This window comes from Bacillus cereus group sp. MYBK227-1, from assembly GCF_051916325.1.
Classification (GTDB): Bacteria; Bacillota; Bacilli; order Bacillales; family Bacillaceae_G; genus Bacillus_A; species Bacillus_A cereus.
This window is the reverse complement of the sequence record NZ_JBQAGK010000002.1, coordinates 980,416-1,153,032: the sequence shown is the minus strand read 5'-3', so window position 1 is coordinate 1,153,032 and position 172,617 is coordinate 980,416. Positions and strand designations below refer to the sequence as shown.

The window sequence follows — 172,617 nt, the reverse complement described above, 5'->3', positions numbered from 1 at the left end:
ATTATTACAATACAAAACGGATAAAGGCAAAATTAAAAATGAGCCCGGTGCAATACCGGACTCATTTTTATCAAGCTGCCTAATGAAATAACCGTGTCTAACTTTTAGGGGGCACTTCACTATAACGGAAGTATTGGCTTTTTTATTTTTCTACAAACGTAAGGATTAATAAAATAGGGTGGATTTTAAACCAATCATTATAATAGATATAGGCTTATAATTGTGCTATATTCAATGGACTTATAGTGAATGTGGTAAAAAACTAATTTGGCATAGGTAGACGCAGCGTTAAAATTTATAAGTTTTTCATGTGATACTAAAAATGGATTGAAAATAAGGAGATAGATACATAATGGAATTTTGGGAATCAAGTTTTATCGAAAAACAAACGATGTGGGGATTTGAACCTACAGAATCTGCAATTTTGACAAAAGATTTTTTTCTTGAAAAGAACGTTAAGAATATATTAGTTCCGGGTATTGGATATGGAAGAAATGCAAAGGTTTTTATCGATAATGGTATAAATGTAACAGGTATTGAAATTTCGAAAACAGCAATCGATTTAGCAAGAGAAAACGGACTAGAAGATGTTAGTATGTATCACGGTTCAGTAAACGAAATGCCTTTTGATAATAAACTGTATGATGGGATATTTAGTCATGCACTTCTTCATTTGTTGAATGAACAGGAAAGAGAGAAATTTATTGAAGATTGTTATAATCAGTTAAAACCAGGCGGATATATGGTTTTTACAACTGTTTCTAAAAAAGCTCCCATGTACGGAAAAGGAAAACAGTTGGATAAAGATTATTATGAGATAATGGAAGGTGTAAAAATGTTCTTTTATGATTCTGAATCTATAAAAAAAGATTTTAATCAATATAGATTAGTACAAGTTTCGGAAATTGATGAACCAAATAAGAACATGGCAAATAAACCTTCAATCAATTTCTTAATGATAAAATGTAAGAAAGAACGATAACTAAAAGTTATTAAGAATGATTAAAGATGTTTATATATTGATTATGCACAAATAAAAAGGACAAGCATATAATATAAATACCTTTTAACTTTAAGTAACCTTAACTTTCGTTAATAGGGTATCTCAAAATCCCCAAAAGAGCACTTGCGGAAACAAGTGCTCTTTTATTTTTTGTTTCATAAATATTTATAGTTGCAAATTTCGTGCAATAAAAATAAATCTGAGAGAAATAATCATATCTTTATTATACGATTATTTCTGAACTACAAACGATATAGCATTTGTTTTTAATTGAATGTGTCTTTCATTTCGAACAATATCATAAGCTAATTCTTTTATTTCAACTTTTAGTTCTTTCCATTCTTTATAAATGCTTTTTAAAGTACTTATCATTTCTTCGGTTGAAAGATTAATTTCAATTAAAGCTTCTAATTCTTCATTCGTTATTGAATCAATTTCTTGTATGTTAGAGTTAATAATTAAACAATTAATACCGCCGTTTTTTGTACCTCTTTTCATAGAGTGGAGTACATTTTTAAAATCTTCTTCTGATCTGACATGTTCTAAACTTGATACTGCAACGATATAATCATAAGCGTTAGAGTCAATATGATAGTTTTCAATTGCTGCTTCTTCTGTTTTTATAACCTCGCATACATCATGTTCTTTGCTATAAATTTGTAGCTTTGTTAAAGCGGAATTAAGTAAATCAACACATGTAACGGTGCCGCTAGTATTTTTTATTTTTTTTGCAATTGGAATGCTATTTCTCCCAACGCCAGAGCCAAGGTCAAGTACTTGCAAGTTGTTTTGTCCGTCAAAGTGGTTCATCAAGTCCATAACCGTTTTAACTGGTTTGAAAAGCCAAGAGCTTCAAACAGTTTATATTGTTCATAGCAAAGGTCGTGATATTTCTTTTCTTCTTGTCTTATGTAATCGATACGGTTCACATTGTTTCAGCTCCAATATTTTTATTGCAAAATGAATAGGTGGGACAGCCTTTAACATTTGTTTGAATTCGAAAAATACCACCAGCATGTGGATACTCTTTTAATTCGTTATCACTCATTCTTGTTCTGGCTGTTGTAACATATAAATCTGTTAAATTAGGCCCACCAAATGTACATGATGTTACATATAACGCGGGAATTGGAATGCTTAATATTTGTTCTCCAGTAGAGGGATTCCATCTAGTTATTTTTGAACCTCCCCAATGTGCAATCCATAAACAACCTTCTTCGTCAATTGTCATACCATCAGGTAGACCATCATTTTCAGAGAAATTGATTACATCACTTGGATTATGAATGTCTCCAGTACGTATATTATATTGATAGCGAACCACTTTTTTAGTAGGTGTATCTATAAAGTAAAAGTATGTATGATCAGGTGACCAAGCAATTCCATTTGATGTATTTACATGTGAAACTTTTTTCTCTACACTTAAATTATGATGTAAACAATACAAGGAACCTGCAGCATTCATACCGTATGTATCTGTAGAACCTGCCCAGAAACGACCAGCTGGATCACATTTTCCATCATTGAAACGATTTTCTATTAAATGTGGTTCAGGGTCAAAAATATGTGTCAGTTTTTCTGTATTTACATTAATAGAATAAAAGCCGTTTTCCATAGCTAAGAGTAGTACATCCTCTAAATATGGAACAACACAGCCAATTTGTTGATTGAGAACAATTACTCGGTTCGTATTAGCGGTAGGATTATATATGCATAATTTTCTCTCCATAATATCAACCCAATATAAAAGTTGCTTTTTTCCATTCCGACATGGTCCTTCAGCTAAACTTGCTTTAGCATCTAAAACTAATTCTATATTACTGAACAAGATGTTCACCTCGCGTTATAAGATATTAATATAATTCGATAAGAATAGAGGTAAACCTTTTAGTCAAAGGATATTAAAATTTATACTGTAGAAAAATGACCTTCTCAAGTGATTAAAAAAGTGTATAAACAAGGAGAGGAAAATGCATATGATGTTTTATGAGATTGTTTGCTTTTCTTGTAAGAATATATTTCGTGTTTACGAAGGCAGTGAAAAATATAAGCGATTTAAAGAGAAACCAAAAGGGGCATATTGTTGTGATGAGTGTAGCCACAAAATTCAATTAGAAGCGATAAAGAATTTTTTTAGATAATTTTACGATTTCGATTCGGAAAAGTTTGACAATAAAAGTGTTATAAATTATCATATTAAAAAACTAATATTTAAGGCATAGAAGAGAAGAGTAGTTAAGAAAGAATACGTACAGAGAGCTCTGGTAGCTGAGAAAGAGCGGTATACATCTTAATGAAAAAAGACTTGGAGCTGCGCAAGGAACTAATTTATTTAGGGATGGTGCGACGGGTTCTCCCGTTATAGAGATAGGGTATAAGCATATTTTGCCGTACCTGAAGAGGTTAATATGGTGACATATTAACAAACTGAGGTGGTACCGCGAAGCTAACAACTCTCGTCCTCAAGATGAATAATCTTGGGGGTGGGAGTTTTTTTGTTGCATAAAACTGGAAATGAGAAACAAAAAATAATTGAGGTGAGTAATATATGCATTGGGCGTATGAAGTAGCACATGAATTAATTAGGAAACATCCAAATAAAGAAATGTTTGTTTGTGCATCTGGAATTAGTCCGTCAGGTTCTGTTCATATTGGGAACTTTCGTGAAATCGTAACGACTTATTTCGTAGTAAGAGCACTTCAAGATTTAGGGAAAAAGACTCGTTTTATATTTTCGTGGGATGATTATGATAGGTTTAGAAAAGTTCCAAAAAATATTGATCCATCTTTTGCAAAGTATATTGGTATGCCATACTGTGATATTCCAGATCCGTATGGATGTCATAACTCGTATGCGGAGCATTTTGAAAAAGAGTTTGAAAAATCGCTTCAAGCATTTGGAATTGAAGTAGAATTTATTTATCAACATGATGAATATAGAAGCGGAAGGTATAACGAAAATATATTAGAGGCCTTGTATAAACGAAAAGAAATATATGATATTTTAATGGGTTTTAAAACTAGAGAGTGTAGTGAAGAAGAACGAGAGAGCTTTTATCCAGCTACATTATATTGTGAGAGATGCGGAAAAGATACAACAACTATTACACATTTTGATGAAGTATTAAAAACAGTCCGGTATGAATGTGAATGCGGAAATGAAAAAGAGTTATCCGTATTAAATACAAATAAAATGAAACTAAACTGGAAAATCGATTGGCCGATGAGATGGATGATAGAGGATGTTATTTTTGAACCGGGCGGTAGAGATCATTCATCAGAAACGGGTAGTTATAATGTATCAAAAGAAATTGCAAGGAAAATATTCAATCGAGAAGCGCCTCATTACGTTGCTTACGATTTTATTGGTATTAAAGGGAATCATGAAAAAATGTCTAGTTCTTCAGGGAATAGTATTACACCAAGCAATTTATTGAAAGTGTATATACCAGAAGTAATTCTCTTTATGTTTGCAAAATACAAACCAGGCGCTGCTTTTCATATTGGGTTGGATGAAGATGTGATTCGTAATTATACAGAGTATGAGCGATTGAAAGATAGTTATGAAAATAAAACGCTCAAAAATGAAGATTTATTTGATGCAATTAAAATCTCTAGAGTTGATAGTGAGATTAAAGAATATCCGAAATTTAATCAAGTAGCAGGAACGTTACCATTATTAAATTTTGATTCAACTATTTTACAGGAGATATTAAAGAAAATAGATAGGAGCTATGCATTAGATGAAATGAGAGCGATAAGTAATCGCGCAGAGTATTGGATAAGAAACTTTCAATCTGAAAAATTAATCGCGGTAAATGAGGAGAAAAATGCAGAGTTTTACTACACATTAGATGAAAGGCAGAAAGAATGGCTAGTAGAAGTTTGTAAAATACTTCGTTCTAATAAAGATTACTCTAACTTAATGGAGCAATTATATGCAATTTGTCATCATGAAAATAAAAAAATAATGAAAGAAAATCAAAAACAATTATTCACTATTATATATAAGCTCATTATGAATCAATCAAATGGTCCTCGTATACCATTATTAATACATGTAGTAGGCATAGAAAATTTTATCACACTATTAGATTTCTAAAACACAGTTAATAGCAACGCAAGTACCAAAATTTCTAAGTACTTGCGTTGCAAATTTTTCTATCGTGAATACATTTTCGGACATTCATCACCACTTGGTTCATAAAAACAATGGCTTTTAAACTGTCCTACAAATGGCTGATTATACCATTCAGACGGACAAGCTCCAACTGGACGGAAATACCAAAGAGCCCATCGTGCAGGCCAGCGCCATTGACCTTGTAAAACTTTTCGTGCAATTTCTTTTTCTGATTCACGAGCGCGTTGATAAAAATATCCATATTGTACTGCTTCAAATCCGCCGGGGCTTTGATATACAGCGTCTCGTACGGTACGGAGTTGTTTAAAATCTAAGCAATCACAAAATACACGGTTTACTACAACGCATCCAACTAACTCCTCACCTTGGCGACCTTCGCCTTCAGCTTCAGCACGAATTAATCGAGCTAGTAAATCAACATCACTTTCGTTGTATGGAATAAGGGGCATAGTGATACCACCTTTCTGTTATAGTAAAGAGTGTATGTTATAAAACAATCTGCGTGCTTTTTTACATAAAAATAACATTTAATTTTAAGAGGAGCTTGTATAAAAAAAGCTAATTAGTAATAGTAGATAAATATAAAAGGGAGAGGTATTATGTATCGAATTCATAAAGACCATATTATTTACGCGATGTCATCAGAGAATAAACCATGTATGGTGTAGTTTTGAAATAAAGTTGCGATGCTGTATCTCTTTAATCAAAGAATTGTAAATATATGATCAAACTTTTTTATAAAACAGAAACATAAACCTGCTGGATAAGAAACCATTTGGATTAAACTTTTTTCAAAATGGTTTCTTTTTATTCAACATAGAATACGGTTTAACACAATATTTTTAATCAAACTTTATTTTAAAGCCACACATTGCTTTTTCTTATGGTGAATTTGTTTCTTAGTTATTTCCTGCATTTTATATCATTCACCAATCATGTAATGTTAAGGGAGATGACAAAAGAAAGGAAGGATGTACAAATGAGTATAGTAAAAAACGGAACATTGCAAGTAATTGGAGCAAGCATCTATTATGAGGTGCGTGGCTCGGGTCCAATTCTTCTTTTGATTCATGGTGGGGGTGGTGATGCCGACAAGTTCCATAATATTGCCGACCATCTTGCTAAATGGTATACCGTTGTTACTTACGATCGTCGTGGTCATTCCCGTAGCAATCTCGTCAATAAAACTGAGGATTACCATGTGCAAACACATAGTGAAGACGCTCACCGGCTGCTAGCCAATTTGACCAATGAACCGGCTTATATATTCGGAAGTAGTTCTGGTGCTGTCATCGGACTTGATTTGTGTATACGCCATCCTGGGCAGGTACAGTTACTAATCCCACACGAACCGGTTTTATTACAACTTTTACCTGAAAATGAGTTGAAGCAGGCTATAAATTTCATGGAAGACCTTAAAGGGAATCATAAAAGTGAGGTCATGAAGTTATTGTCAAATATCGATGATAGCAATTCCGGACTATCGAAGGATATGCTAACAAAGCGACTACTCGGCAATTCGATTTATTTCACTGAGTATGAAATCCCGGGAATTCTCAGCTATACTTTAAACATCGATGCATTAAAGCACTCATTAAAACCTGCATCGATACAGGTACGTCCAGCCGGTGGAAGTATTTCACGAGAATTTTTTCCTTACCATTGCGCATTCAACTTGGCAGAACACCTCGGAACAGAATTCGCAGAGTTTCCAGGAAACCATGTGGGCTATAACACAGTGCATCATAAAGAGTTTGCTGAGAGGTTACACGACATTCTTGAGAATTAATCCGGAAACGTATCAATCGGTAGTGTATGAGCACACCAAAGAGTTATAAGACACTTCGTAATTTAGGGTTTTGTCTTTATGTCTGAATTATAATACGATGCATGTTGTTTAAGAAAAGGGCGCGTTTGTTGAAGAATAAAGATAGAAAATGACCAAACTTTTTATAGTATAGAAACTTAAATTTGTTAGATAAGAATTCATTTTGATCAATCTTTTTTCAAAATGAATTCTTCTTGTTTACCATAAATTACGAGTCTGTGAGGTATGTTTAATCAAAGTTTATTTCAAAGCAACATATGGAAGTAGAAATTGGGAGTCGTCTTATATTTGGAACATATGATTGCTTTGAGAATCAAATTGACTCTGAAGATGTTGCGTTTCAAGAATTTGATTGAAACCGAATTAATCTGACGACTGGACCTGTATATATCAGTGGTGCAGAACCTGGTGACATATTAGCTGTAACGATTGAAAAGATAAAAATTGTAGAGCAGGGTGTTTTAACTACAGGGGTGAACCTTGGCGTAATGGGTGAAGATCTACATGAAAATACAATAAAAATCGTCTTAATACATAATGAACATGTTTTGTTTTCAAACGAACTACAAATTCTGATTAATCAAATAATTTGTGTAATTGGTACTACACCGAAAGAAGAGAGCATTTCATGTGGCACACATCAGCTGCCAGTAATTTGAAAGTTTGTAAAGTTGTGGATTCACTTAAAACGGCACGAATGGAACTAAGTATGGATTATGTGGAGAAGCTAGGTTTTAATTGCAGTAACTTTCATATTAAGTAAGAATAATAGAAGAAGGATACTTTTGTATAAAAGCATCCTTTTTTTAATTTACGGATTTTGTGAAAAGAGGTAGTATTTATTTTATATAAGTATATTTGAGATTGTGGATTAAAAAGGAGTTCAATAATGGCCAAAATTATGATTGTAGAAGACGATATGAAAATTGCAGAACTATTATCAACACATGTTGCGAAATATGGTTATCAAGGAGTTATTGTATCGGATTTTCAAAATGTATTAAACATTTTTTTAGAAGAACAACCAGAGTTAGTTTTATTAGATATTAATTTACCGAGTTTTGATGGGTACTTTTGGTGTCGTCAAATTCGCGGAGTTTCAACATGTCCGATACTATTCATTTCGGCCCGTGAAGGTACGATGGATCAAGTTATGGCGTTAGAAAACGGTGGCGATGATTTTATTCCGAAACCTTTTCATTATGAAGTTGTAGTGGCGAAAATTCGTAGTCATTTAAGACGTGCATATGGAGATTATGCACCGAAATTAGAAGAACGAATGATTGAACAACAAGGTCTTTGTTTATATCCCGAAAGACTTGTATTGAAACTTAGAAATGACGAGATTGATATAACGAGAAACGAAGCCATTTTATTAGAGACATTAATGAAAAATTATCCGCGTGTTGTGAGTAGAGAAGTGTTACTTAATAAATTATGGGATAGTGAATCTTATGTTGATGATAATACATTAAGTGTAAATACAACACGTGTGCGTAAAAAGTTACAAACGTTGCATATAGAAGGTGCGATTGAAACGATTCGTAGTGTTGGATATAGATTTCATATTACTTGGGATAATGGTATAGAAAAATGATAAGGTTGTTTATACGTGATCATATACCACTTATTTGTTTTACCATAATTCAACTACTAGCTATATTTCTCGTATATTGGTTTGATGGGCATAATCATATTACAACGGCGTTATATGCAATGTTTCTAGGTGTTTTCTTTATGGGAAGTTATTTAGTGTTTCGTTATTTTACACATCGTTCTTTTTATGAGCGCCTAGCAAACCCGATGCAATCTTTGGATGAATCTGTTCAAAAATCTGATTTTGCAGCTGTATCGGCTGCTCTTCAAGAACTACTTGAGGTGCAATATCGACATTATCAAAATCAGCTGCAAATGCAAGAGAGAAAAAATAATGACCATTTAACCTTTATGAATCAGTGGATTCATCAAATGAAAACACCTTTATCTGTAATAGAATTAATTACACAGGATGAAGTAGATTCACGTTTTGAAAGTATAAATGAGGAAACTGATCGATTAAAAAAGGGATTAGAAATGGCTCTGTATGTCGCACGTTTAGAAGCATTTACACAAGATTTTTATGTAGAAAGAGTACAACTACATAAAATAGTGAATGATTCGGTACATGAGCATAAACGATTCTTTATCCGAAATTTTGTATATCCATATATTGAAATTGATAAGGATATTACAGTAGAAAGTGATGCGAAATGGTTACAATTTTTAATTGGACAAATACTATCGAATGCGATTAAATATTCATCTGGTAGTAGAGAGAAGATTAAAGTGAAAGCTTGTAAGGAAGGTAATAATGTTATACTTGAAATTGCTGATAATGGTGTAGGAATATCGAAGCAAGATTTACCAAGAGTGTTTAAACCGTTCTTTACAGGAGAAAATGGTAGAAATTATAAAGAATCAACTGGAATGGGGCTATATCTCGTATATGAAATTACGAAGCAATTAGGACATAGTGTAGAAATCTATTCAGAAGTTGGTAAAGGTACCGTTGTACGTATTATATTTTTTAATGTGTAAAATGACTCAGGCTAAAGAACTTTTGAAATAAGTTTTTTAGCCTTACTTTATATGGATTAAATGAAATGATATACAAGACTGGTATGATTCTAATAAAAGGTCGTGTAAGTATGTGTAATGACACAATAATAAATAAGGCTGTTAAATGAGAGGGATTTAATAATTTATTAATATATAAATAGTTTATTGTAAGAAAAAAGCTCGCCCTTTAAAAGAGCTAGCTTTATGAATTTTAATTAAGTAAACAAACTTAATAATTTATATCCAATTAATCCCAAAATAGTGATAGGAATCATCATTAAGAAAGAAGAAATTCGATGAGCATTAGAGCGTTCTAATACAAGAATCAAGATAATCCCGACTATGACTTCGGTATATCCAACAGGTAACATGTGACTATAGTCTTCAAAATTTAAAAGAATGTGAAGTCCATCTGTTACAAAAACTCCACTAATAAGTGAGCTTCCGAATTTATGAAGTGGATTTGTAGTATCTTTCCATAGAAAACCTGCAATTCCAAAGATAGTTCCTCCTATACATGCACATACAATCCATACAGATATAAAATAAATAGAGTGAGCTATATTTTTAATAACTATTGCATAACCATAGTAGCCTAATACCATTCCGAATAGTGCAAGGATACCAGAAAGTATAGCTGTACGCTTAGAATAACTAAAGCTAGCCACAAAAAAGGATGGAACTAACCAAACGCTTCCTAGATTAGCTAATGAATTCCAATGTCCAGGAAGTATACTTTGCCCCAATTTAGTTAGTATACCAACAATTATCCCTACTATAATCGGGATGAGAAAAATCATTAAAAACATATTTAACTTTGTGATTTTTAATGTCCTGTCCATAAAATCAATCCTTACATTAATATTTTCTGTAAAAATATAATAGCTTATTACAAGGGGATAATCAATAAAAAATTATCGATAAACAATAATTTATTGTTGGGTAATGAATAATATTTTGTTTTTATACAAAATTTATCCCGCTTTAATGGGCAGTAAGACCCCCACCTCAAAATTCAGCGAAAGCAAAGAAATTAGGTGGGGGTCGGGCTGCCCATAAAAGTCCGATTGGTTCAACTAATAATCAGTGGGGATGAAGAAAACCCCCACTAATTAAAGTTTCACTTTATATAAGAGAGAGTGCTTAGAAGTTTACTACTGGGGAAATCTAAAGGACGTATTACAATCAATGTAATTTGTGCTTATTCAACATGAAGTTAAGGAATGATAAATAAACCTAAAAGAAAGCAATCTTTTTAACAGCACATATAATTGCATTTACTCATACAGTACTAGTATGGTACAATATGGTTATTAACGATGGAAAGGAATGATGGGTGGACGATGATTAACTAATCTTATTTTTAAATGTTGAAATTCAATAAATTTCAATTTCTAAAAAATAGGATTAGTCTGCCCAATTTCCATACAACGGTATTGCTATTTATATTGCGCAATAGCTTATTTGGGTATAAATAATGTAATGACTAATCCTGCCAAATTTATTTGGGAGGATTTTTTATTCTCCCTTAATGAAAGGGATCGGTATTTATGAAAGAACTATTAAAATTAAATGATGTTTATGTTGAAATAAAAGAAAATATGTTGTTAGAGAAAATGAATGTGACAGTAAAACAAGGGGATGTTATCGGATTAATCGGTAAAAATGGTGCTGGTAAATCAACGTTACTTCAATTAATAAATGGGAAGATTGAACCTTCAAAAGGTACTGTTGAATGGATGCAAATGAATATGACAACAGCATATGTTGAGCAAGAAATAGAATCTTTTATTAGTAATGATGTAATTGCAAAAGAAGCAGAACTTCTTGCGAAATGGGGCGTGCCAACGAACGATTTTCATACTTTAAGTGGTGGTGAAAAGCTGAAAATTCGATTAGCAAAAGGATTTGCTGAAAATCCTAATGTCTTAATATTAGACGAACCGACAAATCATTTAGATGAGATCAGTACGGGATTTCTCATTAAACAAATAAAAAACATGAAAGGTACAGTTATCGTTGTATCGCATGATCGATATTTTTTAGATGTTGTCGCAACAAAAATATGGTCAATTGAGGACAAAAAATTAATTGAGCATAGTGGTAATTATACGAGCTACATGAAAGCACGTGAGCAAAAAAGAAAGTCGCAGCAGCGTGAATATGAAAAGCAGCAAAAAAAGATAGAACAAGTAGAAACACATATAAAAGAATTGAGTTCATGGTCACAAAAGGCACACGCGCAGTCTACAAAACAAGAAGGTGTGAAAGAATTCTATCGTGTAAAAGCGAAGCGAATGGATGCACAAGTGAAGTCAAAACGAAAACGACTTGAAAAAGAGCTGGAGAAAGCGAAAGTAGAACGTGTGAAAGAAGAGTATTCAGTTGAGTTTTCTATTCAAGCGAACAAAAAAGTAGGAAAACGTTTTTTAGAAGTGAAGCAATTAAAAAAAGACTTTCATGGGAAAGTATTATTTGAAAACGTTAATTTTACAATTCAGCACGGTGAGAAAGTTGCGATTGTTGGACCAAACGGTAGTGGGAAAACAACATTACTGAAGATGATTATGGGAACGGAAACTGCTGAAGGAGAAATATGGATTTCACCATCTGCGAACATCGGCTATTTAACACAAGAAGTTTTTGATTTACCGCTTGATAAAACACCAGAAAATTTATTTTTTAAAGAGACGTTTGAAGAAAGAGGAAAAGTCCAAAATTTAATGAAACATTTAGGGTTCCAAGCTTCTCAATGGAAAGAGCCGATTGAGCATATGAGTATGGGAGAAAGAGTAAAATGTAAGCTAATGGCTTATATTTTAGATGAAAAAGATGTACTCATTTTAGACGAACCGACGAATCACTTGGATCTACCTTCACGTGAACAACTTGAAAATACATTAGCTGAGTATAACGGAACATTAGTAATTGTATCTCACGATCGATATTTTTTGGAGAAAACAACTAACACAAAACTCGTGTTTTCAAACAATACGATACAAAAGCAGCTAGAAGAACCTACGAAAACAAGAGATGATATTGAAGAGCTACGTTTAACGTTAGAAACAGAGAGACAAGAAGTACTAGGGAAATTAAGCTTTTTAACTTCTAACGACAAAGAATATAAAGCACTGGATGAACGGTTTATGGAACTTACGAAGCAGATTAAGGAGCTTTAATGTAAGTAAGGGGGATTAACATGGATGAAGAGAGATTCACTAAGTTATTTAAAATAGATTGTGGAGATATATACCTACAAGAGTTTACGGTCAAAGATGCAGAGAGTATTTATAACATATCCAATCAACCGGAAATAGAAAAGTTTTTACCGGACTGGAATCGACGAAAGAACAAAGGGTTAATTGGGTTGTAAATTATGAAATACCAGAAAATAAAGCGTTTCTTCATGCAGTGAGAACTACGACTAACATAGATGATCACATATTAAGACTAGGAATATTTAAGAAAACCACAAATGAATTTATTGGATGGTGCTGCACAGGTATGAAAGAAGAACTCCCTTCACCAAACAGAGAGATAATGTATGCTATCTCAAATGAACATCAAAATCATGGCTATGCTACAAAAGCGACTAAAGGTTTAATTGACTTTTTGTTTAAAGAAACAAATTTAAATGTCCTTAACGCAATTGCTTTAATTAACAATGTAGCATCAAATAAAGTTATTGAAAAATGCGGGTTTATTTATAAGACCCAACAGAGGATAGAAAATCAAATATATAATCATTATATATTGAGAAAATCTGAGTGGATAAAAATATAAAGGAGTAAAAGACCGATAGCAATCGGTCTTTTACTCCTTTATATAATAAATCTTTATTATACATTATATTTCCTACTACTATACAATTATTATAAGATAGTTATGCGTTAATTTTAGTTTGAAAATAGTTTTATTATCAGTTTTTTTAGAAATCTTACAAGCGTGTAAGATAAATGAAAGACGAATCAATATGAGCTGTAAGACAATTCATTTACACTCTGTTATGAGGCGTGCAAATGAAGGGAGAATATACATGGAAATTTTACATGCAAAAAGTATTAGTAAAGTATATAAAGGGAAAGTACCTTATAAAGCATTAGTTGATATTGATTTATCAATTCAAGAAGGTGAATTTGTAGGGATTATGGGGCCATCTGGTAGTGGAAAAACAACGTTATTAAATATGGTATCTACTATTGATTCTCCATCATCGGGAGAAATTTTAATAAATGGCACAAATCCTTTCCAATTATCATCAGAAGATTTAGCGTTATTCCGCAGAAAACAATTAGGATTTGTTTTTCAATCATTTAATCTTCTTAGCACACTTACTGTAAAAGAAAACATCGTATTGCCGATGACTTTAGATGGTGTTTCCGTGCAAGAAATGAACAAGCGATTGGAAGAGATTGCAGAGAAGTTAAATATTACAGATATCTTGAATAAAAGAACATTTGAAATATCAGGGGGACAAGCTCAAAGAACAGCAATCGCTCGTGCGATCGTTCATAAGCCGCAATTATTACTTGCAGATGAACCAACAGGGAATTTAGACTCTAAATCTTCAAATGATGTAATGGAGATGCTTGATACTCTAAATAAAGAAGAAAAAGCTACGATGATGTTAGTTACTCATGATCCGTATGCAGCGAGTTTTTGCAGCCGAGTAATCTTTATTAAAGATGGTCAACTATATAACGAAATTTATTGCGGTGAAAGCAGGCAAGCGTTTTATCAAAAGATTATGGATGTCCTTTCTTTGTTAGGAGGGAAAAGGCATGACTTTTCGTCAGTTCGCATTTAATAATATTTTTCGCAATAAGCGTACATATGCTGCCCATTTTTTAAGTAGTGCATTTTCTATTATGATTTTCTTTACGTATGCTCTTTTATTATTTCATCCTGATTTACAAGGTGAGTTGAAATCGACAAGTGCAACAATAAGTGCATTTGGTACATTGGGATTTTCAGTTTCGCAAGGATTGATTTTTGTATTTTCATTTTTCTTCATTTTATATTCAGTTAGTTCGTTTTTAAAGACGCGTAAGAAAGAATTTGGCATTTTAATGATGCAAGGTATGTCAATGAGACAGCTTAAGAAATTATTATTAATTGAAAATATGTTGATTGGACTTGGTTCAATTTGTATAGGGATTTTCATTGGACTCATATTTTCTAAACTAGTCTTATTGATAAGTGCAAGTGTATTAATGATTAATAATGGTTTACCTTTTTATATACCAGTTCGGGCTGTATTATTAACAGTTATTACATTTCTTTTCTTGTTTTTAATTGTTTCATTATTTACATTTAAAATGATAAAAGTTACAGAGCTTGTGGAACTGATTCAAGCAGGAGAAAAGCCAAAACCTGAACCAAAATCGTCAATTTTATTATCAATTTTTTCTTTATTTAGTATAGGGTATGGCTATATTTTAGTATTTCGCTTTATCCCAAATCATAGTTTTATTGTGCTAGGAATAGGAGTATTCCTGGTGATTATTGGAACGTACTTTTTATATACACAGTGTAGCGTTTATATATTGCATCTTGCTAAAAGGAGAGAAACTTTCTTTTTAAAGAGAACAAATATACTAACATTTTCAGAATTAATTTATCGTATGAAAGATAATGCAACAATGTTTTTTATAGTATCTATTATATCAGCAGTTGCTTTTACAGCAATTGGCACGACAGCTGCTCTTGGAAATAAAGATTTAGTAAGGATGACGAATCCGTATACATTACTATACATGGCTCCTGAAAACAACAAAATAGCGGATAAACATCTCTCTATTATAAAAAACCATCTGGCTGATGCTAATATTCCGTATCGAATGGCTTCATCTTCATATATATATACAGAAAGTAATGTATATGTAATGAAATTAAGTGAATATAACGAACTTGCGAGAGCACTAGGGTATCAACAAGAAACGATTGAAAAAGAAGATGAAATGTTATTAATTCCTGGAATGGTATCACAAAAACAAGAATTTAAAAATGGTGATTATAAGAAGAATATTGAAGTCATTCAAGGCGATTGGACAAAGACATTTCATGTGAAAAAAACTGTCGATAATTTAGTTTTGCCACATGATACGAAAGGGATATATATTGCTATTCAAGATCATGTATATGATGGAATTCCACTTAATAGTGGTCTAGATAATGAAGATATTATTCAATATCGTACTTACGGATTTGTTGTAGATGATTGGATAAAAACGAAAGAGGTTTCAAACCAATTAAATAATATATTTAATCAAGATCCTAGAGATATACATTTTGAATTTAGAGCTCTAACTATAGAGTTGTTAAGTGCAAAACAAACGAATGGGTTATTACTTATGGCTAGTGTTTTAGTCGGAATCGTTTTCTTCACATTTGCTGCTAGTTTTATTTATTTCCGATTATATACTGATTTGAATCGTGATCAACAGCAGTATAAAATGATTTCGAAAATGGGGTTAAGTAAACGGGAGCTAAAGAAAGTTGTAACGAGACAGTTATTATTAATGTTTTTCTTACCAATTGTCGTTGCAGTAATACATACTGTAGTCGCTTATATGGCATTACAACAATTAGTCGATTTTTCTATTCTAAATAGCTCTATCGTCATTTTAATTTCATTTATATGTATACAAGTTTTATATTTCTTTATAACTCGTTGGCGTTATTTACAAAAGCTTCATAAGACAATGGAACAATAGAGAAAATCAGCAAGTAAGATTGCAGAAAAGCATGTAAAAAAACAATTTGAAGTTATGGAAGGAACTGTGATGAAAAAACAATTATCTATTTTCATATTAAGTATATTATTGTTATTAAGTGTAAGTGCATGCTCTAAAAACGAAAACAGATTTCCAGCTAACGGTGTATTAATCATTGGAGATGAGAATCATACTGGAGCAATTATGAATCGTTATAAGGAAAACACGAAAGAACAGGAAGCTTTTGCAGTGAAAACAGGTAGATTTGACCAAAAAAGGGTTCTGATAATAAATGAATCTACTGCACAAGCGATGATGAATGCAAAGCTTTTTCGTAAACGTGATCAAGCATCCCTTTCTAAAACGTTAGATACGTTGCCGAATTTTCCAAAAGAAAGTTCCCTATTATTTATAAATGAAGAAGAAAAGAATATAAAAAGTATTGAAATAGAAGGAAACAAGATACCTGTTACATATGGTAGTGATGCTTGGCTTGGCAATAAACGTGACTATGGAGCACTATGGTATATCGTTGTGGCGAAAAATAGTGTGTATAAAGAAATAAAAGCAAATGAAACGAATATGCAACTTCTACACTTGAAAAAGTCATTAGGTGATGAAAACCCTAAAATATCGACAGATAATACGTTGATTAATGAAAAAGTAAAAGTAAGAAAGTTAATTGAAGGTTATAGAGATGAGGTATTAATTCAGTTTGTAACGATTGGAGAAAAATCTTAAAAAAGAGCTCGAGGTTGATGGATACTTTATCAACCTCGAGCTCTTTTTAATACCGTTTAAATAACTTACATTACTTCATTTAATCGAGTCTCACTCGTTTCTTCAATCGCATTTGAATTTTGAACTGAATTATTTTGTGCTTCTTTTTCTTTACGAGCCTTTTGTAGCATTTCAAGTATAATCCATAAAGGAACACCTTTATCTTTTAGCATCTTCCATAAATCTAATTCATTAAATTTATGCTCAGGCTGTTTCATTTCTTTTTCAGATAAACGAATATCAAACTTGATAGGATCATTTATTTTCTTACTTTCAAGTTTAGTAGAAGAGATAGTATTATGCTCAAGATTAGATGGAGTTATTTTAGTAGGTTGAGACAATGTATGAATATTTGATCCGATTTGCATGATTTTTCCTCCTTTTCAAGCAATGAGATTAGTTTTCTTATGGTTTTTAAATCTTTTTAACATGAGGAAACTATATCTAATTATAAATCTAAATAAATAGATTTACAAGTTATATTGTAAAAAGTAAATACTCACTTGAATTAATATTTATCAACATTTTTATATGTTTTCTATATATACAACGTATATAAAATACTTTACATTATGTTTAAGTTGTTAAATTATTCTGTTAATTTTTTAAAAAGAAAAATGTAAACGTTTTATTAGGGGGAGAAAGTATGGGGAAGTTATTTTTAAAAATATGTTTTTTTGCATTAGTGACCGTATGTTCATTCGCAGCGAAAATATCATACGCTGAAGAGAGGCAACAAAATAATTATCCTATCATATTGGTGAATGGATTTGCTGGATGGGGTAGAGAAGAAATGCTTGGCGTAAAATATTGGGGTGGTGTTCATGATATACAGGAAGATTTGAAACGAAATGGTTATACGGTACATACCGCAGCTGTTGGACCTGTTTCTAGTAACTGGGATCGTGCATGTGAATTGTATGCACAAATTAGCGGTGGGACAGTAGACTATGGTGCAGTCCATGCTGAGAAACATGGACATAATCGTTTTGGCAGAACTTATAGTGGTTTTGCGCCGAATTGGAGTGAAACAAATAAAGTTCATTTAGTTGGACATAGCATGGGTGGACAAACGATTAGAACATTAGTACAGCTATTAAAAGAAGGTAGTTTTGAAGAAAAGAATTATGTGAAAAATCACCCAGACACCAAAATATCACCACTATTTGAAGGCGGAAAATCATACGTTCATAGTGTTACAACATTAGCAACCCCTCACAACGGTACAACACTTGCGGATGGTAGTCTTCTACTGCCGTTCGTTAAAGATTTACTCATTACAGCTGCAAGCTTTGGAGGAAACAATAATTTATCATTATATGATTTTAAATTGGATCAATGGGGTATAAAGAAGAATGCTGGAGAGTCCTTTTTCCAATATAGTAATCGTATTCTAAATAGTTCACTTTGGAAAAATACAAAAGATATAAGTCAATGGGATTTAAGTACAGATGGTGCAAAGGAGTTAAATAATTGGGTAAAGACGCAACCAGATGTGTATTATTTATCCTATAGTGGACATGCATCACAAGCAGCACCTATAACAGGTTTACATTTGCCTCATATAACGATGAATAAAGTGTTAATGGGAAATGCATTTTTCTTAGGTTCTTATGCGAGATATGAAGAAAACCGTCCGCTAGTTGATACTTCTTGGTGGCAAAATGATGGTGTAGTAAATACAAATTCTATGATTGCACCATCTTCTAATGTTACTGTAAATAATAATGAGTCATTACAGATTGGAAAATGGAATCATATCGAAACGAAAGCGAATTGGGACCATCTCGACATGATAGGGTTAAGTGTTTCAGACTCGTTAGGTTTTTCTAGCATTCAAGAGTTTTATAGAACAATTGCTGAAAAGCTATCACGTTTACCGAAATAGGTAATAATAAAGCGCTCTCGATGGAATTCGAGAGCGCTTTATATTATATTGAAAGAGGGATTTGGTAGAAAAATATGGGGGGATATTATGAAAATTCAAGTTGTATTATCAGGATACGGAACAGTAGGCAGAGAGTTTATAAAATTATTAAATGAAAAATATTCATATATATATGAAACATATGGGATTCAATTAGTTGTAAGCGGCGTATTAGGGAGAAATATTGCAATACATAATGAAGACGGCTTATCACTTCATCATTTATTAATGTATGGTGGCGGTACCGCTGCAATTGAAAAATATTTAGAGTATCATCCGAAGGAACGTGCAACAACTAGCATAAGTGGTACTGTATTGGTAGAATCAACAGTTACAAATCTTAAAGATGGAAATCCAGGGAAACAATATATGAAACAAGCGATTGAAAAACAGATGGATATAGTAGCAATTTCTAAAGGTGCGCTCGTTACAAATTGGAGAGAAATAAATGAAGCAGCAAAAGGCGCAAATATACGAATTCGATATAGCGGTGCAACAGCCGCTGCACTACCGACACTAGATATCGGACAATTTAGTTTAGCCGGTTGCAGTATTGAAAAAATAGAAGGAATATTAAATGGAACAACTAATTATATTCTTACGAAAATGTATGAGGAAGATATGACATTTGAAGAAGCACTGAAAGAAGCACAAAATAAAGGAATTGCTGAGACAAACCCTATATTAGATATAAGTGGTTCAGATAGTGCGTGTAAATTGTTACTTTTGACAAACAGCTTAATGGAAACAGAGAAAACACTTACTGATATACATATAAAAGGAATCGAGCACGTTACAAAACAGCAAATTCGAAATGCTAAGGAACAACATAAAATTATTAAATTAATAGCATCAACATATAAGGATGAGGGAGGCAATGTGAATTTAAATGTTGAACCGTGCCAAATAGAAAAAGATCATCCGTTAGCAAAAGTAAATGGAACCGAAAAAGGAATTACGTTCTTTACAGATACGATGGGACAAGTTACTACAATTGGTGGGGCTTCTAATCCAAGAGGCGCTGCAGCTGCAGCTTTAAAAGATGTAATAAACTTATATCGAAAAGATTTGTAAGACCGTACCGCCCTTTATAAAAAATACATATGCCGTGGACCTTTTGAGAATGAAATAAATATGCAAAAATGATTGCAGGGGGTAAGAAATTGTTTAAGGATTTTAAAGTTGTTAAAGAACGTCCCGTTTATATTCAATTGAAAGATTATTTGAAGAAAATGATTATGAAAGGGCATTTGCTCGGGGATCAAAAAATCCCATCAACAAGGGAACTAAGTGAATTACTAAGTGTGAGTAGAAACACTGTACTCGCTGCTTATGCAGATTTAGAGCAAGAAGGACTCATTTATGCAGTTAAAGGAAAAGGGAACTTTGTTGCCAAGGTGGATATATCTAACACTTCGTCTGTTGAAATAGATTGGAAAAATAAACTTAATACAGTGACCGCATTAGCGGACGAATTAGATTTAATGAAACATGGTGTTCGTTGGGAAAAGGGAATGATTGTTTTTAATAGTATAGCCCCGGATGAGAAGCTATTTGATGTTGAAAATTTCAAAAGAGCTTTTCTTACTCGTATGTCCATTGAAGGGGACATCGTATTGAACTACGGATATGCAAAGGGATATAGACCGTTAATGAATTATTTACTTCATTACATGGAAATGAAAGGTGTAGACATTTCGAATAAAGATATTCTAATTACAAATGGATTTACAGAAGGATTGGATATTGTACTCTCTTCTTTATCAAAAAAATCCGGTCGTGTCATTTGTGAGAATCCAACTCACCATGCTGCACTTAAGCTTTTCCGTTTACATGGACTTGAAGTTCATGGGATTGATATGCATGAGGATGGTATTGATACGAATGAAGTTGAAAAAAGTTTGCGTGAAAAAGATTTTGATTTTGCTTATTTAATTCCTTCTTATCATAATCCAACCGGTATTGTTACGAGTTCAGAGAAAAGAACGGAATTGATGAGGTTATTCTCAAAATACAACGTTCCTATTATAGAGGACGGATTTAATGAAGAATTACGTTATTCAGGTTCACATTTAGCTCCATTATTAACTTTTGCGGGAGCTGGCAATAATGTGATTTATATTAGTAGCTTTTCAAAGGTGCTTTTCCCTGGTTTACGTGTAGGCTGGATTATTGCAGATAAAGAGCTGATTCATTATTTAGAAAGCGTAAAAAGAGCAAGAACGATTCACACATCTACGCTAGATCAAGCTGTTCTGTTTCAATATTTACATGAGGGATATTTTGAAAAATATTTAAAAAAGGCAAGATCTGTTTATAAGAAAAAATATGAGTTAGCTGTCGGGGCATGTAACCAGTACATTCCTTTTAAAAGAATGACTGGAGATGGTGGACTTCATTTATTTATAGAGCTAGAAGAGCATATGAATGCCCGCACACTTTTACAAAAGTGTTATGAGAAAGGCGTTACGTTTTCACCTGGAGATGTTTTTTACTCTGATGGAGAAGGAGCAAACACTTTCCGATTAGGGTTTTCGCGCTTGAAAGAAGAAGAAATAGTTCGTGGAATTAAAATAATTGGTGATACATTAAAAAATGAAATTTGGAGTTGAGAAAATGAAAATCGGTGTTATTATGGGCGGGGTATCGTCTGAAAAACAAGTTTCAATTATGACGGGGAATGAAATGATTGCTCATTTAGATAAAAATAAGTATGAAATAGTTCCAATTACATTAAACGAAAAAATGGATTTAATTGAAAAAGCGAAAGACATTGACTTTGCATTGCTCGCATTACACGGAAAATACGGAGAAGATGGGACAGTTCAAGGAACACTGGAGAGTTTAGGGATTCCTTATAGCGGAAGTAATATGTTATCTAGCAGTATATGTATGGATAAAAATATTTCGAAAAAGATTTTACGTTATGAAGGTGTAGAAACACCAGATTGGATTGAACTTACAAAAATGGAGGATCTAAATCTTGATGAGTTAGATAAGTTAGGATTTCCATTAGTGGTAAAACCAAACTCTGGCGGATCGAGTGTCGGGGTGAAAATCGTTTACAATAAAAATGAATTGATCTCAATGCTAGAAACTGTATTCGAATGGGATTCTGAAGTAGTAATTGAGAAGTATATAAAAGGTGATGAAATTACATGTTCTATTCTGGATGGAAAACAGTTACCTATAGTTTCAATTCGACATGCAGCCGAGTTCTTTGATTACAATGCAAAATATGATGATACTAGTACCGTTGAGGAAGTTATCGAACTTCCAGCAGAAATTAAGGAACGTGTAAATAAAGCTTCACTGACTTGTTATAAAGCATTAAAATGTAGTGTTTATGCAAGAGTTGATATGATGGTGAAGGACGGAATTCCATATGTAATGGAAATTAATACATTACCAGGGATGACACAATCAAGCCTATTGCCCAAAAGTGCAGAAGCAGCGGGAATTAGTTATAGCAAACTATTAGATATGATTATTGAAACATCATTAAAAGTTAGAAAAGAAGAAGGGTTTTAAGGAGATTATATAACGAATTTTTTTGACAGTTTCACGAAGTATGCTATGATGAATACATTATAAAAACAAAATATTTATCCACTAGGGGGGCCTTTTATAGGCTGAGATCAAATGTGATTTTGAGACTCTTAGTACCTGATCTGGTTAATGCCAGCGTAGGGAAGTGGGAAAGACGTTGCTATTTAATGAGTAAATAAATACTGTCAATTTCACTTTCTTTACGCCTGTAAAGAAAGTTTTTTTATTTTACAGCTTTAATAATTGTGGATAAATACTTATATTTTATACATTATTGGAGGGATTTAAATGACTTTTTCACAATCATTACGTAAAGAAGTAGATTCAATTTGGGAAGCGAGTTTTAACCATCCTTTTGTAAAAAAACTTGGTGAAGGAACATTAGATTTAGCTAGTTTTCGCTATTATGTGCTTCAAGATTCATATTATTTGAGTCATTTTGCTAGAGTACAAACTTTAGGAGCTGCAAAAGCTCTTGAATTAGAGACGACAGCTCGTATGGCACATCATGCTCAAAATACATATGAGGCCGAGTTATCTTTACATGAGAATTTTGCTAAAAAACTAGGGATAACGAAAGAAGAAAAAGATAATTTTATTCCTGCGCCAACTGCATATGCGTATACTTCACATATGTATCGTGCTGCGTATGAAGGGCATTTAGGAGATACCATTGCAGCAATTTTACCTTGCTATTGGTTGTATTATGAAATTGGCGAACGCTTAAAAGAGTGCCAGCCGGAAGAGCGAATTTATAACGAATGGATTTCTGCTTATGGATCTGATTGGTTCCGTACGCTAGTTGAAGAACAAATTACACGTTTAGATACTATCGCTGAAAAAGTAACAGAGGCAGATCGCAAACGTATGAAACAGCATTTTATTATTAGCAGTCAATATGAATATTCATTTTGGGAAATGGCTTATACATTAGAAAAGTGGCCAGTGGATACAGACGTAAAAGACGTAATTGGATAAAGAATAGAAGTAATGTTATAGATAGGTATGGATCATACCTATCTATATATTTTTTCTTGTCAAATTTGCGTAAAGTCATTAGTGCTACGGAAATGGCGAAATAGAATATCGATAATTTAGCTCATTTACTTGTCTACGCATTAACTGGATAAACTTCTGTCACATTTATTTTACAATTAAAGAACGTAAATGTTGGTGGTATGAAGTTAAATAAGAAAAGAAACCCGAGCTGTTAGCTGTAACGGAGTTGTTTTTTCTTTGCAGGAATTTCTATATTATCATGGAGTGTTGTTAATACGATATGCAAATATGCATATCGTATTTTTTTGAGTTCTTTATGTGTTAAAATTAGATATAAAGATATGAAAATATAAAGAAGCAAAAGCAGGAATATCCAATGAATTTTGAGAGGTGTTATATGTTTACAAATAAGAAATTAATTCGATTTGGTTTATCGTTGTTTGTATTTTTAGGAATCATTAATTTTACAATCAGCTATTTCCAAACATATCTTGAAACAGCAGCAGATATCAAATGGGTAATTCCAGAAATTTGGAAAACTATTTTGCTAGATGTTCCTCAAGGTATACTTGTTCTTTTAGGCGCAATTGCTTTATATGATTTCACAAAAGAGGCATCACAAAAAGACGCATCAATCTAAGTGTGTCTTTTTTCAATTAGCAATTTCATAGAGAGTTTTGCTGGAGAAATAGAATGAAAAGCCCTAATTAGGGCTTTTTTTGTTGGAATTTCATATCCGTCATAGAAACCGGTCACTTGGAGGTGTTATAGCGAAAGCCATTTACAGTACAGAAAAATCTAAGCAGCAGACGGAAATATATAGGACATGGCATCATAATTATTGAGAAATTAATTGAACTTAGTAAGTATGAAGATATGACGCTAGAATTCATATTTTTTAATTTTTATTTATCCCGCTATTTGCCGGGCAGTAAGCCCCCCACCTCAAAATTCAGCGGAAGCAAAGAAGTTAGGTAGGGGATGAACAAAACCCCACTGATTAAAGTTTCACTTTATAAAAATGAGCCCATAGTAAAAATAGGTATATGAACAAGGTGCATCATCTAGTGATAAGTCATACTTTGTTGGTGTACGTATTGAACTTAGTTTATAGCGCTATTTCTACTTAGATGTAACGAACAGGAATATAGGGAAGTATCGATGAGGTTGTATTTTATAAACGGAGGTTATGAAAATGAATCAGTTTCAACAAGAACTACAAGCGTTAAGCCTTAATGATTACCGGTCTGGAAATATTGTCTATTGGGACCAGCAAAACCAATATCCATATTACTATATTGAAGATGCTGCTCGTCGCTGTGGCGGTTGTGGTCGTTGTGGCGGTTGTGGTGGAGGTCGTTGTGGCGGCTTCCGTTGTGGTGGCTTCCGTTGTATTGGTTGCTTCGGTTGTTTTGGTTGCGGAGGCTGTGGCGGTTGTGGCGGCTGTGGTGGTTGCTCTAACTGTTTTGATGGTTTTACTGATACTACTGGTACTATTGTAACGTATGAATATTGATAACATCTATCTTGCTAGTTGCGGGCAGTAACATCCCCAAAAAAATTCAGCGAGAGCAAAGAGAAGTTAGGTGGCGGACTGCCCATAAAAGCCCGATTGGTGAGAGCTGATTAAAGTTTCACTTTATCAATAAAAAAACATTAGTTATATGTACGTGCCGACAAAGAATATAGCCATTATTAATGGATATATTCAATCATTCAAGTGAAAGAGTAACAATAAGATATATAGATGTAATTAACAGGTGATGGATAAAGCAATGACTAGATTTAAAATCTAATCATTGCTTTTTTCTTATGGTTTTATCATCAAATATCTGTCTAGTTTAGGCATTGCTTCCTTCTAGCTAATGATTTTATTACAACCGTGTAAGGTTAATGTAATGTTAATCGATAGTAAATGAAGTTGCTTAAGTGTATTTTAAATAAGATTAAAAAGTACTGTTTATCTACAAAATAATAGGGTAAATACTATGTAATTAGGAAGTGTATGAATATGGTTGAACTAAAATCTATTTTCCATTCGTATAAACTAAAGAGAAAAATAGCTAAAGATTTATACGGAAAAAGAGATGAATTGACACTGTTATTAAATGAATTTAATAAAATGAAATGTACAGTAACATCTGAAAAGAAGAAAAACAATATATTATCTCGTTTGCAACTAATTTATCAAAATATGAAATTAGATAAGCAGTATCCTCTATCAGTTGCTTTTGATAGTAAATTATTGGAGCAATTAGAAAAAGAACCTCTACATACTATTGAGGATGGTGTAACATGTTTACATCTAATGTTAGATGTGAATTATGAGAAAATAAAACAATATGGTTCGAGTACAAGTAGGTCATTTGTTCCATTATCGCAGTCTTCTATTTGTCTTGCTGATTGTATTTGTTTAACAGGAGTTGTAGTAGGTTTACTAGGAGCAATTTCATTTGGGGGATTACTGTTATCTATATGTTCAATTACATAAAGGTTGATATTTGTAAAAAGGGCACCGAATTAAGGTGTTCTTTTTTGGTTTTTTTGTAAAGATATTGTAAATGATAAGTACAATGCATTAAGTGTAATGTATAATTCGAATGTATTGAAATCCAAATATAATAGAGGTGTTATACATGATAATTACTTTGAATTTTTAAAAGAGTCGGTTTGATAATAATTTATGTAGATAAACAGTTTTTACGTTGCTTTTAAATACTTGGTTTAAATGGATTAGATTAAGTAACTATTGTTCTAGCTTTTTGATAATCAAGACAACTGAAGAAAGGAAGGAATTATTTTATGAAAAAATTAAGGCTGCTAACATTTGAAAATATAGTAGAACCCCTTTTAAATGAAAAGGTATCATTTATATACTTTCCTATTGAATGGCTGGACATCGTAGAGATACATTATAAGACATTTTTATTAACGAGTAAGTTGAAACGTTTGAATGAAAGATTGTATGATATGTTTTCGGATATATTGTTTATTCAGCATAACCCATACGTATTAAATGAAAATACACCATGGATTGTATCGAAAGAACCTATTAGACAAGAGCAGCTCGATTATATTTTTCAAAGTTGGTATGAGATTATTCATGATTGGAAACCAAATAGATTAGTAGAACCACCAAAATATGAATGGCAATCCGATTTGATTTCTAATTTGCCAGTACTACATGATAATGAAACGTATTCTAAGTGGGTGCCCGCTTTAATCTCACATATTTTTTGTGAGCGTCCTATATATTTAGAAAATACAAATGAAGAAGAAATCTATTTTTCCCCTCTTAGATCACAAAATATTTGTGAGGCGATGTCAGGGCCGATAAAAGATGAAAAAACACAAGATTTTTTCTCCTATGTATATCGATTTGAATGCATAACCCGCGGTGGTGAGAACGCTCCATTATTAAATATTTCAATAGGGATTCGGAGATTTTATCAAGAATATAAGATGATAGGTCAAACAAACCTTGATATGACAACGTTTGTTTGACTTTTTTTGATAAAATGCAAACATTTTGCAAACATAGGTTATCCAAAGATACTTTTACCGAAGTTTTTAACTGCTTCTTCCTGCATATTCGGTAAAACATGAGAATAGACACTTAATGTCATTGAAATATCTGTATGACCTAATCTCTCACTAATGATTTTAGGGTTAACTCCTTGTTTCAATAGTATAGTTGCGTGTGTATGTCTTAAATCATGGAATTTAATTTCTTTTATACCTACTTTGTGTGTCATCCTAATGAAACTTTTTCTGAAATGTGCTCTTTTTATGATTCTTCCAAACTCATTACAATTTATTAAATCTTGATCTAGATAAGCAGAACCAAACCTTAATTTCTCTTTATTGATTAAAATTTTATGTTTTTTTAAGGCTGCTATTGTTTCTTTAGGTACAGGAATGGTACGCTTGGATGAATTCGTCTTTGCTGTTTTTTTGATTTTATTGTCATGGCCAGAAGTTTGGTTTATTGTAACGGTGTGTTTTTCAAAATCAACGTCCTGCCATCGTAAGCCTAGAACTTCTCCCATACGCATACCTGTAGTTATTGCAAGTAGATACCCAATGTGATATCGTGATTCTTGTGAATGCAAAAGAAACTTTTTTACCTCTTCCTCTGTCCAAGTCTGGATAGAGGTTCTTTCTTTTTTCGGTATCTCTGCAAAAGCAGCTGGATTTCGAGAAATAATATTTTGTTTTACAGCTAGATTTAAAGCGCTTTTTAATATTCTATGCATAAGCAGAATAGAATTGTTTGCAATCCCTTTATCTATCGCAGCCTTATAGCATTTTTGAATGTGCATAACATTTAATTTATGGAGCGCGACCATTCCTATACTAGGTATAACATGTTGGTTGATAAATGCCCTATAACCAGCAAAAGTACTCTTTTCTATGCTCATACTTTTAATTTCTAGCCAATGATTTAGGTAATCTTTTAGCGTAACTTTAGATGGTTCTATAAAAGTTCCTTCATTCAACTCTGTAATTTTCTTTGCCACATCAGCCTGTGCTTCTTTTTTGGTCTTATACCCAGAAAACCACTTCTGTCTTCTTTTTCCTGTCTCTGGATCAGGACCGATATCAATAACGATACAGTACTTATTTCCTCTTTTTCGAATATGTCCTTTCACTTAAAACACTCCTTCATTTGTTTTGAATCATGTTGTATAAGTCTAGTTGTAATTTTACTACTATGAAAATTACAAAGATGGACATATCAGCGATGGATACATTTTACCATAAATGAACAAATTCGGTTATAGGATGTAATTGTAAGTGATTTCCTATTTTGTTTAAAAATCATTGTGATTCATATTTAAAAAACAAGAGGAGGGACGTAATTTATTTGAGTTAAAATAAAGGTTTGATAGAATTTTATTTAAATATATATTATAATATATAATAATTAAAAAAGAGTAAAAGAGTAAAAGAGTAAAAGAGTAAAAGAGTAATAGAGTAATGGAGTGTAGTGAGTTTATGAATTTTGAATGGTTATCTATAGACACAAATTGGCTCGGATTCTGGGGAGGAGTCTTAGGCGGTTTCGTTAGCGGTGGACTTACTTATTTAGGAGTAAGAAAAACAATTAAAAACGAAAGAAAGACCTTTTTTACAAATAGAATTTGGGAAGAAAAAAAGGATATTTTAAAAAATTTGATGGAACATCGGATTTGGCTCGTAACTGGTGATAGGACTGGAGAAAACTACTTGGAATTTATGAAAGCTTTGAATTCAGTAATGATAGTTTTTAGCGATAGTCCAGAGGTTTTGAAAAAATTAGTGGATTTTCATGATTATGTTAATGGCAAACGTAGTGGGGACGCTAATGAACTATTAATAGAATTGTTTAAGGCAATGTATATAGAACTTGATTTGGAGTTTGATGAACAACTTAAAGACGTTCTCTTGATTACTTTTCATTAACATTAAAATTAAAAAGGAGCCCATTGGCTCCTTTTTGGTGTATTCAAGTATAGAAAATTAAAATCGTTTTATAGGCAGCGGCCATAGTACACATTGTCGCAATCACACTAGCTAACTGTTTTGGAGCATGGATTTTTAAAAGCATGTAGTAAACTAATCCGCCAGTAACGCTCATGGCAAGAAACATAATAGCTGCTTGCATAGCGAGATGATTAACGGGTGATTGTATAGAACTAAAGTCAATTTGATTCATATATTATACTCCTTATAATCGTTTTATAAATATATTAATATATTTAATTTATCAATGGAAGTATATATTCCTACAAAATACCAAAATAGTTAATTCACAGATGCAGAACGTATGAGCTAAAATAATTGTAGATTCAAATTAAGAAGGAGGGAAGAAGTCATGAGAAAAACATATACAAAAGATCCAGGTGGATGGAACTACGCTCAAAAGAATAATGAAGCAGGTCCTGGAGGTGGTGCAGGATATGCCGATCCAGGAACGGGAATATAAAGAGAGAAAAAAGCACAGTGCTTAATGCTACTGCGCTTTTGATTTACAGAAATTTATTTTTCATTTTTTTAAGTAACCAATCTTGAACTTCGTCTTTCAAATCAATTCCTACAGTTATAACTCCTAAGATAACGCCCTTACCTATAATGTTAAGGTCTACACTCATAGATTCTTTTACAAATTGTAAACGGCAAATGTTTGACGTTTACTGACAGAGTATAGTTCATAATTTATATACTTGCTAATAGTGTTGAGACATAGACTATTAGAAAAAACTTTCTCAACATGAATTGACTTTAAGTGGAATGAAGATTCTTAATCTTGTGATAAACTGATTTTAAGAAATCAAACGGAACAAAAAAGACCCATAGTGTGTGTAAATATGTTGGGAACACGTTTACACCGTTTAGCCCTAATTGAAGTAGGGAAAACATTTGCCATGAGCCTTTCGTTTACGAGTTTTCGTAACGTATACGGCTAGTTATAACACAGCTTTTTGATGTAATTCAGCATTAAGGTGCGTGTTCATGATAGGGAAGTGTGTCTTGTTCCAATAAGGGGGACAAAGCATGTGGAAAGCTCTAGGTCAAATTGAAAAAGAATTATGCGTAGCTGGTATAAGAAAAAATAAACTAGCAGATTATTGGGGTGTTAAGCCAAGTACTGTTACAAAAGTATTTAAAGGTAACACAGATATTAGTTTTGGTTTTCTTTCTAAAACAATTATTCTATTAAATAAAGGCATACAGGTACAAGGGAATATATTAAAGGATTATATTGATGTCACAAATCCGAAATCAGAGAATTTACGTGAAGCGATGGAGGACTTAGCTTTAAGAGGTAAGTTCAATCTTTTGATTGAAGTAATAAATAGTGAATTACAGTCTAAGGTGTCTGAAAATAAAGAATTTGCTAGTGTGTATCTGATTATTTATAAACGATATATCGGTGAGTTGAATGCCAAACTATATTATAAAGCGTTGCATATAGCAAGTAAATCAGTGAAAACAATTGAGATGGAATTGTTAACTGAAATTTTATTATGTCAAGCGCAATATCAAACAGGAAATTATACGACTTTAGATGAGCGTCTGAAATCAATAGAAACTAAAATTGATAAAATTAGTAATAAATATCTTCGTGAGTGCTTCAAATTACGTTACAGAGAAGCGATTGCTGTTACTTCATTGCAAGGAGGAGAAGTAGATGAAGCAAGAAACGTTTGTATTAAATTAATAGATGATCTTGAGTGGGATAACTATTTTTCTTTTCCAAAAGTAAATGCGTACTTAAAGCTAGGTGAATCGTATGTTTTCTCAGTAGGTGAATATGAGAACTCAAAATATTACCTAGAGAAAACATTACAAGTGATTGGTGATAGAAAAGTTGAAGCTGTAGAGAAGAAGAAAGAAATGGTGCAACATACATTATCATTTTTAAAGATTCACCATGACAAAGAAATTAGTGATACAGATGTTGTACATCCAAGTGAGCTGGCATATTTAATGATTAAACAAGGTAATACAATAGGAGCGAGGGAAATATTAAATCAAATAAAAAGTTCTACAGGTGAATTAACAGACATACAGACCGCTTATTTAGCTTTAACATATGAGGGAGCTAAAAGAGAAGAGTTAATGAAACAATCTCTTCTAATGTGTCAAAAATCAGGAAATATATTTTATTCGAATTTACCGAAAATTCACTTGGGTTTAATTTGAATATTTGTTATAATTAGCATCGGAAAGAGGTGATTAGATGAAAAAATTAATTACAATTATTCCTGTACTATTATTAGCAACTACACTAGTTGTTAACACTGATTCTGCGAAAGAAAAGCCTAGTACAAATGACTCAAAACCAGTAGTTCAGCAAATGATGGTTGATCCTGGTGGCGGTTGGTAAGATACAAAATATAGGTTTACATATATAAATTTAAAATGACATCGTCTTAATTGACGGTGTCATTTGTAGTTTTAAGTAAGATTTCCTTTTTAGGTTTATGAACAAAAAAGAAATTTATGTAAAAAAATAACAAAAATGATAAGGGGATAAGAGAAGATGAAAAGTAAAGATGGGGAAGTTAATCTGATAAAAAAAGCGCTTTTACTTCTGCAAGAAGAAGATAACCCAAAAGAAATATTATTATCTATCTGTTTAAGTGGACATGAAAGAGACAAAGTAATTTAAAAAAGACTATCTAATTTTTTCCGATAGTCTTTTTTCATTAAATATTCCCTTTAGCTTTTTCGTAACTCACAAACATTTCTAGTTGTTCTAATGCTTTTTTTCGTTGTTCTTCAGGTAGATCATTTATGATTTGAAGAATTTCTTGAGCTTCTTTTGTAAGTTGTAGATCTTGGTCTGCTGTTAAATCTGGCGAATCAGATAACCCAAGTAGATAATCAGTAGTAACATTTAAATGATTAGCTATTTTTTGAAGTGTACGTGTACCTGGTGATTTTTTTCCTTCAACGTAGTTATAAACAGAAACATGACTAACACCAATTGCATCAGCTAATTGTTGTTGAGTAATCCCTCTTTTTTCAATTAACAACTTTAACCTTTCATGACTAAACATAATTAAAACACCCCAAGTTTATTTTATCTATTTTATATGAAGTTATTTCTTCTTTATCACTGTTATAGTGTGACACACGGCACTTTGCTACACTGTCATTATATATTAACTATCAGTTAAGTGGAAAGGTAAAGTTTTTGAAAAAATTTTTATAAAACACTTGAACTTAACTTAAGGTTAAGTTACTATGTAATTAACAACAAAAACGGAAGAGAGGAGTTGCATATGAAAACTCTAAAACAGCTACGTGTAGAACAAGGATATACATGTAAGGAAGTAGCTGAGGCCGTTGGTATTACGGAAGTGTACTATTGGTACATAGAAAACGGCAAACGCCGTCCTTATTATGACTTAATTGTAAAAATTGCTGATTTCTTAAAAGTGAAACTAGAAGCAATTAAAATTTTTTGCCCTTGACTTAACTTATAGTTAAGTCAAGGTTGGTTAAGTTAAATAGAAGGGAGCAAAACAAAATGGGATTAGATCAAATCATTAAAGAGTCAATCCGAGAAGTTGTTCGTGAAGAAATTCAAGCAGCTTTAGCTACATTCCAACAACAAGCGCAACCAAACAAAGTAATGCGAGTAAAAGAAGCGGCAGCTTACCTTAACATCGCGGTTTGCAGAGTATATGAACTTGCAAACCATCCGCAGTTTCCGGTTATCCGAGAAGGGCGCAAATTACTCTTCTTACAAAAAGATTTGGAAGCATGGCTAGAAGCCCAAAAGGAGGAACCAAACGTTGGTTGAAAGTACATTCAGCCTTTTGGTTACAGCGGTGGTTATTGTATCATTCATGGGTGGTGTAGCACTTTTAGATGCATTTGAAAAACTTATCAGCGAGAATGAACAGCTAAAGCAAGAAAATCAGCAATTAAGAAAGGTGAAGAGAATATGAGCATAACAGCACCAGTTCTACAAAAGGACATGCAAAAGAAACAGGTGTTAGATGAGTTCTTAAAATATTGTAATCAAATGCAAATCCAAGCATTAAAGCAACAGGATCCAATTGCACTTTGTACATGGATTAAGGAAGCAAGGTTAGCTAGACGAGAACTTGCAGCACTGTATCGAGCGAAAGAAAAGCACGATGTGGAACGTGAAAAGGATCGTAAAAACATCTTAGGAATTATCCGACGGTTAAGAAGTCAGGGCGTTGATGCAAGTGTGGTAGAAAGAGCACATTGCATTACTCTTTGCGAGGAGGTGATTTAAATGGAAATGAACAACAAAACCAAAGTAATTCCAGCCCCTGCGGTAACAGAGACTGTTGTAGAAGTGAAAATTCTATTAAATAATAAGCAAATTTGTGAATCTAACGTTGTACTTCAACTTGGCCAGAAATAGTTGCACTATATCGTTCATGCATATGTTTTCTTAAGTTATCTTCGTAAGCTTTTGTCGCTTCTTTTATAACCATTTCTAGACTGCTCTCTGGAGTTAAATCATTATACTGGCGCGATTGTTCATGGACGTATTTTAAAACACCGTCAACAATTTCATGATGAGATAGTTTGAAAATATCATCTAAATCAACGCGAATATTTATAGTATTTGGTTTCATATAAACACCTCCTTTCGTCTAACTAATTCGACAGAAAGGAGGAAAATCCTACATTAAAGGAGGTGAGCACGATGCTAGATAACCCGATGGCGATGCACAACGGCTACGGTAAAGCAGATCCGCAAGAACAGATGATAGACTATCCAGTTGAAGATGCATTAGGTAATGAAATTCTGCCAGGTGATGAGTTTTTAATCGCACCAGATGGCGAAGTGGTCCAAAAGGATAACATCATGGATTACATGATTACGCAGCTTGGATTTGAGAAGAAAACCGCAGGGGAATAAGAGGTGGTTATGACATGAAAGAAACCTGGAAGTCTGTAACAGGTTACGAGGGGCATTACGAAATTTCAAGCACAGGAAATGTAAAGTCAATCAAGTTCAAAAAAGAGAAGTACCGCAAGCAATTTTGTAGTCAAGGCTATAAAAAGGTGCAATTGCATCTTAATGGGAAAGCTCAAAAATTCTATGTTCACAGATTGGTTGCAGAAGCTTTTATTGAAAATCCAGATGGAAAAAGCCACGTGAATCATAAGGACGGAAATAGAAGTAATAACACAATTTCCAATTTGGAATGGGTTACAAATTCAGAGAACATGAAGCATGCTTATAAGTATTTATTGCCGAAAGATTATGCGAAAGATCTAAAGTCAAAGACATCCAAACCTGTCGAGCAAATAGATCAACATACGCTTCAAGTACTTAGGAAATTTAAATCAACAAAGGCTGCAGCGAGATTTATCGGTATCAGCCCTGTTCACATAGCGAATGTATGTAAAGGGAAGGGAAGAACATCCAAAGGCTTTATTTGGAGATATGCATGAAAAAGACCACCTGTAGCAGCAGGAGGTCCCTTTAAAAAGATAAGTTAGGGCTAGTATATCACAGAAAGCGAGTGAATAGAACATGCAAGCAAAAGTATTGGTAAATACACTCAATATGGACCACGATCAGTGGTTGCAAGCACGTACACAAGGTATTGGCGGCTCAGATGTTTCTGCAATAGCAGGTTTAAATAAATGGAAATCAGCAGTGCAAGTATTCCTTGAAAAAACACAAGCGATTGAAAAGGAAGATATACAAAGTGAAGCTGCATACTTCGGCAACGTTTTAGAAGAAGTAGTAGCAAAAGAATTTGCAAAACGCACAGATTTAAAGGTTCAACGCAGAAATGCCATTCTTCAACACCCTGAATATCCGTGGATGTTAGCGAATGTGGATCGATTAATTATTGGTGAAAAAGTTGGAATTGAATGCAAAACGTCGTCGGAATATTTAAAAAAAGAGTGGGAAGATGAGGAAGTTCCAGCTGCTTATCTCTTACAGTGTCAACATTATATGGCCGTAACTGGCTATGAAGCATGGTGGATTGCGGTACTCATCGGTGGCAACAAATTTGTTCATAAAAAAATCGAACGCGATGAGGAATTGATCCAGTACCTTATCGATATTGAAAAAGACTTTTGGCTTAACAATATTGAGAAGAACGAGCCGCCTATGTTTGATGGTTCGGATGCATCAACAGAACTATTAAAACACTTATATCCAGAATCTATTGCAGATAGCTTTGTAAGTTTAGGTAAGCAAGAAGAACTTCTCATTGAAGCGCGTGATCAAGTGGACCGAGAAATTAAAGTCCTGCAAGAACAAAAGGTAGAGTACGAAAACAAAATCAAAGCAAAACTCGGTACCAATGAAGTTGGTGGAACTGAGAACTACAAGATTTATTGGAAGTCATATACAACTAATCGGTTTGATAGCAAGCGATTCAAAGCGGAACACCCAGATTTATTTGAGCAGTATGTTAAAGAATCTAAATCAAGAAAATTCACGGTTAAATAAGGGGAGGAAACTGTTATGAATCTATTTGTTCAATCCACAGTATTTAATAAAGAGTTAGTTGGTAAAGCGATTTTGATTGAAGGTCGTGATGTTGATGGAGATAAGTGGGATGACATTTATCTTGTAAATAGCGTGGAAGCTGAGAACTTAATTTTAGTGAATTTACTCGGGAGAAAGTGTTCTTTGCACATGGAAAACTTTGAAGGGGAATATGGTATGAAGTTAACGGTCTTGACGAAAGGAGTTAAAAACTAATGGCAACTAACAAAGATGTAAAAAATCAATTAGCAAATCGTAAGGTAAGCGCACCAGTAACACCTGAACAAACAGTAGAAGCGTATATGAAGAAAATGGCTCCACGTTTTGCGGAAGTGTTACCGAAACACATGAGTATGGATCGGATGAGCCGAATTGCATTAACAACGATTCGTACAAATCCAAAGCTACTTGAATGCAAAGTACCATCGCTTATGGGAGCTGTTATGCAAGCCGTACAATTAGGGTTGGAGCCAGGATTGTTAGGGCATTGCTACATCTTACCATATAAGAGTGAAGCGACTTTCATTATTGGATATAAAGGCATGATTGATTTAGCAAGACGTTCTGGTCATATTCAAAGCATTTATGCACATGCAGTATACGAAAATGATGAATTTGAATACGAATTAGGTTTACACCCTCAACTAAAGCACAAACCGTCATTTGGTGATCGAGGTGAGTTTATTGGAGCGTATGCAGTCGCTCATTTCAAGGATGGCGGACACCAAATGGAATTTATGCCAAAGAGTGAAATTGAAAAGCGTCGCGGTCGTTCAGCTTCAGCGAATTCAAACTATAGCCCGTGGAAAACAGATTATGAGGAAATGGCGAAGAAAACAGTGGTTCGTTACATGTTTAAATACTTACCAATCAGCATCGAAGTTCAGTCACAAGCGCAGCATGACGAAGTGGTTCGTAAAGATATCACGGAAGAACCAGAATTTATTGAAGCTGATCCAATTGAAGTGGAACAGTCAGCTGAAGGAGACGGACAAGGTAATTTCGTGATTGAAGGTGAGTAACATGTCCAAAGTGCTACTCTCTCGCAAATTGTGGGAGAGAGCACAGTCAAAAGATGATTTGAAGCAGTCGATTGCACGTTATATACAAACTGGTTATCCAGGTTATCGAATAGAGAAAGTCATTAAGGAAAATGGGTCTTACATCGCGATTTGCACAAGGGGGTAATAAGAGTGTCAGATGTTAAATGGATTAAGCTATCGGTTAGTATGTTCGATGATGAAAAGATTCGCATCATTGAAAGTATGCCAGAAGCAGACACAATTTTAATTTGCTGGGTGAAGCTTTTATCACTTGCAGGAAAGACAAACGCAAATGGTTACATTTTCTTAGCAGAAAACATTCCATATACAGATGACATGCTAGCCACGGTATTTAATCGTCCGCTTAACACTGTACGGCTGGCACTGGAAACCTTTCATAAATTCGGAATGATTGAAGTGGATCAAGAGCATTACATCAACATAAAAAATTGGGGTAAACATCAGAGCGTTCAAGGGTTAGAAAAGATTCGGGAAGATACAAGAAAGCGAGTTGCAGCACATCGAGCTAAGAAAAAGAAAGGGCAACTTGATTGTAACGTTACATGTAACGATGAAGTAACGGACATAGAAGAAGATAAAGAATTAGATAAAGAAGAAGATAAAGATTTAAAAGATATAAAAGAATGTAGTTCTGATGAACCTCAGGACCATGTATCTGATAAAATTCCGTATCAAGAAATTATTGAATATCTGAATGCTGAAGCAAAAACAAAATATCAATATAAGTCCAAAAAGACCAGGGAATTAATCAATGCACGTTGGAAAGAGGGCTTCACTTTAGAAGATTTCAAACAAGTGATTGATACCAAATCAACACAATGGTTAAACGATTCGAAGATGAGTATTTATTTACGGCCACTTACCTTGTTTGGAAACAAATTTGAGAGTTATCTAAATGAAAAAGTGAATAAATCAAATAACCAACAACAGTACGGAAATCACATAAACATACCTGGTTTCAACGGGAACATGCCATTTTAGTGAGGTGAAATAAAGATGCAAAAAATGCAGAAATCATTTGAAAAGCTTGCAGCTCTTGAGTTTGCAAATGAATCTTGCGATAAACATACATTCAGCAAGGGCGGAATGATAACGGTAAAGCCGGTTAGAAAATTAATCGATAAAAAAGATGGCTCTATATATTGCCCACGATGCAAAGTGGAAGAACAAAATACAGTTCTATACCAGCAAGCAAATAACCATTACAAGAAAATTAACAGAGAACGGCAAAAGAACATGTTTTTTAAACATAGCATTATCGAAAATCAATCAATTACTGCATCAAGATTAGACTCATACGAAACGGATTGCGAAGAAACAAAAGAGAATAAGAAAAAAGCTATACAAATTCTGGACCGTATTAAAAAAGGAGAAGTTCTAAACGTTTATATTGCAGGGATTCAAGGAGCTGGTAAAAGTCATTTAGCTTACGCAGTGTTATATGAGTTAGTAAAACATTATTGGATAATTTCTGATGGTGAAACACTTAAAAATCAATATGCTTTCGAAAATATGAAAAGTTGTTTATTTGTAGAAATTGAAAAGTTAATTCGTTTAATACAAGACTCGTTTCGAAATAAGGAGTCAAGATACACGTTGGATTATTGCATTAGCTTAATGGTAGAAGCAGATTTTCTTGTAATTGATGATTTAGGTGCTGAAAGTGGATCGATGAATAGAAGCGGAGAAGCAAGCGATTTTGTTCATAAAGTGCTTTACGGTGTTGCGAATGGGCGACAAGGAGCAAATAAAACAACGATTACCACATCAAATTTATCAAGCAAGCAGCTATTTCAAAAGTATGATCCGAAACTAGCGAGCAGGTTGTTAAATGGAGTAACAAAAGATGAAACCATTGTTTTTAAAACAACTACGGATAAACGCATTGTAAATTTAGATATTGGATTCTAAGGAGGGTACGAAATGTGCAAAACATGCGGTAACACTGGTGTAGTTCATAAAGAAATTTATCCTGGGATGATAACGATTGAGGGTTGTACTTGTGAGGTAGCAGAGCAGCAAGCAGCAATGCAAAAAGAAAATTGGAATACCTGGATAGAAAAATTTGAAGAATGGAAAAGGGGGTTACTGCATGAGCAACGTGTCGGTTGAGAAAAAGCGTGAGTTTATACAATTTCTTTTAAATCATATCTTGCCCCGAAGACATGAGGGCTTTCCGTTCATCTACACATTTCGTAAGCATTTAAGGTTTGTAACGAGAATCCACTTTGTTGAAAATGCAAAGAAGTATCCGTATGGAATTGAAATTTCTGCAGAGTTTTCAGAAGGTCAACTGTTCGCGTTTTATAAACCAAATTTAACTGTTACAGATGGGATGTCAGCATATCATCATTTCAATGTGAATGATGCACCGATATATATTCAAATCAATTTCAAAGGTAAATACAAGGAACCTTTATACATGGAAGTACTTGAAGATGATGAGTGTTCACTTGAAACGTATATTGATGGGGAAGATCACGATGAAATTGACAAGTTAATAAAATACCAACTCATTAATCATGCACTAGACACAAGAAACAAAGAACTGTTCCACCAGTTGATTGCAAATTAAGTGGGAGGTGAAAGGATGGTGGTTCTTTACAAATTCAAACTCACTACCATTTTCGAACAATGGCCGAATGAAGAATATGTGGTAGCGGAAACTGAAGGAAAGGCAAGATTTCTGTACTGGCAAAAGTTCAGAACAAAGCTTCTAACGATGCCAATGGCTGAATTCATGAAGTTTGTAAAGTGTGAGAACGAAGGAGTTTTTGATATCAAGCGGATGTACAGCACAGAACAAGCGTTTAAGAAAATGCAAAACTTTAGAAACCTACATTTTGCTTACATGGGTATGCGAGTAAACGTAGCTGGCATGTGGGGTACGATCGTTGGGAATTGGAAAACTAATCTGTTCGTTTTGTTCGATGGAGAAATTGAAAAGCACAACTGCCATCCTTATTGGGAAATTGCTTACTACGATGATAAGGGCAATGTGATTCGAAATTATCAGAAGGGAGAGTATGCGGTATAAGTAAAAAAGGACGAGCAGTCGTACCTGCCGTCCTTTATAGGAGAAAAATTATTCTGGATTAGAACTACGAATAACCAGAAAACGCGCTTTAAAACAGTGTTGTCAAAGATGTAATAATCTATGCAACAAAAAGCTTAGTCGGAATTCAAAACACCAAATGGCTTGCATTGGCAACAGGCTCAAAAGTAGTATATGTAAAATGAAAAATTCCATACAAAAAGCAGACAACATTTTCAGTTGTTTGCCAGTTAGTCGAATGAGTTAGCTAATTGTGATAAATTGCATTCCCATTGCGAGAAGAGTGAAGCTACTAGTTCAAACAGTATGTTGGTATTATTTTCGATATTTTTAAAAATATACAGGAAAAGCAGATAAGTTAAGAACCTACCTGCTTCTGCTGTAACAAAAGAAAGAAGTATTAGCTGTGGATACGGCGGCTTGAAAATAGTATGTATTTTTATTTGAAAAATATTCAAGGGGTGAAGAAACATGGAACGTGCACAAAATGCTGTATATGAAATCACTCAGTTAATTAGTGAAGCGAAAGAGAAAAGTTATGAGTAAATATAACAATAAAAAAGTTAAGCTAAATAGCCATATTTTTGATAGTAAAGCAGAAGCGGATTATTACTCCGGATTAAAAATACGCCAAGCTGCAGGTGAAATTACAAGCTTCGAATTACAACCAAGATTCACCTTGCAACCAGCGTTTACGAAGAACGGTAAAAGTTTTAAGGCAATTACATATATCGCAGACTTCATGGTTTATTTGCCAAATGGTGATGTGGAAGTCGTAGACATAAAGGGTATGGTTACACAAACATTCGCGGTAAAGAAAAAGATGTTTGAATACAAGTACCCACATTTACAACTCATCTTGCTAAAACATGTGAAGAAATACGGCGGATTCATCACGCTAGATGAGTACAACAAATTAAAACGTGAAGAGAAAAGACTAAAACAAGCGAAATAAAGGGAGCGGATCATATGTCGTATATCGAATTCAAACCAACATTAAAGAAAGTGAATCTTAAACCTGATGGGAAGAAAGAAATTGTTTTGGAAGTAACGGATTCATCATTGCGCGGTAAGTTGGATGTACTTTCCGAAATGATCGATACAAAAGTATTTATCTCGCTGGAATCCATGCAGGTTAATTTCAACGTTACTGTTAACGCAAAAACGAACGAACCAGTAACGCAGTATGAGGTTGATGACAAAGGGTTTGTGAAAGAAGTAAAGGCATCATTTGAACAGTTAGAAGCTGATTTCGATATTCCAGAAGAGAAAATTCCAACTCGTGAAGAGAAAGAGCAAGCGGATCGTGAAACCATTGATGAGTTTATCATTAGCGGACTTGCACCAGGTTTAGATGATTTACCGCATGATTTTGCTTACATCGTAAAACGAAAGCTCGAGGGAGAGTCATATCTAAAGTTAGCAAATGAGCTGAAAATTTCTAACGTGAAGCTGATTGAAATGATAGATGATTACCGCGCTCGTATCGCACCAATGGCAATTAAATGGCACGAATGGAAAGAGAAACAGCCAGATGTAGAAGAGCAGCCAAAAGCAGAAGAGAAACCGAGGGAAGAAACAGAGACAGAAGAAACGGTTGTCACGGAAGAAGAGCAAGTACAAGTGGAAGAATCGGAATCTTCTGATGGATTTGAAGTCTCTGATGAGGACAAGCCTTTTGATGAAACATTAGAAGACTAATAAATACAGGTTGGTAGTATGACAATTTCGTTGTACTACCTCCCTTTCAATCTCATATGGGGTGATGGATTGAACAAAAAGGAGAAACGGCAGGTCCGACTTAGGATTCTAAATTTACAAGATAATCACTGCAAAGCGTGTAAAACGGTTCCTAAATCGATTGGAAACAATTATGCGATAGCGCGTTGGTGTTCAGAGAACTGTGAAGTTGGTAAAAATCTAAAAAGCTTAGGTGAGGGCCTACTCGAGGGGAGAACGGAACATATGGCTGAACAAAAAAACTGGGATCAAATTTGTGTAACTGCTGAAAAATTACGTGCTTCTGATGAAAAGAAATGGACTTGGGGGAAAATCGGAGCAGAGTTTGGAGTAACGGAAGGGAATTTATATTATCACGTTGCAAAAAGACGTGAAGCAAATACAACGCCTAATAAGCGTGTAGGCGTATTAAAGAATTCTCAGAATACAAAACTATCACCACAACCTCAAAACGCTGAGAAAACAGAATCGTTAGATGCTTTCTGGAAAGAGCGATTAAATGGCATTCTTGATGAAAAAGATGCGATGCAAAAAGAGTTACGTGAAGTATCGGAAATGTATGAGAGGTTGAAAGAGCTAAAAGAAAAGTTAGCGCAAGATGTTATAGCAGAATCGAAAGTACGATTGGAAGCAGAAGATGCATTAAAGCTATCACAAGATCAGCTTCAATCTCGTGATGAGGATTACAACACATTACTTAATGAATTTAATGCAATTACGGAAAAGAACCACGAATTAGAGCATGACCTTCAAAAAATGCATATCAATGTGCGTGCTGCAGAAGAAACAGCTGCGAAAGAACGTGAACACCGTCTTGAATTACAAGGTAGAGTACAAGCGCTTGGTATGGCGCTCAAAGTAGTTTTATAGGTGAGCGATATGAAACTGACAAAAGAAGAACGAAAAGAGCTCACATACCAAATTGGTGACATTATCGAACAGAAATGCAGACGTTGTTATTACAATCGCGCATCAAACGAATGCTTTAGTATTAATGAGTGTAAAGCATGCTCGACTGGTGATGAGTTACGCCAGTTGGGTAGATATTTCGATACACAACCGAAAAAGAACGGCGGACCTAGAAAGAGAGTGCCGGTTGGATTAACACCTGAAGTTGTAAGGGGATTAAATCAAAAGGGAATTCCAGATAAGGAAATCAGCATTATGTATAATCGTAGCTTTACTTATGTTGGGAAACTCAAGAAAAAGTGGGAACGTGAAGGGAAATGGACGGGGCCAACTAACATGAGAGAAATCAAAAAAGCTAGGATTTCTCCTAGCACTCAAGACATGGGATGTTGATGAGTTTGCAAGATTTTATTTGCACCTTGATTATATGTTGTTTGTGAGACGAAAAGTGAAAATGACATTAATCTTTACAAATTATTTACTTAACAATTATATATTTGAAGTTTTTGATAAAGACCAAATTTGAATTTTATTAAGAAAGTGTAAATTAAAGACTTCATTTGAAAGGAATATCCAAATGAAAAAAGAGCACTGATTTACAGTGCCCATCTTACTATAGATTTCTTAGTCCATCCATTACGGACAATTTATAATGGTGATAGTGACGTTGGCCATTGTTCCAGGAGAATCAAGAAGTGAAGCGGTAACGGTTACTGTTCCAGGCCCATCAGCTGCTAGAAATACAGCGGTAAAGTTACCAGAAGCATTGGTAATGACAGCAAGAGGAACCATAAAAGCAAGAGAAGGGTTACTAAATGAAAAACTGACTACTACTCCTGGAGTAGGATTACCGTTTACTAATACTTGACCCGAAAAAAATAAAGTATTATTTCCTTGAGTAGATACACATGCTGTGGTGTCGTTAGAAGTCAAGGTAATAGATGCAGGACCAGCAGGAAGATTAAATCCAGTAGGTCCGGTGTTGCCAGTAGGTCCGGTGTTGCCAGTAGGCCCGGTGTTGCCAGTAGGTCCGGTGTTGCCAGTAGGCCCGGTGTTGCCAGTAGGTCCAGTGTTGCCAGTAGGCCCGGTACTTCCGGTAGGTCCAGTAGATCCAGTAGGTCCGGTGTTGCCAGTAGGCCCAGTAGCACCCGTTGAACCAGTGGGACCGGTAGGGAATTGAAAGGGTTGCATAGGTGGGAGTGTAGGTCCAATCGAGCCGGGATTTAGTGCAGGGGAGGATAAAAACTCGTCCAATATAATTTACCTCTGAAAAATTAGTATTACTAATATTAAATGCAATGATAGGGAAAAGTGAAATGGACAAGCGGTTGTATTTTATAAATTTAACAAAATAGTTATTTGAGAGAAAAATAATTATTTCAAATGTTGTAATTGCGATTCAGCCATTCCCGCACCAATAATAGCACCAATAATTAATGCACAAGCAATTAAAATACCTAAAATTATCAAAATAGCAAAAGTGATTTTTTTCGCTGTATCTCCTTTCGGAGCAAAAATAGCTAAAACAATTGAGATAGATAGTATAAAAATACCAGTTAAAGAACCGAAGTGTATATATTTAGAAAATGAACCGAAAAATAAGAATGCAGTTAAAAACATTGAAATGAAACCAAAGTATTTTCTCATTGTTTTAGCCTTTCTTGAAAAAATGAATTATACAGATTATACCATTATTAAAGTGAATTGAAGTTGAATTTAAACAAAATCGTTATTTGATTAAAAAGAAAAAAGAGCACATGTTGATATGTACTCTATGCTAATCATTTTAATATCTATTCAATTGTTTCTTTTGTATCAGGTGTATCAAATTTATCAGTCAATTTAAAGATTGCTTCTAAAAGAATTGTAGATAAAATCGCAAAGATTAATACAGCATGTGGTGATAATTGCACTGCTGTGAAATTAAGTTTTGCTAGCCAAAAATATCCGACATACATTGTCAGGAAGGTACTAACAATTGAAATTGTAAATCCTAAGAAACCTAATTCTTTTAACTTTTCTTCAGATAATTTAAATACGCGTAATAAGAAAGAGAAGATGATTCCAACTATGAAAAATCCAATACATAAAGTCAATAGTGACATTATACTTGGGTATTCAACGTCATCAGGCATCCATTGTTTCATTCCTACAATTATGGCTGTAGGGAGCACGATAGGCATTAATAGTGGTGATACTATTAGAAAAATTGCCAATACTCTATTGATGTTGTTTGTTTCATTGTTGTTTTGATTATTCATAAAGCCTCCAAAAATAATTCTAAAATGATATCCTAGTGGATTCTAGCACAAAAGTGTTAGCAAAGCCACAGTTAAAAAAATGGATTTAAACAAAAACGCTATTTTATTAGAAAAGGAGAATGAAAATGGAAGAGATTTTAGTGCAAGGAAACATAACTGAAAATTTAAAAAATAGGTGTTAATGCAAAGAGAACATACGGTGATGAAACTACATCGTACCAGGTATATGAAGTTTCGGATGAGGATTTTCAAAAGTTGAGCAATGATGCAGATAACAGAGATCTAGATAATGGTTATTGGGAGAATGGTGGATGGAGATGGGATACAGGAAGTAGTCAGCCGATTCCTACCGACAAAGCTGAAGTCAACCATCAAGAATTAGTATGCTGGGTAGAAACAGTAAACGATGATGAAGAAACATATCGAAATGATTGGTATGTGGATCTACTAGAATACCTCGATGTTGGATTGGGCTGCACAGCTTTTCGTAATGTATGTGCCGTAACGAAGGACTTGGCAAAATACAACAATATGTCAATGGCCGAGTTATTCAAAAAGTATCAAGGGTAATTCAAACAAAAACTTCATTTTATTAGATGAGGAGGATGGATGATGGTTGTAGAAGCAAAGCTGAAATTTGAATTAGATGAAGAACAAAAATTACAGTTTCAAAATGTAAGAGAAAATGAAGGGGAACAAGAAGCGTTTTACTTTCTAGAAGAATTGATAATGAAAGACATTGATTTGGCTGAATTTGTAGAGATGGAGTACAAGGATAAAAAATAACATTTCACTCAAATCGAAAGGGGAATGGGGAAATGATCGAACGGGTGGAGATTGAAGGCCAGTTATCAATATTTGATATGGATGAAACAAAAAATAAACTATACGAAGTCTAGGGAACTAACGGCTATTATTGCGAGATTAGGAGTTATTACCTACACAACGATTACTTGGGTGAGGTTAAATACTTTTACGTTAGAACGACTGATGACATGATCATCGACATGTGTTTAAGTGAGTTTCCTGAAGTGTTTACGGTGTATAAGGGATTTAGTGAAATTGAGATAAAGAAGATATACAGAGGCAGATTACAATAAAAATTTCATTTTAATATAAAGCGGAATTATTAAATGGCTTAGGCAGACAATTTATTAAATAAACTGTCCGCCAAGTGAATGAAAGATTATTTGAGCTATAAAGCCCAAGTTTAGTATAGATAGAATCATGAAAGTCTAATCATAAAACAGATAAATTATGTTATAGAAAACATTCAATTAAAAAAGAGCAGTTAGCTTTTGCTAACCGCTCGGCTCTCGACCAAGAAAGCTAGAGTGGGAGAAATCGACTTTTTAAAGTCTTGTCTACAGTGTTAGACAATGTTTAGAATTTTATTCACTTAAAACGTAAAAAGAGCAGCTAGCAAAAGCTAACTGCTCTCCAGAAAAGCATTAAGAAGGAAGTTCAGAACTCAAGTGTATTTATAGTATGGACAAGATATAGAAATTTATTCGAGGAGGAATGGATAATGTGCACTTGTTGGGAAAACGCAGTTAAAGAATTCTTTAAGAAGCAAGAGCAGGAACGAAATAAAAGAGCAGCTAGCGAAAGCTAACTGCTCGGGGAATGGAATATGGTTCGAAATGGGTTGTCTACAGTATTAACGGAATATTGAGTTTTATTCAGGAGTTACTAATTATGTAGGTTACATGAGAAGTCCTATTAACATCCAGGCTGCCCCGATTAGAACTAAAGTTTCAAATGTAATCCAAAATTTTCTTTTTTCTGGTTTTTGAAACTCTTTAATTACAGAGAATAAAGCACTGATTCCTACAAGAGTGAAAAGAGCAATTCGGATTGTTTCAGTCATCTACATCACCACCTAATATTTTAATAATTTAATTATATACTAATTACCATTCTTTAGAAACTTAACCAAATAATCCTTTGAATAGAAAGCGAGGTTTTGAAAATGGAAGATAACGTAAAGCTTTTAGGTGATGATGGGATGTTAGGGATGGAGTACAAGGAAAGACAAATACATGTATTTAACACAAAGGACAATGTGATGGAATTACTTTCAACAAAAGAACAGATTCGAGAGGCTATCGATTATTTAAAAGAATGCCAGAAAGAAATGAAGTAATGTTTTAAAGAGTAATCACATCGAACGGAGGGGAACCGTATCAACGAGGAACTCCGGATAAGGAAATCAGAATTATGTATGCGTAGTTTTACTTATGTTGGGAAACTCAAGAAGAAGTGGGAAAGAGACGGGACTTACTAATATGAGAGAAATAAAAAAAGGCTAGGATTTCTCCTAGCAAAAGAGTTATGTCGTGCAGAAAGGTACTTGTGCGCAAACCAGGTGTTTGCAAATTCATTTTTAGTTAAACTTGTGTCAGTCAATAATACTTGCAGGTTATTTATCATTAGTCTAAGGAAGAACGAATGTTTTTTGCTGAGTGATATCTGATGTGAAGACAGCCGTTACATTTGAGTTTTTAAAATGTTCAGCTATATCTTTACCAAGCAAATCCTTTACTTTTTTATATTGATTATCAGAAATAGGTGTTCTCCGGGTGTGATGATAATAAATTTCTTTATTAGGCAGCACAGACTTTTTGTTGGCATTTTGGATTTTTTGTATGCCGTCATGACTATCAAGGTAAGAGATTTTAAATTCATCATTTGGGTTTTCTACACTTTGAATCGACTCTTTAAGTTTTTTCTGAAACTCGGTAAACCCTGGGCTTGTTGTGTTACTTAACCCTGTAGCGTATGTAATGTAAGGACCCCAGTACATATTGATATCAGCAACACCATTTTTGAATAAGACTGGGTAATTCTTAATAAATGAGATTTCACTATTTTCGCACACAAGAACCAAAAATTGATTTCTTTCTTTGTTTGAAAAGAAGATTTTAATTCTATGATTATTAAAGTCAAATACAATTTCTAGTATTTTATTAGAATTTATAGAGCACAATATTTCATATTCCTTTTGGAATTTCATTAAAAATACACCTCCTAACACGGTCAATATTCGACATTTAGGAGTGTAAATCCTGCATAATTTGTAGAGATAGGTTGAAGATTGAACGAAAACGCTATTTTAATACGGAATGAGGGAGTGAAATGGAGCAATAATCAATATTTGAAATGAATGAAACCAAAATTAAACTGTATGAAGTCTTGGAAGCTAACAATTACCATCACGAGATTAAGAGCTATTACTTACACAACGATTACATGGGTGAGGTTAAGTATTTCTATATTAGAACGACAGACGACACGATTATTGATATGTGTTTAAGTGAGTTTCCAGAAGTGTTTGCTGTGTACGAGGGATTCACTGAAGCGCAGATCAAGAAGATTTACAGAGGGAGATTGTAAAAGCCACATTTAATTAGGGAAATCCTAGGCCAAGGAATACATCATTAAAGATACTACTTTAGTAATATAATTGGTGATGCATTCCTAACATTAAGCCTTGTTGCACTTGCTATTTTATCTGTCCACCATGGATTCCTGAGAAAGTGCCAAGGCACCTAGGATTGTAGCTAAATGGAATAGCATAAGCATCATCTCCGTTACAAGTTTTTTCTTAACTAAGAAGTTAAGTACTTCAGAAATGGAGCAGGAAAGTGTGCCAGCATACAAGATGCCAACAAACCAGCCTTTACTACCCAGCCACACTGGTAAGTCGGTCAGGAATGATTGAATCGAACAATCAACAGTTAAAACCAAAATATAGTAAATAGTTTATTAGATTTGAATGCAAGTGTCAAATTAATCTATTGTACAGATCGAACGGAGGGGAACCGTATCGTATGAATCAATTGTCATTTTTTAAAGACATCGATGAAAAGGAGATGCGTAGACTTGTGGTGAATGAGCTGAAAAACTACAAAGCATTGTGCGTCCGGATGAAGAATCAAGAAGAACAGGCTCAAGCAGGGGGCATCGTTCTTTTTCCTAAAATGAAAGGTGACGATAAGAATCATGAGATACGTTTTAAACAAATTGAACGAACGTTACAAAATGCACTTGATAAAGATCAGCGACAGATTATTGAATTGAAATATCTGGGAAATGAGAAAGTGAAAGATTCCTATGTTTATAACGAGTTGATGATGCGACGTGATAATTTTTATGAAAATAAAAAAAGTGCTATTTGGTTGATAGCTACGGCTTTGGGGATTATATAAAAATAAGTTTGTTTCAGGATGTTGATTATTAATAATTTTAATATGAAAATATACAATCTTATTGTTTATAGTAAATATATGCTATATTATAATTTTATGTAAATAGAAATAAAGTATATAGGGGAGAAAAAATGGCTATTATTACAAAATATGAATCTTATTATAATAAAATCAGGGAAAATTTAGAGGTAATTAAACAAGAACAAAATTATAGTAATTTGTCTTTAGCCTTTGCTCACTGGTTTTTAAAAATTCAATTTAACATGAATGAACAGGAGATAGCTGAAGCGATTGTTGATGGAAATGGTGATAATGGGATTGATGCTATCATTCACCCAGAAGGCACTGAAGAATTAATTGTGCTGCAATTTAAATTTCCAGAGTCAGGTAAACACTTAAACAAGGAAATCTCTCAAGGTGAAATATTAAAAACGTTGAATGGGTTTAATATTTTAATTACTGATCAAGAAGATCCGCGTTCAAATCAAAGTTTTACTGAGCATAAGGAGAAATTAAAAGAAAAAGAGATTTATTCTTTTAGACTTATGTTTGTTAGTTTTAACAAGGGCATTTTGGATAATCAGATTACAGTAGCGAATTTTATAAAACAATTTGAAGATGAAACCGGTGGCAGTATGTCATTCGAAGATATTAATAAAAACAAGATTGCTAATATTTTCGAAAAAATGAATAGGAAAAATTCAACAGAAGTTAATTTAGAGTATAAATTAATGCAACAAGCATATAACTTTGATGATATAAATTCATATATGGGAGTTATAAATGGTGCGAAATTAATTGAAGCAGTTAAAGACAAATTAATAGTTATTTTTGATGAAAATATTAGGTTATTCGAACCGGATTCAAAGGTTAATAATGGCATAAAAAGAACGGCTTCTACTGATGAAGCTAATATGTTTTATTTTTTTAATAATGGCATTGTTTTTATATGTGATGAAGCTAAAATTAGTCCTACTTCCTTAACGATAAAGTTAGAAGGGGCATCTATAGTAAATGGTTGTCAGACTGTGAATTCATTAGCCTCTTTACATAGGGAAGATAAATTAAAACCAGACGTAGATATATTAGTTAGGATAATTAAAATAAGTGATTATGATCAGAGAGCAAAGATCACGGAATTTTTAAATTCGCAAACTCAAATTAAAGATAGTTATTTTATTTCGAATCATACTATTGTAAGGGAATTACAGCAGTCACTTATTGATGAGGGTTATTATTTAGAAAGACAAATTAATGAGAGTAATTATAAAAAAGAATATGGTCAACCTATATCAAGTGATTTAAAGGTAATTAAATTAGATGATACGATTCAGTATTTCACAGCATATTGGCTGGATAAATTAGCACACGTTGCTAAAACTGGAAAGGGTGCCTTATTTAACAAAGAACGTATTGAAGAAATATTAAAAGATATAAATAGTCAAAAAGTTATAGAATCATATGAAATGTATCAAGAAGTAAGTAAAGTAGTAACAATGTATAGAAAAATGAGAAGAAATAATGGTAACACAGAATTTGCAAATTTTTTAAATGTAGATAATGATATTATTCAAAATAGCTTAGAAGAATATTTATTTGTCAATGCGGGTGACCTTCTTATATTGAATACTACAAAAAAAATGAAAATGAAATATCTGGAATTGGGGATTAAGTTTAATAATGAAAAATTGATAAGGGACTCTTTAAATATTTGTAGAGAGGTTATAAAGGAAAGTGCATCTAATCTTGCTCCAGCAACGTCAGCAAAATCTGCATATGTATTTAATGTTGTTACGGATAAAATTAAGAGTTTAGCTCAAGCGGCACCTGTAAATTAGTATAGATAATTTGAAATGTTTAATACTAGCATTTCCTAGATGAAATTATGTTCGTAGTGATTCTTATTATGAATATTGTATCATGTAATTTTTTATAGCCTTTAGCTCTGTCGCTGTTATGGCAGAGCTTTTTTATTTTATCGACAAAATTGGGGATAAATTCGGGGATTTTTCAAAACAGAATAACTATTACGCTATACCTATACAGTTCTTTGAAAAAAGAATAGTGTGGGGATAGCGTAACCCCTTTATCAAAACGTTACTCGGTCGGAACGGACGGAGAATGGAAAGACCAATTAAATTTATATATTCAGCCGCGGTGCATTTGTATCGTGGCTTTTGTGTTTCTTGTTGAATTTAGTTATTCTTGCTAGGTTCAAAGGGGTATAATCATATCTCCGAATTTTTATTTATGGTAAAATAAGGTGTGTAATATACCGTAGATAAAATGGAGGGGGAAATATGTTTAAGCAGCATCCAAGTTTTAATACACCAAATGATGTTACAAAGATTTGGCGTTATATGGATTTTACTAAATTTGTTCATTTACTAGACACGGAGTCTTTATTTTTTGTCAGATCTGATAAGTTTTATGATCCATTTGAAGGGTTAATTCCAAAAGCAAATGAGTGGTGGGATATTGATGATGAATATAATCAGATGGTGAAGAGAAGCAAATCACATAGAAAATTTACAACAATAACTTGTTGGCATAGTAATGATTATGAATCAGCTGCTATGTGGGATTTATATTTAAAAAATGGTGATGGAGTTGCAATTCAGTCTACAATAATAAATTTTAAAAATAGTCTAGTTAAAACAGACAAAGAAATCTATTTGGGAGAAGTGGATTACATAGATTATGACACAGATATGATGATGAGCAATGATATATATGCACCATATACACATAAAAGAATATCATTTAAGCATGAACGTGAGGTTCGAGCGGTGTATGCTGCACCTTATGATGATAATATTGAAGCATGTGGTGAAAACATTGAACCGTTGTTTGAATTTGGAGTTCCAATTAAATGTGATGTAGAGGTTTTAATTGAAAAAATTTATATTTCGCCTACCGCTCCCGATTGGTTTGAAAAATTGGTTAGGTCAGTTTGCGAAAAGTATGGATTAGATAAAAAAATCATAAAATCAAAATTATATACGGTTAAGTGATATGGCACCCATTTGGGTGTTTTTTATATTTGAGAAGGTATATATAACTATGCTGCGTGAGTGTCGTGGCTTTTGTATTTCTTATTGAGCCTGGTAATAGTGATGGGTTGATTGGTGACATAATACAACTTTTTATATATCTTAATCTGAGAATGTATTATAATAAATGGCATTGGGATAAAAGAAAGAGGGGAAATAAATGAATACACAGGCTGCCATAGAAGCTGCAAAAATCGCTGCAGAAACAGCTGCTCGAAATACTATAATCACAGCGATAGTTGCAATTATTACTATAATAATTACTAGTATTATTTCAATTAGGACAGCAAGAAAAAGTAACGAACTTGCAAAAGATTTAGGTGAAAAAAATCTTAAAGCCCTAGAGCAAAAACGATATATAGATGCAATTAGTGCTGAGAGGGTAAAATGGATAAATGATATGAGGGATAGGTTTAGTGAGTACCTTAAGCTTGCACATATTCAAATGAATGATTTGGATAAATTAAAGTTTGACATTCTTGCTAAGGGTAAAACTGATCCAGAAGTAAAAAAGAGTGCATTAGAATTAAGAGATCGATATTTTGAGATTGTATACGTAAGTAATTACATATTTCTATTGTTAAATCCAAAGGAACCAGTTACTGAAAAATTAATAGGATTGCATGAGGAGATAACTACAGCTCTAAATATAAAGAATATTGACGCGTTTAAGTATGGAGATTGGGAACAAGTAGTAATAGATGCAAGTTATTTTCATCAATTAATACTTAAAGCTGAATGGAAAAGAGTAAAGGAAGAAAATAAAATAGGTGAAGAAATTGATGATGCTGCTACCAATGAGATTTATATAAGAATAGCAGAAAAGTTAGATGAAGATGTTTATAACAAGTATTTTAATCAATCGGAAAGTTAGGCACCCAGTGAGGTGTCTTTTTCTTTTGCTCAAAACAAACGAACACAATGAATAAAAAAGCAAGAATCAAATGATTCCTGCTAGGTGGAGATATAAAATGGATAATCCAATAGCGCTAATAAATCCTGGTGAAATGTAAAAGTCTGATTTAAATCCGTTTGGTGTTTTGATTTTTAGTTTCATGTTCCGTCTCCTTTAAATCTGTTTTGTCTTACATTGCTATATGCAAAACAAAAGGGGGTTCGTAACAAATTAACGAGAAATATTTTTAAAATTGAACGCGAGGTGGCAGGTGAAATGTAGATGGCGAGACAGCGTAGTCCAGACCGTGATAAAGCATTCGAAATATACAAAGCAAGTAATGGTGAGAAGCCACTTGTTGAAATCGCAAAGGAGTTAAACTTAAAGCCATCTCAAATCCGAAAGTGGAAATCACAAGATAAATGGGATGAACAATTAAAAGGTAACGTTACTATTGCGAAAAGGAGCGTTACTAATGTGAAAAATCCCAAGACAAAAGCCAAGTTAAAAAAGATGCTAGATGATGAAGAGCTGACTGAACAAGAACGGCTCTTTTGTTTGTATTACGTAAAGTATTTTAACGGTACGCAAGCTGCATTGAAAGCTGGCTATGCCAAGAGTAGCGCCCATGTTACGAGTAGCCGGTTACTGAGAAGAGAACGTGTAGCATCATACATCCGAGAGATTAAAGGCGAAATGGTTGAGAATATCTTTGTGGAAGCGATGGATGTATTGAATGAGTACATCAAAATTGCTTTTGCTGATATTACGAATTACGTAACCTTTGGCCAAAAAGATGTAGAAGTGATGGGGCCATTTGGACCTGTAAAAGATGAAGATGGAAAACCAGTCATGAGAACCATTAGTTATGTTGATTTTAATGAATCGGATCTGGTTGATGGCTCTATCATTGCGGAAGTGAAAAAAGGCAAAGAAGGCGTTTCTATCAAGCTTGCTGACAAGATGAGAGCACTTGATAAACTAGCGATGTACTTCGATTTAGTGCCTGATAACTTCAAGCGAAAAATTGAAGAAGAGCGTCACAAAATGCATATGGAAGTACAGAAAGTGAACATAAAGAAAGCTAATGCTGAAATTGCAAATTTAACTGGTGATGAAGACGATGATAATGCAGAAGCGATTCAAGACTTCTTGCAAGCGACTACTCCTAATCCAGAAAAGATGAAAGAAGTATTTGGTGATGCAGATGGCGAGGATTAAAAAGCGGAAAACCAAATCATTTAAGTTCCAGCCGTTTTCAAATAAACAATTACAATTATTGTGGTGGTGGCGAGATGGTTCGCCATATGAGAATTATGACATCGTTATTGCAGATGGAGCAATTCGTTCTGGTAAAACAATTTCGATGATATGTAGTTTCTTGCAATGGTCACAAGAAAAGTTTAAAGGTGAGTCATTTATCATTGCTGGTAAATCAATTGGCTCATTAAAACGTAACGTAATCAACCCTATGATACAAATACTTACCGCATGGGGTTGGCGATATGATTACAACCGTTCTGAAAACTATCTGCAAATTGGGTGGAATACGTACTACTTGTTTGGAGCTAATAAGGAGAATTCGCAGGATACGTTACAAGGTTTAACCGCTGCTGGCTCATTAGCTGATGAAGCTGCTCTATTTCCTAAATCATTTATAGATCAAATGATTGGGCGTTGTTCTGTTGATGGCGCAAAGATATTTATGAACTGTAACCCTGGTTCACCATATCACTTTGTAAAAACAGAGCTTATCGATAAGAAAAAAGAGAAGTTAGTTTGCCATTTGAAATTTACAATGGATGATAACTTATCTCTTTCTGAGAAAGTGAAAGACCGCTTTAAACGTATGTTTAGCGGTGTGTTCTATCAACGCTATATCTTGGGCTTATGGGTAATGGCGGAAGGTTTAATATACAGTATGTTTAATGAAAATGAACATGTTGTACCGTCGTATCCAAGAAAATACGAACAGTACTATATCTCCTGCGATTACGGTACACAAAACCCTATGGCTTTTGGTTTATGGGGCTTATGTGGTGGCATTTGGTATAAAGTGAAAGAATATCATCATGACGCTCGAAAGAAGAATTTACAAAAGTCAGACGAACAATATTATGATGATTTAGTTGAGTTTGCAAATGGTCTAACAAAGCGTATTATCGTGGACCCTTCGGCAAGCTCATTTATTATTTTACTGAAACAAAAAGGTTGGAAAGTAAAAAAAGCAAAGAACGATGTATTAGATGGAATACGAAATGTAGCAACTGCATTAACAACGGAATTAATTAAATTCTGCGATTGTTGTAAAGAAACGCTGCGTGAGTTCTCTTCTTATGTATGGGATGAGAAGGCAATGGAGCGCGGTGAAGACAAACCTATTAAGCAGAATGACCATCAAATGGATAGTGATCGTTACTTTGTGAATACCGTAATTATGTCTAATAACAAAGCAAAAGCTGTTAAGTCAATTTATTAAGGAGGTGAGACGATGTTTGAACACTACATTCCGTTACTGGATGAACAAAATGGAGAGTCTACACCAAAACTGCTCAAAAAGATTATTGATGAGTTTGAGCCTATGAAGCAACGCATGATTAATAGGTACGAACGATACAAAGCAAGCGAGAAAGGCGTACCTATCTTTACTCGTGAGTTTAAAGGTGATGGAAATAAGGATAAGGTTAACAACAAGCTGAACAATGACTTCTTCTCTGAAATTATTGATACAAAAATAGGGTATATGTTTGGATTACCTATTTCATACAGCCTAGATCATGAAGACGAGGAAGTATTGAAGCGTATCCAAGACTTTTTAAAAGCGAATCATACCGAAGATGCTGATGCGGAAACAGGAAAGTTTGCTTCTATTTGTGGTTATGGGGCAAGACTTTTGTATCACGATAAAGATGGTGAAGAAAAGGTTATGAATATCAAACCTTATGAAGCTATTTTCCTTACTAATTCAAGCATCGCAGAACCCAAATACGCTATCCGCTGCTATCCAATCAAAGTAATTGACGGTGATGACTTTAAAGATGGATATAAAGTGGAATTTTACAATGATACGCAAATCATTGAGTACACTGGTGAAGATTTAGATAAGCTGAAAGAAACAAATCGAATCACTAATTTATACAAAGGTGTACCACTTATCGGATTTCCTAACAATGAAGAATTGCAGGGGGATGTTGATAAAGCTATTGCGCTTATTGAAGGGTACGACAGAGCACTTTCTGATGTGAACAGTGAAATTGAGCAGTTCCGCTTGGCTTATATGATTTTTAAAGGTGTTGATATAGATGATGATACTATCGAGAAGTTAAAGCAAACTGGAGCTCTTGATGTAGGTGAGAATGGCGAGGCTACATTTTTAACTAAGGATCTTAATGACAACATCTTGGAACACCATCTAGATAGATTAGAAAAGAATATATGCCGTTTTACAAAGCATGTTAATCTTTCTGATGAATCATTCGGTGGTAACCTCACTGGGGTTGCTATTCGTTATAAGCTACTAGCATTAGAAACGAAATCAGGAACGTTAGAAATGAAGTTTACCAAGTCATTGCGACAACAATTCAAGTTACTATTCGACGCTTGGAATTTACGTTCAAACAAAGCTGAGCTTGATTATCTTTGCATGACATTCCAATTCACTCGTAATCTTCCAGCTAACTTATCTGATGAAGCTGACGTTCAGTCTAAACTACAAGGTTTAATAAGCGAAGAAACACGATTATCTATGTTATCTGTTGTTCCTGATCCAAAGGCAGAATTACAAAAGATGAAGGAAGAAGAAGTTGATTCTATCGATTTAGACACTGTACATAAAGGCGGTGAAAACGATGGAATGGGACAAGAAGCAGAAACACCTCCAAAAGATAGAGGACGAGCTGGAAAAGGCGATTCTCTATCTGTATAAAGATGCTTTGGAAGAAGTCAGAGGAATACTGGCTTTTTATTATGCCAAATATGCGGTAAATGAGCAGTTAAGTATGCAGGAAATGCTTCGATTTAATCGATACAAGAACCTGCAAAGTGAACTACAGCAAGTTATTAATGAAATAACTTATGAGAAAAAGAAAACTCTCAATGAAACACTCTCCACTCAATATGGGGAGTCTTTTTATTATACGAGTTATCTTATCGAAAAAGAGGTTGGTGTATCTCTTTCATATGGGCTAATTGACCCAAACGTCATTAAGCGAGCGGTACAAATGCCTATCGATAAAATGACACTCAATCAAAGGCTAAGTATACATCGGGTACAAATAATTAGCCGAATACGCAAAGAATTATCCATCGGCCTTAGAAAAGGTGAAGGTTATGCAGTAATGGCTAATCGTATTAAACCAATACTTGACGGTGATGCAAAGAAAGCACAAATGGTTGCATGGACAGAAAGTGCTAGGGTACAAAACTTAGGTACTTATGACAGTGCCTCTCACGCTTTCGATGAAGGTGTATCAATGGAGAAGATTTGGATTTCTACATTAGATAAACGTACACGCCCTACTCATCAAGCCGCAGATCATCAGAAGGTACCGTTTAAAGGATTATTTAAAGTCGGTGGCTATAGCTGTGAATATCCACACGATAGCAACTTACCTGCTAAAGAGGTTGTACGCTGCCGCTGTACTTTCATTACCGAAGTAGCAGATGTTAGTACATTCATCGAGAGAAGGGCCAGAAACCCGACAACAGGAAGGAATGAAGTCATTACAGCAGTTAGGTATGAAGAATGGAAAGATTCTCTCAAATAAAAATAAAACACTTGAGGGCTTATAGATTACGAACTAAACAGGGCGTATTCATAGGAACTCAAAGGAGGAAAAATAATGAAACAATATTTAGTTAAAGATTTGCCAGTAAAGTTTGTTAAAGAAACAATAAAAGCGCCATTACGCTTGAAAGGTATGCAGTCCTTCTCTGATCCTAATACACCACCAGCAGAAGATACACCACCAATCGAACAAACGCCACCTGCAGATGATAAAGAGGAGGCGCCAATTGATGGACAGAAACAGCCGAAATTAGATGATGCAACAAAAACATTTATCGAGAAAATGGTGCAATCAGCAGAAGATAGAGTTCGTTCAAAATATTCGAAAGAACTTAATGCAACAAAAAAAGAACTAGAGAACTACAAAACAGCTTCTATGACAGCTCAAGAAAAGGCTGAGTATGAGATGAAGCAACTTCAGGAACAACTAGAAGAGCGAGAAAGAATACTTCATCAGAAAGAAATGCAAAGTGCGGCAGCAGATGGATTATCAGCGATAGGATTAGATCTTAAGTTTGTAGATTATGTTATCGGTTCAGATGTAGAGGATACAAAATCTAGAGTATCAAAGTTTAATGATTTGTTCTCTTCTGCGTTAGAAGCAAAAGTAGTCGAAAGATTTAAAGCAGCGGGTCGAGAAATTCATGTTAGTGGCGGAACTGGGACTGGATTTACAAGAGAACAAGTAAATTCAATGAGTCAGGATGAAATTAATGCGAACTGGGCACAAATTCAGAAAGATATGCGCAGTTGGGGTAAGTAATAATAGAAAAGTTAAGTAGTATAGTTAAAAAATTATAAAACGAACAAACGAGATTGCTATTTTAGTGGTCTCTTTTGTTATGGGAAAACATTAAGGAGGAATTAATATATGTCAGTATCAACTTTTATTCCAACAATTTGGGAAGCGCGCTTGATGGCGAACTTCCACAAGCGTTCTATTGCGGATTTAATTACAACAAAACCAGCTAAAATTGAAGGTAACAAAATTATTTTTAACCGTGTCGGTGCAGTGAATGTAAAAGACTATTCAGGTTCTGTTGAATGGGATGATACAAATCCTTCTAAAGTAGAAATCAATATGGATCAGAAGAAGTACTTTGCGTTCAAAGTAGACGATGTAGATGCAGTACAAGCAGCTGGTAATTTAATTGATCCACATACACAAGAAGCTGGCGCGGTACTTCAGGAAACAGTTGATACCTTTATTTTAGGTAAATATGCAGAAGCTCTTAAGGAACACTTAATCGGTAGCGATAAATCTCCAATTGAATTAACACCAAAAAACGCTTACGACTATATTGTTGACTTAAATACAATTTTAAACATTAAAAAAGTACCTAAAACTGAACGTTTCACAATTATTAACTCTCAAGTTCTTGGGTTGTTATCTAAGGATGACCGTTTTACTAAGCAACCTGTCGTGTTAGAAAATGGTATTGTTGAAGGTCAAATTATCAACGGTTCACAAATCGTTGTGTCTGAAGAAGTTCATGGATCTGGTGGTAAATATAAAATTCTTGGACTTCATAAATCCGCTATTGGGTATGGCAAACAATTAGATGAAACAGAAGCTATGCGTCTACAAGGTGCATTTGCTGATGGTATCCGTGGCCTTATGGTTTATGGTGGAGATATTCTTCGTCAAGAGTCCTTAGCGGTGCTTACAGCTACAATCACACCAACTACTCCGGAAAAACCAGGTGAAGGGGCTTAATAAGCCTTCTTTACCTTTTTCATTTACACAAGCAGGTGATTAGATGGACATGAAAGCAGAAATTCTAAAACGTGTACAAACTAAACTACCTAATATAAGCCCTGAGAATTTATTAGTAGACATTGAAGATACAATATTGATGGTTGCTGAGTACACAAATAGAAAAATTCCTGAGTTCCCTCCTGCTTATCCTGGTATTATTTCCAAAATGGTGATTTATCAGTATAAGGAACAGGAGAGAGAAGGGAAAAAAAGTGAATCATTAGGTAACTACTCTGTTACTTATGATGATATTGGAGATTACCCTACTAGTATTACGAAAGGGCTGAAAGTGAGGTTACGTGTCTTATGATTCAATCATTGATTCGTAAGTTTGGTAAAGATGCTTCAGTACTTCGTAATGACGGTTCTGACGATGATGGACCTTATCCAAATGAAGAATGGAAAGAAATTAACACTGTTAAAGGTGTACTAGATGCCATTCAAGGAACAAAGGACGCCCGTAATAAGAAAGTAGAGGAGAAAAGCACGCATTTCTTTTATTGCTTACCATTCGATGTAACTATTCAAGATAGATTAGTTATTGATAAGAAGGTATACAGTGTTACTTATCCAGGCGATCCAATGAATGCGGGTAGATTCTTTCAAATAGAATTGGAGATGTTGCCATATGAGCATGAAATTCCAGTCAAATAGAGCTGCAGTAATGGCAAGGCACTTAGCCGCAAAGAAAGCAGCGCATACCGCTGTCGGTCAATTTGTTAGTTCTAAAGCTAAATTACTAGCTGCTGTAGATACTGGAAATCTAAGAAGAAGCATTAGTTCCAAAGCAGAGCAAGAAAAGGTTGTTATTGGTACATCTTCTGATTACGGCATTTACGTTGAGAAAGGTACAGGAATCTATGCAGTTGATGGGGATGGCCGTAAAAGTCCTTGGATGTATCGCGATCCCCAAACAGGGAAGATGGTTAGAACTCAGAGACAACATGCTCAACCATTCCTTAGACCTGCAGCAGAGAATAATAAACCGATGATTACACAAGTCGGCACACGAACCTATTCGTCATTAATGAGGTAGATACCATGAATGACTTTATAAATATACTACACGGTGAATTGAAAAAGGTTCATAAAGAAACGTACTATGAAAATGCAACTACTAAAGCCGTTATGCCGTATTTAATATATACGGTTGGTGATGATAAAGAACCATGGGGACGAAAGAATATTATGCTTACAATTGATATTTACGGTACTTCTGCTCATCTTGCTAAAATAGATGAACTTATTACAAAACTAGAAAACAATTTTCATAGAAAAAGATTAAACAGCGCTGAATTTGGTGCTGCTATTTCTTATCTTTCGAGTCAGAAAGTACCGGATTCAGACCCGAATATTAGACGTAAAGAAGTACGCTTCATTTTACGAACTTATTTTAAACAATAGAAAGGATTGAGTATATGGCAGCTCCACAACCAAAACCAGAAAATGTCCTCTTCGGAGATTGGGGTGCATTCTTCTTTAATTATGGAGAAAAAGACGAACTTCCTGTAGGCGCTACGCAAGGTGGCGGTTCTTTTAAGTATGAACCAGAGTTTAAAGAAATTGAGTATGATGGTTCTCCTGGTGACACTATGGGGATGAAGCGTATCACTAAATCAAAAACTCAAATCAGTTTTAAGACACTTGAATTTTTGGATAAAGAAAAAATCAAAAATTTTATTGCAGGATTAAAAGTTTCAGAAGAAACCGTTACAAAAGACGGAAAAGCTATCAAATACGATGTAATTGAAGCGACGGAACGCCTTACGAAAGAAAGCTACCTTAAAAATGTAGCGTGGGTTGGTGAAACGTTAGGTGGTGATATCGCTGAGATTATCGTATATAACGCGTTATCTGATGGTTCTTTAGAAATGGGATTTGAAAATGAAAGTGAAGTAGTTCCAGAAGTTACATTCACTGGACACCGTGACCCAGAAAACATTCGAAAAGTACCATGGAAGATGCGTATTTTAACAGCGACAGAAGCAGCTAAATTAATACCAGCAGGTTAAAGAGTAGGGATAATCCCTGCTCTTTTTATTTTAAGGAGGACTAAATATGACTATTGCAATTCAAGAAAAAGAATATAAAGTGAGACAAATTCATGGTGGAGATTTATTTTCTGTAGTTCGTATTTTGAAGAAATCGAAATTCAAGGTTGATATTAATTTACTTAAAGATTTAATGATGGGCGTACGAAATAAAGAAGGAGCAACTCAAGCTGATGTATTAGCTGCACAAGAGACTTTCGGGTATGACATTATCATGAAGTTTATCTTCGGATTAGAAGAAGCAGAACAGGAATTTTTTGAGTTTGTAGCCGGACTTTTAGTTCATGAAGATGAAGGTGGCAAAAAAACATCACCAGGTTGGGAAACGATTCGAACTTTAAATCTAGAAGAGTTGGTTCGATTATTTATTGCAATTAAAGATTCAGAAGTTGGGCTGGTTAAGCTTTTTTCCAATGCGGTGAACTTGATGAAATAGACTTCATCGATACGTTAGCTTCTCGCTATCCAAATATGGAGTATATAAGGAGTTTGGATGCAGAGATAGTTATTAACTTGTATCTCACCGCAAAGAAGAAACAGATGGACCGCATGTTATGGGAGGAATGGTGTGCCCTACAACCGTACTGCGATGAAACATTTCCTCAATTTAAACATAAGCGCGAAAATCCAACGCAAGAACAGGTAAAACAATACAACGATTCAATCGAACAAACACCGAAGCAGAAACTTACAAAAGAAGAAGTGTTTGCTCGAGTTGCAAAAATCCGCGGAAAGGCGGGTGAATAAATGGAACTATTTCGTATGTTTGGTTCAATATTCTTGCGTGATGATGAATTACGAGGTGGATTGAACCGAGCAGAACAGCACGGTCAACGAACTACAGGGATTTTAAATAGAGGTTTTAGTAGCGTCGGTAGAATGGCTGGTTCAATGGGGGCAGCTGTCGGGACTTCCGCTATAGCTATTGGTGGTATGGCAGGTATGGCATTAGGGGCAGGAGCCGCACTTGTTGGTATTGTTTCCGCAGGTGCTAACTTTGAACAAATCATGTCAAAAGTAGCAGCTGTTTCCGGTGCTTCCGGAAGTGAAATGAAGCAATTGGAAGCTCAAGCTAAAGAATTAGGTGCAACAACTCAATTCTCTGCTACACAAGCTGGGGAAGGGATGATGTACCTTGCGCAAGCTGGTTTTAAAACTGGCGATATTATGAAAGCAATGCCTGGCATGTTAGATTTAGCCGCGGCAGGTGCACTTGATTTAGGTACAGCAGCAGATATAGCGTCTAATATCATGAGTGGTTTTGGAGTGTCAGCTGATAAAGCGACCCATACAGCAGATGTATTAGCGTTGGCTGCTTCTAACTCAAATACAAATGTAACACAAATGGGCGAAGCGATGAAATATGCTGCTGGAACTGCCCATACTGTCGGTTTCAGTATGGAAGAAACATCAGCGGCAATTATGGCGATGGCAAATAGTGGTTTGCAAGGATCAGTTGCAGGACAAGCTTTCGCTACATCTTTAGGGCGTTTAGCTAAACCGACAAAAGAAATGCGAAAAGTTATGGATGAGTTGAATTTATCTTTCTTTGATCAGCAAGGTAAAATTAAACCTTTACCAACGATTATAAAAGAATTAGAAGATAAAACAGGTAGTATGACAAACCAACAAAAATCAGCTACATTAACAACGTTATTTGGTGCAGAAGCATATAAAAACTGGGCAGCTTTAATGCAAGAAGGTAGCGAGAAATTAGAGAAAAATACAAAAGCATTAGAAAAAGCTGATGGTGCAGCTGCGAAAATGGCTAAAACTATGAATGACAATCTAAAAGGAAAGTGGATTGAATTCACATCTGCGCTAGAAGGTTTAGCTATAACGATTTTTACACTTATCGCTCCTGCATTAGCTGCTATTGTCCTTGGATTAACTCAGGTGGTCCGGTGGGTTGACGGTACAATTAAAAGATTTGTAGATTTAAACAATTATATAGGTAATATCCAGTTAATAACCAAAGCAATTCAAGATTTTTGGCTCGCAGCTTCTGGTGATAGAAATGCCATGGTTGAGGGATATGACATTCTTACTAAACTTGGTTTCTCTGCTAATTCAATTCAGTTTATACAAGAAACTACAGCGGCAGTGCAGTATGGTGTAGAAACTATGAAAGCCCTCGTATCTGGCGATTGGGGAGCTGCTAGTAATTTCTTAGATAAGTTAGGTTTTTCGCCTGAGAAAAAGGCTGACATTATTATGTTCGTTCAGGATGTACATGCCCAATTAAGTAGTTTTATAGAAAATGTACAATCTCTAATCTCAGCTGCTGCTCCTGTAATTATGGGAATAATCGGGGCTACTTGGGATTTTATTAAAGGTGTATTTAATACGATAGCTCCTTACTTAATGCCTTTGCTAACAGATGTAATGTCATTTGTGAACGGGATTATAGAAAAGATTGCAGCATTTTGGAAAGAAAACGGAGATCAAATTGTCCAAGCTGTCAAAAATGCATTCGATATTATAAAGGGCATTATTGAATTTGTAATGCCTGTTGTTCTATTCATTATTGAAGATGTCTGGGGAAACATAAAAGGTGTTATTAACGGCGCTCTTGATATCATTTTAGGGACAATTAAATTGTTTTCTTCCTTACTAACTGGTGATTGGACTGGTGTATGGGAAGCCATTAAACAGATTTTATCAGGAGCATGGGAATTCATTTGGAATTTCATTCAAATATGGGGAGTTGGAAAGGTACTTGGCATCATTGGCAAAATAGGCAGCAGAATGAAAGGACTATTTGGAGAAGCTTGGGAAGGTGTAAAGAAAGTATTTTCTGACATGTTCGAGGGTATTTTTAAAAGTTCAGGAGACACCCTTACAGTGATAAAAGAAGTGTTCGGAAAAGTGAAAGATGCAATCGCAACCCCATTTAAAAATGCTTGGGAAGGTGTTATGGAATGGATTGATAAAATTAAAAAAGGTGTTTCAAATATGTTCAGTGGCGTTCACATTCCTGTTCCGAAGATTAGTGTAAATGGATCATTAAACCCAGTAAATTGGGCGAGTGAAGGTCTACCATCTTTCGATATTAAATGGGCTGCGAACGGAGCTTTAATTAAGCCCGGTAATCCTACATTAATTGGTGTGGGTGACGCAAGAGGATACGATGAAACGGTTTTACCTTTACGTAAGCAAACGTTTGACGCGATTGCGAATGGAATTATGGGTTCATTACCATTAAATCAACAGCAAGGGGCCAAATATGTATCACAAGGTCCAACTGTTTTACAAATTAATTTAAACGGAAGAGAAATAGCGAAGGAAATTTACTCAGATGTCAATGAATTTCAAGAACGCGAGAAAGAAAGACTCAAAGTATTTTAGGTAGGTGATGATATGGCGGGAATTAGCTTCTTTAGTTTTAACGGGAAAAGGAATCCAAATGTAATTCCACTGCAGGGTAAAAAGCGCCCTGCATGGGCTCCTTTGGATCATATGTTTCTTGAAGTCTCGCATTATCCAGGAGGTAGGTTACTACGCACACAAACTAAAATGAGAAAGATTTTAGTTCCTATTGCATTATTATATGATTCAGCTAAAGAAGCTGAAAAACTAAAAGAAGAGATAGCAGATTGGCTCGTTACGGATCAACCGTGCGAGCTTATTTTTGATGATGAAAAAGATCGTACGTTTTTAGCTGTCGTAGATGAAACTTTAGATTTAAACCAGTTAGTTGATCTAGGTGAAGGTACTTTAACTTTCATTTGTCCAATGCCATATAAGTTAGGAAAAGAGCAAACGGTTGACTTTAAAAAAGATGTTAGTGGGTTAGTTGCGAGTGTTCAAAATAAAGGAACGGTTCATTCTAATCCTATCATTGAGATTGATATTACAAAACCAAATACTTTTCTAGACGTATGGTTTGGCGAGACATCTTTAAATGATCGGGATTATTTTCGTATCGGAATGCCGTTAAAAACTGTGGAAACACCTGTAGAAAGAAATCAAAGGCTTATATGGGATGAAATGGCTACCACTGTAGGGTGGAGTAAGGTCAGCTCGATGGAAGATGGTGAACCAGTAGGTGAAATGAAATCAGATAAATACCAATTCTATTGTTCTGATTTTGGTACTGCGGGTAAAGGGTGGCACGGCGCAGCCGTTAAAAAGAGTATCCCTGGCGGTCCAGTACAAGACTTTATTATGCAAGCCTACGTTACATGTAAGAGTAAAAAAATCAATGAAATGGGACGAGTTGAGATAGCGATACTGGATGAAAATAGCAAGGTACTTTCAAAAATTGCTATGAACGATCTCTTTTGGCAAGCTGAACAAAATTTCGGGACAATGGTAATTGGATATGACAGTAAGCCAGGGAAAACAGGTTTAATTTATGAGAGTGGCGATTATCCGAATACATGGAATCAGTATTTTGGTCGATTGTGGATAGCTAGGACAGGAAATGTATGGGAAGCGTATATTTCAAGATTCCTTCCAGGTACAGAAAAAGATGATTCAGAACGATTTGCACGTTGGACGGATGAAAAAAACTATCATATGGAAAAAGCAGCACAAATTCAGATTAGCATCATGCAGTTTCAAGACGTTCCACCAGTAGAAGCGATGTCAGTTAGTGATTTGAAGTTTTGGAAAGTGAATTTAAATACGAAAAATACACCGCCTTATATAGTAGATGTTGGTGATAAAGTCGTGATCGACACAGAAAATAGTCATGTAACAATTGAAGGAAAGAATGCGATTAACATTAAGGACATTTTCAGTAATTTCCCTGTTATCAATAGAGGCACTAATAAACTTGAGATTATGCCTTCTGATATCGGAACAGCAAGGGTCAAATATAGGGAGCGATTCAGATGAGAACACCAAGCGGAATACTTCATGTTGTTGATTTCAAAACAGATCAGATTATATCAGCTATTCAACCAAAGGACTACTGGGCTGATAACCGTCATTGGGAATTAAAAAATAACATTGATATGTTAGAATTCAAAACTTTTGACGGCACTCTACATGCAGTTACTTTACAGCAGCAGAACTTAGTTTTAAAGGAAGTGCGTGATGGTCGCATTGTTCCATATGTTATCAATAATGAAGTAGAAAAAGACTCTGATGATAAATCGCTCACTGTACATGCTTCTGGTGCCTGGGTTCAAATAGCCAAAGATGGGATTATTAAACCTCAACGTATAGAGAGCGAAACAGTTAATACGTTTATTGATATTGCTCTTGCCGATTCAAAATGGCAACGTGGAATAACGGATTATTCTTCATTCCACACGATGACTATTGATGAATTTATCGATCCCCTCACTTTTTTAAAGAAAATTGCGGCTTTGTTTGAGTTGGAAATACAATATCGTGTTGAAGTATCTGGTTCTCGAATTACTGGATGGTACGTTGATATGATAAAGAAACGAGGAAGAGAAACAGGGAAGGAAATAACTCTGGGAAAAGACTTAGTAGGCGTTAGACGCATTGAACATTCCAGGGATATTTGTACCGCCTTAGTCGGATTTGTACGAGGCGAAGGTGATAAACTTATCACGATTGAGAGTATTAATAACGGGCTTCTTTATATTACAGATAGTGATGCCTTTCAACGCTGGAATGCGCATGGTAAGCATAAATTTGGTTTCTACACTCCGGAAACAGAAGACCAAAATATGACACCGCAGCGATTAATGACTTTGATGAAGACGGAATTAAAGAAGCGTGTCAATTCTTCAGTTTCTTATGAAGTAGAAGCACAATCGATTGGACGTATTTTCGGACTAGCACATGAACTAATTAATGAGGGCGATACGATTCGAATCAAAGATACAGGATTCACACCTAAGTTATACCTTGAAGCACGTGTAATTGCTGGTGATGAATCTACGGACCCTACACAAGATAAATATGTGTTTGGTGATTATCGCGAAATTACTGATCCAAACGAAGAACTACGAAAAATTTACAATCGAATCTTGGGGTCATTAGGTAATAAACAAGAGCTGATAGATCAGTTAGATAAATTAGTGAAAGACGCAAACGAAACAGCTAGTAATGCTAAGAAAGAATCCGAAGCAGCGAAAACACTCGCTGAAAAAGTTCAAGAAAATCTAAAGAATAATACTGTAAATATCATTGAATCTAAGCAGCCGCCCACAGAGAATCTTCAAATTGGTAATACGATATGGCGAGATATTAGCAACGGTAAACCAGGTATTTTAAAAGTATGGAACGGGAAAGATTGGGAGCTTCTTATTCCTGATCCAGAAACTATCAAGAAAGAAACAATGGAGCAGGTAAATAAGGATATTCAACTTACAAAAGAAGAATTAAATAAGAAATTGGAAGAAGCACAAAATGAAACTGCTGGTCAATTCAAGGAAGTAACAGAAAACCTTCAGGAAGTTTCTCTAACTATTAAAAATGTAGAAAACTCTCAAGGTGAAATTGACAAAACTGTCTCTGAAATGAAACAGACCAACGAAGGTTTTATCAAATCTATTGAAACTTTAACAAAAAAAGACGGTGAAATCACTGAAAAATTAAATACAGTGGTAGAGACTGCTGAAGGTACGAAAAAGACAATCTCTGAGGTGCAGCAAACAACTAATAATCTAAAGAAAACCACAACTGAAATTACAGAAAAAGCTGGCCAGATTAGTGAGAAGTTGGAGAGCGTAGAAAAGAAAGTTAATAACGATAAAGCTGGAGGTCGTAATCTGTTATTAGATTCAAATACTAAATACGAAAAAACAGATTATCTAATCAATCCATATTCTCTAACTGAAAATTTTGTTGCAGGTGAGGAATATACTTTTGTAATTAAAGGAAGTGTCCCACAAGGCCAACAATTTGGAATTTGGCAGAATGGTGGTTCAAATAATGTTGGGTATGCAACAAGTGTCTATGCTAACGGAATAACTTATGTAACTTTCAAAGCTGTTGCAACTACAAGCGGGAATGAACGAAGATTAAATTTATACAATTATCCAAATAATGCTACAAAAGCAACTGTAGAATGGGTTGCTTTATATAAAGGTAATAAGCCACAGGATTGGACACCAGCTCCAGAAAATCAAGTAACGAATGATGAATTCACTAAAAAAACAACCGAGATTGAAAAAAGTGTGAATGGTATTAAAGAAAATATTAAAACGGTAGAAAAAACACAAGTCGATTTTAGCGAGCGTGTGACTACTGTAGAGAAAACAGCGGACGGTATTAAAGAAAAAGTTACTAGTTTACAAGAGATACAAACTAAACAAGGTACGCAGTTACAGGAGGCTAAAGCAGGTTGGGAAACTACTGCAAAAGCTTTGGAAGGAAAAGTTGAAATAAAAGATGTTGAAGAGTATGTTGGTGGAATCGGTAATCAAACTGTATTACGGAATGTTCTTTGGAAGAATGATACAAAATATTGGATACTTCAATCAGGAACCACAAGAGATACAACAATTTTATATAAGGGTTGTAATACACTTCGTACAATCTCCACTGGAAATACAGCAGACGTATACAGAGGTGCAACACATGAAGTTATTAATGCCGGACCTGGTTGGAATTACGTTTTTTCTGCATACTTTTATACAGATAATAAGTCTAGCATTGATAATGGTGCGAAAATGGAGCTGAAATGTTTAGATGCAAATGGAAATGGAAATGTATTAAAGCAATATGGACAAGAGATTACGTTAACACAAGGAATGTGGGTAAGACATCATGTGTTTGGTCTACTTGTAGAAGGAACGAAAAAAGTACAAGTACAATACTGGCTGCGTAGAAATGGAAGACTGTGGATAGCGCAACCTATGTTGCAGATCGGCGATAAACCTTCTTCATTTATGGAGAACCCCGTTGATATTGTAGATAAAGATAAAATCATGGAAGAAGTGGCCGATAAGATAGCAACTGAAGATTACACTAAAAAAGTTACAGAATTAGAAAGAGGTATTAGTGCTAATGAAAAAGGCGTTTCAATCATCTCTGAAAAACAAGAAACATTTATAAATGAGACTTATAATGTCTATGTAAAGAAAACGGAATCTAGGTTAGAAGTGTTAGACGAAGGAATTATAGCGCAGATTTTAAAGGACGGCATTGTCACTGCCATCAATATGTCCCCTGGCAAAATTACAATTAATGCTGCAAAGCTGGATATTAATGCTGACACAATGGTCAAATGGTTAACAGCAAAAGGCATAGATACAAATCTTATTAGAATTGATGGTGATAAGATCACCATTGATAAAGACGGTGTAACTGTTAAAATGCTAGACTTCCTATTCCAAGACGAATGGGGCACAAAAACAACTGCGGTATCAAGACGAAACCTAATAGCAGATCCAGACTTTTCTAGTGTTACAAAGAAAAATATCGGACATAACGATTATTATGGATTTGAAGGTGGATATGGTCTTACTTGGAAGTCATGGGGAAATGTCGTAATAGAAAAGAATACACATATATTTGACTACGAGCAAATGGTGAATGCTGCAAGGGTAGATATGTATAACTATCCAGAAGCAATCGTGAATAATGGTATACATCCTGGTAACGAATATACAGCATCCGCACACTTTAGAACTGCCATGATAAATGGCGTGCGAAAGACAGGAAAACCGAGAATACACGTGTGTTGCGTTAAATTCCGAGACAACGTTAGTTACGACATATTGAGTGAACAAAAGATGGACTTTCCTGAGCCGTCTACATTTTACGGAGAAATCAGAAGGTATTCTTTTACTTTCAAAGTCCCGACAAACTATATTCCACAAGAACACGCATTGATTATTAAAGTTTGTTCTGGAAATGCTGACATGAGACAAGGGACAGCGATTTGTGTAAGTGGTGTAACGCTATATAGTGGCAAATATGCATCTATGTATAATTGGGATCGTGCTGCAGCAGAAAGAGCAGATGGTATTCAGCCGTTTAACGCACTTGCTGTAGGTGGTGTGAATAATAATATATCTCTAGCACCAGACGGACAAACGTTTGATATAAGTACTGAAAAAGAAGTGAAAATCTTTAGGAATATACGAGCAATGCAGGGAATTAACTTAGGTGGCGGTGGATTCCAACAATGGGGGCATATTCGTTTTACAGACGGTAATGCTGGAGCGGGTTTTTATGTGAGTACTCCAAGTGGTTGGAAATTTAACGCACTTGGATAGAAAGGGGAAGTAGGAATGAATGAGAATCAAATGATGCCACTTCAAGCAGGTGAAAGCTTTCCTTTTATGGGGAGGCTGGTGGATGCAGAGCGAACAGAGACAGGAGTTTTTGTTCAAATACCTGCTGATATGTTAAATAATGCAGGTATTCTACAAGGTATTAGCAGGGTTGAAGTATGGAGAGAGATGGATGGGACAGTAAAGTTTCGAATTGCTACGTTGTGTGAAATATGTAAACGTGGCGCGCGTCTGTACGCACTGGATATGGGGTTTGCGAAAAAGAATATTTGTTTAGAGTGTTATACATCACTGACAGGAAATTATCCATCTCAAGAACCGACAACACCGACTAATGAAAATAACACACAAACAGAGCAGGAGCAGCCATAAGCTGTGTTTTATTTTGCATAAAATTACGGCTTTTGTATGGAAATTCCTACGATGTATTCACCATGAATAAGGTTGTCTCATATCATATAAAGATTGCTTTATTAAGATGATGAAAGGATGTGAATGTATTGGAAGATGTATATGTAAAAATTGATAGTTTAAAAGCAGAACAAAAAGAAATTATGCGTGATATTCGTAATTTAGAAACTCGCACAACAATTAATGAGAAAGACATCGCTACAATTAATAAGCAATTAGAAAAAATCAGTATGAATACAACTTGGATTTTACGAATTATTATTAGCGCAATCACAATGTCGGTTTTGGGTTTAATATTAAAAGGAATGATATAAAACCTTAAAATAAAAGTACTTATTGAAAGAGGGACAAGCGTCTCTCTTTTTTATTATAAATAAGGAGTGAAAAGATGGATCGTATTGATGTATTAATGAAAACATTTGTAGCAGCCTTTGGTGGTTTTTGCGGATACTTTCTGGGAGGATGGGATACAACATTGAAAGTTCTAGTTATCATGGCAGCTATCGACTATTTAACAGGAGTATGCGCAGCAGGATATAACGGAGAGTTGAAAAGTAAAGTTGGTTTTAAGGGCATCGCCAAAAAGGTGGTGCTTTTTCTTTTGGTTGGAGTGGCGACTCAGTTAGATACAGCACTTGGAAGCAATAGTGCTATTCGTGAAGCAACAATCTTTTTCTTTATTGGGAATGAGTTGTTATCACTTTTAGAAAATGCTGGTCGAATGGGTATTCCGTTGCCACAAGCTTTGACAAATGCAATTGAAATTTTAGGTGGTAAACAAAAACAAGAAGAGAAAAAGGGAGATGTTCAATAATGGGGTACATTGTAGATATTTCAAAATGGAATGGTAATATTAATTGGCCTGTAGCAAAACAACACATTGATTTCATAATCGCTCGTGTACAAGATGGTTCGAATTATGTAGATCCATTATATAAGGGGTATGTACAAGCTATGAAGCAGCACGGTATTCCTTTTGGGAACTATGCATTCTGTCGTTTCGTTTCTGAAAATGATGCACGTATAGAAGCTAGAGACTTTTGGAATCGCGGAGACAAGAGTGCGAAAGTCTGGGTTGCAGATGTTGAAGTGAAAACAATGAATGATATGAGAGCAGGAACACAGGCGTTTATCGATGAGTTATACCGACTTGGCGCTAAAAAAGTTGGTTTATATGTTGGGCATCATATGTATGCACCTTTTGGTATGGCGAACGTAAAAAGTGATTTTGTATGGATTCCACGTTATGGCGGTAATAAGCCAGCATATCCTTGTGACATTTGGCAATACACTGAAATAGGTAATGTACCTGGTATTGGGAAGTGTGATTTGAATGAATTGATTGGTAGCAAATCTTTATCTTGGTTTACAGAAGTGAATCAACCCGAACAACCTGTTTCTAATGGCGGATATCAATATGTTAAATCTGGCGGATTTGGCGTCTCATTGGTTCCAGAAGTATTAAATACTATGAATGAGCGTGGAACGAAAGGGCAAGTTATTTCTGATCCATTCACTGGTTTAGCATATTTACAAACGGAAGTGTTACCAAATGTCGAGCTTGATAAGATTACAGCTTGGATGGACGAAAGACAATGGTGGTACGAGTATATTAAAAAATGAACAATAAAAGCCGTCCAATTGGCGGCTTTTTTTATTCTTTAAATATGTTTTAACTTTTTTAGAGCTTCTTTAATTGCATACATTCTTGCTACTGAAGAATACGCTTTTGAAAGAGGGTATTCACTGTCAATATAGTTTAGGTACTGAAAATCCTGTGAAATTTCTTCTGGACTTCTATCATCATAAAAAGTTCCAAGATAACTCATAGTTGTGTCCACTAAAAGGTCAAATTTATCCTCTTCATTTAAAAAGGTAATATCACCTGAGCGTGCATGGGAATTCAATACTTCTCTTTTTACATTTTTCATTTCACTTCTAAGAGAAGAAATTTCTTTTAATATTAGTTCTTCAGCGCTTGATACTGTTGTTTGATCGAGCTTTGGAATCATAAATTCACCAAAATTACCTAAAAATGTAGAAAACTTAGGATCCGCTATTGATTTTTCATATGTAATTTTTATACGTTTTGCTAATTCTTTCTTGAATTCTACTATCTTTTGAAAACGTAAATCTTTAGGATATATTAAATGTTCAATGGAGCTAGTATCGAAAATAAAATCGGTAGCATCATCTTTAATAATAATTGTAGGTTTATCAAATGTTAATCGCATTCCAAGCTCAAACATAACGTTGGGATTTCTTCCACTTATATCACATACAACAATATCTGCATTGTATAGATTTTGAATAATTCTTTTGTGAATAATATCAATTTCACCATCAGAGTCACTTACTATTTCTGCTTTGAATTTAATACCTTCTACTTCTTCAGTAGCTTCTTTAATAATGTTTTTAATATCTAACCAGTGCTCTTTAGTATAACCGTTCATTGGAGCGATTGGCATAATAATCCCACAGTGTTTTACTTCGGCTTGTTCTGGGGCCTTTTTTTGTTCAGTTTCAGGTTTAGTTGTCATTATTTAAACTCCTTGTGTAATTATTCATTTTGTTTATTATGTATAAATAAAATGATATAACTAATTTATAAATATGAAAATAGCAAAATGAAAAAAATTCCTTTTTTATTTAAGGAACAATATAAAAAGAACCGTCTCTGTAAAAAAAGTCGGCCTTTTTATTTATCCTGTATTAAGCAGGATCGCCTGGAGAGATTGGTTCACCTGGCGTAAACTGCGCATTCAACACCGTATTCCCTTGCTGAATCACTCCTGTAAAGTTAATGCCCCATGTGTTTACGGTAACTGGCGAATAAGGATCGCCTGGAAGAGTAGGGTCTTGCGGTCTAATCGGGTCTACTGGCGTCGTCACCCGAACTACGTAAACTGGGTCTTGCGGTAAACCTGGATCGGTTGGAATAAACACCCGTACGCTAAACAGTTGTCGCGGTGGAATCGTAAATGTAACAGGACCAATAAATGGGGTTACTCCTTCAGGCTCACAATAGATACATCCACCGTTACCGTTTCGCACAGTATCATCCGAACCTCCATTATCATCGTTAATTAACTCCCCACAAAGATATCCATAAGAAGGGTAAACATCACCATCACACGTATCTTGGTAATTCTGAACCGATATAGTTACAGTTTGCGGTTCGTCTGTTTGATTAAGTGCAGAAACTTGAATGAAATCAGTGTCAGCATTACGGAATAATGGACCTGATGTTAACGTTTGATAGCGTGGTTCACAATGACAATCACAGTCACACTTTTTACGCTTCTTACGATAGCACTTATGCGAACGGTCGTAATAATAGTTTGACATATTAAGTACGTACCTCCTTTTTAGTACATGCTATGCGAAGAGTAGGAGGGAGGCTTGGATAATAAATGGTAAATGTACTGAAAGCGAAAGGGATGGAGATAAAAATAAACTAAGTATTGTAATGAACATGTGTATTACAGTATAAAATACTGTATATTGAGAGAGAAACAACGTGTACAACTTACTTATTATTTTTTAAATAGATAAAGGAAAAATAATAAGTAAAGAATCCAGTTCCTAATTAGGAACTGGATTCTTTACTTAAAGCGCTTATTTTCATCGATAGGTACAATCTCACTATACCCGTTGTTCAAATCTATAATACTGCGATTGTTACGAAGATCTATTGCATTAGTTGATTTAAGACGTTGGTATAAAGGTTTATTTTGATGTGGATTAGCCATTTTTCTTCGTGACAAATTAGATGCTTTTTTTAACATCATATAATATCCCTCCTCGTCTCAATAATCAAATACTAAATAGAAAATTTATCTTCGAGATGTTGAAATGCTTGGGTTATTGTGTCAAATTTCCCATTGATTTTTGAGATGTTAATTTCATTCCCACTACTTTTAGTCAGTTTTTTTCCGGTAGTAATAAATTGTTCCTGACAATACTCAATATTATACGTAAGAATCGAGTTTTTGCTATCACAAACCCACACATGCGTTCTAGTTTCGGTATTATAATTATATTTCCAATCTAGATTTTCGTCAACTTGACTTAATGCATTGATAATGTCTAATACAGTTTGGTAACGTCTATCTGGATTAGGATGGATTGTTTTATTAATAATATTTCGTAATCTTTTGGGTATGTGAGGTAAGTAAAATTTTCGATTAGGAAAGTTACCTTTTTGAATAGAATGTATAATTTTTTCATTATCGCGATTGTTTATAGTAATTAAGTGCTGGAATTGTGCATGAAAATTTTTATTACCATTACAACATCGATACAAAGTTAGACCAGCTTGATAAATATCATCAAGTATAGTTTTATTAATGGTATTAAATGACTCAGGTGAACGGTGTAAATTATATTGCAATCTTTGAGTTGCCATGCCATGTTCATCTAGGTATTTAGATAGACCGAAATCGGTAAGAATCGCGCGATCATAATCGTTTATTACTATATTTGTCGGTTTGACATCTAAATGTAAAAAACCCTTTATATGTATATACAGAATACCGCTTAAGAAATCTAAAGAATACTTAATAATATCTTTTACACTTAATGAGTAATCATCCATCAGGCTATTTAATGAACCTTTTTTATAATAGGGCATTGTTAAGTAAATATTCGTATCATCTTCAGCAGCATAACGAATAGGCATAACATGGGGATGTTTACCGTTATTTAATATTTGAGCTTCTAAAAAATAATTTTCAATATTTTGTTTGTTTAGAGACTTTTTGGAAATCTCCTTTAAGATTAAATCTTCTTTTAGTTGAGGATCATGTGCTATCCAAACTTGTGAATTTTTCCCCTCATTATTACCAATACCGCTTAGCTTACTTACTTGAAGGTGCATTGGAACTTGATTTGTTATATTCATTATAATTCACACTCCATTAATCATTAAAACCAATTGCTGCTAGACAGGCTAATAAACTTTCGCGGTGATATTGGTTCAAACGATTCCAATCAGCAATATCAAACGCATTATTATTTCCTTTACAGCACTCAGTTACAATTTTATTTGTACTTTTAAGTCGGGAAGCGATAGAGGTTGAAGTGCCAGCGAAATATGATTTTACAGTACTATCTGAAAATAACTCTTGAATAACTCCTTCAATATTTAGTCGGAAAAAGTTAATAGATTTTTTACCTAGTCCTTCAGCAGTCTTTAGGCCAGCGTGTGTTATTTTATATTCACAAATTATAGATAGTAATGTTGTTCTTATAAAGGATAACTGACGTGGAGGGTCCAGTGCTGTTGGTACATTAAGAACGTCATTTTCATAACCTTTTTCGTTTATTATTGTATAGTAGATTTTTTTGGGTGTAACACGTATACCAATTCCAATTGCCATATTGATTTTTGCTCCTTTGAATATTATATTAATTTGATTCTAGTGTAAGTATAACAAACTATGGAAGATTCTGTTATAAAATATTTTTGTCCACTAAAATATTTAGGAAATACTACCTCCAAGGAGGTGAGTATATGTTTTATGCTTTTCTAATAGTAGCAGGTACACTTTACATTTCATGGTATGTCTATAAAAGAAGAAAAGACCATCATTTATACCAACTCATTGCTCGTTTTAATAAAGATGAAGAGTTTAAACGTACTTTAGCAATGGGTCTTTATTATCGTTTTATGAAGCCATTAGAAAATGAAAAGTGTTCATCAGTATTCATTCGTCAAACACCATTAGAATTTGAAGCTTTTGTTGCTGATGTAATTGAGAAATATTATGGTGGTTCTGCATTTGTAACGGTAGCTACAGGTGATTATGGTGTAGACTTTGAACATACAGTAAACGGTGACCTTTATCTGGGCCAGGTGAAGTGTTTATGTAGCGATATGTCCTATAAAGCAATTGCTCTGGTGCATAGTAATATTGCCAAAAGAGAGGCAAAAGGTGGTTATGTAGTATCAACAGGTGGTTTTTCAAAAAATGCAAAAAAATATGCTGAAGAATTGAATATACAACTAATCGATGGATCAAGATTGGCTGAAATGTATATGGAATCTATTGAGGGCCAACCGTTACCTCAATATGCGCTAAACCCTGCTAGTAATTAATTAGCAGGGTCTTTTTCTTGTACCTCGTATAAATCATCGACCCTACAATTGAATATTTTGGCTAACTCAAATGCTTTGTCTACTGGTGGATAAGATTTACCAGTTACATAATTACTCATTTGATTCTGGCTTATATTTAATCGTTGAGCAATCCACTTTCCTTTTAATCCACTGTGTTTTAATAATTCTCCAATATTACTCTTCAAAATGATCATTATCATCACCTGTTGAATTATTCCATATTGTAAAGGGAATTACCTTCAAAATATAATTTATAAAAAAATCATAATTAAATTTGTATAGACAGGCAAAATCCTTCTTTCTAGGTCATATACCTATATCAAGACCACGAGGAATACCAAGTGGAATCAGGGACACCAAGAAGGGAGAGTGCGTATATGCGTTGGCAATATTCACACTTGAATGAAACGCCTTACCTGTATCCATCGAAGGAATTAAGAAAAATGTATAGAGGTGCTAGTGGCAAAAAAGAAACAAACGCAATTGTGGACCACATGGAAAGACATGAGGTTTTTAATGATCGTGAGTATAAAGGCTATTACCGTTTATCAAACGATATTATGGATGATTTATATGAAGATGAGGATGAAGTGCTTGAGTGGGGACATGTCATTAATGAGTATCAGCCAGTTATGACACCAAAGGGATTACAACTCATTCGAAAAGAGGGATTCAAATGACAATCATAGGTGAAGCGGTAGTAGTATGGACGGCGACAGGCTTGTCAGTGATTACGATGAAGGTTGCAGAAAAAATGGGGCAGAGTGTTCCACATTGGCTTCCGCGTATGACCATGTACATAACGCTCACAGGATCGTTCTTGTATCTTCTACGTTATGTGCTTTTCGCGTTTCTATAGGGGAATACCAACATGGAATTGTAGGACATTTACTGGTCATTGATATAGAACATGTACGGGAGTCTTCCAAAAATAAGGGATATATACCCTTATAAAGGGTATATGGGGAGTGGAGAAAATGATTGAATTATTACTCGTTCCAGTTGCAGGTTTAACAGTGGCATTATTCGGTGAAAAGTTCAAAAGTAAAAATGATGATAAGCGAAAGATACAGGTGTTTTTTGAGGTAGCTGGTATTGCGATCAAAAGAAATAATGAAGAGAAATTGCAATATCCAAAGTTCCAAAAACAAATCGATGATGATCGTAGTACGACTTATGTATTTACCTTACCGCTTGGCATGCCGAGTAAAATCGTACAGAAGGTTGAGGACGTTGTTTCTGAAGGATTAAATAAACCAGTACGTATTCAGTACGATAATTATAAATTGAACATTCGTGTATTCCGCAGAGAGATACCGAAGAACTGGTCATGGTCAATGGATTTAGTAACGAAAGGGAAATGGCGTATTCCAGTTGGCCAGAGTTTAGAAACAATTGTTTACCACGATTTTGATGAAACACCGCATATGGCTGTAGGTGGATTAATTCGTATGGGGAAAACAGTCTTCCTTAAAAATATGTTTGCTTCCTTATCATTAGCGAATCCAGATCATGCTCATTTTTATTTAATTGATTTAAAAGAAGAAGGACTCGAATTTAGCGAATATAAGAAACTGAAACAAGTTGAACAGATCGCAGAAACATCAGAGCAAGCACATGGCATGCTCTTAAAAGTAATGGAGAAAATGCATGAACGTGGGAAGTACATGAAAGAACGTGGCATCAAGAATATTGTTCACACGAAAGAAAAGGACCGGTATTTCATTGTAGTGGATGAGGGGGCAGTACTCGCACCTGCAAAAGGATTACCGAAAGCTCATAATAAAATGCTGGAAGAGTGCCAATACATGCTTAGTCACATTGCGCGTGTTGGAGGGGCACTTGGGTTTCGTATTGTCTTCTGTACGCAATATCCGACAGGAGATACATTGCCGAGGGTAGTCAAACAGATGGCGAATGCAAAACTTGGTTTCCGTTTACCGACTCGTACCGCATCAGAAGTTGTAATTGATCAATCCGGATTAGAGCAACTACCGTCTATTCCAGGAAGAGCTATATATATGAAGGAAAACTTCACTGTACTGCAAGTGCCATATATCGATGACAAGGTCATGGGGGAACATCTAAAAGAATATGAGGTGGAAAAACATGAACATCCAGAGTCACATGAAAATAAACCGTCAGATGGCGATACTTGCGACGATTAGGAAATTGCAGTTTGCAACAAGAAGACATGTAATGTGTGTGCATGATATGGGTGGTATTCGAAATGCAAACAGAATTATGAGTGATTTGAAGCCGTATTTGAGTAAGACGATGCAAGGGAAAGAGTATGTGTATTATCTCAATAAAGAAGGGCATGCCATGTTTGGCGATGACGGTAAGGTTGTTTCGAGAGGGAAGCTTGCTCATGCATTATTACGGAATGAAGCATGGCTACATTTATTCTGTCCAGACGATTGGCAGATTGAAACGGATATACGTTATATAAAGAACAAAGAGAAAAAGAAAATAATTCCTGATGTGAAGTTTCGTGATGAAGAAGGGATACTACATGCAGTCGAAGTAGATCGTTCACAAAAAATGAAAGTGAATGAACAGAAGTTAAAAAAATATGAAGAATTAACGCAGATATATAAACAGAAACATAACGGGAAAATGCCAGTCATTCATTTCTTTACAGTGACCAAATACAGAGAAAAGAAACTGGAAGAGTTAGCAGCTAAGTATGATGTTTTTGTGAAGGTGTATGTAATAGAAGAAATATAAGATGATAGGTTAATCAAAATTTGATATAACAACGTTTGTATAACCCATTTTTATAAATTGCAAACATTAGTTATCCAAAGATGCTTTTATCAAAGTTTTTAACAGCTTCTTCTTGCATGTTTGGTAAGACATGCAAATAAAGCCTTAGTGTTAAGTTGATAGGAAATACATTGCTTATGGTGCAGGATCAGAAACAAATAAACGATTTGTTCAAGCAGAATTATGCGAAACGAGGGATTGCGAGAAATTCAAACGTAGCTATGATAAATACGTTGAGTTATTAGCTAAAATCTTACGTGAACGTGGGTTATCTGTAGAAAAAGGATTGTGGACACATAGCGATGTAACTCATTACCTTGGCGGTACGGATCATGAAGATCCAATTGATTACTTAAAGTCTCATGGTGTTTCAGAAGCTCAATTTAGAGCAGATGTGCAACGGGCATACAATAACGCTAATGTAGATATTTCTGTACCTGACAAGCCATCTAAACCAGAAGAAGTACCGACAGCAGTAACAGACGGTATCGCCTATATTGAAGGTTACAATGTTAACTTACGTAAAGGACCAGGTACAAGCTATTCTAAAATTCGTCAACTAAACAAACCAGAATCTTATATTGTGTGGGCGGAAAAGGACGGTTGGTTAAATCTTGGTGGAGATCAGTGGATTAAGAACGATCCATCTTATGTGAAGTTTAATAAGAAAAGCACAGTAGATTTTTCTATTGTTGGAAAGCGTGTTGTTTCAAAAGTTAACAATCTACGTTTCTATGATACTCCATCTTGGCAGGATAAAGATGTGGCTGGTTCTGTGGATACAGGATTAGGATTTACAATTGATGCGAAAGTAAATGTAAATGGTTCACCGCAATATAAAGTGCACAATAGCAAAGGAAAAACATACTATGTAACAGAAAGTGAAGCCTATGTGTATGTGAGGTAGGATGAAAGAGGGATTCCCGCATCTGTGGAATCCCTCTTTTTTATTGTAAATAAATTTAAAGTGCATCTGTACTTATTTGTTTCAGTATCTCTTTAGCAGTTTCAACATCAGCAAACATTGGCGCAAAATTTAAACTTCCGGGATTTTCTGTGAAATATCCCGCTAATTGTTTCAACTTAGGTTTTACATCTTCGTATGGTAAATGTTTCTCAACATCGTAATACTCTATCTCACCAAAACGTGCTTTGTAATATGATAATTTTTGAATTTCCATATATGCGTACTTAAAACCCAAATCATCTGATATTGTCGCTTTTGCTAAATCATTTAATAAATAATAGCCAATCATTTGTAAATTGTCTTTTTGTTTCAGGGATTTGTCTTTTGTTGTCTTAAAGTCATAAAGAACACCATCGATATATACGTCTGCATCAGCTCCACTAACTAAAAGTGAAGACACTCCAAAATTAGGATTAAATATTACGTTACTCTTTTCATTGATAATCTCTGGGATCATGAAATTCTCTTCAAACAACTTTAACAAATTATCTAGTTCGTTAATTACCTCGTCTGGGCTATTTTCGATGATAAAGAAGTTACGATTGATAGTTTCTTTATTAATCCTAGTTCGAAATACTTGCTCTAACTTAGCTAACTTTACAGATATTTCATATAAATCGGAAATTAATATTGAACTATCATTAATAAACACTAACACTTTTTCTATCCATAAATCTAAAATTTCATATGGAATATCAATGTATTTGTTTAATTTTTTAAAGCCTTTATAAGCCACCAAATCTCTTATTACAGTTTCGTCTTTTAAAAATTGAGCAATTCTAAATCGAGCTAAATAGTCAAAAGCTGTTCCTACTAAACTTGCATTAGATATATTAGATAAATTATATGGCACATGCGTGTTATATTCTTCAGAGAAGGGTAACTTTCCACTTAATGTATAGTAATCTTCCTTCTTGGGCTCGACATCTAGAAGTATATCTTTAAACTCTTTATCTTTTTTATTTTTAGCGTCTAATTTACTGGTTAACGACATCCAATATCCCTCTTTCTTTTGTTTTTATAAAATTCAAATGTAAACATATTAAATTTTAACATATCAATTCACTTATATTTAAAAAATAAATTTACAGTAAAAAACCACTATGCACAAGGTATTATTAATTTCAATAGAAAGGAGAGGGATTTATTTATGTAAAAAATTCCTTTTTTGATATAATTGAATGGAAGAGGAATAATGAATTGCGAACGTTCGTTTGTGTTATAGTCTTAAGAATGATAAAATAGGAGGAAGTAATTCATGAAAAATGATGTAATTGAATATGTTAAATTTTCAAAGTTGGATGTAAAAGATTCTTTTTTTAAAAGTTTAATAGAGGATTATAGTGGATTTGAAAAGTGGTTTGAAAAGAAAACTACTGAAGGTGAGAATGCATATATTCTAAAAGAAAACGAATTGCAGGGTTTTTTATATCTCAAAGAAGAAATTGAGGCTGATGATACTATTACTCCAAAATTCGAAGAGAAGAGACGTCTTAAAATAGGTACTTTTAAAATAGATGGACATGGGACGGTTTTAGGAGAACGATTTATTGGTTTAATTTTAAAGAGAATGATTGAAGAAAATTATTTAGAATGTTATGTAACAGTTTTTGAAAAACAAAAACCCTTGATTAGGCTATTTAAGAAATTTGGATTCTGTTTTTGGGGTACGAAAGATAACGGTGAATTAGTATATGTAAAATCACTAGAGACAAAAGATAATTTTCATTTAGATTTTCCACGAATTAAAATAGAAAATAATAATAAATTTTTGCTTGGCATTCATCCAACGTATCATACAAAATTATTTCCTTTATCTAAGCTTGAAACAGAGACAAACCATAAAATAGAAGATTTGGCCTTCACAAATACAGTTGAAAAAGTTTATTTAACAGGGATGATTGGGGTTGATAATATTAATTCAGGAGATATGCTTATTATTTATAGAACCGCCGAACCTGGGAAATGGGCTAGATGGAATTCGGTTGTTACATCAGTATGTACAGTGATAGAGAGAAAGCATATTAGAGATTTTAGTACAGTAGAAGAGTTTATTAAATATTGTGGAAAAGGAACAATATTTAGTAGAGGAGAGTTGGAAAGTTTTTGGAGACGTAAAAATTATCCTCATATTATTAAAATGCTTTACAATATAGCATTCCCTAAACGTATTATTAGGCATGATTTGCTTGGAAAAGGTTTAATTAATGATGGATATGCAGGTTTTATGCCATTAACAGACTTACAATTTGAGAAGATTTTAGAATTAGGTGAGGTAAATGAAAGTTTTATTATCAATTAAACCAGAGTTCGTAGAGGAAATTATTTTAGGAAACAAGAGATTTGAGTATAGAAAAAATATTTTTAAGCGGAAGGATATTTCTTCTGTAGTTGTTTACGCAACTAAACCATTTGGAAAAGTAGTAGGCGAGTTTGAAATAGAAGATATAATAATAGATAATCCTGATAATATATGGAAAAAAACGAAAAATCACTCGGGTATAACAAAAAGTTATTTTAATCATTACTTTGCGGGAAGACAAAAGGGAGTTGCTATCCAAATCAAAGAGTTTAAAAAATATGAAGAACCCCTAGATTTAATTGATTTCGATAGCAATTTAAAAGCAGCACCCCAATCATTTTGCTATACGAATGGAGGCATGTAGGAGTGGAATATATCTTTTTATCAGGTATACATGGAGTGGGAAAATCTACTTTGGTAACAAAGCTGCGAAAAGAAATAGAGATTAAATCTTTTTCTGTTAGTGATTTGATTAGAAAAGCTGGTAATAATATAAATACATCTGACAAGAATACAAATGGTATTTCACGAAATCAAGAATTGTGGAAAAATGAATTAAATAAGATAGAACAGGATGGTTTTACCTTATTGTTAGATGGACATTTTTGCTTGTTAGATTCTGATAGTCATGTTACCATGTTACCTTTCTCGACTTTTGAAGACACTAATATGCTTAAAATTATTCTTATACAGAATAATCCTCAAGTAATTAGAGAAAGATTACTAAAACGAGATAATAATGAATACTCAATTAAACTTTTAGAGGAATTTCAGAATTCTGAAATTCGACAAGCGATTAAGTATTCTGAAGAAAGGAATATTGAGTTATTTATTTACGATGAAACTGAACCTTTCCAAGAGTTAATAAATTTTGTTAGAAGTTAAAGCTGTATCATTAGAGGTGGTTGAAACTATGTTACATAATTTGAAAATAAATAAAGTATTTTTTACACCCGTTCTAGAACAAATTAAAACTTTTGAAATCCGAAAAAATGATCGAGACTTTCATATAGGTGATAAAGTTATTTTAAATGAATGGGATGATGAAAAGCAGCAATATACAGGGCGTAATGTTAAAGTAGAAATCTTATATATTACTGATTATGAACAAAAAGATAATTATGTAGTCTTTGGTTTCAAAATGATTTAGGAATTTAGAAATATTTCTTTAAAAAATTCTAACAAGAAGTTATTTATAGCTATCTTGTTAGAATTTTTTTGAGTTTTTAGGGAAATGGTATTTAAACAATTCGCTATTAAGGTGTATGCAAAAGTACATGTTTTACGAGAATTTTAGCTTGGATTAAAATAGTCACGAGTTAATTAATTTTAATCGAATTAATGGTACATTAACTGCTTTTGATTAAATTTCTATGTTACATAATTATGGAATAAACCGCCAAAAAATATAGTCAGACAGAGAACAAACCAGTCTTTCTTAGGCAGTTAATGTTGGAATGTGAATACTTCCAAACCGTATTATTTACGTTACGTCTTTTACAAAACTCTTCTAAGCAACAGAAGAAGGAAAGAAAATTCTCTAGATAATGTTTTTAGAAGAGTTTAGCTACTTAGCTAAGCTCTTTTTTTTATAATAGAAATTAATTGGAGCTACTATGTTTGTGAAGGTGTATGTAATGGAGGAGATATAAAAAAGTGCTAACAAGTTTGCAAACGAACTTGCTAACACCAATACAAAATAGACATAAATTATCGCCGATATGTCGTCTTTGAAAATGGCTTTAATCAGTTACATCATACTTATAAGAAATGCTCATAAAAACAGTCTTAATATCAAGAATATAATCACCCAGATATTCCTTTACTTTTAAGACGGAAACGAGGCATGATATTGATTTCTACCTCAGAGTTTGCGTCAAATAATAAAAAAATACGGTTTGTAAAACTAAAAATACAACAAGCTACAACCGGCATGAAATGGATTAAGATATTTAGAAATTTAAAAGATGATTTTCAAATAGGGGGAGAGGTGGATTTAGACCATATTCTCCAATATCCGAAAGATTATATTGTAGGAGAAAATAAAAGGGTGTTATTTCCATACAATGAGAGAATTTATAAAGTTCAAGGTACTAAAATAGAACCGGGTATAACAGTAAAGGAAAGAGAGTATTTATTTAAAGAATTTCAGCGTAAATTCTCTTATTTCACAATACTTCCAGAATGTAAAAAGGTAGCTACAAATAACAAAAATGAATTATTTCCTTTATTTGCACCAAAAGGATTAGAGACATTAACATTAGAAGTTTGGTCTGAAGATATAGTGCTGGAAATAGAACAAACATTACTTGAGAGTCAAATTGTTTTGACTAAAGTTGGTGAAAATTCTTATGTATTGAATACAGATTTTCCAGTGTTATTAAAGATTGTGAGATACAATATTGAAAAGGTGTTACAAAATCCATATAAAATGCAATATTGCCAAAAATATAAAACAAATCTTGTAGATGATGTTACGAAAGCTGTCTATGCTACCGCGGGCGAGCGCAGTGATGCGACATTAGCATTAATCGCATTGAAAAATTGTGATGGACGAGAAAAAATTGATCCAAAACAAATCATTAGAGAGGGATTTGCACGAGCAAACCGTATTTCAACATTTATTAATTTATTTATAGGCCAAAGTGTATCTCGTAAAACAATTGTAAATAGTGTTTTTAGTTTATTAGAGCAAAAAGGATTTTTGAAGCGTAGTTGGAATAAGATAAATTTACCTTGTATATATGTTAATTTATCAATTGAACGAATATCGAAATTTGATTTCTTACCTATTCTTTCAAAAATAAAAGGAAAAGAAATTTTATATAAATTATATGGGAATACAGAATGGCAAACGATTGATTACGTATTATTAAATATAAATAAACATAATGCATTTTTACCACAACCATCAAAGAGAAATGATATGGGAGCTTTTTTTAAACAATATGTTTCCGAAACATTAATGGAAATTGTACAATATGCAAAAGAACAAAATGAACAAGTTTATTTCATTGTAGATGCAAATTTGAGAAGGTATTGGATAAAAGAGTTACAAAATAAAGAAATTAATACAGATATTTTACCTGATATTGTTCCAGAGGTGTTAAAGGTTCCAAATTTAAATATTATTAGAATAAATACAGGTTTTGATGTACCAAGTTACGGTGTAATAGAATCTGATGATGCTCTAGATAGCATTGGCTTATATACAGATCAAAAAGGGATGTATTATAGCACTGGTGAATATTCACTTAATTGTAGTGGGATTTTTCAGCGATATATACTTGAAATTTTACCATTGGGTGTAAAACCTGTAGAAAGGGATTATATCGCTAAAATGATACATTACATGTGCTGTAATTCTAGTATGCTTTCGAAAAAGAATGTACACATTACATATTCCATGCATATGGAAAAAGTAATAAAGAGTTATATTACTGACATAGATGCAAGAGAGTTTAAAGAATTTGATGATGAATTGGATGTAGATGTAGTAAAAGTAGAAAAGAAAGATTCAATTATTCTACTTTAAATACTAGTAAACAAATCCTGCTCGTTATATCGATCAGGATTTGTCATTTTTTTATGTAAATAAGGATATCCTTTGTCAAGTATCTTTTCGTTTACATATTTACTTTATGTGCAGACAGGATTAATATGTTTTTTAGAAATACAAAAACTATTTCATATGGAAAAACGATTTTTATTAATTGAAAAAATTTGAAAGGAATGGGGAATTGTGAAGAAATTAGATGTGCTCTTAATGCTATTGAGCGGCCTCTTTCCAATTGCAGGACTTACAAAGCAAATCCCTCTAGAACAATCTATATATATTGGAGGGCTTTTATTTTTTACTAGTTTCGGTAGTTATTTTGCTAAAAAGATGTATTCACGTATATGCAGTTGGATAGCGTATGCGCCATTTATAACACTACTGTTAGTTATTTGGCATCAAGATATTGCAACAAGCTCAATCATAGCAAATGCGAAAATTGCTGCATGTGTCGCGTTAATTCCATGTTTATTCCGTTTTCGTACATATGGACTTACTTTGGGCTTATTCTCATTATGGGCCGCTTTACTATGGGATATAAAAGAAGTACAGTCGTTAGTCATACTTGAACGCATAACGAGTTTAATGACAAGCCATTATGTATATATATTACTATTAATTGGAGGACTTGTATTAGGAGGATTACTTGCGATGTTCATTCACCGCAAAGAGAAAGATAATCAAGAAAATATAAATCTACTTGGACCAAAAAAGAAACGCAAAAGATTATCAATTAAGATTCAACTTCCAAGATTGCCGAAATTAAAGATGAAACTATTTAAGTTTGGTGGGAAAGAATCTAAAAGTAAAATGCCAGAAAAGATCCATGAGTATAAGTACGAAGAACCAGTTGCAACATATGAAATGACAGAGCAAATAGATCCATACAAAGAAAATGCAGTTCAAGGTCAAACAAGGATGGAACGCCGAAGAAATAGGTATAATGCATAATGAGGTTTAATAACCCCGTAATGACGTATCTTAATATTGATAAATCATTACGGTTTTTTTATGTAATGAAATGAAGGTTGCTAATGTGGGGGGAACAGCATATTTTATAGGTGGGAACCAAAATGAAATAAGGGGAGGATAAAATGCTTATCATTACATATATATCTGCTTGTATATTATTCTTAGTTAGTTTTTTACATGTATATTGGGCTTTCGAAGGTAATTGGGGGACAAATAGTGTTATTCCAACTAAAGCAGGGGAAAAGGCGTTTACACCTCGTGCCGGAATGACATTGGTCATTGCATTATTATTAAGTATGGCAGCAATAATTTTGTTGCAACAAGCAAAAATTGTTCATTTTGCAGTTCCTAATGTTATTATTCAAGTCGGTTCCTGGATTTGTATGATCATCTTTTCTATTAGAGTAATTGGTGAGTTCAATTATTTTGGTATCTTTAAACGACAAAAAGATACGCACTTTGCTAGAATGGATACCGGTTTATATATTCCACTTTGTGTATTGTTATCTTTATCTTTCTTATTAGCAATAATTTTGTGAGTAAATAATAGTAGTTTCTTTTCTCAAAATATATGTAAACGTGAGAAATCTAAGAGTAAATAAAAAGGATGTAAGCGCCTTCTTGTCGAAATGTAAATTATTATGAAAGGCGGTGACACTATGAAGTATGTAAAAGTTAGTATGAATGGTGGAAGTGAACATAAATTCTCAATGACTTTAGATCGGTTTGAAGAACTTATTACTACAGAGAATGGGATATTAGAAAATAAATTAGTATGTATTGAAAATGTAATGATTAATCCTACTAATATATCTTCTGTAGTTGAAAAAATTGGTGTACCGGCTAAGTTTATGGAAGCTTAAAATCGTTAGATAAAAAAACATCCATTGAGGATGTTTTTTTAATTTATAATTATGAAATTGTGCAATGAAATTTTGAGTAGATTTTTTAGCAATGACTATGCATATATTAAGTACCTGAACATGGTGCTTAATACATGCACGAAATAATAAGTACAAGCATATATTATGTAGTAGGACAAGATCTTCGTGTCCTACTTAATACTCAGAAAAAACCTCTAATCACATAAGAGCAGCTAATTGCAGGGTGCTCTTATTTTTTATGAAAATCTACTATGAGCCTTATTTTATAGTAGGATGCAATAATAAAGGGCTATTTTGAAATAGTGTTTTTTAGCCTTTAATTTTAAATTTATCTTTAACGTTAATAAATATTAAAAATAATATGATAGCAGAAATTAAGTTAGATAAGTAGAAATTTTGATGAAACAGTAGTTCAAAGATGACATCGAAAGTAACGAATAAGGCAATAGCAGGTAGTATGCAAATAAATATAAATCTCCAATTTTTTAAGTAATGTTTATAATTTGTAAGTACTTTATCCATAAATATAGCTCCTATATTTTTGTTTTTATATAATTATACATTTAGATACAAGGATTTTCAAAGTAAAAATATTTAGCAATTCAAAAATATAAGGAGAGCTTTTGTTGAAAATCCAGATTGCTGTAGTAATCTGGATTTGACTTTAAAGAACTATACTAAAATGATACACTATAATCTACGTTATTTTTGAAATGAATAGAGGGATTTGTGTGATAGATAAAATTAAAAATGCTGTAGAGGATATGTACGAAGATGAGGCTAAAGATTTACTTCAAAGTATTCTCATACAGTTAAACTTATTAGAAGAAAACTATAGTGAAGATACAATTAAAAATTTGATGGATATTCCGAAACAATTAACAAGTAATCCTACTTATAAAAGGAATGTAAAAGAAAGTACGCACGTACATATTGCTTTTGATGATTCAACGGCTGGTTGCTTAAAATATATGTTAAGTCAAGAAGAATTATTTGAAGAGAGTGTTGTTGCTTTTTCGGAATTTTTTTCAATTGGACCGATATATAGGTTGCATACGAATGAGGGGCAACTAGCAAGACAGGAGTGGTTAATAAATAACTTAACTGCTTATGATAGTTATTTTGAAGAAGAATATTTATCAAGATTTATAGCAACTATAGAAGAACTACATACTATTCCTGTTGAAACACCTATTACAATTTGGAAGGCTGATAATGCACATGAACATGTAGGCCTAAGTTTTGTAATAGCACAATTAAAGGATAAGAAAAACATTCGAGTTATTAATACGTCTGAAGCAAGTAGAGAAATATTAAAACAAGAGTATGATATTCGTGGAACGGGAGAATTACCACCTGAAAGTTTAGCTCTATTCCAAAAAAGTTTTATAAAGTTACCTTATTTAACTGAAGAGAAGCGAATGAAGTTTGAACATGAGTGGGATAGATTATCGGAAAGCATAGAATGTTTAAGAGTGTGGAAAGAAAATGAAGTGCATTTTGTACAAGAAGATTATTTTGATCAATTTATAATTGAATGCGCGAAAAGTGTGGGTGCTGATCGAGAGTTCCTCAAAGCTCCTAGAGTAATTGGTGAAGCACTTGGTCTTGTTGAACAATTGGTTGGAGATACATTCTTAGAATATCGCTTGAAACAATTAATTAAACAAGAAGTATTTGAATTTGAAGGTTCGTTAGATGAAATGCGTTTTTATAGTGTGAAGTTAAGGAAATAATAAACACATTCTATTTTTGAAAGGCTCGTATTTTTAATAATACGAGCTTTTTAAGTTGAATTTGGGCTATACATAAGCTTCCTAGAGAGGGCATATCACATATGAATGATAAAGGTAATGAATGAAAAGAAGGTGATTTGTTAATATGTATAACCAACAAAATTATCCATATGATCAAGCGATGTATTATAATCCACAAAACTACGGGTATGAACCTACAAATGAAGTGAGAGATATTGAACAAGAAGATTACAGACCAGATGATGCGGAGGATGCTCCAACGTCACCACCACCGTCACAAGCGCCATCGTTACCGTCTACATTTGCTTCTCCGGCACAACCAGGCAATATGAAATCATGGATGTGTAACTGTTTAGGAAGATGGGGCTATTTACGTTTACATCGTCCTGGGCCTTTTGGAAGAGATTTATGGTTCTTTCCGACTGAAGTGAGAAGAAACGGAGTATCAGGTTACACTTGGCAAGGTGGTCGTCGTCGTAAAGTAAGTTATCGCTATCAACAAATTAGTAATTTTATGTGCTTCGCATAAAGAGAAGTGGGAGAGTGAAACGATTTTACTTTCTCACTTTTTTATTTTTCAATATACGAAGTAAGATTTTGATTAAAAATTTACAATTTTCACGTTTTTATTAGAGTATAATGCATATGTTGGTTGGTTTTCAAAAACAAATGAGAGTGAGGGAATACAATGTCAATGAAAAACAAAGTTGGGTTAAGCATAGAGGATGGCATTAATTTAGCTTCAGCTCAATTTAAAGAAGATGCGTATGAAATTTATAAAGAATCGCGAAAAAAACAACCTATATTATTTGTAAACCAAGTTGAAATCGGTAAAGAATGGCTCATTACTAGATATGAAGATGCTCTGCCACTTTTAAAAGATAATCGTTTAAAAAAAGATTGGACAAATGTATTTTCTCAAGATACAAAGAACATGTATCTTTCCGTTGATAATAGTGACCACTTAACAACACATATGCTAAATTCAGATCCACCTAACCACAGTCGTTTACGATCTTTAGTTCAAAAAGCTTTTACACCGAAGATGATTGCACAATTAGACGGAAGAATTCAGAGAATAGCAGATGATTTGATAAGTAATATAGAGCGAAAAGGTACATTAAATCTTGTGGATGATTATTCATTTCCATTACCAATTATTGTAATAAGTGAGATGCTCGGTATTCCAAAAGAAGATCAAGCGAAATTTAGAATTTGGTCTCATGCTGTTATTGCATCACCAGAAACACCTGAAGAAATAAAAGAGACCGAAAAACAACTATCTGAGTTTATTACATATCTTCAATATTTAGTTGATATTAAAAGAAAAGAGCCAAAAGAAGACTTGGTGAGTGCTTTAATACTTGCAGAGAGTGAAGGGCATAAACTTAGCGCTCGGGAACTATATTCAATGATAATGCTATTAATTGTCGCAGGACATGAGACGACAGTGAATTTAATTACAAATACGGTATTAGCACTTCTTGAAAATCCAAATCAATTACAGTTATTAAAAGATAATCCCAAACTAATTGATTCGGCTATTGAGGAAGGATTGCGTTATTATTCTCCAGTTGAGGTTACAACTGCAAGATGGGCAGCGGAACCTTTTCAAATTCACCATCAAACAATACAGAAAGGAGATATGGTTATTATTGCATTGGCTTCAGCGAACCGTGATGAAACAGTATTTGAAAATCCAGAAATATTTGATATTACACGGGAGAACAACCGTCACATTGCCTTTGGTCATGGTAGTCATTTCTGCTTAGGAGCTCCACTTGCGAGGTTAGAAGCAAAGATTGCTATTACTACTTTGTTTAATCGAATGCCTGAACTACAAATAAAAGGGAATCGTGAAGAAATTAAATGGCAAGGTAACTATTTAATGCGTTCTTTAGAGGAATTACCTTTAACTTTCTAGAATAGTTAAAAGGAGACATGCATACATCGAAAATGATTTACATAGAGTATGTATGTGTTATTTAAATTCGAAACGGAAGGGTGAAGACATCCCAATGATCAACTAATTCTATTTGTAAGAGATCTTCGTTAAAAAACGAAATATTCTTCTGAATAGGGTTAGTCTGTACATTTATAGAAAAGGGATGTATTTCGCTCTGCGAATATATAGTCTTTTTATATGATTTGTGCTGCCTCCTGTTCAGAACATGAAATAGGAGGCTTTTTTATGTCGACAAATGTAGTAACGAAACAAAACAATGGGGTATCACAAGTATTAAAAAATCGGTTTGTACAAGGGATTTTAGCATCAGCATTATTTTTACAAATAGGAATATGGGTTCGAAACTTTGCGGTATTACTATATGTAATGGAAATGACAAAAGGTGATGCTTTTGCTATTTCTATGATTTCAGTTGCTGAATTCGCTCCAATTTTTATTTTTTCATTTATTGGCGGTACCTTTGCTGATAGGTGGAAGCCAAAGAAGACAATGATATGGTGTGAAACGTTAAGTTCCATTTCAGTATTCGCTGTATTAATTACGCTTATGTTTGGAACTTGGAAAATTGTGTTTTTTGTGACACTCATCTCTGCAATCCTTTCACAGTTTTCACAACCATCTGGAATGAAGTTGTTTAAACAACATTTATCAACGGAACAAATTCAATTAGCGATGTCTATATATCAAACGATATTTGCAATATTTATGGTATTAGGACCAATTCTAGGGACATTTATCTTTCATAGTTTTGGAATTTATATTTCAATCATCATAACAGGTATCTCGTTTTTACTTGCGGCAGTTGTATTGTTATTTCTTCCGAAAGATCTTGAAAACGACGTAGAAAAGAAAGATATCACTCTGCTGCAGGAGATGAAGGATGGTATTAAGTATGTCAAAAAGAAAAAAGCATTAACTTTGCTAGGGCTTTGCTTTATGGCTGCAGGACTAGGTATAGGATTAATTCAACCATTAGGTATATTTATTGTGACTGAGCAGCTAGGATTATCAAAAGAGAGTTTACAGTGGCTACTAACAGTAAATGGTGCGGGAATGATTGTTGGCGGAGCATTAGCAATGGTATTTGCGAAAAACGTTGCTCCGCAAAAGATGTTAATTATCGGTATGCTTGGTCAAGCAATTGGTATTGGCATTATAGGATATTCTACAAATTTATGGGTGACACTTACAGCTCAGCTTTTTAGTGGCTTAGCTCTTCCTTGTATCCAAATTGGTATTAATACGCTTATTATTCAAAATAGCGATACCGATTTTATAGGTCGTGTAAATGGTATTTTAAGTCCGCTATTTACCGGTTCAATGGTAGTAACGATGAGTATAGCTGGCTCATTAAAAGAGATGTTTTCATTAAGTATGATGTATGAAGGGACGGCTTTACTTTTTATAATTGGATTATTGTTTATTTTACCTATATACAATTTAAAGCCAGTAATAGCGGTAGAAAGTGAAATAAGTGGTAAAGGAAGTGCTGTACAAAATGAATCCTAATCCAAATATTAAATACCCTATTGAAGGAAATCAAAACGTTCAATTTATAAAAAATACAATAACAAAACCTAATATACTTGTTGGTGACTATTCTTATTATGATGCGAAAGATGGAGAAACATTTGAAAATCGAGTATTACATCATTATGAATTTCTTGGGGATCGCCTTACTATTGGAAAGTTTTGTTGTATTGCATCTGGAGTTAACTTTATTATGAACGGAGCGAATCATCGGATGGATGGATTTTCGGCATATCCATTTAATATCTTTGGAAATGGGTGGGAGAAGTATACACCTAGTTTGTCTGATTTACCTTACAAAGGCGATACAGTTATAGGAAATGACGTTTGGATTGGTATGGACACAACTATTATGCCCGGAATAAAAATAGGAGATGGTGCAATCATTGCAGCTAAATCTGTTGTGACTAGAGACGTCGCACCATATACAATTGTTGGTGGAAATCCAGCAAATAAAATAAAAGAGAGATTTTCAAATGAAATAATAGAAGAATTATTACAAATTCAATGGTGGCATTTTGACATTGAAAAAATAACTGAAAATATAGATGTGATTGTACGAGGAGATATTGAACCATTAAGAAAGCTAAAAAGGGAATAAAAAATGCATGACAAAGAGTATCATACCTCCGAATTTTGTTAATGATAATAGAACAAGGAGGTGTGATACTATGGCACAAGACGTTTTATGTGAAGTAAATAACTGTAAATTTTGGGCGAACGGTAATAAATGTAGTGCAGAGGCAATTTACGTAGTAAGTCATAAAGGTAAACATGCATCTACAACGGAAGAAACAGATTGCAAAACTTTCGATCCAGAAGTATAAATGTTTGAAGGGTAGCCAAATCGTGGTTGCCCTTTTATTAATTATAGTATTGATAATAAATATCATTTTCATTCATTGTTTTTAACTTTTCTTGTTATTTTTTCATATTTTTTTCATAAGTGATGTAATCCAACTCAATTCATGTTCAATTCGTGATTTACTAAATTCAATGACTTCAGTAATAAAAGATGAGGTAACATCTAGAGACTGAATAGCAGTAAGCTGATTATATAGTACGTTTTGACGTACAGTCAAAATCTCTTTTCTATCCTCATAGTCAAGTTTTTCAAATAGCGCAATACGAACAAGAAATTCTGTATTGTTTGTCGCAAGTTTTTCGGGAAACTCTCGTAACATTTCAGAAAAAATTTCTTCTCCTGTTTCTGTTATATCGTACATATTTCGGTTTGGTTTTCCGACTTGTTTATGTGTTTTTTTCGTTATAGCACCCATATTTTCAAAGCGCCGAAGGGCAGGATAAAGCATGTTGTGATTTAATTCGAAATTTTCACCTAAACGATTTTGAACATTTTTTTTAATTTCATATCCATGTTTTGGTCCTGTCGTTAATTCTGCTAGTAGTAAAATGTCAACGTACATAAAAATCCCCCTTATATATTTCTCAAGTTCTCTAATGAAAAATCCCCTTTGGTATATGTTAAAATAACATATGATAGTTTATACAACTTTGGACTGCCGACCTATCACTTTTATTGTAAAAGAAAAGGGAGGAAAGAACTATGGCTTCACCTGAAAATGTTATTTTAGTTCATGAAATTTCAAAGCTGAAAACAAAAGAAGAATTATGGAATCCATATGAATGGTATCGTTTGATGAGGGATAATCACCCAGTTCATTATGATGAAGAGCAGGATGTATGGAATGTTTTTTTATATGATGATGTAAATCGTGTTTTATCAGATTATCGCTTATTTTCAAGTAGAAGGGAGCGCAGACAATTCTCAATCCCTCCTTTAGAAACTAGAATAAATATAAACTCTACAGATCCACCAGAACATCGCAATGTACGTTCCATTGTTTCTAAGGCATTTACTCCAAGAAGTTTAGAACAGTGGAAACCTCGAATACAGGCTATCGCAGATGAACTTGTACAACATATCGAAAAATGTAGTGAAGTTAATATCGTTGAACAGTTTGCTGCACCTTTACCTGTTACCGTTATTTCCGATTTATTAGGAGTCCCAACAACAGATCGTAAAAAAATGAAAGAATGGTCTGATATTTTATTTATGCCGTATAGTAAAGAAAAGTTTAATGATCTGGATGCCGAGAAAGGGATAGCATTACATGAATTCAAAGCATACCTTCTACCGATTTTTCAGGAAAAGAGATATCATTTAACCGATGATATCATTTCTGATTTAATTCGAGCTGAATATGAAGACGAAAGATTAACCGATGAAGAAATTGTAACCTTTTCATTAGGTTTACTAGCGGCTGGGAATGAAACCACTACAAATTTAATTATTAATAGCTTTTATTGCTTTTTAGTAGATTCACCTGGAATTTATGAAGAGTTAAGAAAAGAACCTAACTTAATTTTAAAAGCGATTGAGGAAGTATTACGCTATCGCTTTCCTGTTACATTGGCCCGGAGGATTACAGAGGATACAAATATATTTGGTCCTTTCATGAAAAAGAATCAGATGATTGTTGCGTGGGTTAGTGCAGCGAATTTAGATGAGAAAAAATTTTCACAAGCCTCTCAATTTAATGTACATCGAACAGGAAATGAAAAGCATTTAACCTTTGGGAAAGGTCCTCACTTTTGCTTAGGAGCACCACTTGCACGTTTAGAAGCTGAGATTGCATTAACTACCTTTATAAATGCTTTTGAAAAAATAGAGCTATCTCCATCTTTCTGTTTAGAAAAATGTATATTGGAAAATGAACAAACATTAAAATACTTACCTATTCGATTGAAAGCCAAATAAAAATCTTAACAAGGTGCATACATTTGCATCTTGTTTTTTTGTTTCTCAATTGTGAGTTTTCGGCAATTACCTTAATATGGAATTGTATAAAACGTAGAGGAGGATTCTTATGTTGACTTGTAATGGAAGTAAATCATTTCAAAAGTTTATTAAAGGTGTTACAAATCTTATGGAAAACGGTTTATTTGAAGAAGAAATAGTGTGTGGCATTGAAAAGTTACTAGAAGAACTTTTAGAAAAGAAAACATGGCTTCCGTTAGATAAACAGAAGGCCAATTTGACTCAATATGCACGACATTTATTGTATGAAGATCCGCTCAAACGTTTTGAAGTACTAGCTCTCGTATGGAAAGATGGACAATCTACACCTTTACATGACCATGACGGCACATGGGGAGTAGAAGGCGTTTTTTCAGGAAGGATTATGGTGAAGAACTTTATACAAACGAAACAACTTGGAAATTCACTTGTTTATTTAACACATACAGGAAATCTTTATTTGGGAGAAGGAGAAACAGATAAAGTAATTCCACCAGCGGATTGTCATATTCTTGAAATTAGTAAAAATGAAAGCGTTATTACGATTCATGTCTATGGAAAACGGCTAGAAAAGTTTAAAGTATATATCCCAACTGAAGAAAAAAATGTGTACATGTGTGAGACAAAATACATTAGTTATAATTCATAGTTTAAAATCCAAAGCTTTTTTAAAAAGAAAAGCTTTGGATTTTATTTTTAATTATTTCTTGACCTGAAACGCTTTTCATAAATTATAAATAAGAAGTACCTCACGAGGATTGTATGAAAACGATACCTAATAATTAATTAGAACTCGTGTATTTATAGAAAGTGGTGAAGAAATAATGAAATTAATCGCAATTGATTTAGATGGAACTCTTCTTTCGGGGAATAAAATGATAAGTAAAGAAAATGCAGAAGCAATTCGAACATGTCAAGAAGCTGGCCATGTTGTAGCAATTTGTACAGGACGTTCTATTGTTGACATTGAGCGATTATTGTTAGAAGTTAATTTAGAGTGTCCAATCATTGCGGAAAATGGGGCTCTTATATATAAAGATAAAAAAATGATGAAGAGATATCCGATTCAAAATATGCAGGCACTTGAAATTGTAGAATATCTTGAAGAGAATGGTTTATATTATCAGCTTTATACTGATAAAGGTGTGTATGTACCGGATTATGGAGTAGAGAGTGTACGTAATGAAATTGAGTATGTGAAGAATTCAAAAGAAAATTTCGACTTGAAAGAGTTAGAAACAATCGCAGCATTATATCTTGAGCATACAGCGTTTCATAGTGCGGAAAGTTGTAAACCAATTGTAGAAACAGATATACATGTGCATAAACTATTACCATTTTCTTATGATATTGAGAAATTAAAAAAACTAAAAGAAACATTTCTTCATAATACAGATTTAGCAATTACATCTTCATATTGGCACAATTTAGAGATTAATCATCGAGATGCTCAAAAAGGGAATGGATTATATACTTTAGCAGAACATCTTAATATTCCGGTTGAAAACACTGTAGCGATAGGTGATGGACTAAACGATGTTTCTATGATGGAAAAAGCGAATATATCAATTGCAATGGGAAATGCAGTTGAAGAAATAAAAGCAATGTGTAAATACGAAACGTTATCAAATGAAGAACATGGTGTGGCACATGCTTTATATAAATATGTAATGTAATTAAAAAAAGAAAAAAGAATCCAAATGGATTCTTTTTTCTTTTTTATTAGGGGTAAGGTATTCTATGAGATTCATAGAAGCCTTATTACATTTTATTATATAGAATATATTGGAATAAATGTTTATATTTTTCATAGGAAATGTGAATATTTTATGAACTTTATACTTATTGCATGTTTATACCGCTATTAGTAACGTGTATGAATCTCGAGTAAAAATTCAGTGAATGTAAGGAGGAATTCAAGTTATCTAGATAATAAGTGAGGAATCAACGAAATATATACTAATTAAAGGTATATTCAGTATATATATTCTTTTCTTGTTTTAATTGAAAAATAAAATTTGTTCGAATAATTATTCTACAGCTATATACCTACACTAGCTTTCTTCGTATAATGGAGAAGTATGAATTTTAGATTTGTATTAATTTTACATATTGAGGTGAAAAAGGAATGAATTCGCGGCTAATGGAACTTATTGATGTGAGTACAATAGAAACCATGGCAGAACAATTTTATAAATTAACTAACATATCACATCAACTTCTTGATGCTGAAAAAGAGTGTGTTTTTTCATTCGGAATGAATGAGATAAAAAAGAGTAAACTTCCAAAGATTGAAATCCCCATTTTCTTATACAATCAACATTTAGGATCTTTTGTTGTATGGTCCAAAAAAAGTGAAATTTTCAGTTGTCAAAAATACTTTGAAATGCTCTCAAGTTTAATTTTAGATAGTGCAATAAAAGTATTTCAAAGTAAAAATACAACGTTGCTTTCTCAGAAAGAGGAGGAACTACATACGATTTTACAAAACATGCCTGTTATGGTCGATGCGCTTGATTATAATGGAGATTTTGTTTTGTGGAATCGAGAATGCGAAATTGTAACAGGTTATACCGCTGAAGAAATAATTGGAAATCCCAATGCACTGCAATTATTGTATCCTGATCATAATTATCGCCATCAAATACAAAAGAAATTTTTAACTTGTGGAAAAAATTTCAGAGATTGGGAAATGCACTTAACATGTAAAAATGGTGAAATCAAAACAATAATGTGGTCGAATATATCAGAACAGTTTCCTGTAACAGGATATAGTTATTGGGCTGTTGGTGTAGATATTACACATTTAAAAGCGATAGAAGAGCAGTTAAAACAACAAACATCTGAACTGGAATTAATTTTTAAAGCTTTACCAGATTTATGTTTCTTAACAGAAGATGATGGCACAATTATAGATTACAAGGCAGGATCTCCTACAAAGTTTTACGTACCCGCAGAAGCTTTTATGGGAAAAAAGTTTTACGAAGTATTACCAACGTCAGTAGCACAGCAGTTTCAGGAAGCCATTAATCAAGTTAAGGAAAAAGGAACGAATGTAATTGTAGAATATCCACTCACACTTAATGGAAGTATTGATTTCTTTGAGGCTAGGTGCTTACCATTATTACATGATAAAATTATGATTATTGTACGCGACATTACAGAGCGAAAAAAGACAGAAGAATTGCTAAATAAATCAGATACGCTTGCAGCAATTGGTCAATTAGCAGCTGGCGTGGCTCATGAAGTAAGAAATCCTTTAACTGTAATTAAAGGTTTTATACAGTTATTTCAAATTAATAAAGAAGATCAAGAAAAATATTTTGATCTTATGCTCTCTGAAATTGAAAGGATAGAAGCGATCCTGCAAGAATTTCTGGCAATTGCTAAAACAGATGAGATAAATACAGAAAAGAAAAATATTTATCAAATTTTTAAAAATGTCGTATCGTTAATGAATACAAAAGCAATTATGACAAATATTCAAGTTGAACTATTTACGGATGACAAAGATATAATTATTGAATGCTCAGAAAATCAATTGAAACAAGTATTTATTAATATTTTGCAAAATTCAATCGAAGCTATGCCAAATGGTGGGGAAATTTCAATTCACATAAAAGAAATAAATGATGATGGTGTCATCATTCATGTAATAGATGAAGGAATAGGAATACCTGAAGAAAGAATTAAGAGATTAGGTGAACCTTTTTATAGTACGAAAGAAAAAGGGACTGGTATTGGATTAATGTTAAGTTATAAAATTATTGAAAGTCATCAAGGGACAATTAGTATCATGAGCGAGGTTGGTGTCGGGACAACAGTAACTATTTACTTACCGAAAGTACTAAGTAAACAATCTCTTTCTAATTGTGACGACAAATGTATAGCAATACGCACTAGTAGTAATTCTTAAATCAATTAATACCCAATAACAAAGCGATTAGTGAAAACTAAGCTTTTTGTTATTGGGTATTTTTTATATTTAATTTAGTAAACTTTACCTTTTCTTTACCTTTGTTTTAATTTCTATTAAGTTTTAAACATTATATTAATATTTGTACAAAGCAATGTATAGAAATTGTACATTACTTTTAATATAGAAATGTGATTATTATTTGAAATATTGTAAGGAGGAGATTATGACAAGGTGAAAAAGCAAGAGAAGAAAAGTGGTAGAGTAGTACCTCTCCGGTTAAATATTTTATTCCTTTGTGTATTTTTATTATTTTCTGGCATTATTATTCAGTTAGGGAAAGTGCAAATTTTTGATGGAGAAACATATAAAAATGAAGTAGAGAAGAGAGAAAATGCAACCGTGGGCCTTTCTGTACCACGTGGGAAAATATTTGATCGTGAAGGAAATCCAGTAGTTGATAATAAGTCTTTACGTACGATTACATATACAAAGGTGAAAGGTGTAAAACAAGAAGAAATATTAAAATCAGCAAGACAACTTGCAGATATTATTGAAATGCCGCAAGAAGATATAGATAAGTTAACTGAGACTGATAAGAAAGACTTTTGGATGCAATTAAATCCAGAACTTGCTCAAGACTTAGTATCAAAAAAAGAAATAGATAAGTTCCGAGATAAGGATATTACCGGAAAAGAGCTAGACAAAAAAATAGAAGATTTAAAAAGGAAACGCGTTACAGATAAAAATCTTCAAGAACTAACGGCTAAAGATATAGAAGTGTTAGCTATTAAAAGTAAAATGACCTCAGGTTTTCAAATGGCACCTCAAATTATTAAAAAGGACGTTAGTGAACAGGAATATGCGGTGATTAGTGAAAATTTAGCGAACCTTCCAGGAGTAGACGCATCAGTTGATTGGGAGAGAATCTATGTAAATGATGGATTATTCCGTTCTGTCCTTGGTAACGTTTCAAATGCTGATGAAGGATTGCCACTTGAACGATTAGATTATTATTTAGTGCGTGATTATAGCCGAAATGATAGGGTCGGCAAAAGTTATATCGAACAGCAATACGAAGATGTACTTCATGGTACAAAAAAAGAAGTAAGAAGCATTGCTGATAAACAAGGAAATACTATTAGAACGGAAACGGTTTCGGAAGGGAAAAGCGGTAAAAATTTAACTTTAACAATAGATATGGAATTGCAAAAAAAAGTAGAGGAGAGCATAGAAAAAATATTAAAACAATATAAAGGATCAGAATCAATGTTAGACCGTGCTTTCGTAGTAATGATGAATCCGAAAAATGGCCAAGTATTATCGATGGCTGGGAAAAGGCTTGTAGAAAAAGACGGGAAAATGGAAGTTGAAGATTATGCTTTAGGCACGCTGACAAGTTCATATGAGCTTGGATCAACGGTTAAAGGTGCGACAGTGTTAACAGGGTTTGAAACAAATGCAATAACTCCTGGAACACATTTTTATGATGCACCTATGAAATTTAAAGGAACTAAGGAAAAGAAGTCTTGGAAAAATTTTGGTGATATAGACGATCTAAGAGCGTTACAAGTTTCTTCAAACGTTTATATGTTTAATATAGCATTAAAAATTGCTGGCGTGGGTTATGTGAAAAATAGTTCACTAGATATTAAACAAGAATATTTTGATAAAATGAGGTATTATTTCAGGCAATTTGGACTAGGCGTACAAACTGGTATTGATTTACCAAATGAAACCGCAGGGCAAATTGGAAGAAAAGATAATCAGCCTGGTTTCTTATTAGATTATTCTATTGGACAATATGATACGTATACACCACTTCAGCTTGCACAATATATTTCGACTATCGCAAATGGAGGGTATCGAATGAAACCACAAATTGTTCAAGAGATTAGAGAACAAACCGTTCAAAAAGATGAGGTTGGTAAAGTAGTACAATCAATAGAACCCGTTGTTTTAAATAGAATCGATATGAAACAAGAATATATTAATCAAGTAAAAGAAGGATTTAGAAAAGTATTTCAAGAGGGAGATGGAACGGGAGTAAGAGCATTCCAAAAAGCACCATATAAACCAGCTGGTAAAACAGGGACCGCACAAACTGTATATGGTGGAGAAAATGAAATTGGGCGAAATGCGAAAGGTGATCGTAGAGAATGTTATAACTTAACATTGGCTGGATATGCGCCATATGATGATCCAGAAGTAGCATTTTCTGTTGTAGTACCATGGGTTGAAAATGATAAATCGGGAATTAACTCCGATATTGGAAAAGAAGTTTTAGATGCTTATTTTGATTTGAAAAATAAGCGATTAACTGGTGAAGCGCCAAAAACAGATGCCTCTAAAGAGAATTAAAATGTACGAAACGTCTCTAGTATTTCTGTAAACTAGAGGCGTTTTTATCTGGGAATAGATTAGAAATGAGGTATATATGAAGCTGTTTATTCTAAAATATTGGCGGAACATATGTAGCTACATATTCATTATAATAGGGGTTATTTTTATTAATAAATCCTTTTTATTTTGTATGGTAGAAGGAATTTCTATGCAACCTACTTTGAATGAAAAAGATTATATACTTGTTAATAAGGTAAACGTCTGTTTATTGTCTTTTCATCATGGAGATGTTGTCATTATAAAAAAAGAAGACGAGCCTACTTACTATGTGAAACGAATTATTGGATTATCGGGGGATAACATACAACTAAAAGAGGATGAGGTATTTATTAACAGTAAAAAGCGTGATGAGTCGTATATACATTTAGATATGTCGCAAGTATCCAATCGTTTTTCAAATTTTAGAGAAATAAAAGTTCCTACGCATAAATTATTTGTGTTAGGTGATAATCGTAATCATAGTAAAGATAGTAGGAATACACTTGGACTTATTGATGAATCAAATATAATAGGTAAAGTAGAAATGGTATTTTATCCATTTGATCATATAAAATGGATAAAATAATTCTATTAACGATTCACATTTTATAAAATAAATCATATATTGATAGCATAGGACAAGCAGAAACGCTTGTTCTAACCTCACAGAACACTCCTTATCACGGTTAGGCATCTACATAGGTAGATGCTTTTTTTATGTTGATGACTGAAAATTATTTATCAATATAATGTAGCAAGCATATTAGGACTATTAGGGGAAGATTACTTGTACAAATAACAGTATGCTTAATTAAAACAGTGAAATGTAAGGAGTGAGGAATAAGTGCTAAATATTTTAGTAGTTAATTTTCCAGCAGAGGGGCATGTAAACCCTACATTAAATTTAGTAAAAGCCTTTACTGAACGAGGGGATAACGTACATTATATTACAACGGCAAACTTTAAGGATAGAATTGAAGATTTAGGAGCTACTGTACATACTCATCCGGATCTATTAAAAGAGATTTCTATTGATGCTGAAACCTCATCTGGGTTAAATGCTTTCTTTCATGTGCATGTTCAAACTTCTTTATATATATTAGAAATTACGAAACAATTATATGAAAGTATAAATTTTGATTTCGTAATTTATGATATATTTGGCGCAGGAGAGTTAGTAAAGGAATATTTACAAGTTCCAGGTGTAGTGTCCTCACCTATATTTTTAATTCCGCCAGAATTTTTGAAGACATTACCTTTTCATCCAAATGCAGATATGCCATTTCAACCAGAGGAAATCTCTGAAAAATTACTAAATCAGATGGAACATAAATTTGGAGTAAAACCAAAGAATAATCTTCAATTTATGAATAATAAGGGTGATGTTTGTCTCGTATACACAAGTCGTTATTTCCAACCTAATAGCGAATCGTTCGGGGAAAATAACATTTTTATGGGACCGAGTATTTCAAAGCGTAAAATAAATATAAAGTTTCCACTGGAATCACTTAAAGAAAAGAAAGTTATTTATATTTCAATGGGAACACTGCTTGAAGGACTCGAACCATTCTTTAATACTTGTATTGATACTTTTTCAGATTTTGATGGGATAGTTGTAATGGCAATTGGTGATAGAAATGATATTTCTAAAATTAAGGAAGCACCAGATAATTTTATAATTGCTCCATACGTACCTCAATCAGAAATATTAAATGAAGCAGATGTTTTTATTACACATGGCGGTATGAATAGTGTACACGATGCCATTCATTATAATGTCCCATTTGTAATAATACCGCATGATAAAGATCAGCCAATGATAGCGCAAAGATTAACTGAGCTTGAAGCGGCACATAGACTATTGAAAGAACATGTTAATGTACACACTTTAAAAGAGGCCGTAACAGATGTACTTTCAAATGAAAAGTATAAATATGGTATAAGAAAACTTAATGATAGCTTTTTAGAATGTGGTGGTTCAAAAGAAGCGATTGCAGTTATTGAATCTCTTTTAAATAAAGTAAAACTTTAATTGGTGGGGCTTTACTGCCTGCAAATAGCGGGATAATTAGTCGTAACTGTATACAAGCATAGAGGTTCTCACCTTTATGCTTGTGTATTCTTATCCAGCAAATTGTACAGCAGTATTTGCATGTAAAAAAGCAGTATCAAAAACGGGAACAGTAAGATCATTTTGGGAGATGAGTAAAGGTATTTCAGTGCAGCCTAATAATATACCTTCAGCGCCGTTTTGAATTAATGATTTTGTAATTTGTAATAACCTTTTTTTAGATGTTTCTGAAATGATCCCTCTACTTAATTCATCTAATATGACATGGTGGATAAAAGTTCTTTCCTCGTCATTTGGGATAATTGTCTCAATGTTATATTTCGCTAATCGTGATTTATAGAAATCTTGCTCCATCGTTTGTTTTGTTCCTAATAGTCCGATACGTTTTATATTCTGTTCTACCATTTCTTTAGCACTTACATCACCAATGTGAAGAAGCGGGATAGATATTGCTTGTTCTACCTCCTCGGCAAATAGATGTACAGTATTTGAACACATTAATAAACATTCAGCCCCAGATTTTTCAACTTTCTTTGCAACTGTAACTAGTTCATTTTTCACTTCTTCATATTGATGGTTTTGTAATAAAGTAGTTACTTCACCAAAGTCCATACTATATAAAATTAGCTTCGCATTTTGATCGTATTGAGAGAGTGTAAGTGTATTAATATGTTTATAGTATAATGATGTAGATTCCCAACTTAATCCTCCAATCAAACCAATAACTTTCATAATGCATTCCTCCCGAAACGATTTTGAATTCATTATTTCATAATTCCGATAAGAATACAATGATTTAAATGTGCTATTTAATAAAAAATAAAAATAGTAAGAAAAGTGTTGAAATTTACATTCTTTAGTGCCATAATACGAATTACAAATTAATACTTATCCAGAGAGGTGGAGGGAACGGCCCTAAGAAACCTCAGCAACCCCTATGCAATTTTATAGGAAGGTGCTAATTCCGCAGAGGACACGATGTGTTTTTTGAAAGATAAGAGGATTCTTGAAAGTGAAAGAAAGTGACCTCTTATGTAAGAGGTCATTTTTTTGTTGTATAGAAAGGGAGTGTCGATGCATAATTCATTTTTAAATTAAATATAGAGTAATAAAAGTTGACTAATATGAGAGGGGAATTGTCATGAATAAATTATCAACAAAGTTAGTAGTAGCAATCGGTATTGGAGCAGCATTATACGGGATATTAGGACTTTGGGGATTTTCTATTGCACCGAATACATTTATTAAACCAGCATTAGCTATATTAACTGTTTTTGGAGCATTATTTGGTCCAGTGGCAGGACTGTTAATCGGACTTATCGGTCATACCGTAACAGATACGATTGCTGGATGGGGTATTTGGTGGGGATGGGTTATTAGTTCAGGAATTATTGGTTTTTCAATGGGGCTTATTCAAAAAAGAGTTGGTTTTAGTGTGAAAAACGGGTCGTTTAACAAGGGGGATATTTCTTATTTAGCAATTACTGGGCTAGTTGGTATTGTCATTGCTATTATATTTGCTGGGGCATTCGATATTATTGTGATGGGAGAACCATTTGACAAAATTGTTATACAAGTATTAGGAGCAACAATTTCCGATGTCATCGTTTTCTTAGTACTTGGATTACCACTTACAATTGGTTTGGCGAAATCCAATAAGAAACATACACATTTAAAAATTGAAAAGTAGGGATGTTAACATGCAACCAATTATTTCGTTTGAACAATTCACCTTTCAATATGGGCATGCTGCGCAGCCTACTTTAAGTGATATTACCTTTCATATATACCCTGGGGAAAAAGTGCTAATTGCTGGACGAAGTGGTTCAGGAAAGTCGACATTAGCTCATTGTATAAATGGGCTAATCCCATTTTCTTACGAAGGGAATAGCACAGGTAACGTTTTAATTGCCGGTAAAGACCCAAGGGAAGGAAGTATTTTTGAACAAAGTAAACAGGTAGGAACAATTTTACAAGATCAAGATGCTCAATTTATTGGTCTGACAGTAGAAGAAGATGTAGCTTTTTATTTAGAAAATGAATGTGTAAAGCAAGATAACATGAAAAAGATTGTTTCGGACTCATTAAGAAAGGTGAAGATGCATACGTTTCATAAACAAAGTCCACATGAATTATCAGGAGGTCAAAAGCAAACAGTTTCTCTTGCTGGTTTATTAACAACAAATGCGGATATATTATTGTTCGATGAACCATTAGCGAACTTAGATCCACTAAGCGCCATACATACGATAGAACTTATGAAAGATATACATGAGCAGTATAATAAAACGATTGTTATTATCGAACATAGGATAGAAGAAATTTTAAAACTGGATTTAGACAAAGTTATATTAATTGATGAAGGTAAAGTCATTGCGATGGGAACACCAAAAGAAATCTTAGCGTCAAATATATTACCACGTATTGGCTTAAGAGAGCCTATTTACATCGAAGCATTAAAGAGATTACATTTTGATCGTAATAATGACGTAATATATCCAATGGAAAACCTTCAAAAAGAAAAGGTAAGAAACGTTATAAAAGAGTGGATGGAGAAACAAGTCATATTAGAAAGGAATGCTAAAAACAAGGAATTACTTAAAGTGGAGAATTTATCATTTTCATACCCTAATAAACAAAAAGTATTAGAAAATGTAAACCTTTTAATATATGAAGGAGAAATTGTGGCACTGTTAGGACATAATGGAGCAGGGAAATCAACATTAGCTCATAGTCTTATAGGTATAAACAAAATGAAAAATGGGAAAATTGCGTTAAAAGGTAAAGATATTAGTTCTTGGTCTATTCGTAAACGTGGGGAAATCATATCTTACGTGATGCAAAATCCAAATCATATGATTACACAGCCTACTGTTTTTGAAGAAGTTTCATTTACATTAACATTACATAATTTTTCTAAGGAAGAAATTAAGAATAAAGTAGAAGGGATTTTAAAAATTTGTGGTTTATATCCATTTCGTAATTGGCCAATTCAAGCACTAAGCTATGGGCAAAAAAAGAGACTAACAATCGCATCTGTATTAACAACAAATCCTAAGCTTATCATATTAGATGAACCGACAGCGGGACAAGATTATTATCATTATAAACAATTTATGTCGTTTATTAAAAACCTAGCTAAAAAGGGAATTTCATTTGTTGTTATCACTCACGATATGAATCTCGCGCTAGAATATACAGACCGTGCAGTAGTTCTACATGAAGGGAAAATTATTGCGGATAATACAGTGTTTGATGTATTAGGCAATCAAGAAACGTTACAAAGAGCCAACTTAAGAGAGAGTTCTTTAACCAAGCTTATTAAATTTAGTGGGATTGCATGTCCAGAAAAATTTATGGAGCTTTATTTAGACAGTAATAGGAGGGAGGAAGGTGCATAGTACATATTTTCATCGTATGGATGGGGTAGTGAAATTGTTTTTATTTATTTTTTGTATGACGCTTACTTTTTTGTTTTTTGATTTTCGGGTGTTGCTAATATTATTTATTATTGGGTGTATCGGACTCAGCATTGCTAAAATTCCATTTCGTAAAATTTTAATTGTTTTTAGTGTCATATTTACATTTAGTTTATTAAACTCTGTCATGATTTTATTTATTACACCAACTCATGGATCTGAATTAACTGAATCATATACCGCGTTTTTACATGTTGGATATGCAACGATTACATATGAAACATTATTTTATGCAGCTACACTTTCATTAAAGTATTTTACGTTATTACCATTTACACTTCTTTTTATTTACACGACAGATCCAAGCGAATTTGTAAGTAGCTTAAGTAAACTTGGTATTCATTATAAGATTACATATGCAATAAATATTGCACTACGTTATATTCCTGACATCCAGTCTGAGTATAAAATTATTAAACACGCGCAAGAAGCGAGAGGAGTGGCTTTTGAAAAAGGAGAAGCAAGTTTATGGGTTCGTATGAAGAACCGTGTTTTAATTTTCTGGCCACTAATCATTCATTCTCTAGAAAGAATAGATACGGTTTCAAATGCAATGGATTTAAGAGGATTTGGAAAGAAGGATAAACGTACATGGTTTTATACAAGTAAGGCGAAACGTGAAGATTTCATCGCTTTATTTGCCGGTATTTTCATATTTATTGTTGCGGTATATTTAAAATTAAACGTATTTCAAAACTTTTGGTATCCATTTTAAAGCACTCTTTAAACGAGTGCTTTTACTTATTTTTATGTAGACATGCTCAAAAAAGGGATATATACATAATGTATAATACGAACCAGTTAAAATGATCAACTACCTATTAGTTTTCAAACCAAAAGGAGGAGAAAATATGAGTTACGGTGGTTCTTGTGGTTTTGGTGGAGGTTTCGCTTTACTAGTTGTGTTATTCATTCTATTAATAATTGTAGGATGCAGCTGCTGGGGCGGAGGATACTAATTTTTAATTAGCCTTCACAAATGTAAACTAAAAAAACATTGAAGATACTTATGTATCGAAACAAATAAAAAAGGAGCAACTATGCTCCTTTTTTATTTGTTTAAATGCGTATTCTCACTATATTTCGGGAACGTAATCGTTAAAGTCGTTCCTTTACTAACGATACTTCGGATTTTTAAACTTCCATGCATCGTCTCAATAATTTTAACAGCAACCATTGTACCTAAACCAGTTCCTTTTGTTTTTGTACTAAAATACGGTTCACCGAATCGATGTATTTGCTCCTGTGACATTCCAACTCCGCTATCTTCAATTCGTATTTCAACTTTACTATTATTGATAGATGAGGAAATATTTAAGGTACCACCATTAGGCATTGCTTCAATACTGTTTTTTATTAAGTTTAAAAAACATTGTTGAAAGTGCTGTTTATTACCAACAATGGTTGCCTCAGAAAAATCCTGTGTAATATGTATCGTATTCATATTACACAATGGCAATATCATATTAATAACTCGATTTAACTCTTGTTTTACTGAAATTTGATCTAATTTTTCTGGAGCAGGTTTGGCAAACGTTAAGTAATCATCGATAATTTCTTGGGCACGATTTAACTCTTCAAGTATATGTTTAATATATTCGTCTCTTGATTCAGGAGTTAAATTTTGTGTTTTTAAAAGCTGTGTAAATCCTTTTACAACCGTTAAGGGATTCCTTACTTCGTGCGATATACTTGCAGCGAGTTGGCTAACAATCTCCATTTTTTCCATTTTAATTAATTTAGAGCGCATTAATACAGCATCCTTTATAACTTCATTTATATAAACAATAAATAACATTAAAGTAGTCGGTAATACCATGAAATAAATAATATACAAATTATTCACTTCAAAATCTGATAAAATTAATACAATTAAAGTTGTAAATATTGCCAGGAAAAAGGTTAAAAACATGGAAAAAGCTACTTTAAGTTTTCTATTATATGTATTAAATTTTGAAGATGCGAGTGCTGTAACGATGAACATTATTCCGTAAACAACGACTGTTAGCATATTAAATCCATAAAATATAAATCTTGTAATTAATAAAATTGTAAACAATATGATACCGACAGGGAATCCACCATAAAGCGTAGCTATTATGACCGGAATTTGTCTTAAATCATGAATACAACTTTCATCCATATAGATAGGGTATCGCATACATAAAATAAGCGGAATACTAGAACAAAGTGTAATCAGTAGTATTTTATATTTCTTTAAATAGTGCCGGCTATCATATATGAAATAAAAAACAAATATACTACATAAAATGTATAGAAGATTATTTAACACGTTTTGATTAATATAAACAAAGTCCATAATATTTGCCTCGTTATTCTGAATTTCCTTTTCATATGTATTATACATGATAACATATGTTAAAGTGAATAAACCTTGTTAATACAAGATTTGTTTGGCTTTTTGATATAAAATGCAAACATTCTGCAAACGTTAGCTATCCAAAGATATTTTCACCAAAATTTTTTACGCCTTCTTCCTACATGCTCGGTAAAACATGAGAATAAATCTTAAGAGTTAATGAAATGTCTGTATAACCTAATCTCTCACTGATAATTTTAGGATTAACTCCTTGTTTCAATAGTATAGTTGCGTGTGTATGTCTTAAATTATGAGTTTTAATTTTTTTCACTGCTGCATTTTTTATTTCCTTATAAACCTTTTCCCTGAAAGTATTTCTGTATACCCCCCCACCCGATTTATTACAATTAATTAAATCCTAATCTTGATTAGCAGAACCCATTCATAATAAGAAACGTTTGGATGAGATTCTAAATAAATATAAAAATACTAAAGGGGAGTAAGGTATGAAAAAACAGGTGTTGCAAGAAAAGTGGACGAGCTAGGTCGTGTAGTAATTCCAGTAAGGGTTTACATTGATTTAGAAGAAGCTAACTTTATTTGAGATGAAAGAGATGTAATTCGTTTTCGTGAAATGTGGAGTCAATGTATGAGCTTGCTAAATATGGAATAAGCGTTAAGGACGTATCAAACGAAGGTTGCGCTCCTCGTAATAGAATAGGCTGATAAGTATTTAATTGGAAATCGTCCGATAGATTAGGGATTTGTTAAATAGGAAGGAGACATCAAAATGAAAGCAATAGAAAACGGTGTGTTTGGAGTAACAAAATTAATCAATAAATCAAAAGGAGGACCAGCTGTAATGAATATCAATCAGATTAGTGAATTAGATCAATATCAAGAAGCCGCATTACGTACATGGAATACAAATAACGATTTTGGTGGACGTGTTTTAAATGCAGCATTAGGGCTTACGGGAAAAGCTGGAGCTGGTTAGGTAGCTGATGTTGTAAAAAAGCTATTTTTCATGGTCATAGATTTGATCGAGCTCAGTGTCCAGGAGAAGTAGGAAATACGCATAAAATCGCTTTAGAGCTAGGAGGGGACATCTTGTACTACATTTTAATCATGTCTCACGAAACGGGATATACCTTGGGGTATATTTCCAAAAAGAACATACCTAAATTAGCAACAAGATGCCCAGACGGATTTAGTTGAGAAGCTAGTCAAAATCTTGTAGATGTGAAGTGAAAATCGTAATAAAAAAGAGCCATGAGTGGAAAGGCTCATAACTCCTTGTATGAGGGTAATGATATTATAGTTAAATATTATCATGAAATCCCAAAAAATTCAATGTTAGTCAATTAATTGGTATGAAATTGGATTTTATTAAAAAGAAGGAATGAAGGAAGATGTAAAAGATTTTGAAAGAGCCATAAAAAAAGAATTCAGTAAAACTCTGAATTCTTCTACACATATTTTTATTTGTTAATCCATTTAGAAATAATAGGATAATGAAAGTCTTTTTCTTGTAGCACATATAAAATTCCTTTTATAGGTCCAAAAATTAACAAGAGAAACAGTATTAGATATAAAGGAGCTACCCCGAAAATAAACAAAGCGTTATTTGAAGCCAAGTCTAAATTAGACCAAAATAGCATTAAGATTCTTATTATAAAAAGATTCCAAATTACTGTAATTATCCAAATGAATAGTTGGTAAAAAACAGCTTCAAGGATATTTTTTCGAATGTTTTGTGATTTACATACAAAATAGAAAACCAAAGGTATATAAAAAATTGTGACACTAAAGAAAATAAGAATAAAAAAAGATAATGATGTAAGAAAATGCATAATTAATTTTATGTTCTTTTCTTGAGTTAGGATCATTAAGGTCCTCCTATATTTATGAGATTTTTTGTGCCTATTAAAATATGTACTGTTGGTAATTATAACATGAAAATGAATTGTAATAGAAAAATGCATTAAAAAGAACAAGTAATAAATTAAACAAAAGCTTTATTTTGTTATAGATAAATAGGTGACTCAGCTATTGTGCTAGCCGAGTCACCTATGACTATCGAACCAAATAATGTTCTTTTTCTCTATGTAGTTATGTGGAGTTCTTAGAGGCTAGCATAATAGACAGTTAAGGGACAAATAAAATCATTTTAGAGAGTTTTACATTTTATTATGTTAATGCTACAACAGCAAGAGTTAAGCCTAATGTATTTAATGGACTAGAATATGGGCCTACATTAACAGTAAGTGTACTTGGTAAACCTGGAGGTGTAGTGAAAATGGCGGGTGCTGATACAGAAGTAAATCCTGCAGTATATCCTAGAGAAGTACCTGAGCCAATGATTGGATTATTATTCAGATACATAGTGATACCTGCTGAATTACCTCCTGGTTGAATAATAACTTGCACTTCATAGATTACCAAATAGGTTCTTCCACCTTCAAGTAAAACAGTTGTTGGTGGTATGAATAAGATTGCCGTTCCATTAGAATTTACCACGGTATCTAGTGGAATTGCAGAATTTACAGAAACTATTGTTGGGGTAGTTTGAACAACATTTAAACTGTTAGCCGTGGGAGATGGACAAGTGCAAGGTTTGTGAATGTTAGAGTTGTTATCATTTTGATAATTCACAAATAATCAAGCTCCTTTACGTAAGTTAATTTTTTATCCTATATAAAATGTACCTTTTTTGTATCTAAGTTATTTTTAATTAGTTTTTAAAGATAAGTCGAATATTATTGGTCAGTCAACTCTTAAAAGTATTTGATACTCTGGGATTTAAAAGTGCATCTGATAAATATATATGAATGTTTTTTAAGGACATTACTGTAAGTTAGGAAACATAATAAGATAGTTATTTGGGCATAAAAAAGAGCACAATATATGTGCTCTTGGATAAGAAAGGTAGATTTCTATGAGTGGATGCCTCCATACAATAACATATGCTTGTCCAGTTAAAAGGTGAATAGATAAAAGAACCCGTTTGTTATAAACGAATTCTTTCCACAAGGTTTGCAAGAAATTCAAGGTAACTAGACCGGAGCACTTATTGAATTTCTTGTGATAATACTGTATGCAAATGAATTAATAAGGTTAAAGAAATTTAAACAAAATCCTCATTTAACAACAAATAAAAAAGAGCGCTAATCAAGAGCACTCTTTATACCTCATTATAACGAAAGTGAAGAACTCATATAATACAGAAAGGTAGTATTAAAGTATGTAAAAGTATGAAATTGGTGAATGGGTTCAAACAAACTCTTTATTTAAATGAAGAAGCCCTAGAGTTAGGGCCCTAAGGCGTCTTGTGTTGGTATATCTCACACAATTTTATAAAAAGAATAGAATGTACTGAAGATAACACATGAATGTTTCATAAATGTATCAAAAAAGTGAACAAAATCGTTATTTTAATTAGTTCAGCCCCTTGAAGGGCGCTCCAAGGGGCTAAGATTCGAGAACTTGTAAACTCTTGTTTAATTACATGAAAACTCTCTAAGGAGAATCTATGATATTTTAACACTCAACTAACTATTTTGACAAATATATATTGATAAAAGAACCCCCGATTGTCGACGGGGCTTCTAAGGGTAAGTGCCAAGTAATGATGTACTCGACTAATTAACCATATCATGAATTTTTCCGGTAAAAATACTAGTAAATTTGCCTAATTTTATGGTCGTTAATTTGAACAAAAACACTATTTTAATAAGAGTTGGTTCTCACTCAAAAGCAAGGGTTGTATAGGGAGTTCCAAAATGTTCTTTTTAGATGTATTAATGGTTAGGGAAGCATAAATCTGGGAATAAAACTTGATATTCTGGGATTAATCGAAGGTCAACAGTTGTACTTGCAAAGAATTTATATTTTGTTTCTAATTCAGCTAGTGTAACTAGGTGATGCGTACCTAAGCCCTTCTGTATGCTATGTTTAGAAAGGGTTGGACCAATTTGTAATTTTCGATTTTTCATAGCTATGTTCCATGGACTGTAAAAGAATTTTAAAACGAAAGCAGGGCACATGTAAACGATAAAGGAATGATTTGACCAATGCCTTCCGGCTATATAGTTACCATGCGAATAATTGTGGATTAGTCTACCTCCGTAGTAAGGGGCAGGTGGAGTAGGGTGGAGTATTCTCCCATGATAACGCTGTTTGACAAGGGGAATTCCGTATCTCGGATTGGAATAACCATGAGTAGGGTCATCTACCATCAGAATAGTCCTAATAGCATACATGTTTTTCTTTAAAGTGACAAGAGATGAGAAAAAGGCTTCCTTATCAAAACAGCAAAGAAATTCAGTGGTATTTAAAACCATTTTCCACCCCTTAATTTCTTTTTCTATTTCCATTATCTCTTTATCAACTAATATAGCATCAAACTCTAATACTTTTGAATCTCGTATTTCCCAATGAGGCGCAAATAATTTACATATTTCTACTGAGCGATCAGTAGATCCTCGATTAATAAGAATACCGCGATCAAATAGTTTTGTATGGTGCATTAGCCACCATGGGAGTAGATACTCTTCATTGTAGAAATGGGAAATTAAAGTTGTCTTAATAAAAACCCCTCCTTATAAACATGGATAAAATAATTCTTGCTCTAGTATAATGCTTATCCTAGTAAATACATATGTTTTGAGTATATTTGAGCAAAATGTTTGTTTACAAATAAAAAGAGCACTTTGGGAGGAAGGTGCTTTATAACCAAATCTTTTTGAAAAAAGGGTTCATATCATATTGTATGTATGTTTCTTAGATAGGTGTGGTTTTATACAAAAATCTGTATTTCATAACAAGAAAAAAAGAGTACATGTTTATATGTGCTCTGAGATAATCTTTTTAATATCTATTCAAGTGTTTCATTAGCATAAGTTGTATCAAATTTATCAATCAGTTTAAATAATGTCTCTAAAAGAATTGTAGATAAAATCGCAAAGATTAACACGGCATGTGGTGTTAATTGCACTGCTGTGAAATTAAGTTTTACTAGCCAAAAATATCCGACATACATTGTCAGGAAGGTACTAACAATTGAAATTGTAAACCCTAAGAAACCTAATTCTTTTAGCTTTTCTTCAGATAGTTTGAATACGCGTAATACGAAAGAGAAGATGATCCCAACTATGAAAAATCCAATACATAATGTCAATAATGACATTAAACGTAGGTATTCAATTTCATTAGGCATTAATTGTTTCATTCCAATAATAATAACTGAGGAGACCAAGATAGGTATTAATAGTGGTGATAACACTAGGGAATTTGCCAATAGTCTATTGATTTTGTTTGTTTCATTGTTGTTTTGATTATTCATAAAGCTTCCAAAAATAAATTTCAAATAAATATCCTAGTGGATTTTAATACAAAAGTATTAGTAAATTCAAATTCAAAAAAAAGGTGAATTTAAATAAAAAAGCTATTTTAATAGGGAGCAAGTTTAAAAGGCCCTGATTGACACAGGACCTTTTAAAAGGGAATAACATTTGACATGTTAAAAATTATGACTGAAAGTTACTTTCATATTACCATTATTGGGATTTTAATTCCAATAATGGTTGTTGAGAAATAAAAATCTTCTTTTGCACAACAAAGCAGCCAGCTCTAATTAGCTAACTACTTGTTGTACAAAAGAAATTAGGCCCTACAAGTTTGGATATGTAACTTTAAGTTACAGTTATAGTATGCACAATACTCAACATGTTATGTGGGTGCAACTTAATAATAATTTCATTTTGTAGAAATAAGGAAATTAAAAAAGAGCACCATGCATCAGTGTACTTTCAGATAGGAGGTAACTCTTATGAGTGTAACGAGTAGGTATGAAGTATGTGGCTTGAAAAAGAAATAAGAACAAAATTTTATTATTTGCTTAATACAAAAGAGCAGTTAACAAGCGCTAACTGCTCATCCCTCAGAGAAAGGGAAAGAACATTACAGAGGTCACTGCCAATTCAAGCTGTATCAGCTCATTTATAGTATGGGACATAATTTGAAACTTTATTCGGGTAAACTAAAAAAAGGCAGCTGCAAGAGCTAACTGCCCTAGTGAATAAGAATAACGAAATGGTCATTCGTACTCAACCTTGGTGTAGTTATATTGTTAACACTTTTTAGAAATTTATTCAATAAAAGAGCAGTTAGCCCAGCCTAACTGCTCCATACAGAGGTAAAAAATCTAGATGCATAGATATTTATTATATGCCAAATTATTTATTTTATTCGAGACGGATTAAAGAATTTGTCCTTATTAGGGAAATATAGTTAAAGAATTTCTTTAAGAAACAGAAGCAGTAACTAAATAAAAGAATAGCTAATAAAAACTAGTTGCTAAGCCCTCGGGTATTAAGGGAAATCAGAAACTGTATTTACATTATTAACGGAATAGTGGGTTTTATTCAGGGGGGGGCAGAAATAGTATATGTACAAACTGTAGACTGAATTAAATAAAAAATAACATAGTTGCAGCGTAGCAAGATAAAACTGAAATGATAGAAAACATGGTTTTAAGTTTTCGGCGTTCTTTTTCATCTTCCGTGGCAAACAAAATATATTTTCGTATTGCAAATACGAATAGTCAATTGCCAAAGGTTAATCCAAACATGCCAACAAAGAAATGAAGATTAGGGAATGAAGTAGAGGTAGTAGCGGATAAAAGTACAGTTTTAATAGATAAATAAGAAAATGTTGTTAAAAGAGAACAATACATGATAGCGATAATCGATTTTTTCATAATATTTTCTTTTACAAAAAATAGTTAATTTATGTAAAAGAAAATATTATATCATGAAGCACGTTTATTGTATGTAATGGAGACAACTGAACAAAATAATCCTTTTGAAGTTAAATAGGTACCATTCACATTCAATCAGTTTTTTGAATGTAATAAGGTATTAAATTAATGAAAACACCCAAAAATGGAGAGTAAAAGTGTTTCGTAAGAAGGAGTGAGAGGATTGAATAATTTAAAGAAGAAGAAATTAAAAAAAGCAATTTCTCGTCGCACAAAGGCTATACAAAAATATGAGAAAGAAAGATTAGATAAAGCATGGATGAATCTTTTCATACAGTCAATTATCACAAAATAAATACAGTCAGGCTAGAAAACTAAAGGAAACCAATTCATTAAAGCAGCAAGTAAGGCTGTTTTAGGAATAGGTGGTCTTTTTATTTTGAAAAGGGAGATGGAGAAATGAAGGCGTTAAAGGATCAGTTACGTGAATGGAAAAAGAAATCTAAGTAAGGAAAGAAGAAAAAACGAAAAGAGAAATTTAGCACTTGTGAAATTGAGGATTTAATGGGGATGCATAGACCTTGTTATGAACTAAGACGTGGAGCATTAAGACAAAAGTAATTAAAACATAAAAAGGAGTGGTCTTACATGACTAAACAATTATTTTTCTTACCAAAAATTGATAGAACAGCGCCACAAGAAGAATTAGAAGGTGTGTTGGAAAGCATACGTATACATAGGAAACTTGGGATGATGCGTAAGGAAATGAAAGTCACTCCTTCTTATGAAATACGTGAGCACGGTCCTACACATGCAGTTGGAAAACCATTAGAAGATGTTGCTATAGCAAATATTCAACAGAGCAAACGAGAAGAGTGGCTTGAAAGAATGTCGTATTGATCAGTTTCTAAATCGATTAGGGAACGGACGTGCAGGAAGCATTCAAAGAGATATTATTTAGAAACGTTATTTAGAAGAAGAGGACGTATGTGATCATATGGTTTATAACGAAATAGGGATGTCAAAGCATACGGTTTCCTCTTTTCATTGCTACCGATAATGAGACGTTATGTTAACTGGGTTTGAATATTGTATACAGGCTAAAAACAGAGAAAACTACCTGTCGTGTAGGTTGTTTTTTCTGTTTTTTTGATGATAGTTGTTAACTGATGTCTCACATTTCAAAAAACAACTTTTTTGTTTGCTTGTCCACACCATTTCACCTCTTTATGAATTATATAGTAATAAAGGAGGTGAAAAGAATGAATGAAGATATTATTTCAATTGGGGCAAATTGTATATTGAGAATTAGAAACAGATTCTTTCTTCTAGTAGAAATTGAAGTGGAACTTGGAAATGTAGCCATAGAGGAATTTGTTTTTATTCGAATATCTGAGCAAGAAGCTAGAACATTGTTAGCAGGGGGTATTCAACGTTGTACTATTTCTAATTGTATTCCTAGGTCTCATGATGATTTAGAAGTAGAATTCATTTGTGTTTTAATCGTGGGTGGGGAAGCATTTGCGGTTTTTGATGTAGAAGACGATGTTGATGAAGCTGTACTTGTTCCAATTTCATTAAGAGAAGCCGAGCGTTTAATCTGTAGAGGAGCAAGACGATGTACAGTTATCAATAGATAAGAGTAAACCTTTTGGGAGCTAAAGAGGTTTCATTTTGTGTGGCTTCTTTTAAGAATAATTATGTAAATATGAATATCCTCCAGAGTACTTAACTGGAGGATATTTTTGTAGACTTCTAGATGTATTAACTACCAATAATCGATAATTATGTAAATAAGCTGTCCATATGGGCAGCTTATTTTATTTTTCCGCATAGCGTAGGTTATTTTGCAAAATGCTGGTGGTATCCCTATACAGTTACTCATAATTTTCGTACTGTGTAACATGAGTGATGGACTCTTTTTTTACTGTCTACCTATAGGGGATAATGCCATAGGGCCTCTTTTTTACTGTGTTCATGGAAAAAAATTAAAAGCGTTTGATAAATAGCTGCAATAGTACATGTGGTTTCTAAAACACTAGCTAACCATCTTGGAGCATGTGCTTTTAACATTAAGACATAAACTAATCCAAAAGTAACCAAGCAGAGGTTTCTCTCCTTGTAATAGATTAAGCCGACCAGGATTTAATTAAAAATCGTCCGATAGGATTAGGGATTTGCTAAATAGGAAGAGGAAAAATCATTTTACAATTTAATCCTTGCTTTACAACTTGAAATTGGATAGCTTGCAAATGAAACAAGTTGCTTTAAGCATTGGAGTAATAAAGGTCCTAGTGAAAAAGAAGTCATTTTAATGGAATATGTAGATGGATTCCATTTTATAGCTTCATTAGGGAACCGCATTGGATTCAATCATAATGAATATAACCTGAAATTATTAGAACATAATGCAAACATTTATAACGCAAGTACGTTAGTCAATTAATTTAACAATGTATATGTACCTGTGTCGGAATTTCGTGCAACTCAAGATACTGAGCTTTATGAAGAATAGTTGTACTCGTTCTTAGGTTTAGGTAAGAAATTAGAATAGTAAATGTAGATGTTAAACAAGGTGAAATGGACAAGTGAGGAATTTAGCAATGAAATTTTACAAAAGCGTTATTTTAAAATTAAAGAGTATCTTGGAAGAAAGGCGCTTGATGACCAAGGAGTGTAGTGAAAATGATACTCAATGAAAATAATGAGATGATCAAGAGTATTGTATGTATATTTCTAATGTATGTGAAGTCTTTATATACATTCAAAAAGAGCACGCATATAAGCGTGCTCTTGGACAAGAAAGGTAGATTTCTATGAGTGGATGACTCCATACAATAATATATGCTTGTCCAGTTAAAAGGTGAAATGTTTTAATAAAATAGTTATTTGATAGAATTTTGATAAAAAGCGATGATCATTAACTCACTCCTTAATTCATGACAATCGCTTATGTATTGAAAAGTTATTCAGCTATTTGAAATATAGTTTCATTAGGTCTGGAGAATCCATATAGTTTCCTTGCGAATTTTAAAATACCTTCTTCGCTCTCTGTTAAAGTTTCAACATCGTTTTCAAAATAACGTCCTATTAGTTCTAATTCAGACAATTTTTTCTTTTCTTTATTAATTGTAATTTGTTTTTCTTGAATCATATCTTCTTGTTTGTAAATGCAGATTTGAATGGAAATAACCATAGGTAGCATAAAAGCAAGTGTTAATAACAGACGACGTCTTAGCTTTTTATTCGTTTGTTGATTCTTATTAGGGTTCATTTGTTTTTTTGAGATTGATTGTTGTGGTGTTAAATTTGGGACACTCCCCATTTTAAAGCCTCCATTACTTATGTATAGAATTTAAATTGTTTAAAAGTATTATATATGCTAAATAGATAATTTTGAATCTATTTGGATAATGGGGGAATTAAATATAAATAAAAACGTTATTTGAATAGAGAAGTCCTAGTTTTAGGGGGCTAGGGCTTCAAATCTGAGCATATCTCACACGGCATTATAAAGAGAAAAGAACGTACTGAAGATAACATATGAATGTTTCATAAATGTAACAAAAAAGCGAACAAATTCTTTATTTCAAAACTAAAGAGCGCTTTTTAAAGCGCCCTATGACTAAGATGTATATTGAAAAAAAGGTTCACATCATATTTTATGTATGTTTTTTATGATGGTGCAATTTTGAAACAAAATCGTTATTTGAATTATCAATGCGAGTTTTACATTATTAAAGGAGGGAGAAGGGGGGGATAGAAGTATAATTCTACTTTTCCCTAAGAATAAATAGATTTGATTAAGGTTGAATTATATTCGTTGTGACGCAACTTGCTTCGGAATTATTGTTCAACACAAGTGTACCTTCACCATTAAATGGCACTCTAATAACTAGATTCTTACTATCATAATCAAATTCTGTTGATAGTGAACATGATCCGCACTCAACGGAGGAGGATACAAGGTTACCGTTAGAAATATTATAAATAAGAGTTAAACAAAGTGGCTGAGTTAACCCTGTGATAATGCAAGACATTCTATTTACACCTCCTATCTTCTTACTTATTAATAGCGTATGCAAATAGTACAAGCTTTGGCACAGTAGAAGCGGATAGGGAATGATGTAAAGATAGAAACTTTTAATGAAAGCGCTATTTTAATCAAAAGAGAGAATGAACATTGATCGTAAAGGAGTACGTCGTTTATAAAAGTTAGAGAAATGGTGTGATTAAGTACGGACATTGAATACGGAATGTTTATATTAAAAAAGAGCAGACTTTAACCTACACATAAAAGTGCTGAAGTTGTTCTAAAGGAAGGAATATCTGAAATATAAATATAATTGAGAGGAGTGAAATAATAATGGAAACTAGTTCTTTTTTAGGGCTGTTCTGGGGATGGATGACGGTTATCGTATCGGGAATACTTTTCGTCCGTCCATCGGTGCTACGTGACTTGAAAAAATTAGTGGTTGAAGACAGAGGGTTTGGTATTATATATGGTTTTCTATCGATTTTCCTAGGATTAGGTACTGTAATTCTACATAATGTATGGGGATTCAACTGGCAGGGATTCCTAACGGTTATTGCATGGCTTGCATTATTAAAGGGAATTTACATAATTGCATATCCTGAACTCTCCAAGAAAACAGACTTTGAAGTAAGGATACTATCTACACGTATAGTACTCGCTATTATTGGTGCTTTGGCTTTATGGATGCTTATAGTAATCTACATAAAATAATCTTTTTTTTATAAATAAAAGAGCCTGATGTGAGAGAATAGGCCTTTTCAAAAATTGCAATAGAAGGAAAAAGAAATATGTATATTGTCATCACCCTGTACCATCCATTTTGTTTAAAATATGGGGAGTTAAACTCACACATTAGTACACAATTGGAAATATAATCAGTATGTAAAGAAAGAATGTGTGAATTATTTAAACAAAAAAGTGCTAACAAGTTTGCAAACGAACTTGCTAACACTTATACAAAATAGACATAAATTATCGCTGATATGTCTTCCTCAATAATAGCCATAATCAGTTAGAACACACTAGTACGAAACGCTCATAAAACTATTTTTAATATACATGACAATAGTATAAACTCTATATTTCTTTTAATAATTTAGGGTTATATCCTTTCCGCATTAGCCGCTTTTAACCACGCTTCATAGAATTCTATAACTGATGCATACCGTTCTGCTCGATTGGCATTTACAGCACGATACGCTACCTCATATAATTCCTTACTTGCTTCCCATTTTATAAAAGAACGATCTTTTTCACCGCCTAAAAGTGAGAAAGCCATTGCTCCCATATTAAATACATTTGTTCTTTCATCAATTGTTGCGTTTAGTTCAAATTCCTCTGGTGACATAAAACGGGAGGAACCCCATAGCCGGCCCATTCTATTTATGTAAGGTTTCTTACTGTATAAATCTATATCACAAATTTTTGTTTCGTTTGTATTAAAATTATATAAAATACTACCGTCATAAAAATCTATTGCTACATAGTTTTTCTTTTCTACATAACTATGGAAAGAAAAAATGGAATGTAAGGTATGAATTCGTTCTATAGCAGATAAATGCCTAAATTTATAAAATGGTGAGTTTGGATTTTTATATTTTTCAGGAGGTGGGAAACTCCAATGCGAATGAAGACATTCACCATCAAACCAATCGAAAATTAATACATATCCAGATTGGACTGGAAAATGATTAATTAGTCTTATGAGCGATTTATGCTTTAAATCTTCATAGATAGTAACTGAATTTTTTAGCCTTTTAATAGCATCACCCGTTGTTCCTTCATATGTAATTGTTTGTGCTCCTGCGTATTTGATAAATTTCTTATGCCCATCTTTTTCTACACCAAAACTTATATTCCCTGAATCTTGCTGGTCAAAAACTGCAAATACGGTCCCTAATTTAATAAGCCAATCAAAATTATGATATTCTTTTAATTGGAATGTTACGTTATTTAACTGAATTTCGACTGAATTATCTTTCATAGATTACCTCACATTTAATATAATTAAGTTGTACATTCCACTATTCGACATATTTTATGGAAATCCTATGCTAATAATATAAAATTTTATAAATATAATGATAAATACTTATAAAGAGGTGAATACAATGGATCAACAAATTGTTATTAAAGCATATCAAAAAGACTGGGGTGAAGAGTATATAAAAGAAAAAGAGAAATTTTGTTCCTTGTTAGGACAAGAAATAATTGCTGTTGAACATATAGGGAGCACAGCAGTAGAAGGATTAGGAGCTAAACCTCTTATTGATATGATGATTGGCGTAACAGAATTGCAAATAGCTGAAAAGTGGATTGAAGTTCTATCGGAAATTGGATATGAGTATGTTCCAAAAGATGCAACGAATTGGCGTTTTTTTAGAAAGGGAAAATGGAGAGCGGGTACTCATCATTTGCATATTTATATTTATAATAGTGATGAGTGGAGAAACAATATTTTATTTCGTGACTTTCTAATAAGCCATGAATGGGCACGTAAAGAATATAGAGAATTAAAAGAGAGGCTTGCTATTACATATGCTTTTGATCGTGTTTCATATACAAAGGCAAAAGCGCCGTTTATTCGAAAAATATTAGAATTGGCTAGAATTCAATAAATTTATAGATTCTTATCTAACTAGTTTTGAAACCTCTTCCTATACTTTTTATAGGGAGAGGATTTTTTTCATAACAAAATATATAATTTCTAATTATTGGAGGCAAACTATTTTATTTATTTTGATATTTCTAGTACATTGGAAATATTAAGGGGGAATTAAGCAATGAAATCTATTGTACATCAATATGAAAAAGGATTAGAGGGGTTAGAATATAAATTTTCACCTGAGATAAGTCCTAATGCAGGTGAAGTGAAAATAAAGTTAAAAGCTGCAGGGTTGAATCATAGGGATTTATTTATTATAAACAATAGAAAAGAAATGGATCTACCATTAGTAATAGGTTCAGATGGCTCAGGAATTGTTACAGAAATAGGAGAAGGAGTTTCAAATATTACACTACATACAGAAGTTATTATTAATCCTAGTATTGGATGGGAACATGCTACTGAAGTACCGGAGTTACCGGAAGTACTAGGTGGGCCGAAAGATGGAACGTTTGCTGAATATGTAATTGTACCAGCTGAAAATGTAGTAGAAAAGCCGTCATATCTTACTTGGGAAGAATCAGGTGTTTTATCTTTATCTGCATTAACTGCATATAGAGCACTTTTTACAAAGGGTAGATTGAAGTGCGGTGAACATGTTTTAATTCCGGGAATAGGAGGTGGTGTAGCTACATTTGCCATGTTATTCGCGAAAGCAATCGGCGCAAAAGTGAGTGTTACTTCAAGGGTAGAGAATAAAAGGGAACTTGCTGAAAAATATGGTGCAGATATTTCTTTTAATAGTACCGGAAATTGGGAAGAGAGCTTACAAGGTGAAAAAGTAGATTTAATAATAGATAGTATAGGCCCGGCAACTTTCTTGAAATATTTTGATGTATTAAAACCAAATGGAAGAATCGTGAATTTTGGTGCAAGCTCAGGAGATAAAATTGAATTACCATTACGCGCATTATTTTATAATCAAATTGATATTATGGGAACATCCATGGGTAGCCGTGAGGAATTTAATGAGATGATAAAGTTTATTGAAAAATATCAAATTAAACCAATTATTGATAAGGTTTACTCGTTAGAAGAAGCAATTCGAGCACTAAGCCGTATGGAACATGGGGAACAATTCGGAAATATTGTACTTCAAATGAATTAAAAAATATGATTTTGCAATTAGTATATTTAAATGAATATGTTATGTATTTCAAACATGAAAAAATACGAACCGCCTTATTATAAAGGCTTACCGGCTTTATACATAAATAGCGTATAAAATTTGTTTAATAATTGTCACATGAGTAATAGTAAAATGAGAATTAGATGAAAAAAGTTTAAGCCTATTTTCATAATGGTATTGTATACTGTGTAAATCAAGAACACTTGTATGTAAGGAGAGAGTTTAATGAATTACACAGTATTTCAGTGGTTTAATAATTTTGCTGATTCATCCAAACTATTAGATACGTTAATGATTGCTATTACAAATAGCGCTGCATACGTAGCCGTTCTATTTATGTTTATCTTATGGTTTAATAATGGAAAGAAAGAAAAGGCAATTAGAAAACAATATACAGTTTTATATACGACGCTTTCGGTTATTATTGCATTATTAGTAAATGTTCTTATACACGCGGTATATTACCATCCGCGTCCGTTCGTATCACATGATGTACATCAATTAGTACCACATGCAGCAGATTCATCATTCGTTAGTGATCATTCTGTACTTGTATTTTCAATCGCCTTCGTATTTATTCTTAGAGGAGAAAAACTGAAATATATCGCACTATTATGGGCAGTACTAGTCGGTATATCACGTATGTACGTAGGTGTTCATTATCCTTTAGATATACTTGGTGCAGCATTCTTAACACTTATTACGAGTGCTTTAGTAATGCAAAGTACACGTATGTTTGAACCAATAGCGAAACTTGTATTCAAAATGTATGCATTAGTAGCGAGACGAATTCCTTTCTTAGCGAAATATAACCATATCGCATAATTTTCCTATAAAAAGTTCCCCTTTGGACATCCAGAGGGGAATTTTTTTATAGGAAATACGAAAAGAGTTTAGAGTGCTCTGTAATCAAGTTGTACTAATTAATATTCTGAAATTTCACGCACCGTATTTTAAATATATAAAATAATAACACAAAATAACAACAGTTAGTTTTGCATTGTTTTAAAGGAATTAAAAAGAAAACTTCGAAACATATAGTATCGTAAACAAAAACTACAAATTTTAAAACGGATCTTCGTACGAATCCATTCCAAAAGAGAGGAGATAAGTATGCAAAAACTCCAAACGAATAAAGGCGCTCGATATATGATGATTGCTTTTATTGTTTTGTTTCTTATTATGATTTTGCGTATATTCTATATTCAGGCAGTAGGAGTCGTGCATAATGTGAATGTAAAGGATCTCGCGAATGAACAACATAATAAAAAAGGTGTTTTAGAAGCGAATCGTGGCACTATCTATGATCAAACCGGAAAGGTGTTAGTACAAGATTCTACAACGTATCGAGTTGTTGTGAATTTAAAAGGAAAAGATAAAGTGAAAAATAAAGATGAAACCGCACAACAATTAGCCGATGCGCTTGAAATTGATAAAGAAGAAGTATTAAAAAACTTTCATGAAGGGCGTACGCAAGTTGAAATTGGGAAAATTGGTCGGAACTTATCTAGGGAAAAGAAGGAAAAAATTAATGATTTAAAAATACCAGGTGTATCTTTTATGTCGGAAAAAGCAAGAGTGTATCCGAATGAAGACTTTGCATCCTATATACTTGGTTTTGCTAGACCAGATGATAAAGGGAATACGGAAGGGAAGTTTGGGCTTGAAAAGAGTTTGGATAAATATTTGCACTCTACAAACGGAAATATAGAATATGTGGGTACACGAAGGGGAATTCCGCTTACAAATGATATAGGTAAAGTAGAACCAGCTAAAAATGGGAATAACGTATATTTAACGCTTGATAAACAAATTAATAGTTTTTTAGAAGAAGCGATGAACAAAGCGCAAGAACATTATGATCCTTCTATGTTAATTGGCATTATTGCTGATCCAAAAACAGGAAAGGTTTTAGCGATGTCTAGTAAACCTAGTTACAATCCTAATGTAGGTGATATCGAATACTTTTTAAATGACCCGATTGCAAATGCATATGAACCAGGTTCAACAATGAAAGTTTTTACATTAGCAGCTGCCATTAATGAAGGTGTATATAACGGAAAAGAATATTTTCAATCTGGAAAATATTCCGTTGGTTCATCTGATATAAAAGACCATAATGGTGGATTTGGATGGGGATCAATTACATTTGATGAAGGATTTGAAAGGTCATCAAACGTAGCTTTTTCTATTTTAGAAGATCAGTTACTGAAACCAAATAAATTTAAGCAATATATGAATAAATTTGGATTCAATCAAAAAACAGGGATAGATTTACCTGGAGAAAGGAAAAATACTTTATTATTAAATACACAAATTCAACAGGTTACAACTTCTTTCGGTCAAGGTTCTACAGTAACTCCGATTCAATTAATCCAAGCGGCTACTGCTATAGCAAATGACGGGAAAATGATGCAACCATATATCGTTGATAAAGTTGTAAATCCAACAAACAAAGAAGTTATTATGGAAAATCAACCGAAAGAAATTGGGAATCCGATAAAAAAAGAAACAGCGGACAAGGTTAGAAGCTTAATGGAGCGTGTTATAACATCTTCAAAAGGAACTGGTACAATGTATAAAGTGGATGGTTATCCAATTGGAGGTAAGACAGGAACAGCACAAATCCCGAATCCTGAAAATGGCCGATATATGGAAGGGAAAGAGAATTACATTTTCTCCTTTTTAGGAATGGCTCCAATTGACGATCCGGAGTTAATCGTATACTTAGCTATTAAGCAGCCAAAGTTAAAAGGAGATGAGTATGGAGCTCAGCCTCTTGCTGAAATATTTAAACCTGTTATAAAAAACAGCCTTGAATATTTAAAGGTGAAACCGTATACAGAAAAACAAATAGCTGATGCAGCGAAACAATCTCAATTAAAAGTACAAAATTATGTAAATCAATCGATGGATACAATAGAGAAAAGTGTAGAAAAAGAGAAGCTACAGCCGGTAATTTTAGGAGAAGGAAAAATAATAAAACAATATCCACAGTCTGGCGAGGTAATGAGTGAAGGTGATCGTATATTTTTATTAGGGAATAACGCACAAATGCCAAATGTAAAAGGGTGGTCCATGCGTGATGTTATGCATTTCTCTAAACTTTTGAAATTAGATTTGAAAACTTCTGGTACGGGTTATGTAACGAGTCAAAGTATTGAAAAAGGACAAGATTTACAAGAAGGAGATACACTAGAACTAGAATTAGAACCGCCGTTACAACCGTTAACAGAGGCGAATACGAATTAATCCAGGCATTTGGAAAGAGTTATATGCAAATAGCTCTTTCTTTAGAGTTGCGAGTAATTTCACGCACCGTAATTTTTAGAAAAAATAATAAATAAAAGAACTAACAGTGACACGTTGTTAAATATCTGATTATTGTTTATTTACAGTTAAATGCATATGTGATAATATGGAAAAAATAAATGCAGTGAAGAGAAGAGTAAATAAAATGAATTTTTCACAGAGAGCTCCATGTAGCTGAAAAGGAGTAAAAATTCTTTATTGAACCAAGCCTCTGAGCAGCACATCGGAACCTATTATTAGGGGATGGTGTGACGGGAGCTCCCGTTATAGAGCTATGGTATAAGCATGAATTAGAATGCAGTACCTGATAAGGTTAGTATGGTGACATATTAACAAACTAGGGTGGCACCGCGATGATAAATCTCGTCCCTAAGATTAAAAGTCTTGGGGGTGGGATTTTTTTATTGTTGTAAAACAATTTTGAAAGCGGGGGCCAAAAATGAAAAATTTACTTAAAGATTGGAAATATCCTTTATTACTATTGTCCGGAGTTGGTATTGCGAATTTAGGGGCATGGATTTACTTAATAGCACTGAATGTACTTGTCTATAATATGGGTGGCTCAGCCTTAGCTGTTGCTACTTTATATGTAATAAAACCATTAGCCACTTTATTTACAAACGCTTGGTCTGGGAGTATGATTGATCGTTTAAATAAACGGAAATTAATGATTCACCTCGATATATATCGTGCGTTATTTATCGCTATTTTACCTTTACTTCCGTCACTTTGGATTGTTTATGTATTTGTATTCTTTATAAGTATGGCCAGTGCAATTTATGAGCCAACTGCTATGACATATATGACGAAATTAATTCCAGTAGAGCAAAGACAACGTTTCAACTCATTACGCAGTTTAATAGGATCTGGTGCATTTTTAATTGGTCCAGCGATAGCGGGGGTTTTATTAATTGCGAGTACACCAGAGTTTGCTATATATATGAATGCTATAGCATTTCTCTTATCAGGATTCATTACATTACTTTTACCGAATCTTGATAAGAAAGAAGATTCGGATACAACTAGTAATACATTATCACTTACAGTATTAAAAAAAGATTGGAACACTGTTATAAATTTTAGTAGAAAACATGTGTATGTCGTATGTGTGTATTTCTTATTTCAAAGTATGTTCGTATTAGCAACTGCTACTGATTCACTTGAACTATCGTTTGCGAAAGAGGTATTACTACTAACAGATAGTGAATACGGTTTTCTAGTTAGTATAGCTGGTGCAGGATTTATTTTAGGTGCCATAACAAATACAATTTTGTCAAAAAAATTAGCACCTTCATTTCTAATTGGAATAGGATCATTATTCATCGCAATTGGTTATTTAATTTATGCTTTTTCAAATGTATTTTTAATAGCTGCTATTGGATTCTTTATTTTATCTTTCTCTATGGCATATGCAAATACAGGATTTTATACATTTTACCAAAATAATGTTCCCGTTCATATAATGGGACGGATCGGGAGCATATATGGACTTGTTATTGCGTTAGTAACAATCTTTATTACAATACTATCTGGTGTTGCGACTCAGTTCATTTCTATACAACTTGTAGTTATTGTAGGGTCATTAATAATGTCATTTATTACTATCGTCTTGTGTGTGTTTACTTTATTCCCATCACAATCTAAGTTGTATTCTACTGAGACAATAAAGTGAAATTTTAATCAGGGGAGCATCCCCCACTGATTATCAGCCCTCACCAATCGGGCTTTTACGGGCAGCAGGGTCCCCACTTAACTTCTTTGCTTTCGCTGAATTTTGAGATGGGGGTCCTACTGCCCACAAATAGCGGAATACATTCGAAATGAACTTTGTGTTCTCATTAACAATTTATCGTATTTAATAAAAGGGTTCTTTCCCTTTTATATGGAAAAATTAATAAGGGTAAAGAACAATACCGAAAGACAAGGGTGGTTGTCGTGATAAAAACAAAAGATGAAATTAATAGAATTGTAAAAGAAATACAAAAGAAAATAGATTTCTCTGGAGTAGTTTTAGTAAAAAAAGAAAAAGACTTAATCTATGAAAAAGCAATGGGTTACGCAAACAAAAGTGAATGTATAAACAATACGATACAAACAAGATTCGGCATTGCCTCAGGATGTAAAATTTTCACTGCAATTGGAATCTGTCAACTTGTTGAAAAAGGTGTTATTTCTTTTCATACAAAATTAAAGGATTGTCTAGAGATAAAACTTCCAAACTTCGATGAAGATATTACAATACATCAACTACTAACGCATAGCTCTGGTATACCAGATTATTTTGATGAAAGTATTATAGATAACTTCGAGGATCTTTGGAAACAAACACCTATGTATCTATTAAAGAGCTTAAAAGACTTTTTACCATTATTCCAAAACAGTAATATGATGTTTGCACCTGGGAGTAAGTTTCACTACAACAACGCAGGTTTTATCATACTTGGATTAATAATAGAAGAACAGACGGGACTTAAATTTACGGAGTATATAGAAACAAACATTTTTAATTCGATTGGCATGAATGATTCTGGCTATTTTTCGTTAGATAAATTACCAAGACATACAGCTCTAGGATATATAAAGGACGAAACCAACCAAAATTGGAGAACAAACGCTTACTCTATACCAATAAAAGGAGGGGCTGATGGAGGTGCATATGTTACTGCACCAGACATGTTGAAATTTTGGGCGGCACTATTTAATAATGAAATTTTAGGAAAGGAATATACAAAGTTACTTTTAACTCCCCAAATTCATGTAAATGATAAACAGTCTTACGGATATGGAATATGGATTGAAACACGAGAAAACAAGGTATTCAAATATCATGTAATGGGATATGATCCAGGCGTCAGTTTTCGCTCGGCCATATATCCAGAATTAGGAATCACTTTAGTTATTCCATCGAATAATGAGGCAGGACCTGAAAAATTAATGACAGAAATAGAAAGAGCTTTTTAATTATATAGATATAAAAGAAGAGATACGAAAATAATTTAAACGGGTTTATGATTGTTTCTGTTCTGAAAAATATTTTAGTTAACGAGGAACCCTTTATTTATTAAATAAGGGGTTTTTGTAATTCTGCACAATTACATATGTTTATATGGATTTTTAAATTAAAAAATATTACTATATAATTGTAAATTTAAATTATTAATTCATATGAAAGGATGTGTTAACAATTTGTATATGATCAACGGTAGTTTGTTTATTATTTTAGGGGTTATTTGTTATTTAATTGTACGTGGAATATTAATTGGTACCAAAAATAAAAAACATGTGATTTGGTGGAAAGAAATAGTAAGTTTTTTATTCGTGGTTTACATTTGTATGGTTGTTGCAGTAACTTTATTCCCTTTACCAATCGGTTTTCCTTCTAATATTGAAAATCTGAATCGCTCGGTCAACATAATACCATTTGCATCAATTATTAAAGACATCAATCAAATTGGTAGTGCTTATGATGGAGATGCCCTATTTATGATTGGGCTAATTGTAAGAAATGTAGGCGGAAATATTTTATTATTAATGCCTTTAGGATTTTTAGCACCAATCCTATGGGATAAATATAAAAAATTTAAAAATACAATTTTATTAGGATTTTCTATATCAACTAGTATTGAATTGCTACAATTAATTCAGTCTTTATTTAGTGGAGTGGGACGAATTACTGATATTGATGATGTAATATATGTAACGTTATAGGTTGTATTCTTGGATACTTTATTTATAAAATCACTATAATGCTAGCTGCTAAATTTAACATTCAAGTATTTAATGAGACGGATTCTAAAAGAATAGAAACTATTGATAACTAACAATTCATACGTGTTAAAGTATACATTTATTTTGAATAAAGATGATAAAAGACGTACGAAAAAGTACGTCTTTTTACTTTTATAGATAAGCTTATGGCTATTACATGGTGTAACATAATAAATAGACAATAGTATAATTGGAAATGAATAATACATTAATAAAAAAGTATAAATACATTCATCCCTTGTTTATCAATGCTGTGAACGGTAATACTAAATAACATTGAACTTTTATAACAAGGGATGATCATATGATATTCATTTACACGGATTTCGGCGGAACGCATTCAACTGCACTTGCAGCAGCTTATCATTTAAATAAATTACCAACGGATCGTAAGCTAACAAAAGAAGAAATATTAAATGTAGATTACTTTAATAAATTGAAAACTGAAGATATAGGGAAAATTATTTTTCATGGAGTAGATGAAAATGGTAACCCGGTTTATACGATTGGATGCGGCGCATCAAAAATCGTTGTACCTGCGATGAAGCATTTAGGAGAGATTCTGCAAAAACATTATCAAAGTCATGAAAAGATTATTTTTTCTAATACATCACCAACAGTACCTTTACCAATGACTTTTGGCGGTCTGTTTTCTAGAAGATTTCACATCGACTTTATTGGTGTACCATTACTTGTATGGGGTGCAAAACTTAGCTGTGATAATGTACAAAGACTTGTTAGTTATACGAAAGAAGCCGGACGATTAACAAATGATTATGTTGTAATTTTAGATAATGAAACTTTTAAATAATGTAAGATAAAAGGAAAATCAAGCAAATTTCTTGATTTTCTTTTTAATTTGTGAAAAAGACAAGAAATATTCACATTTATCATCTATCTACTATAGCCAAAACAATAAAGTCCTGTTACTATTACAGGGATATTCTCTTTTCATAACATAAATATATAGAAAAATTAGAAAAGAGGAATTAAGGGAGGAACAACATGAAGCGTGTTGCTTGGATTACTGATAGTACAACTGCGAGTTTTAAAACAGAAGGAGATAACTTTGTTATCCCAATTGAAGTTATTATTGATGGTGTGTCGTACAAAGATTGTGAAGAAGGTGTGCGTGAGCGCGTTTATAATGCTTTGAACGAAGGTAAAACTGTCACTACATCACAGCCTAACATAGGGGAAATGGTAGAGTTATTTTCGAAATGCAAAGAAGAATATGAAGAAGGATTTGCAGTTGCTATTAGCGGAAAAGTAAGTGGAACCTATCAAAACATGAAGTTAGCTGCAGAAATGGCAGGTTTCCCATTAACGGTATTAGATAGCGAAACAACAAGTTATCCAATGGATGAACTAATTAGAAAAGCGAAATCGTTATACAATGATGGTATGACTTTACAAGATATACACAAAACATTAGTAGATGAAAAAAGAAGACCTTTCCATGTATTCCCGAAAAGTTTAAAAGGTCTTTATGCAAGTGGACGTGTAAAGGGAGTTCAATTTTTACTTGGAAGTTTATTAAGTGTCAACTTAATATTAGAAGTAAAAGGTGGAGAGCTTTTACTTGAAAAGAAAGTACGTAAAATCCAAAAATGCCGAGAATACATTAAAAATGAACTTGAAAAAGAATTGCCAAAAGTACTTCACATGTTCCATGCTAACGATAAAGATGGAGCTGAAGAATGGATTGCAGATATTAGACAAGCATTCCCTGAAATGGATTTCAAACTATATCCATTACCAATTTCATTTGCAGTTCATGCAGGTGAAGGTACAATAGCAATTAGTTATTAAGAAGAAAACCCGTGAATGATACGCGGGTTTTTTTATTTATAAATGGTGCATACCACGCCACCATCAAGTTGAAGTTTTATAGCGCTCTAGAACGAAATTTGTGTTAAATCGAAACAAAAATCTTATTTTATCATTTTTGGGGAGCAACCACAATTTCTTGACTTGATTTGAGATTAAAAATATAAACCTTTTCCTACTGGCTGAACAGTTTCTAGTACAATATCAACCATTTCTTCATTAAGTAGGGTCCTTATAATCCAAGCTGATAGTTCTTGAGCAGCAAAACAACCTGCAGCAGTCGAGATATTTCCTTCGTTTACGAAACTTTTCTCAATAACGTCTACACCAAATTCTTTAAGTTGTTCTACTGCTGAGGGATATGTAGTAGCTTTTTTATCAGTTAGTAATTTTTTAGCCCCTAATAGTAGTGAACCAGAACACATAGATCCTATTAATTGTCTTTGAGGATCTACATGAATGCTATTAATATATTGTTGATTTTTATATAAATCCTTTACACCTTTACCACTTGCAAATATTACAGCGTCGGCAAAAGGGATATCAGATATGCTTCCTGTCATGGGAATACGCAAGCCAGACATAGATATATGAGTTTCTTCTGTTCCTAAAAGCTGTACATCCCAATCAGAAAGACCACCGACTAAACGTACACGATTTAATAAATCCCATGGTAGAAAAACATCTATATCAGTAAAGTTATCGAAGCAGACTATTGCAATTTTCATTTTCTAACCCTCCACTTATGTATATCATTTTATTTATAATATAAACATCTCCTTTTTATGTTCTATATCAAGTTATAAATCCCTGTATATTACACGTATATGAAGGAGGTGTAGTGATTTTTTAATTCCTCTAAACATAAAAAGATATAAAATCATTTTCTTGGTTTCTATCGATTTTTTGTACAAAACCAAGACCCGTAGCAACAACTCGTATGGTATTGGGGATGAGGATTTTTAAAATTCTCAAGGAAATAGGTGTAATTTATCACACATACAAATAGAAATAAAACGTCATCCTTTCTTATAAATTCACAGATAGAAACACGTTTTTCGCTTTTAGGGGGCATTGTTTCCGTAGTTTACTAATCTATATATAATATGATTTTTATAATTTTCGTAAAATAATTTTGACGTATTTATTTTTTCAATATAAAATAATATTCATACATCCAAATTTAACCAATAGTATATAAAAGATATATCTTTAGTTTCAAGGGGAAAGGTTAATATAAAAGTAAGGAAACTAGTTACGCTTGCAGTACCATTTATGCTATTATACGTGTCAGTTCAATTAACCAGAATTCTTCAAGGCAATTTCAGCAACTGAACGAAATCAGAATGGATATTATTTTTGAAGAAAAAGTTTAAGGAACAATTGATGAGTTATACCGAAAATCGGAAATTTATAATAGAAAATAAGTTTCATATAGAGGTGAAATTATATGCCTAAAATTGACAATATGTTAGCAATTCTTTGGATGCTTCGTTCAGGTGAAAAAATTACTGCAAAACAAATTTCAGAAAAGTTAGAGATGAATATAAGGACTGTGTATCGTTATATTGATACAATTTCAACTAGTGGAGTACCTATAATTTCAGAACCAGGACATAACGGCGGATACACTTTATTGAACAATTTTATTGAAGCCCCTCTTTTTTTTGATTTTGAGGAGCAAACTTCACTATTTCATGCTGCTGTTTTTGCAGAAGAAGCCGGGTATTATGGAGGTGAAGCATTAAATAGGGCCATTTCAAAACTAAGTAAATACTCAAATCAAGAGCAGGAAACAAAGATAAATCAACATTTAACTAGTCTTGAAGTAATAAGTCGATTAAGTCCGCTCTCTATAGAAACTTTTTTGAAGGAGTTGGAGCAGGCCGTAGCTGACGGGTACTCAGTAAAAATTCTTTACCATAAAAATGGTGAAAAGAAATTAAATTATAGATTGGTCGATCCATACAGAATTATCTATTGGAATAATAAATGGTATGTGATTGGATTTTGTCATCTTAGGAATGATATCCGTAGTTTTAGAGTAGATCGAATTGAAAGTTTAATGCTAACGGAAAATAAGTTTAACCGGCCAGAAAATTTTTCAGCACGGGACTTTTTTATAAAAAGTCTTCTTCCAACTATAGAAGATAAGAAAGATATTATTTCTTTGGTTATTAATGGGGATAAAAATGTATTAGCTGATATTTGCCAACATTGGTTTTTAGGACATTATTTACAAGAACGGACTTCAAATCAAGCAGTTTTTCTTCTTGAAAAAGATATGATACATACATATGTACCTTATTTACTTTTACCGTACAATAAATCTATTAAAGTTATTGAGCCAATAAGTCTTAAGAAAAGACTTATTGAAGTTCTGTCGGAATTAATAAAATTTCATCAAGTATGATAACTTCCCTGACGTTAACTGTCAGGGAAGTTATATTATAATAGCTATATAAATTGTGATTGGAGTGTTATTGGATGCAAACAAAAAAAGTTTTTCTATATGTATTTAATACAATGTCGGACTGGGAATATGGATATTTAATTGCTGAACTAAACTCAGGAAGATATTTCAAAAAAGATTTAGCACCTTTAAAAGTAATTACAGTAGGAGCTAATAAAGAAATGATTACTACTATGGGAGGACTGAGCATAAAACCAGATATTTCCCTTGATGAATGTACTCTTGAGAGTAAAGATCTTTTAATTTTATCAGGAGGGACTACTTGGAGCGAAGAAATTCATCAACCTATCTTGGAAAGAATTGGCCAAGCTCTAAAGATTGGCACTATTGTTGCTGCAATTTGTGGTGCAACTGATGCCCTAGCGAATATGGGATACTTGGATACTAGAAAGCATACAAGTAATAACTTAGAATATACTAAAATGGTATGTCCTAACTATAAAGGAGAAAAGTTTTATGAGTTGGGATCTGCGGTATCTGATGCGAATTTAGTTACTGCATCAGGAATAGCTCCTCTGGAATTTGCAAGGGAGGTACTGAAAAAAATAGATGTATTTACACCAGATGCATTACATTCATGGTATAACCTAAATAAGACTCATAAACCTGAATACTTCTTCCAGTTAATGAATTCAATAAAGAAATGAAATAATTAAAAAGCGCAATTTCTCTGTTTTGATTTGCAGAGAAATTGCGCTTTTTAATTTGGAATTCCCTTATCATTGTAAATCGGCATTTTCCTGACGCTCCCCCTATGTAACCTTCTATAGTAATCCTACTCCAACAATTCAATAAAGCGATGCTATAATGTCTGTTTATAGGTACACTTCATTAAGTAGAGAGTAATAAATCTATTTAGGTTTAATAATTTTGATACTGACAATTTAACATACATAAAACCAAAAGTTGCATGTTATATTATTAGGCACAACAATATAAATAATACTATTTGTTTATTCCGTAAATAATGCTGATAAAAAAAGGTGAAAGGATTTTTAAAGGTAAAAATAGAAATCTATATAAAAAAATATTTAAATGGTAGGGATATTATGAAAATCGGTAAGTTTGGTGAAGTAAATAACATAAGTATTGATACAATTAGACATTATATGGACCTCAGTCTCATTATTCCTGAAAAAAAAGGAGGGCACTATTTTTTTGATGAGTATTGTCAAAGAGATTTAGAACTTATATTACATTACAAAGATTTAGGGTTTAGCTTGAATGAAATTAAAGAACTATTTTTTTATAAAAATTTAGCGAAATCTATGAATTACGAAAAAATTACCTTTTACCAATCTTTATTTAAACTAAAATATGACGAAATGGAACAGGAAATAGAACTTTTGGAGAAGAAACGGGATAAATTAAAGGAAGTGTTACATAATTTATCTATAGAAACTGAAATTTCGAGTTCAATTTTAGGGGTAGATTTAAAAGTACTTCATTTATTTAAATGTGTTAAGTGTAACGGAAATTTAATTCTTGAAGATGGGATTATTAATAAGAATCAAATTATTGAAGGAAAGTTAATTTGTAATTGTGGTGAAGAATACGCGATTATTTCAGGAGTTTTAACAGCTGGCACCTCATTGAAAGCGTATGAAAAGACATCACTTGAAGATTCTATTTCGGATTATATCCATGAAACCGATACTGCTTTTTTGGAAAATGTTCAAAGAGGAGGAGAATGGTCAAAAAAGAAACTAATGCAACTAGATTTAAATGAAAAAATACTACTTGATTTAGGGTCTGGTATTGGGTTCTTTTTACGAAATATTTATGAAGAACTACCGGAAGATTGTTTATATATTGCTGTTGATCGAGATTTGAATAAACTTTTACTTTTAAAAGATGTAATTGAGAGAAGAAATGTGAAAAGAAATATTGTATTTATTTGTGCCGACTTTCTAAACATACCTATTCAGAGTAGTTCTATTGATATTGTAATCGATCAATCAGGTACAAGTAATTATAGTTTTGAACATGAGGAGTTCTTATTGCGCGAATTAAATTCCCTTTTTAAACACAATTGTTATTTATTAAGTTCATTTATTTTATTTAATAAATTTAGTATAAATAGCCAAATTGCACCTAGACTCCGAGGGAATTTTACATCTGCAAAAGTAACGAAAGAAATCCAAAATTTACAGTTTCAATCGATTGATGAAAGCACTTCAAATTATTTAAAAAGAGGCGGAAAGTACGAGGATTTCTTTGTTCAAGGAGAAGAAATTTATACATATTCATTTTTCGGAAAAAGATGGGGTTAACTCCATCTTTTATTTATTTTCCCTTAAAACTTTTCAAATCGTACATATTGCTATTGGGCTGACCCAAGAACTTACAATGTACGTAATACAAAGTTATGCAGGGGGGAAAATGATGGGAAGTTTACGATTACATATAGAAAATAAAAATAGAAACCAAGAACTAAGAAATATTTGTTTATATTCAATTGCAAAAACAGTATCACTATTTGGTAGCTCTATTTATAGTTTCGCATTAGGATTGTATGTATTACAAATAACCGGATCTGCTTTAAATTTCGCGATTACGCTTATTTTAGGAACGATTCCAATGATTGTTATGAATCCATTTGCCGGTGTCATTGCTGATAAGGTTGATAAAAAGAAACTCGTCTTTTGCATGGATGTATTAAGCGGGTGCTTATTAATAACTGTTTATATATTAAGCAACTATTATGGATTAAACTTATTCATTATTTATACTACTACCTTTCTTATGACCGTATTTACAACGTTTTTTGGAATAGGATTAGAGGCCGTAAAACCGAATATGGTTACTAAAGAACGGTTAATGAGTATTAATTCTATAAGTAAAATTATCGATTCTATATCTTTAATTTTAGGGCCTATGTTAGGGGGCATTGTTTTTGCAGTCTTTGATATGAAAACTTTTATAATTATTAACGGTATTTCATTTATCCTTTCGGCTATATCCATATTGTTTATAAACTTTAAATTGTGCGAGCAAAACATAAATGAGGAATGTTCAATTAGAGAAATTAATTTTATTGAAGATATAAAGGAGGGATACTCTTACTTATTGGAGCGGAAAAGCTTAAAAAATACTTTTAGTATTTTAATTTCCCTTAATTTCTTTTTAGGCTTTGCTGTAACCGTTCCGTTGCCATACATTATTAACACAGTTCTCAATCTTAATTCTAAGCAATTTGGTATGATTCAAGGGACTTTTCCGATAGGTATGATAGTTGGTGCAATATTAGTGAAAAAGATAACTGATTGTTATTCTTATTCTTATCTATTGAAAAAAATAAGTTTTATGTTGGCAATTTTTATGATAGTTTCAGGGATACCTGTTTTATTTAAATCTATTGTAGTAAATAATTTGGTATATGTTACTACGTATTGCATGATTATGTTCTTTTTAGGATTTATGATAGCACAAATTGATATTCCTTTAATGTATTTCATGCAAAATGAGATTCCTGAAGAATATAGAGGAAGAGTTCTTAGTATTGGATTAAGCTTAGGTAAAATAATGCAACCAATAGCACTTGCAATATCAGGACTATTATTAAATTTCATTCCAGCCTACACGCTTCCCATTGCAGGGGGGATTGTATTTTTTACTTTGAATAAAATTTTAGCAAATAAGTTTAATTTAGAAATTCATTCAAAAGATTATAGTGTTTAACGTAACTTAAAAAGCGCAGGATTAGCATCCTGCGCTTTTCTATCGTAATTCAGCGGTTTTTCTAATGACAATCTTATCAATATCATCTTCTTCATCACCAATAAATAATCCGCGTTCTTTTAAATATGCTTCAAAATATAAATCTGCTTCAGCGCGTTCGTCATATGGCTTTACAGAGAGAACGAAACCTAATTTGTTTTGTTCTTCTAAGTGAGAAGTGGAGATGTAAGCCGGTACATTATGGCGTAAAAAGAGTTCTTTAACCGGAATAATCATATCTTTCATTAATTTCGTTAGCATACCCATTTCAAACTCGAAATTAAAGCGATCTATACTAGATAAATCAGCGAATACTACACCGATAAAACCTGTATTAAATACTTCTTGATATTCTACATCTTCGTCATAGCCGCCGTAAAAATTCTTTTCGATTAAATAATTTACAAAATAAGCAACGCCATCACTTTGTTCAAATGGTTTCGTTGAAAGAACAAAGCCAATTTTCTTTTGTTTATGTAAATATACACATGACATGTATGCTGAAATGTTATGTTCTTTAAACAAAGCGCTTGTTGCTCCAGAGAGACCATCTAATACGTGATGAACAATTTGAAGTTTTTTACGAGCGAAATAATAGGATTTCTTTTGTAACTCCAATGTATCAATAAAGACAGAGCCGATAAAGCCTGTATTTGAAATAATAGGTGCTTGCTTTTTTCTTCCTCTGCGCTTTAATGGAGCCATTGTTAAAATCATCCCTTCATGTACGTTTGAAATAAAAAAGAACATTTGTTCGTATATTTATATTTTACTATTAAAACGCTATAAAGTAAAGGTTTTTTGATGAAAATATAACAAAAAAGACACCTTATAAAAGGTGCCTTAAACGCTGTAGGGAATAGGGTTTACCCTAACTATTTATATTATGATACAGAAACAATCTCTTCTGTATCTTCTACATCTAAATGACAGTCCATAGTACGAACATCTTGATCTTCATGACTTCCGAAATAAATAGTAATTTTCATATGTATCGCTCCTTTATTCTAGGAATACCTAAAATAATTACTAGTAATGTTAATATTTATTATATACCACTTTTTTCATTCCGACAACGTTATATCATTTTTAATTATTTTAAACTATAAAGCACAATTTAAAGAGGTACTTTTTATAAAAAAAGGTAAATTTCTAATATGTTATATTTAATATAGAGAGATTCGAGTATTACTTTTTATGAAAAGGAGAACTATTGATGAATTATAAACAATTACTAATAGATAACTTTGCATTTAAAACTTCATATGTTGCGCAATTTGTGCCCGGAATGAGTATAAAAGAAACGAAAGATTATATTGCTGTTGATTGTGGATTACCTGCCGATACATTCAATATCATTACTCTACTGAACAATAATTTAACGGAAGGGGTCGAGAAATTACATAAGGAGGTAGAATACTATAATCAAAAGAAATTTCCAATGAGTGTTTGGTTATGGGATGAGGAGCAAGAGCGGGATATAAAAAGCGGGTTAAATAAAATCGGTTTAAAAGAAACGGAGCAAAATATTGCGATGGTAGCAGACTTAAAAACAATTTCTCCAACAATACACATGCCAGTAAGTTTTACAATTCAACAAGCATCTTCACCTGGACTAATAAAAAAATTTGGAGAAACGTTAGCTAATCTATTCGGCACATCGGAAGAAGGTATACATGTACAAGCATTCTATAATCAAATTTCTAATCTTGATTTATGGAACAGTGAGAATATGAAACTATTTTTAGGATTTTATGAAGGTGAAATCGTAACTGTTGGTTCATTGATATGTTCAAAAGATAGTATTGGTATTTATGACATCGCAACGAAAGAAGAAATGAGAGGACGAGGATTCGGATCTACTATGTTCAATTTCCTTCTGCAAGAAGCACAAAAATTTAAAAATACGTATTGTGTATTACAAGCTTCAACCGATGGAATCAATATTTATAAAAAATCGGGATTTCAAGCTATCGGCAAAATGACTGTATTGGAAAATCGACATTTAATTGAGTAAATCATTCAAGTTAAATTGTCTTTATATAGGAGCTTATAAATCGTTATGAAAAAGATATATCTCGTTACAATAATTTGTGCCTTTATAATAATAAGTATCTTTGTTTTTCAGAAAATTAATGAACATAAGTATACTAAAGTTATGAATCAATCAAATCATATAAAAAATATCGCACATAGAGGTGCTTCTGCGTTCGCGCCTGAACATACAATAGCAGCATATCAATTAGGACAAAAAATAAATGGAGATTATATAGAAATTGATCTCCAAATGACAAAAGATGGGCATTTAGTGGCAATGCATGACGAAACCTTAAACCGTACAACAAATGGTACTGGGCTAGTGAAAGAGCATACATTAGAAGAAATAAAGCAACTAAATGCTGGTTCTTTTTTTAATGAAAAATATCCGAACTTAGCAAAGAAAGAATTTGAAAATGTTAAAGTCCCAACATTAACAGAAATTATTAAAACGTTTGGGCATAATGCGAACTATTATATCGAAACAAAATCACCTAATGAATATCCAGGAATGGAAGAAAAATTATTAGAAATTATTAATCATTATGAAATACAGGATAAAGTTATTATTCAATCGTTTAGTGAAGAAAGTCTACAAAAGATTCATGGCTTAAATAGTAATATATCCTTAGTACAATTATTACCTTATAAAAAAGCAGTTCAATTAACAGAATTAGAGATAGAAAAGTATAAAACGTACTGCATAGGTCTTGGTATGAATTACAAATATATTGATTCAGATTATGTAAAGAAAATAAAGAAAAGCGGATTAGAAGTTCATCCATTTACAGTAGATAATGAAAAAGATATGAAAAAGTTACTTTCATGGGGAGTCGATGGGATGTTTACTAATTATCCGGATCGTTTACATTCAATATTATTGGATTTGAAAAGTCATGAATAAGAAGTGTTATTCATAAAGGAAAAATTTACAAAACCTGCATATTAGGATTATCAATGCAAGAAGGCATGTAGCATATAAAAAGAAAATACCAAAAACCGCAACTTGAAGACTTAGGTTGTGGTTTTTTTATTGCTTCGATTTCAACTTACAAAGTTTGAAGCTAGAAGTGAAAACCTTTTTAGCTGAATTGGCTTCCTATGTATTTGTACTTCGTATCGTTCTAGGTATATGTACAACCCGTGAGACGAGTTTTGCATAGGATAATAGAAAAGGAGATGTTGCATATTGAAATACCACAATAGAAATGTAAGTAATCTGAATAAATTAGCGGATAATACGAAAGCTGCAGCTTTTAAGTGGTATCAGTACTGTATCGACAATGGAATTGAAGTATTAATTTATGAAACAATCCGTACGGTCGAGCAACAACGTGAATATGTTCGTAAAGGAGCATCACAAACGATGCGCTCATATCACTTAGTAGGACAGGCATTAGATTTTGTTCCAATTCAGTCGAATGGTACAGAAGATTGGAATGGCTATAATAAAGAACCGTGGGCTTCAGCAATTCGTTATGCTAAACAAATTGGTTTCGAATGGGGCGGTGACTGGAAAGGATTTGTGGATAGCCCGCATTTGCAATATAACTACAAAGGGTATGGAACGGATACTTTTGGAAAAGGTGCTCAAAACGTAGTGACTCCTCCCACGTCGAATGATAATGTAGGGGTTGCTTATATTAACGGTAGTAATGTAAATTTACGAAAAGGACCTGGTACTGGATATGGCGTTATTCGTCAATTAGGGAAAGGAGAGTCCTACAAAGTATTTGGACAATCAAATGGCTGGTTAAATCTAGGTGGCGATCAGTGGGTTTATAACGATCCATCATACATTCGTTATACGGGAGGAAATGTACCAGCAACTTCACAATCATCAAACGATGGTGTAGGTGTAGTTACTATAATCGCTGATGTATTGCGTGTTCGTACCGGCCCAGGAACAAATTACGGCATTGTGAAAAACGTGTACCAAGGTGAAAAATATCAATCGTTTGGATATAAAGATGGTTGGTATAATGTTGGTGGAAATCAATGGGTTTCTGGTGAATATGTTACGTTTGTAAAGTGAAAATAAGAGCCGTCCAGTTGGGCGGCACTTTATTTTAAATATTCATAGGGCGAACACTTATAATATCATTCGTGATACATAGAGTATAATTTTTCATTCTAATAATCAGAAAGTAATCAAAATGTAATTAATTTCAACTACGCTTTTTATATTTTTTTGATACACTGGCTACGAGGGGGATACCAATTAAGGTCGGTAAAAACCAAAACCATATTGGCGGAAGTAAATTTATAATGGGAATATGGATGCCGACATTTACTAAAAGCGCGGTGACTGCACCAATATAAGAACCTAACATGCCTCTAATGTGGTGATGGAGCCAATTTTTCCAACGTTTTTTTCGTGCAAGGTATCCATAAATCGCAAATGAATAAGAGAAGATTGCTACATAAAATAAATATGCGATTTTATCCCAGTTGATAATGGATAATATTATTGCCGTAAGGGTAATGACAACATAGGATGCATGATATATTTCGCCCCATTCGGTATGTTTTCCTTTCTTCTTTTGGGCAACCATCGCTACAATACCAGTGATTAAGCATATTGTTCCAAATAGGATGTGTATGGTTAAAAGAATGTTAAAAATGCTCATAATAATTCCTCCTTTTTTATTTTTATAGTATTGCAGTATAGGAGAAAAGTTGAAAAATATAGTTAGTTCGGCTTAATATATTGAAATAAAGGTACTCCTAGAACAAAACCCAATGATTTAAATATTTAGTGAGATGATTATTATGTTAAATGAAGGAGAGACTTCTATGTTTACATCTATTACATATTTACAATCTGGCAATGAGAAACAACAAAAAATATATGATGTTTTGAATAGCCTAAACATAATGGAGGATTTAGCTTTATATAATCCCGTTCTTTGCGGGACAATCCCTATAAGAATTGATACTCCTCAATCTGACTTAGATATTGTAATGGAAGTATATAATTTTGATGTTTTTGAGCAGGAAATGAAATCTTTATATGGTTCTTATGGAGGGTTCAACATAAAAAAGAAAAAAATTAAAGGTACTGAATCGATAAAGGTGAATTTTGAATTCGAAGGTTTTGAATTTGAATTATTTGCTCAACCGAAGCCAGTGCGTAATCAAAATGCATATAGACACATGATAGTGGAGCACATGCTATTAATGCAGCATCCCCATATAAGGGAAGAAGTTATTCGCTTAAAGGAACAAGGTTTAAAAACAGAACCTGCTTTTGCTCAAGTATTAAATATTGACGGAGATCCTTATGAAGAACTTATTTTATTAGGGCAGGAAATGAAATTGTGGTAAATAAGATACATAAAAAAATCCTCCAAAAACAAAAGAGGATTTTTTTATGCTGTTAACTTCCGAATTAATTCACTGAGCAATTTAATTCCGTTAGTCATTTGTTCTGGAGTAGCATATCCATATGATAAACGAATGTACTGATCTGATTCTTCTTCATAAATACGTCCCGGATTTAAAAGAATTCCTTTTGATAGTGCCTCTGAAAATAGTTTTTTCATCGGAATGTTATGTACAACCTTTAGCCATATAAAAAATCCACCACTAGGAATATCCCATGATGCAATATCTGCACAATATTTATTTAAAGCTCGTATCATTATTTGTCTTCGTTCTTTCAGGTGCATTCTTACGTTTGCTACATGTGCTTCATAAAAACCTTCATTTATCCATTCAGCAGCTACTCTTTGAGATAAAGAGCTGGATCCATAGTCTGTTTGCATTTTTATATCTGACAATCTATCAATAACAGGTTCTGGTCCGATTATCCATCCAATTCTAAGTCCTGGGCTAAGTGTTTTAGAGAGACTACCAATATATAATACATGTCCATGTTTATCCATCGACTTTAAAGGAGCTGGAGGTGATTCATCAAGCCATAACTCTCGGTAAATATCATCCTCGATGATAGGCAATTGCTCTTTTTCACATATTTTTAATATTTCTTTTCTTCGCTCTTTGGACATCAATATCCCCGTTGGATTTTGAAAACAAGGGATTGAATATAAAATATTATTCTTTTGACTATATTTAATTCGTTTTAATAAGTCATTAGGTAAAATACCGTGATGATCCATTGATATACCGGATAAATTTATATTTGCTGATTGAAAAACATGAAGTGAATATAAGTAAGAAGGTTGTTCAAGTAAAACAGTTGATTTTCTATGTAAAAGACCAATTGATATTAATTGTAATGCTTGGAGTGCACCAGAGACTATTAATATAGAACCCGGTGTTGCATGTATTCCAAATGATTTTACGTATTTGCTTATTGCTTCACGTAACGGATAAAAACCTTTTTGTTCTTCGTATCCGAAATAATCTAATTCCTCACTGACGTTTTTAATTATAGATTGCATAGTTTCGAGCGGGAAAAGGTGAGGTGCAAGTTCACCTTTACTAAGATGGATAAGCGTTTTATTTGCTTCTGCTTCATTTATTTCTCGCACCATTAACTTACTTGGTTTATGAATACCAGCCTTTACATATTCACTCCAATCGGGCGGGGGATTAGTTGCTAATAATGACCATGTATTATTTGTTACAATTGTTCCTGCTCCGATTTGTCCTTGAATTAAACCATCTGCCATAAGTTCATCTAGCGCATTTATTACAGTACTTCGATTTACATGAAATAATTTTGCTAACTGCCGCTGACTAGGGATTTTACTTCCAATTGGCCATTCTCCGTTTTCAATTTTTTCTTTCATATAGTCTATTATCTGCCGATATTTGGGCGCTTTTTTATCGGTTGTCATATAAAAAACTCCTTCGTTTATTTAAAAGATTCAAAGTGGTTGGTTTTTCCGATAAATAACTGGTTGAAGACATTGTATCAACTATTAAATATGATGAAAAGAAATAATTAGTAATTTAAAAATGGTTGGTTTTTTAGGGAAGGAGAGAAAATATGCATAATAAAAAATGGGATTTACGCATTATATGTGCTCACGCTTTTACAATTCTTATATGGGGAACTGCTTTTCCAGCAATTCGTATGGGGCTTGAATCTTATACGCCTGAACACCTTACTTTACTACGCTTATTAATCGCTTCATTTATACTTTTGTTATTTTCATTTATATACAAACTACGACTACCGGATTTAAAGGATATCCCAGCAATTTTTATATTTGGTGCTTTAGGGTTTACTATTTATCACATCGCATTAAATTACGGCGAAAAAACAGTAAATGCTGGATCTGCAAGTTTAATTATTTCAGTCACCCCAATAGTGACGGCAATTCTTGCTTCTGTTTTTTTGAATGACAAAATGAAATTAAATGGTTGGCTTGGTGGTGTAATTAGTTTTGCAGGAATTGCCTTAATTTCATTTAGCCAGGGCGATGATATTCAATTGAATAGCGGGGGATTATTTATATTATTAGCAGCAATTTCAGAAAGTCTATTTTTCGTTTTCCAAACATCTTACTTAAAAAAATACGGCTTCTTACCATTTACCATATATACAATTTTGTCTAGTACTGTATGTATGCTTATTTTCTTACCCGGAGTTTATCAAGAAATACTAGCAGCTCCTCTTGAAGTTAACTTGAGCGTTATATATTTAGGTGTCTTTCCAACAGTACTCCCGTATATTGCATTGGCCTATATTATATCTCGTGCTGGTGCTTCTGAAGCAACAAGTTCTCTATATTTAACGCCAATAGCTGCGTGTTTCATTGCTTGGATATGGTTAGGAGAAGTGCCAACTTTAGTTTCGATAATTGGCGGAGGAATTACTATACTTGGAATTGTGATTGCTCATATACCCATATTAAGAAAAGAAAAACATAGGAATTTAGCAAATAATCAATCCGTATAATGTAATTCAATAATAATTTTATGATACTTTTTTATATAGTTTCTTTCTTATGTTGATAAATATAATATTTTGTATTTCAGTTAAATATTGTATGTTACATTTTATGTAGTAAGCATTTTAAAAGGAGCTGACAACATAATGAATGGAAAAAGAAATATTTTTACATGTATTTCTATTGTAGGAATCGGACTAGCTAGTTTTTCTAATTCTAGTTTCGCAGCAAGTGTAACGGACAATTCAATACAAAATTCTATTCCCGTAGTTAATCAACAAGTAGCTGCTGCAAAGGAAATGAAACCATTTCCTTTGCAAGTTAATTATGCAGGTGTTATAAAACCGAATCATGTTACACAGGAAAGTTTAAATGCTTCTGTAAGAAGTTACTACGATAATTGGAAAAAGAAATATTTGAAAAATGATTTATCTTCTTTACCTGGTGGTTATTATGTAAAAGGAGAGATTACAGGTGATGCTGATGGGTTTAAGCCACTTGGAACTTCAGAAGGTCAAGGGTATGGGATGATAATTACAGTATTAATGGCTGGTTATGATTCGAATGCTCAAAAAATCTATGACGGTTTATTTAAAACAGCAAGAACTTTTAAAAGTTCTCAAAATCCTAATTTAATGGGATGGGTTGTCGCAGATAGTAAAAAAGCACAAGGTCATTTTGATTCTGCTACTGATGGAGATTTAGATATTGCGTATTCTCTTCTTCTTGCTCATAAGCAGTGGGGATCTAATGGAACAGTTAATTATTTGAAAGAAGCACAAGACATGATTACAAAAGGTATTAAAGCTAGTAATGTTACAAATAATAACCGACTAAATTTAGGAGATTGGGATTCTAAAAGTTCACTTGATACGAGACCATCTGATTGGATGATGTCACACCTTAGAGCATTTTATGAATTTACAGGTGATAAAACTTGGCTTACTGTTATTAATAATTTGTACGATGTTTATACGCAATTTAGTAATAAGTACTCTCCAAATACAGGACTTATTTCAGATTTCGTTGTAAAAAACCCACCACAACCCGCACCTAAAGACTTCTTAGATGAGTCAGAATATACAAATGCATATTATTATAATGCTAGTCGAGTACCTTTAAGAATTGTAATGGACTATGCGATGTACGGCGAGAAGCGAAGTAAAGTCATTTCTGATAAAGTCTCTTCATGGATTCAAAATAAAACGAATGGAAATCCTTCTAAAATTGTGGATGGTTATCAATTAAATGGATCCAATATTGGTAGTTATCCAACTGCTGTATTTGTTTCACCGTTTATTGCTGCAAGTATAACGAGTAGCAATAATCAAAAGTGGGTAAATAGTGGTTGGGATTGGATGAAGAATAAGAGAGAAAGTTATTTTAGTGATAGTTATAATTTATTAACTATGTTATTTATTACAGGAAATTGGTGGAAGCCTGTACCTGATGATAAAAAAACACAAAATCTAATAAATGATGCAATTTATGAAGGATACGATAATTAATTAAATTTGAGAATGGTTACTGAAGAAAGGAATTAGCATTCGCTAGTTCCTTTTTAATGTTTCGTAAAACATTATCCATTCTAAAATTCGCATAGATATACTTGCTTTTTTCATATACATAGTTATTGATGACTCTATGTTTTTATGAAGGGAGAGTATTTCTTGGAAAAAGTATTATTTTTCGGAGACCCAGGTATTGATGACTCATTTGCCATTATGTATGGTTTACTGCATCCCGAAATTGAAATTGTAGGTATTGTAACTGGATACGGAAATGTTGAGCATATACATGCTGCACATAATGCAGCGTATATTTTACAGTTAGCAAATAGACAAAACATTCCTGTCATTAGTGGTGCAACAAAACCACTTACAGAAGAAATTACTACGTACTATCCTGAAATTCACGGAGTAGAAGGATTAGGGCCCATCCATGTTCCAGAAAATATATTATCTATTCCAATATATAATTTCGGCAGTATTGCTGCGATTCTTATAAAGTACGGAAAAGATTTAACGATTGTTGATGTAGGAAGATCTACCTCGTTAGCAATTGCTTTTAATTTATGGAATGATTTAATGCTAAATGTAAAAGGAATCTATTTCATGGGTGGTGTTTTTTTAGAAGTAGGAAACGTTACGCCATTAGCAGAGGGGAGATCCGATAGCAAGTAAAATTGTTTTCCATCAAGCAAAGAATTTATTCATATTCCCTTTAAATGTAACAAACAAAGCTGTGTTAACACCAAATGTATTTAACTATATTCAAGCTAATGCAAAGAATCCATTTCATATGATAATGAAACCAATGTATGACTACTATCTATCCGCATACCAAAAACTTAATCCATCTATGGAAGGACCTTTGCTACATGATGTGGTTGCAATAAGCGGATTAGTAAATCCAAGTTTTTTTGAATTTGTGCATCGTACAGTAAATGTAGATACATACGGAGATACGAAAGGACAAACATTTGCTGATTTTCGCCATAGCTCTATATCTGAAGGAGCCCGTATAGCATTAGAAATAGATGAACAAAAATTTATTCAAGATTTTATAAAAATTATGTTATAAGTTGTTGTCGAAAAAGGGAATTATTTCAATGCGTTGAATATAAAAATACATCCTCTAGATAAAGGAGCTTACAATATTGAATGTCCAGTTAAAGGTTGTTACGAGAGACAATTGGGAAGATGCATTAAAGTTACAAGTTAAAGAAGATCAAAGAAAATTTGTCCCCGCTGTAGCAGTTTCACTTGCTAAAGTATATATAAAACCAGATGGTGATAATGTAGAGTACATACCATTCGCTATATACGATGGTGACCTTATGGTTGGTTTTGTTATGCATGCTGTTGTAATAGAGACATCGGATATGTATTGGATTAACGGATTTATTATTGATCAATCGCAACAAGGTAATGGTTATGGAAAAGCAGCATTACAAGAAAGTATTGATATAATAAAAAATACTTTTAAATCGTGTAAAGAAATAAGATTAACCGTACATAAAGATAATCTCTCTGCAAAGAAATTATATGAACGATATGGTTTCATATCATTAGGACAGGAGTATGATGGTGAGCAAGTATACCGTTTATTTGTTTAACTATTAAGAAGTAAAGGTGTGAAATGAAATATGCAATTTACTGAAGTGAAAATTGAAGTGTTCATTCCTGAAGAATATATTGAAACATTAAGGGATGAATTAAATAAAATTGGAGCATGTAAAACGGGCGAATATGACCATTGTCTTTCCTATAGTTCAGTGAAAGGATATTGGAGACCTTTAGAAGAGGCATCTCCTTTTAATGGAGAAATTGGTCAAATATGCGAAGGACAAGAATGTAAAGTTGAAATAAAGTGTAAACGAGAACTTGTAAAAGATGCTCTTGAAGTTATTAATGATATTCATCCGTATGAAACACCTATGATTTATATTATACCAATACTAAATGACTATTTTGAGAAACTATACATTAAATAACTAGGAGGAATATCAATTGAAAAGTAAATTTCATCATATTGTACGAGCAGTCATGATAAAAGATGAAAAATTATTAGTTGCTGAATATATCGGCCATCATTATTTTTTACCTGTTGGCCATGTTGAAATTGGAGAATCAGCAGAGAATGCATTAAAAAGAGAGTTAAGAGAAGAACTTGGAGTAAACTGTAGTATACAACAATTTTTAGGCGTCATAGAAAATCAATGGCAAGATAAAGAAATTCTTCATCATGAAATTAACCACATTTTTGAAGTAGAGTCACAAGATTTACATACGGACTTAACACCGCAATCTAGCGAGTCTCATTTAGTATTTCACTGGATAGCTTATAATCAAGAAGCCTTAAATCATTATGAAATCATGCCAATGCCTTTAGTAAAGGAATTACTAGAAAGTAAGTTAAATGATGAACTCCTAAATTGTTGGATTAGTAATTTTTAAATCACTTTATTTATAGTAAATACGTCCATCGAATGAATATAAAGAAAATAGGCTGAAAAACAAGGTACATCACCTAGTGTAAGTTCATATTTTGTTGATGTACGCATTTAGTCTATAGTCTTGTTTCTACTTTGTTTAAAAGAATTTATTAACTTTAATATTTGGACGGAATTTACATTTATAAATGGAGGGTTTCATAATGAATCAGTTTCAACAAGAACTACAATCATTAAACCTTAATGATTATCAAACTGGCAATGTTGTGTATTGGGATCAACAACAAAGTCAATATCCATACTATTACATTCAAGACGATGCACGTCGTTGCGGCGGATGTGGCGGTTGTGGTGGACGTTGCGGTAGATGTGGTGGTTGTGCAGGTCGTTGCGGCGGATGCATAGGATGCGCAGGATGTTTCAGTTGCTTTAATTGCTGGAACTGGTGGATTATTTAAGTATAGAAAATTCAAGTTATTTTATATGAAAGAAAGGTGTAAAAACTATTTTGCACTTTTCTTTCATGCTGTAATTTTGATGTGTATTAAGGGGGATTTATTTGTATACATATGATAAGTTGATTTCTTGGGTAGAGGATATAAAAGAAAAAAATCATAGTTCTGCTACAGCACTTTGTATTATAAAAGATAATAAAATCGTACTAGAGCATTATAGTGGTTATCACTCAAATACATCTACAACCAAGAGAGTAACAGCATCTTCACAATTTAACGTTGCTTCTGCTAGAAAAAGTTATTTAGGATTAATGATAGCGTATGCGCTTTATGAGGGGAAAATAAACTCTATTGATGATGAAGCGATAAAATATTTTAAAGACTTTGATCCTGCATTGCTTAGTAAAACGACGATAAGACATTTAGTAACACATTCGCATGGATTAGAAGAAACGAATGACAGGACAATTTTTCGTGAATTTGCACCGGGGCAATCATGGGCGTATAGAGATATTAATGTAAGAATGATGACACGTCTTATTTATCAGCTATATAACAAAAGTTTTCCTGAATTGTTAAAGGAGCGTGTGTTTAAGCCTGCTAATTTTCAAGAAACAGGTTGGAGAGTTCAGCGAGATGAAAATTTAGTTGACGTTGTTAATAATCCAAATGAAGACGCAATTAGTGAAATTGGTACGGTAGATGACGGTACTGAAAAAAATTTGTTTGTCTCAGCTAGAGAATTTGCGCAGTGGGGCAATCTTCATTTAAATCAAGGTGGGATAGATGGTAAACAAATTGTTCCAAAAGAAGTTATAAAAATCGCTACGAGTTTGCAGAGTCCAACATATATAAACAAAGAGCTACCACAAAATGGATTGTTTTGGTTCATCCAAAATGAGCCTGCGCAATTAAGCGAACTTGGTGAACGTGTTCCAAAAGGGTCGTATCAAATATTAGGGATTACTGGACCGACCATTTTAGTAATACCTGAATATAATGTAGTTGTTGCAAAGATGTATAATAAAAGATATAACTACGGTGGTGATAATTACTTATATTATTTACGTGAATTTAGTAATTTAGTCGCAGATACATTTAGTAACGGTAATAGGGCATAATTACTCCTATAACGAAAAGGAGTGATTGAAAGTGAAAGATAAAGTGAACAAAAATAAAAAGCAAAATATAAAAGATGTAAATACAGAGCAAAATGCAATTTATAGCGATCCTAAAGATGCAGCTAATATGCAAACTGTACCGCAGCCGAAAGATTTTGATGAAATCGAATATTAATTTTTCATCCGACTATATGATGAATGAAAAATACGTCTTAAGTCTCATAACATTTAAGAAATTATTTGATAACATATATACATAAGCATTTGAAAATGTCTTATCTTAACAAAGCTTTCTTTAGAAATATCTGATATAACCTGCAAAAGGCACTTCTTTATGAAGTGTCTTTTTGTGTATATGAACTTAATTACCATTTTCCGTACAGTATCTTGCAATTTATGATGGATATACTAACTGTGAAAATTCATGTCAAGATAAAAGAAGGGGACAGTTAGTATGAAACAAACTTCTATAAATCCGTTACTAATTGTTCTAGGTACAATCATTGTTCAAATTGGCCTTGGAACAATTTATACATGGAGTTTATTTAATCAACCCCTTGTAAGTAAGTTTGGATGGAATCTTAATTCAGTAGCGATAACTTTCTCCATAACAAGTTTTTCTTTATCATTCTCAACTTTATTTGCAGCAAAGTTACAGAAAAAATTAGGACTTCGGAAACTTATTGCTACTGCAGGAATTGTTTTAGGACTCGGCTTAATACTTAGTTCACAAGTTTCTTCCTTACCACTATTATATTTATTAGCTGGTGTCGTTGTTGGTTATGCGGATGGAACAGCTTATATTACATCACTATCTAATTTAATTAAATGGTTTCCAAATCGGAAAGGGCTTATTTCAGGTATATCTGTATCAGCGTATGGAATGGGCAGCTTAATCTTTAGATATATAAACGGAAATCTTATCGATAACCTTGGTGTATCACAAGCATTCTTATATTGGGGTATTATCGTGTTACTTTTAGTGTTAATCGGATCGTTCTTCTTACGTGAGGCAATTGTAAGTAATGCTGTAACTGAAACATTACACAATGACTATACTCCGCGTGAAATGATGCGAACGAAACAAGTATATCTGCTATTTTTTATGTTATTCACCTCGTGTATGGGTGGTTTGTATTTAATCAGTATGGTAAAAGATATCGGCGTACAACTTGTTGGACTTAGCGCAGCAACCGCTGCAAACGCCGTTGCTATGATTGCAATCTTTAATACAGTAGGTAGAATCATTCTTGGGACGTTATCAGATAAAATCGGGCGAATGAAAATTGTCTCTGCAACGTTTATTATTATAGGATTGTCAGTCTTTACTTTAAGTTTTATTCCGCTAAATTACGTAATCTATTTTGCTTGTGTAGCAAGTGTCGCCTTTTGCTTCGGCGGTAATATAACTATATTCCCAGCTATTGTCGGAGATTTCTTTGGATTAAAAAACCATAGTACAAATTACGGGATTGTCTACCAAGGTTTCGGATTTGGTGCGCTTGCAGGATCATTCATTGGAGCGATACTTGGAGGATTTCAACCAACTTTCATTATAATTGGTGTTTTAAGTGTTATTTCCTTCATTATTTCAATATTAATCCGTCCACCAACTGCAGAGAAGACAAAGGAACTAAAACATCTACATCGGAAAGTGGCGTAATACTAAAAAGAGTCCTAATATAGGGCTCTTTTTAGTACAAAACATTTTTTGTGTAGAGAGAATAGAGTTATTTAATTTAAAATGAAATGAGTAGCAGATACTTAGAATATTCATATTGTTTTATAAAGGAACTAACATGTTGCTAAAAACATTTAGAAAATTACAGTTAACAAACTTTGTGATGGAACGTGCACTTCATTCATAGACCATTATTTTCTTATCAGTTTACAATGAAAGTAGTTGGCTTTTATTGATTACAACCATAATTTCTTCTGTTGTGGCATTCGCTACAACAAATATTGATGACATTTTTATACTACTTGTTTTATTTTCACAAGTAAGAACAGAAGGAATTAGGAAAGAAGGAAGAGCTGTCCGCGAAAAAGCTACGAGAAAAAAACTTTATATTGTTATTGGACAATATTTAGGATTTAGTATGATTATTTTTCTAAGTATCATTGGGTCTTTAAGCTCTTTTTTCATTCCTGTTTCGTGGATTGGATTATTAGGATTCGTGCCAATTTATATGGGGGTTAAAGGACTATTGTCACTTCGTTCTTATAAAAGTAATGAAGTTATCGATAACGTTACTGTTTCATTATTTAAAGTAGCTTCAATTACATTAGCTAATGGAGCTGACAATATTTCGATTTATATACCAATGTTTGCTAGTCAAACTCTTGAAACAAATATCGTTACATTAGTTATCTTTTTTTCCATGATAGCGATATGGTGTTTTATTAGCTACAAATTGATAAAAGCTCCTATACTAGCTAAAGTACTTGAGGAAAACTGTCATATTATTGTTCCAATTGTTCTAATTGGTTTAGGAATGTTCATTCTTTTTCGTAGTGGTACAATTGGACTATTCTCCTAAGGTGTTGAAATAACGGAAGTTTTCATAAAAAAGAATTGAACAATTTTAATATTTTTTGAGCAATTATATTCATTGAGATTAATTAGATTCTACACAACGTATATAAGTCTTATTACAGATGAAATGTAGTAGGGCTTTTTTTATTTTAGTGAAATGAAACAATTGTATTAGTGATCTACGACTATTATTTAGACAGGACATTAGCATTATGAAGTTGAATAGCTATCGTAAAAGGAGCGTGATAATTAAAATGAAAATAGTAAAACAATGGGTCCAAGAAGATAGTGATTACATAAGAGAAAAAGTAATTGAATATAACCAAAAACATATTTCAGATGAAGAGAAAAAGCCTTCAGAAAAAATTAGTTTTATAGTGAGAAATGAAAAGGGAAAAATTGTAGGTGGAATAACTGCAATTACATTTTGGCACCACGTACATGTTGATTTCCTGTGGGTTTCTGAAGAATATAGACACGAAGGTTATGGAACCAAGTTAATAAAACTTATTGAAGAATTTGCAATTGAAAAAGGGTGTAGGTTAATTAATTTAGATACTTTTAGTTTTCAGGCGCCTGATTTTTATAAGAAGCATGGATATAAAGTAATCGGAGTAAGTCAAGATCATCCGAAAGGACATAATCATTATTATTTAGAAAAACGGCTAAAAAGTATATAGAATTTGTTAACATTAGTATTTGGAATACACATGCAATAAGGGCGAGGTTATTATTAATTTCAGTATTAAGTGAATCAATTTTTATTCTAAAACTGCAAGAACGTACTTTGGATAATCTTCCTAAGGTACGTTCTTTTTTTATATCAGTAGCCTATTCTTATTAACTCCACCAATAGTGGTAAAGGCAAGACTTAACTAACTTATATATATTAAAAGGAGTTAATGGTAGAATGAATAGGAGACAGAAAATTCCTTTTATTAAAAATAGAGGAGGTACATATGAAAAAAGTTAATGTTACATACGCGATTTTGTACGATAAAACTAATGAAAAGATTTTAATGGTAAAAAACAAAGGGGAAAATGTTTCTTATTATACATTACCAGGTGGCGCAGTTAAATTAGGAGAAACATTGGAAGAAGCAGTAATTCGAGAAGTAAAAGAAGAAACAGGGTTACATATAAACATAAAAGGGATTTGTTCTATCAGCGAAGCCTTTTTCGAGGAAAGAGATCATCATGCAATTTTCTTTAATTTTCTAGGTGAAATAATTGGCGGAGAGACATATATATCAAGGCCAAAAGAAATTGAAGAGATTACTTGGATGGAATTACATATAGCAGCTCCATATTTACGCATACCAGAACATTTACTAGATTTATTACAAAAGAAAGAAACAGTACCTTATTTTTTTAACGGAACAATCGTTCATCAATCTTCATAAAAATATTATCTCATGTAAGGCGGGGAAAACATGGAGTTTATCGTTAATCACAAACAATTCACTCAAGCACTTTCAGAAGTCAACAAAGCAATATCAACAAAATCTTTAATTCCTATATTATCTGGTATAAAAATAACTGCAGATCAATCTGGAATTACTTTAATTGCAAGTAACTCGAATATTTTTATTGAAAAATTCATTCCTGTTTTAATTGAAGACGAAAAGATTGCAACTATTTTAAAGGCAGGAACTATTGTTGTACCTGCAAAGTATTTTATTGAAATAATAAAGAAAATGCCAAGTGATATAGCAATAAAAAGTAAGAATGAGCAAATTATTAAGATACAATCAGAAGAAATCACATTAAGTTTAAATGGATTTCCTGCAGATGAGTTTCCGAATGTACCGCTTATAGACAATCATGCAGAAATCAAAGTAGAAACAGAGCAATTGATTGAAGTATTTAAACAAACAGTCTTTGCGGTAGCAAAAAATGAATCTAGACCTGTTCTTACTGGGGTGCATATAGAGTTATCTAATAATAAGTTTATTTGTGCTGCAACTGACTCACATAGACTAGCGATACGTGAAACGCGACTTTCCTCAGATGTAAAAGCAAATTGTATTGTACCAAGCGCAACCATTAATGAACTTCTAAAATTAATGAACAGCAATTCGAAATTCGTATATATCTACCTTTCAGAGAGTCATATTATATTTACGCTCGGAACAACTACATTATATTCAAGACTAATTGAAGGGAAATATCCTAATATTTCTAACCTTATTCCAAATGATTTTAAAACGATTATTAACTTAGATAGAAAAAAGATATTACAAGGTGTAGACCGATCAAGTTTATTAGCAAGTGAATGGGCCAATAACAATGTTAACTTAGAAATCATAAACGAATCCACAATTAAAATTTCTTCAAACGCTTCTCAAATTGGGAAAATATCCGAAACGCAACAAATAGATGCGATTCAAGGTGAAAAACAATTAAATATATCTTTCGATGGGCGTTTTATGGTTGATGCTTTACGAGCAATAAAAGAAGAAACGATTACTTTAAGCTTTGGCGGTTCTATGAGATCGATATTGATTGAAGCAGGAGAACGATCTGCAGCAGTACATCTTATATCACCAGTAAGAGCTTATTAGGGATAGAGGAAGGAATTACATTATGTACAAGCAGACTTTTGTTTTATGAAATCATAAATCAATACATTATAAGAATGATGTATTAGTAAAGCAAACAGTTTACTAAATCCTACATAATATAATTCAATCATAGACAAAGCAGCAATGGTAATCTGAAATACAAAGCAAAATAATAATAACCTCAATATAAAAGCCATAGATTAATCGATATGGGGTGAGTATGATGAAGAAAATAATTGTTTTACTCATTGGTATAGTTTTAATTACTTTTGCTTTTTATCAATACAATAAAAAAGACTATGCAGCTAAAAGTACTAACTTGTATGTAGAAAACTTTAAAGGGGAAAATGATTCAATAAAAATACAATCTGCTATTAATAAAGCAGAATCTAGTAAAATTAAAACGGTATTACTTGATGATAAGAAGTATAAAATTACGTCACCAATCATTGTTAAAAAAGGTGTGAAATTATTATTTGGTTATGGATCCCAATTTGTAGTTGAGGGAAACTTTAGAGTTCTAGAACTGGAGAACAACGCATCCATTGAAGGAGCGTATATAGCTATTGACGATCCTAAATTTAACTCTGAAGTTATTTATTTAGACGGTAAAAATAAATATTATAACACTTGGAACAAAACACAAATAAAAGATATAAATATTATCAATTGGACGGAAACGAATAAAGGTACCGGAATTTCTTTATACTCTGCTGGAAAAGAAAATGAAATTTCGTTTGTTAACTTCGAAAACATTAAAATTGTAGGAATGGAAACCGGACTAAAATTAGTAGCAAAAAAACCGAGCACCGGACAAGCTTGGATAAATGCCAATCGTTTTATGAACTTTTCTTTAGAAGACTGTGTGAATATGATTTATATGGATAGTCAAGTAACTACGCCAAATGAAATTAGTGGGAATCAATTTATAAATCTTCAAATACAGCCTTCAAATAAAACAAAAAGCATTATAAAAGTAAGTGGTCAGTATAATGAATTTCATGGGATGGTGTGGGATTTAAATAAAATAAAACATGAAAACGAACTCATTGAACTAACTGATAAAAGTATGAATACAGTGATTGAAATGTCCAGTGTACCAGCAAATAGAGTTTTAGATAGTGGGAAATCCAATATTGTGAAATAAGTTTAAATACAGAAAAAAGAGCGAATTCTTTATAAGAGGATTCGCTCTTTTTATATTTTAAAATTAAATTTCCTTCCACCAAGCGGATGAAGGATAATTTGTAGATTTTAACGTAATAGATTTACCAATTTGAGGCGTTGTAATTTTAACTCCTAAACGGTTAGCTTCTTTCGTAATACGTTCTATCGGGTCACTCCATTCGTGTAATGCTAACGTAAAGGCACCCCAATGAATCGGAAGAAGTAATTCTCCTTTAACATCAATATGAGCTTGTACCGTTTCTTCAGGCAACATATGAATAGCAGACCACCTCGGATCATATTGCCCGCATTCCATTAATGTAAGATCGAATGGACCGTATTTATCACCAATTTCCTTAAAGTGAGGGGCATAACCGCTATCACCACTAAAGAAAATTTTAGTCTCTTGACCAAGAATAAGCCATGAACACCATAATGAACGATCTCTATCTGTCATACCACGTCCCGAGAAATGCCTTGCAGGCGCACATACTAACTTAATATTATCAAACGTAATTTCGTCCCACCAATTATGTTCACTAATTTTACTAGGCGAAACACCCCATTTAATAAGATATTGTGCAACTCCAGTTGGAACATAAAAGTGCTTTGCGCGATCTTTTAACTGCATAATACTTTTGTAATTCAAATGATCATAGTGATTATGAGAAATGATAATCGCATCAATTTCTTGAAGGTCATCACGTTCTAAAGAAAAAGTACCACTATAGCGTTTACTATTAAACAAAGGAAATGGGGAAGAGGCATCTCCAAACATAGGGTCTAATAATAGTTTTTTACCTTCTATTTTCAAAAGAGAAGCAGAATGGCCAAACCATGTAACGCTCTCTAACGATTCATTATCTTTATTTGATAAAACGATAGGCAAATCCTTTATAGGACGCAGCTTTGATTTTATTTTAAAGTAATCCGTCATTAAACTTATAATATCTTTCGGTTTAAAACTCATATCAGTATGAATTTGATTTGTATATTTCTTATTCATTCGTTCTCCTTTTTACGATTAACAATTTATGTATGTTGTTATTGTAGCTATTTGTAGTTTAAACTATATTATTTTACCTTTCATCTAAATTGCCTTGTATTTCATAAATTCGTCAAATTCATTATTTGTATCTATAAAGTACAAATTGCACAGTGGCAGCTAAAACAAATATTAAGTACATGTAAATTGTTTTTATTTAGTAAATTCCTTCTTATACGCAACAAAGAACATACGTTTCGTTGTATGTTATAGAAGAAAATATGTCTCTAATAAAAGAAAGGAAGGAGAGGATGTAAGTGCACATAGAGCGAAAAAAGAAATCAAAATGTAAACTATCAAAATCTGAAATCATGCATTCTTGCAAAAGAAATTTATCAATCCAGAAACGATGCCACCAACTTCTGGATATTCACATGTAGTGGAAGTTAGTAACGCTAAACGAACAATTTACATATCTGGACAAGTAGCGATTAACACTGATGGTCAAATAGTTGGCATTGGTGATTTAGCTACACAAACGCGACAAGTTTTCGAAAATATTAAAAGTGCATTAGAAACTTCGGAATTAAGATTTAATGATGTAGTAAAATTAACATTTTTCCTAACAGATATTTCTCAAATGGCCACTGTTAGAGATATACGAGATCAATACATTGATACTAAAAATCCACCAGCAAGTTCAGCTGTAGAAGTTAGAAAGTTAATTAACGATAACTTTTTAATTGAAATCGAAGCAATTGCTGTAGCAAACTAATTTTAAAAACTTATTATGAATCATATCAATGCAATTCGTTTAATGTGTTCAGTTAAAACGAATTGCATTTTTTATTGTCTTAAATATAATTTATATCTGGAGACATTTTCATCAACAACTTATAAAACAAATAACTAAACAATCCATCACACAGAATGATTAAAAAGAACGAGGGGAGGCTAATCACAAAAAACTAACTTACCTATAATAAGTTTGTTATTTAAAGTTAGTTAACATAATATATATTATAGGCAGTTATAGAAACAAAGCAATACCAGGTATCAAAAGCCAAGTAAACTATACTTAATGAGACGAAACGGAGATTTTTGGTGAGATTTACATTAAATCTTATCTAAACAAATTTCTTCAGTTTTTATCGTTTTTATTTGTTATAAATTCATCACAGCAAATCTTAATCAATAATCGCTTAAGATTTAACGAATTAAAAACATTTTTGATTGGCAAGAAATTTTTATACAGAAAAATTATTTCTATACAAAATATAAATTAGTAATTTTATTTTATGTTTTACTTAATGAATTAATTGCTATTTGCACATGTTTTACAACTTTACATTATTTGTTGTTATTTCTGTCATTTAGACTTGACTTTCATTACACTCATTGTTTTTTATTCTAGTTAACATAACGCTTATTTTTAACATAAAAAAATCCTCCTCACCTTCAGGAAGATTTTTTGTTTGCTATTATTTTATTTATATCTTCTAGTAACAATCCCAATTGTAAATGACATTGGAAAAATCTGGATTTAACAAATCTTCCTTACGTATAAAGAAATTAGCAACCCCAGAATCACCCCACATAATATTTAATGAATCGTCTGTATCGATTTGCATCAATAATATGTCATGTTGCTGGTATTTTTCTTCCCATTCCCTTGGATCTGTCTGTGTGAAAAATGGATAACCACCAATTTTATGTCCTTGATCCTTACATAAATCATCATACAGTTCGCCTAATTCTGTATTATTTTCTTCATCAACAATTTCTTCCCAATCAATGTTATCATTAAAAATCATTTCAAATCGATAATCTCTTGGTGTTACTGGTTGATATGCCAACTCAAACTTTAGTTTTGCTGCTTTGGGTATGATAAAATTCTCTAAATCTAAAGTGTTTAAATAACTAAAATCAGTAATCACCTTAGTTAAATCCGCTGTGATTGTAGAATGATAAACAATTCGAAAGTCTTTTTGGACTGTGGGATGATCAAAATCTGCTCCAAAAAGATCTTCTTCAGCACTTATGAAAAACTGTAACATTCCATGTTGAGGCATATGTTCAATGTTTGGTATTTCTTCAAGGTTTAACTGCGCAAGTAGCATCATAGGTTGTCCGTTTGAGTCTTTAGGATGCTCTTGATCTATAGGTAAATACGGATATCCACCAAACTTACTTTCAAAAAGCGTTGTCTCTGCTAATGTTCCAGACACTTTAACATACGGTTTCACACTTTCTTCTAAAATACTACGATACTGTTCTAGTTCTTTCGGAATTTGAAGTTGATACGTATTCTTCACTATATTTGCCTCCTTTTAGTAATGAATTGAAAATGCCTAACTTAATTATATAGTAAGCGATAGCTTAATTGAAAATCGTTAAAAATCCATTTTCACCCTCATTTTTTGCGCGCTTGGTGGACAAAGTAGATTATGTTCTAATACCTTTTTATTAGTAGTTCGAATTAAATCCGCTGCTTCTGCAGTATTTGTATTTTCTTTTAGCTTTTCTTTTAAATCATCAATTTCTTTTGAAAGCTCAATCCACCCGGGTAAAACGTGATTATTTGCTAAAGTTCTATAAAGTTGCTTTTCAGGATTGTACGAAAGATCTTTATCAAGATTAAGAGGTTTCCCTTTACCAGGTAAATGATCAAAAGCTCCTTTCTGTTCTGCTTGTTTAACGATAGAACTAATATGATCCTCATACGTATAAGACCAAACTTTCTCATCTTTTACTAAAATCTCTTGTTTTTTAGTTTTTTATCTAGTTCTTCTTGATTCATAGATTCTCTCTCCTTTTTATTTTCTAATGTCGTTTTTGTAAATTCTAATGCCCTTAATCCATCGAATAGCTTTTCTCGCCACCATACGCTATCATGTCCACCTTGAAACTCTTCGTAAGTGGTTTGGTATTTCTTTGCTTCTAAAGCTTTATATAGCCGTCTATTAGCCGTTAAAAGAGGTTCGTTTTCGAGTTCGCCTACTGCTATGTAAGAATGTAGATGAGTCGCATTAGAATTTATTGATGAAATTTGATTTTCAATCCAAGGAATTGTATTTTCATAATTATCCTTTTTCCAATGTACGGATCCAGACATTGACAACACATTTCCGAAAATATGTGGATTTTGAAGTGCTGCATAAAAAGCTGCTAAGCCACCAAGACTGAAACCAGCAATTGTTGTATGATTCTTTTCTTGATAAACGTGATACTTAGCTTGAATCCACGGAAGTAATTCCTTCGTTAAAAATGCATTCATTTTATCGTTATAAGTTAGCTCTTCTAATCGATCGACAGGATCTATAGCAACAGCAATGCAAGATGGGATTTCTTTTTCGTAAATTAAATAATTAAGTGTTTTTTCAATTGAAAGGCTCTGAATGAATGAATTCCCATCAAATACAATGAGAAGTTCTTGAAGATGTGGAGTGTGAGAATAATCATGAGGCGTATAAATATGAATTTTACGTGTGTTATTTAAAATCGAACTATGAAAAGAATATGTTTCAATTCTCCCAGATGGATAATGATTTGAAGGGAAACGACTGCTATACTGCATGTCCATACTTATTTTTAACACAGACGCTTTATTGGTACCTTCTCCAAATGTATTTTTATTAAATGGGTCTAATCGATACTGTTCACTACGCTTTATCCAATTATTTTCGAAAAAATCATTCACTGTAAAATAATAAGTTGAAATAAAACTCTTATTTGTTCTAAACGTAACATACCAAATATCTGTCTGTAACAATCGTTGTAATTGATTTACAGACAAATCCCAACCAGGAAAACTACCGAATACATAAACGTTTTCAGTGTTTTGATCCCCTAACCATATATACGTTATAAGCTTATACTGATTATCTGCAGGGCATTGTTCTATTAGTGGCGTGTGATTTGACTTTATTTCATGCAAAAAAGTATAAAGAGCTTTTTCGTTTCCATTCTTTAATTGATTTTTAAGCTTCTCTAACTTAGGACTGATTATTGTAGTCACCTCTCTTCCTCCTTTGTAGTATTCTATATGTAGTTTTTTTCATTAGAATCCCTATATAAAAGTAGTCGTAAGTTATTTGTTTAGCGAAGTTATTTATTAGAAAAATAATCAATTGCCTGAATAGAAAGTTCTAATGATTTTATTCTTCTTTCTAAAAGCGTTCTTTGAGGACTCCCAAGCTTTGACTTAACGTAAATCTTTTCAATTGATGGAAGCAAACCAATTAGAACATTACGAGCTTCTGCTAAATCTTCCTGAGTATAATGATGAGTTTCTTGCTTCCAAACACTTTCTAACATAGCTAAGCCGATACTAGCTGCTTTGAGTCTTTTTTTCACTAAAGTAGTATTTGATCCTTTTTGAGTCATCTGTGATAAGGCATTTTCAAGTTTACTAATTGTTGAATGTAAAGATTTTATTGATTCTACTTTATCTATATTTGATACGTTTTTCATGTTAATGTTATCCCTTCTACGTTGCTAACTTGTTTTGTTTAATGTTTAATGAAATCCTTAAAAGCTTGATTTCACTCGAAATATTTTAACATAAATAACTAACTGTATTCGAGTTGGACAATAACTTAAAGTAAAACAGCTATTCCTCTCTCCTCCCCTGTATCATTCTATTATCTTTACTTCTTTCTTCTCATTAGAATTCCTATATAAACTAGTTGTTAATATTGAATGTTTTATGAACAAAAAAACGTACAAGTAATGTAACCTGTACGTTTTCGCTTTTATTCAATAAGGTAATAAAGTAATAGCTTCCTGGTCTTCTCATAACTTATGAAATCTCTATACAAAATGGGATAATTCACAATTTCTGTTTCTAGAAAACGATATTGCGGAAACCACTCAAAAAACGATTTTCTTAACCACTTTATTTGTTGAAACGTAATGTTCTGTTCGTTTCCATTTAGTATAGAATTTAAAGTAGCTGCTGTATGCATCCAATAATGATTAAAATCAGCGTTTATACAGTCATCTTCGGTAAATTTACTTTTTAAGTCTCGCTGCAATTTTGCTGTAGCACGATAAGGAAACGGTTTATGAAGTGGACTATGCATTTTCTGCAATTCCTTAAAAATAATTCGTTTTCCTAACTTCAACTTTCTCCTCCTTTATTTCTCTATCCAATTTAATAAGTTTTCATAATGATATTGAGCATCGATATACCCAAGATTATATAGATTAACAAGCTTTTCCTTATTTCTTTCTATTCCGCTTATAGGAAGCTGTACACTTGGCTGAATTACATAAAAATTATCTTTTTGTTCTTCTTGATTCATATAAGATATCGTCTCATTATAAAAACGATAATGGTTTACTAAATTCTCTGCGATTTTCGGATATTTTCTATATAAAATTTTAGCCAGGCCTGAAAATTTATTTCGCTGCTTCTCATATCCTTCTGGCTTTGTCATAATTACAACGTTCTTTTCATAACCATCCTTTTGGGCTTTCAAAACAGGTATAGGGTCTATAATCCCTCCATCTAATAATTTTCGATTATTATATTCTACAGCAGGTGCTATAAACGGTACAGAGCTTGAGGCGCGAATGATTTTTAAAATATCATTTCCGTGTTCTGCTTTATTATAATAAATGGCTTGTCCTGATTCGCAATCAGTCGTCCCTATGACAAACTGTTCATTACATTTTAAGAAAGTTTGAAAATCAAATGGTACAATTTTATTAGGTACTTCATCAAATAAAAAATCCATTCCGAATAATTCACGTTTTCGAATTAAGTTTCGATAAGATACATACCTGTAATCTGATACTAGCTCTGTATTTACTTTCTTATTTCTACCTTTTTGACGTGACAAATAGGTTGCTCCCATACAGGCTCCAGCTGATACGCCGACTACATACGGAAAGAATAAGTTCTTTTCCATGAAATATTCGAGTACACCTGCAGTATATAAACCTTTCATTCCTCCGCCCTCTAATACTAAACCAATATTCTTCATGCTATATCCCTCTGCTTCTTTTTTCTTAATTTCATATTAGCATAAGATTTTAAGATGAGGTTATATAAACTAATTACAACAATAACCAGAAACTACTAAAGTAATGTCATAATATCTTTGTGAGTAACATGTTACAATATAAGTAATTCATTCCACATATATTAAAGGAGGAATTTAATATGGGTTTATTTAGCGGTATTTTAGGAAATGCATCAAATACGAGTTCTGAAAGTGTAGAACGTGATTTAGAGAAGATTATGCTAGACGATGAAAAAGTAGAGCATGCTTATAAATTAATTCGTGATCTAATCGTATTTACAAATCGTCGTCTTATTTTAGTAGATAAACAAGGAGTAACTGGCAAAAAAACAGAATACCATTCTATTCCTTATAAAAGTATTACACAATATAGCATCGAAACGGCTGGGCATTTTGATTTAGATGCAGAACTTAAAATTTGGGTGTCTAGTATGGAGGATCCAATTACGAAAGAATTTAAAGGTGACGATAGTATTTTAAGCATTCAAAAAGCGTTAGTAACCTTTACGACTAAGTAGTGGTTTTTGTATTTTTATTCATTTTTAAAATTACTAACCCGAGTATTTTGGAAGAACATACATTATTTTTGTATATTTAATCTAAAATAACATAAAAAGGTAAAGCGTATTTTATATGCTTTACCTTTCTTTTTTGTAATAAATAAGTGTAGTTCATCATTTAATTTCTTTATAACTTCTGTTCTTTTATAACCCATCTTTTCGTATAAAAAGCAATTTTTCTCTTCTTCTAAAATAGTAGCAAGTTCCCAGCTCGTTGCTTCAGGAAACATTTCCTCAATTAATGTAAGTACCTTTTGGGCAATTCCTTTTCCTTGATAACTCGGGTGAATAAACATTGGACTCAAAATTTAGAGGGTGTTTCTTTTGGTGAAATGCATATCGCTCCAACAAGATTCATTGCCACTATTATTTTATAGAAGCCACCGTCTACATGATTTATTCTACAAATAGTTTTTTCGATAGTTTCATTTGCTGGATTTGTTTCATAGTCTTTATATTTATGTAATAAAGGGCTAAATGAGTCTATTTGCATTTGAAATATAACTTCTGCATCAGTTTCTGTCGCCTTCTCTAATATAATATCCATGTTACCAATTCAGCCGCTTTCTTAAAGAAGTAATATGAGCGGTATGATGACGACCATGCCATGCGTATAGTCCTATTGCAACAGCAAGTTTTGTTTCACCAGTTTCAGGATGGTTAAATGTCTTTTCTAAATCTTCAATTTCTAGAGAATATAAAAGGTTAACCCATCTTTTATGTAATGAATCTAGCATTACTAGTGAAACATCTACCGGTAATTTTGAATCGGGTAACTCTGCCCACTTCTCTTCTTTATACGGCTTAATAGTGGGATTCTTTTCTGTCAGTGCTAATTTAAAGCGTATGTAGCTATTCATATGACTATCAACGACGTGATGAACTACTTGACGTACAGTCCAACCTCCAACGCGATATGGTGTATCTAACTGCTTCTGATCTAAATCTTTAATTGCCTTTGTTAGTTCATTTGGTAAATCTTCAATTTCTTGAATCCATGTATCAATCATTTCTTCAGTTATAGGACGTTTGTATGTAAATTGGCCAATTGGATAACGTAAATCATTCATGAATAAGTCCTCCTTATTATAAGCGTGAAGTATTTCTCCAAATATAGTGTACAAACTTCACATGTTCTCCATTTAATTCTACAGAAGTTGTATCTGATTCGTTTTGATAAGAAGAAAATCCGCTTTTTTCTAGTACAATTTGTGATGCGAGATTATTAGTCGTTGTTTTAGCATGAACTTCAGTAATTTCATTATTTTTCGCTACATCTAAAATTAATTTTACGGCTGCTGTTGCAACTCCTTTTTTAGTAAATTTTTCTCCGACCCGATACCCGAGCGAACTAATTCGAGTTTCCATATCTATATCTACTAAATTAATTCGCCCTACAATTTCTTTTTCTTCATTACGAATTAAATAAAAATAAGAATCTCCATCTGCTTGTTCTATTAATAAATCGTCTAGTAGTTTTTGGAAATATTCAAATTCAAAATATTTTGAGCCACGATTTGGTACCATTGTTTCAAAAAAAGATTTATTCGTAAGTTCAAACGTAAATAAATCCTTAGCATCTTGTTTCTTTAGTTGCTCTATGTATATTTCCATCCCGTATTCTCCTTCTAGATTTACTAACTGTTATACATTCTTTTTTAATCAATTATATTCCTGCTATTACTTTCGATTAAGTAATACAGATAGTAGCACTTTCGGATGAAAAAGATGAAATGGACTACGAATTAAATTCATAACTCGTACTAACCGAATATAAACATCAGAATTACTTGCGGATAGTCGATATATTTGTTTCGTATACCATAGCTGAAATTTTTGTTTTGTAGTTAATTCTCTCTTTAGTTGCGGATGACGTGATATTTCCGTTGTTGTCATATCCCATGGGGTTTCTATTATAGTAGCTGCCTTTTTATAAAATTGTTGTGTAAATGTTTTATCAAGTTGTTTTCTACCTTGCAGAAGTAATTGCAACTGGTGAGCCTCCATAGCAGCAACTGATACGCCTTGGCCGAAAACGGGATCAAAACGACATTGCGCATCTCCAACAACTAATAAGCCTTCTGGTACATTATTCACTAAATCAAATCGCCGGCGTACTTGATAGGGAATTTTGTATGTCTTTATATCAGTAATTCCCTCAGCCTTGTTTAGGAAGTCTGTAACATTAGAAATTGATAGGTTTTCAGCAAAATCATAAAACTCATCATCTGTTTGTGGTGCTTTCTCGTTTGCGTATCCACTGAAAGTAACAAAATAACGATTATCTTCTATCGTTTGAATAAGAACGCCATAAGGGTTATCAGGGAAACTCGGAGACATTAACATATTACAACAGTCTAATTTCTCATTTTCTTTAAGTTTGAACATTTTCGTTGCGTAAAATAAATCAATACGAACTTTCTCTTCTTGTACTTCAATTTCGTATTCTCGTAACCACTCTATACTTTTTGAGCCAAATCCACTCGCATCAACTACAAGGTCTGCATGAACTTCTTCTTGTATGTCTGTCTCTAAATATTTAACTTTTACTCCACACACTTTGTTAAGCTTTTCATCTACCAATAACCCTTTAACCAATGTTTCATATTTAATAGTAATATTTGAAATTTGATGTATTCGTTTTTGAATATGCCATTCTAGCAAAGGACGACTTTGTTGAATCATATGTACTTCCCCTATGAATGGCTGTTTCCATAAACCAAATTGATGCCATTTTAAATCACGAGTAAAGTTATTTACGATACTACCTGCTTCTATTAATTCATTCGTAATATTAGGAAACAATTCTTCAATTGCGTTTTCTCCACCTTTTAATAACACGTGAGGATGATTACTTTGTGGAACTCTTTTTCTCGAAGACTTTCCATCCCACCTTTCACCAGCTTCTATAATGATTACTTCTTTAAAAGAAGTTGATAATGCTTTTGCTGCAAACTTTCCTGCCATACTTCCACCAATAACGATAGCCTTATTAAACATATTTTCCCCCTTAATAAAAAGAGATCCTGCCTTGTATGAATGAAACAGGATCTTAAACTAATTAACTTCTTTATCATTATACTTAAAATACATCAGTAAATTGCAACATTAAAATTAAAATACCTAATCCCCATACGTAATACGCGAATACTTTTAAAGAGTGACGTTTTAAATATTGAATCATCCATGAAACGGCTATGTATCCAAAAAATGCTGCTGATAACGTTCCGACAATTAAAGATGTACTAGAAATAGATTCTGCTTTCCCTTGAAAAACGTCTACAAATTGCAAAATGATAGCTCCAACAATGGCTGGTGTCGAAAGTAAAAAAGAAAAGTAAGCAGCTGTTTCACGATCTAATTTTCTCCATAATGCAGCGACAATTGTCATTCCAGAACGAGAAATGGCTGGAAAAATAGCAGCAGCTTGAAATGAACCGATAATTAATGCGTCTTTATATGTTATGTCATCCATTTTTTTACGACCATTCTTTTGTTTATCTGCCATGTAGAGAAAGAATCCGGTCACTAAAAACTCCCAACCGATCGTGATTCCTGTTTTTGAAATATCTTCAAAGAAGTCTTTAAACAATAAACCAATTACAACTGCAGGTATCGTCCCAACGATAAGTAATAACATGAGCTTTGAAAATGGGTTTTTAATTAAATATATAAATTCTTTTTTGTAATAAATAAAAACCGCAAGTAAAGTCCCAATATGCAGCATCGTATCTAAAAATAAGCCAGCCTCACCTAATCGGAACAAATGCCTTCCTAAATAAAGATGTCCGGTACTACTGATTGGTAAAAATTCTGTTAAACCTTGAATTATACCTAGTATGAAAGCTTCTAACCAATTCATGATGGTCTCCTTTCTCTTTTGCTTGTACCAATATATGAGGGTTAAATTTTCGATATGAAAAAAACTATATTTCTCTATGAATTTACTTTTCATTTATGGATATATATGTAAAGAGGGTTAAGGAGGGTTATTATGTGGAAGCACACAAAATTCGGTAATGTATTACTTTGGGTGGGCCCTATCCTTGTATTTTTAGGACTATGTATGACAAAGGTTATTTCAGATATTCCTTTCTTTGAGGGAAAACATAAAACGGTTGGTATTGTACTTATATTTATAGGTGTAATCTGTTTTGTTGCTGCTAATCATTTGAAAAAAGGAGAAAGATATGAAGAATAAATCTAAATAAAAAACAATCCTGGCATATTAGCTAGGATTGTTTTTTATTAATGTTGATTATTTGTAGAATACTTTATCAACGTTATATTTCGCTTTGTATTCATTAATGATATATGTTTCGTAAATTTCTCTTTCTGTTGGATCTTCTACGATACATGCATCAATGCGGTATACTTCATCACGGTGATTTTTAATTGGTGAAACATTATCTTCAAAATGCTTCTTAATACGTTGTCTAATTTTACGAGCTTTACCTACGAAAAGAAGTTCGTCATTAATATTGTAAAACATAAAAATGCCGCCTTTATCTCTAGGGAACAAGTGGAAATCGATAAATCCATTAATTGGAGTAATGATTGGCTCGTCTCCTTTAATAACTTGTTTACGTTCAGTAATTGAAACATCAGCTTCAGGAATATTAATTTTAATCAAGTTCATTCACGTCCTCTTTTATTATAAAGATAAATAATAGCATACATAAGTAAGAAAAGCTATGTTCAGAGGCATATTTCATTTTATAATTCAAATATTATAGGTGTATCATGTAAACTTTTCTTCCAAATCATATGATCGCTGGATTCTCCCCAGTAATCTTTCAATACATAGCTAGGTTTTCCAAACTTTTTCGTCCATATACTTTGCGCATTTTTATATCCACTATCTAAACAATATTCTGTTATCCCTCTGCTAAGTAATGTAAGAAACATTGTATGTAGTAATAAACTCCCTATTCCCTTTC

Annotated in this window: 185 protein-coding genes, 18 pseudogenes, 2 riboswitches and 2 other annotated features (1 of these 207 only partly in view); of the genes and pseudogenes, 153 read left to right on the top strand and 50 right to left on the bottom strand. The window is 32.9% G+C overall.

From position 1 onward, the window contains the following. Both ACTFRM_RS13105 and ACTFRM_RS13100 read left to right on the top strand, forming a co-directional pair. A partial coding sequence (locus ACTFRM_RS13105) for an IS3 family transposase (protein WP_144465893.1) occupies window positions 1-83 on the top strand: 83 nt, incomplete at its 5' end. Window positions 84-352: 269 nt separating this feature from the next. Then, window positions 353-982, top strand: a complete 630-nt coding sequence (locus tag ACTFRM_RS13100; RefSeq protein ID WP_000397612.1) for a class I SAM-dependent methyltransferase — start codon at window positions 353-355, stop codon at window positions 980-982. Window positions 983-1,234: 252 nt separating this feature from the next. Here the strand turns inward: ACTFRM_RS13100 and ACTFRM_RS13095 are convergent, their stop codons facing one another. Both ACTFRM_RS13095 and ACTFRM_RS13090 read right to left on the bottom strand, forming a co-directional pair. Further along, window positions 1,235-1,822 carry a class I SAM-dependent methyltransferase gene (locus ACTFRM_RS13095; RefSeq protein ID WP_098214484.1) on the bottom strand — a complete coding sequence of 196 codons (588 nt, stop codon included), beginning with the start codon at window positions 1,820-1,822 and terminating at the stop codon, window positions 1,235-1,237. Between the two features lie 106 nt (window positions 1,823-1,928). Further along, window positions 1,929-2,831, bottom strand: coding sequence for an SMP-30/gluconolactonase/LRE family protein (locus ACTFRM_RS13090; RefSeq protein ID WP_173600694.1), 903 nt, complete (start codon window positions 2,829-2,831; stop codon window positions 1,929-1,931). A gap of 142 nt (window positions 2,832-2,973) precedes the next feature. On the opposite strand from ACTFRM_RS13090, the gene ACTFRM_RS13085 reads away from it, so the two are divergent. Together ACTFRM_RS13085 and lysS are read left to right on the top strand one after the other, a co-directional pair. Beyond that, on the top strand, window positions 2,974-3,144 hold the full coding sequence (locus tag ACTFRM_RS13085; RefSeq protein ID WP_000551042.1) for a DUF2197 domain-containing protein: 171 nt from the start codon (window positions 2,974-2,976) through the stop codon (window positions 3,142-3,144). 69 nt (window positions 3,145-3,213) lie between these two features. Then, window positions 3,214-3,470: a binding site (T-box leader), on the top strand. A gap of 81 nt (window positions 3,471-3,551) precedes the next feature. Then, window positions 3,552-5,105: a lysine--tRNA ligase gene (lysS, locus tag ACTFRM_RS13080; RefSeq protein WP_173600693.1), complete on the top strand. Its 1,554-nt coding sequence runs from the start codon at window positions 3,552-3,554 to the stop codon at window positions 5,103-5,105. Window positions 5,106-5,164: 59 nt separating this feature from the next. Here the strand turns inward: lysS and ACTFRM_RS13075 are convergent, their stop codons facing one another. Next, window positions 5,165-5,593, bottom strand: coding sequence for a cell wall hydrolase (locus ACTFRM_RS13075; RefSeq protein ID WP_153593220.1), 429 nt, complete (start codon window positions 5,591-5,593; stop codon window positions 5,165-5,167). A 530-nt stretch (window positions 5,594-6,123) separates the two neighbouring features. Between ACTFRM_RS13075 and ACTFRM_RS13070 the strand changes: the two genes are divergently transcribed. From ACTFRM_RS13070 to ACTFRM_RS13055, 4 genes and pseudogenes are all read left to right on the top strand, one after another. Beyond that, window positions 6,124-6,933: an alpha/beta fold hydrolase gene (locus ACTFRM_RS13070; RefSeq protein ID WP_000029415.1), complete on the top strand. Its 810-nt coding sequence runs from the start codon at window positions 6,124-6,126 to the stop codon at window positions 6,931-6,933. Window positions 6,934-7,229: 296 nt separating this feature from the next. Continuing rightward, a pseudogene (locus tag ACTFRM_RS13065) lies at window positions 7,230-7,735 on the top strand (acetamidase/formamidase family protein). A gap of 126 nt (window positions 7,736-7,861) precedes the next feature. After that, the gene (locus ACTFRM_RS13060) at window positions 7,862-8,569 is read left to right on the top strand and encodes a response regulator transcription factor (protein ID WP_098771308.1); all 708 of its coding nucleotides are present in this window, start codon (window positions 7,862-7,864) and stop codon (window positions 8,567-8,569) included. Next, the gene (locus ACTFRM_RS13055; RefSeq protein ID WP_173600692.1) at window positions 8,566-9,549 is read left to right on the top strand and encodes a sensor histidine kinase; all 984 of its coding nucleotides are present in this window, start codon (window positions 8,566-8,568) and stop codon (window positions 9,547-9,549) included. Before ACTFRM_RS13060 ends, ACTFRM_RS13055 begins: the two co-directional genes overlap by 4 nt. A 236-nt stretch (window positions 9,550-9,785) precedes the next feature. Here the strand turns inward: ACTFRM_RS13055 and ACTFRM_RS13050 are convergent, their stop codons facing one another. Further along, window positions 9,786-10,412 carry a DUF6518 family protein gene (locus ACTFRM_RS13050; protein WP_000376264.1) on the bottom strand — a complete coding sequence of 209 codons (627 nt, stop codon included), beginning with the start codon at window positions 10,410-10,412 and terminating at the stop codon, window positions 9,786-9,788. 708 nt (window positions 10,413-11,120) lie between these two features. Between ACTFRM_RS13050 and abc-f the strand changes: the two genes are divergently transcribed. From abc-f to ACTFRM_RS13025, 5 genes and pseudogenes are all read left to right on the top strand, one after another. After that, window positions 11,121-12,749, top strand: a complete 1,629-nt coding sequence (abc-f, locus tag ACTFRM_RS13045) for a ribosomal protection-like ABC-F family protein (RefSeq protein WP_000661373.1) — start codon at window positions 11,121-11,123, stop codon at window positions 12,747-12,749. Between the two features lie 20 nt (window positions 12,750-12,769). Further along, window positions 12,770-13,353 (top strand): annotated as a pseudogene (locus tag ACTFRM_RS13040) (GNAT family N-acetyltransferase). A 253-nt stretch (window positions 13,354-13,606) separates the two neighbouring features. Next, window positions 13,607-14,377 (top strand): ABC transporter ATP-binding protein, encoded by a 771-nt coding sequence (locus ACTFRM_RS13035; protein WP_000404282.1) that lies wholly within the window; start codon window positions 13,607-13,609, stop codon window positions 14,375-14,377. Next, the gene (locus tag ACTFRM_RS13030) at window positions 14,352-16,286 is read left to right on the top strand and encodes an ABC transporter permease (RefSeq protein ID WP_000144148.1); all 1,935 of its coding nucleotides are present in this window, start codon (window positions 14,352-14,354) and stop codon (window positions 16,284-16,286) included. Before ACTFRM_RS13035 ends, ACTFRM_RS13030 begins: the two co-directional genes overlap by 26 nt. Before the next feature lie 69 nt (window positions 16,287-16,355). Next, entirely contained in the window at window positions 16,356-17,027 is a 672-nt protein-coding gene (locus ACTFRM_RS13025) for a lipoprotein BA_5634 family protein (RefSeq protein ID WP_033696245.1), read from the top strand. A gap of 65 nt (window positions 17,028-17,092) precedes the next feature. On the opposite strand, the gene ACTFRM_RS13020 is transcribed toward ACTFRM_RS13025, so the two are convergent. After that, complete coding sequence (locus ACTFRM_RS13020; RefSeq protein WP_017673477.1) at window positions 17,093-17,434, bottom strand: DUF3914 domain-containing protein; 342 nt, start codon at window positions 17,432-17,434, stop codon at window positions 17,093-17,095. Between the two features lie 278 nt (window positions 17,435-17,712). Between ACTFRM_RS13020 and ACTFRM_RS13015 the strand changes: the two genes are divergently transcribed. The 10 genes and pseudogenes from ACTFRM_RS13015 to ACTFRM_RS12970 all read left to right on the top strand — a co-directional run bounded on the left by ACTFRM_RS13015 (window position 17,713) and on the right by ACTFRM_RS12970 (window position 27,045). Then, window positions 17,713-18,954 (top strand): esterase/lipase family protein, encoded by a 1,242-nt coding sequence (locus ACTFRM_RS13015; protein WP_000517070.1) that lies wholly within the window; start codon window positions 17,713-17,715, stop codon window positions 18,952-18,954. 87 nt (window positions 18,955-19,041) lie between these two features. After that, a complete protein-coding gene (locus ACTFRM_RS13010; protein WP_000701757.1) occupies window positions 19,042-20,067 on the top strand; it encodes a homoserine dehydrogenase in 1,026 nt (341 codons plus the stop codon). A gap of 89 nt (window positions 20,068-20,156) precedes the next feature. Next, window positions 20,157-21,605, top strand: coding sequence for a MocR-like pyridoxine biosynthesis transcription factor PdxR (gene pdxR, locus ACTFRM_RS13005; protein ID WP_000471644.1), 1,449 nt, complete (start codon window positions 20,157-20,159; stop codon window positions 21,603-21,605). A 4-nt stretch (window positions 21,606-21,609) separates the two neighbouring features. Then, window positions 21,610-22,524: a D-alanine--D-alanine ligase gene (locus ACTFRM_RS13000; RefSeq protein ID WP_002164531.1), complete on the top strand. Its 915-nt coding sequence runs from the start codon at window positions 21,610-21,612 to the stop codon at window positions 22,522-22,524. A gap of 73 nt (window positions 22,525-22,597) precedes the next feature. Next, a riboswitch (TPP riboswitch) is annotated at window positions 22,598-22,703 on the top strand. A 127-nt stretch (window positions 22,704-22,830) separates the two neighbouring features. Then, window positions 22,831-23,520, top strand: a complete 690-nt coding sequence (gene tenA / locus ACTFRM_RS12995; protein WP_173600690.1) for a thiaminase II — start codon at window positions 22,831-22,833, stop codon at window positions 23,518-23,520. A gap of 397 nt (window positions 23,521-23,917) precedes the next feature. Then, window positions 23,918-24,181: a DUF3937 domain-containing protein gene (locus tag ACTFRM_RS12990; RefSeq protein WP_002082716.1), complete on the top strand. Its 264-nt coding sequence runs from the start codon at window positions 23,918-23,920 to the stop codon at window positions 24,179-24,181. 555 nt (window positions 24,182-24,736) lie between these two features. Then, window positions 24,737-25,057, top strand: coding sequence for a heterocycloanthracin/sonorensin family bacteriocin (locus ACTFRM_RS12985; RefSeq protein ID WP_001071364.1), 321 nt, complete (start codon window positions 24,737-24,739; stop codon window positions 25,055-25,057). Between the two features lie 145 nt (window positions 25,058-25,202). Next, window positions 25,203-25,337 (top strand): annotated as a pseudogene (locus ACTFRM_RS12980) (site-specific integrase); the annotation flags it as partial. 209 nt (window positions 25,338-25,546) lie between these two features. Next, entirely contained in the window at window positions 25,547-26,032 is a 486-nt protein-coding gene (locus tag ACTFRM_RS12975; protein WP_173600689.1) for a homoserine dehydrogenase, read from the top strand. A gap of 311 nt (window positions 26,033-26,343) precedes the next feature. After that, on the top strand, window positions 26,344-27,045 hold the full coding sequence (locus tag ACTFRM_RS12970) for a pPIWI_RE module domain-containing protein (RefSeq protein WP_000736205.1): 702 nt from the start codon (window positions 26,344-26,346) through the stop codon (window positions 27,043-27,045). A 38-nt stretch (window positions 27,046-27,083) separates the two neighbouring features. Here ACTFRM_RS12970 and ACTFRM_RS12965 read toward each other — a convergent pair whose 3' ends face one another. Next, entirely contained in the window at window positions 27,084-28,193 is a 1,110-nt protein-coding gene (locus ACTFRM_RS12965) for a tyrosine-type recombinase/integrase (protein WP_440043378.1), read from the bottom strand. A 346-nt stretch (window positions 28,194-28,539) separates the two neighbouring features. Here ACTFRM_RS12965 and ACTFRM_RS12960 point away from each other — a divergent pair, with 346 nt between their 5' ends. Continuing rightward, window positions 28,540-28,986: a hypothetical protein gene (locus tag ACTFRM_RS12960; RefSeq protein ID WP_001987382.1), complete on the top strand. Its 447-nt coding sequence runs from the start codon at window positions 28,540-28,542 to the stop codon at window positions 28,984-28,986. Between the two features lie 43 nt (window positions 28,987-29,029). Here the strand turns inward: ACTFRM_RS12960 and ACTFRM_RS12955 are convergent, their stop codons facing one another. After that, the gene (locus ACTFRM_RS12955; RefSeq protein ID WP_440043376.1) at window positions 29,030-29,239 is read right to left on the bottom strand and encodes a hypothetical protein; all 210 of its coding nucleotides are present in this window, start codon (window positions 29,237-29,239) and stop codon (window positions 29,030-29,032) included. Between the two features lie 839 nt (window positions 29,240-30,078). Here ACTFRM_RS12955 and ACTFRM_RS12950 point away from each other — a divergent pair. From ACTFRM_RS12950 to ACTFRM_RS12940, 3 genes are all read left to right on the top strand, one after another. Beyond that, window positions 30,079-31,230, top strand: coding sequence for an AimR family lysis-lysogeny pheromone receptor (locus tag ACTFRM_RS12950; RefSeq protein ID WP_440043375.1), 1,152 nt, complete (start codon window positions 30,079-30,081; stop codon window positions 31,228-31,230). A gap of 37 nt (window positions 31,231-31,267) precedes the next feature. Next, window positions 31,268-31,414, top strand: a complete 147-nt coding sequence (locus ACTFRM_RS12945; RefSeq protein WP_149216297.1) for a complement C1q protein — start codon at window positions 31,268-31,270, stop codon at window positions 31,412-31,414. A 156-nt stretch (window positions 31,415-31,570) separates the two neighbouring features. Continuing rightward, the gene (locus ACTFRM_RS12940) at window positions 31,571-31,699 is read left to right on the top strand and encodes a hypothetical protein (protein ID WP_000836758.1); all 129 of its coding nucleotides are present in this window, start codon (window positions 31,571-31,573) and stop codon (window positions 31,697-31,699) included. A gap of 37 nt (window positions 31,700-31,736) precedes the next feature. Here ACTFRM_RS12940 and ACTFRM_RS12935 read toward each other — a convergent pair whose 3' ends face one another. Next, window positions 31,737-32,090 carry a helix-turn-helix domain-containing protein gene (locus tag ACTFRM_RS12935; RefSeq protein WP_084064305.1) on the bottom strand — a complete coding sequence of 118 codons (354 nt, stop codon included), beginning with the start codon at window positions 32,088-32,090 and terminating at the stop codon, window positions 31,737-31,739. Window positions 32,091-32,315: 225 nt separating this feature from the next. Here ACTFRM_RS12935 and ACTFRM_RS12930 point away from each other — a divergent pair, with 225 nt between their 5' ends. Genes ACTFRM_RS12930 through ACTFRM_RS12910 form a run of 5 tightly spaced genes read left to right on the top strand, consistent with a single transcriptional unit; the run spans window position 32,316 to window position 33,436 of the window. Next, window positions 32,316-32,507: a helix-turn-helix domain-containing protein gene (locus ACTFRM_RS12930; RefSeq protein WP_000854267.1), complete on the top strand. Its 192-nt coding sequence runs from the start codon at window positions 32,316-32,318 to the stop codon at window positions 32,505-32,507. Between the two features lie 56 nt (window positions 32,508-32,563). After that, a complete protein-coding gene (locus tag ACTFRM_RS12925) occupies window positions 32,564-32,839 on the top strand; it encodes a helix-turn-helix domain-containing protein (RefSeq protein ID WP_071730508.1) in 276 nt (91 codons plus the stop codon). Next, window positions 32,832-32,987: a hypothetical protein gene (locus ACTFRM_RS12920; protein ID WP_179955802.1), complete on the top strand. Its 156-nt coding sequence runs from the start codon at window positions 32,832-32,834 to the stop codon at window positions 32,985-32,987. The genes ACTFRM_RS12925 and ACTFRM_RS12920 overlap by 8 nt, the downstream gene beginning before the upstream one ends. Beyond that, entirely contained in the window at window positions 32,984-33,304 is a 321-nt protein-coding gene (locus ACTFRM_RS12915) for a hypothetical protein (RefSeq protein WP_098581089.1), read from the top strand. The genes ACTFRM_RS12920 and ACTFRM_RS12915 overlap by 4 nt, the downstream gene beginning before the upstream one ends. Next, window positions 33,305-33,436 (top strand): hypothetical protein, encoded by a 132-nt coding sequence (locus ACTFRM_RS12910; protein WP_440043373.1) that lies wholly within the window; start codon window positions 33,305-33,307, stop codon window positions 33,434-33,436. Here the strand turns inward: ACTFRM_RS12910 and ACTFRM_RS12905 are convergent. Further along, window positions 33,405-33,653 (bottom strand): hypothetical protein, encoded by a 249-nt coding sequence (locus tag ACTFRM_RS12905; protein ID WP_097819136.1) that lies wholly within the window; start codon window positions 33,651-33,653, stop codon window positions 33,405-33,407. The two genes, ACTFRM_RS12910 and ACTFRM_RS12905, sit on opposite strands and share 32 nt — an antisense overlap. A gap of 71 nt (window positions 33,654-33,724) precedes the next feature. Here ACTFRM_RS12905 and ACTFRM_RS12900 point away from each other — a divergent pair, with 71 nt between their 5' ends. The 18 genes and pseudogenes from ACTFRM_RS12900 (at window position 33,725) to ACTFRM_RS12815 (ending at window position 43,484) form a co-directional block, all read left to right on the top strand. Continuing rightward, complete coding sequence (locus tag ACTFRM_RS12900) at window positions 33,725-33,940, top strand: YqaI family protein (RefSeq protein ID WP_440043372.1); 216 nt, start codon at window positions 33,725-33,727, stop codon at window positions 33,938-33,940. Window positions 33,941-33,954: 14 nt separating this feature from the next. Further along, on the top strand, window positions 33,955-34,479 hold the full coding sequence (locus ACTFRM_RS12895) for an HNH endonuclease (RefSeq protein ID WP_440043371.1): 525 nt from the start codon (window positions 33,955-33,957) through the stop codon (window positions 34,477-34,479). An 82-nt stretch (window positions 34,480-34,561) separates the two neighbouring features. After that, window positions 34,562-35,497 carry a YqaJ viral recombinase family protein gene (locus ACTFRM_RS12890; protein WP_440043370.1) on the top strand — a complete coding sequence of 312 codons (936 nt, stop codon included), beginning with the start codon at window positions 34,562-34,564 and terminating at the stop codon, window positions 35,495-35,497. A gap of 15 nt (window positions 35,498-35,512) precedes the next feature. Next, window positions 35,513-35,752: a hypothetical protein gene (locus ACTFRM_RS12885; RefSeq protein ID WP_440043369.1), complete on the top strand. Its 240-nt coding sequence runs from the start codon at window positions 35,513-35,515 to the stop codon at window positions 35,750-35,752. Continuing rightward, window positions 35,752-36,558, top strand: coding sequence for a recombination protein RecT (recT, locus tag ACTFRM_RS12880; protein ID WP_440043368.1), 807 nt, complete (start codon window positions 35,752-35,754; stop codon window positions 36,556-36,558). Before ACTFRM_RS12885 ends, recT begins: the two co-directional genes overlap by 1 nt. A 1-nt stretch (window position 36,559) precedes the next feature. Further along, window positions 36,560-36,724, top strand: coding sequence for a hypothetical protein (locus ACTFRM_RS12875; protein WP_440043367.1), 165 nt, complete (start codon window positions 36,560-36,562; stop codon window positions 36,722-36,724). Window positions 36,725-36,729: 5 nt separating this feature from the next. Further along, entirely contained in the window at window positions 36,730-37,581 is an 852-nt protein-coding gene (locus ACTFRM_RS12870) for a phage replisome organizer N-terminal domain-containing protein (protein ID WP_440043366.1), read from the top strand. Window positions 37,582-37,596: 15 nt separating this feature from the next. After that, entirely contained in the window at window positions 37,597-38,511 is a 915-nt protein-coding gene (locus ACTFRM_RS12865) for an ATP-binding protein (RefSeq protein ID WP_440043365.1), read from the top strand. A 12-nt stretch (window positions 38,512-38,523) separates the two neighbouring features. Beyond that, entirely contained in the window at window positions 38,524-38,712 is a 189-nt protein-coding gene (locus tag ACTFRM_RS12860) for a hypothetical protein (protein ID WP_440043364.1), read from the top strand. Further along, the gene (locus ACTFRM_RS12855) at window positions 38,693-39,175 is read left to right on the top strand and encodes a YpiB family protein (protein WP_440043363.1); all 483 of its coding nucleotides are present in this window, start codon (window positions 38,693-38,695) and stop codon (window positions 39,173-39,175) included. Before ACTFRM_RS12860 ends, ACTFRM_RS12855 begins: the two co-directional genes overlap by 20 nt. Before the next feature lie 15 nt (window positions 39,176-39,190). Then, window positions 39,191-39,637, top strand: a complete 447-nt coding sequence (locus ACTFRM_RS12850; protein ID WP_440043362.1) for an MFS transporter — start codon at window positions 39,191-39,193, stop codon at window positions 39,635-39,637. Window positions 39,638-40,193: 556 nt separating this feature from the next. Further along, on the top strand, window positions 40,194-40,610 hold the full coding sequence (locus ACTFRM_RS12845; RefSeq protein ID WP_099685891.1) for a DUF1064 domain-containing protein: 417 nt from the start codon (window positions 40,194-40,196) through the stop codon (window positions 40,608-40,610). 14 nt (window positions 40,611-40,624) lie between these two features. Then, on the top strand, window positions 40,625-41,356 hold the full coding sequence (locus tag ACTFRM_RS12840) for a 2-methylcitrate dehydratase (RefSeq protein ID WP_440043361.1): 732 nt from the start codon (window positions 40,625-40,627) through the stop codon (window positions 41,354-41,356). An 18-nt stretch (window positions 41,357-41,374) separates the two neighbouring features. After that, a pseudogene (locus tag ACTFRM_RS12835) lies at window positions 41,375-41,587 on the top strand (zinc-finger domain-containing protein); the annotation flags it as partial. A gap of 33 nt (window positions 41,588-41,620) precedes the next feature. After that, window positions 41,621-42,265 (top strand): hypothetical protein, encoded by a 645-nt coding sequence (locus ACTFRM_RS12830; RefSeq protein WP_440043386.1) that lies wholly within the window; start codon window positions 41,621-41,623, stop codon window positions 42,263-42,265. Window positions 42,266-42,274: 9 nt separating this feature from the next. Beyond that, complete coding sequence (locus ACTFRM_RS12825; RefSeq protein WP_440043360.1) at window positions 42,275-42,697, top strand: hypothetical protein; 423 nt, start codon at window positions 42,275-42,277, stop codon at window positions 42,695-42,697. A 259-nt stretch (window positions 42,698-42,956) separates the two neighbouring features. Then, window positions 42,957-43,172 carry a hypothetical protein gene (locus ACTFRM_RS12820; protein WP_000237382.1) on the top strand — a complete coding sequence of 72 codons (216 nt, stop codon included), beginning with the start codon at window positions 42,957-42,959 and terminating at the stop codon, window positions 43,170-43,172. Window positions 43,173-43,217: 45 nt separating this feature from the next. Continuing rightward, the gene (locus ACTFRM_RS12815) at window positions 43,218-43,484 is read left to right on the top strand and encodes a hypothetical protein (RefSeq protein WP_440043359.1); all 267 of its coding nucleotides are present in this window, start codon (window positions 43,218-43,220) and stop codon (window positions 43,482-43,484) included. 17 nt (window positions 43,485-43,501) lie between these two features. Here the strand turns inward: ACTFRM_RS12815 and ACTFRM_RS12810 are convergent. After that, window positions 43,502-43,558: pseudogene (locus ACTFRM_RS12810) on the bottom strand (exosporium leader peptide-containing protein); the annotation flags it as partial. Window positions 43,559-43,736: 178 nt separating this feature from the next. Here ACTFRM_RS12810 and ACTFRM_RS12805 point away from each other — a divergent pair. Further along, window positions 43,737-44,012 (top strand): hypothetical protein, encoded by a 276-nt coding sequence (locus ACTFRM_RS12805; RefSeq protein ID WP_254905231.1) that lies wholly within the window; start codon window positions 43,737-43,739, stop codon window positions 44,010-44,012. 85 nt (window positions 44,013-44,097) lie between these two features. Here ACTFRM_RS12805 and ACTFRM_RS12800 read toward each other — a convergent pair whose 3' ends face one another. Next, window positions 44,098-44,565, bottom strand: coding sequence for an epimerase (locus ACTFRM_RS12800; protein WP_440011194.1), 468 nt, complete (start codon window positions 44,563-44,565; stop codon window positions 44,098-44,100). A gap of 125 nt (window positions 44,566-44,690) precedes the next feature. Between ACTFRM_RS12800 and ACTFRM_RS12795 the strand changes: the two are divergent. From ACTFRM_RS12795 to ACTFRM_RS12785, 3 genes and pseudogenes are all read left to right on the top strand, one after another. Continuing rightward, a pseudogene (locus ACTFRM_RS12795) lies at window positions 44,691-45,135 on the top strand (hypothetical protein). 42 nt (window positions 45,136-45,177) lie between these two features. Further along, on the top strand, window positions 45,178-45,351 hold the full coding sequence (locus ACTFRM_RS12790; RefSeq protein ID WP_283746327.1) for a hypothetical protein: 174 nt from the start codon (window positions 45,178-45,180) through the stop codon (window positions 45,349-45,351). A gap of 32 nt (window positions 45,352-45,383) precedes the next feature. Further along, a pseudogene (locus ACTFRM_RS12785) lies at window positions 45,384-45,665 on the top strand (hypothetical protein). A 605-nt stretch (window positions 45,666-46,270) separates the two neighbouring features. Here ACTFRM_RS12785 and ACTFRM_RS12780 read toward each other — a convergent pair. Further along, window positions 46,271-46,435 (bottom strand): hypothetical protein, encoded by a 165-nt coding sequence (locus tag ACTFRM_RS12780; protein WP_000140899.1) that lies wholly within the window; start codon window positions 46,433-46,435, stop codon window positions 46,271-46,273. 102 nt (window positions 46,436-46,537) lie between these two features. Here ACTFRM_RS12780 and ACTFRM_RS12775 point away from each other — a divergent pair, with 102 nt between their 5' ends. Next, window positions 46,538-46,711 (top strand): hypothetical protein, encoded by a 174-nt coding sequence (locus tag ACTFRM_RS12775; RefSeq protein ID WP_186803766.1) that lies wholly within the window; start codon window positions 46,538-46,540, stop codon window positions 46,709-46,711. Between the two features lie 291 nt (window positions 46,712-47,002). Here the strand turns inward: ACTFRM_RS12775 and ACTFRM_RS12770 are convergent, their stop codons facing one another. Continuing rightward, complete coding sequence (locus ACTFRM_RS12770; RefSeq protein WP_071730486.1) at window positions 47,003-47,581, bottom strand: hypothetical protein; 579 nt, start codon at window positions 47,579-47,581, stop codon at window positions 47,003-47,005. 146 nt (window positions 47,582-47,727) lie between these two features. Between ACTFRM_RS12770 and ACTFRM_RS12765 the strand changes: the two genes are divergently transcribed. The 25 genes from ACTFRM_RS12765 (at window position 47,728) to ACTFRM_RS12645 (ending at window position 72,521) form a co-directional block, all read left to right on the top strand. After that, window positions 47,728-47,961: a hypothetical protein gene (locus tag ACTFRM_RS12765; RefSeq protein WP_098348117.1), complete on the top strand. Its 234-nt coding sequence runs from the start codon at window positions 47,728-47,730 to the stop codon at window positions 47,959-47,961. Window positions 47,962-48,398: 437 nt separating this feature from the next. Next, window positions 48,399-48,776 (top strand): ArpU family phage packaging/lysis transcriptional regulator, encoded by a 378-nt coding sequence (locus tag ACTFRM_RS12760; RefSeq protein ID WP_440043358.1) that lies wholly within the window; start codon window positions 48,399-48,401, stop codon window positions 48,774-48,776. A 131-nt stretch (window positions 48,777-48,907) separates the two neighbouring features. Beyond that, window positions 48,908-50,614, top strand: coding sequence for an AIPR family protein (locus ACTFRM_RS12755; RefSeq protein WP_440043356.1), 1,707 nt, complete (start codon window positions 48,908-48,910; stop codon window positions 50,612-50,614). 462 nt (window positions 50,615-51,076) lie between these two features. Then, complete coding sequence (locus ACTFRM_RS12750) at window positions 51,077-51,790, top strand: DUF2971 domain-containing protein (protein WP_440043355.1); 714 nt, start codon at window positions 51,077-51,079, stop codon at window positions 51,788-51,790. Between the two features lie 199 nt (window positions 51,791-51,989). Further along, window positions 51,990-52,703 carry a hypothetical protein gene (locus ACTFRM_RS12745; RefSeq protein ID WP_440043354.1) on the top strand — a complete coding sequence of 238 codons (714 nt, stop codon included), beginning with the start codon at window positions 51,990-51,992 and terminating at the stop codon, window positions 52,701-52,703. 303 nt (window positions 52,704-53,006) lie between these two features. Then, complete coding sequence (locus ACTFRM_RS12740; RefSeq protein WP_440043353.1) at window positions 53,007-53,945, top strand: terminase small subunit; 939 nt, start codon at window positions 53,007-53,009, stop codon at window positions 53,943-53,945. Further along, window positions 53,932-55,203: a PBSX family phage terminase large subunit gene (locus tag ACTFRM_RS12735; protein ID WP_440043352.1), complete on the top strand. Its 1,272-nt coding sequence runs from the start codon at window positions 53,932-53,934 to the stop codon at window positions 55,201-55,203. The genes ACTFRM_RS12740 and ACTFRM_RS12735 overlap by 14 nt, the downstream gene beginning before the upstream one ends. A gap of 12 nt (window positions 55,204-55,215) precedes the next feature. Further along, window positions 55,216-56,649, top strand: a complete 1,434-nt coding sequence (locus tag ACTFRM_RS12730; protein ID WP_440043351.1) for a phage portal protein — start codon at window positions 55,216-55,218, stop codon at window positions 56,647-56,649. A gap of 73 nt (window positions 56,650-56,722) precedes the next feature. Continuing rightward, a complete protein-coding gene (locus ACTFRM_RS12725) occupies window positions 56,723-57,490 on the top strand; it encodes a phage minor head protein (protein WP_440043385.1) in 768 nt (255 codons plus the stop codon). A 75-nt stretch (window positions 57,491-57,565) separates the two neighbouring features. After that, window positions 57,566-58,273 (top strand): DUF4355 domain-containing protein, encoded by a 708-nt coding sequence (locus tag ACTFRM_RS12720; protein WP_440043350.1) that lies wholly within the window; start codon window positions 57,566-57,568, stop codon window positions 58,271-58,273. A gap of 108 nt (window positions 58,274-58,381) precedes the next feature. After that, window positions 58,382-59,227: a hypothetical protein gene (locus ACTFRM_RS12715; RefSeq protein ID WP_440043349.1), complete on the top strand. Its 846-nt coding sequence runs from the start codon at window positions 58,382-58,384 to the stop codon at window positions 59,225-59,227. 43 nt (window positions 59,228-59,270) lie between these two features. Beyond that, window positions 59,271-59,579, top strand: coding sequence for a hypothetical protein (locus ACTFRM_RS12710; protein WP_071730466.1), 309 nt, complete (start codon window positions 59,271-59,273; stop codon window positions 59,577-59,579). Beyond that, window positions 59,576-59,923, top strand: coding sequence for a head-tail adaptor protein (locus tag ACTFRM_RS12705; protein ID WP_000616197.1), 348 nt, complete (start codon window positions 59,576-59,578; stop codon window positions 59,921-59,923). The genes ACTFRM_RS12710 and ACTFRM_RS12705 overlap by 4 nt, the downstream gene beginning before the upstream one ends. Beyond that, complete coding sequence (locus tag ACTFRM_RS12700; RefSeq protein WP_440043348.1) at window positions 59,898-60,305, top strand: HK97-gp10 family putative phage morphogenesis protein; 408 nt, start codon at window positions 59,898-59,900, stop codon at window positions 60,303-60,305. Before ACTFRM_RS12705 ends, ACTFRM_RS12700 begins: the two co-directional genes overlap by 26 nt. Window positions 60,306-60,310: 5 nt before the next feature. Further along, complete coding sequence (locus tag ACTFRM_RS12695; protein ID WP_440043347.1) at window positions 60,311-60,673, top strand: hypothetical protein; 363 nt, start codon at window positions 60,311-60,313, stop codon at window positions 60,671-60,673. 14 nt (window positions 60,674-60,687) lie between these two features. Beyond that, window positions 60,688-61,281, top strand: a complete 594-nt coding sequence (locus tag ACTFRM_RS12690) for a hypothetical protein (protein WP_071730458.1) — start codon at window positions 60,688-60,690, stop codon at window positions 61,279-61,281. A 46-nt stretch (window positions 61,282-61,327) separates the two neighbouring features. Next, window positions 61,328-61,756, top strand: coding sequence for a hypothetical protein (locus ACTFRM_RS12685; protein WP_000150393.1), 429 nt, complete (start codon window positions 61,328-61,330; stop codon window positions 61,754-61,756). Between the two features lie 53 nt (window positions 61,757-61,809). Then, window positions 61,810-62,067 (top strand): hypothetical protein, encoded by a 258-nt coding sequence (locus tag ACTFRM_RS12680; protein ID WP_033667315.1) that lies wholly within the window; start codon window positions 61,810-61,812, stop codon window positions 62,065-62,067. Next, the gene (locus ACTFRM_RS12675; RefSeq protein WP_440043346.1) at window positions 62,068-64,668 is read left to right on the top strand and encodes a phage tail tape measure protein; all 2,601 of its coding nucleotides are present in this window, start codon (window positions 62,068-62,070) and stop codon (window positions 64,666-64,668) included. A 12-nt stretch (window positions 64,669-64,680) separates the two neighbouring features. After that, a complete protein-coding gene (locus tag ACTFRM_RS12670) occupies window positions 64,681-66,162 on the top strand; it encodes a distal tail protein Dit (RefSeq protein ID WP_440043345.1) in 1,482 nt (493 codons plus the stop codon). Continuing rightward, a complete protein-coding gene (locus ACTFRM_RS12665; RefSeq protein ID WP_440043344.1) occupies window positions 66,159-70,469 on the top strand; it encodes a phage tail spike protein in 4,311 nt (1,436 codons plus the stop codon). Before ACTFRM_RS12670 ends, ACTFRM_RS12665 begins: the two co-directional genes overlap by 4 nt. 15 nt (window positions 70,470-70,484) lie before the next feature. Next, the gene (locus ACTFRM_RS12660) at window positions 70,485-70,859 is read left to right on the top strand and encodes a hypothetical protein (protein WP_098393458.1); all 375 of its coding nucleotides are present in this window, start codon (window positions 70,485-70,487) and stop codon (window positions 70,857-70,859) included. Window positions 70,860-70,987: 128 nt separating this feature from the next. After that, window positions 70,988-71,212, top strand: a complete 225-nt coding sequence (locus tag ACTFRM_RS12655) for a hypothetical protein (RefSeq protein ID WP_000390479.1) — start codon at window positions 70,988-70,990, stop codon at window positions 71,210-71,212. Window positions 71,213-71,286: 74 nt separating this feature from the next. Continuing rightward, on the top strand, window positions 71,287-71,712 hold the full coding sequence (locus tag ACTFRM_RS12650) for a phage holin family protein (protein ID WP_098382483.1): 426 nt from the start codon (window positions 71,287-71,289) through the stop codon (window positions 71,710-71,712). Continuing rightward, window positions 71,712-72,521: a GH25 family lysozyme gene (locus ACTFRM_RS12645; RefSeq protein ID WP_098382482.1), complete on the top strand. Its 810-nt coding sequence runs from the start codon at window positions 71,712-71,714 to the stop codon at window positions 72,519-72,521. The genes ACTFRM_RS12650 and ACTFRM_RS12645 overlap by 1 nt, the downstream gene beginning before the upstream one ends. 38 nt (window positions 72,522-72,559) lie before the next feature. Here ACTFRM_RS12645 and ACTFRM_RS12640 read toward each other — a convergent pair whose 3' ends face one another. The 5 genes from ACTFRM_RS12640 to ACTFRM_RS12620 all read right to left on the bottom strand — a co-directional run bounded on the left by ACTFRM_RS12640 (window position 72,560) and on the right by ACTFRM_RS12620 (window position 76,279). Beyond that, window positions 72,560-73,438, bottom strand: a complete 879-nt coding sequence (locus ACTFRM_RS12640) for a hypothetical protein (protein ID WP_440043342.1) — start codon at window positions 73,436-73,438, stop codon at window positions 72,560-72,562. Between the two features lie 172 nt (window positions 73,439-73,610). Next, window positions 73,611-74,246, bottom strand: coding sequence for a sodium:proton exchanger (locus ACTFRM_RS12635; protein ID WP_440043341.1), 636 nt, complete (start codon window positions 74,244-74,246; stop codon window positions 73,611-73,613). Window positions 74,247-74,503: 257 nt separating this feature from the next. Next, window positions 74,504-74,689: a hypothetical protein gene (locus tag ACTFRM_RS12630; RefSeq protein WP_257149835.1), complete on the bottom strand. Its 186-nt coding sequence runs from the start codon at window positions 74,687-74,689 to the stop codon at window positions 74,504-74,506. 32 nt (window positions 74,690-74,721) lie between these two features. Further along, on the bottom strand, window positions 74,722-75,801 hold the full coding sequence (locus ACTFRM_RS12625; RefSeq protein WP_440043340.1) for a serine/threonine-protein kinase: 1,080 nt from the start codon (window positions 75,799-75,801) through the stop codon (window positions 74,722-74,724). Between the two features lie 16 nt (window positions 75,802-75,817). Continuing rightward, on the bottom strand, window positions 75,818-76,279 hold the full coding sequence (locus ACTFRM_RS12620) for a hypothetical protein (RefSeq protein ID WP_098382478.1): 462 nt from the start codon (window positions 76,277-76,279) through the stop codon (window positions 75,818-75,820). Between the two features lie 134 nt (window positions 76,280-76,413). On the opposite strand from ACTFRM_RS12620, the gene ACTFRM_RS12615 reads away from it, so the two are divergent. Beyond that, on the top strand, window positions 76,414-76,998 hold the full coding sequence (locus ACTFRM_RS12615; protein ID WP_098382477.1) for a restriction endonuclease: 585 nt from the start codon (window positions 76,414-76,416) through the stop codon (window positions 76,996-76,998). On the opposite strand, the gene ACTFRM_RS12610 is transcribed toward ACTFRM_RS12615, so the two are convergent. Next, window positions 76,995-77,213, bottom strand: coding sequence for a helix-turn-helix transcriptional regulator (locus ACTFRM_RS12610; protein ID WP_098382476.1), 219 nt, complete (start codon window positions 77,211-77,213; stop codon window positions 76,995-76,997). The genes ACTFRM_RS12615 and ACTFRM_RS12610 overlap by 4 nt on opposite strands. 183 nt (window positions 77,214-77,396) lie before the next feature. Between ACTFRM_RS12610 and ACTFRM_RS12605 the strand changes: the two genes are divergently transcribed. From ACTFRM_RS12605 to ACTFRM_RS12590, 4 genes are all read left to right on the top strand, one after another. Continuing rightward, window positions 77,397-77,699 (top strand): hypothetical protein, encoded by a 303-nt coding sequence (locus tag ACTFRM_RS12605; RefSeq protein WP_098382475.1) that lies wholly within the window; start codon window positions 77,397-77,399, stop codon window positions 77,697-77,699. Continuing rightward, window positions 77,696-77,878: a hypothetical protein gene (locus ACTFRM_RS12600; protein ID WP_098382474.1), complete on the top strand. Its 183-nt coding sequence runs from the start codon at window positions 77,696-77,698 to the stop codon at window positions 77,876-77,878. The genes ACTFRM_RS12605 and ACTFRM_RS12600 overlap by 4 nt, the downstream gene beginning before the upstream one ends. 118 nt (window positions 77,879-77,996) lie before the next feature. Further along, on the top strand, window positions 77,997-79,187 hold the full coding sequence (locus ACTFRM_RS12595) for an FtsK/SpoIIIE domain-containing protein (RefSeq protein WP_440043339.1): 1,191 nt from the start codon (window positions 77,997-77,999) through the stop codon (window positions 79,185-79,187). Next, entirely contained in the window at window positions 79,129-79,749 is a 621-nt protein-coding gene (locus ACTFRM_RS12590) for a replication-relaxation family protein (RefSeq protein ID WP_440043338.1), read from the top strand. The genes ACTFRM_RS12595 and ACTFRM_RS12590 overlap by 59 nt, the downstream gene beginning before the upstream one ends. Window positions 79,750-79,819: 70 nt before the next feature. Here ACTFRM_RS12590 and ACTFRM_RS12585 read toward each other — a convergent pair. Beyond that, window positions 79,820-79,909, bottom strand: a pseudogene (locus ACTFRM_RS12585) (tyrosine-type recombinase/integrase); the annotation flags it as partial. Between ACTFRM_RS12585 and ACTFRM_RS12580 the strand changes: the two are divergent. Then, window positions 79,907-80,695, top strand: a pseudogene (locus ACTFRM_RS12580) (N-acetylmuramoyl-L-alanine amidase); the annotation flags it as partial. The pseudogenes ACTFRM_RS12585 and ACTFRM_RS12580 overlap by 3 nt on opposite strands. Before the next feature lie 55 nt (window positions 80,696-80,750). Here the strand turns inward: ACTFRM_RS12580 and ACTFRM_RS12575 are convergent. After that, complete coding sequence (locus ACTFRM_RS12575) at window positions 80,751-81,749, bottom strand: hypothetical protein (protein WP_440043337.1); 999 nt, start codon at window positions 81,747-81,749, stop codon at window positions 80,751-80,753. Between the two features lie 264 nt (window positions 81,750-82,013). On the opposite strand from ACTFRM_RS12575, the gene ACTFRM_RS12570 reads away from it, so the two are divergent. The 8 genes from ACTFRM_RS12570 to ACTFRM_RS12535 all read left to right on the top strand — a co-directional run bounded on the left by ACTFRM_RS12570 (window position 82,014) and on the right by ACTFRM_RS12535 (window position 88,448). After that, window positions 82,014-83,057 (top strand): hypothetical protein, encoded by a 1,044-nt coding sequence (locus ACTFRM_RS12570; protein WP_440043336.1) that lies wholly within the window; start codon window positions 82,014-82,016, stop codon window positions 83,055-83,057. After that, window positions 83,035-83,421, top strand: a complete 387-nt coding sequence (locus tag ACTFRM_RS12565) for an ASCH domain-containing protein (RefSeq protein ID WP_440043335.1) — start codon at window positions 83,035-83,037, stop codon at window positions 83,419-83,421. Before ACTFRM_RS12570 ends, ACTFRM_RS12565 begins: the two co-directional genes overlap by 23 nt. A gap of 2 nt (window positions 83,422-83,423) precedes the next feature. Continuing rightward, on the top strand, window positions 83,424-83,942 hold the full coding sequence (locus tag ACTFRM_RS12560; RefSeq protein ID WP_440043334.1) for an ATP-binding protein: 519 nt from the start codon (window positions 83,424-83,426) through the stop codon (window positions 83,940-83,942). Window positions 83,943-83,970: 28 nt separating this feature from the next. Continuing rightward, window positions 83,971-84,207: a DUF3850 domain-containing protein gene (locus ACTFRM_RS12555; protein WP_283746351.1), complete on the top strand. Its 237-nt coding sequence runs from the start codon at window positions 83,971-83,973 to the stop codon at window positions 84,205-84,207. A gap of 702 nt (window positions 84,208-84,909) precedes the next feature. Next, complete coding sequence (locus tag ACTFRM_RS12550) at window positions 84,910-86,592, top strand: RNaseH domain-containing protein (protein ID WP_149287454.1); 1,683 nt, start codon at window positions 84,910-84,912, stop codon at window positions 86,590-86,592. A 207-nt stretch (window positions 86,593-86,799) separates the two neighbouring features. Next, window positions 86,800-87,564, top strand: a complete 765-nt coding sequence (locus tag ACTFRM_RS12545; RefSeq protein WP_322372847.1) for a DUF3959 family protein — start codon at window positions 86,800-86,802, stop codon at window positions 87,562-87,564. Between the two features lie 143 nt (window positions 87,565-87,707). Next, window positions 87,708-88,124 carry a DUF3995 domain-containing protein gene (locus ACTFRM_RS12540; protein WP_322372848.1) on the top strand — a complete coding sequence of 139 codons (417 nt, stop codon included), beginning with the start codon at window positions 87,708-87,710 and terminating at the stop codon, window positions 88,122-88,124. Between the two features lie 120 nt (window positions 88,125-88,244). Further along, window positions 88,245-88,448, top strand: coding sequence for a hypothetical protein (locus ACTFRM_RS12535; RefSeq protein WP_000878369.1), 204 nt, complete (start codon window positions 88,245-88,247; stop codon window positions 88,446-88,448). A gap of 330 nt (window positions 88,449-88,778) precedes the next feature. Here ACTFRM_RS12535 and ACTFRM_RS12530 read toward each other — a convergent pair whose 3' ends face one another. Next, window positions 88,779-88,991, bottom strand: coding sequence for a hypothetical protein (locus ACTFRM_RS12530; RefSeq protein WP_000362067.1), 213 nt, complete (start codon window positions 88,989-88,991; stop codon window positions 88,779-88,781). 209 nt (window positions 88,992-89,200) lie between these two features. Here ACTFRM_RS12530 and ACTFRM_RS12525 point away from each other — a divergent pair, with 209 nt between their 5' ends. From ACTFRM_RS12525 to ACTFRM_RS12500, 6 genes are all read left to right on the top strand, one after another. Next, window positions 89,201-90,205, top strand: a complete 1,005-nt coding sequence (locus ACTFRM_RS12525; protein ID WP_000565687.1) for a DUF1835 domain-containing protein — start codon at window positions 89,201-89,203, stop codon at window positions 90,203-90,205. Between the two features lie 145 nt (window positions 90,206-90,350). After that, complete coding sequence (locus ACTFRM_RS12520; RefSeq protein ID WP_000282687.1) at window positions 90,351-90,755, top strand: hypothetical protein; 405 nt, start codon at window positions 90,351-90,353, stop codon at window positions 90,753-90,755. Between the two features lie 159 nt (window positions 90,756-90,914). Further along, the gene (locus ACTFRM_RS12515) at window positions 90,915-92,150 is read left to right on the top strand and encodes a cytochrome P450 family protein (protein ID WP_000062133.1); all 1,236 of its coding nucleotides are present in this window, start codon (window positions 90,915-90,917) and stop codon (window positions 92,148-92,150) included. Window positions 92,151-92,417: 267 nt separating this feature from the next. Further along, complete coding sequence (locus ACTFRM_RS12510) at window positions 92,418-93,701, top strand: MFS transporter (RefSeq protein WP_000106396.1); 1,284 nt, start codon at window positions 92,418-92,420, stop codon at window positions 93,699-93,701. Then, entirely contained in the window at window positions 93,691-94,323 is a 633-nt protein-coding gene (locus ACTFRM_RS12505; protein WP_001069204.1) for a Vat family streptogramin A O-acetyltransferase, read from the top strand. The genes ACTFRM_RS12510 and ACTFRM_RS12505 overlap by 11 nt, the downstream gene beginning before the upstream one ends. A 70-nt stretch (window positions 94,324-94,393) precedes the next feature. Then, window positions 94,394-94,549, top strand: coding sequence for a DUF1540 domain-containing protein (locus tag ACTFRM_RS12500; RefSeq protein ID WP_000046095.1), 156 nt, complete (start codon window positions 94,394-94,396; stop codon window positions 94,547-94,549). Window positions 94,550-94,651: 102 nt separating this feature from the next. On the opposite strand, the gene ACTFRM_RS12495 is transcribed toward ACTFRM_RS12500, so the two are convergent. Then, a complete protein-coding gene (locus tag ACTFRM_RS12495) occupies window positions 94,652-95,149 on the bottom strand; it encodes a PadR family transcriptional regulator (protein WP_322372850.1) in 498 nt (165 codons plus the stop codon). A gap of 140 nt (window positions 95,150-95,289) precedes the next feature. On the opposite strand from ACTFRM_RS12495, the gene ACTFRM_RS12490 reads away from it, so the two are divergent. The 7 genes from ACTFRM_RS12490 (at window position 95,290) to ACTFRM_RS12460 (ending at window position 104,873) form a co-directional block, all read left to right on the top strand. Then, entirely contained in the window at window positions 95,290-96,504 is a 1,215-nt protein-coding gene (locus tag ACTFRM_RS12490) for a cytochrome P450 (protein WP_322372851.1), read from the top strand. 109 nt (window positions 96,505-96,613) lie between these two features. Further along, window positions 96,614-97,192, top strand: coding sequence for a cysteine dioxygenase family protein (locus ACTFRM_RS12485; protein ID WP_000954442.1), 579 nt, complete (start codon window positions 96,614-96,616; stop codon window positions 97,190-97,192). Between the two features lie 175 nt (window positions 97,193-97,367). Further along, window positions 97,368-98,219 carry a Cof-type HAD-IIB family hydrolase gene (locus ACTFRM_RS12480; protein ID WP_000766393.1) on the top strand — a complete coding sequence of 284 codons (852 nt, stop codon included), beginning with the start codon at window positions 97,368-97,370 and terminating at the stop codon, window positions 98,217-98,219. A 452-nt stretch (window positions 98,220-98,671) separates the two neighbouring features. Beyond that, window positions 98,672-100,459, top strand: coding sequence for a PAS domain-containing sensor histidine kinase (locus ACTFRM_RS12475; protein WP_001088561.1), 1,788 nt, complete (start codon window positions 98,672-98,674; stop codon window positions 100,457-100,459). A gap of 234 nt (window positions 100,460-100,693) precedes the next feature. Continuing rightward, window positions 100,694-102,820: a peptidoglycan D,D-transpeptidase FtsI family protein gene (locus ACTFRM_RS12470; RefSeq protein ID WP_322372852.1), complete on the top strand. Its 2,127-nt coding sequence runs from the start codon at window positions 100,694-100,696 to the stop codon at window positions 102,818-102,820. 76 nt (window positions 102,821-102,896) lie between these two features. Further along, on the top strand, window positions 102,897-103,427 hold the full coding sequence (gene lepB / locus ACTFRM_RS12465; protein WP_322372854.1) for a signal peptidase I: 531 nt from the start codon (window positions 102,897-102,899) through the stop codon (window positions 103,425-103,427). A gap of 258 nt (window positions 103,428-103,685) precedes the next feature. Continuing rightward, complete coding sequence (locus tag ACTFRM_RS12460; protein WP_322372855.1) at window positions 103,686-104,873, top strand: macrolide family glycosyltransferase; 1,188 nt, start codon at window positions 103,686-103,688, stop codon at window positions 104,871-104,873. A gap of 90 nt (window positions 104,874-104,963) precedes the next feature. Here the strand turns inward: ACTFRM_RS12460 and ACTFRM_RS12455 are convergent, their stop codons facing one another. Beyond that, on the bottom strand, window positions 104,964-105,644 hold the full coding sequence (locus tag ACTFRM_RS12455) for an aspartate/glutamate racemase family protein (protein ID WP_000864372.1): 681 nt from the start codon (window positions 105,642-105,644) through the stop codon (window positions 104,964-104,966). A gap of 153 nt (window positions 105,645-105,797) precedes the next feature. Next, window positions 105,798-105,913: riboswitch (SAM riboswitch) on the top strand. Between the two features lie 140 nt (window positions 105,914-106,053). On the opposite strand from ACTFRM_RS12455, the gene ACTFRM_RS12450 reads away from it, so the two are divergent. From ACTFRM_RS12450 to ACTFRM_RS12435, 4 genes are all read left to right on the top strand, one after another. Continuing rightward, window positions 106,054-106,602, top strand: coding sequence for an ECF-type riboflavin transporter substrate-binding protein (locus ACTFRM_RS12450; RefSeq protein WP_001038210.1), 549 nt, complete (start codon window positions 106,054-106,056; stop codon window positions 106,600-106,602). 10 nt (window positions 106,603-106,612) lie between these two features. Next, window positions 106,613-108,313, top strand: a complete 1,701-nt coding sequence (locus ACTFRM_RS12445; RefSeq protein WP_322372856.1) for an ABC transporter ATP-binding protein — start codon at window positions 106,613-106,615, stop codon at window positions 108,311-108,313. Continuing rightward, window positions 108,306-109,106, top strand: coding sequence for an energy-coupling factor transporter transmembrane component T family protein (locus ACTFRM_RS12440; protein WP_000556372.1), 801 nt, complete (start codon window positions 108,306-108,308; stop codon window positions 109,104-109,106). The genes ACTFRM_RS12445 and ACTFRM_RS12440 overlap by 8 nt, the downstream gene beginning before the upstream one ends. Window positions 109,107-109,242: 136 nt before the next feature. Next, a complete protein-coding gene (locus ACTFRM_RS12435; protein WP_000120182.1) occupies window positions 109,243-109,350 on the top strand; it encodes a YjcZ family sporulation protein in 108 nt (35 codons plus the stop codon). Between the two features lie 92 nt (window positions 109,351-109,442). Here ACTFRM_RS12435 and ACTFRM_RS12430 read toward each other — a convergent pair whose 3' ends face one another. Then, on the bottom strand, window positions 109,443-110,711 hold the full coding sequence (locus tag ACTFRM_RS12430) for a LytS/YhcK type 5TM receptor domain-containing protein (protein WP_322372857.1): 1,269 nt from the start codon (window positions 110,709-110,711) through the stop codon (window positions 109,443-109,445). 178 nt (window positions 110,712-110,889) lie between these two features. Then, window positions 110,890-111,129: pseudogene (locus ACTFRM_RS12425) on the bottom strand (tyrosine-type recombinase/integrase); the annotation flags it as partial. 114 nt (window positions 111,130-111,243) lie between these two features. Here ACTFRM_RS12425 and ACTFRM_RS12420 point away from each other — a divergent pair. Beyond that, window positions 111,244-111,432: pseudogene (locus ACTFRM_RS12420) on the top strand (hypothetical protein). A 69-nt stretch (window positions 111,433-111,501) separates the two neighbouring features. After that, window positions 111,502-111,929, top strand: a pseudogene (locus tag ACTFRM_RS12415) (nucleoside triphosphate pyrophosphohydrolase family protein). A gap of 263 nt (window positions 111,930-112,192) precedes the next feature. Here ACTFRM_RS12415 and ACTFRM_RS12410 read toward each other — a convergent pair. The 4 genes from ACTFRM_RS12410 to ACTFRM_RS12395 all read right to left on the bottom strand — a co-directional run bounded on the left by ACTFRM_RS12410 (window position 112,193) and on the right by ACTFRM_RS12395 (window position 116,055). Beyond that, window positions 112,193-112,600 (bottom strand): DUF4870 domain-containing protein, encoded by a 408-nt coding sequence (locus tag ACTFRM_RS12410; RefSeq protein ID WP_061457278.1) that lies wholly within the window; start codon window positions 112,598-112,600, stop codon window positions 112,193-112,195. 301 nt (window positions 112,601-112,901) lie between these two features. After that, window positions 112,902-113,366: a hypothetical protein gene (locus ACTFRM_RS12405; protein WP_440043333.1), complete on the bottom strand. Its 465-nt coding sequence runs from the start codon at window positions 113,364-113,366 to the stop codon at window positions 112,902-112,904. Between the two features lie 1,145 nt (window positions 113,367-114,511). After that, window positions 114,512-115,240, bottom strand: a complete 729-nt coding sequence (locus ACTFRM_RS12400; RefSeq protein ID WP_409193943.1) for a glycosyltransferase family 2 protein — start codon at window positions 115,238-115,240, stop codon at window positions 114,512-114,514. 347 nt (window positions 115,241-115,587) lie between these two features. After that, window positions 115,588-116,055, bottom strand: a complete 468-nt coding sequence (locus ACTFRM_RS12395; protein ID WP_088344391.1) for an epimerase — start codon at window positions 116,053-116,055, stop codon at window positions 115,588-115,590. Window positions 116,056-117,694: 1,639 nt separating this feature from the next. Between ACTFRM_RS12395 and ACTFRM_RS12390 the strand changes: the two genes are divergently transcribed. The 4 genes and pseudogenes from ACTFRM_RS12390 to ACTFRM_RS12375 form a co-directional block, all read left to right on the top strand. Further along, window positions 117,695-117,826 (top strand): DUF3983 domain-containing protein, encoded by a 132-nt coding sequence (locus ACTFRM_RS12390; RefSeq protein WP_113304801.1) that lies wholly within the window; start codon window positions 117,695-117,697, stop codon window positions 117,824-117,826. Between the two features lie 293 nt (window positions 117,827-118,119). After that, window positions 118,120-118,504 (top strand): annotated as a pseudogene (locus tag ACTFRM_RS12385) (ArpU family phage packaging/lysis transcriptional regulator); the annotation flags it as partial. 229 nt (window positions 118,505-118,733) lie between these two features. Next, a complete protein-coding gene (locus ACTFRM_RS12380; RefSeq protein WP_322372859.1) occupies window positions 118,734-119,111 on the top strand; it encodes a hypothetical protein in 378 nt (125 codons plus the stop codon). Window positions 119,112-119,659: 548 nt separating this feature from the next. Further along, window positions 119,660-119,983, top strand: a pseudogene (locus ACTFRM_RS12375) (dUTP diphosphatase); the annotation flags it as partial. Between the two features lie 453 nt (window positions 119,984-120,436). Here ACTFRM_RS12375 and ACTFRM_RS12370 read toward each other — a convergent pair. Further along, complete coding sequence (locus ACTFRM_RS12370) at window positions 120,437-120,796, bottom strand: FtsB family cell division protein (protein ID WP_088344389.1); 360 nt, start codon at window positions 120,794-120,796, stop codon at window positions 120,437-120,439. 478 nt (window positions 120,797-121,274) lie between these two features. After that, window positions 121,275-121,511 (bottom strand): hypothetical protein, encoded by a 237-nt coding sequence (locus ACTFRM_RS12365; RefSeq protein ID WP_322372860.1) that lies wholly within the window; start codon window positions 121,509-121,511, stop codon window positions 121,275-121,277. Window positions 121,512-121,837: 326 nt separating this feature from the next. Here ACTFRM_RS12365 and ACTFRM_RS12360 point away from each other — a divergent pair, with 326 nt between their 5' ends. After that, window positions 121,838-122,218 (top strand): hypothetical protein, encoded by a 381-nt coding sequence (locus ACTFRM_RS12360; RefSeq protein WP_088344385.1) that lies wholly within the window; start codon window positions 121,838-121,840, stop codon window positions 122,216-122,218. A 391-nt stretch (window positions 122,219-122,609) separates the two neighbouring features. Here ACTFRM_RS12360 and ACTFRM_RS12355 read toward each other — a convergent pair whose 3' ends face one another. Beyond that, entirely contained in the window at window positions 122,610-123,491 is an 882-nt protein-coding gene (locus ACTFRM_RS12355; protein ID WP_440043332.1) for a protein kinase domain-containing protein, read from the bottom strand. 127 nt (window positions 123,492-123,618) lie between these two features. On the opposite strand from ACTFRM_RS12355, the gene ACTFRM_RS12350 reads away from it, so the two are divergent. From ACTFRM_RS12350 to ACTFRM_RS12310, 9 genes and pseudogenes are all read left to right on the top strand, one after another. Further along, on the top strand, window positions 123,619-124,125 hold the full coding sequence (locus ACTFRM_RS12350) for a GrpB family protein (RefSeq protein WP_000372673.1): 507 nt from the start codon (window positions 123,619-123,621) through the stop codon (window positions 124,123-124,125). 165 nt (window positions 124,126-124,290) lie between these two features. Next, window positions 124,291-125,280: a zinc-binding dehydrogenase gene (locus tag ACTFRM_RS12345; protein WP_322372861.1), complete on the top strand. Its 990-nt coding sequence runs from the start codon at window positions 124,291-124,293 to the stop codon at window positions 125,278-125,280. Between the two features lie 246 nt (window positions 125,281-125,526). Continuing rightward, window positions 125,527-126,126, top strand: coding sequence for an undecaprenyl-diphosphatase (locus tag ACTFRM_RS12340; RefSeq protein WP_001110124.1), 600 nt, complete (start codon window positions 125,527-125,529; stop codon window positions 126,124-126,126). A gap of 288 nt (window positions 126,127-126,414) precedes the next feature. Then, window positions 126,415-128,553 (top strand): penicillin-binding protein, encoded by a 2,139-nt coding sequence (locus ACTFRM_RS12335; RefSeq protein ID WP_001170943.1) that lies wholly within the window; start codon window positions 126,415-126,417, stop codon window positions 128,551-128,553. A 175-nt stretch (window positions 128,554-128,728) separates the two neighbouring features. Beyond that, window positions 128,729-128,987, top strand: a binding site (T-box leader). Between the two features lie 65 nt (window positions 128,988-129,052). After that, complete coding sequence (locus tag ACTFRM_RS12330; protein WP_322372862.1) at window positions 129,053-130,285, top strand: MFS transporter; 1,233 nt, start codon at window positions 129,053-129,055, stop codon at window positions 130,283-130,285. A gap of 263 nt (window positions 130,286-130,548) precedes the next feature. Further along, on the top strand, window positions 130,549-131,574 hold the full coding sequence (locus ACTFRM_RS12325; protein WP_440043330.1) for a serine hydrolase domain-containing protein: 1,026 nt from the start codon (window positions 130,549-130,551) through the stop codon (window positions 131,572-131,574). A 225-nt stretch (window positions 131,575-131,799) separates the two neighbouring features. Continuing rightward, a pseudogene (locus ACTFRM_RS12320) lies at window positions 131,800-132,434 on the top strand (VanZ family protein). A gap of 251 nt (window positions 132,435-132,685) precedes the next feature. Next, a complete protein-coding gene (locus ACTFRM_RS12315; RefSeq protein ID WP_088338209.1) occupies window positions 132,686-133,192 on the top strand; it encodes a DUF3189 family protein in 507 nt (168 codons plus the stop codon). Window positions 133,193-133,386: 194 nt separating this feature from the next. Next, window positions 133,387-134,193: a DegV family protein gene (locus ACTFRM_RS12310; RefSeq protein ID WP_048529748.1), complete on the top strand. Its 807-nt coding sequence runs from the start codon at window positions 133,387-133,389 to the stop codon at window positions 134,191-134,193. 173 nt (window positions 134,194-134,366) lie between these two features. On the opposite strand, the gene ACTFRM_RS12305 is transcribed toward ACTFRM_RS12310, so the two are convergent. Further along, window positions 134,367-134,939 carry a DJ-1/PfpI family protein gene (locus ACTFRM_RS12305; protein ID WP_440043329.1) on the bottom strand — a complete coding sequence of 191 codons (573 nt, stop codon included), beginning with the start codon at window positions 134,937-134,939 and terminating at the stop codon, window positions 134,367-134,369. A 722-nt stretch (window positions 134,940-135,661) separates the two neighbouring features. On the opposite strand from ACTFRM_RS12305, the gene ACTFRM_RS12300 reads away from it, so the two are divergent. The 4 genes from ACTFRM_RS12300 (at window position 135,662) to ACTFRM_RS12285 (ending at window position 140,365) form a co-directional block, all read left to right on the top strand. Continuing rightward, entirely contained in the window at window positions 135,662-136,624 is a 963-nt protein-coding gene (locus ACTFRM_RS12300) for a helix-turn-helix transcriptional regulator (protein WP_001124128.1), read from the top strand. A 74-nt stretch (window positions 136,625-136,698) separates the two neighbouring features. Next, window positions 136,699-137,331, top strand: a complete 633-nt coding sequence (locus tag ACTFRM_RS12295; protein ID WP_016124677.1) for a type 1 glutamine amidotransferase family protein — start codon at window positions 136,699-136,701, stop codon at window positions 137,329-137,331. Window positions 137,332-137,733: 402 nt separating this feature from the next. Further along, on the top strand, window positions 137,734-138,957 hold the full coding sequence (locus ACTFRM_RS12290; protein ID WP_322372927.1) for a methyltransferase domain-containing protein: 1,224 nt from the start codon (window positions 137,734-137,736) through the stop codon (window positions 138,955-138,957). A gap of 112 nt (window positions 138,958-139,069) precedes the next feature. Further along, on the top strand, window positions 139,070-140,365 hold the full coding sequence (locus ACTFRM_RS12285) for an MFS transporter (protein WP_322372864.1): 1,296 nt from the start codon (window positions 139,070-139,072) through the stop codon (window positions 140,363-140,365). 39 nt (window positions 140,366-140,404) lie between these two features. Here the strand turns inward: ACTFRM_RS12285 and ACTFRM_RS12280 are convergent, their stop codons facing one another. Continuing rightward, window positions 140,405-141,109, bottom strand: a complete 705-nt coding sequence (locus ACTFRM_RS12280) for a hypothetical protein (RefSeq protein WP_322372865.1) — start codon at window positions 141,107-141,109, stop codon at window positions 140,405-140,407. Between the two features lie 511 nt (window positions 141,110-141,620). Between ACTFRM_RS12280 and ACTFRM_RS12275 the strand changes: the two genes are divergently transcribed. From ACTFRM_RS12275 to ACTFRM_RS12265, 3 genes are all read left to right on the top strand, one after another. Next, on the top strand, window positions 141,621-142,421 hold the full coding sequence (locus ACTFRM_RS12275; RefSeq protein WP_063245463.1) for a GNAT family N-acetyltransferase: 801 nt from the start codon (window positions 141,621-141,623) through the stop codon (window positions 142,419-142,421). A 45-nt stretch (window positions 142,422-142,466) separates the two neighbouring features. Further along, window positions 142,467-143,345, top strand: a complete 879-nt coding sequence (locus ACTFRM_RS12270; RefSeq protein WP_322372866.1) for a glycerophosphodiester phosphodiesterase — start codon at window positions 142,467-142,469, stop codon at window positions 143,343-143,345. Window positions 143,346-143,630: 285 nt separating this feature from the next. Continuing rightward, window positions 143,631-144,476 carry an SH3 domain-containing protein gene (locus ACTFRM_RS12265; protein WP_322372867.1) on the top strand — a complete coding sequence of 282 codons (846 nt, stop codon included), beginning with the start codon at window positions 143,631-143,633 and terminating at the stop codon, window positions 144,474-144,476. A gap of 133 nt (window positions 144,477-144,609) precedes the next feature. Here ACTFRM_RS12265 and ACTFRM_RS12260 read toward each other — a convergent pair whose 3' ends face one another. Next, the gene (locus ACTFRM_RS12260) at window positions 144,610-145,071 is read right to left on the bottom strand and encodes a DUF2306 domain-containing protein (protein WP_000021744.1); all 462 of its coding nucleotides are present in this window, start codon (window positions 145,069-145,071) and stop codon (window positions 144,610-144,612) included. A 166-nt stretch (window positions 145,072-145,237) separates the two neighbouring features. On the opposite strand from ACTFRM_RS12260, the gene ACTFRM_RS12255 reads away from it, so the two are divergent. Further along, complete coding sequence (locus ACTFRM_RS12255; RefSeq protein WP_322372868.1) at window positions 145,238-145,768, top strand: DUF4269 domain-containing protein; 531 nt, start codon at window positions 145,238-145,240, stop codon at window positions 145,766-145,768. Between the two features lie 44 nt (window positions 145,769-145,812). Here the strand turns inward: ACTFRM_RS12255 and norG are convergent, their stop codons facing one another. Continuing rightward, the gene (norG, locus tag ACTFRM_RS12250; RefSeq protein ID WP_322372869.1) at window positions 145,813-147,246 is read right to left on the bottom strand and encodes an efflux pump transcription regulator NorG; all 1,434 of its coding nucleotides are present in this window, start codon (window positions 147,244-147,246) and stop codon (window positions 145,813-145,815) included. Window positions 147,247-147,398: 152 nt separating this feature from the next. Here norG and ACTFRM_RS12245 point away from each other — a divergent pair, with 152 nt between their 5' ends. From ACTFRM_RS12245 to ACTFRM_RS12175, 15 genes and pseudogenes are all read left to right on the top strand, one after another. Further along, complete coding sequence (locus ACTFRM_RS12245; protein WP_322372870.1) at window positions 147,399-148,313, top strand: DMT family transporter; 915 nt, start codon at window positions 147,399-147,401, stop codon at window positions 148,311-148,313. A gap of 138 nt (window positions 148,314-148,451) precedes the next feature. Further along, window positions 148,452-149,813 carry a glycosyl hydrolase family 8 gene (locus ACTFRM_RS12240; protein ID WP_440043327.1) on the top strand — a complete coding sequence of 454 codons (1,362 nt, stop codon included), beginning with the start codon at window positions 148,452-148,454 and terminating at the stop codon, window positions 149,811-149,813. 162 nt (window positions 149,814-149,975) lie between these two features. Continuing rightward, a pseudogene (locus ACTFRM_RS12235) lies at window positions 149,976-150,888 on the top strand (nucleoside hydrolase). 76 nt (window positions 150,889-150,964) lie between these two features. Beyond that, complete coding sequence (locus tag ACTFRM_RS12230; protein WP_001102671.1) at window positions 150,965-151,423, top strand: GNAT family N-acetyltransferase; 459 nt, start codon at window positions 150,965-150,967, stop codon at window positions 151,421-151,423. Between the two features lie 30 nt (window positions 151,424-151,453). Continuing rightward, window positions 151,454-151,801: a divalent cation tolerance protein CutA gene (cutA, locus tag ACTFRM_RS12225; protein ID WP_001160791.1), complete on the top strand. Its 348-nt coding sequence runs from the start codon at window positions 151,454-151,456 to the stop codon at window positions 151,799-151,801. Window positions 151,802-151,817: 16 nt separating this feature from the next. Further along, entirely contained in the window at window positions 151,818-152,264 is a 447-nt protein-coding gene (locus ACTFRM_RS12220) for an NUDIX domain-containing protein (RefSeq protein WP_322372872.1), read from the top strand. 199 nt (window positions 152,265-152,463) lie between these two features. Further along, window positions 152,464-152,718 carry a heterocycloanthracin/sonorensin family bacteriocin gene (locus tag ACTFRM_RS12215; protein WP_142320862.1) on the top strand — a complete coding sequence of 85 codons (255 nt, stop codon included), beginning with the start codon at window positions 152,464-152,466 and terminating at the stop codon, window positions 152,716-152,718. Window positions 152,719-152,819: 101 nt separating this feature from the next. After that, window positions 152,820-153,836: a serine hydrolase domain-containing protein gene (locus ACTFRM_RS12210; RefSeq protein ID WP_000288894.1), complete on the top strand. Its 1,017-nt coding sequence runs from the start codon at window positions 152,820-152,822 to the stop codon at window positions 153,834-153,836. Window positions 153,837-153,867: 31 nt separating this feature from the next. Next, window positions 153,868-154,011, top strand: a complete 144-nt coding sequence (locus tag ACTFRM_RS12205) for a hypothetical protein (protein WP_000653680.1) — start codon at window positions 153,868-153,870, stop codon at window positions 154,009-154,011. 279 nt (window positions 154,012-154,290) lie between these two features. Then, on the top strand, window positions 154,291-155,499 hold the full coding sequence (locus tag ACTFRM_RS12200; RefSeq protein ID WP_322372873.1) for an L-lactate MFS transporter: 1,209 nt from the start codon (window positions 154,291-154,293) through the stop codon (window positions 155,497-155,499). Window positions 155,500-155,749: 250 nt separating this feature from the next. Further along, window positions 155,750-156,376, top strand: coding sequence for a cadmium resistance transporter (locus ACTFRM_RS12195; RefSeq protein ID WP_000633407.1), 627 nt, complete (start codon window positions 155,750-155,752; stop codon window positions 156,374-156,376). 250 nt (window positions 156,377-156,626) lie between these two features. After that, window positions 156,627-157,052, top strand: a complete 426-nt coding sequence (locus ACTFRM_RS12190) for a GNAT family N-acetyltransferase (protein ID WP_322372874.1) — start codon at window positions 156,627-156,629, stop codon at window positions 157,050-157,052. A gap of 279 nt (window positions 157,053-157,331) precedes the next feature. After that, entirely contained in the window at window positions 157,332-157,775 is a 444-nt protein-coding gene (locus ACTFRM_RS12185) for an NUDIX hydrolase (protein WP_440043325.1), read from the top strand. A 30-nt stretch (window positions 157,776-157,805) separates the two neighbouring features. Next, on the top strand, window positions 157,806-158,936 hold the full coding sequence (gene dnaN / locus ACTFRM_RS12180) for a DNA polymerase III subunit beta (protein WP_322372876.1): 1,131 nt from the start codon (window positions 157,806-157,808) through the stop codon (window positions 158,934-158,936). A gap of 223 nt (window positions 158,937-159,159) precedes the next feature. Beyond that, complete coding sequence (locus ACTFRM_RS12175) at window positions 159,160-160,083, top strand: hypothetical protein (RefSeq protein WP_322372877.1); 924 nt, start codon at window positions 159,160-159,162, stop codon at window positions 160,081-160,083. Between the two features lie 63 nt (window positions 160,084-160,146). Here the strand turns inward: ACTFRM_RS12175 and ACTFRM_RS12170 are convergent, their stop codons facing one another. Continuing rightward, window positions 160,147-161,109 carry an MBL fold metallo-hydrolase gene (locus tag ACTFRM_RS12170; RefSeq protein WP_001037061.1) on the bottom strand — a complete coding sequence of 321 codons (963 nt, stop codon included), beginning with the start codon at window positions 161,107-161,109 and terminating at the stop codon, window positions 160,147-160,149. 358 nt (window positions 161,110-161,467) lie between these two features. On the opposite strand from ACTFRM_RS12170, the gene ACTFRM_RS12165 reads away from it, so the two are divergent. Then, complete coding sequence (locus ACTFRM_RS12165) at window positions 161,468-161,863, top strand: RidA family protein (protein ID WP_001169716.1); 396 nt, start codon at window positions 161,468-161,470, stop codon at window positions 161,861-161,863. A gap of 724 nt (window positions 161,864-162,587) precedes the next feature. On the opposite strand, the gene ACTFRM_RS12160 is transcribed toward ACTFRM_RS12165, so the two are convergent. The 5 genes and pseudogenes from ACTFRM_RS12160 to ACTFRM_RS12140 form a co-directional block, all read right to left on the bottom strand. Further along, the gene (locus tag ACTFRM_RS12160; protein ID WP_322372878.1) at window positions 162,588-163,403 is read right to left on the bottom strand and encodes a YwqG family protein; all 816 of its coding nucleotides are present in this window, start codon (window positions 163,401-163,403) and stop codon (window positions 162,588-162,590) included. 78 nt (window positions 163,404-163,481) lie between these two features. After that, a pseudogene (locus ACTFRM_RS12155) lies at window positions 163,482-165,106 on the bottom strand (DnaJ family domain-containing protein). 89 nt (window positions 165,107-165,195) lie between these two features. Beyond that, window positions 165,196-165,561 (bottom strand): hypothetical protein, encoded by a 366-nt coding sequence (locus ACTFRM_RS12150; protein WP_440043324.1) that lies wholly within the window; start codon window positions 165,559-165,561, stop codon window positions 165,196-165,198. Window positions 165,562-165,842: 281 nt separating this feature from the next. Further along, entirely contained in the window at window positions 165,843-166,214 is a 372-nt protein-coding gene (locus ACTFRM_RS12145) for a YxiJ-like family protein (RefSeq protein ID WP_000765935.1), read from the bottom strand. Between the two features lie 12 nt (window positions 166,215-166,226). After that, a complete protein-coding gene (locus ACTFRM_RS12140; RefSeq protein WP_322372879.1) occupies window positions 166,227-167,078 on the bottom strand; it encodes a patatin-like phospholipase family protein in 852 nt (283 codons plus the stop codon). A gap of 179 nt (window positions 167,079-167,257) precedes the next feature. On the opposite strand from ACTFRM_RS12140, the gene ACTFRM_RS12135 reads away from it, so the two are divergent. Continuing rightward, entirely contained in the window at window positions 167,258-167,635 is a 378-nt protein-coding gene (locus ACTFRM_RS12135) for a PH domain-containing protein (RefSeq protein WP_000522472.1), read from the top strand. A 120-nt stretch (window positions 167,636-167,755) separates the two neighbouring features. Here the strand turns inward: ACTFRM_RS12135 and ACTFRM_RS12130 are convergent. The 5 genes and pseudogenes from ACTFRM_RS12130 to ACTFRM_RS12110 all read right to left on the bottom strand — a co-directional run bounded on the left by ACTFRM_RS12130 (window position 167,756) and on the right by ACTFRM_RS12110 (window position 171,539). After that, window positions 167,756-168,224 (bottom strand): annotated as a pseudogene (locus tag ACTFRM_RS12130) (GNAT family N-acetyltransferase). A 1-nt stretch (window position 168,225) separates the two neighbouring features. Further along, the gene (locus ACTFRM_RS12125; RefSeq protein ID WP_000999070.1) at window positions 168,226-168,747 is read right to left on the bottom strand and encodes a YfiT family bacillithiol transferase; all 522 of its coding nucleotides are present in this window, start codon (window positions 168,745-168,747) and stop codon (window positions 168,226-168,228) included. A gap of 16 nt (window positions 168,748-168,763) precedes the next feature. Beyond that, a complete protein-coding gene (locus ACTFRM_RS12120) occupies window positions 168,764-169,291 on the bottom strand; it encodes a GNAT family N-acetyltransferase (RefSeq protein WP_060852088.1) in 528 nt (175 codons plus the stop codon). Between the two features lie 66 nt (window positions 169,292-169,357). Then, window positions 169,358-170,677: an FAD-dependent oxidoreductase gene (locus tag ACTFRM_RS12115; RefSeq protein WP_000482057.1), complete on the bottom strand. Its 1,320-nt coding sequence runs from the start codon at window positions 170,675-170,677 to the stop codon at window positions 169,358-169,360. 82 nt (window positions 170,678-170,759) lie between these two features. Further along, window positions 170,760-171,539: an undecaprenyl-diphosphate phosphatase gene (locus ACTFRM_RS12110; RefSeq protein ID WP_440043323.1), complete on the bottom strand. Its 780-nt coding sequence runs from the start codon at window positions 171,537-171,539 to the stop codon at window positions 170,760-170,762. 132 nt (window positions 171,540-171,671) lie between these two features. Between ACTFRM_RS12110 and ACTFRM_RS12105 the strand changes: the two genes are divergently transcribed. After that, a complete protein-coding gene (locus ACTFRM_RS12105; protein WP_000265473.1) occupies window positions 171,672-171,878 on the top strand; it encodes a hypothetical protein in 207 nt (68 codons plus the stop codon). Between the two features lie 57 nt (window positions 171,879-171,935). Here the strand turns inward: ACTFRM_RS12105 and ACTFRM_RS12100 are convergent, their stop codons facing one another. Both ACTFRM_RS12100 and ACTFRM_RS12095 read right to left on the bottom strand, forming a co-directional pair. Further along, the gene (locus ACTFRM_RS12100) at window positions 171,936-172,316 is read right to left on the bottom strand and encodes a nucleotide excision repair endonuclease (RefSeq protein ID WP_001048941.1); all 381 of its coding nucleotides are present in this window, start codon (window positions 172,314-172,316) and stop codon (window positions 171,936-171,938) included. Between the two features lie 77 nt (window positions 172,317-172,393). Continuing rightward, window positions 172,394-172,617: the 3' end of a GNAT family N-acetyltransferase gene (locus tag ACTFRM_RS12095; protein WP_000611233.1), read on the bottom strand. Its footprint extends 340 nt past the window's final position; only the last 224 of its 564 coding nucleotides appear in the window; its start codon lies off the right edge, out of view — the gene reads right to left on this strand; the stop codon is at window positions 172,394-172,396.

Coding starts and splice junctions, on each gene's coding strand:
- tenA (WP_173600690.1), top strand. CDS start 22,831: ATGACTTTTTCACAATCATTACGTAAAGAAGTAGATTCAATTTGGGAA.
- ACTFRM_RS12705 (WP_000616197.1), top strand. CDS start 59,576: ATGATTCAATCATTGATTCGTAAGTTTGGTAAAGATGCTTCAGTACTT.
- ACTFRM_RS12960 (WP_001987382.1), top strand. CDS start 28,540: ATGAATTTTGAATGGTTATCTATAGACACAAATTGGCTCGGATTCTGG.
- ACTFRM_RS12735 (WP_440043352.1), top strand. CDS start 53,932: ATGGCGAGGATTAAAAAGCGGAAAACCAAATCATTTAAGTTCCAGCCG.
- ACTFRM_RS12925 (WP_071730508.1), top strand. CDS start 32,564: ATGGGATTAGATCAAATCATTAAAGAGTCAATCCGAGAAGTTGTTCGT.
- ACTFRM_RS12940 (WP_000836758.1), top strand. CDS start 31,571: ATGAAAAGTAAAGATGGGGAAGTTAATCTGATAAAAAAAGCGCTTTTA.
- lysS (WP_173600693.1), top strand. CDS start 3,552: ATGCATTGGGCGTATGAAGTAGCACATGAATTAATTAGGAAACATCCA.
- ACTFRM_RS12625 (WP_440043340.1), bottom strand. CDS start 75,801: ATGAATATAACAAATCAAGTTCCAATGCACCTTCAAGTAAGTAAGCTA.
- norG (WP_322372869.1), bottom strand. CDS start 147,246: ATGACAACCGATAAAAAAGCGCCCAAATATCGGCAGATAATAGACTAT.
- ACTFRM_RS12830 (WP_440043386.1), top strand. CDS start 41,621: ATGGCTGAACAAAAAAACTGGGATCAAATTTGTGTAACTGCTGAAAAA.
- ACTFRM_RS12120 (WP_060852088.1), bottom strand. CDS start 169,291: ATGGAAATATACATAGAGCAACTAAAGAAACAAGATGCTAAGGATTTA.
- ACTFRM_RS12765 (WP_098348117.1), top strand. CDS start 47,728: ATGAATGAAACCAAAATTAAACTGTATGAAGTCTTGGAAGCTAACAAT.
- ACTFRM_RS12615 (WP_098382477.1), top strand. CDS start 76,414: ATGTTTTATGCTTTTCTAATAGTAGCAGGTACACTTTACATTTCATGG.
- ACTFRM_RS12310 (WP_048529748.1), top strand. CDS start 133,387: ATGAAGCGTGTTGCTTGGATTACTGATAGTACAACTGCGAGTTTTAAA.
- ACTFRM_RS12370 (WP_088344389.1), bottom strand. CDS start 120,796: ATGGGGAGTGTCCCAAATTTAACACCACAACAATCAATCTCAAAAAAA.
- ACTFRM_RS12570 (WP_440043336.1), top strand. CDS start 82,014: ATGAAAAATGATGTAATTGAATATGTTAAATTTTCAAAGTTGGATGTA.
- ACTFRM_RS12200 (WP_322372873.1), top strand. CDS start 154,291: ATGAAACAAACTTCTATAAATCCGTTACTAATTGTTCTAGGTACAATC.
- ACTFRM_RS12355 (WP_440043332.1), bottom strand. CDS start 123,491: ATGAAAGATAATTCAGTCGAAATTCAGTTAAATAACGTAACATTCCAA.
- ACTFRM_RS12335 (WP_001170943.1), top strand. CDS start 126,415: ATGCAAAAACTCCAAACGAATAAAGGCGCTCGATATATGATGATTGCT.
- ACTFRM_RS12400 (WP_409193943.1), bottom strand. CDS start 115,240: ATGCACCATACAAAACTATTTGATCGCGGTATTCTTATTAATCGAGGA.
- ACTFRM_RS13035 (WP_000404282.1), top strand. CDS start 13,607: ATGGAAATTTTACATGCAAAAAGTATTAGTAAAGTATATAAAGGGAAA.
- ACTFRM_RS12505 (WP_001069204.1), top strand. CDS start 93,691: ATGAATCCTAATCCAAATATTAAATACCCTATTGAAGGAAATCAAAAC.
- ACTFRM_RS12975 (WP_173600689.1), top strand. CDS start 25,547: ATGAATATGGTTGAACTAAAATCTATTTTCCATTCGTATAAACTAAAG.
- ACTFRM_RS12600 (WP_098382474.1), top strand. CDS start 77,696: ATGACAATCATAGGTGAAGCGGTAGTAGTATGGACGGCGACAGGCTTG.
- ACTFRM_RS12650 (WP_098382483.1), top strand. CDS start 71,287: ATGGATCGTATTGATGTATTAATGAAAACATTTGTAGCAGCCTTTGGT.
- ACTFRM_RS12935 (WP_084064305.1), bottom strand. CDS start 32,090: ATGTTTAGTCATGAAAGGTTAAAGTTGTTAATTGAAAAAAGAGGGATT.
- ACTFRM_RS12445 (WP_322372856.1), top strand. CDS start 106,613: ATGCAACCAATTATTTCGTTTGAACAATTCACCTTTCAATATGGGCAT.
- ACTFRM_RS12530 (WP_000362067.1), bottom strand. CDS start 88,991: ATGGATAAAGTACTTACAAATTATAAACATTACTTAAAAAATTGGAGA.
- ACTFRM_RS12340 (WP_001110124.1), top strand. CDS start 125,527: ATGAATTACACAGTATTTCAGTGGTTTAATAATTTTGCTGATTCATCC.
- ACTFRM_RS12775 (WP_186803766.1), top strand. CDS start 46,538: ATGGAAGATAACGTAAAGCTTTTAGGTGATGATGGGATGTTAGGGATG.
- ACTFRM_RS13075 (WP_153593220.1), bottom strand. CDS start 5,593: ATGCCCCTTATTCCATACAACGAAAGTGATGTTGATTTACTAGCTCGA.
- ACTFRM_RS12755 (WP_440043356.1), top strand. CDS start 48,908: ATGGCTATTATTACAAAATATGAATCTTATTATAATAAAATCAGGGAA.
- dnaN (WP_322372876.1), top strand. CDS start 157,806: ATGGAGTTTATCGTTAATCACAAACAATTCACTCAAGCACTTTCAGAA.
- ACTFRM_RS12345 (WP_322372861.1), top strand. CDS start 124,291: ATGAAATCTATTGTACATCAATATGAAAAAGGATTAGAGGGGTTAGAA.
- ACTFRM_RS12710 (WP_071730466.1), top strand. CDS start 59,271: ATGGACATGAAAGCAGAAATTCTAAAACGTGTACAAACTAAACTACCT.
- ACTFRM_RS12855 (WP_440043363.1), top strand. CDS start 38,693: ATGAGCAACGTGTCGGTTGAGAAAAAGCGTGAGTTTATACAATTTCTT.
- ACTFRM_RS12540 (WP_322372848.1), top strand. CDS start 87,708: ATGCTTATCATTACATATATATCTGCTTGTATATTATTCTTAGTTAGT.
- ACTFRM_RS12665 (WP_440043344.1), top strand. CDS start 66,159: ATGAGAACACCAAGCGGAATACTTCATGTTGTTGATTTCAAAACAGAT.
- ACTFRM_RS12215 (WP_142320862.1), top strand. CDS start 152,464: ATGAATCAGTTTCAACAAGAACTACAATCATTAAACCTTAATGATTAT.
- ACTFRM_RS12175 (WP_322372877.1), top strand. CDS start 159,160: ATGAAGAAAATAATTGTTTTACTCATTGGTATAGTTTTAATTACTTTT.
- ACTFRM_RS12605 (WP_098382475.1), top strand. CDS start 77,397: ATGCGTTGGCAATATTCACACTTGAATGAAACGCCTTACCTGTATCCA.
- ACTFRM_RS12395 (WP_088344391.1), bottom strand. CDS start 116,055: ATGAATAATCAAAACAACAATGAAACAAACAAAATCAATAGACTATTG.
- ACTFRM_RS12110 (WP_440043323.1), bottom strand. CDS start 171,539: ATGAATTGGTTAGAAGCTTTCATACTAGGTATAATTCAAGGTTTAACA.
- ACTFRM_RS13015 (WP_000517070.1), top strand. CDS start 17,713: ATGGGGAAGTTATTTTTAAAAATATGTTTTTTTGCATTAGTGACCGTA.
- lepB (WP_322372854.1), top strand. CDS start 102,897: ATGAAGCTGTTTATTCTAAAATATTGGCGGAACATATGTAGCTACATA.
- ACTFRM_RS12555 (WP_283746351.1), top strand. CDS start 83,971: ATGTTACATAATTTGAAAATAAATAAAGTATTTTTTACACCCGTTCTA.
- ACTFRM_RS12745 (WP_440043354.1), top strand. CDS start 51,990: ATGAATACACAGGCTGCCATAGAAGCTGCAAAAATCGCTGCAGAAACA.
- abc-f (WP_000661373.1), top strand. CDS start 11,121: ATGAAAGAACTATTAAAATTAAATGATGTTTATGTTGAAATAAAAGAA.
- ACTFRM_RS12900 (WP_440043372.1), top strand. CDS start 33,725: ATGCTAGATAACCCGATGGCGATGCACAACGGCTACGGTAAAGCAGAT.
- ACTFRM_RS12290 (WP_322372927.1), top strand. CDS start 137,734: ATGAAAATCGGTAAGTTTGGTGAAGTAAATAACATAAGTATTGATACA.
- ACTFRM_RS12990 (WP_002082716.1), top strand. CDS start 23,918: ATGAATTTTGAGAGGTGTTATATGTTTACAAATAAGAAATTAATTCGA.
- ACTFRM_RS12135 (WP_000522472.1), top strand. CDS start 167,258: ATGGGTTTATTTAGCGGTATTTTAGGAAATGCATCAAATACGAGTTCT.
- ACTFRM_RS13070 (WP_000029415.1), top strand. CDS start 6,124: ATGAGTATAGTAAAAAACGGAACATTGCAAGTAATTGGAGCAAGCATC.
- ACTFRM_RS12330 (WP_322372862.1), top strand. CDS start 129,053: ATGAAAAATTTACTTAAAGATTGGAAATATCCTTTATTACTATTGTCC.
- ACTFRM_RS12670 (WP_440043345.1), top strand. CDS start 64,681: ATGGCGGGAATTAGCTTCTTTAGTTTTAACGGGAAAAGGAATCCAAAT.
- ACTFRM_RS12500 (WP_000046095.1), top strand. CDS start 94,394: ATGGCACAAGACGTTTTATGTGAAGTAAATAACTGTAAATTTTGGGCG.
- ACTFRM_RS12660 (WP_098393458.1), top strand. CDS start 70,485: ATGAATGAGAATCAAATGATGCCACTTCAAGCAGGTGAAAGCTTTCCT.
- ACTFRM_RS12955 (WP_440043376.1), bottom strand. CDS start 29,239: ATGAATCAAATTGACTTTAGTTCTATACAATCACCCGTTAATCATCTC.
- ACTFRM_RS12240 (WP_440043327.1), top strand. CDS start 148,452: ATGAATGGAAAAAGAAATATTTTTACATGTATTTCTATTGTAGGAATC.
- ACTFRM_RS12905 (WP_097819136.1), bottom strand. CDS start 33,653: ATGAAACCAAATACTATAAATATTCGCGTTGATTTAGATGATATTTTC.
- ACTFRM_RS12270 (WP_322372866.1), top strand. CDS start 142,467: ATGAAAAAGATATATCTCGTTACAATAATTTGTGCCTTTATAATAATA.
- ACTFRM_RS12760 (WP_440043358.1), top strand. CDS start 48,399: ATGAATCAATTGTCATTTTTTAAAGACATCGATGAAAAGGAGATGCGT.
- ACTFRM_RS12510 (WP_000106396.1), top strand. CDS start 92,418: ATGTCGACAAATGTAGTAACGAAACAAAACAATGGGGTATCACAAGTA.
- recT (WP_440043368.1), top strand. CDS start 35,752: ATGGCAACTAACAAAGATGTAAAAAATCAATTAGCAAATCGTAAGGTA.
- ACTFRM_RS12845 (WP_099685891.1), top strand. CDS start 40,194: ATGAGTAAATATAACAATAAAAAAGTTAAGCTAAATAGCCATATTTTT.
- ACTFRM_RS12890 (WP_440043370.1), top strand. CDS start 34,562: ATGCAAGCAAAAGTATTGGTAAATACACTCAATATGGACCACGATCAG.
- ACTFRM_RS12150 (WP_440043324.1), bottom strand. CDS start 165,561: ATGAAAAACGTATCAAATATAGATAAAGTAGAATCAATAAAATCTTTA.
- ACTFRM_RS12590 (WP_440043338.1), top strand. CDS start 79,129: ATGAACATCCAGAGTCACATGAAAATAAACCGTCAGATGGCGATACTT.
- cutA (WP_001160791.1), top strand. CDS start 151,454: ATGCAATTTACTGAAGTGAAAATTGAAGTGTTCATTCCTGAAGAATAT.
- ACTFRM_RS12690 (WP_071730458.1), top strand. CDS start 60,688: ATGGCAGCTCCACAACCAAAACCAGAAAATGTCCTCTTCGGAGATTGG.
- ACTFRM_RS12280 (WP_322372865.1), bottom strand. CDS start 141,109: ATGGCTCCATTAAAGCGCAGAGGAAGAAAAAAGCAAGCACCTATTATT.
- ACTFRM_RS12725 (WP_440043385.1), top strand. CDS start 56,723: ATGCAGGAAATGCTTCGATTTAATCGATACAAGAACCTGCAAAGTGAA.
- ACTFRM_RS12185 (WP_440043325.1), top strand. CDS start 157,332: ATGAAAAAAGTTAATGTTACATACGCGATTTTGTACGATAAAACTAAT.
- ACTFRM_RS12770 (WP_071730486.1), bottom strand. CDS start 47,581: ATGAAATTCCAAAAGGAATATGAAATATTGTGCTCTATAAATTCTAAT.
- ACTFRM_RS12495 (WP_322372850.1), bottom strand. CDS start 95,149: ATGTACGTTGACATTTTACTACTAGCAGAATTAACGACAGGACCAAAA.
- ACTFRM_RS12865 (WP_440043365.1), top strand. CDS start 37,597: ATGCAAAAAATGCAGAAATCATTTGAAAAGCTTGCAGCTCTTGAGTTT.
- ACTFRM_RS12515 (WP_000062133.1), top strand. CDS start 90,915: ATGTCAATGAAAAACAAAGTTGGGTTAAGCATAGAGGATGGCATTAAT.
- ACTFRM_RS12285 (WP_322372864.1), top strand. CDS start 139,070: ATGGGAAGTTTACGATTACATATAGAAAATAAAAATAGAAACCAAGAA.
- ACTFRM_RS12190 (WP_322372874.1), top strand. CDS start 156,627: ATGAAAATAGTAAAACAATGGGTCCAAGAAGATAGTGATTACATAAGA.
- ACTFRM_RS12565 (WP_440043335.1), top strand. CDS start 83,035: ATGAAAGTTTTATTATCAATTAAACCAGAGTTCGTAGAGGAAATTATT.
- ACTFRM_RS12790 (WP_283746327.1), top strand. CDS start 45,178: ATGGTTGTAGAAGCAAAGCTGAAATTTGAATTAGATGAAGAACAAAAA.
- ACTFRM_RS12535 (WP_000878369.1), top strand. CDS start 88,245: ATGAAGTATGTAAAAGTTAGTATGAATGGTGGAAGTGAACATAAATTC.
- ACTFRM_RS12950 (WP_440043375.1), top strand. CDS start 30,079: ATGTGGAAAGCTCTAGGTCAAATTGAAAAAGAATTATGCGTAGCTGGT.
- ACTFRM_RS12910 (WP_440043373.1), top strand. CDS start 33,305: ATGGAAATGAACAACAAAACCAAAGTAATTCCAGCCCCTGCGGTAACA.
- ACTFRM_RS13025 (WP_033696245.1), top strand. CDS start 16,356: ATGAAAAAACAATTATCTATTTTCATATTAAGTATATTATTGTTATTA.
- ACTFRM_RS12610 (WP_098382476.1), bottom strand. CDS start 77,213: ATGATCATTTTGAAGAGTAATATTGGAGAATTATTAAAACACAGTGGA.
- ACTFRM_RS12595 (WP_440043339.1), top strand. CDS start 77,997: ATGATTGAATTATTACTCGTTCCAGTTGCAGGTTTAACAGTGGCATTA.
- ACTFRM_RS12645 (WP_098382482.1), top strand. CDS start 71,712: ATGGGGTACATTGTAGATATTTCAAAATGGAATGGTAATATTAATTGG.
- ACTFRM_RS12685 (WP_000150393.1), top strand. CDS start 61,328: ATGACTATTGCAATTCAAGAAAAAGAATATAAAGTGAGACAAATTCAT.
- ACTFRM_RS12435 (WP_000120182.1), top strand. CDS start 109,243: ATGAGTTACGGTGGTTCTTGTGGTTTTGGTGGAGGTTTCGCTTTACTA.
- ACTFRM_RS12315 (WP_088338209.1), top strand. CDS start 132,686: ATGATATTCATTTACACGGATTTCGGCGGAACGCATTCAACTGCACTT.
- ACTFRM_RS12450 (WP_001038210.1), top strand. CDS start 106,054: ATGAATAAATTATCAACAAAGTTAGTAGTAGCAATCGGTATTGGAGCA.
- ACTFRM_RS12170 (WP_001037061.1), bottom strand. CDS start 161,109: ATGAATAAGAAATATACAAATCAAATTCATACTGATATGAGTTTTAAA.
- ACTFRM_RS12430 (WP_322372857.1), bottom strand. CDS start 110,711: ATGGACTTTGTTTATATTAATCAAAACGTGTTAAATAATCTTCTATAC.
- ACTFRM_RS12255 (WP_322372868.1), top strand. CDS start 145,238: ATGTTTACATCTATTACATATTTACAATCTGGCAATGAGAAACAACAA.
- ACTFRM_RS12520 (WP_000282687.1), top strand. CDS start 90,351: ATGTATAACCAACAAAATTATCCATATGATCAAGCGATGTATTATAAT.
- ACTFRM_RS13095 (WP_098214484.1), bottom strand. CDS start 1,822: ATGGACTTGATGAACCACTTTGACGGACAAAACAACTTGCAAGTACTT.
- ACTFRM_RS12105 (WP_000265473.1), top strand. CDS start 171,672: ATGTGGAAGCACACAAAATTCGGTAATGTATTACTTTGGGTGGGCCCT.
- ACTFRM_RS12720 (WP_440043350.1), top strand. CDS start 57,566: ATGAAACAATATTTAGTTAAAGATTTGCCAGTAAAGTTTGTTAAAGAA.
- ACTFRM_RS13050 (WP_000376264.1), bottom strand. CDS start 10,412: ATGGACAGGACATTAAAAATCACAAAGTTAAATATGTTTTTAATGATT.
- ACTFRM_RS12800 (WP_440011194.1), bottom strand. CDS start 44,565: ATGAATAATCAAAACAACAATGAAACAAACAACATCAATAGAGTATTG.
- ACTFRM_RS13055 (WP_173600692.1), top strand. CDS start 8,566: ATGATAAGGTTGTTTATACGTGATCATATACCACTTATTTGTTTTACC.
- ACTFRM_RS12885 (WP_440043369.1), top strand. CDS start 35,513: ATGAATCTATTTGTTCAATCCACAGTATTTAATAAAGAGTTAGTTGGT.
- ACTFRM_RS12700 (WP_440043348.1), top strand. CDS start 59,898: ATGAGCATGAAATTCCAGTCAAATAGAGCTGCAGTAATGGCAAGGCAC.
- ACTFRM_RS12840 (WP_440043361.1), top strand. CDS start 40,625: ATGTCGTATATCGAATTCAAACCAACATTAAAGAAAGTGAATCTTAAA.
- ACTFRM_RS13020 (WP_017673477.1), bottom strand. CDS start 17,434: ATGCAAATCGGATCAAATATTCATACATTGTCTCAACCTACTAAAATA.
- ACTFRM_RS13030 (WP_000144148.1), top strand. CDS start 14,352: ATGACTTTTCGTCAGTTCGCATTTAATAATATTTTTCGCAATAAGCGT.
- ACTFRM_RS12475 (WP_001088561.1), top strand. CDS start 98,672: ATGAATTCGCGGCTAATGGAACTTATTGATGTGAGTACAATAGAAACC.
- ACTFRM_RS12275 (WP_063245463.1), top strand. CDS start 141,621: ATGAATTATAAACAATTACTAATAGATAACTTTGCATTTAAAACTTCA.
- ACTFRM_RS12860 (WP_440043364.1), top strand. CDS start 38,524: ATGTGCAAAACATGCGGTAACACTGGTGTAGTTCATAAAGAAATTTAT.
- ACTFRM_RS12125 (WP_000999070.1), bottom strand. CDS start 168,747: ATGAATGATTTACGTTATCCAATTGGCCAATTTACATACAAACGTCCT.
- ACTFRM_RS13010 (WP_000701757.1), top strand. CDS start 19,042: ATGAAAATTCAAGTTGTATTATCAGGATACGGAACAGTAGGCAGAGAG.
- ACTFRM_RS12750 (WP_440043355.1), top strand. CDS start 51,077: ATGTTTAAGCAGCATCCAAGTTTTAATACACCAAATGATGTTACAAAG.
- ACTFRM_RS12410 (WP_061457278.1), bottom strand. CDS start 112,600: ATGATCCTAACTCAAGAAAAGAACATAAAATTAATTATGCATTTTCTT.
- ACTFRM_RS12985 (WP_001071364.1), top strand. CDS start 24,737: ATGAATCAGTTTCAACAAGAACTACAAGCGTTAAGCCTTAATGATTAC.
- ACTFRM_RS12630 (WP_257149835.1), bottom strand. CDS start 74,689: ATGATGTTAAAAAAAGCATCTAATTTGTCACGAAGAAAAATGGCTAAT.
- ACTFRM_RS13000 (WP_002164531.1), top strand. CDS start 21,610: ATGAAAATCGGTGTTATTATGGGCGGGGTATCGTCTGAAAAACAAGTT.
- ACTFRM_RS12825 (WP_440043360.1), top strand. CDS start 42,275: ATGAAACTGACAAAAGAAGAACGAAAAGAGCTCACATACCAAATTGGT.
- ACTFRM_RS12260 (WP_000021744.1), bottom strand. CDS start 145,071: ATGAGCATTTTTAACATTCTTTTAACCATACACATCCTATTTGGAACA.
- ACTFRM_RS12635 (WP_440043341.1), bottom strand. CDS start 74,246: ATGTCAAACTATTATTACGACCGTTCGCATAAGTGCTATCGTAAGAAG.
- ACTFRM_RS12295 (WP_016124677.1), top strand. CDS start 136,699: ATGCAAACAAAAAAAGTTTTTCTATATGTATTTAATACAATGTCGGAC.
- ACTFRM_RS12620 (WP_098382478.1), bottom strand. CDS start 76,279: ATGGCAATTGGAATTGGTATACGTGTTACACCCAAAAAAATCTACTAT.
- ACTFRM_RS12640 (WP_440043342.1), bottom strand. CDS start 73,438: ATGACAACTAAACCTGAAACTGAACAAAAAAAGGCCCCAGAACAAGCC.
- ACTFRM_RS12490 (WP_322372851.1), top strand. CDS start 95,290: ATGGCTTCACCTGAAAATGTTATTTTAGTTCATGAAATTTCAAAGCTG.
- ACTFRM_RS12930 (WP_000854267.1), top strand. CDS start 32,316: ATGAAAACTCTAAAACAGCTACGTGTAGAACAAGGATATACATGTAAG.
- ACTFRM_RS12140 (WP_322372879.1), bottom strand. CDS start 167,078: ATGAAGAATATTGGTTTAGTATTAGAGGGCGGAGGAATGAAAGGTTTA.
- ACTFRM_RS12820 (WP_000237382.1), top strand. CDS start 42,957: ATGGTGATAGTGACGTTGGCCATTGTTCCAGGAGAATCAAGAAGTGAA.
- ACTFRM_RS12300 (WP_001124128.1), top strand. CDS start 135,662: ATGCCTAAAATTGACAATATGTTAGCAATTCTTTGGATGCTTCGTTCA.
- ACTFRM_RS12350 (WP_000372673.1), top strand. CDS start 123,619: ATGGATCAACAAATTGTTATTAAAGCATATCAAAAAGACTGGGGTGAA.
- ACTFRM_RS12380 (WP_322372859.1), top strand. CDS start 118,734: ATGAATGAAGATATTATTTCAATTGGGGCAAATTGTATATTGAGAATT.
- ACTFRM_RS12455 (WP_000864372.1), bottom strand. CDS start 105,644: ATGAAAGTTATTGGTTTGATTGGAGGATTAAGTTGGGAATCTACATCA.
- ACTFRM_RS12485 (WP_000954442.1), top strand. CDS start 96,614: ATGTTGACTTGTAATGGAAGTAAATCATTTCAAAAGTTTATTAAAGGT.
- ACTFRM_RS12245 (WP_322372870.1), top strand. CDS start 147,399: ATGCATAATAAAAAATGGGATTTACGCATTATATGTGCTCACGCTTTT.
- ACTFRM_RS12360 (WP_088344385.1), top strand. CDS start 121,838: ATGGAAACTAGTTCTTTTTTAGGGCTGTTCTGGGGATGGATGACGGTT.
- ACTFRM_RS12115 (WP_000482057.1), bottom strand. CDS start 170,677: ATGTTTAATAAGGCTATCGTTATTGGTGGAAGTATGGCAGGAAAGTTT.
- ACTFRM_RS12780 (WP_000140899.1), bottom strand. CDS start 46,435: ATGACTGAAACAATCCGAATTGCTCTTTTCACTCTTGTAGGAATCAGT.
- ACTFRM_RS12365 (WP_322372860.1), bottom strand. CDS start 121,511: ATGTCTTGCATTATCACAGGGTTAACTCAGCCACTTTGTTTAACTCTT.
- ACTFRM_RS13085 (WP_000551042.1), top strand. CDS start 2,974: ATGCATATGATGTTTTATGAGATTGTTTGCTTTTCTTGTAAGAATATA.
- ACTFRM_RS12730 (WP_440043351.1), top strand. CDS start 55,216: ATGTTTGAACACTACATTCCGTTACTGGATGAACAAAATGGAGAGTCT.
- ACTFRM_RS12875 (WP_440043367.1), top strand. CDS start 36,560: ATGTCCAAAGTGCTACTCTCTCGCAAATTGTGGGAGAGAGCACAGTCA.
- ACTFRM_RS12715 (WP_440043349.1), top strand. CDS start 58,382: ATGTCAGTATCAACTTTTATTCCAACAATTTGGGAAGCGCGCTTGATG.
- ACTFRM_RS12740 (WP_440043353.1), top strand. CDS start 53,007: ATGGCGAGACAGCGTAGTCCAGACCGTGATAAAGCATTCGAAATATAC.
- ACTFRM_RS12480 (WP_000766393.1), top strand. CDS start 97,368: ATGAAATTAATCGCAATTGATTTAGATGGAACTCTTCTTTCGGGGAAT.
- ACTFRM_RS12695 (WP_440043347.1), top strand. CDS start 60,311: ATGAATGACTTTATAAATATACTACACGGTGAATTGAAAAAGGTTCAT.
- ACTFRM_RS12305 (WP_440043329.1), bottom strand. CDS start 134,939: ATGAAAATTGCAATAGTCTGCTTCGATAACTTTACTGATATAGATGTT.
- ACTFRM_RS13060 (WP_098771308.1), top strand. CDS start 7,862: ATGGCCAAAATTATGATTGTAGAAGACGATATGAAAATTGCAGAACTA.
- ACTFRM_RS12575 (WP_440043337.1), bottom strand. CDS start 81,749: ATGTCGTTAACCAGTAAATTAGACGCTAAAAATAAAAAAGATAAAGAG.
- ACTFRM_RS12675 (WP_440043346.1), top strand. CDS start 62,068: ATGGAACTATTTCGTATGTTTGGTTCAATATTCTTGCGTGATGATGAA.
- ACTFRM_RS12915 (WP_098581089.1), top strand. CDS start 32,984: ATGAGCATAACAGCACCAGTTCTACAAAAGGACATGCAAAAGAAACAG.
- ACTFRM_RS13100 (WP_000397612.1), top strand. CDS start 353: ATGGAATTTTGGGAATCAAGTTTTATCGAAAAACAAACGATGTGGGGA.
- ACTFRM_RS12970 (WP_000736205.1), top strand. CDS start 26,344: ATGAAAAAATTAAGGCTGCTAACATTTGAAAATATAGTAGAACCCCTT.
- ACTFRM_RS12850 (WP_440043362.1), top strand. CDS start 39,191: ATGGTGGTTCTTTACAAATTCAAACTCACTACCATTTTCGAACAATGG.
- ACTFRM_RS12100 (WP_001048941.1), bottom strand. CDS start 172,316: ATGAACTTGATTAAAATTAATATTCCTGAAGCTGATGTTTCAATTACT.
- ACTFRM_RS12895 (WP_440043371.1), top strand. CDS start 33,955: ATGAAAGAAACCTGGAAGTCTGTAACAGGTTACGAGGGGCATTACGAA.
- ACTFRM_RS12945 (WP_149216297.1), top strand. CDS start 31,268: ATGAAAAAATTAATTACAATTATTCCTGTACTATTATTAGCAACTACA.